Annotated in this window: 204 protein-coding genes and 3 tRNA genes (2 of these 207 running past the window's edge); 122 read left to right on the forward strand and 85 right to left on the reverse strand. The window is 34.8% G+C overall.

Going from position 1 to position 230686, the window contains the following annotated elements:
• On the forward strand, nt 1–876 hold the 3' portion of the coding sequence (locus BLT57_RS01820) for a DUF5689 domain-containing protein (protein WP_091421418.1). It extends 615 nt beyond the left edge of the window; the window shows 876 of its 1491 coding nt (coding positions 616–1491); the start codon falls outside the window, past its left edge; it ends in the stop codon at nt 874–876.
• 528 nt (nt 877–1404) lie between these two features.
• On the opposite strand, the gene BLT57_RS01830 is transcribed toward BLT57_RS01820, so the two are convergent.
• The 5 genes from BLT57_RS01830 to BLT57_RS01850 form a co-directional block, all read right to left on the reverse strand.
• Nucleotides 1405–6753: a choice-of-anchor L domain-containing protein gene (locus BLT57_RS01830; RefSeq protein ID WP_091421423.1), complete on the reverse strand. Its 5349-nt coding sequence runs from the start codon at nt 6751–6753 to the stop codon at nt 1405–1407.
• A 122-nt stretch (nt 6754–6875) separates the two neighbouring features.
• Nucleotides 6876–8789, reverse strand: coding sequence for an OmpA family protein (locus tag BLT57_RS01835; protein ID WP_091421424.1), 1914 nt, complete (start codon nt 8787–8789; stop codon nt 6876–6878).
• 19 nt (nt 8790–8808) lie between these two features.
• Entirely contained in the window at nt 8809–9711 is a 903-nt protein-coding gene (locus BLT57_RS01840) for a type IX secretion system membrane protein PorP/SprF (RefSeq protein WP_091421427.1), read from the reverse strand.
• A gap of 72 nt (nt 9712–9783) precedes the next feature.
• Nucleotides 9784–15198: a fibronectin type III domain-containing protein gene (locus BLT57_RS01845; protein ID WP_091421429.1), complete on the reverse strand. Its 5415-nt coding sequence runs from the start codon at nt 15196–15198 to the stop codon at nt 9784–9786.
• Between the two features lie 222 nt (nt 15199–15420).
• Nucleotides 15421–16383 carry an endonuclease/exonuclease/phosphatase family protein gene (locus tag BLT57_RS01850; RefSeq protein WP_231928750.1) on the reverse strand — a complete coding sequence of 321 codons (963 nt, stop codon included), beginning with the start codon at nt 16381–16383 and terminating at the stop codon, nt 15421–15423.
• A gap of 71 nt (nt 16384–16454) precedes the next feature.
• Between BLT57_RS01850 and hflX the strand changes: the two genes are divergently transcribed.
• Entirely contained in the window at nt 16455–17666 is a 1212-nt protein-coding gene (gene hflX, locus BLT57_RS01855; protein WP_091421432.1) for a GTPase HflX, read from the forward strand.
• A gap of 73 nt (nt 17667–17739) precedes the next feature.
• Here the strand turns inward: hflX and BLT57_RS01860 are convergent, their stop codons facing one another.
• The 13 genes from BLT57_RS01860 to BLT57_RS14005 form a co-directional block, all read right to left on the reverse strand.
• Nucleotides 17740–18687, reverse strand: a complete 948-nt coding sequence (locus BLT57_RS01860; RefSeq protein ID WP_091421435.1) for a DUF3078 domain-containing protein — start codon at nt 18685–18687, stop codon at nt 17740–17742.
• Nucleotides 18688–18832: 145 nt separating this feature from the next.
• A complete protein-coding gene (locus BLT57_RS01865; RefSeq protein WP_091421440.1) occupies nt 18833–19339 on the reverse strand; it encodes a DUF2480 family protein in 507 nt (168 codons plus the stop codon).
• A 1-nt stretch (nt 19340) separates the two neighbouring features.
• Entirely contained in the window at nt 19341–19667 is a 327-nt protein-coding gene (locus BLT57_RS01870) for a DUF59 domain-containing protein (protein ID WP_091421443.1), read from the reverse strand.
• A gap of 6 nt (nt 19668–19673) precedes the next feature.
• Complete coding sequence (locus BLT57_RS01875) at nt 19674–20096, reverse strand: SufE family protein (RefSeq protein WP_091421445.1); 423 nt, start codon at nt 20094–20096, stop codon at nt 19674–19676.
• 63 nt (nt 20097–20159) lie between these two features.
• Nucleotides 20160–20639 (reverse strand): hypothetical protein, encoded by a 480-nt coding sequence (locus BLT57_RS01880; RefSeq protein ID WP_091421447.1) that lies wholly within the window; start codon nt 20637–20639, stop codon nt 20160–20162.
• A 127-nt stretch (nt 20640–20766) separates the two neighbouring features.
• Entirely contained in the window at nt 20767–21825 is a 1059-nt protein-coding gene (locus tag BLT57_RS01885; RefSeq protein WP_091421448.1) for a zinc metalloprotease, read from the reverse strand.
• A 159-nt stretch (nt 21826–21984) separates the two neighbouring features.
• Nucleotides 21985–23223, reverse strand: a complete 1239-nt coding sequence (locus BLT57_RS01890; protein ID WP_091421450.1) for an aminotransferase class V-fold PLP-dependent enzyme — start codon at nt 23221–23223, stop codon at nt 21985–21987.
• Nucleotides 23223–24536 carry a Fe-S cluster assembly protein SufD gene (gene sufD, locus BLT57_RS01895; RefSeq protein WP_091421451.1) on the reverse strand — a complete coding sequence of 438 codons (1314 nt, stop codon included), beginning with the start codon at nt 24534–24536 and terminating at the stop codon, nt 23223–23225. Before sufD ends, BLT57_RS01890 begins: the two co-directional genes overlap by 1 nt.
• A 74-nt stretch (nt 24537–24610) precedes the next feature.
• Nucleotides 24611–25363 carry a Fe-S cluster assembly ATPase SufC gene (gene sufC / locus BLT57_RS01900; RefSeq protein WP_091421453.1) on the reverse strand — a complete coding sequence of 251 codons (753 nt, stop codon included), beginning with the start codon at nt 25361–25363 and terminating at the stop codon, nt 24611–24613.
• A gap of 2 nt (nt 25364–25365) precedes the next feature.
• Entirely contained in the window at nt 25366–25806 is a 441-nt protein-coding gene (locus BLT57_RS01905) for a hypothetical protein (RefSeq protein ID WP_091421457.1), read from the reverse strand.
• A 10-nt stretch (nt 25807–25816) separates the two neighbouring features.
• Nucleotides 25817–27268 (reverse strand): Fe-S cluster assembly protein SufB, encoded by a 1452-nt coding sequence (gene sufB, locus BLT57_RS01910; protein WP_091421460.1) that lies wholly within the window; start codon nt 27266–27268, stop codon nt 25817–25819.
• 9 nt (nt 27269–27277) lie between these two features.
• A complete protein-coding gene (locus BLT57_RS01915) occupies nt 27278–27607 on the reverse strand; it encodes an iron-sulfur cluster assembly accessory protein (RefSeq protein ID WP_091421462.1) in 330 nt (109 codons plus the stop codon).
• Between the two features lie 159 nt (nt 27608–27766).
• Nucleotides 27767–28006 carry a hypothetical protein gene (locus BLT57_RS14005; RefSeq protein ID WP_157717095.1) on the reverse strand — a complete coding sequence of 80 codons (240 nt, stop codon included), beginning with the start codon at nt 28004–28006 and terminating at the stop codon, nt 27767–27769.
• A 159-nt stretch (nt 28007–28165) separates the two neighbouring features.
• Here BLT57_RS14005 and thiL point away from each other — a divergent pair, with 159 nt between their 5' ends.
• Nucleotides 28166–29218, forward strand: coding sequence for a thiamine-phosphate kinase (gene thiL / locus BLT57_RS01920; RefSeq protein WP_091421464.1), 1053 nt, complete (start codon nt 28166–28168; stop codon nt 29216–29218).
• Here the strand turns inward: thiL and BLT57_RS01925 are convergent.
• The 3 genes from BLT57_RS01925 to BLT57_RS01935 all read right to left on the reverse strand — a co-directional run bounded on the left by BLT57_RS01925 (nt 29199) and on the right by BLT57_RS01935 (nt 30647).
• Nucleotides 29199–29468, reverse strand: a complete 270-nt coding sequence (locus tag BLT57_RS01925) for a hypothetical protein (protein WP_091421466.1) — start codon at nt 29466–29468, stop codon at nt 29199–29201. The genes thiL and BLT57_RS01925 overlap by 20 nt on opposite strands.
• A 77-nt stretch (nt 29469–29545) precedes the next feature.
• Nucleotides 29546–29809 (reverse strand): hypothetical protein, encoded by a 264-nt coding sequence (locus tag BLT57_RS01930; RefSeq protein ID WP_091421472.1) that lies wholly within the window; start codon nt 29807–29809, stop codon nt 29546–29548.
• Between the two features lie 64 nt (nt 29810–29873).
• Nucleotides 29874–30647 (reverse strand): alpha/beta fold hydrolase, encoded by a 774-nt coding sequence (locus tag BLT57_RS01935; protein ID WP_091421474.1) that lies wholly within the window; start codon nt 30645–30647, stop codon nt 29874–29876.
• Nucleotides 30648–30758: 111 nt separating this feature from the next.
• Here BLT57_RS01935 and brnQ point away from each other — a divergent pair, with 111 nt between their 5' ends.
• On the forward strand, nt 30759–32051 hold the full coding sequence (gene brnQ, locus BLT57_RS01940) for a branched-chain amino acid transport system II carrier protein (protein WP_091421476.1): 1293 nt from the start codon (nt 30759–30761) through the stop codon (nt 32049–32051).
• A 39-nt stretch (nt 32052–32090) separates the two neighbouring features.
• On the opposite strand, the gene BLT57_RS01945 is transcribed toward brnQ, so the two are convergent.
• Complete coding sequence (locus tag BLT57_RS01945) at nt 32091–33383, reverse strand: aminopeptidase P family protein (protein WP_091421478.1); 1293 nt, start codon at nt 33381–33383, stop codon at nt 32091–32093.
• A 207-nt stretch (nt 33384–33590) separates the two neighbouring features.
• Here BLT57_RS01945 and BLT57_RS01950 point away from each other — a divergent pair, with 207 nt between their 5' ends.
• The 8 genes from BLT57_RS01950 (at nt 33591) to BLT57_RS01985 (ending at nt 46044) form a co-directional block, all read left to right on the forward strand.
• Nucleotides 33591–35357: a T9SS type A sorting domain-containing protein gene (locus BLT57_RS01950; RefSeq protein WP_091421480.1), complete on the forward strand. Its 1767-nt coding sequence runs from the start codon at nt 33591–33593 to the stop codon at nt 35355–35357.
• 120 nt (nt 35358–35477) lie between these two features.
• Nucleotides 35478–38315 carry an exo-alpha-sialidase gene (locus BLT57_RS01955; RefSeq protein WP_091421483.1) on the forward strand — a complete coding sequence of 946 codons (2838 nt, stop codon included), beginning with the start codon at nt 35478–35480 and terminating at the stop codon, nt 38313–38315.
• Between the two features lie 35 nt (nt 38316–38350).
• Nucleotides 38351–39226, forward strand: coding sequence for a hypothetical protein (locus BLT57_RS01960; protein WP_091421485.1), 876 nt, complete (start codon nt 38351–38353; stop codon nt 39224–39226).
• 183 nt (nt 39227–39409) lie between these two features.
• Complete coding sequence (locus tag BLT57_RS01965) at nt 39410–40645, forward strand: hypothetical protein (protein WP_091421486.1); 1236 nt, start codon at nt 39410–39412, stop codon at nt 40643–40645.
• Nucleotides 40646–40741: 96 nt separating this feature from the next.
• On the forward strand, nt 40742–41419 hold the full coding sequence (locus BLT57_RS01970; RefSeq protein WP_091421489.1) for a succinate dehydrogenase cytochrome b subunit: 678 nt from the start codon (nt 40742–40744) through the stop codon (nt 41417–41419).
• 14 nt (nt 41420–41433) lie between these two features.
• Nucleotides 41434–43431, forward strand: coding sequence for a fumarate reductase/succinate dehydrogenase flavoprotein subunit (locus BLT57_RS01975; RefSeq protein WP_091421493.1), 1998 nt, complete (start codon nt 41434–41436; stop codon nt 43429–43431).
• 12 nt (nt 43432–43443) lie between these two features.
• Nucleotides 43444–44190: a succinate dehydrogenase/fumarate reductase iron-sulfur subunit gene (locus BLT57_RS01980; protein WP_091421498.1), complete on the forward strand. Its 747-nt coding sequence runs from the start codon at nt 43444–43446 to the stop codon at nt 44188–44190.
• An 84-nt stretch (nt 44191–44274) separates the two neighbouring features.
• Nucleotides 44275–46044, forward strand: coding sequence for a DNA mismatch repair protein MutS (locus BLT57_RS01985; RefSeq protein WP_091421502.1), 1770 nt, complete (start codon nt 44275–44277; stop codon nt 46042–46044).
• A 67-nt stretch (nt 46045–46111) separates the two neighbouring features.
• On the opposite strand, the gene rpmA is transcribed toward BLT57_RS01985, so the two are convergent.
• Complete coding sequence (gene rpmA / locus BLT57_RS01990) at nt 46112–46372, reverse strand: 50S ribosomal protein L27 (protein ID WP_091421505.1); 261 nt, start codon at nt 46370–46372, stop codon at nt 46112–46114.
• 27 nt (nt 46373–46399) lie between these two features.
• Complete coding sequence (gene rplU / locus BLT57_RS01995; protein ID WP_091421511.1) at nt 46400–46936, reverse strand: 50S ribosomal protein L21; 537 nt, start codon at nt 46934–46936, stop codon at nt 46400–46402.
• Between the two features lie 345 nt (nt 46937–47281).
• On the opposite strand from rplU, the gene BLT57_RS02000 reads away from it, so the two are divergent.
• Together BLT57_RS02000 and BLT57_RS02005 are read left to right on the forward strand one after the other, a co-directional pair.
• Nucleotides 47282–48604, forward strand: coding sequence for a pitrilysin family protein (locus BLT57_RS02000; protein ID WP_091421512.1), 1323 nt, complete (start codon nt 47282–47284; stop codon nt 48602–48604).
• Nucleotides 48605–48616: 12 nt separating this feature from the next.
• The gene (locus tag BLT57_RS02005) at nt 48617–50662 is read left to right on the forward strand and encodes a pitrilysin family protein (RefSeq protein WP_091421515.1); all 2046 of its coding nucleotides are present in this window, start codon (nt 48617–48619) and stop codon (nt 50660–50662) included.
• 52 nt (nt 50663–50714) lie between these two features.
• Here BLT57_RS02005 and BLT57_RS02010 read toward each other — a convergent pair whose 3' ends face one another.
• Entirely contained in the window at nt 50715–51593 is an 879-nt protein-coding gene (locus tag BLT57_RS02010; protein WP_091421516.1) for a DMT family transporter, read from the reverse strand.
• 93 nt (nt 51594–51686) lie between these two features.
• On the opposite strand from BLT57_RS02010, the gene BLT57_RS02015 reads away from it, so the two are divergent.
• Complete coding sequence (locus BLT57_RS02015; protein ID WP_091421519.1) at nt 51687–52196, forward strand: cation transporter; 510 nt, start codon at nt 51687–51689, stop codon at nt 52194–52196.
• A 44-nt stretch (nt 52197–52240) separates the two neighbouring features.
• Here BLT57_RS02015 and BLT57_RS02020 read toward each other — a convergent pair whose 3' ends face one another.
• Nucleotides 52241–52711, reverse strand: a complete 471-nt coding sequence (locus tag BLT57_RS02020) for a CYTH domain-containing protein (RefSeq protein ID WP_091421523.1) — start codon at nt 52709–52711, stop codon at nt 52241–52243.
• Between the two features lie 52 nt (nt 52712–52763).
• Between BLT57_RS02020 and dinB the strand changes: the two genes are divergently transcribed.
• Complete coding sequence (dinB, locus tag BLT57_RS02025) at nt 52764–53876, forward strand: DNA polymerase IV (protein ID WP_091421526.1); 1113 nt, start codon at nt 52764–52766, stop codon at nt 53874–53876.
• Here the strand turns inward: dinB and pyk are convergent.
• The 5 genes from pyk to BLT57_RS02050 form a co-directional block, all read right to left on the reverse strand.
• Nucleotides 53873–55315, reverse strand: coding sequence for a pyruvate kinase (gene pyk, locus BLT57_RS02030; protein ID WP_091421529.1), 1443 nt, complete (start codon nt 55313–55315; stop codon nt 53873–53875). The two genes, dinB and pyk, sit on opposite strands and share 4 nt — an antisense overlap.
• Entirely contained in the window at nt 55315–55797 is a 483-nt protein-coding gene (locus tag BLT57_RS02035; RefSeq protein WP_091421534.1) for an IPExxxVDY family protein, read from the reverse strand. The genes pyk and BLT57_RS02035 overlap by 1 nt, the downstream gene beginning before the upstream one ends.
• Before the next feature lie 131 nt (nt 55798–55928).
• Nucleotides 55929–56672: a ribonuclease III gene (rnc, locus tag BLT57_RS02040; RefSeq protein ID WP_091421538.1), complete on the reverse strand. Its 744-nt coding sequence runs from the start codon at nt 56670–56672 to the stop codon at nt 55929–55931.
• 7 nt (nt 56673–56679) lie between these two features.
• The gene (gene fabF / locus BLT57_RS02045; protein ID WP_091421541.1) at nt 56680–57930 is read right to left on the reverse strand and encodes a beta-ketoacyl-ACP synthase II; all 1251 of its coding nucleotides are present in this window, start codon (nt 57928–57930) and stop codon (nt 56680–56682) included.
• A 14-nt stretch (nt 57931–57944) separates the two neighbouring features.
• The gene (locus BLT57_RS02050) at nt 57945–58178 is read right to left on the reverse strand and encodes an acyl carrier protein (protein WP_008269813.1); all 234 of its coding nucleotides are present in this window, start codon (nt 58176–58178) and stop codon (nt 57945–57947) included.
• 185 nt (nt 58179–58363) lie between these two features.
• On the opposite strand from BLT57_RS02050, the gene BLT57_RS02055 reads away from it, so the two are divergent.
• From BLT57_RS02055 to BLT57_RS02070, 4 genes are all read left to right on the forward strand, one after another.
• Entirely contained in the window at nt 58364–58930 is a 567-nt protein-coding gene (locus BLT57_RS02055; protein ID WP_091421543.1) for a phosphoribosylglycinamide formyltransferase, read from the forward strand.
• A complete protein-coding gene (locus BLT57_RS02060; RefSeq protein WP_091421547.1) occupies nt 58923–59564 on the forward strand; it encodes a viroplasmin family protein in 642 nt (213 codons plus the stop codon). The genes BLT57_RS02055 and BLT57_RS02060 overlap by 8 nt, the downstream gene beginning before the upstream one ends.
• 92 nt (nt 59565–59656) lie before the next feature.
• On the forward strand, nt 59657–60583 hold the full coding sequence (locus tag BLT57_RS02065) for a PfkB family carbohydrate kinase (protein ID WP_091421550.1): 927 nt from the start codon (nt 59657–59659) through the stop codon (nt 60581–60583).
• Nucleotides 60584–60684: 101 nt separating this feature from the next.
• Nucleotides 60685–62583 (forward strand): amidophosphoribosyltransferase, encoded by a 1899-nt coding sequence (locus BLT57_RS02070; protein ID WP_091421554.1) that lies wholly within the window; start codon nt 60685–60687, stop codon nt 62581–62583.
• 595 nt (nt 62584–63178) lie between these two features.
• Here BLT57_RS02070 and BLT57_RS02075 read toward each other — a convergent pair.
• Nucleotides 63179–63787, reverse strand: coding sequence for a superoxide dismutase (locus BLT57_RS02075; protein WP_091421558.1), 609 nt, complete (start codon nt 63785–63787; stop codon nt 63179–63181).
• 211 nt (nt 63788–63998) lie between these two features.
• Between BLT57_RS02075 and BLT57_RS02080 the strand changes: the two genes are divergently transcribed.
• From BLT57_RS02080 to BLT57_RS02100, 5 genes are all read left to right on the forward strand, one after another.
• The gene (locus tag BLT57_RS02080; RefSeq protein WP_091421562.1) at nt 63999–67154 is read left to right on the forward strand and encodes an exodeoxyribonuclease V subunit beta; all 3156 of its coding nucleotides are present in this window, start codon (nt 63999–64001) and stop codon (nt 67152–67154) included.
• A 21-nt stretch (nt 67155–67175) separates the two neighbouring features.
• Nucleotides 67176–68369: a glycine C-acetyltransferase gene (kbl, locus tag BLT57_RS02085; RefSeq protein ID WP_091421565.1), complete on the forward strand. Its 1194-nt coding sequence runs from the start codon at nt 67176–67178 to the stop codon at nt 68367–68369.
• 125 nt (nt 68370–68494) lie between these two features.
• Entirely contained in the window at nt 68495–69856 is a 1362-nt protein-coding gene (locus BLT57_RS02090) for an OmpA family protein (protein ID WP_091421568.1), read from the forward strand.
• A gap of 66 nt (nt 69857–69922) precedes the next feature.
• On the forward strand, nt 69923–72679 hold the full coding sequence (locus BLT57_RS02095; protein ID WP_091421571.1) for a PD-(D/E)XK nuclease family protein: 2757 nt from the start codon (nt 69923–69925) through the stop codon (nt 72677–72679).
• 2 nt (nt 72680–72681) lie between these two features.
• Nucleotides 72682–73524, forward strand: a complete 843-nt coding sequence (locus BLT57_RS02100) for a S9 family peptidase (protein WP_091421574.1) — start codon at nt 72682–72684, stop codon at nt 73522–73524.
• 53 nt (nt 73525–73577) lie between these two features.
• Here the strand turns inward: BLT57_RS02100 and BLT57_RS02105 are convergent.
• Together BLT57_RS02105 and BLT57_RS02110 are read right to left on the reverse strand one after the other, a co-directional pair.
• A tRNA-Ala gene (locus tag BLT57_RS02105) sits at nt 73578–73651 on the reverse strand.
• Between the two features lie 3 nt (nt 73652–73654).
• Nucleotides 73655–74449, reverse strand: coding sequence for a universal stress protein (locus BLT57_RS02110; protein ID WP_091421577.1), 795 nt, complete (start codon nt 74447–74449; stop codon nt 73655–73657).
• 55 nt (nt 74450–74504) lie between these two features.
• Between BLT57_RS02110 and BLT57_RS02115 the strand changes: the two genes are divergently transcribed.
• The 5 genes from BLT57_RS02115 to BLT57_RS02130 all read left to right on the forward strand — a co-directional run bounded on the left by BLT57_RS02115 (nt 74505) and on the right by BLT57_RS02130 (nt 77841).
• A complete protein-coding gene (locus BLT57_RS02115; protein ID WP_091421580.1) occupies nt 74505–75005 on the forward strand; it encodes a GNAT family N-acetyltransferase in 501 nt (166 codons plus the stop codon).
• The gene (locus BLT57_RS02120; protein ID WP_091421583.1) at nt 75002–76336 is read left to right on the forward strand and encodes an MATE family efflux transporter; all 1335 of its coding nucleotides are present in this window, start codon (nt 75002–75004) and stop codon (nt 76334–76336) included. The genes BLT57_RS02115 and BLT57_RS02120 overlap by 4 nt, the downstream gene beginning before the upstream one ends.
• 40 nt (nt 76337–76376) lie before the next feature.
• A complete protein-coding gene (locus tag BLT57_RS14010) occupies nt 76377–76517 on the forward strand; it encodes a hypothetical protein (protein ID WP_157717096.1) in 141 nt (46 codons plus the stop codon).
• 102 nt (nt 76518–76619) lie between these two features.
• The gene (locus tag BLT57_RS02125; RefSeq protein ID WP_091421587.1) at nt 76620–77072 is read left to right on the forward strand and encodes a 6-carboxytetrahydropterin synthase; all 453 of its coding nucleotides are present in this window, start codon (nt 76620–76622) and stop codon (nt 77070–77072) included.
• 10 nt (nt 77073–77082) lie between these two features.
• Complete coding sequence (locus tag BLT57_RS02130) at nt 77083–77841, forward strand: UDP-2,3-diacylglucosamine diphosphatase (protein WP_091426612.1); 759 nt, start codon at nt 77083–77085, stop codon at nt 77839–77841.
• A 6-nt stretch (nt 77842–77847) separates the two neighbouring features.
• Here BLT57_RS02130 and BLT57_RS02135 read toward each other — a convergent pair whose 3' ends face one another.
• The 3 genes from BLT57_RS02135 to BLT57_RS02145 are packed head-to-tail and all read right to left on the reverse strand — an operon-like array spanning nt 77848 to nt 81267.
• Nucleotides 77848–79131 carry an MFS transporter gene (locus BLT57_RS02135; RefSeq protein WP_091421590.1) on the reverse strand — a complete coding sequence of 428 codons (1284 nt, stop codon included), beginning with the start codon at nt 79129–79131 and terminating at the stop codon, nt 77848–77850.
• A gap of 2 nt (nt 79132–79133) precedes the next feature.
• Complete coding sequence (gene recJ, locus BLT57_RS02140) at nt 79134–80822, reverse strand: single-stranded-DNA-specific exonuclease RecJ (RefSeq protein WP_091421593.1); 1689 nt, start codon at nt 80820–80822, stop codon at nt 79134–79136.
• A 22-nt stretch (nt 80823–80844) separates the two neighbouring features.
• A complete protein-coding gene (locus BLT57_RS02145) occupies nt 80845–81267 on the reverse strand; it encodes an OsmC family protein (protein WP_091426614.1) in 423 nt (140 codons plus the stop codon).
• Nucleotides 81268–81413: 146 nt separating this feature from the next.
• Between BLT57_RS02145 and BLT57_RS02150 the strand changes: the two genes are divergently transcribed.
• The gene (locus tag BLT57_RS02150) at nt 81414–82016 is read left to right on the forward strand and encodes a carboxymuconolactone decarboxylase family protein (RefSeq protein WP_091421597.1); all 603 of its coding nucleotides are present in this window, start codon (nt 81414–81416) and stop codon (nt 82014–82016) included.
• 221 nt (nt 82017–82237) lie between these two features.
• On the opposite strand, the gene rsmI is transcribed toward BLT57_RS02150, so the two are convergent.
• On the reverse strand, nt 82238–82909 hold the full coding sequence (gene rsmI, locus BLT57_RS02155) for a 16S rRNA (cytidine(1402)-2'-O)-methyltransferase (protein WP_091421600.1): 672 nt from the start codon (nt 82907–82909) through the stop codon (nt 82238–82240).
• A gap of 89 nt (nt 82910–82998) precedes the next feature.
• On the opposite strand from rsmI, the gene BLT57_RS02160 reads away from it, so the two are divergent.
• On the forward strand, nt 82999–86400 hold the full coding sequence (locus BLT57_RS02160; protein ID WP_091421604.1) for a gliding motility-associated C-terminal domain-containing protein: 3402 nt from the start codon (nt 82999–83001) through the stop codon (nt 86398–86400).
• A gap of 14 nt (nt 86401–86414) precedes the next feature.
• On the opposite strand, the gene BLT57_RS02165 is transcribed toward BLT57_RS02160, so the two are convergent.
• Nucleotides 86415–87146: a hypothetical protein gene (locus tag BLT57_RS02165; RefSeq protein WP_091421607.1), complete on the reverse strand. Its 732-nt coding sequence runs from the start codon at nt 87144–87146 to the stop codon at nt 86415–86417.
• A 103-nt stretch (nt 87147–87249) separates the two neighbouring features.
• On the opposite strand from BLT57_RS02165, the gene BLT57_RS02170 reads away from it, so the two are divergent.
• From BLT57_RS02170 to BLT57_RS02210, 9 genes are all read left to right on the forward strand, one after another.
• Complete coding sequence (locus BLT57_RS02170; RefSeq protein ID WP_091421610.1) at nt 87250–87897, forward strand: thymidine kinase; 648 nt, start codon at nt 87250–87252, stop codon at nt 87895–87897.
• Nucleotides 87890–88999, forward strand: coding sequence for an alanine racemase (gene alr / locus BLT57_RS02175; RefSeq protein WP_091421614.1), 1110 nt, complete (start codon nt 87890–87892; stop codon nt 88997–88999). Before BLT57_RS02170 ends, alr begins: the two co-directional genes overlap by 8 nt.
• Before the next feature lie 83 nt (nt 89000–89082).
• Complete coding sequence (gene mscL / locus BLT57_RS02180) at nt 89083–89487, forward strand: large conductance mechanosensitive channel protein MscL (RefSeq protein ID WP_091421618.1); 405 nt, start codon at nt 89083–89085, stop codon at nt 89485–89487.
• A gap of 131 nt (nt 89488–89618) precedes the next feature.
• Entirely contained in the window at nt 89619–90608 is a 990-nt protein-coding gene (locus BLT57_RS02185; RefSeq protein WP_091421622.1) for an aspartate-semialdehyde dehydrogenase, read from the forward strand.
• Nucleotides 90609–90806: 198 nt separating this feature from the next.
• On the forward strand, nt 90807–92174 hold the full coding sequence (locus BLT57_RS02190; RefSeq protein ID WP_091421626.1) for an Ig-like domain-containing protein: 1368 nt from the start codon (nt 90807–90809) through the stop codon (nt 92172–92174).
• An 18-nt stretch (nt 92175–92192) separates the two neighbouring features.
• Nucleotides 92193–94199: an FG-GAP-like repeat-containing protein gene (locus BLT57_RS02195; protein ID WP_091421629.1), complete on the forward strand. Its 2007-nt coding sequence runs from the start codon at nt 92193–92195 to the stop codon at nt 94197–94199.
• Between the two features lie 79 nt (nt 94200–94278).
• The gene (locus tag BLT57_RS02200) at nt 94279–96702 is read left to right on the forward strand and encodes an FG-GAP-like repeat-containing protein (protein WP_091421633.1); all 2424 of its coding nucleotides are present in this window, start codon (nt 94279–94281) and stop codon (nt 96700–96702) included.
• A 95-nt stretch (nt 96703–96797) separates the two neighbouring features.
• The gene (locus BLT57_RS02205; RefSeq protein ID WP_091426617.1) at nt 96798–98966 is read left to right on the forward strand and encodes a prolyl oligopeptidase family protein; all 2169 of its coding nucleotides are present in this window, start codon (nt 96798–96800) and stop codon (nt 98964–98966) included.
• 69 nt (nt 98967–99035) lie between these two features.
• Nucleotides 99036–99947 (forward strand): ABC transporter ATP-binding protein, encoded by a 912-nt coding sequence (locus BLT57_RS02210; RefSeq protein WP_091421636.1) that lies wholly within the window; start codon nt 99036–99038, stop codon nt 99945–99947.
• Here the strand turns inward: BLT57_RS02210 and BLT57_RS02215 are convergent.
• The 18 genes from BLT57_RS02215 to pdxA form a co-directional block, all read right to left on the reverse strand.
• Nucleotides 99937–100512, reverse strand: a complete 576-nt coding sequence (locus tag BLT57_RS02215) for a 4'-phosphopantetheinyl transferase superfamily protein (protein ID WP_091421639.1) — start codon at nt 100510–100512, stop codon at nt 99937–99939. The two genes, BLT57_RS02210 and BLT57_RS02215, sit on opposite strands and share 11 nt — an antisense overlap.
• Nucleotides 100509–100763 (reverse strand): acyl carrier protein, encoded by a 255-nt coding sequence (locus BLT57_RS02220; RefSeq protein ID WP_091421642.1) that lies wholly within the window; start codon nt 100761–100763, stop codon nt 100509–100511. The genes BLT57_RS02215 and BLT57_RS02220 overlap by 4 nt, the downstream gene beginning before the upstream one ends.
• A gap of 3 nt (nt 100764–100766) precedes the next feature.
• Nucleotides 100767–102038: a beta-ketoacyl synthase gene (locus BLT57_RS02225; protein WP_091421645.1), complete on the reverse strand. Its 1272-nt coding sequence runs from the start codon at nt 102036–102038 to the stop codon at nt 100767–100769.
• On the reverse strand, nt 102035–102472 hold the full coding sequence (locus BLT57_RS02230; RefSeq protein WP_091421648.1) for a 3-hydroxyacyl-ACP dehydratase FabZ family protein: 438 nt from the start codon (nt 102470–102472) through the stop codon (nt 102035–102037). The genes BLT57_RS02225 and BLT57_RS02230 overlap by 4 nt, the downstream gene beginning before the upstream one ends.
• Before the next feature lie 3 nt (nt 102473–102475).
• Entirely contained in the window at nt 102476–103273 is a 798-nt protein-coding gene (locus BLT57_RS02235) for an SDR family oxidoreductase (RefSeq protein WP_091421652.1), read from the reverse strand.
• Nucleotides 103267–104319, reverse strand: coding sequence for a type III polyketide synthase (locus BLT57_RS02240; protein WP_091426619.1), 1053 nt, complete (start codon nt 104317–104319; stop codon nt 103267–103269). Before BLT57_RS02240 ends, BLT57_RS02235 begins: the two co-directional genes overlap by 7 nt.
• Nucleotides 104316–105035 (reverse strand): methyltransferase domain-containing protein, encoded by a 720-nt coding sequence (locus tag BLT57_RS02245; RefSeq protein WP_091421655.1) that lies wholly within the window; start codon nt 105033–105035, stop codon nt 104316–104318. The genes BLT57_RS02240 and BLT57_RS02245 overlap by 4 nt, the downstream gene beginning before the upstream one ends.
• A complete protein-coding gene (locus BLT57_RS02250; protein WP_172827423.1) occupies nt 105032–106171 on the reverse strand; it encodes an NAD(P)/FAD-dependent oxidoreductase in 1140 nt (379 codons plus the stop codon). Before BLT57_RS02250 ends, BLT57_RS02245 begins: the two co-directional genes overlap by 4 nt.
• A gap of 4 nt (nt 106172–106175) precedes the next feature.
• Nucleotides 106176–106712 carry a YceI family protein gene (locus BLT57_RS02255; RefSeq protein WP_091421658.1) on the reverse strand — a complete coding sequence of 179 codons (537 nt, stop codon included), beginning with the start codon at nt 106710–106712 and terminating at the stop codon, nt 106176–106178.
• A 36-nt stretch (nt 106713–106748) separates the two neighbouring features.
• Complete coding sequence (locus BLT57_RS02260; protein WP_091426620.1) at nt 106749–107204, reverse strand: 3-oxoacyl-ACP synthase; 456 nt, start codon at nt 107202–107204, stop codon at nt 106749–106751.
• Nucleotides 107194–107895 carry a monofunctional biosynthetic peptidoglycan transglycosylase gene (gene mtgA, locus BLT57_RS02265; RefSeq protein ID WP_369825403.1) on the reverse strand — a complete coding sequence of 234 codons (702 nt, stop codon included), beginning with the start codon at nt 107893–107895 and terminating at the stop codon, nt 107194–107196. Before mtgA ends, BLT57_RS02260 begins: the two co-directional genes overlap by 11 nt.
• 2 nt (nt 107896–107897) lie before the next feature.
• Nucleotides 107898–109013, reverse strand: a complete 1116-nt coding sequence (locus BLT57_RS02270; protein WP_091421664.1) for an FAD-binding oxidoreductase — start codon at nt 109011–109013, stop codon at nt 107898–107900.
• Nucleotides 109014–109177: 164 nt separating this feature from the next.
• Nucleotides 109178–110527: an acetyl-CoA carboxylase biotin carboxylase subunit gene (accC, locus tag BLT57_RS02275; protein WP_091421666.1), complete on the reverse strand. Its 1350-nt coding sequence runs from the start codon at nt 110525–110527 to the stop codon at nt 109178–109180.
• 83 nt (nt 110528–110610) lie between these two features.
• Nucleotides 110611–111096 carry an acetyl-CoA carboxylase biotin carboxyl carrier protein gene (gene accB, locus BLT57_RS02280; RefSeq protein WP_091421669.1) on the reverse strand — a complete coding sequence of 162 codons (486 nt, stop codon included), beginning with the start codon at nt 111094–111096 and terminating at the stop codon, nt 110611–110613.
• A gap of 37 nt (nt 111097–111133) precedes the next feature.
• On the reverse strand, nt 111134–112129 hold the full coding sequence (locus BLT57_RS02285; RefSeq protein ID WP_091421672.1) for a beta-ketoacyl-ACP synthase III: 996 nt from the start codon (nt 112127–112129) through the stop codon (nt 111134–111136).
• 180 nt (nt 112130–112309) lie between these two features.
• Nucleotides 112310–112513 carry a 50S ribosomal protein L32 gene (gene rpmF, locus BLT57_RS02290; protein WP_091421673.1) on the reverse strand — a complete coding sequence of 68 codons (204 nt, stop codon included), beginning with the start codon at nt 112511–112513 and terminating at the stop codon, nt 112310–112312.
• Nucleotides 112514–112521: 8 nt separating this feature from the next.
• Nucleotides 112522–113064 carry a DUF177 domain-containing protein gene (locus tag BLT57_RS02295; protein WP_091426622.1) on the reverse strand — a complete coding sequence of 181 codons (543 nt, stop codon included), beginning with the start codon at nt 113062–113064 and terminating at the stop codon, nt 112522–112524.
• 72 nt (nt 113065–113136) lie between these two features.
• Complete coding sequence (gene pdxA / locus BLT57_RS02300) at nt 113137–114183, reverse strand: 4-hydroxythreonine-4-phosphate dehydrogenase PdxA (RefSeq protein WP_091421676.1); 1047 nt, start codon at nt 114181–114183, stop codon at nt 113137–113139.
• Nucleotides 114184–114243: 60 nt separating this feature from the next.
• On the opposite strand from pdxA, the gene BLT57_RS02305 reads away from it, so the two are divergent.
• Nucleotides 114244–114834, forward strand: a complete 591-nt coding sequence (locus BLT57_RS02305) for a riboflavin synthase (RefSeq protein ID WP_091421679.1) — start codon at nt 114244–114246, stop codon at nt 114832–114834.
• A 26-nt stretch (nt 114835–114860) separates the two neighbouring features.
• Entirely contained in the window at nt 114861–115046 is a 186-nt protein-coding gene (locus tag BLT57_RS14015) for a hypothetical protein (protein WP_157717098.1), read from the forward strand.
• 252 nt (nt 115047–115298) lie between these two features.
• Here the strand turns inward: BLT57_RS14015 and BLT57_RS02315 are convergent, their stop codons facing one another.
• The 5 genes from BLT57_RS02315 to mce all read right to left on the reverse strand — a co-directional run bounded on the left by BLT57_RS02315 (nt 115299) and on the right by mce (nt 120672).
• Complete coding sequence (locus BLT57_RS02315; protein ID WP_091421687.1) at nt 115299–116048, reverse strand: LytTR family DNA-binding domain-containing protein; 750 nt, start codon at nt 116046–116048, stop codon at nt 115299–115301.
• A 2-nt stretch (nt 116049–116050) separates the two neighbouring features.
• A complete protein-coding gene (locus tag BLT57_RS02320; protein ID WP_157717099.1) occupies nt 116051–119098 on the reverse strand; it encodes a two-component regulator propeller domain-containing protein in 3048 nt (1015 codons plus the stop codon).
• A gap of 133 nt (nt 119099–119231) precedes the next feature.
• Nucleotides 119232–119963 (reverse strand): hypothetical protein, encoded by a 732-nt coding sequence (locus BLT57_RS02325; RefSeq protein ID WP_157717100.1) that lies wholly within the window; start codon nt 119961–119963, stop codon nt 119232–119234.
• Nucleotides 119964–120136: 173 nt separating this feature from the next.
• A tRNA-Ile gene (locus BLT57_RS02330) sits at nt 120137–120210 on the reverse strand.
• A gap of 57 nt (nt 120211–120267) precedes the next feature.
• Nucleotides 120268–120672 carry a methylmalonyl-CoA epimerase gene (gene mce, locus BLT57_RS02335; RefSeq protein WP_091421697.1) on the reverse strand — a complete coding sequence of 135 codons (405 nt, stop codon included), beginning with the start codon at nt 120670–120672 and terminating at the stop codon, nt 120268–120270.
• Nucleotides 120673–120849: 177 nt separating this feature from the next.
• Here mce and rbfA point away from each other — a divergent pair, with 177 nt between their 5' ends.
• Nucleotides 120850–121245 carry a 30S ribosome-binding factor RbfA gene (gene rbfA, locus BLT57_RS02340; RefSeq protein WP_091426623.1) on the forward strand — a complete coding sequence of 132 codons (396 nt, stop codon included), beginning with the start codon at nt 120850–120852 and terminating at the stop codon, nt 121243–121245.
• Between the two features lie 69 nt (nt 121246–121314).
• Complete coding sequence (locus BLT57_RS02345) at nt 121315–122448, forward strand: ABC transporter permease (RefSeq protein ID WP_369825395.1); 1134 nt, start codon at nt 121315–121317, stop codon at nt 122446–122448.
• A gap of 5 nt (nt 122449–122453) precedes the next feature.
• Here BLT57_RS02345 and dusB read toward each other — a convergent pair whose 3' ends face one another.
• Genes dusB through BLT57_RS02360 form a run of 3 tightly spaced genes read right to left on the reverse strand, consistent with a single transcriptional unit; the run spans nt 122454 to nt 125124 of the window.
• Complete coding sequence (dusB, locus tag BLT57_RS02350; RefSeq protein WP_091421701.1) at nt 122454–123446, reverse strand: tRNA dihydrouridine synthase DusB; 993 nt, start codon at nt 123444–123446, stop codon at nt 122454–122456.
• Between the two features lie 32 nt (nt 123447–123478).
• Complete coding sequence (locus tag BLT57_RS02355) at nt 123479–123877, reverse strand: DUF4345 domain-containing protein (protein WP_091421704.1); 399 nt, start codon at nt 123875–123877, stop codon at nt 123479–123481.
• Nucleotides 123878–123882: 5 nt separating this feature from the next.
• The gene (locus BLT57_RS02360) at nt 123883–125124 is read right to left on the reverse strand and encodes a M28 family peptidase (protein WP_091421707.1); all 1242 of its coding nucleotides are present in this window, start codon (nt 125122–125124) and stop codon (nt 123883–123885) included.
• A gap of 42 nt (nt 125125–125166) precedes the next feature.
• Between BLT57_RS02360 and BLT57_RS02365 the strand changes: the two genes are divergently transcribed.
• Nucleotides 125167–126282: a TolB family protein gene (locus BLT57_RS02365; protein WP_091421711.1), complete on the forward strand. Its 1116-nt coding sequence runs from the start codon at nt 125167–125169 to the stop codon at nt 126280–126282.
• Here BLT57_RS02365 and BLT57_RS02370 read toward each other — a convergent pair.
• Complete coding sequence (locus BLT57_RS02370) at nt 126279–128696, reverse strand: TonB-dependent receptor domain-containing protein (protein WP_231928753.1); 2418 nt, start codon at nt 128694–128696, stop codon at nt 126279–126281. The genes BLT57_RS02365 and BLT57_RS02370 overlap by 4 nt on opposite strands.
• 155 nt (nt 128697–128851) lie before the next feature.
• Here BLT57_RS02370 and lepA point away from each other — a divergent pair, with 155 nt between their 5' ends.
• On the forward strand, nt 128852–130648 hold the full coding sequence (gene lepA, locus BLT57_RS02375; protein ID WP_091421717.1) for a translation elongation factor 4: 1797 nt from the start codon (nt 128852–128854) through the stop codon (nt 130646–130648).
• A gap of 116 nt (nt 130649–130764) precedes the next feature.
• Here lepA and BLT57_RS02380 read toward each other — a convergent pair whose 3' ends face one another.
• A complete protein-coding gene (locus BLT57_RS02380; protein ID WP_091421718.1) occupies nt 130765–132612 on the reverse strand; it encodes a sodium:proton antiporter in 1848 nt (615 codons plus the stop codon).
• A 141-nt stretch (nt 132613–132753) separates the two neighbouring features.
• On the opposite strand from BLT57_RS02380, the gene BLT57_RS02385 reads away from it, so the two are divergent.
• From BLT57_RS02385 to BLT57_RS02405, 5 genes are all read left to right on the forward strand, one after another.
• Nucleotides 132754–133602 (forward strand): universal stress protein, encoded by an 849-nt coding sequence (locus BLT57_RS02385; RefSeq protein ID WP_091421721.1) that lies wholly within the window; start codon nt 132754–132756, stop codon nt 133600–133602.
• Nucleotides 133599–135800: a SulP family inorganic anion transporter gene (locus tag BLT57_RS02390; protein WP_091421724.1), complete on the forward strand. Its 2202-nt coding sequence runs from the start codon at nt 133599–133601 to the stop codon at nt 135798–135800. The genes BLT57_RS02385 and BLT57_RS02390 overlap by 4 nt, the downstream gene beginning before the upstream one ends.
• An 86-nt stretch (nt 135801–135886) precedes the next feature.
• Nucleotides 135887–136747, forward strand: coding sequence for an MBL fold metallo-hydrolase (locus BLT57_RS02395; protein WP_091421725.1), 861 nt, complete (start codon nt 135887–135889; stop codon nt 136745–136747).
• A gap of 4 nt (nt 136748–136751) precedes the next feature.
• Nucleotides 136752–138371, forward strand: a complete 1620-nt coding sequence (locus BLT57_RS02400; RefSeq protein WP_091421727.1) for a S8 family peptidase — start codon at nt 136752–136754, stop codon at nt 138369–138371.
• Nucleotides 138372–138392: 21 nt separating this feature from the next.
• Entirely contained in the window at nt 138393–140270 is a 1878-nt protein-coding gene (locus tag BLT57_RS02405; RefSeq protein ID WP_091426625.1) for a M1 family metallopeptidase, read from the forward strand.
• A 52-nt stretch (nt 140271–140322) separates the two neighbouring features.
• Here BLT57_RS02405 and BLT57_RS02410 read toward each other — a convergent pair whose 3' ends face one another.
• Both BLT57_RS02410 and BLT57_RS02415 read right to left on the reverse strand, forming a co-directional pair.
• On the reverse strand, nt 140323–141513 hold the full coding sequence (locus BLT57_RS02410; RefSeq protein WP_091421731.1) for a succinylglutamate desuccinylase/aspartoacylase family protein: 1191 nt from the start codon (nt 141511–141513) through the stop codon (nt 140323–140325).
• Nucleotides 141514–141518: 5 nt separating this feature from the next.
• Nucleotides 141519–143369, reverse strand: coding sequence for a CBS domain-containing protein (locus BLT57_RS02415; protein ID WP_091421736.1), 1851 nt, complete (start codon nt 143367–143369; stop codon nt 141519–141521).
• Nucleotides 143370–143644: 275 nt separating this feature from the next.
• On the opposite strand from BLT57_RS02415, the gene rnpA reads away from it, so the two are divergent.
• From rnpA to BLT57_RS02430, 3 genes are all read left to right on the forward strand, one after another.
• Complete coding sequence (rnpA, locus tag BLT57_RS02420) at nt 143645–144025, forward strand: ribonuclease P protein component (RefSeq protein WP_091421740.1); 381 nt, start codon at nt 143645–143647, stop codon at nt 144023–144025.
• A gap of 8 nt (nt 144026–144033) precedes the next feature.
• The gene (locus BLT57_RS02425) at nt 144034–145668 is read left to right on the forward strand and encodes a S41 family peptidase (RefSeq protein ID WP_091426627.1); all 1635 of its coding nucleotides are present in this window, start codon (nt 144034–144036) and stop codon (nt 145666–145668) included.
• Between the two features lie 66 nt (nt 145669–145734).
• Nucleotides 145735–146571 (forward strand): OmpA family protein, encoded by an 837-nt coding sequence (locus BLT57_RS02430; RefSeq protein ID WP_091421741.1) that lies wholly within the window; start codon nt 145735–145737, stop codon nt 146569–146571.
• Here BLT57_RS02430 and BLT57_RS02435 read toward each other — a convergent pair.
• From BLT57_RS02435 to rpiB, 3 genes are read right to left on the reverse strand one after another with little or no spacing between them, the layout of a single operon-like run.
• Complete coding sequence (locus tag BLT57_RS02435; RefSeq protein ID WP_091421744.1) at nt 146568–147011, reverse strand: GNAT family N-acetyltransferase; 444 nt, start codon at nt 147009–147011, stop codon at nt 146568–146570. The two genes, BLT57_RS02430 and BLT57_RS02435, sit on opposite strands and share 4 nt — an antisense overlap.
• A gap of 6 nt (nt 147012–147017) precedes the next feature.
• Nucleotides 147018–147935, reverse strand: coding sequence for a cation diffusion facilitator family transporter (locus BLT57_RS02440; protein ID WP_091421749.1), 918 nt, complete (start codon nt 147933–147935; stop codon nt 147018–147020).
• Nucleotides 147936–148370 (reverse strand): ribose 5-phosphate isomerase B, encoded by a 435-nt coding sequence (gene rpiB / locus BLT57_RS02445; protein WP_091421752.1) that lies wholly within the window; start codon nt 148368–148370, stop codon nt 147936–147938.
• A 764-nt stretch (nt 148371–149134) separates the two neighbouring features.
• Here rpiB and rnr point away from each other — a divergent pair.
• The 4 genes from rnr to BLT57_RS02465 all read left to right on the forward strand — a co-directional run bounded on the left by rnr (nt 149135) and on the right by BLT57_RS02465 (nt 153311).
• Nucleotides 149135–151324 carry a ribonuclease R gene (gene rnr, locus BLT57_RS02450; RefSeq protein ID WP_091421754.1) on the forward strand — a complete coding sequence of 730 codons (2190 nt, stop codon included), beginning with the start codon at nt 149135–149137 and terminating at the stop codon, nt 151322–151324.
• Nucleotides 151325–151494: 170 nt separating this feature from the next.
• A complete protein-coding gene (locus tag BLT57_RS02455; protein WP_091421756.1) occupies nt 151495–151791 on the forward strand; it encodes a YbjQ family protein in 297 nt (98 codons plus the stop codon).
• A 92-nt stretch (nt 151792–151883) separates the two neighbouring features.
• Nucleotides 151884–152558 (forward strand): head GIN domain-containing protein, encoded by a 675-nt coding sequence (locus BLT57_RS02460; protein WP_091421758.1) that lies wholly within the window; start codon nt 151884–151886, stop codon nt 152556–152558.
• A 66-nt stretch (nt 152559–152624) separates the two neighbouring features.
• Nucleotides 152625–153311: a LysE family translocator gene (locus tag BLT57_RS02465; RefSeq protein ID WP_091421760.1), complete on the forward strand. Its 687-nt coding sequence runs from the start codon at nt 152625–152627 to the stop codon at nt 153309–153311.
• 163 nt (nt 153312–153474) lie between these two features.
• On the opposite strand, the gene BLT57_RS02470 is transcribed toward BLT57_RS02465, so the two are convergent.
• The 3 genes from BLT57_RS02470 to BLT57_RS02480 form a co-directional block, all read right to left on the reverse strand.
• Nucleotides 153475–153545: transfer RNA gene (locus tag BLT57_RS02470), tRNA-Cys, on the reverse strand.
• A 69-nt stretch (nt 153546–153614) separates the two neighbouring features.
• Nucleotides 153615–153977, reverse strand: a complete 363-nt coding sequence (gene folB, locus BLT57_RS02475; protein ID WP_091421763.1) for a dihydroneopterin aldolase — start codon at nt 153975–153977, stop codon at nt 153615–153617.
• A 3-nt stretch (nt 153978–153980) separates the two neighbouring features.
• Nucleotides 153981–154190, reverse strand: a complete 210-nt coding sequence (locus tag BLT57_RS02480) for a zinc ribbon domain-containing protein (RefSeq protein WP_091421766.1) — start codon at nt 154188–154190, stop codon at nt 153981–153983.
• Nucleotides 154191–154284: 94 nt separating this feature from the next.
• Between BLT57_RS02480 and BLT57_RS02485 the strand changes: the two genes are divergently transcribed.
• The 3 genes from BLT57_RS02485 (at nt 154285) to BLT57_RS02495 (ending at nt 158089) form a co-directional block, all read left to right on the forward strand.
• Nucleotides 154285–156291, forward strand: coding sequence for a glutamine--tRNA ligase/YqeY domain fusion protein (locus BLT57_RS02485; protein WP_091421768.1), 2007 nt, complete (start codon nt 154285–154287; stop codon nt 156289–156291).
• A gap of 91 nt (nt 156292–156382) precedes the next feature.
• Nucleotides 156383–156865 (forward strand): DUF1761 domain-containing protein, encoded by a 483-nt coding sequence (locus BLT57_RS02490; protein ID WP_091421770.1) that lies wholly within the window; start codon nt 156383–156385, stop codon nt 156863–156865.
• Nucleotides 156866–156931: 66 nt separating this feature from the next.
• Nucleotides 156932–158089 carry a GNAT family N-acetyltransferase gene (locus tag BLT57_RS02495; protein ID WP_091421773.1) on the forward strand — a complete coding sequence of 386 codons (1158 nt, stop codon included), beginning with the start codon at nt 156932–156934 and terminating at the stop codon, nt 158087–158089.
• Nucleotides 158090–158144: 55 nt separating this feature from the next.
• On the opposite strand, the gene BLT57_RS02500 is transcribed toward BLT57_RS02495, so the two are convergent.
• Nucleotides 158145–159071, reverse strand: coding sequence for an SPFH domain-containing protein (locus BLT57_RS02500; RefSeq protein WP_091421778.1), 927 nt, complete (start codon nt 159069–159071; stop codon nt 158145–158147).
• Between the two features lie 78 nt (nt 159072–159149).
• Here BLT57_RS02500 and BLT57_RS02505 point away from each other — a divergent pair, with 78 nt between their 5' ends.
• A complete protein-coding gene (locus BLT57_RS02505) occupies nt 159150–159833 on the forward strand; it encodes a hypothetical protein (RefSeq protein WP_091421780.1) in 684 nt (227 codons plus the stop codon).
• On the opposite strand, the gene gltX is transcribed toward BLT57_RS02505, so the two are convergent.
• Together gltX and BLT57_RS02515 are read right to left on the reverse strand one after the other, a co-directional pair.
• Nucleotides 159830–161341, reverse strand: coding sequence for a glutamate--tRNA ligase (gene gltX, locus BLT57_RS02510; protein WP_091421784.1), 1512 nt, complete (start codon nt 161339–161341; stop codon nt 159830–159832). The genes BLT57_RS02505 and gltX overlap by 4 nt on opposite strands.
• Before the next feature lie 52 nt (nt 161342–161393).
• Nucleotides 161394–162437, reverse strand: a complete 1044-nt coding sequence (locus BLT57_RS02515; protein WP_091421789.1) for an alkane 1-monooxygenase — start codon at nt 162435–162437, stop codon at nt 161394–161396.
• 120 nt (nt 162438–162557) lie between these two features.
• On the opposite strand from BLT57_RS02515, the gene BLT57_RS02520 reads away from it, so the two are divergent.
• The 5 genes from BLT57_RS02520 to BLT57_RS02540 all read left to right on the forward strand — a co-directional run bounded on the left by BLT57_RS02520 (nt 162558) and on the right by BLT57_RS02540 (nt 170066).
• A complete protein-coding gene (locus BLT57_RS02520) occupies nt 162558–166046 on the forward strand; it encodes a DUF4175 family protein (protein WP_091421795.1) in 3489 nt (1162 codons plus the stop codon).
• Nucleotides 166039–166446: an rRNA maturation RNase YbeY gene (gene ybeY / locus BLT57_RS02525; RefSeq protein ID WP_091421797.1), complete on the forward strand. Its 408-nt coding sequence runs from the start codon at nt 166039–166041 to the stop codon at nt 166444–166446. The genes BLT57_RS02520 and ybeY overlap by 8 nt, the downstream gene beginning before the upstream one ends.
• 82 nt (nt 166447–166528) lie before the next feature.
• Complete coding sequence (gene mnmG / locus BLT57_RS02530; protein WP_091421799.1) at nt 166529–168400, forward strand: tRNA uridine-5-carboxymethylaminomethyl(34) synthesis enzyme MnmG; 1872 nt, start codon at nt 166529–166531, stop codon at nt 168398–168400.
• A gap of 68 nt (nt 168401–168468) precedes the next feature.
• Entirely contained in the window at nt 168469–169329 is an 861-nt protein-coding gene (locus BLT57_RS02535) for a class I SAM-dependent methyltransferase (RefSeq protein WP_231928754.1), read from the forward strand.
• A 215-nt stretch (nt 169330–169544) separates the two neighbouring features.
• Nucleotides 169545–170066, forward strand: a complete 522-nt coding sequence (locus BLT57_RS02540; protein ID WP_091421802.1) for an OmpH family outer membrane protein — start codon at nt 169545–169547, stop codon at nt 170064–170066.
• A 43-nt stretch (nt 170067–170109) separates the two neighbouring features.
• On the opposite strand, the gene BLT57_RS02545 is transcribed toward BLT57_RS02540, so the two are convergent.
• Nucleotides 170110–171261 (reverse strand): DNA polymerase III subunit, encoded by a 1152-nt coding sequence (locus BLT57_RS02545; RefSeq protein WP_091421805.1) that lies wholly within the window; start codon nt 171259–171261, stop codon nt 170110–170112.
• A 130-nt stretch (nt 171262–171391) separates the two neighbouring features.
• Between BLT57_RS02545 and pgk the strand changes: the two genes are divergently transcribed.
• The 3 genes from pgk to BLT57_RS02560 all read left to right on the forward strand — a co-directional run bounded on the left by pgk (nt 171392) and on the right by BLT57_RS02560 (nt 175313).
• A complete protein-coding gene (gene pgk / locus BLT57_RS02550) occupies nt 171392–172579 on the forward strand; it encodes a phosphoglycerate kinase (protein WP_091421808.1) in 1188 nt (395 codons plus the stop codon).
• A gap of 138 nt (nt 172580–172717) precedes the next feature.
• Nucleotides 172718–174319 carry a LysM peptidoglycan-binding domain-containing protein gene (locus BLT57_RS02555; RefSeq protein ID WP_091421812.1) on the forward strand — a complete coding sequence of 534 codons (1602 nt, stop codon included), beginning with the start codon at nt 172718–172720 and terminating at the stop codon, nt 174317–174319.
• A gap of 22 nt (nt 174320–174341) precedes the next feature.
• Entirely contained in the window at nt 174342–175313 is a 972-nt protein-coding gene (locus BLT57_RS02560) for a DUF4837 family protein (RefSeq protein ID WP_091421815.1), read from the forward strand.
• 51 nt (nt 175314–175364) lie between these two features.
• Here the strand turns inward: BLT57_RS02560 and tatA are convergent, their stop codons facing one another.
• Nucleotides 175365–175547: a twin-arginine translocase TatA/TatE family subunit gene (tatA, locus tag BLT57_RS02565; protein WP_091421820.1), complete on the reverse strand. Its 183-nt coding sequence runs from the start codon at nt 175545–175547 to the stop codon at nt 175365–175367.
• Nucleotides 175548–175662: 115 nt separating this feature from the next.
• On the opposite strand from tatA, the gene BLT57_RS02570 reads away from it, so the two are divergent.
• The 32 genes from BLT57_RS02570 (at nt 175663) to BLT57_RS02725 (ending at nt 209567) form a co-directional block, all read left to right on the forward strand.
• A complete protein-coding gene (locus BLT57_RS02570) occupies nt 175663–176529 on the forward strand; it encodes a M23 family metallopeptidase (protein WP_091421822.1) in 867 nt (288 codons plus the stop codon).
• Nucleotides 176529–178031 (forward strand): GH3 auxin-responsive promoter family protein, encoded by a 1503-nt coding sequence (locus tag BLT57_RS02575; RefSeq protein ID WP_091421824.1) that lies wholly within the window; start codon nt 176529–176531, stop codon nt 178029–178031. The genes BLT57_RS02570 and BLT57_RS02575 overlap by 1 nt, the downstream gene beginning before the upstream one ends.
• Nucleotides 178032–178059: 28 nt before the next feature.
• A complete protein-coding gene (locus BLT57_RS02580; protein ID WP_091426629.1) occupies nt 178060–179751 on the forward strand; it encodes a hypothetical protein in 1692 nt (563 codons plus the stop codon).
• A gap of 9 nt (nt 179752–179760) precedes the next feature.
• The gene (locus BLT57_RS02585; protein WP_091421827.1) at nt 179761–180816 is read left to right on the forward strand and encodes a hypothetical protein; all 1056 of its coding nucleotides are present in this window, start codon (nt 179761–179763) and stop codon (nt 180814–180816) included.
• On the forward strand, nt 180806–181825 hold the full coding sequence (gene rfbB, locus BLT57_RS02590) for a dTDP-glucose 4,6-dehydratase (protein WP_091421829.1): 1020 nt from the start codon (nt 180806–180808) through the stop codon (nt 181823–181825). The genes BLT57_RS02585 and rfbB overlap by 11 nt, the downstream gene beginning before the upstream one ends.
• Nucleotides 181822–182676: a glucose-1-phosphate thymidylyltransferase RfbA gene (gene rfbA / locus BLT57_RS02595; RefSeq protein WP_091421832.1), complete on the forward strand. Its 855-nt coding sequence runs from the start codon at nt 181822–181824 to the stop codon at nt 182674–182676. The genes rfbB and rfbA overlap by 4 nt, the downstream gene beginning before the upstream one ends.
• 4 nt (nt 182677–182680) lie before the next feature.
• Nucleotides 182681–183232 (forward strand): dTDP-4-dehydrorhamnose 3,5-epimerase, encoded by a 552-nt coding sequence (gene rfbC, locus BLT57_RS02600; protein ID WP_091421835.1) that lies wholly within the window; start codon nt 182681–182683, stop codon nt 183230–183232.
• Entirely contained in the window at nt 183222–184085 is an 864-nt protein-coding gene (gene rfbD / locus BLT57_RS02605) for a dTDP-4-dehydrorhamnose reductase (RefSeq protein WP_091421839.1), read from the forward strand. The genes rfbC and rfbD overlap by 11 nt, the downstream gene beginning before the upstream one ends.
• Nucleotides 184086–184197: 112 nt before the next feature.
• Nucleotides 184198–185316, forward strand: coding sequence for a GDP-mannose 4,6-dehydratase (gmd, locus tag BLT57_RS02610; RefSeq protein WP_091421842.1), 1119 nt, complete (start codon nt 184198–184200; stop codon nt 185314–185316).
• An 8-nt stretch (nt 185317–185324) separates the two neighbouring features.
• The gene (locus BLT57_RS02615; RefSeq protein ID WP_091421848.1) at nt 185325–186371 is read left to right on the forward strand and encodes a GDP-L-fucose synthase; all 1047 of its coding nucleotides are present in this window, start codon (nt 185325–185327) and stop codon (nt 186369–186371) included.
• On the forward strand, nt 186349–187158 hold the full coding sequence (gene cysQ, locus BLT57_RS02620) for a 3'(2'),5'-bisphosphate nucleotidase CysQ (RefSeq protein ID WP_091421850.1): 810 nt from the start codon (nt 186349–186351) through the stop codon (nt 187156–187158). Before BLT57_RS02615 ends, cysQ begins: the two co-directional genes overlap by 23 nt.
• A 6-nt stretch (nt 187159–187164) precedes the next feature.
• Complete coding sequence (locus tag BLT57_RS02625; RefSeq protein WP_091421853.1) at nt 187165–187620, forward strand: DUF2061 domain-containing protein; 456 nt, start codon at nt 187165–187167, stop codon at nt 187618–187620.
• 1 nt (nt 187621) lies between these two features.
• Nucleotides 187622–188224, forward strand: a complete 603-nt coding sequence (gene cysC, locus BLT57_RS02630; protein ID WP_091421856.1) for an adenylyl-sulfate kinase — start codon at nt 187622–187624, stop codon at nt 188222–188224.
• Nucleotides 188217–189122 carry a sulfate adenylyltransferase subunit CysD gene (gene cysD, locus BLT57_RS02635; RefSeq protein ID WP_091421859.1) on the forward strand — a complete coding sequence of 302 codons (906 nt, stop codon included), beginning with the start codon at nt 188217–188219 and terminating at the stop codon, nt 189120–189122. Before cysC ends, cysD begins: the two co-directional genes overlap by 8 nt.
• Nucleotides 189123–189136: 14 nt before the next feature.
• A complete protein-coding gene (locus BLT57_RS02640) occupies nt 189137–190390 on the forward strand; it encodes a sulfate adenylyltransferase subunit 1 (protein WP_091421860.1) in 1254 nt (417 codons plus the stop codon).
• Between the two features lie 14 nt (nt 190391–190404).
• On the forward strand, nt 190405–190941 hold the full coding sequence (locus BLT57_RS02645; protein WP_091421864.1) for a hypothetical protein: 537 nt from the start codon (nt 190405–190407) through the stop codon (nt 190939–190941).
• A 15-nt stretch (nt 190942–190956) separates the two neighbouring features.
• Nucleotides 190957–191553 (forward strand): inorganic diphosphatase, encoded by a 597-nt coding sequence (locus BLT57_RS02650; RefSeq protein WP_091421871.1) that lies wholly within the window; start codon nt 190957–190959, stop codon nt 191551–191553.
• Nucleotides 191550–192416, forward strand: coding sequence for a metallophosphoesterase (locus BLT57_RS02655; RefSeq protein ID WP_091421874.1), 867 nt, complete (start codon nt 191550–191552; stop codon nt 192414–192416). The genes BLT57_RS02650 and BLT57_RS02655 overlap by 4 nt, the downstream gene beginning before the upstream one ends.
• Nucleotides 192417–192429: 13 nt before the next feature.
• Nucleotides 192430–194991, forward strand: a complete 2562-nt coding sequence (locus BLT57_RS02660) for a right-handed parallel beta-helix repeat-containing protein (protein ID WP_157717101.1) — start codon at nt 192430–192432, stop codon at nt 194989–194991.
• 5 nt (nt 194992–194996) lie between these two features.
• On the forward strand, nt 194997–195752 hold the full coding sequence (locus BLT57_RS02665) for a VTC domain-containing protein (protein ID WP_091421881.1): 756 nt from the start codon (nt 194997–194999) through the stop codon (nt 195750–195752).
• A gap of 22 nt (nt 195753–195774) precedes the next feature.
• Entirely contained in the window at nt 195775–196452 is a 678-nt protein-coding gene (locus BLT57_RS02670) for a DUF4956 domain-containing protein (RefSeq protein ID WP_091421884.1), read from the forward strand.
• Between the two features lie 5 nt (nt 196453–196457).
• A complete protein-coding gene (locus BLT57_RS02675) occupies nt 196458–198275 on the forward strand; it encodes a hypothetical protein (protein WP_091421888.1) in 1818 nt (605 codons plus the stop codon).
• Between the two features lie 8 nt (nt 198276–198283).
• On the forward strand, nt 198284–198814 hold the full coding sequence (locus BLT57_RS02680) for a hypothetical protein (RefSeq protein ID WP_091421891.1): 531 nt from the start codon (nt 198284–198286) through the stop codon (nt 198812–198814).
• Between the two features lie 26 nt (nt 198815–198840).
• Nucleotides 198841–200142: a flippase gene (locus tag BLT57_RS02685; RefSeq protein ID WP_091421893.1), complete on the forward strand. Its 1302-nt coding sequence runs from the start codon at nt 198841–198843 to the stop codon at nt 200140–200142.
• Nucleotides 200143–200152: 10 nt separating this feature from the next.
• Nucleotides 200153–200974: a sulfotransferase domain-containing protein gene (locus tag BLT57_RS02690; protein ID WP_091421895.1), complete on the forward strand. Its 822-nt coding sequence runs from the start codon at nt 200153–200155 to the stop codon at nt 200972–200974.
• Nucleotides 200975–200995: 21 nt separating this feature from the next.
• The gene (locus BLT57_RS02695; protein WP_157717102.1) at nt 200996–202273 is read left to right on the forward strand and encodes a hypothetical protein; all 1278 of its coding nucleotides are present in this window, start codon (nt 200996–200998) and stop codon (nt 202271–202273) included.
• Nucleotides 202274–202276: 3 nt separating this feature from the next.
• Nucleotides 202277–203365 carry a glycosyltransferase family 4 protein gene (locus tag BLT57_RS02700; protein WP_091421903.1) on the forward strand — a complete coding sequence of 363 codons (1089 nt, stop codon included), beginning with the start codon at nt 202277–202279 and terminating at the stop codon, nt 203363–203365.
• A gap of 5 nt (nt 203366–203370) precedes the next feature.
• On the forward strand, nt 203371–204585 hold the full coding sequence (locus tag BLT57_RS02705; RefSeq protein WP_091421910.1) for a WcaI family glycosyltransferase: 1215 nt from the start codon (nt 203371–203373) through the stop codon (nt 204583–204585).
• Nucleotides 204586–204768: 183 nt separating this feature from the next.
• Nucleotides 204769–205848: an O-antigen ligase gene (locus tag BLT57_RS02710; protein WP_157717103.1), complete on the forward strand. Its 1080-nt coding sequence runs from the start codon at nt 204769–204771 to the stop codon at nt 205846–205848.
• Nucleotides 205849–205910: 62 nt separating this feature from the next.
• On the forward strand, nt 205911–207221 hold the full coding sequence (locus tag BLT57_RS02715) for a UDP-glucose/GDP-mannose dehydrogenase family protein (protein WP_091421916.1): 1311 nt from the start codon (nt 205911–205913) through the stop codon (nt 207219–207221).
• Nucleotides 207221–208207, forward strand: a complete 987-nt coding sequence (locus BLT57_RS02720) for a UDP-glucuronic acid decarboxylase family protein (RefSeq protein ID WP_091421920.1) — start codon at nt 207221–207223, stop codon at nt 208205–208207. The genes BLT57_RS02715 and BLT57_RS02720 overlap by 1 nt, the downstream gene beginning before the upstream one ends.
• Before the next feature lies 1 nt (nt 208208).
• Complete coding sequence (locus BLT57_RS02725) at nt 208209–209567, forward strand: undecaprenyl-phosphate glucose phosphotransferase (RefSeq protein WP_091421922.1); 1359 nt, start codon at nt 208209–208211, stop codon at nt 209565–209567.
• Here the strand turns inward: BLT57_RS02725 and BLT57_RS02730 are convergent.
• Both BLT57_RS02730 and BLT57_RS02735 read right to left on the reverse strand, forming a co-directional pair.
• Entirely contained in the window at nt 209564–210727 is a 1164-nt protein-coding gene (locus tag BLT57_RS02730) for a glycosyltransferase family 4 protein (protein ID WP_091421925.1), read from the reverse strand. The genes BLT57_RS02725 and BLT57_RS02730 overlap by 4 nt on opposite strands.
• Nucleotides 210727–212043 carry a phenylacetate--CoA ligase family protein gene (locus BLT57_RS02735; protein WP_091421927.1) on the reverse strand — a complete coding sequence of 439 codons (1317 nt, stop codon included), beginning with the start codon at nt 212041–212043 and terminating at the stop codon, nt 210727–210729. Before BLT57_RS02735 ends, BLT57_RS02730 begins: the two co-directional genes overlap by 1 nt.
• A gap of 104 nt (nt 212044–212147) precedes the next feature.
• On the opposite strand from BLT57_RS02735, the gene purD reads away from it, so the two are divergent.
• Nucleotides 212148–213419: a phosphoribosylamine--glycine ligase gene (gene purD / locus BLT57_RS02740; protein WP_091421929.1), complete on the forward strand. Its 1272-nt coding sequence runs from the start codon at nt 212148–212150 to the stop codon at nt 213417–213419.
• A gap of 1 nt (nt 213420) precedes the next feature.
• On the opposite strand, the gene BLT57_RS02745 is transcribed toward purD, so the two are convergent.
• Nucleotides 213421–213648, reverse strand: a complete 228-nt coding sequence (locus BLT57_RS02745; RefSeq protein ID WP_091421931.1) for a uracil phosphoribosyltransferase — start codon at nt 213646–213648, stop codon at nt 213421–213423.
• A 154-nt stretch (nt 213649–213802) separates the two neighbouring features.
• Between BLT57_RS02745 and BLT57_RS02750 the strand changes: the two genes are divergently transcribed.
• Entirely contained in the window at nt 213803–214669 is an 867-nt protein-coding gene (locus tag BLT57_RS02750) for a DUF6427 family protein (protein ID WP_231928792.1), read from the forward strand.
• Here the strand turns inward: BLT57_RS02750 and upp are convergent.
• Nucleotides 214658–215317 (reverse strand): uracil phosphoribosyltransferase, encoded by a 660-nt coding sequence (upp, locus tag BLT57_RS02755; RefSeq protein ID WP_091421935.1) that lies wholly within the window; start codon nt 215315–215317, stop codon nt 214658–214660. The two genes, BLT57_RS02750 and upp, sit on opposite strands and share 12 nt — an antisense overlap.
• Nucleotides 215318–215388: 71 nt before the next feature.
• On the opposite strand from upp, the gene BLT57_RS02760 reads away from it, so the two are divergent.
• Together BLT57_RS02760 and BLT57_RS02765 are read left to right on the forward strand one after the other, a co-directional pair.
• Nucleotides 215389–215997 carry a DUF4254 domain-containing protein gene (locus tag BLT57_RS02760; RefSeq protein ID WP_091421938.1) on the forward strand — a complete coding sequence of 203 codons (609 nt, stop codon included), beginning with the start codon at nt 215389–215391 and terminating at the stop codon, nt 215995–215997.
• A gap of 79 nt (nt 215998–216076) precedes the next feature.
• Nucleotides 216077–217096 (forward strand): glycosyltransferase family 9 protein, encoded by a 1020-nt coding sequence (locus BLT57_RS02765; RefSeq protein WP_231928755.1) that lies wholly within the window; start codon nt 216077–216079, stop codon nt 217094–217096.
• 183 nt (nt 217097–217279) lie between these two features.
• Here BLT57_RS02765 and BLT57_RS02770 read toward each other — a convergent pair whose 3' ends face one another.
• Nucleotides 217280–218338 (reverse strand): ferredoxin--NADP reductase, encoded by a 1059-nt coding sequence (locus BLT57_RS02770; protein WP_091421942.1) that lies wholly within the window; start codon nt 218336–218338, stop codon nt 217280–217282.
• Nucleotides 218339–218446: 108 nt separating this feature from the next.
• Between BLT57_RS02770 and BLT57_RS02775 the strand changes: the two genes are divergently transcribed.
• The 15 genes from BLT57_RS02775 to atpA all read left to right on the forward strand — a co-directional run.
• A complete protein-coding gene (locus BLT57_RS02775; RefSeq protein WP_091421947.1) occupies nt 218447–218785 on the forward strand; it encodes a PadR family transcriptional regulator in 339 nt (112 codons plus the stop codon).
• Nucleotides 218785–219438, forward strand: coding sequence for a hypothetical protein (locus BLT57_RS02780; protein ID WP_091421950.1), 654 nt, complete (start codon nt 218785–218787; stop codon nt 219436–219438). The genes BLT57_RS02775 and BLT57_RS02780 overlap by 1 nt, the downstream gene beginning before the upstream one ends.
• A 2-nt stretch (nt 219439–219440) precedes the next feature.
• The gene (locus tag BLT57_RS02785; RefSeq protein WP_091421952.1) at nt 219441–220130 is read left to right on the forward strand and encodes a hypothetical protein; all 690 of its coding nucleotides are present in this window, start codon (nt 219441–219443) and stop codon (nt 220128–220130) included.
• 51 nt (nt 220131–220181) lie between these two features.
• The gene (locus BLT57_RS02790; protein WP_091421956.1) at nt 220182–220586 is read left to right on the forward strand and encodes a DUF2059 domain-containing protein; all 405 of its coding nucleotides are present in this window, start codon (nt 220182–220184) and stop codon (nt 220584–220586) included.
• A gap of 23 nt (nt 220587–220609) precedes the next feature.
• The gene (locus tag BLT57_RS02795; RefSeq protein WP_091421959.1) at nt 220610–222088 is read left to right on the forward strand and encodes a DUF5687 family protein; all 1479 of its coding nucleotides are present in this window, start codon (nt 220610–220612) and stop codon (nt 222086–222088) included.
• 13 nt (nt 222089–222101) lie between these two features.
• A complete protein-coding gene (locus BLT57_RS02800) occupies nt 222102–222809 on the forward strand; it encodes an ABC transporter ATP-binding protein (RefSeq protein ID WP_091421962.1) in 708 nt (235 codons plus the stop codon).
• Nucleotides 222810–222934: 125 nt separating this feature from the next.
• Nucleotides 222935–225496, forward strand: coding sequence for a hypothetical protein (locus BLT57_RS02805; protein WP_231928756.1), 2562 nt, complete (start codon nt 222935–222937; stop codon nt 225494–225496).
• Nucleotides 225497–225505: 9 nt separating this feature from the next.
• Nucleotides 225506–225952, forward strand: a complete 447-nt coding sequence (locus BLT57_RS02810; protein WP_091421965.1) for a polymer-forming cytoskeletal protein — start codon at nt 225506–225508, stop codon at nt 225950–225952.
• Nucleotides 225882–226142 carry an AtpZ/AtpI family protein gene (locus tag BLT57_RS14280; RefSeq protein WP_255361761.1) on the forward strand — a complete coding sequence of 87 codons (261 nt, stop codon included), beginning with the start codon at nt 225882–225884 and terminating at the stop codon, nt 226140–226142. The genes BLT57_RS02810 and BLT57_RS14280 overlap by 71 nt, the downstream gene beginning before the upstream one ends.
• Nucleotides 226143–226529, forward strand: coding sequence for a DUF6168 family protein (locus tag BLT57_RS02820; RefSeq protein ID WP_091421969.1), 387 nt, complete (start codon nt 226143–226145; stop codon nt 226527–226529).
• Between the two features lie 116 nt (nt 226530–226645).
• Nucleotides 226646–227764: a F0F1 ATP synthase subunit A gene (gene atpB, locus BLT57_RS02825; RefSeq protein WP_091421973.1), complete on the forward strand. Its 1119-nt coding sequence runs from the start codon at nt 226646–226648 to the stop codon at nt 227762–227764.
• A 40-nt stretch (nt 227765–227804) separates the two neighbouring features.
• Nucleotides 227805–227996, forward strand: a complete 192-nt coding sequence (gene atpE / locus BLT57_RS02830; protein WP_033959615.1) for an ATP synthase F0 subunit C — start codon at nt 227805–227807, stop codon at nt 227994–227996.
• A gap of 81 nt (nt 227997–228077) precedes the next feature.
• Nucleotides 228078–228578, forward strand: coding sequence for a F0F1 ATP synthase subunit B (locus BLT57_RS02835; protein ID WP_091421976.1), 501 nt, complete (start codon nt 228078–228080; stop codon nt 228576–228578).
• 4 nt (nt 228579–228582) lie between these two features.
• The gene (atpH, locus tag BLT57_RS02840) at nt 228583–229122 is read left to right on the forward strand and encodes an ATP synthase F1 subunit delta (protein ID WP_091421980.1); all 540 of its coding nucleotides are present in this window, start codon (nt 228583–228585) and stop codon (nt 229120–229122) included.
• 38 nt (nt 229123–229160) lie between these two features.
• A protein-coding gene (gene atpA, locus BLT57_RS02845; protein ID WP_091421983.1) for a F0F1 ATP synthase subunit alpha crosses the window boundary here: on the forward strand, nt 229161–230686 show its 5' portion. Its footprint extends 55 nt past the window's final position; 1526 of the gene's 1581 nt are visible here — the first part of the coding sequence; it begins with the start codon at nt 229161–229163; its stop codon lies off the right edge, out of view.

A 230686-nucleotide genomic window follows, 5' to 3' on the forward strand; every position in this document is an offset into this window, starting at 1 on the left:
AATGTATATGTAAGGATAAATAATGTTCAGTTTGGGGCAAATCTTGTATTAGGAAGTGATCCTATTAGCTTTGCTGGTGAACAACAAGATGAGTTCGATGGAGAGCGCATATTAGAAAGTTGTGATGATGGTGGAACAATCATCTTAAGCACAAGTACCTTTGCTGATTTTAAATCTTTACCATTACCAAATGGACAAGGAAGTTTGAATGGAATATTAACAAATGACTTCTTTGGTGAAGTATTTAATATTGTTATTAACTCTCCTGAAGATATAGATTTTGGTGGTATCGAAAATAGATGCGATCCAGGAGAATTCTTCTTCGATGCAAATATTGATTGTGATGACACACCAGTAATGGGAGGAAGCTCTGTCTTTTCAGAAAATTTTGAGGCCTATGATGATGCCGGTGAGCTAATTGCAGCTGGATGGACACTTATCAACATTGGTGGCGGAAGTTATACATGGGGTCTTGATGAATTTAGTAATAATAACTATGTCATAGGTAATGGATTTAATTCAGATGAAGATGATATCGACACCTGGTTAATCTCTCCTCCTATTGATTTTGATGGTACTAGTGAAGATGTTCTAAATTTTGAAGTACAAACCAACTTTGATGGTGGTGAAGTTATGTCTGTATATGTTTCTACCAACTTTGTAGACATTGAATCTGATTCAAATTGGTCACTTTTACAAGATGTGGTTATTCCATCTGGACCTAGTGGTGGTTTTGGAACATTTCAAGATGCAGGACCTGTAAATACAAGTTGTATTAATGGTTCGGCAGTAAGACTAGCATTTAGATATACGGGATCTGATTCAGGTATCACAACAAGGTACCACGTCGATAATATCGAAATCACAGGAAACTAAAAATTAATATATTTAAGAAAACCACATCTAAATACGATGTGGTTTTTTTTTCTCCAAATCAGGATATTATGACGCTTTTTGATGTCTTTTTTTACAATGTTTTTACCCATTATAAACCTACGAAAAAGGGCAAGGCCAATACTATTGCCTTATTCTATATTTCGACCCTTCAATGCAGTCTATTGCTGCTTTCAGGGATTATTATTGCGGCATTCTTGAAGGGAATGCATACATCTGCTTTATCCTCTGATAAAGCTTGGTCGCTTTTTATAATGACTAGTGTTTTTATTTACTTTAAAAACTGGCTCCAATATAGCGGCAAAAAAAGAAAGGTATTAAATGCTAAACGAATAAATAAAACGAAACCACAACACTATAATATTATCCTGCTGTGGTGTCTTCCCATTGGGATTATAGGATTATCTCTAATTCTACTTTATAAAGTTTACTAAACACCAATTAATTATAACATTTAAAAAGCCTCTAACAATTTCTGTTAGAGGCTTTTTTATAATAAAAGGTGATTGATTAATTCGCTCTTTGGATATAAACCCAAGCACTTCGGCGCTTGCCTCCTTCATATTCCATGGTATAGAAGTAAGTTCCAACAGGTAATTCCTCACCATCGTTTGTTTGACCGAACCATTCATCAACATAATTTGTTTTAGAATACACGAGAGTACCATATCTATTGAATATTTCCAGCTTGGTCACACCATAACTACTTAAATCAAAGAAGTCATTCATACCATCGCCATTAGGTGAGATTCCTTGTGGAATGATACAACTTTCAAGTTCAATAACTGTTTGAGTTGTAATACTTGAACATCCCGTATCATTAAAGATCACTTCAATCTCATAGTCACCCGCAAGTAGTACAGGTAAAGTAAGACCATTTTCTCCTGCAATTAATCCGCCATCTAAATACCAATTAATTGCGACTTCATCAGTCGTGTAATTGACTGGTGTAGCTTCAATAATAATTGGAACTGTTGCATTAGGACATACCTCATAGTCAAAATCATCAGTAAAGGTTGTTTCTGGTTCTGTTCCAAGAACTAAATTAAAACTCGTGGTATTAATACAGCCAGAAGTATTATTGGTCACCTGAGCAAAAATGGTTTGTGGGTCAGATACACTTGTATATGGACTCACTAGTGGATTAACACCATCAAAAGCATCTTGTTCTGTTAAGTGATACGTTACAGTATAATCTGAAGGACTTTGATTCTCACCTAATATTGGTAAATCATTATCAAATAAAGTAAACACTGCAATATCCGCACCTATTGAACATCCAACTAAATCTGGTGGTGTATTTGCTTCAGGTAGTGGTAAAAACTCTACTATGATTTCATCAGAAATAATACATGACGGTGAAAAGATGATTTGTGTCGTATAAGTTCCAGCTTCAGTTACTACTAATGAATTGGTTATTTCTCCTGGAATTACAAACCCATCTTTAAACCATACGTGTTCCACCGATGGTGCTTGAGTTTGTAGTATTATTTGTTCTCCAAGACATGCTGCTGTTCCTGCTGCTACAGTAATATCTGCACCTAGCTCAACTTCTCCGATATCAAAACTACCAGCCTTTAAGAATACTCCAGAATCAAGAGCCGAGTCTGTAGCATCTGCAATCACTAATTTAATGCGATATGTCTCACCAATATTTACTGGAGAAAATGCCGTAAACACCTCCGTTCTGCCATCAAATGACATTGGAGGAAGATCTTGAGGTGTATAACCTCCAAAATATTCTTCATTTATCGCTGGACAGAACCCATTATCTGGATGAATATTAGTAACTAATATTGGTGTTGTCGTTCCTGGTAATACTGCCAAGTTAGTTGTGACATTATTACTGTCTGTAAGTAAGAAAGCGAAAGCATCAGAGAAATTACATTCAAAACTCCCCATATCATACTCTTCTGAAGCCATTAAGAAATCAAAGCTGATTTCGTCTGATAGTGGCACAAAATCAAACTCAATAATAGTTGCATTGTTAGTGTTTACATTTGCAATTGCGGCAAGATCTGGGTCACCAGGCCAAGCCGTTGTTCCATCACTCATAGCATTGAAGTTAGGTCCTGCTGCCAAGGCTGCATTTCCTGAAGATAAAAGTAATCCGTCCTCAAAAGGGAAACTTCCAGCATCTGCTTCAAAATAACCAATACCATTAACTTGGCCAAAGTCTGTTCCAGTAGTCCAAGTAATATTACTAATTTGAGCACAAGGGCTATCAATTAAAACATCAATAACTAATTCTTCTACAGTATAAGTTGTTTGATCTACAGATACATTTCCCGTCCCAGGTCTGATACATAAATCAAATGTATAATCTACAGCATCACCACCGGCGGAAAATACTCTTATAAAATAATTGCTTCCAACGGTTAATGATGGCGTAAGACTTGCATTTGCGTCAGAACAATATAATTCTACTAACCCATCACAGGTTCCTTCGTAAACAGCATGATCTAAATTTTCAAAGAAGCCAGTACTATCAATATTTATAAATTGAATAATCTGAAATTCATTTAATGCTGTAAACTCGAACCATACATCATCATCTGGATTACCAGCACAAGAACCATCTGGCACACCTGACGGTGTTGCTTCCAATAGACTACCCGATGTTATAATCGTACAACTATCATCAGCATTTACGCCTGCAACAGTTGCACTACACGGATTGTCATTTACCGGTGGACAAGCAAGTAATTGTATTGCACTACTATTAATCACACAATTGACATCTTGATCATTGCTTAGAGTAATAATTACATCCACTCCAAATGGGAATGGTCCAACTTGGTAAACACCAACTGCTGGTGCTGAAACCGTATTTGCATCGATATTATTTGAGATTGTAAGTGATGTAGCATCGCCTAAACTTGTGACATTAACATCTACTAAAAATTGATCACCATTAGCACAATCATCTACGACTTGATAGGTAGCATCTGGATTGATACATGTAGCACAAGCTACTGTATAGTCAATTCCATCAGAACAACAGAAACTTCCTGATGCACAACTTACCGATCCGTCTGATTGTATTTGGAATGAAATAGTATCTCCTGTAGATTGGAAGGTTAACCCTGAAATATCGCCATTGTTACCTTCGTCATTATATAATTCAGTAACACCATCAGAATCAAACACCACTAAGAAATCAAAAGGTGCACCCTCTATCTCTCCAGCATTAAATGTTAAATTAAGTGGTGAACCATCTGAACTCGTATAGGTAAATACCTCAGAATCATTATTACCATAACATACCGAGCCCATTACTGGACCTACAGCACAGTCTACATCAAAATTAGTCTGTATCGTTGTGGTAAAGTTTACTGGACCTGCCCAGATACTGAATTGACTACCACAATCTGCACGTACCCAAACTTCATAATCAGTCTCAAAACTTAAACCTGTTATACTCGCTGAAGGTGTCCCTACTGTTGTTCCTGCTCCTGTTGGCTCTCCTGTTCCTGCCGGAACTACAACATATTCCCATGAGGTCTCCCCACTGTTAGCATCCCAAGCAATATCAGCTGTCGTTCCTGTTATATTGGTCACTGTAATTCCACTTGGTGGTATACAGAAGTTTCCACAAGACTCTACACGGATAAAGTCAATAGACATATCTCCTTCAAATCCTGTTCCTGCTCCACCATAACTAAACTCTAAATAGATAACCTGACCTAAATAAGCATCTATGTTGATCCCTACAGGAACCCAAGCTTCTGCATCTGAAGTCTGTAAATCGCCTATCCATGTGAATACATTTGTAAACGGTCCTGCTACATCATTGGATATCCCAACATTCAAAGTTCCCATATCGTCTCCAAAAGCATGGAAGAAAAAGGATAGCTCTGCACCATCTAAAGCTGTTGTTAAATCAATCGCTGGACTTATAGCCGAAGCAATTGTTGATGAATTCCCGGAAGCCTCATACTCTAAGTGTGTCCCTGCACCGCCATCAAAAGCGTTTGCTGGACCTGTACCAAATGAGTTCGCTCCTGCTGCTGTTATATCCCAATTACCATCACTACCATCAAATCCCGTACCTGTCCATCCTGCTGGTGGATCCTGATCAAAATTCTCTGTGAAAATAAATGACGATGAGCCTGAAGCACACGTCACTCCCACTGGTGGTGGTGGTGGGGTATTTAAGGTCGTAAAGTTTATAGGACCTATCCAGCTACTTAATCCATCTACACCACAATCTGCACGTACCCATACCTCATAGGCTGTACTTGGTGTTAATGGTGTCGCTGTATATGGATTGTTGGTTGTGGCTAGACCTGCTCCTGTTGGAACACCTGTGCCTTGTGGTTGTACTGCAACTTCCCATGAAGCCTCTGCGCCTCCTGGTGTCCAGCCTATATCTGCCGATGTATCCGTAACATTAGCCAATGTTAATCCTGTTGGCTCCTGACATGACGGAATAGCTCGTACTCTAAAATTGTCTACAAATATCTCGTTATCCTCTGGATCATCAACTGTACCCTCTGAACCTAAAATACCAAACTGTACAATCTGTCCTGAATAAGCCGTTAAATCAAAAACAACCTGTGTCCCTGTTGCCGGTACTGTACTGGTATTATCAAAGGTTACTAAACTTGTCCATGTCCCTCCGTTATCTGTGCTTATTAATAATTGTACCGTATCATCTGAACCTAAGGTTCCTGCATTGTCGCTACTACCAAACTGCATGATCCCAAAATCAAAGTCGACCTGAAATGGTCCACCTGTTAAATCAAATTGTGGTGATAAAATCCAATCACTCTTTGCTGCCAACCATAAATTTATAGAGTAAGCTCCTTCAAAACCGTTATTTAAAAATCCGTCCTGATTCCAATCTCCTGCACCTAATCCTTGAGGACCTGTCGTGGCATCTCCATCACTAGCCTCATCCCAACAGTTTGGAATTATCGTTGTAAAACTCTCTAAGTAATCTGGTGTAAATACATCACATGCTGATAAAAAGTTTACTGCTCCTACCCAGTTACTAAAGCCATTAGCTCCGCAATCTGCGCGTACATAAACCTCATAATCTGTTACTGCCGCTAAGCCTGTTGCTGTATATGGATTGTTAGTCGTCGAGACACCTGGACCTGTCGGAACTCCCGTCCCTAATGGCTGTACTACAACTTCCCAATTCGTCTCTGATCCTGCTGCGGTCCAACTAATATCTGCCGTAGTTGATGTAATACCACTAATTGTTATACCTGTTGGCTCCGGACATGTAACATCAAATATCGAAACGGTATCAAAAGCTACCCCTTCATCTTGTACAGAACCATCTGAACCAAAGGCTACTCTTAAAATAACATTTGACTCGCCTGCTAATCCTGTCAATGCATGACGAGCTACAACCCATCCACCAGATCCTGAACCAGCACGTCCTGTCCAACCTTCCTGTTGTCCTCCTGGATTACCTGCTATAGTATTGTCGGTATACCAGTTGTTTGGATCGCCAAATGCACCGACATTTTGCCAACTAGCTCCAGAATCTATCGAGGATTGTAAAACCATCCCATCCCAACTAAACTCTGAATTCCACCATACACTCAGCTCTATTGATGGTGCTGCTAAACTCGTTAAATCAAATACAGGACTTACTACAAAAGAATCATCATTGTTATTATAGTTCCCTGTTAAATTCGTTACCCAGGCATTTGACCCTGAATCCGCACTGTTAATTACACCAGCGGCCGGAGCGCCTAAAGCCCAAGTGCCACCATTTGTGTTGTCGGCTAACCAGCCACCATCGCCTGATTCAAAATCTTCTAAATATGGATAGGAAGTGATTTGTGCATTAACCCAAGAACAACTCAGAATTAGTGCTATGATTAAGATAAATTTTTTCATGTTTTATGGTTGTTTAAAACGTTTTCTTTTACATAATATGTACTTCAAAGAAAAACAATAAAAGCCCTGTTTGATAAATTCAGGGCTTTATATTGGTTAGTTATTCATTTAATATATAATTTTTATTGTGCTTGTGGACCTCCACTAACGATAATAAATTCTGATCTTCTATTTAGCTGATGCTCTTCATCTGTACAGTTAGAGCCGCAATTAACTTTAGGTTCATTTTCGCCTTTACCCATTCCTGAGATCCTTGATTTATCAATTCCCTTAGAAACCACATATTGTACGGTAGTTTTTGCTCTTCTATCAGACAAGCGCTCATTGTATGAAGCAGAGCCTCTGCTATCTGTATGCGATGCTGCATTTACAACTAAATCAGGATACTTATTCATAATTTGAACTAACTTATCTAATTCAAAAGCGGCCTGAGCTGTAATATTAGATTTATCGAAATCAAAATAAATTGGATTTAATTCGATTCGATCTGCAGCAATTATTTCTTCGATTGGATCTAAAGCAATACTCACTTGAACTTCTTCTTCTTCTGAGCCACTCACTGTAACCTTTCTGCTTTCAAAGCCGTCCATGGTTACTTCTAATTCTGAAGACTTCCCACATTCAACGATAAATTCAACAGTACCATCCGAATTCGTTACTTTCGATAAAACTTTATTACCTTCTTCATCATACATAGTGACCGTAGCCGCATTTATAGGATTTCGTGTTTTAGAATCTGTAACAGTGGCGGCAATTAACACATCACAAAGTGGTTGTAATTTTTTAATCGCATAAATATCATCACTACCTAAACCACCTTCTCTATTTGACGACACATACCCTTCTTCCGTTTCTTCATCTAAATGAAATGCAAAATCATCGGCATTACTATTAATAGGAATCCCAACATTTCTTACTGGAGCCATCTTACCATCAATTACCTTGGTGTAAAAGACATCCAGATTTCCAAGTCCAAGATGTCCATTTGAAGAGAAATATAGGGTGTTGTTACTACTTACATAAGGAAACATTTCTTGACCTTGTGTATTTACTTTTTGACCTAAATTTTCTGGTGATCCTAGCGACCCATCGTCATTAATACTTGCTTTATAAATGTCAAATAACCCATAACCTCCAGGCATATCTGATGCAAAATATAAGGTTTTGCCATCTGCACTTACTGAAGGGTTCTTCACTGAATAATTTTTACTATTCATTGGGAATCCCTCAACATTACTCCATTTACCATCTGTTTTTGTTGCCTTAAACAGATGTAATAAACTATATCTAATTTTTGTAATAGAATCTTTTTCAAATTCTTTCTCAAAAAAGCTTTCTCTAGAGAAATACATTGAATTTCCATCAGGAGAAAAGGATACCACACCTTCATGATATTTTGTGTTTACTTTATCTTCAACCAATGTAGCTGCCTGATAAGTGCCATCTTCATTTTTAGTGAGTTCATAAATATCTAAAAATGGTTCCTCATTCCAACCATAAGTTCTACGAGACGTATTTCTAGCAGAAGTAATGTATAATTTACCATCTTGAAGTGTTCCTCCAAAATCTGAATACTTCGAGTTAAACGCTAAGTTTTGGATATTGAATTTTTTTCCTTTTTCTAAAATTTTTGGCAAATAATCAGGATTTTTATTAAATGCTATTGCTCTATCATCACTAGGACGCATTTTTGCAAACTTGGCCATTTGTTGATTTGACTCTTCATATTTCCCATTTGCTTTTAGCATTTGTCCATACTTAAAAATAGTCTCTGGGTTATCAGAACTTTCCAAAGCTTTTGCATACCAGCGTTCTGCTTCTTGAGTATTAAAAATATTATAGTAGGATTCTGCTAATTGGCTATATACGTAAGTATCTGCCTTACCATCTTCAACCAGTTTTGCATAATCTTCTGCAGCTTCAACAAACTCATATCTATTAAAGTGTTTATCTGCTTTTTTAGTGTCTTTATTTTGAGCAATCAAGCTGAAACTACCCAACGCTGCAATTGTAAAAAGTGTTAATAATTTTTTCATAATGTTTTAGCTTAATTGGTTAGAAAAATCTTGGTGAACGTGAAACTTTCTTCGGAAAGTTTAAATCAAATAACAACATAAATTCATGTGATGCAGGCGCATAAGCCTTAATATCAGACGTTACGGCATCGTAAGCATAACCTATACGAAGTGATGGTGTTATTGCAAAATTAATTAAACCAGAAAATGAATCATCTAATCTATATGAAGCACCTAGTTCAAGTTTATCGAAGAATAATGCATTAAGGTTGGCATCAAACGATGTTGGTGCTCCAAACGCAGATTTTACTAAAAATGAAGGCTTCAGCTTTGTCTTTGGTGATAAATCAAATACATAACCACCAGTTATAAAATAATGTGCTTCTTCGGAACCAAGCTTATTTCCATTCGCATCCAAATGAACAGAGTTCAAAATATTTGGTAATGATGCAGCGAAGTAATACTTGTCCGTATAATAAAAGAATCCAGCACCAATATTTGGTGTGGTTGTATTAATATTTTGAAAAAACGGATCATTTGGATCGATAAGATCTATTCCTGCTAAGCCAATATCATGAAACGTTGCTCCTGCCTTTATACCAAAAGCTAGTTTATGTTCTCCTCCCAATTTAAGCGTATATGAGAAATCCGCATAAGCATTAGTTTCTTTGATTGGTCCGACTTCATCTGAGATGATAGATAGGCCTATTCCTACTTTATCACCAACAGGTAAATGCCCAAAAAATGTTCCGGTTTGCGGTGCTCCATCAATTCCTGCCCACTGCGAGCGGTAAAGAAGTCCAAACGAAAGGTTCTCTTTTGAGCCTGCATAAGCTGGGTTGATGACATTCATATTATACATGTACTGTGTATATTGTGGATCTTGCTGTCCATACACTTGTGTGGCAATGAGCAACACAATAATGATATAAAATTTTTTCATTTGTTAGTTGTTTGATTTAGTTGTTTTTGGATGAATTCAATGAATTCTTAATTGTTGATTATAATTAATTATTTAGTTAAGTCGTTGTATGTATACCCAAGCACTTCTTCGTTTACCATTTTCATATTCCATGGTGTAGAAATAAGTTCCTACTGGTAATTCATCGCCGTCATTAGATTGACCATACCACTCATTAGTGTAATTTGTTTTAGAATACACTAAAGTCCCATTACGGTTAAAGATTTCTAGCTTAGTTACGTCATAACTACTAAGGTCGAAGGTATCATTAAATCCATCTCCATTAGGCGAAATCCCCTGAGGAATCACACAACTTTCTAGTTCAATAATATCTTGTGCAGTAATACTAGAGCATTGAGTTGTATCATTAAATGTGACTTCAATCTCGTATAATCCTGCTTCAAGTACCGGCAATGTTAATCCATTTTCACCTGCAATCACACCACCATCTTGATACCAAGTAATTGTTACTTCAGACACATCAAAGTTGTTTGCAGTTGCAGTAATCTCGATTGGAACTGTAGCATTTGGACATACCTCATAATCAAAATCAGTTGTAAAGGTTACACTTGGTATTGGCTTTACAACAAGATCAAATGGTGTTGTTGAAAAACAGTCAAATGCAATATTACTCTCCACTCTAGTGTAAATGGTTTGTGAACCGCTACTGTATAATGCAGAAGTATCAATAGCATTAGAACCGGTTTCGGCATCGGACTCAGTTTCATAATAAGTCACTGTAAAATCTACAGCATTTTGCCCATCTAAAACATTCACGTCGTGAGCCGCTAAATCAAATAAAGCTATCCCATCAGAATCGTCATCACATTCTTCAATCGGAACACTAGCAGCATCAGGTGTTGGTCCTGAAATAATCAAATCAAAACTTGTTGTTGCAAAACAGAATTCTGCACTCGCATCTTCTATTCTTGCAAAAATGGTTTGAGGGTTTGATATATTCGTATAAGGAGAAGTTAAAGCTCCTGTATCTGCTTGAGCATCTGCCAAACTTAAGTGATAAGTTACATTAAAATCTGTTGACGCTTGTGCTCCTAAAATACCAGCTGTTTGAATTTCCAAATCAAAATCTTCAATTTCATCAGCTGAGATATCATCACAAGTTATGATATCATTTACCGCATTCGCTATAGGTTCATCACCAAAGTTAAGCGTTACTGTATCTTGAGCTTGCGCATCACATTGTTCATCAAAAGCTATAACAGTATAGGTGTTTGATGCTGAAACCGTTAATGTTGGTCCAGTTTCTCCTGGGATAATAAATCCATTTTCATACCACTCATAGGTATCGGCAAATGGTGAATCGGCAGATAATTCAAAATCAGGGAAACCACAGAAATTTTGATCAGGCCCTAAATCAACCTCGATTTCTGCAGTAATATCTCCATCATTTGGACCACCTGTATTTGTTTGACTTATGGATATAGTACCAGCATCATCAGAGAAATTAGTAACTAAAAGCACATATATTTCTCCTGATATAGCATTATCAATTGTTAAATTTTCCGTTGGAGCTGCAGAGTAACTACAATCTACAATATTTCCAAATGGATAAAAGTTAGGGTTTCCTGTATTATTAGGACAGTCACCACCTGGGTTAGGACAGCCCAAATCTAAATTACCACAGGCATCATCTAAAGATGCAAAAGGTCCCCAAAGCACAAAATCAACATCTAATCCATTTCCATTTTCATCCACTTGGTCAATTTGAATTTCAATTAGACCAGGATCACCAATTTGAATGATATTCCAAGTTGGATTTGGTGCAGAAAATAAACATGCGATATCTGTTGGATCAGGTATTCCAATGATATTTGATGTAGTCAATGAGCCTCCTACCTCTGCACAGAAGTTTTCTGCATTTTCACAAATAATATTGGTAGGCGCTTCTTTAATACAGAGATCGAACGTTGTTGTCTCAGAATTATTACCTCCTGAAAATACCCGAATGAAATACGTATTCCCAACAGTCAATGAAGGTGTAACACTTGCTGTACCGTCTGTACATTCTAATTCTATTAAACCATCACAAGTTCCTTCATAGAGTGCATGGTCTGTATTAAATCCACCTCCTTGAATATTCACTAATGATATTAATTGTACTTCGCTTAATGCTGTAAACTCGAACCATACATCATCATCTGGATTACCAGCACAAGAACCATCTGGCACACCTGACGGTGTTGCTTCGATTAAAGTCCCTGATGTTGTAAGATCGCATGTTTCGTCATCATTGACTACTGCTACAGTTGCATTACACGGATTGTCATTGGCTGGTGGACAAGCAAGTAATTGTATTGCACTACTATTAATCACACAATTGACATCTTGATCATTACTTACAGTCACAATCACATCTACTAAGAATGGGAATGGCCCAATTTGGTATGTGCCTGGTGTGGTAACAGGAACTGTCGTCGCATCGATATTATTTGAAATTGTAAGTGATGTAGCATCGCCTAAACTTGTGACATTAACATCTACTAAAAATTGATCACCATTAGCACAATCATCTACGACTTGATAGGTAGCATCTGGATTGATACATGTAGCACAAGCTACTGTATAGTCAATTCCATCAGAACAACAGAAACTTCCTGATGCACAACTTACCGATCCGTCTGATTGTATTTGGAATGAAATAGTATCTCCTGTAGATTGGAAGGTTAACCCTGAAATATCGCCATTGTTACCTTCGTCATTATATAATTCAGTAACACCATCAGAATCAAACACCACTAAGAAATCAAAAGGTGCACCCTCTATCTCTCCAGCATTAAATGTTAAATTAAGTGGTGAACCATCTGAACTCGTATAGGTAAATACCTCAGAATCATTATTACCATAACATACCGAGCCCATTACTGGACCTACAGCACAGTCTACATCAAAATTAGTCTGTATCGTTGTGGTAAAGTTTACTGGACCTGCCCAGATACTGAATTGACTACCACAATCTGCACGTACCCAAACTTCATAATCAGTCTCAAAACTTAAACCTGTTATACTCGCTGAAGGTGTCCCTACTGTTGTTCCTGCTCCTGTTGGCTCTCCTGTTCCTGCCGGAACTACAACATATTCCCATGAGGTCTCCCCACTGTTAGCATCCCAAGCAATATCAGCTGTCGTTCCTGTTATATTGGTCACTGTAATTCCACTTGGTGGTATACAGAAGTTTCCACAAGACTCTACACGGATAAAGTCAATAGACATATCTCCTTCAAATCCTGTTCCTGCTCCACCATAACTAAACTCTAAATAGATAACCTGACCTAAATAAGCATCTATGTTGATCCCTACAGGAACCCAAGCTTCTGCATCTGAAGTCTGTAAATCGCCTATCCATGTGAATACATTTGTAAACGGTCCTGCTACATCATTGGATATCCCAACATTCAAAGTTCCCATATCGTCTCCAAAAGCATGGAAGAAAAAGGATAGCTCTGCACCATCTAAAGCTGTTGTTAAATCAATCGCTGGACTTATAGCCGAAGCAATTGTTGATGAATTCCCGGAAGCCTCATACTCTAAGTGTGTCCCTGCACCGCCATCAAAAGCGTTTGCTGGACCTGTACCAAATGAGTTCGCTCCTGCTGCTGTTATATCCCAATTACCATCACTACCATCAAATCCCGTACCTGTCCATCCTGCTGGTGGATCCTGATCAAAATTCTCTGTGAAAATAAATGACGATGAGCCTGAAGCACACGTCACTCCCACTGGTGGTGGTGGTGGGGTATTTAAGGTCGTAAAGTTTATAGGACCTATCCAGCTACTTAATCCATCTACACCACAATCTGCACGTACCCATACCTCATAGGCTGTACTTGGTGTTAATGGTGTCGCTGTATATGGATTGTTGGTTGTGGCTAGACCTGCTCCTGTTGGAACACCTGTGCCTTGTGGTTGTACTGCAACTTCCCATGAAGCCTCTGCGCCTCCTGGTGTCCAGCCTATATCTGCCGATGTATCCGTAACATTAGCCAATGTTAATCCTGTTGGCTCCTGACATGACGGAATAGCTCGTACTCTAAAATTGTCTACAAATATCTCGTTATCCTCTGGATCATCAACTGTACCCTCTGAACCTAAAATACCAAACTGTACAATCTGTCCTGAATAAGCCGTTAAATCAAAAACAACCTGTGTCCCTGTTGCCGGTACTGTACTGGTATTATCAAAGGTTACTAAACTTGTCCATGTCCCTCCGTTATCTGTGCTTATTAATAATTGTACCGTATCATCTGAACCTAAGGTTCCTGCATTGTCGCTACTACCAAACTGCATGATCCCAAAATCAAAGTCGACCTGAAATGGTCCACCTGTTAAATCAAATTGTGGTGATAAAATCCAATCACTCTTTGCTGCCAACCATAAATTTATAGAGTAAGCTCCTTCAAAACCGTTATTTAAAAATCCGTCCTGATTCCAATCTCCTGCACCTAATCCTTGAGGACCTGTCGTGGCATCTCCATCACTAGCCTCATCCCAACAGTTTGGAATTATCGTTGTAAAACTCTCTAAGTAATCTGGTGTAAATACATCACATGCTGATAAAAAGTTTACTGCTCCTACCCAGTTACTAAAGCCATTAGCTCCGCAATCTGCGCGTACATAAACCTCATAATCTGTTACTGCCGCTAAGCCTGTTGCTGTATATGGATTGTTAGTCGTCGAGACACCTGGACCTGTCGGAACTCCCGTCCCTAATGGCTGTACTACAACTTCCCAATTCGTCTCTGATCCTGCTGCGGTCCAACTAATATCTGCCGTAGTTGATGTAATACCACTAATTGTTATACCTGTTGGCTCCGGACATGTAACATCAAATATCGAAACGGTATCAAAAGCTACCCCTTCATCTTGTACAGAACCATCTGAACCAAAGGCTACTCTTAAAATAACATTTGACTCGCCTGCTAATCCTGTCAATGCATGACGAGCTACAACCCATCCACCAGATCCTGAACCAGCACGTCCTGTCCAACCTTCCTGTTGTCCTCCTGGATTACCTGCTATAGTATTGTCGGTATACCAGTTGTTTGGATCGCCAAATGCACCGACATTTTGCCAACTAGCTCCAGAATCTATCGAGGATTGTAAAACCATCCCATCCCAACTAAACTCTGAATTCCACCATACACTCAGCTCTATTGATGGTGCTGCTAAACTCGTTAAATCAAATACAGGACTTACTACAAAAGAATCATCATTGTTATTATAGTTCCCTGTTAAATTCGTTACCCAGGCATTTGACCCTGAATCCGCACTGTTAATTACACCAGCGGCCGGAGCGCCTAAAGCCCAAGTGCCACCATTTGTGTTGTCGGCTAACCAGCCACCATCGCCTGATTCAAAATCTTCTAAATATGGATAGGAAGTGATTTGTGCATCAGCACACCAAATTGAAAAAGCAAAAAGGAATGATAACGAGAGAATAATTTTTTTCATGTGAATGAATGCTATTAAATTATTTTAATTAATTGATAGTTAGTGTCTTAAGTTTATTCCGAAGGGCAAAAGGGAATAATTTCGACCTTAAAAAGTCTTTACCTTGCGACTCCTATAAGTAACCGAAGATAAAAAAAATGATAGTTAACAAACCGTTAACATTGTTATAATAGATGAACCGCAATTATAATCGACAAAAAGAAAAAAGACCTTGTATACTTATTATTCAGTTATGTCAAGTTGAAGATAAACAGGAAAGTGATCACTATAGCCGCCTTTGTATTTCTTTCCAACGAAGGTCCTAAACGGTTGGCCCTTAAATTTACCTTTATATTGGGTTAAGAATTTCTCGTCATAAATATTAGCATCATCAAACTTTAGACTGTTATTTTTAGTTTCAAAAAAATTAGTAGTAAAAAGTATCTGATCGAACAAGTTCCACTGGAAGTTGTGGTTAAGTGTTCCTCTTGTATATGACAGCAAGGTTTCCATAGGATTGTATAGCTGTCCTTGTTGGGTCAAGAATTTAATACTGTCATTACTAGGGTTATCATTAAAGTCTCCCATGACCAATATTTTAGCTCCCAGATCCTCTTGTTTTATTTGATCTATAATATCGATAACCTTATGTGCTGCTTTCAAACGTTTGTGACGAGATTCCTGTTCGCCTTCGCGTCTAGATGGCCAATGATTGACAATACAATATACTTTTTCAGAATGCAGAATCCCAGATACAAGCAAAATATCTCTGGTATAATCTTGATCTCCTATCTCATCTTCTAAATAAATTGAAAACGTTTTGGAACTTTCTAATTTAAAGACTGTTTTATCATAGATTAAAGCAACGTCTATACCTCTTTCATCTTGTGAATTGTAATGTACAAAATCATAGTCATAAGGTTTTAGGTCATTACTTTCAATTAAATCTCTGAGGACGTTCTTGTTTTCAACCTCAGCTAATCCAACAATTGCCGGAGGTTTTTGAGTCACATCGAATCCTATTTTTGAAATTACTTGACCTAGTTTGTAGATTTTTTGATCATACCGCTTTTTAGTCCAACGTTTTTGAGCTCTCGGCAAAAAATCATCATCATATTTTGTAACATCATTATAAATATCGAATAAGTTTTCGAGATTATAAAAAGCAATAGTGTATATCGTAGTTTTTAAGTCTTGAGAATCCACAACACAAATTTAAGTTTTAAAATGCAATAGGCGAACATTCAATTATGTAACTTTGTTGAATATTCAAATATATGATTGAAAAAAAAAATATAGCGCTTGAAAAAACAGTACTAATTGGTGTTATTACTAGAGATCAAAATGAAGAACAGTCTAAAGAGTATTTAGATGAATTGGAGTTTTTAACCTACACCGCTGGTGGTGAAGTCTTAAAGCGCTTTACTCAGAAAATGGATATGCCTAACCCCAAAACCTTTATTGGTTCAGGGAAAATGGAAGAAGTACAACAGTATATTGAGTCGAATAATGTTGGGACAGCGATCTTTGACGATGAATTGTCTGCAGCTCAAGAACGAAATATTAGTAAAATACTAAATGTTAAGGTTTTAGATCGCACAAACTTAATCTTAGATATCTTTGCTCAGCGTGCACAGACTAGTTATGCTCGCACTCAGGTTGAATTAGCACAATGTGAATACTTATTACCTCGATTAAAAGGGATGTGGACTCACCTCGAGCGCCAAAAAGGTGGTATTGGTATGCGTGGACCAGGTGAAACTGAAATAGAAACGGATAGACGTATCGTTAGAGACAAAATCGCATTGCTAAAAGCCAAAATAAAAACTATTGATAAACAAATGGCGGTTCAACGTGGTAATCGTGGTAAGATGGTTCGCGTCGCTTTAGTAGGTTATACCAATGTAGGTAAATCTACACTAATGAATGTGGTTAGTAAAAGTGAGGTATTTGCCGAAAATAAACTGTTTGCCACCTTGGATACAACGGTGAGAAAAGTAGTGATTCAAAACTTACCATTCTTATTGACAGATACTGTTGGATTTATAAGAAAGCTTCCTACTCAGTTAGTAGATTCGTTCAAAAGTACTTTAGACGAGGTTCGTGAGGCTGATTTATTGCTTCATGTTGTGGATATTTCCCATGTTAATTTTGAAGAACACATTGAATCTGTAAACAAAATACTTGGTGAAATTGGCTGCTCAAATAAGCCCACCATTATGGTGTTTAATAAAATAGATGCTTATAGTCCTGAGCCTTATGATGATGATGACCTTATAACAGAAAGAACGTCATTACATTATTCTCTTGAAGAGTGGAAAAACACATGGATGAATCGTGTGGGGAATAATGCCTTATTCATTTCTGCTTTAAATAAAAAGAATTTAGATGTCTTTAAAAAGCGGGTGTATGATGAAGTGAGAGAGATTCATGTGACACGCTTTCCTTATAATCACTTCTTATATCCAGATTATTCGGAGGAAGAATAAAAAACTCTTGCTAAATAAAAAAGCATCCCGATAATTTCGGGATGCTTTTTTATTTATATCAAACGAGTCCGTTTTAGAATTTGTAAGTCAATCCTAAAGTATAGTATGTTTGTAATTCATTATCTACATTATCAAATGTTGGTTCAGTTTGAGCTGGAACTGCTGTTGCATCATAATTACCTAAAGCGAAATTAAGTGCTTCTTGCTTATTGCTTCTTAATCCGAAGTCAAAACCAACACCAATCATTTTCCACAGTGTATAGCTAAATGAGTTGGTCCAGGTTACGTTAGATAAATCTCCACTCTTATAGCTTTGAAACATCGATAAATTGGACTTAAAATTCACGGCTCCAATTTGTCTTGTATAATCGGCAACAATCTTAGCACCTAAAGAGGACTCAAATACATTGTCATTATCTGCGAATACAAAGTTATAGTTCAATGGATGAATAACCACGATTAAATTTTCAATCGGTGTCCAAGTTGCACCAATACCTACATCTAAATATCCAGGGTTATTAAAATTATTCAAAACAGTAGTTCTGTATTCCAATAGTGCAGAAGCAGCTAATTTAGACGTAATGTTTCTTCCGTATAAAGATGAAATATTAAACACATCTGTTGTTGGTTCAAACTTATCACTATCGAATTCAGTGTCTTTGTTATCTAATTTTGTCCAGTTTAAGTTCGTTGTTAATGCGTTTCTCCAAAAGAAATTCTCTTCAATTAAATTCGCATATCCATTTACTGTAAATCCAATATTTCCCGAGGAGTTATTAGGAGCACCTTGAGCATACCAGTTACTAAAGTTCGATAAACTTCCTCCAATAACACCGAAAGCACCAACTCTCCAACCTGGGAGTGCATCTATTTGTGCTTGTAGCGCATCAGCCTCTGATTGAGCTGCGTCAGCAACAGCTTGTTTTTCGGCTTTTTGTGCTTTTAATTCCTCTTTCGTTTGAGAAAAACCAAATGAAATTGAAAGCATTACCGCCACGGTTAAAAGTAATTTTTTAGTCATAATATTAATTTTTATAATTCTTAAATATGCAAATATAATTGATTAGTGATTTGAACACCAAGAATTTGCATCAAAATGAAATTTTGGTATTTTATTCTAACAATAAGACACCTAAAAACATTTTAAGTCACATTACACCGAGAATTTATTTTCTTTTAAAAAGTGGCACGGCAGAACAAGCTTCTCCGTACATAATTGATTTGGCCACTGATTTTAATTTCGCAGAGAGCATTAAATAGGCATTTGTAGGCACTGGTTTATTTGCACATCCTTTTATAATAAGAGGTTTATCTTGATATGGCGAAACATCTAAATTTGTTATAATGTCCTGATAAATTGACGACTCAAGCGCTTCTAAATCTCCAATACAAACTTTACGTGCATAAGGCTGTAATTCGAGTGTCATTAACATAAATGCCCAAGCAGGAATAATTGCATCCGTAGAACAAGTGAGTACTACAAATTGATCTTGATGTTGCTTCCAATCATAATCTTTGACTTGCTGTCTAAACTCTTTTTCTTTAAGCACGAAACCTTCATACAGCCAATCTTTAATATCAAAAACAAAACGCAAACCTGCTGGATAGTAGTCTTCGAGATCAACGACCATCAACTTACTTAAAGCAACTCGATTTATAATATCTTCAGCCATATTATAACATTCCTAATTCTAATTTTGCTTCTTCACTCATTAAGTCCTGACTCCATGGTGGATCAAATGTGATTTCCACTTCAGCGGACTTAACATCATTTAAAGATTTTACTTTTTCTTCGACCTCTAATGGCAATGTCTCTGCTACCGGACAGTTTGGAGTGGTTAATGTCATTAAGATTTTGACATCGTAATCTTCATTCACAAAAACATCATAGATAAGTCCTAATTCATAAATATCTACAGGAATTTCGGGGTCGAAAATAGTCTTGAGTACTCTTACTATTTTTTCTCCTAATAAGTTTGTATCTAATGTTGCTTCACTCATATGTAGCTAATTTATTTGGGTTTGGTATGCGAGCGCATACATTTTGATTTGTTTAATCATACTTACCAATCCGTTTGCACGAGTAGGAGATAAATGTTCTTTTAATCCTATTTGGTCAATAAAATCGGTATTACTTTCAATAATATCTTTTGGGTGTTGATTAGAAAAGGAACGAATTAATATAGCAATAATTCCTTTTGTAATAATGGCATCACTATCTGCAGTAAACACCACTTTATCATCTTGCATTTCTGCGTGTACCCAAACTTTACTTTGACATCCTTTGATAATATTCTCATCAGTTTTGAACTGTTCGTCAATTAGCGGTAGGGTCTTACCTAAATCTATCATATATTGATAGCGCTCTTCCCAATCTTCAAACATTGAAAATTCATCTATAATCTCTTCTTGTATTTCTGCAATGGTCATCTTAACAATAAATTTTTCAGCTAAAAAAGCTTTGAAAATAATACCTGCAAAGATACAATATCTCTATTGTTTCTCCATCATGGATTTAATAGATAGTATTTTATTTACAATATCGTGTATTGGTTTTGGAGGTTTTCCATGATCAAAAAGGTCGGTTTTATAAATCTCGTCCCCTTTTGCTATTTCAAGATAGGCCATAGCAGCGGCATCATATTGAAATGAAGTTGATAGAGGCTTTAAGTCTGCTATTGATTTCTCATCCGTTTCATTAAGTAATTTATAGAACGCTTCTTTTTCTTCCTGCGGCATTTGATAAGTATTCCAAAGTTTAAGCATATTATCACTAGTATAGCTAATGGAATCCCCTTCAATTTTAATTTTCAGAAAAAAGCCTCTTGTAATCGCTTGATACGTAACTGTTGTGCTATCTTGAATTGTTCTTTCGGCCATTTCGGTAGTTACATTAGTTGTCATTTGTGCTTTTTTTTGATCACACTCCTTAGCTGAAATCAGCATTATGAAAAGGCTAATTATAAATTTCATTATTAATAAATTTAAGTTCAATAGTAATATTACAAAAAAGAAGCCAAAGTCATGCTAATCCTAAATGTAATAAAAAAGGATGTCAAAACTGACATCCTTTCTTTGCGTGTAACAATTTACTTTTATTCTAATTGGCCATTCCTGCTCTTGGTCCTCCCGATTGAAATACACTTCTCATTCGTGTCTTTTGACCTGAAGAGAACATGTACATGCAATCATCATTAACATAATCCATATAATTCATGGTCATGTCATTAGATCTGCAATTCACAGTTGGGTATGAAGGGCAGCCGTAATTAGGAGCATCTGATGTAGGAGTATCTGACACAAAATCATCTCTATTACATCTTCCATCTCCCCAAATATGACGCAAATTTAAATAGTGACCTACTTCATGCGTTAATGTTCTTCCACCATCAAAAGGAGCTGACACAAATCCTGTCGTTCCAAAATATTGAGGTGAAACTACAACACCATCTGAAGCTATTGGCCCTCCCGGAAATTGCGCATAACCAAGAATTCCACCACCAATATTACAAACCCAAATATTTAAGTGAGTTTCCGGTGTTACTGGAGGATAGGCCGCTTTCATTGCATCATTGGTTCCCCAAGAGCCTCTATCATCTGGATATCTATATGTGCCTGCCAAACTGAATTGAACTTCTGTATCGGCAACCAAACCTGCAAATTCTCCAGGCACTTGATTTACATCATTATTTGCTGCTCTAAAATCGTCATTTAAAACAGACATTTGAGAATTTATTTGAGTGCTACTGATATTTTGTTGAGCGTTGCTATAGATTACATGTACATATACCGGAATAGTAATAACACCTAAGTCATCAGGAGTTCCTCCGCCTCCGCCGTCTCCACCACCAGGTCCACCACCATTTCCATTTCCATTTCCTGGACGATAAGCATTTGTAGCAAATTTTCTTGTATTGTATTCAATGTTATACATCTTTTTATAGAGCCCTGGGTCCTCTTCAAGTAGCCTATTTAAATTGGTCATAGAATGGCATGGTGTAAAACCATTTCTGCTTTGCTCTCCATTATCAGAATCGGTATAAACAAAGAAATCACTCATATCAATTTTACTCTGCTCTTGCAGCATATCATTTTTGTCGGATTCACATGATGTAAAAATCAGGGCTAGAGCGGCTAAGCTCAAAAAAAGTTTTTTCATTTTTTGTATGTTTTAGTTAGAAATCCTGATGAATATATAATTTTTTAATAAAATTTTAACAAAAAACTGTTTTTTTTCGACAAAAAGTACGAAAGTTAAAAACTTCAAAAACAAAAAAAACACCTAAGCAGGTGTTTATCAAACTTTTAGTTAAAAAAACTAAGATAACATCATTTTTGCTTTCTTCACGCCTGCCACCAAAGCATCAATTTCAGCTTTTGTATTGTAGAATGCAAACGAAGCTCTAACCGTTCCTGGAATTTTATAGTAGTCCATTATGGGTTGTGCACAATGATGACCTGTGCGGACTGCGATTCCCATTTTATCCAAAATAGTACCTATATCATAAGGGTGAACCCCTTCAATATTAAAAGAAATTACGGACGTTTTGTTTTTGGCGGTTCCGTAAATCTTTAGACCTTCAATTTGGGATAATTGATTGGTAGCGTATTCTAATAACTCCTGTTCATAAGGTGCGATACGATCAAAACCTATGTCATTCATGTAGTCTATGGCAGCTCCAAAAGCAATCCCACCACAAATATTTGGTGTTCCAGCTTCGAATTTATGTGGTAAGCCAGCATAAGTGGTCTTTTCAAAAGTTACTTGGTCAATCATTTCTCCTCCACCTTGATATGGTGGTAATTTTTCAAGCCATTCTTTTTTACCATAAAGCATACCCACGCCTGTTGGACCGCACATTTTATGAGCACCACAAACATAAAAATCAACATCTAAAGCTTGAAGGTCTGGTTTGATATGCGGACAAGATTGAGCGCCATCTACAACTACTGCAGCTCCAACCTCATGAGCTTTAGATATGATATCCTGAATAGGATTAATGGTTCCTAAAGCATTAGAAATATGATTCACAAAAACCAGTTTTGTATTCTCAGAGAGTAAACCCTCATAGTCACTCATAATCAACTCGCCTTCCTGGTTCATTGGAATGACTCTTAAGGTCGCACCCGTGCGTTCACAAAGCATTTGCCATGGCACAATATTACTGTGATGTTCTAGAGCAGAAACAAGAACCTCATCATTTTTATCTAGTAAGTTTGAAAATCCGTTCGCCACCAAATTAAGCCCATGAGTGGTTCCAGAGGTTAGAATAATTTCATAGCTATGTTTCGCATTAAAATGGTTCTGAAGTTTTAATCGTGCGCCTTCATATAAGTCGGTTGCTTCTTGACTCAAGGTATGAACACCTCTATGGATATTGGCATTATAATTCGAGTAGTAATCAACAATTACATCAATGACCTGTTTAGGTGTTTGAGACGTTGCCGCATTATCAAAATATATTAAGGGTTTTCCATTTATCTTGCGGTTTAAGATTGGGAAATCTTCTCTGATTTTATCGACGTTAAATTTAATATGTTCTATTGTATTATTCATTATAAATCAAACCCAATATTAACACCTAATTTCTTTGCAATAATCTTTGTAATACGCTGTTTGATTTCAGGAATTTTCACCGAGTTCAAAACGTTGTTACTAAAGGCGAACATCAATAAGGCTTTCGCTTCTTTTTCTGGAATTCCACGAGAACGCATGTAAAACATAGCACTGTCATCTAACTGTCCAATGGTACATCCATGAGAACATTTCACATCGTCGGCAAAAATCTCTAACTGAGGTTTTGTGTTAATTGAAGCCTTATTACTTAATAAAATATTATTATTAGACTGAAAGGCGTTTGTTTTTTGAGCGATTTTGTCAACCACAATTTTTCCATTAAAAACACCTGTAGATTGATCTCCAAAAATTCCTTTATAATCTTGATGGCTCTCACAATTTGGTTCTATATGATGCACTAAAGTGTTGTGGTCTACATGTTGTTTATCACCAATAATCGTAATCCCTTTTAATGTCGAGTCTATACGCTCTCCTTCCTGATAGTAATTTAGATTGTTGCGCGTCAATTGACCACCAAAAGAAAAGGTATGAACAGATGCATGACTTTCGCGTTTTTGCTTGATAAATGTGTTATCGATTAAAGACGCATTTTGTTTGTCATTTTGAATTTTATAATAATCAACAATGGCGCGCTTATTAGTGAAAATTTCAGTCACACTATTTGTTAGCACTGGATTATCAGTCAAACTCTGATGACGTTCAATAATTTGAACATGAGAATTTTCATCTACTACAATCAAGTTTCGAGGTTGAAGCATTAAGGCAGATTCATTTCCTGTTGAGAAATGAATAATTTGTATTGGTTTTTCTACTAACTTATTCTTCGGAATGTGAATATAAGCGCCTTCTTGAGAGAACGCAGTATTCAATGAAGTCAGACTCTCTTTAGTGGCTGCTTTATTAAAGTAGTTTTCAATGACTAATCTGTATTTTGGTTTTGATAACGCTGCCGACATTAAGCATACGTCAATTCCATCATGTGTGGTTTGAGACAAATGAGAGGAATATTTCCCATCAATAAACACAATTTTATAGGTATCGATATCATGGATAAAATACTTTTTAACATCGCTATATTCTACTGCATTTTCTTGCTTTGGAAATACACTATAATCGTGTTTTAATACGGCATTTAGTGAGGTGTATTTCCAAGCCTCATCACGCTTCGATGGAAATCCTTTGCTCTCAAATGCCTTTATTGCTTCACTTCGCACATCATGAACCGATGCCTCCACATCGATTGTGTTCTCAAATGCCATAAATGAAGATACTAGTTTATCTTTTAAATCCATGTTTTACAATGTTTAGTTTCTTAGGTTCGGTATGAAAGTAAAATACAATTCACAACATAAACCTTACAACTAGTTTATGCGTTTACTTCTTCTTTAATCCAATCGTACCCTTTTTCTTCTAACTCATGCGCTAGTTCTTTAGTTCCCGATTTTACAATTCGCCCATTGTACAAAACATGCACAAAATCTGGAACGATATAATCTAACAAGCGCTGATAGTGTGTTATTACAATTACAGCATTATCCTTACTTTTTAGTTTGTTCACTCCATTGGCAACAATACGCAAAGCATCAATATCTAATCCTGAATCTGTTTCATCCAATATGGCTAATTTTGGTTCTAACATCGCCATCTGGAAAATTTCATTACGCTTCTTTTCTCCACCGGAAAAGCCTTCATTTAACGAACGTGACAAGAATTTTCTATCGATTTCTAACAATTCAGCTTTTTCACGAATTAATTTCAACATCTCATTAGCTGGCATGTCGTTTAAACCTTTTGCTTTTCTTGTCTCATTGATAGCCGTTTTCATGAAGTTAGTAACGCTCACTCCTGGAATTTCAACAGGATATTGAAATGATAAAAACACACCTTTGTGTGCGCGTTCTTCGGCAGCTAACTCTTCAATATCTTCACCCTCTAAAAGAATCTGTCCTTTATCCACTTCATATTCTTCTTTACCTGCAATTACTGAGGCTAGCGTACTTTTTCCTGAGCCATTTGGTCCCATAATTGCATGAACCTCTCCTGGTTTAACTTCTAAATTAATTCCTCTTAAAATTGCTTTATTTTCAACGCTTGCGTGTAAATCTTTTATTTTTAACATAGCTATTTTGTTCCTAATTTGATAACATCGTTTTCTACCAACTCTGGTTTTGAAACTTTTAATATTTCTTTAATTTCTATTTTATTTTCCCATTCGTCTTTTACGCCTTCATTTTTAATAATACGACCACGAACAGTAACTGGTATCATTTGATATGGATCCGTTTTCAATTGTTCCACTTGCGCATTCAGATCTGTCAATTTATCATTTATAATGACACCATACATCTGAGTAGCGGTTTGCAAAACGGCTGCATTGTCCTGCTCTACAAAAAGAAATTTTCCATGAATAGCAATCAATCCATCACTTTGCTTGGCAGTTTTACCGTCTTCGCCTATTTCTGATTGATTTGATGACGTTGTATCACTAGCATCACTTTTTTTCTCGTCTTTACAGCTTACTATAACTGTAAACATCATACATATTACAATTATTTTTTTCATAATTTTTGTGTTATCCTACTGAACCTTCTAAGCTAATCTCTAATAATTTTTGAGCTTCAACTGCAAATTCCATAGGCAATTTATTAAGCACTTCTTTACTAAATCCATTTACGATTAAGGCTATGGCCTTTTCGGTAGAAATACCTCGTTGGTTACAATAGAAAATCTGATCTTCTCCAATTTTACTTGTTGTTGCTTCATGTTCGATTTGCGCAGATTTATTCTTGACCTCTATATACGGAAAGGTATGTGCTCCACATTCATTTCCCATCAGTAAACTATCACACTGTGAAAAGTTTCGGGCATTATCAGCTCTTGAGCTAATTTGAACTAGACCTCTATATGAATTCTGAGATTTCCCTGCAGATATCCCTTTCGAAATAATTGTAGATTTTGTGTTTTTACCAAGATGAATCATCTTAGTACCTGTATCTGCTTGCTGATGGTTATTTGTTACCGCAATAGAGTAAAATTCACCGACAGAATTATCACCTTTTAGTACACATGATGGATATTTCCAAGTCACGGCGCTTCCAGTCTCTACTTGTGTCCATGAAATTTTTGCGTTTGTCTCACACAAGCCTCTTTTGGTAACAAAATTATATACGCCACCTTTACCTTCAGCATTACCAGGATACCAGTTTTGTACCGTAGAATATTTAATTTCTGCATCATCTAAGGCGATCAATTCAACAACGGCCGCATGTAATTGATTTTCATCACGACTTGGTGCTGTGCAGCCTTCTAAATAACTTACATAACTCCCCTCGTCTGCAATCACAAGTGTACGCTCAAACTGGCCAGTTCCTGCTTGATTAATTCTGAAATAAGTTGATAATTCCATTGGGCACCGCACACCCTTTGGAATGTAGCAAAAACTGCCATCACTAAATACAGCACTGTTTAGAGCGGCATAAAAATTATCTTTCTGCGGAACTACCGTCCCTAAATATTTTTTTACTAATTCCGGATGTTCTTTAATAGCTTCGGAAATACTCATAAAAATAATACCTTTTTCTCCTAATGTCTTTTTGAATGTCGTTGCAACAGAAACTGAATCGACAACAATATCCATCGCTACATTATTCATTTTCTTCTGTTCATCTACCGAAATCCCTAATTTTTTATACATTGCTAATAGATCAGGGTCTACATCGTCTAATGTTTTATTTGGGTCTACGGCAACTGGAGCAGAATAATAAGCAATAGATTGAAAATCGGGTTTTTTATAATGAACATTTGCCCATTCAGGCTCAGCCATTTCTTTCCACGCACTAAATGCTTCTAAGCGCCATTCTGTCATCCATTCTGGTTCTTCTTTCTTCTTAGAAATTGCACGCACAATATCTTCATTTAACCCAATAGGAAACGTTTCAGATTCTATGTCTGTATAAAACCCGTATTCGTATTCTTTTGTTTTTAATTCTTCGCGAAGATCGTCTTCTGTATATTTATTGCTCATAAATCGTTTTTAAAGTGAGAATGATTCTCCACAACCACAGGTTCTATTGGCATTAGGATTATTAAACACAAAGCCTGCACCATTTAAACCGCCTGAATACTCTAAGGTTGTTCCTATTAAATATAAAAAGCTCTTCTTATCAACGATAATTTTAACACCGTTATCTTCAAAGACTTTGTCATCAACTTTTTGTTCCTTATCAAATTTTAAATCATATGATAACCCAGAACATCCACCACTTTTTACACCTACCCTAACAAAATCGGTAGTGGTGTTAAAGCCATCGTCACTCATAAGCTCAATGACTTTCTTTTTAGCTGTATCTGATACTTTAATCATCTCTTATATAGATTTTATCTAAATAGAGTGCAAATATATGACATAAGGAGTGTTAATCCATATGTCCTAACATTATATTAGGAAATAATAGCATAGAATTATCTTATTCTGAAGCGAAATTGAATAGACTAAATTGAAAACAAAGTGGTTAGTTCATTTTTATGCTGAAAATCGCTTACGCGAATACTGACTCTCAAGAAGAAAAAGCTGTCTCAATGCTATTTTAATCGCTTTGTTTTTTATGGGAAGACTTTCAAACTCCCCTTTCATGTCAATTAAAACTTCAGACTTACATGTTTTACAAATCAAGACCTCAGAACATTCTTTATGTTTTGCAGAACGCTTTAAATTATGGCCAAAAACAGAGCAAGTCATCTCGCTGGTTGTGGTAATATGCATAGGTAGTACGATTTGGGAAAACTAACTTAAGTAAACTAGAGCTATAAATCGTTATAATGCGTATTTTTTCGATGAAATACACGGTATCTGTACGCGATAGCCATTAAAAAATCTAATGATCTAGCGGAACCTTAGAAAAAAAGCAACTATTTTTGCAGTATGATAGAAGATAAAAACCCACAACGTACCTCTTTAGAACAACTTGGAGAATTTGGACTCATTGAGCATTTAACTAAAGGTTTTGATATTACTCAGAAGTCAACGATTAAAGGTATTGGTGATGACGCTGCCGTGCTTGACGTTCGAGACAAACAAATTGTTGTAACAACCGATTTGCTTGTTGAAAATATTCATTTTGATTTATCATATGTGCCGCTAAAGCATTTGGGTTATAAAGCTGTAGTTGTGAATTTAAGCGATGTTTATGCAATGAATGCCAACGCAACTCAAATTACTGTATCTCTTGCTGTATCTAATCGTTTTCCATTGGAAGCGATAGAGGCATTATATGATGGTATTGAAACTGCAGCAAAACTTTATAATGTAGATGTCATTGGTGGAGATACAACCTCATCTACAACTGGACTCATTATTTCGATAACGGCTATTGGTGAAGCCGAAAAAGAAGACCTAGTATATAGAAATGGAGCAAAGCCAAATAATCTCGTCGTAGTTACCGGTGATATAGGTGCTGCTTATATGGGATTGCAAGTATTAGAGCGTGAAAAAGAGGTGTTTAAGGTAAATCCTCAAAGCCAGCCAGACCTAGAACTTTACACTTACATTATTGAGCGACAATTAAAACCTGAGGCCAGAAAAGATATCGTTAAACTTTTAAAAGAATTACAGGTTAAACCAACATCAATGATTGATATTAGTGATGGTTTATCTTCGGAAGTCATCCATATTTGTAAGCAAAGTGGCGTGGGTGTTGAGATATATGAAAATAAAATACCCTTAGATCCTCAAGTAATTTCAACTTGTGAAGAATTCAATATCGATAGCACAACAATTGCATTAAATGGTGGAGAAGATTACGAGTTATTAATGACAATTTCACAAGAAGATTTTCCAAAAATAAAGGGTAATCCTAATCTAACAGTAATCGGTTTTATCACTGAAAAAAATAAAGGAATGCACTTAATCACCCGAGGTGAAGAAGCTGTACCTATTATTGCTAAGGGTTGGAATGCTATGAAAAATGGGGCGTAAAATCTAGAATCGCACTTTCTTTAATATCTGAGGACACTTTATGTTTGCGTCTATCGATACGTCGATTATGAATACGTTCTAAAACTGAATTAATTTCTTTGTGTTTTGGAGTTAGTGGTGTTAATCCACCCTTTCCGCTTGTAGTCACTTGAGAATTACAATGAGAACACTTGTATTCTTTAACATGATACGTAATGTGTTTTGAGACTTCATATTGATGCCCAAAAATAGAACAATAGAGACTTTTCACCTGATACTACGATTTTAGTTATTAAATTAGAGGATAGCTAAATATATGAAAACCATAGAGTAAGGTAAGATGTTTCCCTAATATATCGATGAAGTGAGTGTTTTGTTCTGTAAACGAACCATTCTTCGTGCGTAAATCTTCTCTAAGATGGCGTTTATCTCTTGGTATTTTGGTGTCAACTCTGTGAGCTTACCATTACCATTGGTGGTTAACTGTCGCTTACAGCATTTACATGTGTACTCTTTTACATGAGAGGTCACCTTCTTGGATATTTCATAATTGTGTCCAAAAATATCGCAGTAAATCTTTAAAGGATTAGAATTTTTAGTAGTTTTTTTCATGGCTGTCAAATTTGGGGACTGTAAACATATAAAAAAAAGATAATAAAAGCGTCTAAAAGTATATTTATTCTATAAAACGCATAATTATGTAGGATATTTCTGATTTATTTTCAATATGACTCATGTGCCCATAAGGTAATTCATGACATATAATATCACTATCCTTAGTTTCCCTTAATAAACGATCTCCATCTATAACTGGATCGTCAGAACCCATAATTATTAACTTTTTTGCAGTTAAACTTTTAAAAAATTCATAACTATCAGGCCTTACCATCATACCCTCTTGCGCTGCCATATACCCCTGAAGCGATGTTTTTAGAGCATCATTTAAAGCGTTCTCCATTTCATCTTTATAAGTAATCCTACTTGCCGCAGAAAATAAATTTGTAAATGATAATCGTACAACGTTTCTAAAATTGGTTTGTACCATCTTATTCGCTTTTCTTCGCACGTCTCGACGCTCATCATCATCGGCTCTGTACGTTGAATTCATAAGACATAATCCGCGCAGGGCTTCTTGATTCATCTTTGCTAAAACTAAAGCGACATAGCCTCCCATAGAATGGCCAATAACAACATAATCAAAAACTTCTAAATGATTTAGCACTGCCATAACGGCTTCAGCCATATCCTCCATGGTATGAATATATCCTATACTTCCTGTTTGACCATGACCTAAAAGATCTATGCAAATTACGCGATGTGTTAAACTAATTTGGGGCATAATACCCTGCCACATCGTACTATTTTCAAGAAAACCATGAATTAAAATCACAACTTTTCCTGTTCCTATATCTTCAAAATAGACGGGTATGTTTTTGTACTTTAAGATCATTGAACACAAAGATAGGATTTGAATGAATGTCACACTTAACAATTTACTATATTTGACTCAAATCATAATACAATGACGTCATCCTACTTCATTAACTAAAAAAATAATTGTTTGATTTCTAGAAAAAACCTGCTTATTGCCAGTTTCGGATTATTTTCCTTGTTCTTTGGTGCAGGCAATTTATTATTACCTCCTCTTTTAGGTTATAATGCCGGCGAAAACTGGTTTTGGGTAACGATTGGATTTATGATTACTGCTGTGATTATACCAATTATTGGAATTTTAGCTCATGCAAAATTACAAGGAACACTATACGACTTTGGTAAAAAAGTGTCTCCACAATTTAGTCTCATTTACTGTATTCTCATTTATGTAATTGCAGTTGCCATACCCTCACCGAGAACAGCCGCTGCAACACATGAAATTGCAATTCATCCAAACTTTGGCACGAGTCCTTTATTAACCAGTGCTGTCTATTTTGCTTTGGTTTTAATATTTGTGCTAAACCGTTCTAAAATCTTAGGATTCATTGGTAAATTCTTAACCCCTTTAATTGTGATTATGCTTTTAATGGTCATAGGAATTGGCTTATGGTCTTCGGAAATGATCACAAGTACATCCCAAATTCAAACTCCCATTGTAAGCGGAATACTCGAGGGATACCAGACTTTTGATGCCATTGGCGCTGTAGTGGTTGGAGCTGTAATCATTATCTCAATAAATTTAAAAATTGATGCCAGCTTTGAAGCCAAACGGACTTTAATAAGGAAATCGGGGTGGATTGCAGGACTCGGCTTATTTATTATTTATGCTGGATTGATTTCAGTTGGCGCATATTACGGATCAGAAATCTCAATCAATACCGATTTAAGCAGTGATATGCAACGTGCCAATTTGCTCAGAGGCATTAGTATGGCTTCACTAGGAGGTTTTGGAAATGCCGTATTAAGTATCTTAATTTCATTAGCCTGTTTCACCACTGCGATTGGTATCATTGCAGGAACAGCCGATTATTTTAAAGGTCTGCTTCATAATTCTAAACCTGTTTATGTGATAACGGCCATAATTGCCTGTGTCTTGGGCATTATAGTCGGTCAACTTGATTTTAACTCTATCATTTTGGTGGCAGTACCGGTTTTATTATTCATTTATCCAATTACCATCGTTCTTATTATTTTGAATGTACTTCCTGAACGCTTTTCAACAGCCTTTGTTTTTAGATCTGTAGTTTTAGTTACTTTCCTTTTTAGTATTCCCGATGTGGTTGGTTTTGTAAGTCCGTCTGAAGGTTTACAAGCATTTATTCAATACATCCCATTTGCTCAGCAAAGTTTAGGATGGGTGATCCCTTCATTCGTGACGTGTCTCGGAATTGGACTTTTAAATCCCATAAAAAAAGTCTAGAACTTAAATTTCTAGACTTCTTTCAAATAGTTTTTACAATTAAGAATTCATCAATTCTTCAATCTCTTCAGCTTCAATTGGAATATTTCGCATCAAGTTAAACGGTTCTCCATTTTCCCGTATTACCACATCGTCTTCTAATCGAATTCCAAAACCTTCATCTGGAATATAAATCCCAGGCTCTACAGTAAATACCATATTGGCTTGCATGGGTTCTGTTAAGATACCGTAATCATGTGTATCTAATCCCATGTGATGTGACGTCCCATGCATGAAGTATTTCTTATAGGCAGGCCAATCTTTATCTTCATTTTGGATATCTGCTTTGTCAAGCAAACCAAGTCCTAGTAATTCTGAAGTCATCAACTTACCAACCTCAACGTGATATGCTGCCCAATCTGCACCTGGCACTAACAGCTTTGTAGCATCATTTTTTACACGGTTTACTGCGTCATAAACAGCACGTTGTCTGTCCGTAAATCGTCCAGAAACAGGTATGGTTCTTGACATATCACTACTATAGTTGGCATATTCTGCTCCAACATCCATTAAAATCAAATCTCCTGCTTTACACTGCTGATTATTCTCGATATAATGCAATACGTTGGCATTATTTCCTGAAGCGATAATCGGTGTATATGCAAACTTCTTCGAACGACGACACAAAAATTCGTGGATAAATTCGGCTTCGATCTCATACTCCCACACATCTGGTTTCACAAAATTTAAAACACGACGGAACCCTTTTTCGGTAATATCACAAGCCTTCTGGATTAAATCTAACTCAACTTGATCTTTAACTGAGCGTAAACGCTGTAAAATTGGGTTACTCTTCGCAACTGAATGCGCTGGATATTTATCTTTAAGCCATTTGGTAAAACGATCTTCTCGAGTTTCCGTTTCAACTGATGCGCGATAATGTTCATTGGTATTTATGTATACCGTATCGCATTGGGTCATGATTTCGAACATAATCTTCTCCATATCCTGAAGCCAGTAAACCGTTTTAATACCACTTGTTGCTAATGCCGCTTCTTTCGTTAATTTCTCCCCTTCCCAAACGGCAATGAGATCATTTGTTTCCTTTAAAAACAGAATTTCTCTATGCTTTTCCTTAGGGCAGTCAGGAAATAATACCAAGATACTTTCTTCCTGATCAACACCGCTTAAATAAAAAATATCCCGATGTTGTTCAAAAGGCATAGTACTATCGGCACTAATAGGATAGGTGTCATTCGAATTGAAAACAGCGAGACTGCTAGGTTTCATTTTCGACATAAAGTTTTTACGATTCTGTATAAAAAGGTTGGCGTTTATTTTGTGATATTTCATCTGTTTAATAAATTAAGTGTTTAGTACCCATACTAGCTAGCTCATAATAATTTTATTGAGACCAGTGCTCATACATGAGGTATCTTAGAACTGTTAAATTTCATTCCTGTAAAGGTAATTAGATTAACTAGTTAATTCAAATTATCTCCAAATCGTTATATTTGTTAGCGCAAAAGCAAATAATAAAAATCTTTTCAAATCTAGACTATGAAAAAAATTACATTCTCTACCTTAATATTAACCTTATGTTTTGTTATCGGTATTACAAGAGTTTCAGGAGCTCAAGAATTCTTGTATGAAGTTCCATTAACTAGTCAGGTGCAATCGTCATCACAAATTGTTGAAGGTAAGGTGATTTCTAAAGCCTCCTTTTGGGACGATAACCAAATGAATATATACACTGTTAATACGGTCGAAGTTTATAAAGTGTTTAAAGGTCAATCTTTGGCAGAAATTGTTGAAGTGATAACTCCAGGTGGTACCGTAGGCTTACAATCTGAAGTTGTAACACCTAGTCTATCTTTAAATATTGGAGATATTGGTGTATTTATGTTACACGCAAACTCTGTAACTATAAGCAATGGTAGTGCACAAACAAAGTATAAACCATTTTCTTCAGTACAAGGATTTTATAAATATGATTTAACTACCAATACGGCATATAATCCGTTTCAGACGAAACAAAATATCACGGAAAACTTTTATAATGAACTTCAAGGTTTAACTAATAGTGCTCCAGTTGAAATTTCAGAATTTGATGTCAATGCCATTAACGCTAATAGGGATGTTGCTGGCGCGGTTGTTATTACTGGCTTTACACCCGCTACGGTAAATGGAGGTGTAAAAGACCAACTTACCATTAATGGTTTTGGTTTTGGAACTATTCCAGGAGTTATTGGCTTTAGAGATGCGAATTTTGGTGGTTCACAATATTATGATGCACTGCCAACTCAAACCGTTAGTTGGTCAGATACAGTGATTGTAGTTGAAGTTCCGTCAAGAGCAGGAACTGGTGATATTAGAGTACAACCATTTTCTGGTGGTACAGCTATATCTATCGATAATCTTGAAGTGTTTTATTCTCAAATCAATCCTAGTAACGGAACGTTTGACTTCCCGTCACAACATGTAGATGTTAATGGATTAGGAGGTTATACTTGGCAAATGCATACTGACTTTGATGGCAATACTGCCGCGAACGCCTCTTTTATTAGAGCCTTTGAAACATGGTCTTGCACAACAGGTATTAATTGGGATATTGGTGCCGTAACAACCGTTGATGTTGTTGCCGCAGATGGTATAAATATTATTAGATTTGATAATGCTGGCGAATTACCTGGAGGTGTTTTAGGAAGAAATACATCAAGATTTGGAGCTTGTGGTTCAACATCTCCTGGAGGTTTAGATGTATTTGTAACTGAGTTGGATATTGTTTTTAACGACACTACCAATTGGCAATTTGGCCCTAACCCTGCAGTAGGATCGCAAGTTGACTTCGAAACAGTTGCAGTTCATGAACTTGGACATGCACATCAATTAGCACACATCATCGATCCGGGAGCTATCATGCATTTTGCAGTTGGCCCTGGTCAAAACAACCGAAACTTGAGTGATAGTGATTTAGGCGGAGCCAACGACGTGATGGTAAGAAACATAAATTCTCCTGTTTGTGGAGAAGACGCGATGACCTTCTCGTCTTGTTCAAACCTAAGTGTAGATGATAATTTCCTTGCTGAAAACATCTCTATTTATCCTAACCCAGCAAAAAACAATTTAAATATTTTAAGTGGTGCAGCAATACAATTAGATCAAGCAACAATATATGATGTGCGAGGCAGACTAGTTCTTAGACAAGATTTAAGTAACTCGGGAAGTCTAAACCAGATCAACATCAGCCAACTTAATACCGGCGTTTATTTTATCAAACTTGATACTGACAATGCCAGTACAAGTAAAAAGTTTATTGTAGAATAAAAACATCATTACAATATCATTTTAAAAGGTGTCTTTTTAAAAAGACACCTTTTTTCATTTTATAACGAAACTCTCCTCATCTATATTTGTTATCTTTAGAGTTCTAAAAAACCAACCATTATGTTTAAACAAATTTGTTATTTCTTCTTTTTAGTCTCTGCCGTAAGTATTGCACAACAAACTGCGACCTCATCAACAATCATCGAAGAAGCACTCCTTCAAAAACAACAATTCACCACAACCTCTTTAGTTAAAAATGTAGCTTTTGAAAATATTGGTCCTACCGTGATGAGTGGCCGTGTAGTTGATTTAGCAGTCAATCCTGATAATCCAACAGAATTCTATGTAGGTTATGCGTCTGGAGGTGTATGGCACACTGTAAATAACGGGACAACATTTAACCCCATATTAGATTCGTCGCCGACACAAAATGTTGGCGATATTGCAGTAGATTGGAACAATCGAACTATTTGGGTTGGCACAGGAGAAAACAATTCATCACGCTCAAGTTATGCTGGTATTGGTATTTTAAAATCTACAGATAATGGGAAAACCTGGCAAAATATGGGACTTATAGATTCTCACCATATTGGTCGTATTCTTATTAATCCAAATAATCCAGATGAAGTAGTAGTAGGTGTGACGGGCCATTTATATTCGCCAAATCAAGAACGCGGTATTTATAAAACTACTGATGGCGGAAAGACATGGTCGCAAAAATTATTTGTAGATGAGATGAGCGGTATTATTGACCTTCAAACCAATCCAAACAACTTTAATTTGATGTTTGCGTCATCATGGACCAAAGACAGAAAAGCCTGGAATTTTGATGGTAGCGGTAATAATTCAGCTATTTATAAAAGTACTGATGCAGGTGACTCATGGGCTAAAGTATCCATAGATAACAGCGGCTTTCCTACGGGTCAAGGTGTTGGTAGAATTGGACTGGCAGTATACGATAACAATATCGTTTATGCGGTACACGATAGTCAATTCCGAAGAGCTTCCGAAGAGAAAAAAGAACCGACAAATATGTTGACAAAAGAAGACTTTAAAACCATGTCTACTTCCGACTTTTTAGCACTAGATAATAAAAAGCTAAATGCCTATTTAAAAATGAATGGGTTTCAAGAAAAATATCGCGCAGACAATGTCAAACAAATGGTTCGTAGCGGAAATGTGAAGCCTATTGACCTTTCAAAGTATTTGGAAGATGCTAATTCTATGCTCTTTGATACACCAGTAATTGGAATTGAAGTGTATAAAAGTATCGATGGCGGAATGAGCTGGAAAAAAACACATTCCGATTACCTAGATGATATCTACTATAGTTACGGTTACTATTTTGGACATATCTATGTTGCACCTAATAATGCAGATCATTTATATATCTATGGTGTGCCTATCGTAAAATCTAAAGATGGAGGGAACACTTTTAAGTCTATTAGTGCCGAGAACGTGCATGCCGATCATCATGCCCTTTGGATCAATCCCAAAAATCCGAATCATTTAATTAATGGAAACGATGGTGGTGTAAATATCACCTATGATGACGGTGAGAACTGGATTAAAAATAACGCCCCTTCTGTGGGTCAATTTTACGCCATTAATGTCGACAATGCGAAACCATATAACGTCTATGGTGGCTTACAAGATAATGGTGTGTGGGTTGGAGCTCACACGTCTAGAGAAAATAAAAGTTGGCATCAGAGCGGTCAATATCCTTGGAAAAGTATAATGGGTGGTGACGGCATGCAAGTTCAAATTGATAGCAGAGATAACAACATTGTATATACCGGTTTTCAATTTGGAAATTACTTCAGATTGAATCTCGAAACCGAAGAACAAACTTACATTCAACCCAAGCATGAGTTAGGCGAAACACCATATCGTTTTAATTGGCAAACACCAATTTTATTGTCACCGCACAATCAAGATATTTTGTATTTAGGAGGCAACAAATTAATGCGTTCTATGAATCAAGGTAATGATTGGACGGCCATTAGTGAAGACCTAACCAATGGAGGAAGAAAAGGAAATGTCGCTTATGGTACGCTAAGTGCTATTAGTGAATCTCCATTTCAATTTGGATTAATTTATACTGGAAGTGACGATGGCGTTGTGGCATTGACAAAAAATGCTGGTGCAAGTTGGACTCCTATTTCAGCATCCCTACCTAAAGACCTTTGGGTCAGTCGCGTCGTGGCTTCAGAACATCAAAAAGAACGTGTGTATGTGACTCTTAATGGCTATCGATGGGATGATTTTAAAGTATATGCATACATGAGTGATGACTATGGAAATACCTGGATTGATATAAGTGGTAATATTCCGGCATCTCCTGTAAATGTAATTCGAGAGGATTCTGAAAATGAAAACATTTTGTATTTGGGAACCGATAATGGTGCTTACATATCTTTCAATCGTGGGCAAAACTGGGAAGTTTTTAGCAAAGGACTCCCTAACGTAGCTATTCACGATATCGTAATTCAGCCAGAGGCAAAGCATCTATTGTTAGGAACTCATGGCAGAAGTATCTATAAAACGGATATTACACCATTACAACAAATGAATGATGATATGCGTTCAAAATCGATCACCTTATTCAAAGTAAATAATACAAGGTATTCATCCCGTTGGGGAAGTAGTTGGAGCAAATGGTTTGATGCTTTCGAACCTCAAGTAGATATTACCTTCTACACGAATGCTTCAGGCGAAAAAACCATTAAAGTATTCTCAGAAAATGGAGATTTGCTAAATGAAATGAAAATTAAAGCAGATAAAGGGTTTAACTATACAGCCTATGATTTAACACTCACGGAAAAGGGACGAAAAGCATTGCTCAAAAACAATACAAGCATTGATATTAACAAAGCTAAAAACGGTAGGTATTATGTACCCAAAGGAACCTATACGATACAAGTAGGGGATGAAAAAACAACGTTTGACGTAAAATAAAAAGGATTTTTATAAGTTTTATTAAAAAATCATCAATGAACGTCTATAGATATAGTGCTCTATTCATTTTTAGTATGTTATTGTCGTGTAGTGATAATTCTACCGATAATCCACCACTGAATAGCCCTAACTTAATCATTAAATTAAAATTTGATCCAGATCAGGAGCGATTAGGAAATCTCGGTCAACCTGTCTCCGTACCGATTGGTAATGCTGCCCAAACACCAACAATAAATCGCATGAGTGCCAACTACATAGAATTTGCGCCATCTGCTACAACGGCTTTAGGAACAGGTGAAGTCATATTTGAAGGTGATGAAACCACAGATGGAGGCACACAGGCTATCAATTTCCAAAATGCTGTTTTTGCAGGAAATAATGACACATTTTTAATTGTACCTCTATCAGAGGTTTCTATCGGAAATTATGAATGGGTAAGGGTGTCTTTAGCTTATCAAGAAGGCGGTATTGATTTACGTGTCAATGGCCTTGATATTTCTGGTACCTTAGGAAGTTTTGTTGGATACAATTCATATATCACTTCTTTTAATCTGAACGGAAACATCATTGATGTCAATGCCAACAAGGAACAAGGTTTTTGGGTATTTGAAGCCTTAGGTTTTACAACGCAAGGTCAGGCGCCCGAAGGCGCAACCACAGTATCTAACCCTTTATTTGCCACTTCTCCAATCCCACAGGGATCCTGTGTTGTGACTGGAGAATTTGAAAATGGTTTTACAATTACCGGAAATGAAACACAAGACATTACTGTGACCCTTTCATTTTCTATTAACGATAGTTTTGAATGGACCGAGGTTAATGCCGATGGTAAATATGAACCAGAAGTTGGCGAACAAGTGGTTGATATGGGACTTCGCGGATTAATACCATTAGTTTCAAACAGTCCTTAAATTTTAACGTTACCAATAAAATAGGTATGCTTGATTAAAACTATTCACATTTCTTTCACATTTTTTTGACATGTTCTAAAGAATATACCATTAGTTTTACCATGAATTAAATAAAAAATTAGCACCTCTTGGCCATCTAAAAAAAATTAAGAGACCCTTTTTTAAATCTAACTAAATTACACCATGCTAAAGTCCGCTCTTTTACTCTTAGCATTATTCTTATCCTCTTATGCCTTTTCTCAAGAAGAATCGAATAATGATCTCAAAATATTTGTCGATTGCAATATCTGTGACAATACATTTCTTAGACAAAATCTTGGGAATGTTCAATTTGTCAGAGATCAGGATTTAAGTGATGTTCACTTGTTTTTTGTGACACAACGAAATGGGAGCGGCGGAAGACAGTACGATATTGATTTTATAGGTAAAAATGAATTTGAGAACATCAATTACAAGTTACAGTTTTCAACAGATTCTAACATGACACGAGACGATGTTAGAAACCGAACCATGGAATATATAAAACTAGGTCTGGTAAGGTTTTGGATAGCCAATGGCAACTTGGCTAATGTTTCAGTAGATGTCCCAGGACCAGAAACCGAATCTGAAAACTCAACAGTAAAGGATCCATGGAATTATTGGGTATTTCGTTTTGGTGCAAATGGGTTTTTTGATGGCCAAGAATCTAATAATTCTAGTAACTTAAATTTTAATGTTTCCGCAAGACGAGTAACCGAAAAAAACAAATTCTTCTTTAGGGTTGGTTTCAGTGAAAACAAATCGACTTTTACTTTTGATGGTGAAGATATAGTCGCAATCAATAATAACAAATCACTTAATATAAGTGACGTACTAAGTATTAACGATCATTGGTCATATGGTCTCTTTGGCAATATAGGCACTTCTACCTTTAGTAATTATGACTTGTTTTGGAGATTGAGACCTGCGATAGAATACAATTTTTTTAAATATGAAGACTCGGCCAAAAAACAGCTCATTCTATCGTACAGAAACGGTTTGGTTTTTAACGATTATATTGAACGCACTGTTTTTGCAGAGGAAAAAGAGCTCTTATTTCAGCATTCCTTTTTATTAGGTGGTAGTGTTCGTCAGGAATGGGGAAATATAAACGGAGAAGCCTCTTTTAATCAATATTTGAATGATACTTCCTTGCAATCATTCGGGTTCTTTCTTGGTGCAAATATTCGTGTATTTAAAGGATTTAATTTTAATGTTGGAGGTAACTATAGAATAACCAGAGATCAAATTAATCTCCCAGCAGGTGATATTTCGCTTGAAGAATTATTATTACAACAACAACAATTACAATCCGGCTATAATTATTTTGTAAGTGTCGGTTTTAGCTACCAATTTGGATCTATTTATAATTCGATAGTAAATCCTAGATTCAACTTTTAATTAAATCCATTCTAAATAATCATTTTAAGTCTTAAAATTTGCTGAGGACTCGCTCGAATCTTATCTTTGTGGAAGAAATAATTAACTACAATTATAATGAGCGGAATTTTAAATTCGTCGATTGGAAGAAAGATAGCCATGGCACTTTCGGCACTCTTCCTAATGGTTTTCATTTTACAGCATTTTTTAATTAACATCCTTTCAGTTATCAACCCAGACACTTTTAACGAAGTATCGCACTTTATGGGAACTAATCCTTTGGTGCAATTTGCACTTCAACCGGTTCTTATTTTCGGTGTCATTTTTCATTTTGTTATGGGCTTTGTTCTAGAAATCAAAAACAATAGAGCACGTGCTGTTGGCTATGCTCAAAATAGTCCATCCAATAATTCAACGTGGATCAGTAGAAATATGATCTGGAGTGGAGGCTTTATTCTGGTATTCTTAATTATCCACTTCATCGATTTTTGGATTCCAGAAATTAATACAAAGTATATCGTTGGTGATATGTCTGGATTACTTGTAGATGGCGAAGGCTATAGGTATTATGAAGAACTCGTGCATAAATTCGAACCTATTTGGAGAGTGGCATTATATTGCTTAGGCTTTGTATTCTTGGCACTACATCTATTGCATGGTTTTAATTCTTCGTTCCAATCTGTTGGAGCAAATAATAAATACACAAAGGGATTAAAAGGATTTGGGAACGTCTATTCAATTGGTGTCCCATTGGGATTTATTTTCATTGCGCTATTCCATTATTTTAATCACTAAAAACACATCTAAATATGGCTTTAGATTCTAAAATACCTAAAGGACCACTAGCTGAAAAGTGGACGAAATATAAAAACGATATTAATCTGGTTAATCCAGCTAACAAACGTTTAATTGACATTATAATTGTTGGTACGGGTTTAGCAGGCGGATCTGCTGCGGCCACATTAGCCGAATTAGGCTATAACGTAAAAGCATTTTGTTTTCAAGATTCTCCAAGACGTGCACATTCAATTGCAGCTCAGGGAGGAATTAATGCGGCAAAGAACTATCAAGGTGATGGTGACTCAACCTACCGTTTATTTTATGATACTGTAAAAGGTGGTGATTACAGATCTAGAGAAGCAAATGTATATCGCTTAGCAGAAGTATCAACGAACATTATTGACCAATGTGTTGCTCAGGGTGTTCCTTTCGCGAGAGAATATGGAGGTCTTTTAGATAACCGTTCTTTTGGCGGTGTATTAGTATCTAGAACATTTTATGCTAAAGGTCAAACTGGTCAACAATTATTGCTTGGTGCTTATTCTGCCATGAATCGTCAAATTGGTCGTGGAAAAATAAAAATGTACACACGTCATGAAATGCTTGATGTGGTTGTTGTAGATGGAAAAGCAAGAGGAATCATTGCACGCGATTTGGTAACTGGGGAAATAGAACGACATTCAGCTCATGCTGTTGTATTAGGAACTGGTGGTTATGGTAATGCATTCTACTTATCTACCTATGCCATGGGAAGTAACGTGACTGCTGCATGGAAAGCACATAAGCGTGGCGCTTTCTTTGCAAATCCTTGTTATACACAAATTCACCCAACTTGTATTCCTGTTTCTGGCGATCATCAGTCTAAACTCACGTTAATGTCTGAGTCATTAAGAAATGATGGACGTATTTGGGTACCAAAACATATGAAAGACGTCGAAGCGATTAGAAATGGAAGTTTAAAGCCAACACAACTCGCTGAAGACGATAGAGATTATTACTTAGAGCGTCGCTATCCGGCGTTTGGTAATTTAGTACCACGAGATGTGGCTTCAAGAGCTGCCAAAGAACGTTGTGATGCTGGATATGGTGTAAACCAAACAGGTGAGGCTGTTTATTTAGATTTTTCTGCTGCCATTGAACGCTACGGAAAAGAACAAGCACACGTGAAAGGTTTAAATGAAGATGATACTGCGTTGGTTCAGAAACTTGGAAAAGAAGTCATTGCCAACAAATATGGAAACTTATTCCAGATGTATGAGAAAATCGTAGATCAAAATCCTTACGAAACACCGATGATGATTTATCCTGCAGTTCACTATACAATGGGAGGGCTTTGGGTAGATTATAACTTAATGACTAATGTACCTGGATTATATGCTATCGGTGAAGCAAACTTTTCTGATCATGGGGCAAACCGCTTAGGAGCTTCAGCATTAATGCAAGGTTTAGCCGATGGGTATTTCGTATTGCCTTATACTATTGGTGATTATTTAGCCGATGATATTAGAACTGGAACAATTCCAACTGACTCAAAAGAGTTTGATGAGGCAGAGAAAAATGTTCGAATTAGTATTGATAAATTAATCAATAATAAAGGGACAAAATCTGTAGATTATTTCCATAAACGTCTTGGTAAGATTATGTGGAACAAATGCGGAATGGCTCGTAATGCTAAAGATTTAAAATCAGCCATTACTGAAATCGCAGAACTCAGAGAAGAATTCTATAAAGATGTTTTTGTTCCTGGAAAAGAGAACGAATATAATGAAGAGTTAGCTAAAGCAGCACGTGTTGCAGATTTCTTAGAATTAGGCGAATTATTTGCTAAAGACGCTTTAGAACGCGAAGAATCTGCTGGGGGACATTTTAGAGATGAATATCAAACAGAAACTGGTGAAGCCTTAAGAAGACCTGAGTACCAATATGTGTCTGCTTGGGAATACAAAGGACAACCAAGTGAGGCAGTCCATCATAAAGAAGCATTAGCCTATGAGAATATTGAAGTAAAAGAGAGAAGTTACAAATAAAAAAGAGCTATGATGAATTTAACATTGAAAATATGGCGTCAAAAAAACGCTGGTGATAAAGGAAAAATGGTTGATTATAATCTAAGTGATGTGTCACCGGATATGTCATTTTTAGAAATGCTAGATATACTAAATCAAGAATTAATAGAAAAAGGAGAAGAACCAGTAGCATTTGATCATGATTGTAGAGAAGGGATCTGTGGAACTTGCTCCCTATATATAAACGGAAGAGCGCACGGACCACAAACAAAAATTACAGCGTGCCAATTACACATGCGTAGTTTTAACGATGGTGACACCATTTATATAGAACCTTGGAGAGCAAAAGCATTCCCTGTTGTTAAAGATCTGATTGTAGATAGAAGTGCATTTGATAGAATCCAGCAAGCTGGAGGATTTATTTCAGTAAATACCTCGGGTAACACTCAAGACGCTAATGCAATTCCGATTGAAAAAGAGCATGCCGACAATGCTTTTGACGCAGCAACCTGTATTGGTTGTGGTGCCTGTGTAGCTTCTTGTAAGAATTCTAGTGCTATGTTATTTGTTGGGGCTAAAGTCTCTCAGTTTGCACTGCTACCGCAAGGACAAGTTGAAGCTACAGATCGTGTATTAAACATGGTCAAACAAATGGATGAAGAAGGTTTTGGAAACTGCACCAATACAGGAGCCTGTGAGGTGGAATGTCCTAAAGGAATTTCTTTAGAAAACATTGCTCGTATGAATCGAGAATATTTAAAAGCCAGTTTGAAAGGATAAACTGAAAACTTTAGTAACTAATATATTAGAAAATCTCAAGAGCAATCTTGGGATTTTTTGTTTCTTTATAGTTTAAATCAAAACATGATAAATCCAACTGCATTTTATAATCAAGCATTAGAAAAACATAGCACAGAAGTTGCTTCCCTTCAAAAACGAATATTACTTCTAAGTACCTTGCGAATACTAGTTTTTATATCTACTAGCTTTGCAATCTATTTCTCGCTTCCAAATTGGCAAATGGCATCAATTTGCGGACTTATTGGACTAACTGTTTTTGTTTACTTTCTCTCGAAATATACTGATGTAAAATCCAAACGAGAACTTCATAAGGCTTTAGTTATAATCAACGAGGAAGAGTTAAAAATTGCTTCGGGAAATTTTCATCATAGAACTTCAGGTTCACAATTTCAAGACCCTAAACACTTTTATAGTTTAGATATTGATCTCTTTGGAAAAGGGTCCTTCTTTCAATATATAAATCGAACGAATTCTTCCGAAGGCCAACAAAAATTAGCTGATGCACTTAAAGCCAATAACATCTCAAATATTAAGAAACGGCAAGAAGCAATTCAAGAATTATCAGAAGAAGTTAAATGGATTCAAAACTATGCAGCTACTGCCAGCTTGATTGCAACAGAAACACCAGCACCTCAGATTATCAATTGGCTTAAAACTCATCAATCGTTTATTCCTAAACAAATGAAATGGGTACCATGGTTATTTACATTTATTTCTGTGAGTTTATTAAGCTTAGCTATATTCAATATCTTAGACATTAGAATATTTGGTTACTGGCTTTTCGTAGGTCTGGCAATAACTGCCACATACTTGAAAAAAATTAATATATTGGCTTCCAATTCCGATAAAACTAAAGACACTTTCAAGCAATACGCGGCTTTACTGTTACAAATTGAAACTAAACGTTTTAAATCAAAATTACTTCAAAAAAAACAACAACAAATTCAATCAGAACATAAAGAAGCATCTGCTATTTTCTCCGAATTTTCAAAGCATTTAGATGCATTAGACAATAGAAATAATCTCATTTCAGCAATTTTTGGTAATGGTTATTTACTGTCAGATATCAAAAATGCATATAAAATAGAACAGTGGATTTTAAAATACGCACATAAAGTTGACGACTGGTTTGAAGTGGTTTCCTTTTTTGATGCCTATAATAGTTTAGGCACATATGCTTTCAACCATCAAACATACGTGTTTCCAAAGATTTCTGAAGTAACCGGAGTTATTACTGCTAAACAATTAGGACATCCTTTATTAAAAGCAGAAAAACGGATTACTAGTGATCTCATTATTAACAATCAAGAGTTCTTTATTGTAACAGGAGCTAATATGGCTGGTAAAAGTACTTTTCTCAGAACTGTGTCTTTACATATTGTGATGGCTAATGTTGGTCTACCGGTATGTGCTAAGTCAAGTTCATATTCCCCTGTAAAACTCATAACAAGTATGCGTACAAGTGATTCACTAACTGACGATAGTAGTTATTTCTTTTCAGAACTCACAAGACTAAAATTTATTGTCGATGCCATTGACAAGGAACCTTATTTTATCATTCTAGATGAAATTTTAAAAGGAACTAATAGCACAGATAAAGCCATCGGCTCCCGAAAATTTGTTAAGAAATTAGTTGCTGGTCATGCGACCGGAATTATTGCCACTCATGATTTAAGTCTTTGTGAAATATCTGAGGAACTGGATGTTGTTAAGAACTATTATTTTGATGCCGAAATCGTTAATGATGAATTGTATTTTGATTACAAATTCAAAAAAGGCATTTGCCAAAATATGAACGCCAGCTTTTTGTTGAAGAAAATGAAAATTGTGTAAATAAAAAACCCATTCTAACTAGAATGGGTTTTAATATTTTGAGATAAAATTCTAAGAATTTATTCAATTAAGCTTCAAAAGGCTCAATAGAAACAAAAGACTTCCCGTCTTTTTTCTTTGTAAATTTTACTAAACCATCAACTTTCGCATGTAAAGTGTGGTCTTTTCCGCCATACACATTTTCACCTGGGTGATGCGTATTACCTCTTTGTCTTACGAGAATATTTCCAGCTATAGCAGCTTGTCCACCAAAAATCTTTACACCTAAGCGTTTCGATTCTGATTCTCTACCATTTTTAGAACTACCTACTCCTTTTTTATGAGCCATTGTCTTAAGGTTTTATATTGTTAATAATTAACTTAAAGCAGCAATTAAATCAGCTTTCTTCATAGAAGAAATACCTTCAATTCCTTTTGCCTTAGCCATCTCTTTTAACTGAGCAACAGTCATTTTACTTAAGTCTTGAGTTCCCTCTTTAACTTTTGCAGCTGGCTTAGCTTCTGCTTTAGGTTCTACTTTTTTAGTTTCTTTTTTCGGAGCAGCTTTCTCAGCTTTAGCTGGAGTTGCTTTCTTAGCTCCTGAAGCGACAATACTTTCAATTACGATTTCAGATAAAGATTGTCTGTGTCCATTTTTTACACGATAACCTTTTCTTCTTTTCTTTTTGAAAACTATCACTTTATCACCTTTAAGGTGCTTTAAGACTTTAGCACTTACCTGTGCTCCGTCTATAGCTGGGGCGCCTAAAGTTACATTGTTACCATCGCCAATTAAAAGAACGTTATCGAAAGAAACTTTCTTACCTTCTTCTGTTGCTAAACGGTTAACAAAAACTTTTTGGTCTTTTTCAACTTTAAATTGATGCCCTGCTATCTCTACAATTGCGTACATTAGCGTAACGTTTTTATTAATTATTTGATTAAAAATCTCTGCTATCTCTTCAGAAAGCGGGTGCAAATATACATTCTAATTCATTAATCTACAAACGATTTAAAAATTTTGATTAAGAATCTCAGGGTTTTTACAATCCGTCTTATAAATTTGACAAATTAAATTACAAAACTGCCTTTAACAAATAATTCATTCTTTTGGAATTATTTTTGCTAAAAAAATATTAAAAAAAGCCTAGTTATTCCTTATTTTTGTAGCTAGGGTGTAACATTTTCATACAAGGCTACACTTATAAAAAATAAAACTGAAATACAGAACACACAATTAATTTAAAACAAAATCACTATGAAAAAATGCTTGTTAATTTTAGCTTCTTTGATGCTGGTTGGTTTTTCTGCCAATGCTCAAAAAGTTGAATTTGAAGAATTTGACTTAGATAACGGAATGCATGTTATCTTACATCAGGACAACACAGCTCCAGTAGTCACAGTATCAGTCATGTACCATGTAGGCGCGAAGGATGAAAATCCACAGCGCACAGGATTTGCTCACTTTTTCGAGCATTTATTATTTGAAGGTACTGAAAACATTGCTAGAGGCGAGTGGTTTACTATTGTATCGTCGAATGGTGGAAGCAACAATGCCAATACTACAGATGATAGAACGTACTATTATGAAGTATTTCCTTCCAACAATGTAGAATTGGGATTATGGATGGAATCTGAACGTTTAATGCACCCTATCATAAATCAAATAGGTGTTGATACTCAAAACGAAGTCGTTAAAGAAGAAAAAAGATTGCGTGTAGACAATAGCCCATATGGTAGATTTTTAGAAAACATAAAACTAAATATGTTTAAAAAACATCCCTATAAAGGAACTACTATTGGTAAAATGGAACATTTAGATGCTGCAACTCTCGAAGAGTTTCAAGCTTTTAACAAAAAATATTATGTGCCAAATAATGCTGTTCTAGTTGTCGCTGGAGACATCAACAAAACTGATGTTAAAAGAATGGTTCAAGATTATTTTGGTCCAATTCCAAGAGGTAAAGATATCGTAAGAAGTTTCCCTAAAGAAGATCCTATTACCGAGCCAATGTTTGCAAAAGCATATGACCCTAATATCCAAATTCCAGCAATTATGGCGGCTTATAGAACACCTTCTTTTAAAGATAGAGATGCTTATGTGTTAGGAATGATTTCAAGTTATCTAAGTGGTGGTAAATCTTCTAAACTATACAAGAAAATTGTAGATGAGAAAAAAATGGCATTACAAGTTGGTGCGTTAGATTTTAGTCAAGAAGATTATGGAACGTATATTTTATTCGGATTACCATTAGGTGATGTAAAATTAGAAGATTTAGTTAAAGAAATTGATGAAGAAATTGTGAAACTTCAGAATGAATTAATTTCAGAAAGAGATTATGAAAAACTTCAGAATGTTTTTGAAAACCGATTTGTAAACTCTAATTCAAGTGTTTCTGGAATTGCAAATTCGTTAGCTAGATATTACATGTTATATGGTGATGTGAACTTGATAAACAACGAAATCGATATCTATAGATCTATTAGTAGAGAAGAGATTCAAGCTGTTGCTAAAAAATACTTAAATCCGAATCAAAGGTTATTATTAGAGTATTTACCAGAAGAAAAAAAGGAAAACTAAAAAGAAAAAAACATGAAATTAAAAATATCAATAGTAATAGTAGCGTTTTTAATGTCGCTTGGCGGGTTTGCTCAAGTTGATAGATCTAAAATGCCAGAGCCAGGACCTGCTCCAAAAATTTCTTTGGAAAAACCTAATGAGTTTACCTTAAAAAACGGACTAACTGTTTTAGTCGTTGAGAACCATAAACTTCCTAGAGTATCATATTCTTTAACTATCGATAACAAACCAATGACTGTAGGAGATAAAGCAGGTGTTGAAAGTTTAATTGGTAGCATGATGGGCAACGGTACTATGAATATCTCGAAAGATGAATTTAATGAGGAAGTAGACTTCCTAGGTGCTAGTATCAACTTTGGATCTAGTGGTGCTTTCGCGAGTTCATTGTCAAAGTATTCAGATCGTATTTTAGAGTTAATGGCTGATGCAGCTATCAATCCTTTGCTAACTCAAGAAGAATTTGAGAAAGAAAAAGAAAAACTTATTGAAGGTTTAAAATCGAACGAAAAGAGTGTTGATGCTGTTGCAGGACGCGTTGGTTCTGCCTTGTCCTACGGTAAAAATCATCCGTACGGTGAATTTACTACAGAAGAAACTGTAAACAATGTAGTTTTTGGAGATGTCGTTTCATTTTATGAAAAGTATTTTAATCCTAATAATGCCTATTTAGTTGTTGTTGGAGACGTTGATTTCAAAGATCTACAAAAGCAAATCAAGAAATACTTTGGTAAATGGGAACAATCGATGAATATCGAGTATAATGTCCCTGAAGAAGCTCCTAATGCTCAGTATACACAAATTAACTTTATAGACATGCCAAATGCTGTCCAATCTAATATTTCATTGACGAATAACGTGGACTTAGAAATGAAAGATGACGATTACCATTCGGTATTAATTGCTAACAAGATTTTGGGAGGTGGATTTAACAGTTACTTAAACATGAATCTGCGTGAAGAACATGGTTATACTTATGGAGCGCGCTCTAATGTTGGTGTTGATGAATATGCCTCTCGCTTTAGCGCAGGTGCAGCCGTAAGAAACATGGTAACGGATAGTGCCGTAGTTCAAACTTTAAAAGAAATTAATCGCATCAAAACAGAGCCTGTAGCTCAAGATATGCTTAAAAATGCGAAAGCCAAATATGTAGGTGATTTTGTTTTGGCGTTAGAAAGTCCGCAAACTATTGCACGTTATGCTTTGAATATTAAACTAAATGATCTTCCTGAAGATTTCTACACGACATACTTACAAAAAATAAATGCTGTAACTGCAGATGATGTAAATCGTGTAGCCAATAAATATTTCAAAACAGAAAATGCGCGATTTATAGTAGTTGGAAAAGGAAGTGAGGTACTTGAAAATCTTGAAAAAACAGGTATTCCTATCAAGTATTATGACGCCTATGCTAATGAAACAACCAAGCCAGAATATGAGATAGAAATGCCCGCTGATATGAATGCATCAAAAGTGATGCAAGCTTACATTGATGCCATTGGAGGAAAAGCAGCCTTAGATAAAGTTAACTCCGTTTATATGACTGCTGAAGCCGAATTACAGCCTGGTATGATGATGAACTTAGAGATGAAGAAAACGGTAAAAAACCAAATGCTTCAAGAAATCAATGTGATGGGACAATCTCAAAAACAGGTTTTAGATGGTAATACAGGTTACTCTTTTGCTCAAGGACAAAAGAAAGACATGACCGATGAAGAAGTCAAAGTAGCTCAAATAGAATCTTCACCCTTTCCAGAAGTTAACTACCTAAGCGGTGGCGTGACTTTAGAAAAAATTGAAATGGTAGATGGTGTAAAAGCTTATAAAATCAAAGTTGATGATCAAACAGCAATCTACTACAACGTCGATAATGGTTTAAAAATCAAAGAGGTTAAAACGAGTGAAGCTGGTTCTCAATCAACATTCTATGGAGATTATAAAGATGTTGCTGGAGTTAAGTTTCCGTTTACTATTGGTCAAACCATGGGACCTAGACGTTTTGATTTCAAGATTAAAGAAATCAAAGTAAACGAAGGTGTAAGTGATGCCGATTTCGACTAATACATATAGACTTAATATTAAAAACCCGAAGTAATGTTTACTTCGGGTTTTTTTATGCTTTTCTTTTATTGGCCAGATAAACTCCTAAAAGGATAATGACACTCGCTAACACTTGAAGTACACCAAAGGACTCTCCATCTAATACGCCCCAAAATAAGGCTACTATTGGCATTAAATAAGTCACAGAAGAGGCAAAAACAGGGGTCGATATTTGAATCAATGTATTAAATAATACCTTAGCAAGAGCTGTTCCAAAGAGTGATAAAATCGCAACATAAACTAATGACATATTAAAATCTGGATGTGTATATGTGCTTTCAGTAAAGAAATCTGTAATTACTAGTATCACTATGGCTGGAATCATGATAGCTACATAGTTTCCTGTAGCAATACTTAACGGCTTTACGTTTTGAAGATATGTCTTAATAATATTTACATTAAGCGCATACATAATTGTTGAAATAATAACAAAGCCTGCATATAGGTAATTTTGGTCAGGATTTAAATCAGCCCCTCTCAATATCAGAATGCTTGTTCCAATAAAACCAATGACTACTCCTAAGAACTGACGCTTTGAAAATCCGATTTTAAATATGGCAAAACCTAAGAGAATTGCATTCAAAGGGACCAATGAATTAAGAATTGAGGCTATGGCACTATCAATCTCTGTCTCGGCAATAGCAAATAAAAACGCAGGAACAAACGACCCTAAAAACCCAGAAATAACGACCCATTTCCACTCTCTTCTAGCAATGTGTTTTATACTACTAAAACCAACAGCAAACAGAATCATACCCGTAATTATGGTTCGTAGAGCGCCGAGTTGATAAGGTGTTAATCCTAAAAGTGACTTCTTAATTAAAATAAAAGAACTTCCCCAAATTAGAGATAAAATGAGCAAGAATAACCATTTCTTGGTGTTGTTTTGCATAGCTTTTCTTAACTAATTCACAAAAATCGTTAATTTTAATGCAAGGAACATCAATATTTATTAAGTTTGTTAGTAATATTAGAACATTTAATTATGAAGACATTGAAAAATATATTGGCAATTGCGTTTATTTCAATTTCAATGATCGCTTGTAAAAGCGAAAAAGATCCTGAAGTAAAAACGGTAGAGACTGAAACAAAAACTATTGCCACTACGGCAAAGACATTAGATCCTAATGCTACCTATGCAAAAGCAGAATTTGGTATTGAAGGTATGACTTGTGCAATGGGGTGTGCAAAAACTATCGAGAAAAAAATCGCGAAAATGGATGGTGTGAAATCCGCCAAAGTAGATTTTGAAAAAGAATTAGCAATGGTTGAGTATGACGAAGCAATGGTAACGCCAAAAACATTAGAAGAGGCAGTTGCTAAAGCGGGTGATACGTATAAAGTAAAAGATATGAAAACGGTAGACTCTTTTACTACTGACAAACATGTATGCACGGCAGAATGTGATAAAGAAGCTTGTGCTAACAAAACTGAAGCAGAAAAAGCAGCTTGTAAAGAAGATTGTAAAATGGCATGTTGTGCTAAAAAAGAATAATAAGATAGATATTTAAACTAAACCACTCATTTTGAGTGGTTTTTTTATGCCCAAGATTTAAAAGGATATTTACTTAATTGCGAATTGTAATACCGTAAATCTCCAGTCACTTCTTTTCCCAGCCAATCTGGCTTTTCAAAAGCTTCATCTTCATGACCAAGTTCTACCTCAGCGATAATTAATCCACTATTTGATCCTGAAAATTCGTCAACTTCAAACACATGTTGTCCTACATCCACCTCATACCTCACTTTATGTATCACGCCTTTTTCACATAATTGCAAAAGTGCTTCAGCATCTGTTTTTGAAATTTCTCTTTCCCACTCAAAACGTGACAACCCATTGTTTGAAGAGATGCCTTTTACAGTTAATGTCCCCTTATCACCCTTTAGTCGCACTCTAACAGTTCGCTCTGGATCCGTATTTAAAAACCCTTGAATAATTCTAATCTGTCTATGAGATTGGGTTTTAAAAACTTCTGAAATCACTAAAAATTTACGTTCTATTTCTATCATGTTTACGACTGCGGAAAATGGAATCTTTATAATTAATGTCTAAATTTACATTATGCCAAACGATTTACCAATTAGAAAAATCATTCATGTGGATATGGATGCGTTTTACGCGTCGGTAGCTCAATTGGATTGCCCAGAACTTAGAGGTAAACCTATAGCTGTTGGAGGTGGTGGAACACGAGGTGTCATAAGTGCCGCAAGTTATGAAGCTCGAAAGTTTGGTGTTAAAAGTGCCATGTCTGGAAGATTAGCCATAAAACTTTGTCCAGAACTCATAGTTGTCAAAACCAATTTTGCACGTTACACTGAAATATCCAAAAAGATTCGAAAAATATTCTACGATTATACAGATCTCGTTGAACCATTATCACTAGACGAAGCTTATTTAGATGTTACTGAAAATAAAAAAGGCAATCCAAGCGCCTCATTAATTGCTCAAGAGATTAGGTTACGAATTTTTAACGAATTAAATTTGACCGCTTCAGCAGGCATATCTATCAATAAGTTTATTGCTAAAGTTGCTAGTGACTACAATAAACCTAACGGTCAAAAAACGGTTAATCCTGAAGAGGTTCTCGACTTTTTGGAGCAACTAGACATTAGAAAATTTTATGGAATTGGGAAGGTCACTGCCGAAAAAATGTACCAAAAAGGGATTTTCACAGGCAAAGATTTAAAGCGCAAATCTGCTGAATTCTTAGAAGAAAACTTCGGAAAGTCTGGCAGATCGTATTACGATATTGTTCGTGGCTTTCACCATAGCCAAGTCAAACCTAATCGCATAAGAAAATCACTCGCTGCCGAACGTACTTTTAGTAAAAACTTATCTTCGGAAATCTTTATGCTAGAAAAACTCGATTACATCGCAGAAGAAGTGTCTAAACGTTTACAAAAAAATGAAGTGGCCGGAAAAACGATTACACTTAAAATAAAGTACAGTGATTTTACGCTTCAAACCCGAAGTAAAACCTTGCCCTATTTTATAAGTGATAAGAGTTTGATTTTAGAAACTTCAAAGAATTTACTCTATCAAGAAAAACTTAATGATTCTGTACGTTTATTAGGAATTTCCTTATCCAATTTAAATACAGAAAAGTCTACCAACATTAATACCATAGTAGATGATAAAAATGTTGTTAGTGCACAGTTGAAATTTGAATTTTAAAAACTACAGCTAGTAATTTCAGTAACTCTTAAGGTATTTACCATTCCTTTTTCTTGAATAGGCATCGCTGCCAAACTGATAAGCATATCTCCAACGTCTAAATAGCCTTTTTTACAAGCGATAGCATTAACGTCTTCTATGGTCTCATCTGTACTCACGTACTTATCATAATAAAAGGTCTCTACACCCCAAAGTAAACTCAACTGTGTCAAAATACGTTTGTTTGATGTAAATACTAAAATATGAGCACTTGGTCTCCAAGCTGAAATTTGAAATGCTGTATACCCACTATTTGTTAGTGTAGAAATTGCTTTCGCATTGATTTCATTGGCCATATTTGCCGCATGGTAACATATAGATTTAGTAATGTAACGCTTGGTGCGAATATGTGGTGGGGATTGTGGTACTTTTATTAATTCAGAATCTTCAACGCTTTTAATAATACTAGCCATTTGTCGGATGACTTGAACTGGATAATTTCCAACAGATGTCTCACCCGATAGCATTACAGCATCGGCTCCATCCATTACAGAGTTAGCCACATCGTTTACCTCTGCACGTGTAGGCGTTAAGCTTGTAATCATTGTTTCCATCATTTGGGTGGCAATAATCACAGGAATTCTAGCACGCTTAGCTCGTAGCACCAATTTCTTTTGAATTAATGGCACTTCCTCAGCAGGAATCTCCACACCTAAATCTCCACGTGCTACCATTAAACCATCACAATACGCAACAATCTTATCGATGTTCTCTACGGCTTCAGGTTTTTCAATTTTAGCAATGATTGGTATTTTATGATCACTATGTTCTTTGATTAATTCTTCCAACTCCATTAAATCCTCGGCATGTCTAACAAAAGATAAAGCCATCCAGTCGACTTGTAAGCTACAAGCGAAAATAGCATCTTCAATATCTTTCTCTGTTAATGCAGGTTGGGAAATGTTAGTGTTTGGTAAATTGACCCCTTTTTTAGATTTTAAAGGCCCTCCCTGTATGACTCGTGCTTTAACTTCCGATTTTTTATCAGTTGAGACCACTTCAAAAATAAGTTTTCCGTCGTCCAATAAAATACGTTCACCTGCTTTAGCATCATGAGGAAACTTTTCATAGGTCATGTATACACGTTTGCCCGTGCCTTCAAATCGTTCTCCCGTCGCGAAGATAATTTCATCTCCTTCATTAACGACAACTTCTCCCTTCATAACGCCAACTCTTAATTTCGGGCCTTGAAGATCGGCTAGTATCGCTGCATTAAACCCAAACTCTTCATTGAGGTCTCTAATCATTTGCACGCGTTCCCTCACATCATTGTAGTCGGCATGGGAAAAATTAATTCTAAACACATTGACACCCTCTTCTAACATGGCTTTAAGCACGTCTCTATTGCTGGTTGCAGGGCCTAATGTGGCTACTATTTTTGTTTTCTTAGTTCTTAACATTAATCAAAAATTAAATGTTCTTTAGATTTTATTTGGTCAATCTCTACACTATAAGTGGTAATGACTTGCGGTATAGATTGTATTTTATTTAAAATTAGTTTCTCATTAAAATTTCTGTATTCATTAGATACTTTTATGAGGTAATCTACCGTTTTTAATTCTGGCAATAGGTTAAAGGTTCTAGTAAGCGTTGTTTGGTGTTCAAATAATGACCCCGAACTTTGAAGTGCAGCCTCTTCTTTTTTACAAATATTAGAAACCAAATGCCACACGGTATCTAGTTTTTTATTTTCCCATTCATAAATGGAAAATGATGCTGCAAAATAGTTGTAGTCTAAATCATTAGGCTTCCGTTTTAAATTAAGTTCTAAATGTTTATTCAGAAGATATGCTAATCGAAAATCTTCTAGTCTACAATGGATAGCTAGAAGAGAAAAGGAAGCATCATAAAAATCGTCAACAAGTAACTTGTGTAATGCCATAATTAATCAACTACAAGTGGTAAATATAATATTTAAAAGCTACAAAAATGTGAAGTTTTGGTTAATGTTAGTCAACCATATCAACGAAAACGTTATAGTTAGTAAGTTTTGATTCCAAGTTATTCATTGTATCAAAACGCTTTACTTATTTCCCTTTGAAAAGCAAAAAACGCACGTTTTGAAGCTTTTTCTTCAGCTTTCTTTTTGGATGTTGCTCTGGCTTTTGCAATAACCTTTTCGTTAATAGATAGTTTTACCGAAAAGTGTTTTAAGTCATCGTTACCCGTATCTTCATAGACATTATAGTCAAAGGTTTTCTTTTCTTTTTGGCACCATTCAATGAGTAAGCTCTTATAGCTAATAACTCTACCTTCAAGTGTTTCAATATCTACATGTGGTTTTATAACGCGCTTATAGATAAATTTCTCGCAGTATCGATAGCCTTTATCCAGATATATAGCTCCAACTAATGCCTCGAATAGATTTCCATGAATATTATTTCCAAAATTAGACTTTGGAATTTTACTTTCAACAAGATCAATAAGATTGAGTTCTTTTCCTAATTCATTAAGATGTTCACGACTTACAATTTTAGACCTCATCTTAGTTAAATACCCCTCGTCGCCATGAGGCACTTCTTCAAAAAGATAAGACGCAATAACTGCTCCGAGCATCGCATCTCCTACGAATTCTAAACGTTCATAATTAATTGCATTACCCTCGTTATCTTTAATATTCATAGAACGGTGAGTAAATGCCTTGATATACAAAGATTTCTTTTTAACCTTATAACCTAAGATATCGTTGAGTAATAAAAAAAAATTCCCGTCTTTATCAGTACGGGAATTTTTTAATATGTTACGAATGAAGTTCATTCGGAATTTAATCTAGTTTTTTGAATAACACACAAGCATTGTGACCGCCAAATCCAAAGGTGTTACTCATTGCAACCTTAACGTCTCTTTTTTGTGCCTTGTTCAATGTTAAATTTAATCTAGGATCAATATTGTCATCTACAACTTCATGATTTATTGTTGGAGGTACTATTCCGTGTTCTATTGACAAAATAGATGCAATAGACTCAATGGCCCCAGCAGCTCCTAATAAATGTCCAGTCATGGACTTTGTTGAATTGATATTGATGTTTGATGCGTGTTCCCCAAACACTTCAGAAATCGCTTTAAGCTCAGCAACATCTCCTAGAGGTGTTGAGGTTCCGTGTGTGTTGATGTGATCAACTTCTTCAGGTTTCATACCCGCATTTTCTAAACAATTTTTCATTACAGCAATAACACCTATACCTTCAGGATGTGGAGCAGTCATATGATGGGCATCAGAAGATAAACCTCCTCCAACAACTTCAGCATATATCTTAGCTCCTCTTGCCATTGCATGGTCATAATCTTCAAGAATAATTGCTCCAGCACCTTCTCCTAAGACGAAACCATCTCTGGTGGCGTCGAATGGTCTTGATGCGGTTTTCGGACTTTCATTTCTTGTAGATAACGCATGCATGGCATTAAAACCACCCATTCCAGCAATAGCTACTGCTGCTTCACTTCCACCTGTTACAATAACATCACAATGTCCTAAACGTATATAGTTAAGGGCATCAATCATTGCATTAGCTGAAGAGGCACATGCAGATACCGTTGTGTAATTAGGTCCCATAAATCCATGTTTAATGGAAATGTTCCCTGGTGCAATATCTGCAATCATTTTTGGAATAAAAAAAGGATTAAATCTTGGTGTTCCATCGCCTTCAGCGAAATTTAACATCTCATTTTGAAATGTTTCCAAGCCTCCTATTCCTGCTCCCCAAATAACACCTACTCGTAATTTATTAACTTTATCAAGATCCAGCTTAGAATCTACGATGGCTTCATCTGAAGCCACCATAGCATACTGTGTAAATCTATCCATTTTACGAGCCTCTTTTCTATCAAGAAAATCGGTGGCGTTAAAGTTTTTTAATTCGCAAGCGAATTTCGTTTTGAACTTTTCAGTATCAAAATATGTTATAGGCGCAGCGCCACTTTTTCCACTTATAAGGGCATCCCAATATTCATCTTTGGTATTGCCTATAGGTGTGAGAGCTCCTAAACCAGTAACTACAACTCGCTTTAATTCCATAAAAGTTTATTGAATTATTTTGCTTCTTCTATATAAGAGATCGCTTGACCAACTGTTGCGATATTTTCAGCTTGATCGTCTGGGATTTGAATATCGAATTCTTTTTCAAATTCCATGATTAGTTCGACTGTGTCCAATGAATCTGCTCCTAAATCGTTAGTGAAGCTAGCTTCTGTTACAACTTCGTTTTCATCAACACCTAATTTGTCTACGATAATCGCTTTTACTCTTGATGCAATGTCTGACATAATTTTTTAATTTTAAGTTTTAATTAGGTCGCAAAAATAAAAAAACTTTATTTTAATACACACCTTATCAATAAAAATGTGTCTGTAATTTACTAAATTACTTTGAAGAATTTGTCTTTTACGTTCTAATTGTTATTTATTATTCTTTTTTTTGTTTTCGAATAACATTAACTCTTTGTCTGTAAATGAAACGTATTGTAATCTTTGCGTCCGGAAATGGCACTAATGCTGAAAATTTAATTAAGTTTTTTCACAACAGAGAAATGGCTTCTGTCATTCAAGTACTTACTAACAATCCCCATGCCAAAGTTTTAGATCGCGCTAAGGCATATAAGGTTAGCGGTTTGTCTTTTAATAGAGTAGCTTTTACTGTCACAGACGATGTATTACATCTTTTGAAAGCATCAAAACCCGATTTAATTGTTCTTGCTGGTTTTCTTTGGAAATTTCCGCAGAAAATCTTGAATGCATATCCTAATAAAGTTATTAATATTCATCCAGCACTCCTCCCCAAATATGGAGGTAAGGGTATGTATGGCATGCGTGTTCACGAGGCTGTTGTTAAAAATAAAGAAACAGAAACAGGCATTACCATTCATTATGTAAATGAACATTATGATGAAGGGGCTATTATTTTTCAGGCGAAATGTCATGTTCACGAAACTGATTCTGCTCAAGATGTAGCTGATAAAATCCATGAACTGGAGATGGAGCATTTCCCAAAGGTTGTTGAAGATCTATTGCATGAGTAAAAAAAAGAAAAAATATTATACCGTATGGAAGGGTCATCACACAGGTGTATTTGAATCTTGGGACGATTGTAAAGCTCAAATCAAAGACTTTCAAGGCGCACAATACAAATCTTTTGCTACGTTTGATGCTGCAAAAAAAGCATTGAAAGGCAACTATTTTGATTACATAGGAAAAAACAAAACATTTACCAGTGAACTATCCGATAACCAGCTTAAAAGAATTGGTACGCCTAATTTCAATTCTATTTCAGTAGATGCGGCGTCTTCAGGAAATCCGGGAAAAATGGAATACCGTGGTGTGGATACCAAAACCAAAAAACAGCTTTTTATTCAAGGTCCTTTTGAAGAAGGCACGAATAATATTGGCGAATTTCTAGCTATTGTTCACGGCTTGGCGTTGCTCAAAAAGACAAATAGTAATCGTGTTATTTATACCGATTCCAAAACCGCTATGAGTTGGGTGAAAAAGAAAACTTGTAATACCAAACTTGAACGTAACGAAAAGAATAAAAGTGTATTCGAGCTTGTAGATCGTGCTGTTCATTGGTTAAAAAACAACACCTACGATACAATCATTGTAAAATGGGAAACTAAAGCTTGGGGTGAAATACCCGCCGACTTTGGGCGAAAATAAGTGTCTTTTTTACAGTTTAAAAAAATGTATATTTGCATCCTCAAATACCGTGATATTTTTAATGTTGAACGGAACAAATTTTAAAACGATTTATGAGCAAATTAGTTATCGTTGGAACTGTAGCATTTGACGCTATTGAAACACCCTTTGGGAAAACTGACAAAATCCTTGGTGGTGCTGCAACCTTTATAGGATTAGCTGCATCACACTTCAACGTTGACGTTGCTGCTGTTTCTGTAGTAGGCGGAGATTTTCCTCAAGAATATTTAGATCTTCTATCTCAAAAACAGGTGAATATTGAAGGTGTTGAAATTATTAAAGAAGGAAAAACATTCTTTTGGAGTGGACGGTATCATAATGATATGAATTCACGTGATACTTTGGCAACCGAACTTAATGTTTTAGCCGATTTTAATCCTATTGTACCAATAGCATATAAAAATGCTGATGTGGTGATGCTAGGGAATTTGCATCCAAACATTCAAGCTAGTGTTTTAGAACAAATGACAAATCAACCAAAATTAGTCATTTTAGATACCATGAATTTCTGGATGGATTGTGCGCTTGAAGAGCTGCATAAGGTTATTAAAAAAATAGATGTTATTACCATTAATGATGAAGAAGCGAGGCAATTAACTGGAGAATACTCTTTAGTAGTCGCTGCGCGCAAAATTGAAGAAATGGGACCCAAATATGTCGTAATTAAAAAAGGAGAACACGGTGCTTTACTATTTCATAATGATCATATGTTTTATGCGCCTGCTTTGCCTTTAGAAGAGGTTTTTGATCCGACAGGAGCTGGAGATACCTTTGCTGGTGGATTTGCTGGATATCTGGCCAAAACTGAAGATTATAGTTTTGAAAACATGAAAAATGCGGTTATCTATGGTTCAACCTTAGCGTCATTTTGTGTAGAGAAGTTTGGAACAGAACGCATGATTCATTTAAAAAATGACGACGTGCAAAAACGTATGCAACAGTTTAAACAACTCACGCAATTCAATATTGAATTAGCATAAAATAACGCGCTCAAAATTGAGTGCGTTTTTTATTCTGAACTAGTTTCAGAAATTATAAGAATATTTATTTTTGTTATTAACGAACAACTCACAACAAAACAATGAGCGATGCATTAAAACATGAATGCGGAATTGCACTCATAAGACTTAAAAAACCATTAGAGTTTTACAAAAACAAATACGGAAGCGCGTTTTATGGTGTCAATAAAATGTACTTAATGATGGAAAAACAGCACAATCGAGGACAAGATGGTGCAGGCTTTGCCAGTATTAAAATAGACACCAACCCCGGTGAACGCTATATTAGTCGCGTACGTTCAATTGCACAACAGCCCATTCAAGATATTTTTGCTCAAATTAATGAGCGTATTAATTATGAACTGGATGCTCATCCTGAATATCAAAATAATGTTGAGCTTCAAAAAAAACATATCCCTTACATAGGCGAATTGCTTTTAGGTCATGTACGTTATGGTACATTTGGGAAAAATAGTGTTGAGAGTGTACACCCATTTTTAAGACAAAACAATTGGATGCATCGAAATCTTATTGTCGCTGGTAATTTCAATATGACTAATGTGACCCAGTTATTTGATGGCTTGGTTGAATTAGGTCAACATCCTAAAGAAAAAGCGGATACCATTACCATAATGGAAAAGATTGGTCATTTTCTAGATGATGCCGTAAGTAAAATATATAAAAGACTCAAAAAAGAAGGTTATAGTAAAAGTGATTGTTCTCCTTTAATCGCTGAAAGATTAAACGTCGCAAAGATTTTAAAGAAAGCTGCAAAAAATTGGGATGGTGGCTATGCTATGGCAGGGTTATTAGGACATGGTGATTCGTTTGTGCTACGCGATCCAGCTGGTATTCGACCTGTCTATTTTTATGAAGATGATGAAGTTGTTGTTGTGGCATCAGAGCGTCCTGTGATTCAAACCGTATTCAATGTAGACTTTGATGACGTCAAAGAATTAGATCCAGGGCACGCAATTATTACTAAAAAATCTGGTGAAGTCTTTATTGAGGAAATTTTAGAACCCTTAGAACGAAAGGCTTGTTCTTTTGAGCGTATCTATTTTTCACGTGGTAGTGATGCTGAAATCTACCAAGAACGAAAAACCCTAGGTAAATTATTAATGCCGAAAGTATTAGAAGCGATAGATTATGATACTAAAAACACGGTATTCTCTTTCATTCCAAATACTGCGGAAACGTCTTTCTTCGGAATGATAGAAACGGTTGAAGATCATCTCAATCAACGCAAAACCAAGGCTATTTTAGATGGTAATGGCCAGTTGTCAGCTGAACAAGTTACGGATATATTGTCTGAACGACCTCGCATCGAGAAAATCGCTATTAAAGATGTAAAACTTAGAACTTTTATTACAGAAGATAGTAGTCGAGATGATTTAGTTGCCCACGTTTATGATGTTACATATGGTGTGATTAAACCGGAAGATAACCTCGTCATCATTGACGATAGTATTGTTAGAGGCACGACGCTCAAAAAGAGCATCATAAAAATGATGGATCGTCTAAACCCAAAACAAATTGTTGTTGTCTCCTCTGCACCGCAAATACGTTATCCAGATTGTTACGGAATTGATATGGCTAACCTTGAGAGTCTCATCGCCTTTAGAGCAATGTTAGATTTACTGAAAGAACAAGATAAATATCATATGGTCGAAGAAGTCTACCATAAATGTAAAGCCCAACTAGAATTTAAGGATGCTGAAGTTAAAAATTATGTCAAAGATTTATATAGTGAATTTACTGCCAATGAGATATCTGATAAAATAGCAGAATTAATTTCTGATGAGACCGTAAGTGCAAAGGTTAAAACCATTTTTCAACCTATCGAAAATTTACACAAAGCCTGTCCAAAAAACTTAGGGGATTGGTATTTTACCGGAAACTATCCTACAGATGGTGGTAACCGCGTAGTAAATAAAGCATTCGTTAATTTTTATGAAGGGAACAAGGAAAGAGCCTATTAGTTAAACTGTTAGCTTTTTGGCACTTTATCCTAAAAAAAGTGCTTTTTGTCTGATAAAAATGCATTTCGTCTAATATTTAACAACTCTTACTTAATAATCACATACATTGGTATCACCATAACATAAGTAGGTTAAGTTCATGGTAGATTTGGGGCAAAAAAAGGTGAACTTCTGTTCACCTTTTTTTATTTTACCACCTGAAAAATATTAACAATAAGAAATTCAATTCTTCTCAAATTTCTTCAGACAATTCTAAAGTACTAATTACGAATATAATGAACTATTCATATGAAGTAGACATTTATTCGATGCTACGCAACTCCCAGAAATACTGATTTTTCCGTTTAAGCCAATTTATTCGTCGTTGGTCTAAAAAATTAAAATATTAGAGAAAAGCTCTGTTATATTTGTTTCACCATAACATAAGTAGGTTAAGTTTATGGTAGATTTGGGGCAAAAAAGGTGAACTCTCGTTCACCTTTTTTCATTTTCAGTCCATACCTCCACGAAACACGTTCACCAGCTTCGGTTGGTTTCCATCCAAAAAAAAGCAAACCCAAATGAGCTTGCTTTAGTAATATCTATGTTTAAAGATTTATTTCGCTTCAGCGTAACGTCTCTCTACTTCATTCCAGTTAATCACTTTAAAGAAGGCATCAATATAATCTGGTCTTCTATTTTGATAGTTTAAATAATATGCGTGTTCCCATACATCTAATCCTAAAATTGGAGTTCCTTCACATGTCACGCCAGGCATTAATGGATTATCTTGATTTGGTGTAGAGCAAACTTCAACTTTTCCGCCTTTATGAACACATAACCATGCCCATCCAGATCCAAATTGCGTTGCAGCAGCTTTACTAAACGCTTCGACGAATGCATCCTTAGATCCAAATGCTGCTTCGATCGCATCTTTTAAATCTCCTGACAAATAACCTCTATCTTCTGGATTCATAACATCCCAGAATAATGAGTGATTATAAAATCCACCACCATTATTTCTAACTGCCATGTTATTCATGTCAAGATTTGTTAAGATATCTTCGATAGACTTATTTTCAAGAGTTGAACCCTCAACAGCAGCATTCAATTTCGTGGTATAACCATTGTGGTGCTTTGAGTGGTGTATTTCCATAGTACGCGCATCAATATGTGGTTCTAATGCATCATACGAATATTTTAATTTAGGTAATTCGAAAGCCATAATATATTGGTTTTTAAATATTAATAAATAAAACACAAATTTAAGGATAAAACAGCGCATTATAAAATTATCAAGTCCAGTGCTCTAAATACTTATGAAAAATTTAACGTTATACTAGTCTTAAGCGATGAGCATTATAACACATGAGAAAAACTGAGTTAAAAATTACTTGATGACATATCTTATTTTTATCTTGTATCAAATTTAACCCGTGAACCCATCCTCTCCCTTTACAATTTATAATGCCTCTGCCGGAAGCGGAAAAACCTTCACCATAGTTAAAGAATATCTGAAAATCTTATTCCAGTCAACCAACCACTTAGCATTCAAAAATAGCCTTGCACTAACGTTCACTAATAAAGCCGTTGGAGAAATGAAAGAGCGCATCATTGACATGCTCAAAGCATTTTCCGAAGAACATATTCTGGAAAACCCAAATAGTATGTTTGAAGTGTTGGTTGATGAATTGAATATAGAATCTAAACTACTTCATGAGAAATCTAAAGTCTTGTTAGAACGCATCGTTCATAATTATGCGGCATTTGATATTTCTACAATTGATAAATTTAATCATAGACTCATTAGAACCTTTGCTTATGACTTACAACTTCCAGTAAATTTTGAGGTTGAATTAGACACCGTTAATATACTTGGCAAAGCTGTTGATAGACTTATAGATAAAGCAGGAAGCGAACAAGAACTAACGCGCGCCTTGGTTGATTTTGCCATCGACAAAACTGACGACGATAAAAGCTGGAACATTGCTCACGACTTTAATAACGTTGCCAAACTATTAATCTATGAAAACGATATTCCCTTTTTAAGAGAACTCGAAGATAAAACACTTCAAGATTTCAAAACACTCAGGGTAAATCTGCAAAAACAATTAGAAGAAGTAAAATCTCAAGTGATTGATATTTCTAACCAAGTTTTAGAATTAATTAATCGTAATCATATAGAACACAATGATTTTTCAAGTAGTTTTTTACCCAAGTATTTCATAAAGCTACGCGATGGGAATTTCAATGTATCCTTCTCAACAAAGTGGCAAAACGATTTGATAGCTGGCGAAAACACCTATCCAAAGCGCGTAAATCCTGAGATTGCAGAAGCTATTGAACGTATTCAGCCAGAACTCAGTCAAACGTTTTTAGCAACGAAAGATGCTGTTTTCCGTATAAAATTTTTAAAAAATGCTTTAAAAAATATCACTCCTCTATCTGTATTGACTGCTATTGGTAAAACGCTACAAGAAATTAAAGATGAAGATGATATATTACTTATTTCAGAGTTTAACGCCATCATTCATTCAGAAATTCAAAAGCAACCTGCTCCCTTTATTTATGAACGTATTGGGGAAAAATTCAAACATTTTTTTATTGATGAATTTCAGGATACCTCAATCTTGCAATGGACCAATCTGCTTCCATTAATTGATAATGCTACTTCGTCCACAAATCTGAAAGGCGAAAATGGCTCCTTAATGTTAGTTGGTGATGCTAAACAGGCTATTTATCGATGGCGCGGTGGTCGAGCAGAGCAATTTATTGATTTATATACCAAACAGGCTAAGCCATTATCTGTAGAGCAGGCGATAAGAAATTTACCCAATAATTATAGGAGTCATAAAACTATTGTGGATTTCAATAACGACTTCTTTATGCACTCCGCGGATACTATTTTTTCTAATCCAAAACACCAATTCATATATAATAATGCCGAGCAAGAAGGGTTCGTCCAAAAGGAAGGCTATGTGGAGTTGTCTTTTTTAAATATTGAAGAAACAGATAAAAATGAATTGCATTGTCAAACCGTATTGGAAAAAATACAACTCGCAATATCCCATGGATATGCATTTAAAGACATTTGTATTATTATCAGAAAAACCAAAGAAGGTATTGCTATTGCTGAATTTCTGAGTGAAGAGAACATCTCTATTGTATCTTCTGAAACTTTACTGCTTCAAAATTCTCCAGAAGTTCAATTTATTAATCACCTTATCACATATAGTTTACAGCCTGAAAACCAAGAAATAAAGATAAAGCTGTTGGCATTTATTGCTGATTTCAAACTTGAAACTTCTGACAAACACAGTTTCTTAGAACCAATGATTGCCCTTAATGCGATTCAGTTATTTTCTCAATTAAATACTTATGGTTTTGGTTTTAATTATGCTGAATTTTTACAATTACCAATCTATGAAGCCGTTGAAAGTGTAATTAGAGGGTTTAACCTAAATACCTCCTCAAATGCCTATCTTCAGTTTTATTTGGATGAAGTGTTTGATTATTCTCAAAAGCATAACGCAAGCTTCTCTGGATTCTTGGAATTTTGGAATCGCAAAAAAGATAAACTGAGTATTGCAACACCATCTGGCAAAAATGCCATACAGATCATGACTATTCATAAGTCAAAAGGTTTAGAGTTCCCCGTTGTGATCTTCCCCTTTGCTAACCAAGATATCTATGCAGATATTAGTCCGAAGGTATGGTTCCCGGTAGATAAGAAAAAACATGAGGGGTTCCCGTATTTATATATCAATATGAATAAAGATCTTGAAGCCTTAAGCGAAAAAGGCGCGGAGCTATACCAAACTTATCGGTCTCAGTTAGAATTAGACAGTTTAAATCTTTTATACGTAGTTTTAACTAGGGCTGTTGAACAATTATATGTAATATCTGAATATGATATTGATAAAAAGACACAAGCTGAAAAACTCACACATTATTCTGGATTATTCATTAACTATTTAAAATCTATTAATCGGTGGAATGATCAGCAATTAAATTACAGTTTTGGTGACCTTATGCAAAGACATCAAACTAAAAAAATTACAACTCAAACACTGGAGCAAACACAATTTATTTCAACTAAGAAAGAAGATCACAATCTCAATATATTAACAAACTCTGGATCTTTATGGGATACTGCTCAAGAATACGCCATTGAACGCGGTAATTTGATTCATCAAATCATGTCTATGATAAAAACTCATGACGATATCGAATTTGCTTTAACCCATTTTTTAGACTTAGGGCAAATTGATAGGCAACAGCACCAGCAATTAAAACCTTTAGTTGAACATATCACAAACCACAAAAAGTTGAGCCATTTATTCGAAAGTGGCTTGCATATTATCAATGAACGCGACATCATTTCTAAAAACGGCAAAATATGGCGACCAGATCGTGTAGTTATTAATTATCAGAAAGAGGCTACAATTATTGATTATAAGACAGGAGCTGAGAGCTCTAAACACCAAGAACAACTTTTCGATTATCAATTGGTTTTAGAAGAAATGAATTTTAAGGTTATAAAAAAGGTTCTGATCTATATTAATGATGCTATTGTGATAAAAGAATTTTAAATTTGTAAAAAAATAGCACACATGTACGGAAACATACAAAAACACTTACAAAACGAAATACAATCTATAAAAGATGACGGACTTTTTAAGGAAGAACGCATTATTACCTCACCTCAAGGTCCAGAGATAACTCTAAGCACAGGACAAACGGTTCTAAATTTTTGTGCGAATAACTACTTAGGCCTCTCTTCCCATCCAGAAGTAGTTCAAGCGGCAAAAGACGCATTAGACACACATGGCTTTGGCATGTCTTCTGTGCGTTTCATTTGTGGAACACAAGACATACATAAAGAATTAGAACAAAAGATAGCAGATTTCTATGGCACCGAAGACACCATACTGTACGCTGCTGCTTTTGATGCTAATGGTGGCGTTTTTGAACCCTTATTAGGTAAAGAGGATGCTATTATATCAGATTCATTAAATCATGCTTCAATTATTGATGGTGTGCGTCTTTGCAAAGCAGCGCGTTATCGCTATGCCAATAATAACATGGTGGATTTAGAAAAACAGTTGATTGCGGCTAATGAGAATGGCGCTCGATTTAAGATTATTGTCACTGATGGTGTATTCTCCATGGATGGGCTTTTAGCTCCATTAGATAAAATATGTGATTTAGCAGATAAATATGACGCTCTTGTCATGATTGATGAATGTCATGCAACTGGTTTTATCGGTGAAACTGGTCGCGGAACATTAGAAGAGAAAGGTGTTTTAGATCGTATTGACATCATAACAGGAACTTTAGGTAAAGCCATGGGCGGAGCTATGGGCGGTTACACTACTGCTAAAAAAGAAGTTATCGAAATATTACGTCAGCGATCGAGACCTTATTTGTTTTCAAATTCACTTGCACCCGCAATAGTTGGTGCTTCTATAAAAGTGTTTGATATGCTTGCCAATGACACTACATTAAGAGATACATTAGAAAAAAATACTATTTATTTTAAAAAAGAAATAAAAGCTGCTGGATTCGATATTGTTGATGGTGATTCGGCCATTGTCCCAGTCATGCTCTACGACGCAAAATTATCTCAAACTATGGCGAAAATGCTACTTGACGAGGGCATATATGTAATTGGCTTCTTTTTCCCAGTAGTACCAAGAGAAAAAGCTCGAATAAGAGTACAACTTTCTGCTGCACATACAAAAACACATTTAGACAAGGCTATTGCTGCGTTTATTAAGGTAGGTAAAACATTGGAAATTATTTAAAATCAGTCCAAACTCCCTATTTTTAGTACAAATAATCAATATTTTTATATATTTGTCTTTGTTAATAAAATTTAACAACTTACTTTTGCTTACAATTAACACTTAAAATTAAAATTATTTAGAATATGAAAAATCTTAGCAGATTATTTTTCGCTTTGTTGCTAGTATTAAGCTTCAATGCTAATGCACAAGATGACAACAATCCTTGGAAGATTACTCTTGGTGCAAATGCAGTTGATCTTTATCCTGTTGGAGAAGATGCTCCTTTAGGTTCTTATTTCGATGAGTTCTTCAATGCAGAAGATCATTGGAACATCTTACCTTCTCTTTCTTCGTTATCTGTTTCTAGATACCTAAGCGATGGATTTACGTTCACTGCTGCTGGATCTATAAATGAAATTAGTAAAATTGGAGACTCTACTGCTGATGACTTAACATACTATGCTTTAGATGGTGCAGTATCTTACAGTTTTGCAGACCTAATTAAATCTACAAAAATTGACCCTTATTTAGGTGTTGGTGGTGGTTACACTTGGGTAGATGAAATTGGTGCAGGTACTTTAAACGGTACTTTAGGATTGAACTACTGGTTATCTGAAAATATCGGATTAACGGCTCAATCATCTTACAAGCATGCTTTTGAAGATTACTTGCCTAAGCATTGGCAACACACAGTTGGTGTTTCTATCCGTTTTGGAGGAAAAGATACTGACGGTGATGGTGTATATGACAAAGATGACGCTTGTCCAGATGTACCTGGTTTAGAAGAATTTAATGGCTGTCCAGATTCTGACAGTGATGGTATCGAAGATGCTAAAGATGATTGTCCAAACGAAGCTGGTTTAGCTGAATTTAACGGTTGTCCAGATTCTGATAGTGATGGTGTTGCTGACAAGTCTGATGACTGTCCAACTGTTGCTGGTTTGAAAGAATTAAATGGATGTCCTGATGCTGACGGTGACGGTGTTGCTGACAAAGATGACCAATGTCCAAATGAAAAAGGCCCTTCTGCTAACAAAGGATGCCCATGGCCAGATACTGATGGTGATGGTGTACTAGATAAAGATGATAAGTGTCCTAACGAAGCAGGAACTGTTGCTAACAACGGTTGTCCAGAAGTTAAGCCAACTCCTGAAGTTGTGAAAGCATTAAATACATATGCAAGATCAATTTTGTTTGATACTGGTAAAGCATCATTCAAAGCTGAAACAGATAAAGTATTACAAGCTATGGTAGTAATCTTTAAAGAATACCCAAGAGCAGATTTCGCAATCGAAGGTCATACTGATAGCGTAGGTTCTAAATCTACGAACCAAGCTTTATCTACTAGAAGAGCTAACGCAGTAAGAGATTATTTAATCGCTAATGGTATTAATGCAGATAGATTAACTGCAAACGGATTTGGTGAAGATAATCCTATCGCTACTAACAAAACTAGAGCTGGTAGATCAGAAAACAGACGTGTTGAAGTAAAGTTGAAAAACTAATAAAGTACTTCTAAAAATATATTTTAAAAACGCTCCGATATTCGGAGCGTTTTTTATTTTTATAGGATGAGAACATTCATAGACGAGGTCATTCTTGATTTAATTAAAAAAGAGCATGATATTTCTCAATTATCATTTGTCTTACCCAGTAAACGTGCAGGTACATATCTAAGACATACCATCTCGCGGCACGTTAACCAAACTATTTTTTCTCCAGATATTCTTTCTATTGAAGAGTTTATAGAAATACTCTCAGACCTTCAATATGCTACCAATGCAGAATTGCTTTTTGAGTTTTATAGCGTGTATCTTAAGCTTACCCCAAAACAACATGTCGAACCCTTTGAAAAGTTTTCCAAATGGGCTCAAATACTCCTTCAGGATTTTAATGAAATAGACCGTTATCTCATTTCTCCAAATAAAGTCTTTGACTATTTAAGTTCTATAAAAGAACTTGAGCATTGGTCGTTAAATGAGAACCCAACAACTTATATCAAGAACTATCTTGAATTCTGGAATCGATTAAAATTTTATTACGCTGAACTACAAAATAAATTAAGACAACATAAAAAGGGTTATCAAGGTTTCGTGTATAGAGAAGCCGTTCAAAACATAGAACAATTTATTAGTTTAAATACAGAAAAGACCTTCGTTTTTATTGGTTTTAATGCACTTAACAAAGCCGAAGAACTAATTATACAAGAACTACTACAACAAGATTTAGCTCTGGTATATTGGGATATAGATGAGACATTTATTAATAACCCGATACACGACGCTGGCCTTTTTACCCGAACCCATAAAAAGCAATGGACCTATTATCAAAAACACGAATTTAACTGGATAGGAAATCACTACTCTGAAGAGAAAAACATCAACGTCATTGGTGCTCCAAAAAATATCAGTCAAATAAAATATGTTGGGGAACTGCTGCACCAAATGCATGCTAAAAAAGGAAATCTAGAGAATACAGCTGTTATTTTAGGAGATGAAACTTTGTTATTGCCTTTACTTAATTCGTTGCCTCAATCAATTAGAGATGTTAATATTACCATGGGACTGCCGTTGAAAGTAATCCCTCTGGCAAGTTTGTTTGAGATGCTGTTCAGTATTCATAAAACTAAAACATTTTCCTTTTATTATAAAGATGTGATTGATATATTATCCAATCCCTTTGTTCGTGTTTTGTTTGAAAATGACTCTCATAATGTGGCTCAAGATATTATTGATCATATTCAATACCATAATAAGGTTTATTTAAATTTAGAAGATTTAAAAGCACTTGCTAAACTATTTAAAGAGAGTATTAGTTTAATCTTTGGAATTTGGGACAACGACACTAGTCAAGCCATTAAAAACTGTGTTCTCCTTATCTTACAGATTAAAGCAAAATTAGATCTTGATAAATCTAAAAATCTTCTCTCACTAGAATACTTATACCGTTTTAATCAAGTATTTAATACCCTAGACAACTTAAATGCCTCATTTTCACATATCAATTCTGTAGTGACTCTTTTTAGCTTGTATCGGGAACTTATCAAAAGTGAAACATTAGACTTTAAAGGCGAGCCCTTACAAGGTTTACAAATTATGGGAATGTTAGAATCACGTGTGCTTGATTTTGAAACTATCATCTTAACTTCTGTAAATGAAGGTGTTTTACCCGCAGGAAAAAGCAATAATTCATTTATTCCATTCGACGTGAAGGTAGAAAACAACCTGCCGACTTATAAAGAAAAAGACGCTGTATATACCTATCATTTTTATCGTTTATTGCAACGCGCCAAAACTGCTTATATTCTATACAATACCGAACCAGACGTTCTTAATGGTGGTGAAAAGAGTAGATTTATTACGCAATTGGAAGTCGATGGATGTCATGATATCAAACAGCAAGTAGTCGCACCAAAAGTACCTTCAATACAAACTAAAACACTTAGTATACAAAAAACACCTGACGTAATAAGTAGGTTGAATACTATTGCCTCCAAGGGGTTTTCACCTTCGTCCTTAACTAATTATATTCGAAATCCCATTGATTTCTATTACGAAAAGATTTTAGGTATTAAACAGTACGAAGAAGTGGAAGAAAATGTGGCTTTCAATACCTTAGGAACCGTCATTCATAATACACTAGAAGATTTTTATCACCCGCTGGTTGGCGAATTTCTAACCACAAGCCATATCAATAATATGTTCGCGAAAATTCATGCTCGAGTGACTTCAAACTTTAAAACCGAATTTAAAGATGGCGATATGACCAGGGGTAAAAATCTTATCATTTTTGAAATTGCTCAAAGATATATTTCAAATTTTTTAAATCTTGAATTGGATGATGTTAAACGAGGCAATAAAATAAAAATATTGGCTATTGAAGCCAATAATAAGGTTTCAGTTTATATTGATAGATTATCAAAAACAGTGAACCTCACTGGAAAAGTTGACCGTATTGATAAATACAATGGTACAATCCGAATTATTGATTACAAAACAGGAAGAGTCGATGCTAGTAAAGTAGAAATAGTAAATTGGGAAGACCTCACAACAGACTACACTAAATACAGTAAAAGTTTCCAGATTCTCATGTATGCATATATGATGCACAAAGCCAATAGTATTGTGTTACCAGTAGAAGCAGGTATTATTTCATTCAAGAACTTGAATTCGGGCGTGCTCAAATTTGCAATTAAACCATCAACGCATAGTAGGACCAAGAACCAAATAATTTCGATGGAAACACTTGATGCCTTCGAAATTGAGCTTAAAAAATTAATTTGTGAAATTTATGACCCAAACATAGATTTCATTGAAAAGGAAGTATAGTCATGACCCATAAAAATCAAGTTATACACAGAACAAACAATAAGCCCATTTTGTATGATTTATATTTCAATCCTAGTAATAAGCCAAAACCATTAGTTATATTTTGTCATGGTTACAAGGGCTTCAAAGATTGGGGGTGTTGGGATCTTGTTGCCGAACGTTTTAGTAAAGAGGCTATTTTCTTTGCCAAATTCAACTTCTCTCATAATGGCGGAACTATAGAAAACCCCATTGATTTCCCTGATTTAAATGCGTTTGCAGAAAACAATTATAGTAAAGAATTAGATGATTTGAATGCGGTTATTGACTTATTACTTTCTAAAGATTTTAACTATTACCATGACATAGACCCAAATAATGTCACCTTAATAGGACACTCTAGAGGAGGCGGGATTTCTATCATTAAAACATCCGAAAACAAACGCATTACAAAGTTAATCACTTGGGCGAGTGTAAGTGATTTTAGCTCTCGGTTTGGTTCAACTGATGCTATCTTAAATTGGCGTATAGCTGGGGTAAAATATGTTCTTAATGGCAGAACGAAACAGCAAATGCCTCATCATTTTCAGTTTTATAAGGATTTTAAAGACCATGAGGAACGTCTGCATATAGAATCTGCGGCCAAGCAAATAAAAGTTCCTTCATTGATCATTCATGCCAAAGGTGATGTGGCCGTAAAATTTTCTGAAGCTGAAGCTCTAAAGTCATGGAGTGCAAAAGCAATGCTCATAGCAATCGAAGGTTCAAATCATGTCTTCGGAGCGAGTCATCCCTGGAAATCAAATGTCTTGCCTAACCAACTGAAATATGTAGTAGAACAAAGTATTGATTTTATAAAATCTTAGATGCCTTAATAAGGCAAAAAACCTGTTCTTTCGAACAAGTTTTCTGCTTGATGTGGAGAAGATGGGATTCGAACCCACGACCTCTTGACTGCCAGTCAAGCGCTCTAGCCAACTGAGCTACATCCCCAAATTATTTTATACCGCTCAATACTAAAACGGGCAAGTTGCTCGTAAAGTCTTTTTTTAGAATGGTATATTTTTCCCATTTCTTCACAAAAAAACCTCGTTTACGTCTAACTACACATAATAAGTCTGGATTGTTATTTTTATAGTGCTCCAATACACCTTGATAAGTTGTTGGATTTTCACTATAAGTTGTATTAGTAATTAAGCTCGCCAATTCATCATTAACATCAAAATCACCCTCATTATGATATTGTGTTTTAACCAATAATAAATTTACAACCGATTTAAACTGATTTTTAATAGCTTTTAATGGCAGTAAAGCTTCTTCTTTTTTAATAATCGCCGATTTTAAGGCTAATAAAATTTTTACAATTGGCTTGTATACATAGCCTTCTGGGACTATTAATGCTGGAATATTTGTTTGTTTTACAATTTTACCAGAGGTCTTACCCAAATAGACTTCGTCTTTAATTGAGTTTGTTCTGGGTTCTAACATAATTAAATCTACATCTAAAGCTTTACACGCCGATTCTAAAGTATCTACAAGTTTGCCCTTAAAGGTCTTGACAATAATTTCAACATTCCTTTTATTAACTTTAGCAACATGACTTTTTAAAAATCCTAAACTCTCGCGTTCTATCATTTCATCTACTTTCATCATCGTTCCGGCTTTGGTGTAAACATTATACACTTGAACTACATATAATTTTGCGCCAAAAGCTTTTGCAAAATCAACTGCATATTGTAAATGACTTACAGCATTTTTAGATGAACCAACTGGAACCAAAATAGACTTCATAATCAAAATATTTAAAAGTAAATTTGTATAAATTTTGGTAAAGGTAACTATTAAAATGATACGTAAAGCAACTGAAAACGATATAGGTCGAATTATAGAAATTACGCGAGCCTGTGCTAAACATATGATTAGCAATGGTGTTTTTCAGTGGAATGAACACTACCCAAATAGCGCTGCCTTTAAAAATGATGTTGATCGTCAGGAATTATATGTTCTAGAAACCGTAAATGAAGTAATTGGTTGCATAGTAATTTCTACTTTCATGGATGATGAATACGTTCCTGTGCAATGGTTGACTCCAAATAAGAATAATATCTACATTCACCGTTTAGCAGTACACCCACAATGTCAAGGACAAGGCTTTGCGCAAGAGTTGATGTGTTTTGCTGAAAACTTTGCTAGAAAGCACGAGTATAATTCGATTAGATTAGATACCTTTTCAAAAAATAATAGAAACCAAAAGTTTTACGAACTTCGTGGATATCAAAAATTAAATGATATCTATTTCCCTATGCAAAGTAATTATCCTTTTCATTGTTATGAACTTATCTTTTGAAAACTGAAATCACATTAAAACAAATCAATAAGCTCGCTATTCCAGCATTAATTGCAGGTGTAGCAGAGCCAATTCTTTCTTTGACAGATACCGCAATCATAGGTAATGTAGACACTAATGCTGCAGAGTCTCTAGCAGCAGTGGGTGTTGTTGGCACTTTTATATCTATGTTAATTTGGGTGTTAGGCCAAACACGAAGCGCCATTTCTTCTATTGTATCACAACATTTAGGAGCAGATCAATTAGATAAAGTCAAAAATTTACCTGCACAAGCCATTTTTATCATTACTTCTATAAGCATCTTCATAATCATAATTACACTCCCTTTTGCTTCTCAAATATTTAAGCTTTATAACGCCTCAGATGTAATTCTAGATTATAGTGTAGACTATTATTCCATTCGAGTTTTTGGATTCCCATTTACCTTATTCACCATTGCTATATTTGGTACATTTAGGGGGCTTCAAAACACCTTTTACCCAATGATTATTGCTATTATAGGCACTATTGTTAATGTCGTTTTGGATATTGCCTTGGTCTATGGAATTGATGGGCTTATTAATCCTATGCATATTAAAGGAGCCGCTTGGGCAAGTGTAATTGCACAAATTACAATGGCTTTGTCTTCTGCTTATTTCTTACTCTCAAAAACTGATATTTCCTTGCGAATCACATTTCCGTTTAATAAAGAGATAAAGAATTTTATTCAAATGATTTTGAATTTGTTTGTCCGCACATTGGCACTAAACGCGACATTATACTTCGCAACAAGATTTGCTACATCTTATGGAACAGAATATATCGCAGCTTATACCATAGCCATAAATTTATGGTTTCTAGGTGCCTTTATTATTGATGGTTATGCAAGTGCTGGAAATATTTTATCCGGCAAATTTTTAGGTGCTAAAAATTATAAAAAACTAGTGGAATTAAGTCAGTTTCTAATTAAATGTGGGATTGGAGTTGGGATTATATTATTATTATTGGGATTAATTAGCTACAACTTTATTGGCCATATCTTTACCAAAGATCAACTTGTACTCGATGAATTCTATAATGTGTTTTGGATTGTTCTAGCAATGCAGCCCTTTTGTGCACTCGCTTTTATTTATGACGGCATGTTTAAAGGAATGGGTAAAATGAAATTTCTTCGTAATCTTTTATTATTGTCAACAGGTTTAGTATTTATTCCTCTTCTGTTTTTACTCGATAGTTTTGATCTTAAATTGTACGCCGTTTTTATTGCTTTAACTTTTTGGATTATAGCAAGGGGAATTCCATTGATTATAAAATTCCGGCAACTATTTTTGTCACTTTCTCAAAAGACGTAACTTTGAGCAATAATCAACTGTAAACAAAACGATGCTTTTAATGAGTGCCTTGCAGGATTCTGCTGCTTATGACTCTGGATATGATATTGGCTATGCGATAGGTCAAAATTTGCCTTATATCATTATTTTAGTTTTAGCATTTTTTGTTTTCAGATATTTTAAAAATAAATCTAAAAAGTAAGTCTATGGATTTCATGTCGTTTTTAAGTGGAAGTGGTTTATTTCTCATTTTAGGAATAGTTCTCGTTGTTGTATATTTCATCAATAGAAATAAGCGTAGATAATGAGCAATATTCGTATTACTAAACAGTTTTCATTTGAAACAGGACACGCCTTATACGGTTATGACGGCAAGTGTAAAAATGTTCATGGCCATAGTTACCGATTAGACGTTACAGTTATCGGGCAACCAATTTCTGATAACACTAATGTTAAATTTGGGATGGTCATTGATTTTAGCGATTTGAAAACAATCGTAAAAGAAGAAATCGTAGATGTTTTTGATCATGCTACAGTATTCAATAAAAACACACCCCATGTTGAATTAGCCAAAGAGCTACAGAGTAGAGATCATAATGTACTTTTAGTAAACTATCAGCCAACAAGTGAAATGATGGTTATTGATTTTGCTGAAAAGATTAAAAATAGACTCCCTAACAATATCAAACTACACTCTTTAAAATTACAGGAAACGGCAACCTCTTATGCACAGTGGTTTGCTTCAGATAATGACTAATCCAACTCACATAATAGTACCTGAAGGGAAAAAAATTTACTTTGCGTCCGATAATCACTTGGGTGCGCCTACAATTGAAGCCTCTTTACCTCGTGAAAAGAAATTTGTTGCATGGTTAGATGACATAAAACACGATGCTGCAGCCATATTTTTATTGGGGGATTTATTCGACTTTTGGTTCGAATATAAAACCGTTGTCCCTAAAGGATTTGTTCGAACCTTAGGTAAACTTGCTGAAATTAGTGATTCTGGAATTCCCATTTATTTTTTTGTAGGTAATCATGACTTATGGATGAATGGTTATTTTGAAACAGAACTGAACATTCCCGTTTATCACCAACCTAAAGAGTTTGTTTTTAATGACACTAAATTCTTTATTGCTCATGGTGATGGATTAGGTCCGTTTGATAAAGGCTATAAACGCATGAAAAAAGTGTTTACTAATCCTGTCTTTAAATTTCTGTTTAAATGGTTGCATCCCGATATTGGTATGCGAATTGCACAATACCTATCTGTAAAGAATAAGCTAATTTCTGGTGTTCATGATGCTCATTATTTGGGTGAAGATAAAGAGTGGCTCATTCAATACAGTAAATCAAAATTACAAGAAACACATCAGGACTACTTTATTTATGGTCACCGACATTTACCTATGGCAGTGCCATTAAACGAGACCTCTAAATATGTGAATTTGGGCGATTGGATTCAATATTTTACCTATGGTGTTTTTGATGGAAAGGATTTTGAATTAAACACCTATCCCAAGTAACTACATCTACTCATTTTCGTGATCTTCCATATCTTTTGTTAAGTCTAGTGCTCTAAATGAAGGAGATACAATAGCTGTAGTAAGTACCGTAATTAAAGTCATAGTCCCTCCAAAAACCACAGCAGTAACGGTTCCCATTAATTTAGCTGTTAATCCACTTTCAAATGCACCTAACTCATTTGAAGACCCAACAAACATAGAATTTACGGATGATACACGACCTCGCATATGGTCTGGTGTTTTCAGCTGAAGAATAGTTTGGCGTATAACCATAGAAACACCATCAAAAACGCCGCTAAAGAATAAAGCCATTACAGAAATCCAAAACACAGAAGACAATCCAAAGGCAATAATACTTAAACCAAACCCGAAAACGGCTACTAGCAATTTTACTCCCGCCTTTTTAACAATAGGAATATAAGCGGTTACTAACATGGTTATAAAAGAACCAACATTTGGAGCTGCTACTAAAATACCAAAGCCTTCTGGACCAACATTTAAAATATCTGTTGCAAAAACAGCAGCTAAAGCAATGGCTCCTCCAAACAATACAGAAATCATATCTAAGGTCAACGCTCCTAAAATGGCCTTGGATCTAAACACAAAATTGACACCTTCCTTTAAACTTTGAGCTATTGGTTCGCCAATATTCGGATTTAAAATTGGTTTCTTTTTTATTTGAAATAACATTAATAATGAAAACATTACCAATCCAAAAACAATACAGAGCGACCAATGCACACCCATCTGTTCATTTTCTCCAAGCCAACTAATAGAAAATCCAGCAAAAGCTACTCCTAAAACTCGAGCCATTTGCCAAGTCGAACTATTCCAGGTTGCTGCATTGGGATAAATCTTTTTTGGAACAATTAAAGCAACCAATGAAAATATTGAAGGTCCAAAAAAAGATCGTAACAGTCCGCCAAAAAACACAAGTGTATATATCGCATACAAAATATGTTGAACAGACCAGGATACCGCTATTTCTGGAGATGTAATCCAAAACATTCCAAAACTAATTATCGAAAACAAAGCGATACAAATGGCGAGCAGATTTCTCTTCTCTTTTTGATCTACAATATGTCCTGCAAAAAGAGCCATTCCTAAGGCTGGGATAATTTCCATTAGTCCAATTAAACCAATATATAATGGGTCTTTTGTGAGCGCATAAACCTGCCATTCTATGATAACAAATTGCATGGACCAACCAAATACTAAAGCAAAACGCACTAATATAAAAATATTGAATTCTCGGTATCGTAATGCTGCGTATGGGTCTTTTTTTGACATGCTTATGCTTTAATATCGCGTAATTTTAATTGTAAACTCACATTGCCTTGCCAATGATTTTCATCTATCGAATAGACTGCGCTAAACAGTTTCTTATTTTGAATAAGGTCTAATTTATGACCCAAATTAAAACCTATACTAATAATTTTCTCATGGTTTTGAGCTACGGTGATACGTAAATGCTTGTCATCTTCTCCCACGCATTTCCCATAACCAGTATCGCGTAAGTTTTCAGTCATAAAAACAGGAGCCATATTTCCTGGTCCAAAAGGGGCAAACTGACGCAGAATTCTATAGAATTTGGGCGTAATTTCACTCAAAGAAATCTGGGTATCAATCTTAATTTCGGGTGTTAATAAACTCCTATCAATAGTTTGAGAAACTTGATTTTCAAATGCTTGCTTAAAAGCCTCATAATTCTCCGCTTTCAAAGTTAAGCCTGCGGCATATTTATGGCCGCCAAATTGTTCGATATGCTCACTACAGGCTTCCAGTGCGTTATACACATCAAATCCGGAAACCGAACGAGCTGATGCCGCTAACTTATCTCCACTTTTAGTAAATACTAACGTGGGTCTGTAGTAGGTTTCGATTAATCTTGATGCAACAATACCAATCACGCCTTTATGCCAAGTGTCACGATACACAACTGTAGTTAATCGATCTTCTTCTTTATTTTCTGTAATTTGGATTAACGCTTCTTCGGTTATTCGTTTGTCTGCCTCTCGCCTGTCAAGATTAAATTCATTAATTTCTTCTGCATAAGTTCTGGCAAGGTTTTGGTCTGTTTCAGTTAATAAGGTTACTGCATAATTTCCATGCTTCATTCGTCCTGCGGCATTAATTCTTGGCGCTACAATAAACACTACATCTGTTATGGTCAACTCCTCCTTATTGACTTGCTCTATAATGGCTTTAATTCCAGGTCTGGGATGGGTATTAATTACTTGTAATCCGAAGTAGGCCAGCGCACGATTCTCTCCTGTAATAGGAACTATATCTGCGCCAATTGCTGTAGCAACTAAGTCGAGATACTCCCCTAAATCTGCAACTGATTGTGCATTTTTAGATGCTAAAGCTTGAATGAGCTTAAATCCGACACCACAACCACATAACTCTTTATAAGGATACTCACAATCATCTCTTTTAGGGTCTAAAATGGCTATGGCTTTAGGGAGTTTCTCACCTGGCCTATGGTGATCACAAATAATGAAATCGATACCTTTTTCCAAAGCATAGTTGACTTTATCAATTGCTTTTATTCCGCAGTCTAAAGCGATAATTAATGAAAACTCATTGTCGTGAGCGAAATCTATACCTTTATAAGATACGCCATACCCTTCATCATAGCGATCGGGAATATAAGTTGCAATGTTTTCAGATTTGGTTTTGAGATAGGATGATAATAGAGCAACAGATGTCGTTCCATCAACGTCATAATCGCCATACACCAAAATATTTTCATTTTTAAAAAGTGCCGTTTCAATACGTTTAACAGCTTTATCCATGTCTTTCATAAGAAATGGATCATGTAAATCCGAGATACTCGGGCGAAAAAACGTTTTGGCTTCTTCATAGGTTTCAATACCTCTTTGGGCTAAAAGCATGGCCACAGAGGTATCCACCTGAAGTGCTTTTTCTAAAGCAACAACAATTTGAGGGTTTGGTTTTGGTTTTAAAGTCCAACGCATGTACTAATATAGAAAATTTTCGCTATATATTATGATAATGAATTGAGGTTTTTACCTCCGAAAATTTCCTAAACATTTCCATCACGCCGCAGTATTTTTCTATGGAAAGATCGACCGCTTTTTTGATTCTATCTTCATCCAAATGATCTCCATAAAAGTGGTATTCAACCGAAACCGTGTGGTAATATTTTGGATGCTCATCTGTTAGTTCGCCATAAGTATCAATTCTAAAATCTGAAAAAGGCACTTTCATTTTCTTTAGAATCGATACAACATCCAAGCCGGAACAACCAGCTAAAGAAGACAACATCAAAGCTTTAGGTGCTAATCCAGAATTATAACCTCCATTTTCTGGTGATGTGTCCATGAGTAAGGTTTTTCCACTTGGATTGTCAGAATCAAACTGTAAGTTTCCTTTCCAATGTGTGACTACTTTATGAGACATATTTAAACAATTTTTCGTTTCTTGTGTTCTAATTATTTTATTCAATCTATCACAAGTTATATCAATAAAAAAGAATGCATTTAATGTCGCTTTTGTACCATTGATATTTCTTATTAACTCAAAAATACCACTAAAAAAATAAACATATGGCATTAGTTACACCATTATCCGCAGAGCACGATTTGGAAACCAAACAACTGGCCGAATTCTTTAATGAAACACTTGGGTTTTGCCCAAATTCAGTTTTAACCATGCAGCGTCGTCCAGCAATTTCAAAGGCTTTTATTAATTTAAACAAAGCTGTAATGGCTAATGAAGGCCGAGTAACTTCAGCCTTAAAACGAATGATTGCTTGGGTCTCTAGTAATGCCACCGGATGTCGATATTGCCAAGCTCATGCCATTCGAGCTGCGGAACGCTATGGTGCAGAACAAGAACAATTAGATAATATTTGGGAATACAGAACACACGCTGCTTTTTCTGAAGCGGAACGAGCAGCTTTAGATTTTAGTTTGGCTGCTTCTCAAGTTCCTAATGCCGTCAATGCAGACATAAAAAGTCGTTTATACCAACATTGGGACGAAGGTGAAATTGTAGAAATGCTGGGCGTAATCTCATTGTTTGGATACCTTAACCGTTGGAATGATTCTATGGGCACCAATATGGAAGAAGGCGCGATTGAAAGCGGAAATCAATATCTAGGTAAACACGGTTTTGAAGTAGGTAAACATGATGGGTCAAAATACTAAATGCAATTCCTAAGAAGCTGAAATGAATATCAATTAAAAAACTTGAGGTTCAATTTTAAAATATAAAATAAAAATTGACAACTCCGTAATAGTGGTTTGAATACTAATTTTATAAATTGTGTGGATGGTATTTTATTCGGAGCTAAAAAGAAAAAAGATACAAGAAAATGAGAATTGAGTAATTGAAAATACGTTTAGGAGTTATCCTAGCGCTTTTTTTATCATCGTTTTCCTCCAACAACAATTACAATTTCTCCTTTTGGTGGTTTATTGGTGTAATACGCCAATACTTCTTTTGCGGTACCTCTTATGGTTTCCTCATAAAGTTTTGTCAATTCTCTTGAAACAGAAACTTGTCGATCTTCGCCAAAAAACTCGCAAAAATGAGTCAAGGTTTTGATTAATTTATGCGGACTCTCATAAAAGATGATGGTTCGTGTTTCTTCAGAAAGTAACTTTAATCGTGTTTGACGCCCCTTTTTTACAGGTAAAAACCCTTCAAAAACAAATTTATCATTCGGTAAACCTGAGTTTACAAGTGCAGGAACAAAAGCTGTTGCGCCTGGCAAACATTCAACCTCAATTCCATTCTCCAGACAAGCCCTTGTCAATAAAAACCCTGGATCCGAAATGGCTGGTGTACCTGCATCGCTAATCAAAGCAATAATTACTCCGCTTTTTAGCTTTTGTATTAAACCCTCCACCATTTTATGCTCATTATGCATATGATGACTTTGCATGTGCGTACTAATATCGAAATGCTTAAGTAATTTTCCTGAGGTTCGTGTATCTTCGGCTAAGATAAGATCTACATCGTTCAATACCTCAACCGCTCTAAAGGTCATATCCTTTAAATTTCCGATAGGTGTTGGTACCATATATAGTTTGCTCATCTATACGAGTTTTCGTTTCAAATTTACAATGTTTTGGAGTAAATTGACGCAACCTTTTACGATATTTATCATCTAACAAGAAACCTTCCATGATTAAAAAAATTTACCGCTTAATTTTTTTCTTCTTTATATCTCTTCAGCTCAATAGTCAAACAACCGATTTATCTATTGTTGCTCAAGCGCAAAGCGTATCAGGGAATGACATTTCTCAGATAGAAATTTTCCAAGATTTCCAATATATAGTTACCATCATCAATACTGGAAATCCAGTTTCAAATGTGGTGTTTGAAATCACAATGGATAGTGACATTCTAAATCTAGATCTTAGCACCATCAGTTCTCAAAATAATAGTGGAGGTGCTAGTGATGCATCTGACTTGCAACTTAACGGAAGTATTTTAACAGGAACTATTGTAAATTTACCTAATGACTCAAGTGTCGAAATCAAGATTGAGTTAACCGCTCCACTTATCATAGGTGGAATTGCGATTGATGCCATTATAACTCCACCAAACGGAACAACTGATACCAATACTTCCAACAATCAATCACTCATTTCTATTGATGTTATTGATGTTCCTATCGATTTTACAGTTACACACACTCAAGTTTCTCCAACAGAAGGCATACCAATTACGTCATGGAATAGCTTAGTCAGCTATCAATTTACAGTTACCAATAATAGCGCGATTGACTATCCTCTAACCCAAATAAGAGGAGATTTATCACTAGCAACCGGACTAAACTTTGGTAGACCCAATGTGCAATTTGAATCTATAACTTGCATTGGATCTACTGGCGGTACAGAATGTCCAGATGTCTCTGGAGTGCCACCAGGCACTCCAATTCTAGTAAGTGCCACTTCAACAGTTTTCACTTTAGGAGGTCAAGTGTATACCGCTGGAGGCTCAACTACCTTTGAAGTAGTCTACCGCTATTTAGAGCCTTCTTGTGCGTTAGAGTTAGAACCGATTATCGTTGGAAGCACTATAGGTATTGAATTGTTTGGAGATCATGACAACTTATCTGCGAACGTCTCTAACATCGTTATTACCAATTTATTAGAAGCAATGTTATGTCAGGTCACTGATATTTGTATTGATACCGTTCAAGTTAACCCAGATGCTACAACCATGGTAAACTGGAATGAAGAAGTAACCTTTCAAACAACCGTTTGTAACAATGGACCGCTTGATGCTAATGTGGCGTTCTTTCTTCAAAACCTCTCTCCACTATTACAGTGGGAAATCCAATCTGCAACCTGTATAGGAACTACTGGAGCTATTTCCTGTGATGACATTAACATTAATATTGAAGAATTATTTTGGGTTAGTGATACCTTTATAATGCCTGTAGGGGCTACAATAACGATAAGTACTGTCGCAATTTTTATTGAACCAGAATGTACTCTCAATAATACTAATAACCTAGCGCATATTAGAAGTGGTACAAACGTGCTGGAATCTGATATTTTTGATTCTAATATTGAAAATAGTACACAGAGCGACTTTGTGATATTACCCGATACTGATGCTTGTCCGTTCATTGATTTAAGTATTTCGAAAATCCAAATTGACCCTGAATTACCAGAAGGAGAAGGCCCGAATAATACAACGCAAGTTGGTAATATAACTTATGAAATTACAGCCTCAAATTTGGGTGATGAAGATACATTCATAGAATTAAGGGATTATACAATTAACACTAATGATAACATTGGTTACACAGGGACGCTCCTCTCCGTGGAGTGTGTTTCAGCAACTGGTGATGCCGAATGTTTTACTATCAATAATTCAGAAATAGGAATTCCTTTAGATGGCATTTCACAAGGCGGTATACCAGATGCTTTCTGGGAAATCACACCCGATGATAACTGGTTGTTGCCCGCTAATAGTTCAGTAACTTTTATTGCAACTGTAGCATGGGGAACAGACTGTTCGATAAGTGCTTTTCCAGTGACTAATTCTGTATCTATAGAGCACGCGAATGATTCGTTCGATTCAAACAATGCAAACAATACAGATAGTGCTACCACTTACTTCGCCCCATGTGTAGACCTTGTTGTGCAAACGTTCCCTGAATTCACCCAAGTCAATGTCAACCAGGCCTTTGATTGGATTATTGACATTACAAATAGTGAAAATAGTTCTAACGCTATTCATATTGTTTTTGAAGATATTATAAACGACGTATTTACTATTAATGGCACACCAACATGTGAAGTTACTGATGGCAACGCTACCTGTTTATCGAATGTAATAGAAAATATGAATTCTGTTACTGGAGATATTGATAATATGGATGCAGGCTCTACTATTAGAATAAGAGTCCCAGTCCTCGCGCCTAGTTTTGGTGGTGCCTACAATAATATTGCCATTGCAACTCCAAACGAAACTGATAATAGAGAAGTATCACCAGAAACTAATACCTCAATAAGTAATGTTCAAATCATTGCCCCAATTCTCGACAAGAGCTTTGATCCAGAGAACATAACGATAGGTGAAGAAAGCACGCTTACCTTTACAATAAACAACTTACCTTCTAACCCCGCACAAAGTGATATTGCATTTACAGATATGTTTCCTTCGGAAATCACCGTTGTTTCTGCACCGAATTGGGTGAATAATAATGGTTGTACAGCAACTTTTGTTGGTACTGTAGGAGATAGTTTTGTCGGAATTTCCAATCTCATTTTTCCAGAAGGCGTGGCTAGCTGCAGTTTTAGTGTTGTAGTCACCTCGAGCATCCCTGGAGTTTATATCAATAACACTACTAATTTTATAAATCAAAATAACATAGACACCTCACAAACCAATGCCACATTAACTGTTCTAGATGATAATTCTGATGTTGATATTTCGATAATTAAAGACGTCTTTCCTAGTGAAGCTTCCATTGGTGATCAAGTGACCTTTGAAATTACAGCAACCAATCTCGGAACCTCTACAGGAACTAATATTGAGATCCAAGATGTCTTTCCTAATGGTCTTACACTCTTTTCTGCAAGCGTTTCTGAAGGAATTTTTAATACTTCAACTCTCCAATGGTCTCTTCTAAGTTTAGATAGTAATCAATCGGAAACCTTAACAATTGTCGCTCAGGTCTCTTCAAGTACAAACTTATTAAATATTGCTGCACTTAATGATTTAGATCAACCAGATAGAGACACCACTAATAATAGTGATGATGCAGAAGTCACAGTTGATTTCTGTTTGTACATTCCCGGAGGCCTCTCACCAAATAATGATGGTTCAAATGATTTGTTTGCGATCGAATGTATAGATGAATTTCCAGGTAATCGCCTTAAAATATTCAACAGGCTTGGTGTCCAAGTGTATGAAAGTAACAACTATCAAAATGAATGGGATGGTCGGCCAAATATGGGGGTGCCTTTATCTTCAGGATTACTTCCTGTTGGAACGTATTTTTATATTCTAGATTTAAATAACGGTGAAGAACCAATATTTGGTTGGGTTTACCTGAACTACTAAAAGCTTAGTATTAACTACTGAAACTTTTGCTCAACAATAGACATAAACCGCTCTTCAAACTCTTCTTTTCCTTCCCAATTGTTGTAGTCTGGTTTTATAATATTATTAATTAAATGAGATGCTTCATGCAAAGAACCTGATGTTTTTAATTGAGAAACAACGCGCTCGTAATCTTCATTTTTCCCATCAAATAAGTGTTTAATAAAAGCAAGCTTATCATTAAGCCCTATGTTTAATGCGCTATTTTTGAGTTTATCATTGAGCGATTTTCTCTGATGTTCAAGTGCATCTGTAACTGGTTCAAATTCAGGAATGTCCTCAAATCCTGCAGTTATGTCTTCTAAATGCTCTTTTGCCTTAGATGTTGCTATCACAGTGTCGACCATATCGTCAACTTGTTGCGCTTCTTGAGGCATTTGGGCGACCATATCTTTAATCTTTTCCATAACAGGTTCATAAATATGATCATCCTCTTTATCTTCTAAATTTACATAAATCTTGTCTTCGATTTCAATATTATCGCTTACTTTATTGTTAAAAGCCGTATCTAGCATCCCAAAGAATGAAGAATCACTACCTATTGTTGGTAAATCACCCTCAAAATTCTCATTAGCAAATTTGAGAACACTTAGTTTTTCATAAAGCGCGCCAGCTTCCGCATGCAATTTCACAACATCTTCTTTACCTTTAAGTTTTAAAATTCTGTGAGCAATGCTTATCAAATCTGCTTCAAGCTTCTTCTTCATAACTTTTATTTTTTATTCCCTTTTAGGTTTTTGATTTTTAATAAATTTACGCCACCTTTATACAAAACGAACAATGCGTTGGTTTTAGTGTTAAAATTACGAAATGTTTCTCGAAAATACAGTAAAACATAAAGAACAATTTGGATGGATTGAAGTCATTTGTGGCTCGATGTTCTCTGGAAAAACTGAAGAATTGATTCGCAGACTCAAGCGCGCACAATTTGCACGACAAAAGGTTGAAATTTTCAAACCTGCAGTTGACGTGCGATATGACGAAGATATGGTTGTATCTCATGACTCAAATGAAATTAGATCGACTCCAGTTCCGGCAGCTGCAAACATTCCCATCTTAGCCGATGATTGTGATGTGGTTGGAATTGATGAAGCACAATTTTTTGATGATGAAATTATAAGAGTTTGCAATGACTTAGCAAATAAAGGAATTCGTGTGATTGTTGCAGGATTAGATATGGATTTTAAAGGCAACCCTTTTGGCCCTATGCCACATCTTATGGCTACAGCCGAATATGTTACCAAAGTACATGCCATTTGCACTCGTACAGGCAACTTGGCTCAATACAGCTATAGAAAAGCCGCAAGTGATGCATTGGTTTTATTAGGCGAAGTTGATGAGTATGAGCCTCTCAGTCGCGCTGCTTACTACAAAGCAATGCTCAGAGATAAAGTGAGACAAATGAAAGTGAACGATGCTGAAGAAGTTTCTCATAAAGACAAAAAATCAAATGCCTAAAGCAAAAGAAACTGTTCTGGAAATTGATTTAAAAGCACTCAAACATAACTTCGAGTACATTAAATCAAAGCTCAAAGCAGACACTAAGATATTAGCTGTCGTAAAAGCATTTGCCTATGGTAGTGATGCTAATACAATCGCTAATTATCTTCAAGATATGAAGATTGATTATTTTGCGGTAGCATATGTCAATGAAGGAATCGCCTTGAGAGAGGCTGGTATAAAAACACCTATACTGGTGTTGCACCCTCAGCCAATAAATTTTCATGCTTTAATTAATCATTGCCTTGAACCAAGTTTATACAGTACTAAAGTGTTAGATGAGTTTATAGCCGTAGCTTCTGAAGAAAAACAATCTAACTATCCAGTTCATATAAAATTCAATACCGGATTAAATCGTTTAGGGTTTTCGTATAATGATGTTTATTCTATCACTACAAAACTCCATGAAACAAATGTTGTAAAAGTAAAATCGTTGTTTTCGCATTTGGCTGCTAGTGAAGACTTAAATGAAAAGGAATTCACACTACAACAAATAAATTCATTTAAAGAAATTGCACATCGGTTCTCTAAAAAATTAGGCTACCAACCAATGCTTCATTTAACCAATACTTCTGGGATTATAAATTACCCTGAAGCTCATCTTGATATGGTCAGAGCAGGAATTGGATTATATGGGTTTGGCAATGCTTCGGAAATTGATAAACACTTAATACCTATAGCTTCGCTTAAATCTGTAATCTCACAAATCCATAATATTAAGAAAGGTGAAACCGTTGGTTACAACAGAGCCTATGAAAGTGGTGGTTATGAAAAAACAGCTACCATTCCTATTGGTCATGCTGATGGTATTGGAAGACAATATGGCAATCAAAAAGGATTTGTGACCATTAACAACCAGCGTGCTCCCATTATAGGAAATGTTTGTATGGATATGATCATGGTTAACATTACAGGTATAGATTGTCACGAAGGAGATGAAGTCATTATCTTCGGGCAAGATCCCAACGCCTCTCAATTCGCCGAAACAGGAAATACCATTTCTTACGAAATTATCACAGCCATTTCACAACGGGTAAAGCGCTCTTTTTTAAATAGATAGGGCGGCCTAATTGTTATTTGTGACTTTTTAACTAATTTAGGGTCATAATACTATATTATCTAACTAATAAATAATTAAAAATTATGTTCAAAGAATTTAAGAATTTTATCATGACTGGGAATGTCATTGATTTTGCGGTTGCTGTAATTATGGCTGGTGCCTTAGGAGCCGTTATCAACGGTTTTGTTTCTAATATTGCCATGCCTTTTATTGGGTATTTTGCTGGTGGAATGAATTTTGAAGACTTGCATTATGCAATGGACGGGGCAGAGTATGCATCTCTTGCAGCCGCTAAAGAAGCCGGTGCTGCCGTAATTGCTTACGGATCTTGGATCAATACCATTATCAATTTACTTATTGTAGGACTGGTGATGTTTATGATTGTAAAAGCTTACAACAAAACCAAAACACCTCCCGCTCCCGCTGCCCCAGCAGGACCATCTGAAATTGATTTACTCACAGAAATCAGAGATGCTCTTAAAAAATAGTTAGTTACTAATCGCTACACTATATATTTTAACTTTAACCGCTTCTTAATTGAAGCGGTTTTTTTATGTGTTTTTTTAACCACAAAATGAATTAATACCTACATTTGTTCTTCATTTCTATTTCTATTATTATGAAAGTAGCTGTTGTTGGTGCCACTGGACTAGTTGGCGAAGTCATGTTGAGGGTGCTCAAGGAACGAAATTTCCCTGTATCAGAGTTAATTCCTGTTGCTTCAGAGCGCTCAATAGGAAAATTAATCTCTTACAATGGTAAAGATTATAAGGTAGTTGGCATGCAAGATGCCATAGACATGAAACCAAATATTGCATTGTTTTCAGCTGGTGGAAACACCTCTTTAGAGTGGGCTCCAAAATTTGCTCAAGCAGGAATTACTGTAATAGATAATTCATCGGCATGGCGAATGGATCAGACCAAACAATTAGTAGTTCCTGAAATCAATGCGCATCGCCTAACTCCAACAGATAAAATCATTGCAAACCCTAACTGTTCAACCATACAAATGGTTATGGCATTAGCACCCCTTCATGATACATATAAAATAAAACGAATTGTTGTTTCAACATACCAATCTATTACCGGTACGGGTGTTAAAGCGGTTAAACAGCTAGAAAATGAAATGGCAGGAATTAAAGGTGAAATGGCCTATCCATATCCCATACATCAAAATGCTATTCCACATTGTGACGTTTTTGAAGAAAACGGATATACTAAAGAAGAAATGAAATTGGTGAGAGAAACACAAAAAATTTTAGACGACCGCAGTATTGCTATTACCGCTACAGCCGTCAGAATTCCAACTACTGGTGGGCATAGTGAATCTGTTAATGTAGAATTTGAACATGAATTTGATGTATCCGACGTTAGACGAATATTAAATGATTCTCCAGGAATTATTGTACAAGACAATATAAATGTCAACACGTACCCAATGCCCATATATGCCAATGGTAAAGATGATGTATTTGTAGGAAGACTTCGCCGGGACGGTTCACAACCTAACACTTTAAATATGTGGATAGTTAGTGATAATTTAAGAAAAGGAGCAGCCACAAACACCATTCAAATAGCCGAATACCTAGTATCAAAAAATTTATTGTAAAAAAACCAGGATTTCTCGTTAGGGTTTTAGTTCATATGATTGTTTTAATCATATGACCCTTTACTATGTAACTGAACTTAAATATGAGAATCTTTATAGATTCAAATTCTTGTTGTCTGATAAAAAGTGTATTACAACTAATTAATTGTCGTGATTGATGACATTGTAATTATATTTACTATCCAAATTTTACTGTAAATGTTAAAAAGCTACCTTAAACGTCTTTGCATATTTGCTCTTGTTCTGATTAGCTCTTCTTGTAGTGAAGATGACAATTATGTGCCTGTGGTTATTGAAGTGAACAATGATACCGTGGAAGTGTCCCAGAACAGTTCAATTACTATAGATGTTCTTGCTAATGATACGAATGTTCCAGAAAATGGCAGCCTTTTGGCTTCTAACTCAGAAAATGGTACAACCGAAGTTTTAGATCCAAACAACACCCCAAATAATCCGACAGATGATGTTGTAATTTATATACCAAATTCAGGTTATGTAGGTAACGATTCATTTCAATATAACATATGTGATACTAATAACAATTGTGGCACAGGAACGGTATCTGTTTTGGTAACCCCTGTTTCTCCGGTAAGTTTAGATCTTGAAAACATGCCTTATACAACACTATCGGAATATAATTTTTTCGAAGGTGAATTGAAACAATTAGACCCTGTATTCGGTGTGCTTCCTTATGATTTAAACTCTCCTCTTTTTAGTGATTACGCTCACAAAAAACGTTTTGTATGGATGCCTGAAGGAACTAAAGCGAACTATAATAGTGATTTTACACCTCTTGATTTTCCCCTTGGATCTGTATTAATTAAGAACTTTTATTATGATAATGTCCAACCTACAAATACCACAAGAATTATTGAGACACGTTTAATGTATATGACTGAAGATGGCTGGGAGTTTGCAAAGTACGTATGGAATAACGAACAAACTGAGGCTACATTTTCAAACGAAGGAAGTTTTACTAATGTCGAATGGATAGAGGACGGTCAAACCAATACTGTAAATTATAGAATCCCGTCAAGAAACGAGTGTTTTACATGTCATAATAAATTTGGGACACCAGTCCCAATCGGACCAAAACCACAAAATTTAAATAGAGATTTAACTTACCCTGAAGGCAATACAAATCAATTACAAAAATGGATTAATGTTGGGTACTTGCAAGACAACTTGCCTTCATCAATTGAAAGTACTGTAAAATGGGATGATGAAACTCAAGATTTAGAATTGAGAGTGCGATCATATCTAGATATCAATTGTGCGCATTGTCATTCTGAAGAAAGTTATTGTGAATACAGACCAATGCGATTTGGATTTAACGAAAATGGAGATGACACCAATAAAGGCGTTTGTGTTGAGCCAGATACTCAAATTGCTGGAACATCATTTATCGTGACTCCGGGAAACATAGACACCTCAGTACTTCGTTTTAGAATTAACTCTATTGAAGAACAGAATAGAATGCCAATTATTGGAAGAACTTTAAAACACGAAGAAGGTGTTAGATTAATTGAAGAATGGATTAATTCTCTTAGTGGAGAATGTGAATAAAATAAATAACAAAACATCATGAAGTCAAAATTACTATTATTAACAATTCTATCTCTAGCATTTTGCATACAGTCTTTTGGACAACCTGCTAATGATAATGTCAGTGGCGCAATTCCAATCACTCCTTCTCCTGAAGGCACAGGTTGTACTTCGGCTACGTTTAACTTGCCTTTTTCTACCGATGGCACTACCGATAGTGGTGTGCAGGGCGGGTGCAGGTTATCTGGACTTGATCAATTTTTTACATGGACAGCCACCGAAACTGGTTTGTATTTCTCATCACAAAGCCCTGGTAATCCTGGTTTAGTAGTTTGGGATGCAACTGGAACAATAGAAATTGCATGTACCGATACATTTGCAACCACAACTATTAGCGGCTGGAATGTTGGTGATAATCTTATCTTACAAATCTATGATTTCGAGGGCACAGCACTTTCAGACGTAGCTTTTTGTTTAGAAGCCATAGACTATATAGTACCTCCGCCAGTTCCTGTTACATTTACATCTTCAACTTCTGGAACATCTGGTCAATATAAAATAGGTGCTTTCGATATGAATGGTGACTTTTTAGACGACTTGGTTTCTATTTCATCAGACAATGTCAATATTAGAGAACAGCTTCCTGCAGGTGGCTTTACAACAAAAAATATTCCTACATCAAATGCTGACTATGTTCCAACCTGGAGCTTAGCTGCAGCAGATTACGACCGAAATGGGTATACAGACTTATTATATGGAAATGGGTCTGGTGTCACTTTTATGAGAGCCAATAACACGGGTACAGGATTTACTGAAATTTCTGGTCCAGAATATGTGTTTTCTCAAAGGTCGAATTTTATAGACATCAATAATGATGGAAACCTCGATGCCTTTGTATGTCATGATGTAGCACCAAATGTTTACTACCTTAATGATGGTAGTGGAAATTTAACCTTTAATCAAGGTGGATTAGGCGATTATCCTTCAGGCGGAAATTACGGTTCTATTTGGATTGACTATGATAACGATAGAGATATGGACATGTTTATTGCGAAGTGTGGAGGAGAAACTGCACGAAGAATAAATCAAATGTTTACTAACGATGGAAATGAAAATTATACTGAAAACGCTGCTGCAATTGGTTTAGCCGATGATATGCAAACCTGGTCGGCCGCTTGGGGTGATTTCGATGGTGATGGTGATATGGATGTATTTGTTGGTGCAAGTTCGGGACCTCATAAATTGATGATTAACAATAACGGGGTTTTTGCTGATGTCACTGGGGCTTCCGGAATAAGTGCTCTTACTAGTAATTCTACGGAAACAGTTACTTTCGATTTTGATAATGATGGGAATCTAGATTTAGTGTCGGGAGGTAATATTTTATTTGGAAAAGGAGATATGACTTTTGATGTGTATCCTGGTGTTTTTCCGGGCTCTGGTGCTTATGGTGATTTAAATAATGACGGCTATATTGATGCTTTTAATTCTGGAAGCATTTTTATCAATAATGCTGAAAGTAATAATAATTGGATTAAAGTTCACACGATTGGAACCATTAGCAATATCAATGGAATTGGAGCTCGAGTAGAGGTTCATACTAATGCTGGCATCAAAATTAGAGATGTAAAAAGTGGTGATGGTTTTAGATACATGAATTCTTTAAATACTCATATTGGTATAGGTACCGAAACCACAATTAACTCTGTTGTTATTTACTGGCCATCTGGTACTATAGATACGATATCAAATCCTGATATTAATGATACACTCGAAGTTGTTGAAGGGGCAACTCTTAGCTTAGAAAATTCTTTAACAGATAAGCTAATCATTTATCCAAATCCCGTGAAAGACATTTTAAATGTTGAGTTTCTAGAATTAAATGCTTCAACAATATATACAATCTTCGATATTACAGGTAAACGGGTGTTGAATTCTAAACTACAATCCACGACTATTGATGTCTCAAATCTTAGTCCAGGAAATTATATATTACGCATCGTTTCGGGCACTTCGATACAAAGTCAGAAGTTTATCAAAAACTAAATAAAAAAGCCTCTAAAGTAATAAATTAGAGGCTTTTTTATTACTTTTATGCACTTTCTTGAATTTTTAAGCTAAATCTATGAAAAAAATTACTTTATTGCTTTTTGTATTAAGCGCTTTCTGTGGTTTTTCACAAACACTAAATCAACCTGCTAACTGGCCTAATAATAATTGGTCTATTACAGGTAACTATATAGCAACATCAGATGCCTTTGAAGCGAATCCAACTGTGGATAACAGCTTTGCTTTTGACGACGATGATGCCGGAAACAATCATGCAGATACCATCGCGGCAGAATCTCCAACTATAAACCTAACAGCAGCTTCTGCCTCTGGAGAAAACTGGATTAGTGTGGGATCTAGCTATGTTTTTCATTCACTTGGAGGATTATTGCAATTGCAATATTGGGATGCTGATGCAAATAATTGGATTGTTTGGGGGTCAACCCTTTCGGGGACAACAACTAATGTTAACGATAATTTTTGCTCGGGAAATCCTGTAGGATTTACATCTGACATTTTAGATATTTCATCCTTTAGTGCAAACCAATTAACAAATTTTAGATATAGAATTTCATATGATGATTCACCCGTAGGTGGATTTTGGGATTGGGGATTTTGTTTTCAGTCTCCAACAATAAGCTCACAAACAGCTCCAGCCTGTCCTAATATTACAAGCCTCTCTGCTTCTAATGTAAATATGGATTCCGTTGAGCTATATTGGCAAGCTGGAAGTAGCGAAACAAGTTGGGAAGTTGTTTTACAAAGTCCTGGCCTAGGTATCCCTAGTGGTTCTGGAACAGCAACCTCATCTAATAACCCATATTCAATCTCTAGTTTAACTCCGGGAACATCTTACGAAGTATATGTTAGAGGTTATTGTGGTGGAACAGACTACAGTAATTGGGTTGGTCCACTTACGTTTACAACCTTATCACCAGCAAGAGTAAACTTCATCACTGAACCTATGCCGATTAGCGGTTATGATTTAACGGTTGTTGATATGAATGGTGATCACTTAGATGATATTGTTTCTGTAACCAATACCAACGTTAATATTCATTATCAATTAATGGGAGGTGGATTCAACGAAGTCAATATTACAACACCCAATGCCAATTATATGCCTACATGGAGTATGGCTGCGGCAGATTATGACAGAAATGGTTATACGGATTTGCTTTATGGAAATGGCTCAGGTGTCACTTTTATGAGAGCAAATAATACAGGTACCGGATTTACTGAAAGCTCTGGTTCACAATACGTATTTTCTCAGAGATCCAATTTTGCAGACATTAATAATGATGGGCACTTAGACGCCTTTGTATGTCATGATGTTGCCCCTAACGTCTATTATATCAATGATGGTTCGGGTAACTTAACCTTCTATCAGTCAAATGTGACTGCAGGAGCTCCTGTAAACCTAGGTGATTATCCTTCTGGAGGGAATTATGGGTCTATTTGGATTGATTATGACAATGATAGAGACTTAGACATGTTTATCGCGAAATGTGGTGGTGAAACTGATAGAAGAAGAAATAATATGTTAACTAATAATGGAGATGGAACATATACTGAAAATGCTGCCGCTTTAGGATTAGATGATCCTATGCAAACATGGTCATCATCATGGGGAGATTATGATAATGATGGTGATATGGATTTATTCGTTGGTGCAAGTTCAGGAGGTCATAAATTACTAAGAAATGATGGAAGCGGAACATTCGTCGATGTCACTGCTGGAGCTAATGTGAGTTCAGCACCTACTGGTCATGAAAACGTCAGCCATGACTTTGATAATGATGGCTTTTTAGACATCGCCTGTAATGGGACAATTATGTATGGTAAAGGTGATATGACTTTTGAGGATTTAGATTCCAGTCAAATAGACTACAAAAATGGATCTTTTGGTGATCTAAATAACGATGGTTTCATTGACACCTATTACAATGGAATCTTATATAGAAATGCGACAACGCCAAACAACTGGATCAAAATAAATACCGTTGGTGTAGTAAGCAATATTGATGGTATTGGAGCAAGAGTAGAATTGTATACAAACGCTGGTGTCCAGGTTAGAGATGTTAGAAGCGGTGAAGGTTTTGAGTATATGAGTACTATGAATACACACTTTGGAATTGGGACAGAAACCACAATTAATAGTATCGTAATCTACTGGCCTTCCGGAATTATTGATACAGTCAACAATCCAACAATAAACACGCCTATTGAAGTTGTTGAAGGCGCTACACTTAGCTTGGAAAACTCATTTGTGAATGATTTGGTCATCTATCCAAACCCAACGAAAGTTTTATTAAACATCTCATCAACTGATAATTTAACTGATGCAATTTACACGATATTTGATATCAATGGAAAACGCATTATGAATGCTAAATTAACTCAGAACACAATTGATGTTAGTGAATTAACAACTGGAAATTACATTTTACGTATTGTTTCTGGAAACAGTATTAAAAGTCAAAAATTTATCAAGCAATAAACAATCTTAATGATATATTAAAAAAGCTTCTACTTCTAAATGTAGAGGCTTTTTTTGTTTATTTTTGAATCACAACTTATTAAGAGATGCGCATTATGAAAAAAACTTCATTATTACTAATTGCTATAATTGTATTTAGTGCTTGCAAAGAAGAGGTTAAAGAAAAAAACATTGACATTGTGGTTAATTATCCCGAAACTAAAAAAGTTGATACTGTAACCAATTATTTTGGTACAGATGTTAAAGACCCCTACAGATGGTTAGAAGACGATAGAAGTGATGATACAGAAGCCTGGGTGAAATCTCAAAATGAAGCTACGTATGGGTATTTAGATAACATCCCATATCGTGAAGAATTAAAAGAGCGTTTGTCTAAATTATGGAATTATGAAAAAGTAGGAGCACCATTCAAAGAAGGAGATTACACGTATTTCTATAAAAATAATGGACTGCAAAATCAATATGTAATCTATCGTTATAAAACTGGTGAAAACCCAAGTACAGCTCAAGTGTTTCTTGATCCTAACACGTTTAAAGAAGATGGAACAATCTCACTAGGAGGCGCTAGTTTCTCTAAAAACGGTAAAATTTTAGCCTATGCCATTTCTGAAGGCGGAAGTGATTGGAGGAAAATTTTAGTTATGGATACCGAAAACTTAAAAATTGTAGAAGATACCATAGTTGACATTAAATTTAGTGGAATGTCTTGGTATAAAAATGAAGGTTTTTATTACTCAAGCTATGACAAACCTGAAGGAAGTGAACTATCGGCAAAAACCGATCAACACAAGGTTTATTATCACAAACTTGGAACATCTCAAAAAGATGATCAATTAATTTTCGGAGGAATACCTTCAGAAAAACATAGGTATATTGGAGCGAGTGTAACAGAAGATGATAACTATTTATTAATCTCTGCAAGCGTATCGACCTCTGGAAACAAATTGTTCATGAAAGACTTAACGAAACCAAATAGCCCATTAGTAACCATTTTAGATGACACCGAGAGCGATACATACGTTATTGAAAACGATGGTAGTAAACTGTTTTTAGTGACCAATCTTAATGCCCCTAACAAGAAAATTGTGACCGTTGATGCCTCAAATCCAACACCTGATAAATGGGTTGATTTTATTCCTGAAACTAAGAATGTATTAAGTCCGTCAGCGGGTGGAGGTTATTTCTTTACTGAATATATGGTCGATGCTGTTTCTAAAGTAATGCAATATGACTATAACGGAAATCTTGTAAGAGAAGTAGAACTTCCAGGTATTGGTAGTGTAGGAGGTTTTGGTGCTAAAAAAGAAGACACAGACCTATATTACTCATTTACAAACTACGTCACTCCAGGAAGTATTTACAAATATGATATCAAAAATGGGACTTCAGAATTATTTAATAAACCAACCATTGATTTCAATCCAGAGGATTACGAAAGTAAACAAGTGTTTTATAATTCTAAAGACGGGACAAAGATCCCAATGATCATCACACATAAAAAAGGCTTAAAACTTAACGGAAAGAATCCAACTATTCTTTATGGTTATGGTGGGTTCAATATTAGTTTAACGCCTTCATTTAGTATCGCCAATGCGGTATGGATGGAGCAGGGCGGTATTTACGCAGTACCTAACCTTCGCGGTGGCGGTGAATATGGTAAGGCATGGCATGATGCTGGCACACAAATGAAAAAACAAAATGTGTTTGATGACTTTATTGCTGCTGGTGAATACCTTATCGAAAATAATTACACATCCAGTGATTTCTTAGCTATTAGAGGCGGTTCTAATGGAGGATTATTGGTTGGTGCAGCAATGACTCAGCGTCCAGATTTAATGAAAGTGGCACTGCCTGCTGTTGGCGTATTAGACATGCTGCGTTATCACACATTTACAGCTGGTGCTGGTTGGGCTTACGACTACGGTACATCAGAAGATAATAAAGAAATGTTTGAATATCTTAAAGGGTATTCTCCAGTTCACAATGTCAAAGAAGGTATTGAATACCCTGCGACTTTGGTAACCACTGGTGATCATGACGATCGCGTAGTACCTGCTCATAGTTTTAAATTTGCAGCCGAATTACAGGACAAACAAACGGGTAATAATCCAACATTAATTCGCATAGAGACTGATGCTGGTCATGGCGCCGGAACACCCGTTAGTAAAACCATAGAGCAATATGCAGATATTTTTGGGTTTACACTTTACAACATGGGTTTTGACGTATTACCAAGCAAAACCAAAGAAAAAATAAAAGGATAATTACTGTCTATGTATATTAAAAAGTCGCTCAAACTAGAGCGACTTTTTTTAGAGTATTTTTGCAACGCTATGCTCAATGTAAAAAACCTTAATTTCTCATATAATAAAACAGCTGTTTTAAATGACGTTTCCTTTCGCGTTCAACGAGGAGAAAACATAGCGATAATTGGCGAAAGCGGATCTGGAAAGAGTACCTTGCTCAAGGTGTTATATGGGGAATATGATCTAAATTCAGGGAGCATTCTATGGAACAACACAGAAATTCTAGGTCCGAAATATAATCTAGTTGTTGGTTATGACTTTATGAAGTATGTCGCTCAAGAATTTGATCTAATGCCCTACATTTCAGTAGAAGAAAACGTAGGTAAATTTTTGTCTAATTTCTTTCCTGAAGAAAAACAACAACGCACAGCCGAGTTACTGGAAGTCGTCGAGCTTAAAGCATTTGCAAAAACCAAGGTGAAGAACTTGTCTGGCGGACAAAAACAACGTGTCGCACTTGCCAGAGCCTTAGCGAAACAACCCGAAATCATCTTACTCGACGAGCCCTTCAGCCATATAGATAATTTTAAAAAACAGTCGCTCCGAAGAAGTGTCTTTAAATATCTAAAAACTAAAAATATCACCTGTATTGTGGCTACTCATGATAAGGATGATGTGCTAGGATTTGCTGATCATATGATAGTATTGAATAATCAGAAAATTGAAGCATATGATACTCCACAACACTTATTTAGTCATCCAAAAACACCGTTAATCGCTTCTTTTTTTGGCCAATTCAATGTGATTGATGGTATTATCGTTTATGCACATCAACTCAAATTGGTAGAACACTCTCAATTAAAAGTAAAGGTGGTCAAAAGCTATTTTAATGGCGCCACGTATTTAATTGAAGCAACTTTAAACGATGAAACTATCTTCTTTGAAAGTGATGCTGAACTTGCCAATAGTACCGCTGTTTTTTTAAAGCTTAACACATAACGTACCCAGAATATCGTCCGCAATGTGTCAGTGAAAATTGAAGAGGTAATTTTTGAAAATTGTTAAACACTTGTGGCACTCCAAATTTGGTTTTTCGGATATTTAATGCCTGATAATCCAGTTGTTCGCTCTGAGAGATTGTTCTTAACAATTTCTGTTTCAACTGGGAACTTTGTGAGGTATAGGAAGAGATTTCAGATTTAAAAATCGAACTGTATAAGGTTTTACATGATTCTGGCTGTGCAATCGTATAAACATAATCTTCAGTAATCGTTGAACGCGCATCATAGTGATTACTGTCAATTCTTACATCGCCTTTTTCTTCGGAAATGAGATTACACACCAAGCGTTTCGGATTAAAAAAAACCTCACCAAACTGCTGAACATGAACTTTATAAGCTGCTTCTTTCATACTCCATAGCAACCATACCATTTGGTGCTGATTTTCCGAAGTAAGAATTAATGCTTGTTCTTTTTGTGTAAACACTTTATCAAAAAAACGAGGTCGACGCCAATCGCATGTGTTCGACATGTGCTGTAAATCGACAATATCATTACCTATCATTTTTCAGCTAATTTCTCATTCACGATTTCCATTGCCGCCTTAACCGAAGTCATTTTTTCCATATCATCATTTTCAATTCTAACATCAAACTCATCTTCTACATCTAAAATCACATCAACAAGATTTGCTGAATTAATTTTTAAATCATTGATGAAGTCGGTGTCTTCAGATAGGTTTTGAAACGCCTCCTCATCTTGAATATAAGGTTGAACAATCGTTTTAAGTTTGGCAATAAGTTCGTCTTTGGTCATAGTTTATTTATATCTCTTAAAGATAATACATGCATTGACATCGCCAAAACCAAAACTGGCTTTTGCGGCAATGTTTATTTCAGAATTTAAAAACTGTCTCACGATTTTATCTTCGGAAATTAAGGTTGATATCTCCGAATGAATATCTTCACAATTGATATTTGGAACTATAAATTGATCCTTTAACTGAAGTACAGTTGCCACACTTTCAATACTTCCAGCTGCCGCTAAGCAATGACCAACCATAGATTTTAACGAATTAATATATGGGAAGTCTGCACCTTTTCTATTAAGTGCTGTGGTCCAATTTTCAATTTCTAAACTGTCTTTTGAAGTGGCTGTTAGATGTCCGTTAATAGTATCAATGTCTGATGCCAAAATATTAGCATTTACAATCGCATCTTTAATACAACGTTGAACAGCTTCGGGGTTTGGAGCCGTCATGGTTCCACCATCTCGTTGGCCACCTGAGTTGATGTTTCCGCCCAAAACCTCAGCATAAATTGTCGCATTTCGTTCTAATGCACTTTCCAAAGATTCCAAAACTAAAGCACCTGCACCAGCGCCTGGAACAAAACCAGAGGCACTTGCGCTCATTGGTCTCGATCCCTGTTTTGGTGAATCATTATGTTTATAAGTCATCACTCGCATGGCATCAAATCCGCCCCAGATATAAGGTCCATCGTCACTACAACTTCCAACGAGCATGCGTTTTGCCTGACCATTTTTGATGCGTTCGTAACCCATTAAAATGGCTTCGGTACCTGTGGTGCATGCTGAGGAATTAGTTGTCACTTGATTACCCAGTCCTAAAATTCCGCCTAGAAATGCGCTAATGCCGCTCGCCATAGTTTGAACGACTACAGTACTTCCTAAGCGTTTGACTTGTTTATCATCCAGCTTATAAATAGCTTCTCTAAATTTCTCTACACCAGATGTTCCTGTTCCAAATACGGTTCCGCTATCAAAATCTAATGACGTCTCTGGACCAATTGAAAATCCCGCATCTTTCCATGCATCTATTCCCGCCATACAACCATACAGAATTCCCGAACTATCGAAGCCTCTTAATTGCAAAGGGGTCAGATACTCCAGTTTTTTTTCTTCAGAAATTTGAGGGATTCCTCCTATGCAACACGAAAAATTTAAATCGGCTAATTTTTGGTGAAATGTGATTCCCGAATTTCCAGCTTTAATCGCTTTTGAAAAAGCTTCAACTCCAACACCATTTGGAGCAACAACACCTAAACCTGTTATAACAACTCTATTTTTCATGCTTTTATCATTCCTGAAATATGTCCACGACAGACCAATTCTTCTTTATCGTTAAATAATTTGACCTTACATTTTAACTTATTAAATCTGAAGACCTCTTTTTCTGAAACAACCGTGACTTTCTCACCTGGATAAACTGGTAAAAAGAAATCTACATGGCTAGAAGTTAAAGCAATTTGTAGTGCATTGTCATTTGTAATTTGATCTTTCAGCATATAAATCCCTAAACACACCAATCCAATTTGTGCCATACATTCTGTGAGTATTACACCAGGAGTAACTGCATTGTCTTTGAAATGGCCATGATAAAAATACTCATCTGGTTTAAATGTATAGTTCCCTGTTACGTTTTCAGCAGAAATCTTAGTTAAATCATCAACAAACAGAAATGGCGGCTGATATGGCAATAGGGTTTTTATTTGGTTTGATGTCATTTGTTAACTTATATGTTCGCCTCCGTCTACAGGAATTACACAACCATTGATCCAACCCGCTTCATCTTTACTTAACAAGTAAACCACGTTGGCCACATCTTCAGGTAGTGTTAATCGTTTATTCGGATTTCGTTTTAACGTATGTTCTATCATTTTATCGCTACCTGGAATCATACGCAAAGAAGCTGTATCTGTTACTCCGGCTTGGATACAATTGGCTTTTATTCCATAAGGAGCAAACTCTAGAGCAATATTTCTAGTGATGGCTTCTAAGGTTGCTTTAGCGGCTGATACAGCTGCATAATTCTTCCATGCTTTAGTGTTTCCTTCGCTTGTAAAGCTTATAATCCTGGCATCTTCAGTAAATAATTTAGCTTGAAAAATTGCTTTAGCCCAATCATATAAGCTAATCGCCATCGCATGTATTGTCAAACTAAAATCATCGGTTTTCAATGTTGGGTTTTCATCATCTAACATGGGCTTTAGATTGCCTTTAGCGACACTATGCACTAAGGTTCTAATTCCAGCTCCTTCATTCAAGGTGATTTTCAATTCTGAAATAATCTGTTCACGTTTTTCAGCTTTAAACGCATCTACATTATAGGCTTTAAACTGCACACCTGTCGTCTTAATAATTTTAAATTCTTCGTTAATTTGCGCTTCTTGCGATCTAGAATTTCGGTGTATAATACAGATATTCATGCCGTGTAGTGCCAATTTTTTAGCAGTGGCTAAACCTAATCCACTAGAACCTCCCAATACGAGTGCCCAATAGCCCTTATTTTGAAATTCATTTACCATTCTAATAATATACGTTGTGCTGAAAATCCAGGTCCAAAACTTAGCATTAGTCCTTTTTCTCCTTTTTTTAATTGCTTATCCATAAACCGCTCTAACACATATAACACTGTTGCGCTACTCATATTGCCATATAATTTAAGAACTTCTTTTGTGTCATCAATATTCTTGCCAAGAGATCCAAATAAGTCTTCAACGGTTTGAACGATTTTCTTACCTCCAGGATGAAAAATTAAATGATCAATAGCTTCAATTGTCATCCCATTTCGTTCTAAAAATGGGTGGACTATTTTAGGGAAATGTGCCGATATGGTTTCTGGAACGGCCTTATCTAAAATCATTTGTAAACCTGTATTCACCAATTTAAAGCCCATCATGGTTTCAGCATCATAGAAATGATACATGGCCTCATCTAAAATTTTAGGGCCTACTTCGTCTTCATAAGAGGATAAAATCACACTTGCTGCACCATCTCCAAAAATAGCAGCACTTACAATATTCACCATAGAATAATCATCAAGTTGAAAGGTTGCTGTTGGTGATTCAACCGCAATTACTGCCGCACGTTTATTAGGATTCGCTTTTAAAAAGTTCTTCGCATAAATAATTCCTGAAACTCCAGCCGCACAACCCATTTCTGTGACAGGTAAACGCACAATATCTTGTTTCATTTTTAAACTATTGATGAGATACGCATCCATTGACGGAATCATAATTCCGGTACAACTGACAGTTATGATATAATCAATGTCGCTGGCCGCAAGGTTGACTTTATTTAAAGCTTTCACCAAGGATTGTTCTGCTAATTTCACGACTTCTCGAGAATAGATATCGTTTTTCTCCTGGAATGATGTTTTGGTAAAAACCTCTTCAGCATCCATAATAGAATAACGTCTATCAACGCCTGCATTTTCAAAAAGTTTAATCACTTTTCGTTGAAATCTTTGGTCCTGATCAGCTAACCACAGATTTAGATAAGGCATAATATCTTTTGTTTCTCTAGTATGTTTCGGGAGTTGCTTTGCTACACTTGTTATTTTTACACTCATATATTTTTTTGATTCAATATCCATTGGAAACGGAATGCCCATTTCCATCTAATCTGATAATTGGTCTTTAATTCTTTTGAAATCGCCATTAATTCTTGTCTTTTAAATCCTCTCAATACTGATGTCAAACCATCCTCAACAATCGTTCTGTTTCTAATAGTTAGTGACAACAACTTAAATAAATAGTAGGCGAGTTTGTGGCGATGTAAATCATTTACAACGATGCCATATCGTGCTTTTTTTAATACTGGCTTCAAAAAAGACACCAATTCAACTTCTTTAAAATGATGTAAAAACAAAGTCGTTAAGACGACATCATAATCTAGTTTTTTAAACTCTTGAGAAAAAATATCAATAGTTCTAAATGTAATGTCTTCATAATCAGCTGATGATGCGATGGCGTAATCTATAGTATGTTGATTTGCATCAATACCTACTAATTGAAATTGGAATCCATTTCGTTTCCCGTAGAGTGACACCTCTCTTAGAATGTCACCTCCACCGCAGCCCAAATCTACTATGGTTATAGGTTGAGATTTATCGTGATGTAATAAGACTTTTTGAAGCCCTTTAATGGTCACTTTATTTCCACCTAACCACTGGTTAATTTTAGCTAGTTTATCTAAAGCATCATGTAGAATTGGACCACTATAATTCAAATCGTCCATAATCTCCTCTTTTTCGCTCCTATATTTTGTGCTAACTAATAAACTCATTCTACCTGCATTACTTTACCATGTGTGCGCTTTATAATATAGGGTAACACCCATGGGGTCCATTTTAATACTTGCATTAAAGCTTCTGAAAGCTTAGGTTGATTAAATATATTCGCTACTAAGCGACCTGTAGATAATCGGGATTTAAACGTCGTATTCCATTCTCTAAGATACTCTTTTTCTAGTGCTTCACGACTCATAATTTCACCATTAAACCACTTTAAAATTAATAAGGACGCCATTTGCGCGCTTTTTAGCGCCATACCCATTCCGTTACCACATAAGGGATGAATCAATGCGGCAGTATCTCCACACATGAGTATATGGTTTTCAACAGGTTTTTTATCTTCAAATGAAATTTGACTTATAGTAAGCGGCTCCTCGAAAAGCGGTGTTGTCGTGTCAAAAATGGATTTGAGGTATTGATTTTTAAATATAACATTCTGTTGAAAGTCATCAATATCTTTATACTTTTTAAATGATTTGAATGCTGTGATATAACATAAATTAATTCTATCGTCTTCTACTTTTGATACGCCGCAATAGCCTCCTTCAAAATTATGAAGAGCCACCAAATCATCTGGAAATTCTCCTTTAACATGAGTTTTCACAGCTAAATATGGCGATTTATTCTTTATAAACTGTCTATTCAGTTTAACATCCAAATTTGAACGTTTACCAAAAGCGCCAATAACAATTTTAGATGTATAGCGCCTGCGATCTTTTGTAATTACGGTAAATAAATCGTTATCAAATTGAATGTCTTCTACCAAATCCTGAATTAAAACCGCACCGCAATCTGTCGCTTTCTTAACTAATGCATGATCAATACAAAACCGACTAATCCCAAAGCCACCAAGGGGTAAGGTTGCAGACACTAACTTATTATTCGTTGTAGATAGTTGAAATTTATCAATTTTTTTAGCGCCGAGATCAAACACATCGATTTCAAGAAAATTTAAATATGGTAAGACTTCATTAGAGATGTATTCTCCACAAACCTTGTGCCTTGGATAGCTGTGTTTTTCGATGACTAAAACACTCAAGTTTTCCATTGATAAATGAATAGCACTAGATAAACCAGCTAATCCACCACCAACAATAATCACATCAGGTTGTAATGTTTGCTGACTCAAGGCTCTAATTTTTAAATAGATAATTAACCCTAATCTTTACTGTATTTGACAAGATGAGACTCCCGCCTCCAACATCAAAATCTCGTCTATTTATTTCGAAATTGCTGCGTAATTTAAAACTATTAATATCGCCAATAATCTCAATAGGAATCTTCATTGCTTTAGTAATCCCTTTGATGGTAAGGTTAACTAAAGCGTCATAGGTGGTTTCAGAAACTTTTTGAAATGACGTTACTTTTAAAGTTATTTCAGGGTAGTTTTCCACATCAAAAAAATCATCTTTTAATAAATGCGCGTCGCGTTTCTTATTATCTGTATCAATCGAGCCTGTATCAACGGTCCCGTATAGTAACCAATTCGAACTATCGTCGCTGGTGAAATTAGTTGTAATTGAAGCTTTTTTGAAATAGCCATCCACATTAATACCGAGGTTTCTTATTTTGAAATCTACAGTAATTTCGGTGGTTTTAGTCTGTGCCAAGGAGGTCAACGAGACTGCTAAACTCACAATTAGCATTATAATCGAGTGTGTCTTTTTCATGTATTAAAGATACGCTGAAATTGATTAAGATTAAAACTAGATGACCTTGAGTATTTGAAAAGATTGATCTCTAAATTGAATCTTATCACCTACCGTCTTACCTAAAAGTAATTGGGCAATTGGTGTTTGGGCTGAAATGGCAAAATAACTGGCACTATCTATTTCTAATTCTCCAGCGCTTATTGCTATAAAATAATTGACTTTAGTTGTGATCACTACACTTCCCATTACAATATTTGTTGAAGTTGTATGGATATCAATTTTACGCAACGACTGATTTGTTTTCTGGATTTCTGCTAATTGTTGGCCTGCTTTTTCCCGTTCTAGCTGAATCATGGCGCGACCTGTTTCATGTTTATCCCCAGCTGAACTCTTCGTTTCCGATTGTAAGGCAGCCTGTAGTTCAGTAATCATCTTTTGAACAGCGATTAGCCGATCATCTAAAAAAAATTGGCACGCCTCAAATAATAATGGTTTTAGATTATTGCTCATTATCATCACGTTTAGGATATGTTAACGTTCCAAAATAATTCATTTGTTTTACAATCCATCCTTTTCGACCCTCAATATAAGTTGTAGTAGGGTTTGCTTTATATCTCAAAGGATTTGGCAAAATAGCCGCAATTGCAACGGCTTCATATCTTGACAAGTGACTTGCCGGTTTTTTAAACCAGTATCGTGCAGCCGCTTCTACACCATAGATTCCTGGACCCATTTCAATACTATTGAGATAGACTTCCATGATTCGTTCTTTGCTCCAAATAAGTTCTATAAGAAATGTAAAATAAGTCTCTAGACCTTTACGCAGCCAACTGCGGCCTGGCCATAAAAAAACATTTTTAGCAGTTTGTTGGCTAATTGTACTAGCGCCTTTTATAGACTTTCCTTTTTTATTATTTTCGTAAGCTTTTTCTATAGCTTTAATATCAAAACCGTGATGTTTTAAGAAAGTCTGATCTTCGCTACAAATCACTGCTAACTGCATATCTGTTGGGATTTGATCAATAGAAACCCAATTGTGTTCCCATTCTTTTTTATTGTCATCTGATTGTTCTATATTTCGAATCACCATTAAAGGCGTTATAGGCACCGGAGCCCATTTAAAAACTACTACGAGGAGTATTGACGCTATAAAAACCCAAAATAGTGTTTTGAACAGCAATTTAAGTATGCCTCGAATAATTTTCATTGTATGACTAAATTGGCTAAATCTTTACCCACTAAACTACCAATAGCAACTCCCATGCCACCCAAACGAACCCCACAATAGACGTGATTACTTAAGTGTTTTACAATAGGGTTTTTCTGTTGACCTACTCCCATTATACCACTCCATCGCTGATCAATTTCAAAAGATGTATTTGGTAGAATGGTGGTTTTTAGTAGGTCTTCTAACTTATCTTGGATTAATTGAGTTTGAATCAATTCTGTTGTTTCTTCTCCTTTAAAATCGAGATTTCTTCCACCGCCAAGGAGGATGCGATTATCAATATTTCGAAAGTAATAATAGCCTTGATCTAGGTGAAACGTCCCTTTGATTTCTAGGTTTTGAATTGGCTTTGTGATAAGTACTTGTGCTCTTGCTGGTTTTACTTCGGAAATATCTAAGGCCGAAGCAAATCCATTAGTTGCTATTAATAATTTAGAGGTTGAAAATTCAAATTGATTGGTTTTTATCTTAACGGAATTTGAATCTTCTGAAAAATGCTCAACGTTAATACTATTTAATATTTTTATTCCTGCATTCAATACCAAATGTGTCAACGACACCATCATTTTTCCGGTGTCTATTTGGCCTTCAAATTGATTAAAACTCAAAGTATCTTTACAGTTTTTAAACCCAAACCTATTTTCCTTAAAACTGAATACCTCTTGATTAAAAAGTGGTTTTAACAGGCGATTGACGCGTTGTTTTTCGGCTTGACAATGTTCATATAAATCATTGGCTTCTGAAAACAATTCGTAGCCACCTAGCTGTAAATAATCTATATTTTGATCTCCTAAAGTTTCGCGGAGCAACCGTAAGCCATCAATACGTTTTTTTACCAGCTGAAAGACTACTGATTCTGAGTGTGAATTGAGGTCGTCAATAATTTCACTGAGGCTGCCAAAACATGCAAATCCAGCGTTTTTAGTACTGGCTCCTTGTGGTAGCATCCCACGTTCTAGAACAAGAATGTTTGCTTTAGGAAAGCGCTTTTTTAACTGTAATGCACAATTTAAACCTACAATTCCACTTCCTACAATGGTATAGTCAACATTAGTAAGCCAAGATTTTATTTCCCAATAACTAAAATTCATGGTACTAATTTACTAGTTTTTCTGTTAAGGATGGAGCGATTTGTTTGAGCTCTCCCGATAGTTATCGGGAAGCGAGTAGCGAGAGCCTGACCCTTTGCCGCTTGAGCAAAAAAGGGGAACAGCATAAAAAAACTCCGAATGATGTGTTTTCGGAGTTTTTATAATTAATCTTCTTCTGGTTGTATTTCGAAATCCTCCATGAACTTAGTGGTGTAGTTCCCAGCTAAATAATCTGGATGCTCCATTAGTTGTCTATGGAATGGAATAGTTGTTTTGATCCCTTCAATAACGAATTCATCTAATGCACGTTTCATTTTGTTAATCGCTTCTTCACGTGTTTGTGCAGTGGTAATCAACTTTGCAATCATAGAATCATAATTTGGCGGAATCACGTAACCTGCATACACGTGTGTATCTAGTCTCACACCATGGCCTCCTGGTGCATGCAATGTTGTAATCCGTCCTGGTGATGGTCTAAATTCGTTAAATGGATCTTCGGCATTGATACGACACTCTATAGAATGTAGTTGTGGTAAATAATTTTTTCCTGAAATTGGCACGCCTGCAGCCACTAAAATCTGTTCGCGAATTAAATCAAAATCAATAACTTGTTCTGTTATTGGGTGCTCTACTTGGATACGTGTATTCATTTCCATAAAGTAGAAATTACGATGTTTATCTACTAAAAACTCTACGGTTCCAGCACCTTCGTATTTAATAAACTCGGCAGCTTTGACAGCAGCTTTACCCATTTTATCACGTAACGCTTTCGTCATAAATGGCGAAGGAACTTCTTCGGTTAATTTTTGATGACGACGCTGTATAGAGCAATCGCGTTCAGATAAATGACAGGCTCTACCTGTAGAATCACCTACAATTTGAATTTCAATATGACGCGGTTCTTCAATGAGTTTTTCCATGTACATACCATCATTTCCAAAGGCTGCTTTAGATTCTTGTCTGGCAGAATCCCAAGCATCTTTTAAATCTTCAGGTTTCCAAACCGCACGCATTCCTTTTCCTCCACCTCCTGCAGTTGCTTTAAGCATAACTGGATATCCTGTTTCTTTTGCTAGTTTTTCACACTCTTTAAAATCTGCTATAATACCATCACTACCTGGAACACATGGAACGCCAGCCGCTTTCATAGTTGCTTTAGCAGTCGCTTTATCTCCCATTTTAGAAATCATCTCTTCTGAAGCTCCAATAAATTTAATATTATGCTCTTCACAGATTTTAGAAAACTTAGCGTTTTCTGATAAAAACCCATAACCGGGATGAATTGCATCAGCATTTGTAATTTCTGCTGCAGCTATTACAGATGATATTTTAAGATATGATTCACTACTTGATGGTGGGCCAATACAAACGGCTTCATCTGCAAACTTAACGTGCAAGCTTTCGGCATCTGCTGTTGAATATATAGCAACCGTTTTGATACCCATCTCTTTACAAGTTCTTATAACACGAAGTGCTATTTCACCTCTATTGGCAATCAATATTTTTTTAAACATAACTTCTTTTTTAAAAATTCATTTTCCAAGCATCAAATTCCAATGATATAAATTTGAAATTTGTGGATTGGAATTTTCAATTGTTATGACGGATCTACCAAGAACAATGGTTGATCAAATTCTACTGGAGATGAATCATCAACCAAAATCTTAACGATTTTTCCTGACACTTCAGATTCTATTTCATTGAATAACTTCATAGCTTCAATAACACATAATACATCACCTTCTCCTATTGAAGAACCAACCTCAACAAAAACGGGTTTATCTGGAGATGGTTTACGGTAAAATGTTCCAATTATTGGTGATTTGATTGTAATATATTTTGAGTCTTCAGATGCTTCTGATGTCTCTGCTGCGGGAGCTGCTGCCGCTGAAGAAGGGGCTGTAGGCATTGCCTGTGCTACTGGAGCATTCATTGGTATTTGTTGAACATAAGTGGTTGATTCCCCTTTGTCTTCTGAACCAGTTTTAATGGTGATTTTAATATCATCCATTTCTAATTTAACCTCACTTGCTCCTGATTTGGCCACAAATTTGATTAAGTTTTGAATTTCCTTAATATCCATAATTATTAGTCGTTTTAATTTGTTAGTTAAAAGTCGGTTAGGAATTATAAGCCCAAGTTAAATAAATTGAGCCCCAAGTAAATCCGCCTCCAAAGGCTGCGAATATTATTTTATCACCTTTTTTTAGTTGCGATTCGTAATCGTGTAATAATAGAGGTAAAGTCGCTGAAGTTGTATTTCCATATTTATGGATATTCATCATTACCTTTTCTGATGGCAAAGACACTCTATTAGCAGTGGCTTCTATAATTCGCTTATTGGCTTGATGTGCTGCCAACCACGAGATATCATCATTGGTTAAGTTATTGCGTTTTAATATACGTTCGGTTACATCTGCCATATTAAAAACGGCATTTTTAAATACTGTTTTTCCTTCTTGAAAAACGTAGTGTTTCCCTTCGTTAAATGTTTCTGAAGTTATTGGATATGAAGATCCACCATATGTTGCTTGAAGAAACTCTCTTCCTTCACCATTACTTCTTAGTAACTCATCTTGTAACCCCAGTCCTTCGGTATTAGGCTCGAACAAAACAGCTCCGGCTCCATCACCAAAAATAATGCATGTCGCTCGGTCTTTATAGTTGATAAAAGAAGAGTTTTTATCGGCTCCAATAAGTAATACGTTTTTGTATTTTCCCGATTCTATATAGCTTGACGCAACAGACATCCCAAAGAGAAAGCTAGAACATGCCGCTTCTAAATCAAATGAAAACGCGTTAGTAGCCCCTATACTAGTTGCAGTAAAAGCCGCGGTTGAGGCAGCTTTCATATCTGGTGTTGCAGTTGCAACAATTACTAGTTCTATATCTTTGGGGTCAATTCCTTTTTTATTAATAAGGTCTTGTGCCGCTTTTATAGCTAAAAAAGACGTCCCTTTACCTACTTCTTTGAGGATTCGACGTTCTTTAATACCAGTTCTAGTGGTAATCCATTCGTCATTAGTATCGACCATGGTCTCCAAAATTTGGTTGGTCAATTTATATTCAGGTAAATAAGCTCCCACTCCCGTGATTGCAGCTGTGATTTTACTCATACAATATTTTTAAAAAATCGTCAAAAAAAGACAAAAATCGTCAAAAAAAGGTAAAATTTTACTGAAACTACTAATTTTTGAACGAATATATCGCAAATTAAGTTGTTTTTAAGACTTAGAGAAATTAAACATAAAAAAAACGCCCAGTGATGAGCGTTTTATTATATGCGTGCATAATACTTATGCTACATTTTCTTCAGTTACAGAATTGTCGATTAATACTTGACCTCTGTAATACAATTTACCTTCGTGCCAGTGCGCTCTGTGGTATAAGTGTGGTTCTCCTGTAGTAGGACACGTAGCGATAGTTGGAACTGCTGCCTTATAATGCGTTCTTCTCTTATCTCTTCTGGTTCTAGATATTTTTCTTTTAGGATGTGCCATTTTATATGTTATTTATCCGTTAATAGTTTTTTTAATGTATTCCAACGAGGATCAATGTCCTCTGATGTTTGTTCTTTTTCTTCTAAGTCTTTTGGACTTAATTCTTCTAGCTTTCTGAGTATGTCTGAATCTAATGTGCCGTCTTCAACCCCTGGATGAATGCGTTTTGCAGGCATTGACAATATAATTAATTCATAAATATATTGTGCCACGTTGATTTCGTATTCACCATGAGGAATGATTAAAATATCTTCAAACTCATCATTATAAGCATCACCAAATTTTACCACTAAGTTAAATTCGCCTTTAACTTTTTGGTTATAAGGTTCGTTCGTGATGTCACAATTGACGTTTACCTGTCCATTGATTTTAAAATGTAGCTCTAACAAGGTTGTTTTCTTTTCAAGAAGCAAGCTTGCTTTAACATTTACATCATTAAAATCTTCATACTCAAAATATTCAAAGAACTTTTTATCAATTTGATAATCAAAATGATGCTTTTCTGCCTTGAGACCAACAAACGGTATCGTATATTCCTTTAAGGGCTTCATCATCGCATTCATTTTGAGCCTGCAAATATATAAATTTTAATTAATTAAACTACGGTTATAAACAAAAAATGTTTATATCTTTTTGGGGGCCTTTTTTAATGGGTTTTTCGAATATTCATTGTACTCCATTCTATTTTTAAAAACCTCAATTGCTGTAAAGACAGCCGCTTTAAATGATCCATTATCTGCCTCGCCTTTTCCTGCAATTTCAAAAGCGGTCCCATGATCTGGAGACGTTCTTACTTTGTTAAGCCCAGCGGTATAATTAACGCCATGGCCAAAGGCAATTGTTTTAAAAGGGATTAATCCTTGATCGTGATACGAGGCAATAATAGCATCAAAATTTTTATAATTCCCCGACCCAAAAAAGCTATCTGCAGAGTAAGGTCCGTAAACCATTTTCCCACCGTCTTTAATTCTTTGAATTGTTGGGCGTAAGACATCATCATCTTCTTCTCCAATTACACCATTATCCCCAGCATGCGGATTTATACCTAAAACAGCAATTCTCGGTTTACCAATTCTAAAATCTTGTTTCAACGAATTATAAACCGTTTCTATTTTTTCCGTTATTAATGCTGGTGTAATATAGCTAGAAACGTCTTTTACCGGAACATGGTCTGTTAGTAATCCAACTTTCAAAGTGTCTGTTACCATAAACATGAGGCTATTTCCTCCTAACTTTTCAGCTAAATAGTTGGTATGGCCAGGAAACTTAAAAGTGTCAGACTGAATATTGTGTTTATGAATCGGTGCTGTTACCAAAACATCTATGGCGCCATTTATCAGGGCATCTGTTGCTGCTTCCAACGATTTAATTGAATATTTTCCAATCTTAATATCTTCTTCTCCAAAATTAATCGTCACATTTTCTTTCCAAACGTTAAGCACATTTATTTTACCGTGAATAATTTGATCCAAATGGTTAATACCATGAAAATTAATACTACTATCAAAATGTTTTTTGAAAAATGACATAGTTTTAATAGAAGCAAAAATCACCGGAGTACAAAAGTCGAGCATGCGATTATCCTCGAAAGTTTTGATAATGATTTCAGATCCAATGCCATTCAAGTCTCCAATTGAAATGCCTAATTTTATTTTTTTGTCTTTTTCCATTAAGATGTTTTCTATTGTGCGTAATTTTGTATTTGCAAATTTAACCAATTATTCGACACTATGTTTACAGGAATTATTGAAGATTTAGGGGTTGTCACTAACCTTAAAAAAGACAAAGACAATCTACACTTAACGATTCAGAGTCATATAACCTCTGAACTCAAAATTGACCAGAGTGTTGCTCATAATGGCATTTGTTTGACCGTAGTTGATATCTCTAAAGACCAATATATGGTTACTGCAATTAAAGAAACCATAGACAAAACCAATATAGGCGAATTACAAATTGGTGATGCTGTAAATTTAGAGCGCGCTATGAAACTTGGCGATCGCCTTGACGGACATATTGTCCAAGGACATGTGGATCAGGTTGGTACCTGTGAGCTAATTAAAGAAGAAAATGGTAGTTGGTTTTATACCTTCAGTTACGATGATAGCCTAGGAAATGTGACTATTGAAAAAGGATCTGCCACTGTTAATGGCGTTAGTTTAACTGTTGTCAATTCAGAAAAAAGTAGATTTAGTGTGGCTATTATTCCATATACCTATGAGCACACGAACTTTAAATATCTTAAAAAAGGCTCTAAAATTAATCTCGAATTTGATGTTCTAGGGAAATATATTCAAAAACTGTACGAAGTAAGACAATAACTTATTCTCGTAAATTCTTTATTGTTTTGCGTACTCCAAAGAAAACGCCCAAAATTACAGCCACTGTAACGAACCCATCAATAGGCAAGCCCGGAGGTGGTGGTGGCATAGGAGGAGGTGGTGTGGCACCTTGTGCTATGCATACAAAACTTATTAATACAAATAAGATTGAGGCTAAAAATTTCTTGTTTTGTATTCTCATTATAGCGTAAAAGTAAAAAAATATAGGTCTCAACAAAATTTAATAGCAAAAAATATCCATAAAACGCATAAAATATCGATGAATGACGTGTTTTCAAACGATAACGTTAAATTTATATTAAAACCAAATATATAGCTTTTTATGACAATCAAAACAAAATCTATATTTTTTTTGGCTATAAATTATTGTTATTATGCGTCTTACGTTATCGCCGCTTCAAAGTTAGACGATATCGTTTTTAAACTTTCTAATCATCTGAATCTCAACGATGCATTCGATCTAAAATCTCAATAACCTCAGTTTTTTTTCTAACCGAAACAGGAACATTTTCACCATTTTTAAGCATCAAATAGCCGCCATCCGTTTTAATAAATGCGCTTATACATTGTATGTTCACTAAGTGGCTTTGATGGATTCGAAGAAACCCATAAGGTTTGAGCATGTCAGAAAAATATTTCAATGTTTTAGTTACAAAAATCTTTCTACCATCTTGAAGATAAAACATAGTGTTATTGCTATCTGATTCACATCTTATAATATCATCTAAATTCACGATGATAATTTTATCAAGCGTATGTAATGAAATTTTATCTGGTTTTTTTTCTGGAGCCCTAAGAGTTTCTTTTAAGATATTAATTCGATCCTTATTAGGCTGCATCTGCTGTTTTGCCCTTTCAATAGCTTGTTCTAAATCGTCTTGACTGTAGGGTTTTAATACATAATCAATAGCAGCAAACTTAAAGGCTTTGATTGCAAATTCGTCACTTGCGGTAACAAAAATGATTTTTGATCTTAAATCTGGGAAAATTTCTAGTACATCAAATCCAGTACCATCTCCTAACATAATATCTAAAAACAATATATCTGGTTCCGTTTTCCGAAGGGCCTTTGCTGCCTCTACAACGCTTTGAGCAGTGTCTATTACTTTAATTTCTTGATGATTAGCCTCAATATCACGCTTTAATAGCGTTAGAGCGTCTAAATAATCTTCTACAATAATGGCTGTTAACATAATTAATAATCAGTTTCTAACGGAATTTCAAATACAATGGTCGTGCCTGCGATAGTTCCGTCCTGTTGTTTTATTTCTTTAATCATCAGAGCGTCCTTTCCTGAAATAGACTCCAGACGTTCTCTAGTTACTTTAAGTGCCATGGATTGATGATCCGTTTTCGTCTTTTGTTGTTGAGAATGGTATATTCCAATACCATTGTCTTGAATGGTCACTTTTAAAGTATCCTCGGTTGAGTCAAATTTAACTGTCAATTCTCCTGGTCGTGGTCCTTTTAAAATCCCATGACGAATGGCATTTTCTACAAATGGTTGAATAAGCATTGGGGGCACTAATAGTTCTTCAGTATCTATTTCAGACTTTGCTACAATCTCATAGGTAAAGGGTTTTTCTGCCATTAATTGCTCCACTTGAATATAATGCTCTAAGGTTTTTATTTCCTGATCCAAACTAATAGAATCCTTTCTGGAATTGACTAAAGTTTCTCTCAGCAAGCTAGCAAAACTATTTACAGTTTCATTCATCTTATCTGGTTTGGTCGGCGCCATCGCTTTTATCCCATTAAGTACATTAAATATAAAGTGAGGATTCATTTGTAAACGCAGTGCTTTTTGCTCTAAAGAAAGTAAATGGTTTTCAAGTTGTAAACGTTGTTTATCGTTTTGATTTTTACGTTTAAGACGTTTTACATATTGTAACACTAAAACAACTATAATTAACGTAATAAGCCCAATGATGAAAGCTTGAAATACCGGCTTTTGGAATAAGGGACTATCGATATAAAACGAAAAACGCTGCGGATCACTTTCCTTCCACCTATGATTTCTAGATTGTACGTCAAAGTCATGAGCTCCAAAATTCAGTTCTGAAAAATCTTGAGTACTATTTGATGTCCACGGACTCCACTCATTATCATTTAATCGGTATCGATACCCTATGCCATCCGGATGATCGAGATCAACTGTTTTAAATGAAAAACTCACCTGTCTTTGATCTGGTGTTAATTGTAAGACACGATTTGAATTAGACCACAGCCCTAAATCAATAGTATCTACGCTATTATAAGCGACTTTAACATCTTCCAAAAACAACTTAGGTTGTTTGGATTCCTGAGTACCTTCAAAAGGTTGAAACTCGGTTAAGCCATATAGTGCCCCAAACCAAAGATGCCCTCTATTATCCTTATCAACAGCATTTAAACAGGTTTCAATTCCTAAAAACCCTTCATTTCTTCCGAAGAAAAAAGCATCAGTAATTACATTGTCCTTATCTAATTGAAGCTTATCTACGCCTCGTTCTGTCCCTGCCCAAAGATATCCTTGATCATCAAAAATGAGTTGATATATATTATTTGAAGCGCCTTCCTTGAGGCCTTGTAATTTTTTAAACGTGCTAAAATTGTCTTTATTTGACCACCAAATTCCGTTACCAGCCGTTCCTAAAAAGAGCGTATTCTTCTCAAACAAAATAGAATTAAGGGAAATACTTTGATTCAACACTTGTCCTAAATGGCTAATCGTGTTGTTTTTTAAATACCCTAAATGACCATTTTGTGTTGTATACCATAATTTGTTACTGTTATCAAAGACCATATCTTTAATATTAAGATCTTTAATCCCTTCAGTTTTACCAAAAGTTTTTAAAATGGTCAACTTATCTTGCTGTGCGTTATACTTAAATTGTACGATTCCGCTTGAGTAAGTCGCTGCATATATTGTGTCATGATGCACTTTAATTTTTCTAATCCAATCGAATGGAAATCCGGTATCGGTATTTAAAATCTTTGATATTTTAAGGGTTTTGGGAATCCCATTTTTTAGTGCACTAAACCCATCTTTACGTGATGAGTCAATATCAATATGTCCATGAAATAACAGCCCTCTTCCATCAGAACCTGCCCAAATATTCCCTTTTGAATCACTAGCAATCGTTTTTATTTTAATGTCGGAAAACGTTTCTGGAATATCTACATTATGAATCCCTAAATTATCGATACGAATTAATCCGTTTTCCGAATTAGAAATCCAAATCGTATTATTATAATGATGAACTGCATAAATACGATTACCATTAAGTCCTGTTTCAGTATTATAATGCTTAAAATTATTCTGAAAGTATTTGAATAAACCGCCTCCTGAAGTTGCCAACCATATATTTGACTGTCTGTCTTGAAGGACTTGTTTAACGTTAGGCACTGAAAGTCCGTTTGATGTATTAAGACTAAATAGCTCCGAATTGTTATCCATATTTAAAACTGAAACCCCTTGACTATCTGAAGCAATCCAAAGCTGATTATCATCTAGGAGAGCGCTATTATTGATTTGTAAAGGCTCACGAATTAATACTTGATTGTCAGGATTTTGAGCATCTAACACGATAGTGCCATCGTTAAATGTAGAGGCATAAACTTTGTTTTTAGACCCTACAAGAGTGGTAAAATCACCTCGTTCTAACTTTTCAATAGAATTTACAACTCCATTAAAGTCATTAAACCGCCATAATCCATCTTGAGTAGCGATCCAAAAATAATTGTCATAATAGAGAAGGTCCTTTACTTGAGACATATCAATCTCTGGATGTAGCATCACTTTTTCTAAAGAGGCCTCCGTATTGAGTTTATACACTCCTTTTATAGTCAAAAGATACACTTGCTTTTCAATTTTAACAATCTTGTTTACTTTCGGACATTCGATATTTTGAAAGTTGTGCTTGAGTTTAATTGACAAACCTTCTTTTGTTCCTATGTATAGCGTGTCGTTTGCGGCACTCAATGCATAAATATAGTTTGAAGCCAAGCCATTTTTCTCATTAAATACATTAAATACTTCTCCATCAAAACGAGCGAGTCCACCGCCTTGGGTTCCTAACCACAGATACCCTTTATAATCTTGGGTCATCGCATAAATTTGAGATTGTGGTAATCCGTCTTCTAGAGTAAACGCACGAAGCTGCTTGTTCTGTGCTGAGAACGTCAGTGTTATTCCAAAGAATAACAAAAAGAATTGATATGACGGGTTTAATTTCAATTGAGCTGTTATTATATGATGCAACTTACAATTTTGAACGCAGTTTTTTAAGTTGAAGTATGTCCTTTTTTTATGAATGGCAAAAAGCGCTGTACTCCAAAGGTCATACAGCGCTCAAAACATAAATAACAACATCAACTAATTATCATTGTTTTGATTATTCGTTTTCAAATTCACAAGAAAACGCATAGAATTCTTTATCAGTTTTTACTTTTTCGAGGGCTATCAGGGTTGTCGTTTGCATTAATTTATTGTCTTTAAAGACGATAAATGATTTACTGTCTCCAACATCACATCCATCACCATTATCTTGGCATAAGTTAATGACATCTGTGCCATATTTATTGTCTTTTTTATCCATAAGACTCACCAATTCGTGTCTTAATGTTTCAGACTTTACAAAGATCTTGTCAATCTCTACGCCATTTCTCACCGCTCTAATTTGAAAACGCTTGTAACCTTTAAAATCAACTCCTGCTTCACCAAATACAAATTTAATTTCTGGATTTATTTGGCTCGTCATGGTTTTTTGTGAGATGAGTCCACCCCAAATCCATCCAACTTGAGGTCCCATTTTTATTTTGTAAAATCTACTTGTAATCCCATTAATGGTTTGTGGTGTTTCGCTCTTTGCCAATAACCTTACATTGGTCCCAATTTTAAGCGTGGTTAATTTTTCGCAGTGTACCGAAGCGCAATCACGAAGCGCTACATCGTCTCCTAAAAGGTATTGCGATGCTTTTGCGGCAGACTTGGTATACACCTCAAACTCAACTTCGCTGTTTTGGCCGTATATATCTGAAGCGATAAATAGCATGGCTACCACTAATAAGGTTTGTGCAATTCTAGACATTGTGTTTTGGTTTTTTGTGTGCTTTAAAGTTTTCATAGTATTCTGTTTTATGGGTTTATACTTGTTTGATACTTCAAAGATATATTGAGGTGTAATTGAAATTTGTGTGCTTCTAGAATTCGTAGCAGATGGTTTAGAATTCGTTGGTATTTGAGTTAAGGGTAATAAAAAAGCCTCACATTTCTGCAAGGCTTTACACTTATTAAAAGTGGTCCCACTTGGGCTCGAACCAAGGACCACCTGATTATGAGTCAGGTGCTCTAACCAACTGAGCTATGGGACCAATAAGGCTGCAATATTACTACATATTTTAATACTCTACAAAGAAAATAGCATCAATTTACTGCTCAATGTCTTGACACAACTCAATGAGAACGCCATTTGTGGCTTTAGGGTGTAAAAAAGCTATCAACTTATTATCGGCTCCTTTTTTCGGTACCTCATGAATCATTCGAAAGCCTTCAGCTGTTAATCGCGCTATTTCCTTTTCAATATTGTCTACAGCAAAAGCAATATGGTGAATCCCTTCACCTTTCTTTTCGATGAATTTGGCAATCGGACTATCTTCATTGGTGGCTTGTAACAACTCAATTTTATTAGGTCCCACTTCAAAAAATGAGGTCATTACCCCCTCACTTTCAACGGTTTCTGTTTTATAATGTGGATTTCCAAAGAGTGCTTTAAATAAGTCATTTGAAGCTTTTATGTCTTTAACAGCAATACCAATATGTTCAATTTTCTTCATGAGTTTCAGTTTTCATTTCCGTAGATACGAATTTGTTTTAATAAGGTATGAATTTTGCTGTCAAAAATAAAATATTCATCGAATAAGTCTACTTTTGCAGATGATATTATTTTATTCATACAAAGTCATTATATTAGAATAGAAATGATAACATGACGATGACTTAAACTTATGACTATGGAAGAAACACAAAGACAGAAAAAAATAGGCGGTATTTTGCAGCAAGACCTTGCTGAAGTATTACAAAAAGCAGCGACAGATGGTGGGTTACGAGGTGTCATCATATCCGTTAGTAAAGTAACTGTGACGACTGATTTATCGATCGCGAAGGTATACCTCAGTATTTTTCCAAACAAAGACGCTGATGAGCTTCTAAAGGGTATTCGTTCTAATACCCCTTTAATTCGTCACGAATTAGCACAGCGTACCAGAAATCAATTGAGACGAATGCCAAATCTTGAGTTTTTTGTTGACGATTCTTTAGAATACATTGAAGGCATTGAACGCTCACTTAAAGGTGAAGACAACCCAATAAAAGATAAAGACCTTCTCGATAAACGTAAAAGGAAATAGGTGAATTTTGCGCTCTACATAGCGAAGCGTTATCTGTTTTCTAAAAGCAGTAATAACTCTATTAACATCATGACACTTATTGCGGCGTCTGGCACTGTCATCGCATCGGCTGCGCTTTTTATCGTATTATCTGGTTTTGCCGGATTAAAACACTACAGTTTAGAATTTTCTTCTTTTGTAGACCCTGACCTTAAAATAGTTGCCACTAAAGGCAAATCTTTTATCATTTCCGAAAAAGACTCTATCGCGCTTCAGTCTATTTCGGGTATTCAAGGTTATTCCAAGACCATTGAAGAACGGGTTATTATTGAGTTTGATGACAAACATCAGATTGCAACATTAAAAGGTGTTGACGAAAAGTATAAGACAATCACTTCAATTGATTCAATGATATACTACGGAAATTGGCTAGAACCAGGTACCGATCAAATTGTGTCAGGTGGTGGGATTTCAAATAAATTATCATTTGGTGTTTTAGACCTCACAAGACATCAAAAAATTTATGTGCCCAAACCAGGAAAAGGTCAAATCACTTCTGTGAAAGGTGCTTTTAATCAAGTGAAAACTTATAATGTTGGCATTTTTGATATCAATGAAGAACTGAACAACGAATACATTTTTTCTAATTTCGATACAGCGCGCTATTTATTGAATTATGAAGAGAATCAAGTCAGTTCATTAGAACTTAAATTAAAACCCGATGCCGATGAGTCTCAAGTCGTCACTGATATAAAAAACGTGTTTGGGGGCCGTGTCGTGATTAAAGATAGAACGCAACTCAATGATGCACTTTACAAAATGCTAAACACTGAAAATGTAGCAGTTTATCTCATTTTTACGTTAGTTATTATTATTGCGTTATTTAACGTGATTGGCGCGTTAATCATGATGATTTTAGATAAAAAAGCCTCTATTAATACCCTCTTTAATCTTGGAACCACAACAACTGATATTAGACATATATTCTTTTTACAAGGCAGCTTAATGACAGTTTTTGCTGGTATTCTTGGTTTATTGTTGGGCTTTCTAATCGTCTTTTTACAACAACAATTTGATTTAGTAATGCTCACGCGCTCATTGCCTTATCCCGTAGAACTGAAAGCGATTAACTTCATTGTTGTAATTCTAACTATTGTGATTTTAGGGATTTTAGCATCGAAGTTAGCGTCCCAACGTATTACGAAAAACCTAGTAAAAGGTTAGCCTATTTACACAAATTGAAAATCACCGAACTTTTGCAGAACCTCATCAAAGGCCGCAAACACATCTTTGGACTCATCGCTCGTCACCATTTTCATTCGGTGCTCTTTGAAGTTTGGAATGCCTTTAAAGTAATTGGTATAATGACGTCTTGTTTCAAAAACACCTAATTTTTCACCCTTCCAATCAATAGACATTTGTAGGTGGCGTCGCGCAGCATCTACACGTTCTGCCATAGATATTGGCGGTAAATGTTCACCGGTTTGAAAATAGTGTTTGACCTGCTTAAAAAACCATGGATTCCCTATGGTGGCTCGTCCAATCATAGCGCCATCTAATCCGTAGCTATCTCTCATTTCAACAGCACGTTCAGGGGTGTTGACATCACCATTTCCAAAGACAGGAATATGCATACGAGGGTTATTTTTTACGGCAGCAATGGGTTTCCAATCGGCATCACCTTTATACATTTGGGCTCTCGTTCTTCCATGAATAGAAATTGCTTTACATCCAACATCCTGCAAACGTTCAGCCACTTCAACGATTTTTATAGAATCGTGATCCCAACCCAAACGTGTTTTTACAGTCACAGGGAGATTAGTACGCTTTACCATTTCCGCCGTAAGGCTTTCCATCAAACAAATATCTTTCAAGATCCCTGCTCCTGCACCTTTACTGACCACTTTTTTTACTGGACAACCAAAATTAATATCAATAATATCGGGATTAGAGCGCTCTACAATATCAATGGTTTGTAGCATGCTATCCATATTGGCACCAAAAATCTGAATCCCAACAGGGCGTTCTTTTTCATAGATATCGAGCTTCATGACACTTTTAGCGGCATTGCGAATTAGGCCTTCACTTGAAACAAACTCAGTGTATACCACGTCGGCGCCTTGCTCCTTGCACAACGCACGAAACGGAGGGTCGCTGACGTCTTCCATTGGTGCTAATAACAATGGAAAATCTGAAAGTTCTATGTCGCCTATTTTTACCAAACTTGATGTATTTTGTGCAAAATTAGTGTTTTTTAAGCTTTATTCATGATGGTGTTTTGTTTTAACACCCACAATCCATAAGCCCCTAAAAATAATTCTGCAAAGGTACCATAAACATAACCATAGGTTGGCATGCCATCAATACATATGCTTAAGACTCTTCCTAAACCTAATCCAAGCATAAAAATGACATTAGATAGTAAGGCTGGTTGAAGATACTTGGCGTTATAAATTCCCATTAACCATAAAACTGAAAAGCCTAAATTCAATCCCATTATGGCTTTGTAAAAATTGTGCTCATCTGTTGTTTTCGGAATTAATTCAAACAGTGTATCTGGGGAAAAAGCATACATAATAGCCACAGGAATCACTACCGCCACAGAAATGATCAAATGGATCTTTGTGATGACCTCCTGTTTGGATCTTAGCATGTCATTTACTTTTTGAATTCAATATCGGCTTCTACCTCTTTACCATCACGTTCAACGATGACCTTTGTTTTGTCTCCAGAATCAAAACTGGATAAAGCGCGCATATAGCTCATCATATCTGTGACTAAGCTATCACCAAGTTTTAGGACAATATCCCCTTTTTGAAGACCGGCTTTTTGTGCTGGCTTATCTTCACTTATGCCGTCAATTCGCATGCCTTTTCCATCGTATAGATAATCTGGTATAACACCCAAACCTACTTTAAACCTCGGCGTTTCTTCACTTTCATTTTTAGTTTTTCTGAATGGCAATTTCCCATTGTTATCCAATTCTGATATAATCTCAAAAATATATTCTGAAATGGATGCCATGCCCTCATAATTCAGCTTTTCTGTATCATCTCCTGGCTTGTGATAATCTTCATGCTGACCCGTAAAAAAGTGTAATACTGGAATATCGCTATTGTAGAACGAGGTATGATCACTTGGTCCAACTCCAGATTCATTTTCTATAATTTTAAACCTTGAGTTAGAAGATTTAACCACCTGTTTTAGAATTGGAGAGGTTCCGACGCCATATACAGCCAAGGTACTGTCTTGTTTCAGTCGGCCTACCATATCCATATTTAGCATGTAATTGGCTTTGGCTAAATCTATTGTGGCGTTTTTAGTCCAATAATTAGATCCTAACAATCCCATTTCTTCTCCAGAAAAGGCCATGAATAAATAGTTATTACCTTTATTCTGCGTCTTTAATTTTTTGGCTAAATTTAGTAGTACCGCTACTCCACTGGCATTATCATCAGCACCATTATGAATTTCCTTAGATTCACCTCTATAAAGTGAACCTTCCGCACCATAACCTAAATGGTCATAGTGCGCACCTATAATAATAGTATTGTCTGCATTGTTGTCTAAGAACGCAACAACATTTGTTCCAGTAATAGTGCTATCGCCATCTTTAACAATATAATTTACTTCTTGGTGTGGGTCTGTTTTAGGCTTAAAAGTGAAGGTTTGAAAATATCCGTTTGTTCCTTTTGCTTGTAACCCTAAATTTTCAAAACGATTAGCAATATAATCTGCTGCCGCTTTCTCGCCATCGGTCCCTGTTTGGCGTCCTTCAAGCTTATCGTCTGCTAAAAAGGTCACATCGTCTTTAATAGTTATAGGCTTTAAAATCTCCTTAGAATCTGTTTTACATCCAAATAATACGGTCAAAAAAAGTAGAAATATTAGGTTTTTCATGGTACTATATCTTAATTTTGCACAAATTTAGTTAATAATACTATGAAATACATATTCCTTATCCTAATAACTGTCTTATTTTTAAGTTGCAAAACTGACACCAAGACTACGACAAAAGTTGAACAAGACCTAAATAGTGAAACCGTTGAAGCTGTAACCGATTCACTCATCTATCCAGAAGAAAAGCACTTTAAGTCAATTCGTCAAGTTACTTTTGGTGGCGATAATGCTGAAGCATATTGGAGTTTTGATGATCAGCAATTGGTGTTTCAATCGAACAACGCAGCTTGGAACGTTGGTTGTGATCAAATGTTTTTGATGAATGCTAACGAAACATTTACTGATAGTATTGCTCCTCCAATGATTAGTACCGGAAAAGGTCGCACTACATGTGCTTATTTCTTACCAGATAATAAACATATCATTTATGCATCAACACATTTAAAGCAAGATGTGTGTCCAGATACACCTTTGCGAAAAAACGGAAAATATATCTGGCCAATCTATGACAGCTACGATATTTTTATGGCTGATTTAGAAGGCAATATTATTAAGCAATTAACCAACGAAATTGGATATGATGCTGAACCAACCGTATCGCCTAAAGGTGATAAAATTGTATTTACGTCTACAAGAAGTGGTGATTTAGAATTATATACCATGAATATTGATGGAAGTAATGTAAAACAAATCACCAATGAATTGGGCTATGATGGAGGCGCATTCTTTTCTCCTGACGGTACAAAATTAATCTTCCGTTCATCACGTCCTAAAACAGAACAAGAAATCAAAGAATATAAAGATTTGCTTGCAGAAGGCTTGGTAGAACCAACAGAAATGGAACTCTACATCTGTAATGCTGATGGTAGTGATTTGCGTCAATTAACCGATTTAGGAAATGCTAATTGGAGTCCGTTTTTTCATCCTTCAGGAGAAAAAATATTATTCTCCTCTAACTTTGAAGCAGAACGAGGCTTTCCTTTTAATTTATACTTAATTGACCTTGACGGAAAGAATCTTGAGCGCGTTACACATGGTGAAACCTTTGATGCATTTCCTGTCTTTTCTAATAATGGGAAGTATTTAGCGTTTTCATCTAATCGTAATAATGGCGGCGGCAGAGATACCAATTTGTTTATCGCAGAATGGCAAGACTAGTTTTGTGTCTTGTTTAATCGATCGCGTTCTTCTAACTCATTAGTTCGCTCGTTAAATTCTAGCTTGGTGTTTCCAAATTTATAACGGAAACCTAATCTTATATAACGATCATCAATGTCAATAAACTGTTTGTTGAATTGGTTTTGATATTGTGTGGCTACATCAAAATTATGTGTGTTAAATAGATCACTTATTGATAAGCTAATTGTTCCTTGTTTATTAAATACGGTTTTAGAAATCGCTAATTGACTAAACAATCGATCTTCTACAGTTTGAAATCCTTGTAGATTTTTTCCAAGCCAAATTAAATCAAAGTAAACACTTAAACTGTTATCCTTAAGCAATGAAAGGCTATTGGTCAGGTTTGTATAATTAGACCATTGGTCTTGAGTCACAATTCCATTCCCAAAATTAGTTTCTTCTTCTCTGTTATAAAATGAAGTTACAAAAAAGGTGTCCCATCGTTCTGTAACCGAATAGTCTATTACCATGTCAAATCCAAACTCTACGGTTTTATCAAAATTAACCGACTGATATTCAATAATATTGGTGTTATTATTTTGTCTTGGGATTTCTGAAATAGCGCCATCAAAGTTTTGATAATAGGCCTCAAAAGTTAATAAGCCATCAAACAACGTTGTCCCAACCCAGTAATGATCAAGGAACGTAGGCACTAATTGTGGGTTTCCGATAATCACATAATTGTCATTTAGGAAAAATCGAAACGGATTTAAATCGGAATAACCAGGTCTTGAAATACTGCGCTTGTAATTAGCATACACATTGTATTGGTCTGAAATGTTATATTGAAAACTCACTGTTGGAAAGAGCTCTAAATAGTCTTGTGTGTTAGATATAAAAGTAACGGGGGAGGCCCCTTCTAAATTTGTTTGTTCTGCTCTAAGCCCAATAGTAAGATCAAACTTCTCGTTGCTGATCTCATAATTCATATAACCTGCAAAAATACGTTCATCATAATCAAAGGTATCCGAATTCAAAACATCAAGGGTTTCATTCCCTGTATTAAGGTTTACATCAAACTGAGAAAGATTACTTTCTGTAGTAATATTAGAGAATTTCACTCCTGTTTGAAAACTTGAATTGTCAGTTACTGGCAAGCTGTAATCAAGTTTAGCTGCTATAATTTGAGTTTCCTGATTCGCATTGGTATTAAACGCTGAGCGACTCTGAAAATTATCATTGACATCAAAAAACTCGCTAAGCGCTCCCTGATTTCTCTCATAATTATAAGTGGTATAATGGGTGTTAAACACAAGCTGTCCTTTGGTAAAGTCGTGGCTATAATCCAGGTCAAAACCTAAATTGTATTTATTGTCTCTAGAGAGGTTATCAGCAGTAAATCTCGAAAGAAAATTTCCTTGATTATCTCTAATTATCGTTAGGTTATCAATACGGTATTTGAAATATGGCAAATACGTGGCAATTGAGGATACGCTTAACGTATTATTTTCATTAATGTAATAATCAAAAGTCGTATTTAAGTTATGGGTTTCTGACCAGGTATTCCGGTTGGTAAAAGACCTCCAGCTTTCGTCTATTACATTGACGTTGTCTAAATAATTTACGGTATCATCGCCGTCTCTATTGACCTTGTCTTTAGAATAATTATAGTTGAGGTTGAGGCTAATATTTTTATTTTTAAAGAAATGACTTGTGCCTACATTATATCTGGGAAATACCGCCTGTGTGAAATCGCTATAAACACTACCATTATAACCTGTAATCAGATTTTTACTCATCACAATATTTAGAACCACACCACTTTCGGCATCGTAGCGAGCAGAAGGGTTTGTAATTACCTCAACAGATTTTATGGCATTTGCTGAAGAGCCTTCAAGCAACTGATTTAAATCTTCCGAAGACAAATGAACTTTTCTGTTATTAATATAAACGGTAGGGTTTGTGTTTTTTACAGTAATCTCATCGCCCATAACCAATACGCCAGGCGTACTTTTTAATACTTGAAGCATATTGCCTTCAACCAATGCTGTATTTTCTACATTAAAAATAAGTCGATCCGCTTCGCGTTTTATGGTGGGTTTTCTAACGGTAATATTGATTTCATCTAAACTTTCACTATCTTCATTAAGTTGAATTGTTTTAAGGTCTAGATTACCTAAAAGCACAATCTTTTGCTTGTAAGGTTGGTATCCAATAAAACTTACTTTAATGATATAGGTTTGAGCTTCGAGATTATTGAAGCTAAATGATCCGATACCATCAGATGATACTCCTTTTAAAATCTCACTTTCATCTTCGTTTAGCAAGATTATATTGGCTAGTTCTATAGGATTATTATTCGTATCAACTACAATTCCACTTAGCGATAGATTTTGAGCATAACTCTGCATTGCGCATACCAAAAAAAGAAAACTATGTAGTAGGGATTTCAAATTAATTAGGGTTTTATATCGCAATATAGCATTTGTTTTTAAATACTATTTACGGGTTTTCCTTACTTACGAAGCTTTTTGTAAACATTTATTCCATTTTATGCATAATAAATGAATTATATTTGCAAATCTTTATCGGGATGAATTAGGATTATATGAAGAACATTAGAAATTTTTGCATAATTGCACATATTGACCACGGAAAAAGCACACTTGCCGATCGTTTGCTTGATTTCACAGGTACTGTAACCGCTAGAGAAAAGCAAGACCAACTGTTAGACAGTATGGATTTGGAGCGTGAACGTGGAATTACCATTAAATCGCATGCCATTCAAATGGAATATACATTTGAAGGTCAAGACTATATACTTAATCTTATTGATACACCTGGTCACGTCGATTTCTCTTATGAGGTGTCTCGGTCTATTGCTGCTTGTGAGGGGGCTTTATTAATTGTTGATGCTGCTCAAAGTATCCAAGCCCAAACCATATCAAACCTGTATCTCGCTTTAGAAAATGATTTAGAAATTATTCCTGTTCTCAATAAAGTAGACTTACCAAGCGCTAACCCAGAGGAAGTTACAGACGACATTGTTGATCTTTTAGGATGTGATCCAGAAGAAGTGATTCATGCCAGCGGTAAAACAGGTTTTGGAATTGATAATATATTGAAAGCAATTATTGAACGTGTTCCTGCCCCAAAAGGGGATGTCAATGCGCCTTTACAAGCCTTAATTTTTGATTCAGTCTACAATACATTTAGAGGTATTGAAACCTATTTTAGGGTGTTTAACGGTGAAATTAAAAAAGGACAAAAAATTAAATTCGTCGCTACAGATAAAGAATATTTTGCAGATGAAGTTGGCACATTAAAACTTAGTCAAGTTCCTAAAAAAAGTGTTAAAGCTGGTGATGTTGGCTATTTAATTACCGGAATTAAAACCGCTAAAGAAGTCAAAGTTGGAGATACTATTACTGATTTTGCTAATCCAACAACGAATATTGTTGAAGGTTTTGAGGATGTAAAGCCTATGGTTTTTGCTGGTATTTATCCCGTAGATACCGAAGATTACGAAGAGCTTCGTAACTCTATGGAAAAACTACAATTAAATGATGCTTCTTTAGTATTTCAACCTGAAAGTTCAGCAGCTTTAGGTTTTGGCTTCCGTTGTGGATTCTTAGGCATGCTTCACATGGAAATCATTCAAGAACGACTAGAGCGTGAGTTTGATATGACTGTAATTACGACGGTACCTAACGTGTCTTACCATGCCTACACAAATAAAAATCCAGACGAGCCTTTTATTGTGAATAATCCATCAGATTTGCCAGAACCCACAACAGTAAATCGTGTTGAAGAACCTTATATTAAAGCCACTATTATTACCAAATCTGATTTTGTTGGTAATGTGATGTCGCTTTGTATTGAAAAACGTGGTATTGTTTTAAACCAAACTTATTTAACAACAGAGCGCGTTGAATTAACCTTTGAAATGCCTCTTGCTGAAATTGTCTTTGATTTTTACGATCGTCTAAAAACAGTTTCGAAAGGTTATGCGTCATTTGATTATTCGCCCATTGGGATGAAGGTATCAAAATTGGTGCGTTTAGATATTTTATTAAACGCCCAACCCGTTGATGCGCTTTCAGCACTAATTCATGCTGATAATGCCCAACACATTGGAAAAAAAATGTGCGAGAAACTGAAGGAATTAATTCCAAGACAGCAGTTTGATATTCCTATTCAAGCCGCTATTGGTGCCAAAATTATTTCTCGAGAAACAATTAAAGCCTTGCGTAAAGATGTAACTGCCAAATGTTATGGTGGAGATATTTCGCGTAAACGCAAGCTTTTAGAAAAACAGAAAAAAGGTAAAAAACGCATGCGTCAAGTTGGTAATGTAGAAATACCGCAACAAGCGTTTATGGCTGTTTTAAAATTGAATGATTAATCTTATAAATAGATTCTATTATATCAACCGAAGCTAATTGCTTCGGTTAATTTGTGTTTTTAAGTATGAGAAATTAGGGAAACTTCCCTGTCTTCGCTTTATTATTAGTCTCTTTATTAATCTTCATTAGCAACTTCTTCAACATCAAAAGGCTTGCCTAGGTAGACTAATTTAAAGTCGTTTCCTATCTCATCTACATCTGTATTGTAGGATGATATGATATGAAGCTCACCCTCACCATCTTTTATAAATAAAGGAATAATATCCTTATCGTTATCTGTAATTTCAATAAGGCTTTCATAATGCGCTTTATCGTTTAAATCAATTTCCTGAATAGAAGGGTATTCTCTTGTCACCTCATTGAGCCTTAAATAATCATCTGTATGCGAGAACAAGCCTTCCTTTGGGTTTATCTCGGGGTTATTCATTTCTAAAGAACTTACCAACCTAAACGATCCATTCTCTCCAAATTGCTTGCTAAATTTATTTATAGCATACTTATTAATATCGCTGTTTCCGGTCATGGCCATAAGATAACCAACATCGTTCAATTCAATATTATCTGCAAGTGTTTCAGAATAGATATTAGTATTAAGTGCTTCTAAACCCAATTCTTTTGCCTTATCTATATTGCCTTGGTTGCTATCAATTAGCACCACGTGTCTACCGTGTGATTCTAAATAATGCCCCAATAATCGGGACACTTTTGAAGCTCCTACAATTAATATCCCATTAGACTTTGTTAAAAAGACCCCAACCATTTTTGCAAATAATCGCGCTGTAGTTGCATTAAGTAAAACCGTCCCTAAAACAATCATAAACACCAAGGGTGTGATATATTCGGCACCTTCAACCCCTTGTTTTATGAGTTTACTTCCAAAAAGAGAAGCAATACCGGCAGCGACAATACCGCGCGGACCAACCCAACTTATAAATAGTTTTTCATTGAGAGTGAGTTTGGAGCCTCCTGTACTGAGAAAGACGGCTAATGGCCTAATTATAAAAACCACTATAGCAAAAATCGCTGCTGTTTTCCATGTGTACAGTAACATGAGATCTTCTATATTGATGTTCGCCGCTAAAAGAATGAATAAAATGGAAATTAATAGCACACTCAAAGACTCTTTAAAATAGAGTAGTTCCTTAATATTCTCTAACTTTCCGTTTCCTAATACCATCCCCATTACCACAACGGCTAATAAACCAGATTCGTGAGCAAAAATTTCAGATTCTACAAATACTAATAGCACAGTAGAGAGCGATACAACATTTAATAAGTAGTGTGGAATTAGTTTTTTATTAATGGCAAAGGCTAGTGCATGGGCAAATGTAAAACCGAAGGTCGTTCCAAAAAGAATAATTTTGCCAAACTCTATAAATGCAGTTTTTGTAAATCCACTATCCCCCTCCACACTAATAAACTCAAAGACTAGTACGGCCACTAAAGCGCCTATTGGATCAATAAGAATTCCTTCCCATTTTAGGATTGTTGAAATATCTTTTTTAAGTGGAATATTGCGCAAAATAGGGGTAATCACTGTAGGTCCTGTCACAATAATTAAACCTGAAAACAAAAACGATAATTCCCAGCTCAAATTAAAAATAAGGTGAGCAATTAGGCCAGCGCCAAAAAAAGTTACAGCAGAACCAAGGGTAATCAGTTTGGTAATAACTGGACCAACATTCTTGATTTCTGACCGCTTAAGGGTTAAACCGCCTTCAAATAATATGATACTAATGGCAAGGGACACAAAATAATACAGTCCATCTCCAGGAAATAATCCTTTTTCTCCATTCCAAATAGGTTCAATCCATTTGGTGCCATCTTCCGATAAAAATTCTGCCGCAATTGGCCCTACTAAAAGCCCAATAAGAATTAAAGGTAAAATCGCTGGAATTTTAAATTTCCAGGCAAACCATTGCGCTAATATTCCTAAGATGATGATTCCTGCTAATTCTAACATGTATCTTAATTTTTGAAAGCTAAATATAAAATAAACAAACTTAACAATTTATAAACACCTCAAAAACATGGAGGATTGTATTTGTTTCAATAAGGATAAAAAAAGTACTAACTTACCGTCGAAATTGAATATTAATAGCACTTGACCAATAAAATTTTTAAAACCATAGGTATTGGGGTTGCATTCTCTCCAAACCTGAAGGCTAATATTTATGAAGCAGCACGATTATCACTCTTTTTTGAGAGTAAATTAGTGCTAATTCATGTTGGAGAAAAATCTTCGGAAAAAGAACAACAAATTCTTAATATTCTTCAGCCTTTCATTGCACAAGGTCTCAAAATTGAGATGGTCTTTCAAACAGGAGGCCCTGTTGATGTGATCTCATCGATTTCAGAAGCAAAAAAAGTAGATCTTTTAGTTTTGGGCGCATTACAGAAAGAAAACTTTGTACAATACTATTTGGGAACAATTGCTAGGAAAATAACTAGGAAGGCTAATTGCTCAATTTTACTACTCATAAAACCCTCTGTAGAACGAATAATCTGTAAACACATTGTTGTCAATGGTCTAAATGACCCTAAAACCAAGCAAACGATTTCTACAGCTTTTTATGTGTCTCATAAGCTACAGTCAAAAAAAATAACCATAGTTGAAGAGATTACAAAACAAGAGGTAGCAGTAAGTGTTAATGATGACAAATCACTACGTAAATCAGCAATCATTAAAGAACGTATTAAAATGCGTGAAGATTCTCGTGTGAAGCGTATTGTTAGTGAAATTCCTGTATCGCAAAAAAGCAGTGTACAAACAAAAACCCAATCTATTTTTGGAAAAAGAGGTTATAGTATTGGGCATTATGCACAATTTGTTCGGGCTGATTTATTGGTGATGAATGCGCCTTTAAAAACGAGTTTTTGGGATCGTCTTTTCCCTCATGATATTGAATACATTCTATCTGAATTACCAACTGATGTATTGATTATACGATGACACCCCCAAAAAAAAACATATCGTTCTTTTTTAAACAACTCCCTAAAAATATATTTTCAGGATTTGTGGTTAGTCTCATCGCACTGCCTTTGGGTTTAGGACTAGCCATGGCTAGTGATGCGCCAGCAATAGCAGGTGTAATCACAGCAATTGTTGGTGGTGTTATTGTCTCCATCTTAGGCGGAAGTCATGTAACCATTACTGGACCAGGAAACGGTTTAGTTGGTGTGACATTAGTAGCTATAACCACATTAGGTATAGAAAGCGCTTATGCTGCTATTATTTGCTCAGGAATTTTGCTCATGGTTTTAGGGTTTTTGCGAATGGGAAATCTAGCCGATTTTTTTCCGTCCTCTGCTATACAGGGTATGCTAGCAGCGATTGGTTTAATCATATTAGGAAAGCAGTTTCATATTATGTTTGGTCATAGAATTTCACGCGAAAACACCATTGACTATCTTATTGAAATCCCCTATACGGTCAATGATGCATTGCATTATGAAAATACCGGATTAATTTATGCTGCTGCGGCAGGTGTTTTAAGCTTGCTCATTATGGTGTTCTATTCAAAAATAAGACATAAATACCTACAACTCATTCCTGCTCCAATGTGGATCGTACTGCTATCAATTGGGTTTAGTTATTACTTTGAATTGATATTACACCAAGATAATCCTATCGCAAAAGACTATATGATTCCTGCAATACCTTCATTTTCTGAAATTACCACAAAACTGCCTGAAGTGTCATTTTCAAATGTTGGTAGTTTACCATTTTGGGGAAGTGTGATATCTCTAACCTTAATTTCAAGTATAGAGTCACTATTGAGTATAAAAGCTGTTGATAAGTTAGATCCTGAAAAACGTCGCTCAAACGTGAATAGAGATTTAAAAGCTCTAGGTCTAGGAACTGTTGGAAGCGGGTTTCTTGGTGGGTTAAATGTAGTGACAGTAATTGCAAGAAGCTCTGTAAATGTTAATAATGGCGGAACTAATAGATCTTCAAACTTTTTTCACGCCTTCTTTTTAGTGGTGTTTATTGTATTGTTTAGCACACAGTTAACACGAATTCCGTTACCTGCACTAATGGCAATCTTGGTCTACACAGGCTACAAATTGGCATCACCAGATTTAATTAAAAAGATTTTTTCCGTCGGAAAAGAGCAACTTATTATCTTTTTTATCACGCTTTTAACGACATTAAAATTTGGATTAATTATTGGGATTTCAGCAGGTGTGCTTGTAACGATAATCATCCACTTTATCATCAATAAAAACATCGCATTGTTTTTGAGGCATTGGATAAAGCCTAATGTGTTGATGTTTAGAGAAGATGACAATAAATCTAATTACTATGTCAGTGTGAAACACTTTTGCACCTTTGCTAACTTTTATAGATTGAAACAAAAATTAGACGCTATTCCAGAGGAAAATGATGTGATTGTCGATTTTTCTTTATGCGAATTTGTTGACCATACCGTTATGGAAAACCTTAACAATTATCAAAATACATTTACAAAAAAAGGAGGTCATTTTGATATTATAGGATTAGACATGCATGACGCCGATTCAAAACATCCTTTTGCATTAAGAAAAATAGTACCAGTTCCTAAACTTTTTGGATACAATCTTACAAAAAGACAAGAAAATCTAGAGACAATCGCTAACGATTACGAACTTGTTTACAATGCTGAAAAAAACAAAGAAACATTATTCTTGAATGAATTTCTGTACTTTAAAACTAAACAGATTAATCATATTTATAATGAACTCACCGATGATACTAATCACTTCAATCTGTTCGATATAGAATTTTCTGAAGGTGAATTTATTGCCAAAGAGGTCATCAGAGCCTCAATGCTTCACATCAAATTAAATGCCTTTATTCCTGTGTTTTCATTAGATAGAGAGAGTTTAATAGATAAGGTATATGCAATAGCTGGCTTCTCAGATATTAATTTCGACAAACACCAAGATTTTTCAAAACGTTTTCATTTGGTAGGAGAAAACATTGATGATATAAAAACCTTTTTTAATGATGAACTCATTCATTTTTTTGAAAGCAATCCATACTATCACATTGAGTCTAACGGAAACAGCTTATTGATTTTTAGTAGACAACGCCTGGCAAGCACAAAAGAGATAAAGGCGCTATTAGATTTTGGCAAACGATTAAAGTCTGTTATTTCAAATACTTAGATTATTGTTAAGAAACACGATAGCTCATTTCTTAATAAACTGCTAAAAGCTATCGAGTTGACAATCCTATTTATTATTTTGCAAACATGAATTTATATCCTATAAATGCTGGAAATTTTAAACTCGATGGTGGTGCTATGTTTGGAGTAGTTCCGAAGTCTTTATGGACAAGAACCAATCCGGCTGATGCTAATAATATGATTGATATTGCGGCACGTTGTTTGTTAATTGAAGATGGTAATCGACTCCTATTAATCGACACTGGCATGGGTAATAAACAAAGTGATAAATTCTACAGTTACTATGATCTATGGGGAAATGACTCCATTGACAGCTCGCTCAAAGCCCATGGCTTTCATCGTGATGACATCACGGACGTATTTATGACCCATTTACATTTTGATCATTGTGGTGGCAGTATTCAATGGAATAAAGATAAAACAGGTTACGAACCAGCATTTAAGAATGCGAATTTTTGGAGTAATAAAGACCATTGGGAATGGGCAACACAGCCTAATCGACGTGAAAAAGCGTCATTTTTAAAGGAGAATATTTTTCCCATGGAAGAAAGTGGTCATTTAAAATTTACATCGCTTCCTGAATCTGATATTCTAAAAAACTCGGTATTAGGTTTTGATATCTTTTTTGCCAATGGTCATACAGATAAACAAATGATCCCAATGATTCCATATAAAAATAAAACGATTTGTTTTATGGCCGATTTGCTCCCAACAGCAGGTCATTTGCCCTTACCTTTCGTTATGGGTTATGATACGCGACCATTGCTTACTTTAGATGAAAAAGAACGCTTTCTTAATCTTGCTGCAGATCATAACTATTATTTGTTTTTAGAACACGATGCACACAATGAAATTATAACCGTACAACACACCGAAAAGGGTGTGCGACTCAAAGAAACTTTTACAACAAACGATATATTTAATTAATGCTATGAAATACCTTTTTAAACCTGTTATATATGCTCTTTTACTCTCGACAATTCTTTTAAGTTGCGGCAGCGCTTCGGGTGTACTTTCAACACCAATAGAAAACATAGACACCGCTCCTATAAAAGAGTCTAAACTAACCGAAACTGAAATCAACGGATGGTCACACCTAGACTTGTTAAAAGACACTATTCCTGGAATGAGTGTTGACAAGGCCTACAACAAAATTATTAAAGGAAAAAAAGGAAAAACAGTTATTGTTGCTGTCATAGATAGTGGAATAGATATTGATCATGAAGATCTTGATGGTGTTATATGGACTAATGAAGATGAAATACCAAATAATGGTAAAGACGATGATAATAACGGTTATGTTGATGACATCCATGGGTGGAATTTTGTTGGTGACGGCTATAATGAACAATTAGAATTTGTAAGATTACTGGCCTCTGGCGATAAGAGTAATCCTCGTTATGCAGAAGCTGAAGCTGAATATAATACAGAATACCAAAAATTCACAGGATACAAAACACAGTATGATCAAATTTTACAGCAAGTAACCACAGCGGATAACATGGTGTCTAAGCATCTTAACAACAAAGCCTATACCTTAAAGGATGTTAAGACCATTCAAACACAGGATGAAGCTTTGGCCCAGTCTGTAGCTATTATAAAATATGTATACAGTCTAGAGGTGGAAAGCGTCCCTTCATTTTTAGAAGAAATACGGAATGGGCTTGTTGAAATTAACGAACGCCTTAATTTCAACCTCAATAAAAACCTAAAAGGACGAAAAACAGGTGATAATCCAGACGACCTAAATGACAAACCGGGATATGGGAATAACAACCCGAGACCGTCAAAACAAACTGAAGATCACGGCACACATGTGACCGGCATTATTGCTGCAGAACGGAATAATGACATTGGTATGAATGGTGTTGCAAATAACGTAAAAGTTATGGCCATTCGGTCAACACCTAATGGAGATGAATACGACAAAGATGTCGCTCTAGCTATAAGATATGCTGCCGATAATGGCGCTAAAGTCATCAACGCTAGCTTTGGTAAATCTTACTCGCCAAATAGCGAATGGGTATATGATGCTATTAAGTACGCTGCCGATAAAGATGTGCTTTTTGTACATGCCGCTGGCAATGATAGTAAAAATATAGATATCACTAAAAATTTCCCAAATGACGCCATAGGAACTGGACCTGAAATTGCCGATAATTTCATTACAGTAGGTTCTTTAACCTATGATTACGGTTCTAATATGGTTTCTAGTTTTTCTAATTATGGCCAAGTAAATGTGGATGTTTTTGCTCCTGGCAGCGATGTGTATTCTACCATGCCAGAAAATAAATACGATTTAAATAGCGGAACCTCGATGGCTGCTCCAAATGTTGCTGGAGTTGCTGCCTTAATCCGCTCGCAATACCCAAATTTAACGGCTGCTCAGACAAAGAAAATCTTGATGGATTCAGGGCTTCCTATTAAAGCTAAAGTAACTATAGGAAAAAATAAGGAGGTAAAAACGCTTTCTGAAATATCTAAATCTGGAAGAATAGTAAATGCATATAATGCCCTAATTTTGGCGTCTCAAATCACCAATTCAAAATAATTGCAACGAAAAAAAATACTTATGAAAATTAAAATTAGCCCAATAATTCTATTATTGTGTGTGGTGTTTTTATCATTACCTACCTACGCACAAAACCAAGACATCACCTACAAAACGGATTACTATTGGCAACAACAAGCCAATTACACAATGGAGATAGATATGGATGTAAACACCTATCAATACGAAGGAACACAACATATCAAATACACTAATAATTCTCCAGACGTTTTAGATAAGGTCTTTTATCACTTATTCTTTAATGCTTTCGAGCCCGGAAGCGAAATGGATGCAAGACTGCAAAATGTTGCCGATCCTGACCGAAGAATGGTTACAAATCTTGGCACCAAAGAAAAGCCCATTTATGAAAGTCGCATTGCTAAACTAAAAACTAATGAAATCGGGTATATAAAAGTTAAATCATTAAAACAAAACGGACGAATACTAGATTTTAGCTATGCTGGTACCGTTTTAGAAGTTAAGCTTGATACGCCTATTCAGCCTGGCGCTACCGTTGATTTTGATATGGAGTTTGACGGACAGGTACCTTTGCAAATACGTCGATCAGGACGAAACAATAAAGAAGGCGTTGCATTATCAATGGCACAGTGGTATCCCAAACTAGCTGAATACGACGACGAGGGTTGGCACGCCAATGCATACATCGCAAGAGAATTTCATGGCGTTTGGGGAAATTATGATGTCAAAATTACTATTGACAAAAACTATACGATTGGAGGAACTGGTTATTTGCAGAATGCAGATGACATTGGTCATGGTTATACCGCTGAATCTGTAAACCCAAAAGGGTCAAAATTAACTTGGCATTTTATTGCACCTAATGTTCATGATTTCACTTGGGCTGCAGATCCAGAGTATATTCACGATACTTTTCAAGTTCCTGATGGACCAATGCTACATTTCTTTTATAAAAACACCATGCCTCAAGAAAAACTTGAGAATTGGAAAAACCTGCAACCTATTGCTGCTCGTTTAATGACCTATTACAGTGAAAATGTAGGACAGTATCCTTACCAACAATACTCAATAATCCAAGGTGGTGATGGTGGTATGGAGTACGGCATGTGTACCCTCATTTTGGGTGAAGGAAGTTTTAACGGGTTAGTAGGAGTAACAGCACATGAAATGGCTCACAGTTGGTTTCAATTTTTATTAGCGAGCAATGAATTTAAACATGAGTGGATGGATGAAGGATTTACAAGTTATATTGAAGACAAAGCATTACATTATCTTACAAGATCTACAAGAGTGAATCCATATAGCGGAGCCTATCTTGCTTATATCAATTTAGCCAATTCAGGAAACGAACAAGCACTAACAACCCATGCTGATCGATATAAAATTAATCGTGCCTATTCAAGAGCGGCTTATAGTAAAGGAGAGGTCTTTTTGGCGCAATTAGGATATATTATTGGCGAAGAACACCTAGAAAATACTATTAAAAAATACTTTAATGACTTTTCATTTAAACATCCTAAACCAATGGATGTCATTCGCACTGCGGAAAAAGTATCCGGATTAGAATTAGATTGGTATTTAATGGATTTTGCACAAACCACTAACACTATTGATTATTCTGTTAAAAGTTTAGATGGAAAAATGGTGACGCTAGAACGCATTGGTATCATGCCGATGCCTATTGACTTAACAGTAACTTACAACGATGGTTCTACGGAAGATTTTTACATCCCATTACGTCAAATGCGTGGCGAAAAATCAACTTCTGCAACACTAAAAGACGATTGGGCGTGGGCATACCCTACATATACCTTTGGGACATCAAAAACAGTAAAATCTGTAGAAATCGACCCAAACGGATTTATGGCCGATATAAAACGTGATAATAACGTATTATTTGCTGGCGGTGGAACAAATTAATAGATTCAATGGTAATATCATAAAAGCCTCTTTTTAATTGATGAGGCTTTTTTTAATACCAACCCTCTTTTTTATAAGATTTCACCTTAGAGGCTCGCTCCCTGTTATACAATAATAAATGTGTTGTATCCACTTTTTTGTTTCTATACCCTAATAAATGAAAAATAGATTTTGCAAAGAATTTAGTCACTCTTAAATTAACTTTTAGAGCCTCTTTATTCTTGTTTTCCCATGATATACCAGGAAATAATACCAACAAACCATCAAACCTTAAATGTCTAAGGGCTGCCGATAATTTTAAAAAGAACGGTTTAATTGGTCTTATAATAAAAAAGCCTTCTTCGCCTTTGGTTTGATACAGTGGCATGAACAATCTCGCATTATAAGTAGATTTTATAACTTCATTATTACTAAATGCGATAGATGTGCCTTTCTGAACACGTTCAAAACTTTGAAAACCATTCATCATCTTAAAAACCTCATTTCTTCTTATGCGATGCAAATACACCACTTCAAAAATATCAGATAGGTGCTTTGCATTAGTCTGAAGTTCAGAATAATATTGATCAAACGCTGGAAGTTTTTCTTTCTCAATAAGTTTAGCATATACTAAGACTAAATATATAAACGATATGCAGTTTTCAACCGCTTCCTGTTCGTCGTGTTGTCCAGACTCAAACCCCAAAGACACATACCCTAATTCGTTGATGTAGCTCAACAATGGGCCATTCAAAAATTCTTCAATACCTAACACAATTGGAACAGGGAATAATTTTGAAAACTTCCTATTAATCAAGGCGTCGTTTATGGTAATAAAAGGTAATGTTTTACTTGATGTTGTATGAAAATCAATAAAATAAAATGGCCCAGAATTTGTTTTGATAATCGTTTCAAGTAACCCATATAGTTCCTTTTGCTCTTGTTCTTCTGAGTTAAATTCGTTTTTATATTGCAGATCTTGTAATTGTTCTTTTGTCCAGATACGATTAAGGTCTTTATCTAAAAATCTTTGGTTTATTTTTAAGGCTTCAAGGTTTCCTGAAATAGCATAAATATTTCCATTGGTGTTCTCAGAATTAAAGTTTTTAAGAACAGCCTCTAGAGCAAAAACTCCAGCTGTTTCATTACCGTGGATCCCAGCAAAAAAAACGATGGTTGGACCATTCTTTTTTCCCTCTATCTGGGCTATTATTCTATCAACTGAAATCGTCTTATTCATTGCTGGACTATAGACTTTCGTCATCTGTTCTAAAAATCATTAGATGTTAATATGCCAACTAATTTACTTCCTTTTACAACAGGGAGGCAATTAATCCTGTTTTTTATCATAATCATTTGAGCCTCACGAATACTTTTATCTTTGGTAATAGTAATAAGGTCTTCTTTCATGAAGTTTTGAACACATTGCGTGCTGTCTTCAATGTCTTTTATATTGTTTTCTATGTCTTTCCAACTTAATAATCCTACCAAATCTTTCTTTCCATTAATCACAGGCATATGGTGAATGTTTTTCCATTTCATAATATGTATCACAAGTTCTAAGCTGTCTTTTTTATCAACAGAAAACAGATCTGTACTCATGACATGAAGTACTTTTTTGTCAATATTAAAAGTAGTATGATCATTTTGATCCAAAACTCTCCAAGAGGATACAGGATAATCATGTTCTTGTTTTAAATACATATTGGCCGTTAATACCTGTAATGCTTCATTTGGTTTTTTAGATTTCAATAGGTTTCTGTAACTTTTTACAAGCCATTGTGACCCGTTGTGAATTTTTGCTCTATTCTCAATTACTGTTAAATAATTCTCTGCGTCTTTCGGTGAAATTCCCATTTTATAGAGTCCTCTATAGGCCATAGGTATTAGTTCATCCAATATCAAATTCTGACTAGAGACGGTTTTCCCTTTCCAGTTAAACTGTGCAGCCATACCGTACCTAGCTGCTGCAAAAAAGTTAGACTTTACATCTTTAAAGTCCATATTTTCATGGATATTATCTTCGCCTTTAGGTCTTCCAACCATAAGACCAACCCAAAACATCATATTAGCAATTTCATCTTTCATCGTTGGTCCAGATGGGATGTATCTGTTTTCAATTCTTAGATGAGGTTTTCCACCACCAACACCATAACAAATACGGTTCCATCTATAAACGGTTCCATTGTGAAGGCTCAAAGCATTAAGTTTTGGAATCTCTCCGTTATGAAGCATATCTAGGCTGTCTTGATCAAATTCGGCAGTCACTAAACTTCTGAATCTCGAAATATTATCTTTAAAAATATCGGTTATACTTCCTGTTTCCCAACTATTTCCAAAACTCACTCTTGATTGTTTTTCATTCAATAAGAATGAATTGGCTCTGGTATCTACGCTTTGTGTAAATAAAGCGATTCGTGTTTCACTCCAGAGTTCTTTTCCGAAAAGAAAAGGTGAGTTTGTACAAGCACTTAAAACAGGACCAGAAATAGCCTGAGCCCAATTATAACTCTTTATAAAATCGTCTGGATTAATTTGTAAATGCGACTGAAAGCTAGTATTACAGCCTTCTAACATTACCGTATCATGCAATAGATTTAGCTCATCAACACCTTTAATATGTATATCGAAATCTTGTTTTCTAGATTCTTTAATAGCTTCGTTAAGCACATAATAACGCTTGATTGGCGTCATATTATCTATGGTAATGTGCTTAAGAGATAGTGTTGGCAAAATCCCAGTAAGCGCAATTTTTGTATTATGCTTTTCAGCAACAATTTTTGCCTTATTCAATAAGGTTTTAAGTTGTTTGTGAAGTTGAGAAAAGCAATCGTCTTTAAGTTCAAAAGGATCTAGATTAATCTCAAGATTATAATTTCCAATTTCAGTGGTAAAGTGGTGATCATCGATATCTTTTAAAATATCTAGTGCATTACCACTGGGCAAAAACTCATGATTTACGAGACAAAACTCTTGTTCGGCACCAATACGTATAGGTGCTTTTTCGATCATATCATTATCAATCATATAATCTAAAGCCTCAATATCTTTAGTTAAATGATGAATATAATTAGCTTTATCTTTCTTTTTTGAAAGCTTAGTAACATGTAGATTTCCCATGACAGTACAGTTTTAAAAGTTATTAAAGTTACTTCAAACTTTGCGGTTAAAATATGACTTAAGTCATGCTTATTCAGTCCTGTAAAGAATACATGAGATCTTTAATGGCATATTTATAAATTTAATTATCAAAAGACGTGCTAAGAAAGGTGTTTCTTATAAAGTGAATTTTTATCAGAGGCTGCTAAATATTTATAGGGACAATCGTTGTTTTTTACCTAATTTTATAACCAGCAGCAAGAAAAGCTTCTGTGAATACAAAAACCTAGAATTTGATGTCATTTTCTTATCCTAAAAAAGAAAAACTTAAGAGTCAAAAGCTCATAGAAAAGCTATTTTCCGAAGGAAAATCTATTGGCGCATACCCTTTAAGAATCGTTTATCTGAAAAGCAATTTTGAGGACGATACCCGGTTCAAAACGGGGGTTTCTGTAAGCAAGCGAAACTTTAAAAATGCAGTAGATCGAAATCATATCAAACGCTTACTCAGAGAAGCCTATCGCCTTAATAAGGCCGTTTATTTTAACAACATTTTATCTAGTTATGCGTTAATGATTTTGTACATTGGAAAAGATGGAACAGATTTTGAATCCATTAATACCAAAATGAAAGACCTATTAGATGCTTTTTCAAAAAAAGTGTCAGAGACTAAATGATGAATACCATGCGTAAACTTTTGCAAAAACGACTTATAATTCCGCTACTAGCACTATTGCTTTTTTTTAGTGGAACCGCTTTTAAAAGTGATTTTTTTGAAATTGCTAAACAAATCGAAATCTTTACCACTCTTTTTAAAGAGCTCAACATGAACTATGTTGATGAGACCAATCCTGGAGATCTGATGGATACAGCTATTAAAAGTATGCTCAACGACTTAGATCCTTATACCAATTATTATAATGAACAAGATGTAGAGGCATCAAGAATTAATAATGCTGGTGACTATACAGGTATAGGCGCAAATGTACTTACGCTTAAAGATAAGTTGGTTATCATTGAGCCTTACAAAGATTATGCAGCCGATAAGGCCGGATTGAAAGCTGGTGACGAAATAATTAAAGTTGATAATGTTGTTGTGGCCGATTTTAAAGATGACGCTGGAAATCTATTACAAGGTGCGGCTGGAACAGGTGTTACTGTAACCTATATCAGGCAAGGAAAAACCCAAACCGCTACCATTCAGCGCGAAGCTGTTGATATTCATGCGGTACCTCATTATTCTATGGTCAACGATAATATTGGATATGTAGTTCTTAGAAAGTTTAATGAAAAAGCATCTTCAGAAACTATTAGCGCAATCAGAGCATTAAAAAATCAGGGCGCTGAAAAATTGATTTTAGATCTTAGGGGAAACCCTGGAGGATTGCTAAGAGAGGCTGTGAATGTTACTAATATTTTTGTTCCTAAAAATCAATTGGTAGTGACCACTAAATCGAAAGTCAAAAAATATAACAAAACCTATTACACGCAAAAGAACCCAATTGATACAGAAATTCCTGTAGTCGTTTTAATAGATGGTAGTAGTGCTTCTGCTAGTGAAATTGTTTCCGGTGCATTACAAGATCTCGATCGTGCCGTGGTTATTGGTGCGCGTAGCTTTGGTAAAGGATTAGTGCAGCGCCCGAAAAAATTAACCTATGGAACTCAAATGAAAATTACGATTTCAAGATACTATACACCTTCTGGTCGCTGCATTCAATCATTAGATTATTGGAATCGCGATGAAAACGGTAAAGCAACACGCGTAAAACAAGAAAATTATAATGCTTTTAAAACCAAAAAAGGTAGAACTGTATACGATGGTGGGGGCGTACAACCCGATTTAGAGTTGGATGCAACAAAACTTAGTCCGATCACAAAAGCTATTATTAATGAAAACCTCATCTTTAAATACGCAACGCAATATTATTATTCCAATCAGTTAACTGATTTGAAAACTTTTAGCTTAAATGACTCTGACTATAATGACTTTAAAAACTTCTTAAATGTTAATAATTTTAGTTTTGAAACTGAAACTGAAAAAGCATTTGCTAATGCCTTGAGCGTTGCGAAAGAAGAAAAATTAAATGGAGTAATCAATACAGATTATGCCGGTTTAATCTCATCTTTAAACCAATACAAAAGCAAGGCGATTGATGATAATAAGACGCAGTTACTATCTTTATTGTCTGACGAAATTGTGAAGCGTTATTTCTATCGTGAGGGATTATATACATATTATATTGCTAATAATTTTGAGATCCAAAAAGGTGTTGAAATATTGAAAAACCCCTCTAATTATTTAGGCTATTTGAACTAATAGACAATCAAAATTTGAAGAAAACAATAAAAAAATCTATATTTAATACGTGCTTTCGGTCTAAAAATGAAAAAGGTATTATTGATCTTACTACTATTTTCACAACTTTTGTTTGCTCAAAAGGAGATGAAACATGTCGTCTATTTTGAGACCGATAAATTTGAAATTCCGCCCACAGAACATTATCGATTGCTCCTTTTTTTATCTGAGATAGAAACTTTGGATATTGAAAAAGTATCTATTTACGGATTTACTGATGATAGAGGAAGTAACTCATACAACTTAGTGCTGTCTCAAAACAGGGCGAATTCTATAAAAACAATTTTTTCTAATAATGAGTTTGATGAATCTATCATCACTAATGTTGATGGAAAAGGTGAAATTCTTTTAAAGCTAATTAAAGAAGAGGATATTCATAAAATTAGAGGTCTCAACAGAAAAGTTGAAATTATAGTGCAGCCATATAATCCTCCTAGAGTTCAAGAGGTGGTTGAAAAGAAACCTAAGGTTGAAGATATTATAAAGGGTGAACTAAAAGAAGGTGATAAATTCACACTAGATAACATTCTTTTTAAAACAGGATATAGTAAATTATTACCCGAATCAAAACCAGTGCTTGAAAATATCGCTCAAGCACTATTAGAACGAAAAGATATTTATTTTACCATACAAGGACATGTTTGTTGTACACAAAATAGCAGAGATGCCATTGACCGTAAAACGAAAAAAAGAAACCTCTCCGTCGCTAGAGCCAAGTTTATTTATGATTATTTAGCTAAAAAAGGCGTGAGTACCAGACGTATGAAATATGTGGGTATGCGTAGAAAGTTTCCATTAGGCAGCGAACCAAAATTTGATCGACGTGTAGAAATTTTGGTTACTTATGTGGGTGATACTAACTAAGCCTTAATCATAGCAATATGCGGAATACCATCTTCAAGGTACTCCTCTCCTACTTCATAAAACTCAAGATTATTATAAAAACGTTTTAAATAGGTTTGTGCCGAAATTTTAACCTCGGTTTCATTGTACTTTTCTTTTATAGCATCTATAGAGGCATTCATGATGTCGTAGCCGTATTTATGCTCGCGTTCTTTAGCGGCAACCACTACTCTACCAATACTTGCTAATTCAAAGTAATCGCCAGGCTTAAACACTCTCGTATAAGCAACTACTTTATTGTTTTTAAAACCTATAACATGCAGTGCTTTTTGATCTTTGTCATCGATATCTTGATACACACAATCTTGCTCAACAACAAAGACCTCGCTTCTTAATTGAAGTATATCATATAAGTCTTGTGTACTGAGCTCTTGAAACGTTTTTACTTTAATTTCTAACATGCCTTTTTAATCCTGAACAATTACCTGTTTATCATCACATTTTCCGAATTCTGGTTGGATATTCACATGATTGATTCCGAAATTTTTAAATACCAAATCTTCTACCTGATGTAAAATAACATCAAATTGTGATAAGGTAATATCAGTATTGAAATCAATATGTGCTTCTAAATGAATTTCTTCTTCATTTAACTGCCAAATATGAACGTGATGTACGTTCTTAATAGCCTCTAATTGTTGAATATCTTTTACAATGTCTTTTACTTGGATGGTCTCAGGGGTAAATAGCATCAACACTTTGACAGCATCTTTTAATAAGTCGTAACCCATATAAATTAAATACAAAGCAATAATTAATGTTAACAAGCTGTCCACCCAAAACACCTCGTAATACTTCATTAATAGACCACCAATTAATACCGCCACACTAGCCATCATATCAGTTAAAAGATGAAGGTAAGCACTTTTCATGTTCATGTTAGCTTCAGCATCTTTTTTTAATATGAGTACGCTTAAGCCATTTCCTAAAATTGCAACTGCCGATAATAAAATAACTAAATTAGATGCAATTTCTTGCGGATTCTGAAACCGCTCAATCGCCTCAATAATCAATAATATTGCGACAATAATAAGGGTAGACGCATTAATAAAAGCGGCTAAAATTTCAGCTCGCTTATAACCAAATGTTTTTTGAAGAGAAGCTTGTCGTTTAGATAATTTATTAGCCCCATAGCTAATAACAAGCGAAACTACATCACTAAAATTATGTAAGGCGTCACTTAATAGTGCTAAACTTCCAGAGCGTAATCCTCCAATAACTTGTGCTACTGTAATTATAATGTTTAGAAAGATAGAAATAATAAGATTTCGTCCTCTTAGATCATTGTGTTGAGATGAATGATTATGTGAATGCGTGTGACCCATTTAACATGAGATCGGAATTTTATCCACGCGATTTTGATGACGTCCGCCTTCAAACTCGGTAGCTAAAAATGTATCTACAATTTGAATTGCTTGTTGTAAGGCTGTATATCGAGCAGGAATACAACAAATGTTTGCATTATTATGTTGACGAGTTAATTCGGTAATCTCTTTAGTCCAACAAATACCAGCGCGTACGTTTTGATGTTTATTTGCGGTCATAGCAACACCATTAGCGCTTCCACAGATTAAAATACCAAAATCAACTTTGTTATTCGCAACATCTTCTGCTACTGGATGTACAAAATCAGGATAGTCTACACTATCATTTGAATCTGTACCATAGTTATTAACAGTAAAACCTTTAGCCTCTAAATGAGCTAAAATAGCTTGTTTATACTCGGTTCCTGCGTGATCGTTACCTATCGAAATCGTCATAATTTTATAGTATGGTTTAAAACCTTAAAGTTAATAATTGCTTATAAATAAACCGAAAGATAAAACACTTAGTTATTCATAATAATTAAGTTTGATAATAACCTGTAATTATCGATCAATAAGGATTGTTAACTACCTCTATAATTTGTATTCATTACTTGTTCATATCTTCTTCTAAGTACTTAAAAGTTTTCTTAGGATTATCCAGTAAATTTTACAATCAAAAACTTAGAGTAGATAACCTAAAAAGTTAATCGTTTTTTGTAGTCAAGTTATCAGCATCCAAATACTAAGATACCAACACTAAATTTTAAAATACTTATTAAGTTTTAGTTGTCAACATCGATTATAAACAACTGTTAATAGCTTTAGAAATGTTCTTTAAAATGAGATATTTAGATGTAAATCTAATGTTAACTAGTTATTCATCGAATTGTATAAGTCACTTATCAAAACAAAAGCTAAAAAAGTTATAGCTACTATTAACAGACTATAATAATCACCATTTATTTTTTTAAATTTTAAAAGAAAACTGATGATATGTATATATGTGTTGATAACATCGTTTTTTAATAATTTAATAGTCTCTAAACATCATTAAATAATTAAACCGTAGATTTGCAGAAACTTAATAAGCTCTTCTTCACTTAAATTAAGTTTTAAATTAAAGTTGTCATTTCGCACAACGATGCGGAATCCATAATTCTTTTTAGATTCGAAATCACGTTCTGAATGACAAATACATATAATGATTACAATTAATAATGACAAAACGAAAAAAAAGGAAACCTTCAAATAATAAGATTTCCAACCTTACAAATACAATTCTAAGTATTTTAAAAAAAGATAGAAACCAAACTTTTAACTATAAACAAATTGCTGCTAAACTTGGTGTTAATGATGCTAGTAGTAGAAATCAAATTATAAAAAAACTTCAGCAACTCAAAGCAAAACAAGAGATTGAAGAAGTAGATCGTGGTAAATTTAAAGCCATCGTTACTACGCAATATTATACAGGTCGTGTTGATATGGCCTCAAGAGGTTCAGGATACATCATTAGTGACGATTTTGAAGATGATGTTTACATATCATCTAATAATATGAATAAAGCACTTCACGGTGATGAGGTAGAGTTTTACGCTTATAAACGCAGAAATCGTGGTAAATTAGAAGGTGAAGTGACCAATATTATCAAACGTGCAAAAAGCGAATATGTTGGTGTAATTCAAATTCACGATAAAAAGAATTTTGCTTTTGTAGTGGTTGATGGTACTAAAATGTACAAAGATATTTTTGTACCTATCAATAAGATAAACAAAGCAGAAGACGGTGATAAAGTATTAGTATCTCTTGAAGATTGGCCAGAAAATGCCGATTCACCTCATGGTCGTGTTCTCAAAGTACTTGGGAAACCAGGAGAACACAATACCGAAATTCACTCTATACTAGCTGAATATGGCCTACCGCTAGAATTTCCTCATGAGGTAGAAGAATTTGCAAATAAAATAGATACCTCAATTACTAAAAAGGAAATTGATAAACGTCGGGACATGCGTAACGATTTAACCTTTACTATAGATCCAAAAGATGCTAAAGATTTTGATGATGCTTTATCATTTAAAGTTTTAGATGATGGTTTATACGAAATTGGAATTCATATTGCAGATGTCTCACATTATTTACAAGAAGGCACTATTTTAGATGATGAAGCATATGAGCGTGCAACATCGGTGTATTTAGTCGATCGTGTGGTACCAATGCTTCCTGAAATTTTATCAAATGGCGCCTGTTCATTACGACCACATGAAGAGAAATATACCTTTTCTGCAGTGTTTAAAATGAATGATAAAGCCGAAATTAAAGACCAATGGTTTGGCAGAACAGTGACGTATTCTGATGCGCGATTTGCTTACGAAGAGGCACAAGCTATTATTGAATCCAAGTCCAATAGTATTCCTCAAGAGGTTTCATTAACAGGAAAACCATATCAAACAGATAAAGCAATAGCCGATGCAGTGTTAAAAATGGACGAGCTTGCAAAAATTATGCGTCGTAAACGTATGAGCACTGGGGCTATTTCATTTGATAAAGTGGAAGTAAAATTCGATTTAGATGAAGCGGCAAATCCAGTAGGTGTGTTCTTTAAAACTAGTAAAGATGCTAATAAACTCATAGAAGAGTTTATGTTATTAGCTAATAGAAAGGTGTCAGAATTTATTGGGAAACAAAAGAAAACATTCATCTATCGTGTTCACGATGAACCAAACGATAGTAAATTAGCAGCATTACAAAATGTAGTGGGACGCTTTGGTTATAAACTTGATTTTAAAGATCGTAAAAGTGTGGCATCTTCATTAAATAATTTATTAAAAGATGTGCATGGTAAAAAGGAACAAAACCTTGTAGATACCTTAACCATTCGCACCATGAGTAAAGCTGAATATACCACTCATAATATTGGGCATTATGGCTTAGCTTTCGATTACTACAGCCACTTCACCTCACCTATTCGAAGGTATCCTGATGTGATAGCACACCGTTTATTACAACATTATTTGGATGGTGGAGCATCGGTAAGTGAAGATATTTACGAAGACAAATGTAACCACTCTAGTAATATGGAGTATTTAGCAACAAAAGCCGAAAGAGATTCTATTAAATATATGCAAATTCGTTTTATGGAAGATCATAAAAACGAAAACTTTGTAGGTGTGATTTCTGGCGTGACCGACTGGGGAATTTATATTGAAATTATCTCCAATAAATGTGAAGGCATGGTCAGCGTTCGTGATATGAAAGATGATCATTATGCTTTTGATGAAGATCATTACGCTTTGATAGGAAAGAATTCTAAAATAATGTATCAGCTCGGTGATGAAGTTGTTGTCAAAGTAAAAAATACCGATTTAGTTAAAAAACACCTAGATTTTACCTTGATTGGTAAACATGAATAATAAAAGTTAGGGCGTTTCTCTGCATCGTTTTAACGATGTAGAGTCAGGCTGTACGTTATATCCTTTGGCAAACCAAAAGGATGTCACTTCCATCCTTAACGCAGACAGCACCATAATTTAGGACCTGTAACATTTCAGAAAAAAACATACTAACCAAAAAACTCATCACTATGGTTCTCACTACAACAAACTCCATTGAAGGATTTAAAATTATAGAATATAAAGGCATCGTTACAGGTGTAGCTATTAATGAACAAAAATTATCAATGGGATTTAGTATGGCAAAGTATTACAAAGCACTTCAGGGTAGTATCGATGCCACAAAAGAAACAGCATTTCAAATACTTACAGAAAACGCAAAAAAAATTGGCGCTAATGCCGTTGTTGGTATTAAAGTGGAAATTGAATTATTAGCGAGTAATTATGCTATGATTTCTATTACAGGAACAGCAGTTTCTGTCGCTTAAATTCAGAAATCATATTCAAAACTGTAACAATTATATTGCTATAACATCTTTATAACACAAATACACGTAACTCTAATATAAAGATATTTAATATGAAACCATTTTTTACACTTGCATTCGTCATTATCGCATCAATAGCAACAGCACAAAACCCTCTAGGAAAAGCCGTAGGTGATTTCAATGAGGTAAAGGTCTATGATCTTATTGAAGTGAATTTAATAAAAGCTAATGAAGCAAAAGTAGAAATTACAGGAGATGACATTGAAGATGTTGAGGTAATTAATAAAGACGGAAAACTTAAAATCCGTATGAAATTCAATAAGACATTTAATGGTGACCGCACATTTGTGGCGGTATATTATAATACCTTAGACATTATTGATGGTAATGAAGGTGCTTTTATTAGTGCTAATGAACTTATTGAGCAAAATTCAATTGAATTAAAAGCTCAAGAAGGAGCTCGATTAAAAATTGGATTAGATGTAAATCAAGTGACCATAAAGGCAGTATCTGGAGGTGTTGTAGAAACTAAAGGAAAAGCAATTTCACAAGATATTACACTTAATACCGGCGGTGTTTATGAAGGTAAATCATTCGAAACACAAAACACTACTGTTAATATCAAAGCCGCTGGAGAAGCCGATATTAATGCGTCTAAAACAGTTAATGCTAAGGTCATAGCCGGTGGGGATATTTTTATTTACGGAAATCCAGAAAAAGTAAATGAAAAAAGAACGCTTGGTGGACGAATTAAGCGAATGGATTAATCCATTAATTAAACTACTTGAGTACCAGTCTTTTTTTATTAGATTTGTAGGAAAGCAATTTCCTCTATGTTTGATGATATTTTAGCAGCTATTCCGTTCGGCATCATATTGGCATTCACTATTGGTCCGGTGTTTTTTGTATTACTGGAAACTAGTGCAACCAAAGGATTTAGAAGCGCCTTGATATTTGATCTTGGTGTGATTATTGCTGATGTCGTCTTTATTTTTGTGGCATTTTATAGTGCTAATAATTTGATAAACAAAATCAAAGACGATCCTAATTTCTTAATTTTTGGAGGCGTGTTATTAGCAGCTTATGGGTTTATTTCCTTCGTTAAAACCTCACGATCATTCCGGTCTATTGTTAAGGAATATCATCGTGTAGAAATTCCTAAAAATGACTATGGTAAACTTTTTATAAAAGGGTTTTTGCTCAATTTTATTAATATAGGCGTATTATTAGGATGGCTAGGATTTATTATGATTGGAAGTTCAATCACTGAATCTAAAAATGGTGTTTTAGTCTTTATTATTACCATGTTAACAGTCTACTTTTTAACCGATCTTTTAAAAATTGCTTTAGCTAAACGCCTAAAAAACAAGTTGACACCGCGTCTTATTTTTAAAACTAAAAAAGTAATAGCAATAGTTATTTTAGGTTTTGGGATACTATTACTTACTCAAGGGTTATTTCCAGAACTTTATGAAAAAAGTAAAGAGCAAATAGAAAAAGTGAATCCAATTGGTCATTAATTAATGACGATAGCGCCTATAGAAACCCTCAACACAAGTTGAATGTTTTCTGAGGCATCTAGCGGATTCGAACCACTGTACAAGGTTTTGCTTAGCTTTAATACTAATTTTTTATAAAAATTAAGCAATTAAAAAACCCTCAACACAAGTTGAAGGTTTTCTGAGGCATCTAGCGGATTCGAACCGCTGTACAAGGTTTTGCAGACCTCTGCCTAGCCACTCGGCCAAGATGCCTTATTCATTTGTTCGTTACAAACAAGGATGGCAAATGTATAAAAAATTACCATTTTACACCATAAACCCCTAGTTTTTTCGTCTTTCGGTCATTTTTATCGTTACGCTTTCTACATCACCTCCCATTGGCGGATTCAATTTACTCACACTCACAGTTGCTTTTTTAACCAAATGGTCCTCTTTAAATATGCGCTTAAGTATGCGTTGAGCAACTGTTTCTAGTAGTTTTGAAGCCTGTTGCATTTCTTCTTTGACAATGTTATTTAAAAGCACGTAGTCTACTGTATCACTTAATTCATCCGTTTTAGCAGAAGCTAGTAAATTAGCCTTTACCTTTAAGTCTACACGATAGTCGCTGCCTATTTTTGTTTCTTCTTTTAAACAACCATGATATGCAAAAACTCTGATATTTTCAACTTTTATAATCCCCATCTCTTAATTAGTGAAAAAATCAAAAACATTACTAATCGCACTTGTTTTAGTTTTAAAGAACTCAGTGTAAGTACAGCGTTCACAAGTTACAGAAGTGAATTTTTGGTTTTGTACATCGAATATTTTAGACAAAGTACCACCTGTGGCTCTCATTTGTCCTGTTTTATAAGTTCTGTTACTACATTTTGGGCATTTGTAATTTGCGTGTTCCATGGGTTATAATTTTCCATAAAATTACACAAACTAGAACAGATTTATAACCTACAATACGTATAATTACTTAATTTTGTGCAATAATTTTGTGGACATGTCAGAAGAATCAAAATCACTCAATTTTATTGAGCACATTATAGAAGAAGATTTAAACAACGGTTTATCCAAAGATAAACTACGTTTTCGGTTTCCACCAGAGCCAAATGGGTACTTACACATTGGGCATACCAAAGCGATAGGTATTAGTTTTGGTTTAGGCGAAAAATATAATGCGCCAGTAAACCTGCGTTTTGACGACACCAACCCAGCAAAAGAAGAACAGGAATATGTGGACGCAATAAAGCGTGATATTGCTTGGTTAGGATACAAATGGGCTAATGAGTTATATTCTTCAGATTATTTTCACACATTATATGATTGGGCTGTTCAATTAATAAAAGACGGAAAAGCATATGTTGATTCACAGTCTAGTGAAGCCATGGCGTCGCAAAAAGGAACACCAACACAACCCGGTGTTGATGGTCCATATCGCAATAGAAGTGTAGAAGAAAATCTCGATCTGTTTGAACGCATGAAAAATGGCGAGTTTGAAGAAGGAGAACATGTTCTTCGTGCTAAAATAGACATGCGACATCCAAATATGTTGATGCGTGATCCCATCATGTATCGTGTTTTAAAAAAACACCATCATAGAACAGGAGATGAGTGGTGTATTTATCCAATGTATGATTGGACACATGGTGAAAGTGATTATATTGAACAAATTTCACACTCCTTGTGCTCACTTGAATTTAAGCCTCATAGAGAGCTTTACGACTGGTTTAAGGAACACGTGCATGGTTATGCTTCACAAACGCTACCAATGCTTCCAAAACAGCGAGAATTTGCCCGCTTAAACTTAAGTTATACCATAATGAGTAAGCGAAAATTACTCAGGCTAGTAGAAGATGGCATAGTTTCAGGTTGGGATGATCCTCGAATGCCAACCATTTCCGGATTACGTAGGCGTGGTTATACACCTAATTCCATTCGTAAGTTTATTGAAAAAGTAGGTGTAGCGAAACGAGAGAATGTAATTGATGTGTCACTTTTAGAGTTTTGTATTAGAGAAGATCTCAATCAGACAGCGCCAAGGGTGATGGCTGTTTTAGACCCTGTAAAACTCGTAATTACAAATTATCCAGAAGGCAAAGAAGAGTGGTTAGAGGCCGAAAATAATCCTGAAGATGAAACTGCAGGATCACGAAAAGTGCCTTTTTCTAGAGAACTATATATTGAACGTGCTGATTTTAAAGAAGAAGCAAGTCATAAATTTTTTAGATTAAAATTAGGAAGCGAAGTGCGACTTAAAAACGCATATATTATCAAAGGCGAAAGCGTGGTTAAAGATGCTCATGGTCACATCACTGAAATTCTTTGTACCTATTCTACAGATACAGAGAAGAGAGTCAAAGGAACTTTACATTGGGTATCTATCAAACATGCTATAAAAGCTGAGGTTAGAGAGTATGATAGGTTATTTATGGATGAAGCACCAGATAGCCATCAGGATAAAGACTTTATGTCTTTTATTAACCCAAATTCATTAAAGGTTATTGAAGCTTTTGTTGAACCTAGCTTGTTAGACGCTAAAATAGGTGATCGTTTTCAATTTCAACGTATTGGATACTTTAATGTTGATAACGACACGACACCTGAACACTTGGTGTTTAATAAAACGGTTGGTTTGAGAGATTCTTGGGAAAAACAAAAACCTAAACCTCAGCAAAAACAAAACAATAAGCCTCAACAACAACAACAGCAACGCCCGGCAATAGAAGTGATTAAGCAGCTTGGTAAAAAGTATACGAATTTATCAGAAGCAAAGCAAGAAAAGTCTAAGGCTGAGATTTTAAAACTTGCTGAAGCTGTGAGTTATGATGAGCTACAACCCTTGTTTAACACAGCTGCAAAAAAAGTTGGAACGCGTATCGCAACCATGATTACTCTGAGCGTATTGCTGAAAAACGGACAAAAACGTAACGAAGAAATAGAGGCTTTTATTACTAAAGCGTTAGAAGATAATAATCCCATATTAGTAGCCGAAGCAAAAGCGATTTAAAGTTTATTGAAATCTCTCAAAAAACCTCAAAGACAACCAAATTGAGGTTTTTTTGTACATTTAACTAACTAACAATTAATCAAAATACATTATGGACTTTAATTTTTTAGCCATTCTAGTGGCCGCAATTGTACCTATTATTTTAGGTTTTGTATGGTACAACCCAAAAGTGTTTGGAATAGCCTGGATGCGTGAGGCAGAAATGACAGAGGAAAAAATAAAAAAAGGCAATATGCCAGTCATTTTTATTGTTTCATTAATTCTGTCGTTTTTATTAGCCTTTTTTATTCAAGCGTTAACCAATCACCAAATGGGTGCTTATAGTTTAATGGGAGGTGATCCTGAACTGGCAAAACCGTCTTATGATGCTTTTATGGCAGACTACGGTGATGCTTTTCGAACCTTCAAACACGGCGCGCTTCATGGCGCTATTGCTGGTGTATTTATGTTTATTCCGGTCATTGCGATTAATGGAATGTTTGAGCGTAAAAGCTGGAAATATATCATCATAAATGGCTTGTATTGGACGGTGGCCCTAACCATTATGGGCGCTATCGTATGCGGGTGGCAATAAGTTTTATAAAGTTTTAACATAGTTAAAGGCTGAGAATTGTAATTTTCAGCCTTTCTTAATATAGAAGTGATACACTTTAAACTATACAATTCGGTTACAGATTTACCTCAAACGTGGGACGAACTCTCTGTAGATGATGTGTTTTTAAAAACACCATTTCTAAAAGCTCTTGAATTGTCAAGTCCAAGCAATATTTCAACGTATTATCTAGCTGTATTTTCTTCGGAATCTTTAGTTGGGATTGCTATAGTTCAGCGCGTAGAAATGTATTTAGAGGATGTATTTAGACGGACTTCTAATAAGTTTTTTAAACGAATAGGAAAGCGATTAATTTCCAAGATTGTAAAAGGGAATGCTTTAATCGTAGGAAACCTGATGCATACGGGACAACACGGATTGTATTATAATTCTGAAGACATATCACAAGAGGTGTTTTTAAATACACTTTCCGATGGTGTGAACCAGTTAGCAAGACAGATTAAACTAAACTATGGAAAAACAATCCGAATTATTGGGTTTAAAGATTATTTTTTAGATGACCCTATTCATACTTGTGACAATTTTTTCCAAAAGGAGAACCTGTATAAAGCGCAGGTACAACCTAATATGATTTTCAGAGTTTCCGAAGCATGGACGACTTCTGAGGATTATATCAAAGCCTTCAATAAAAAGTACCGAAGGCGCTATAAAACAGCACGGAAAAAAAGCGTAGACATTGAGTGTAAAGAATTGCAGCTAGAGACAATAGAATTGCTGTCGGATGAATTATTTCAACTGTATCTATATGTTTCTAATAAGGCAGGTGTTAATTCGTTTAAATTAAATAAACAACACTTTTATAACTTAAAATTTCAGCTCAAGGAAGACTTTAAAGTCTATGGCTATTTTTTAAATAATGAGCTGATAGGGTTTTATACATTTATTAACAATTACAACCAGCTAGAAACGTATTTTTTGGGGTATAACCCAGAGCTTCAGCACCAACATCAGATGTATCTAAATATGCTATTTGATATGGCATCTTATGGCATTGATCACAATTACAAACAGGTGGTTTTTGCTAGAACCGCTATGGAAATTAAGAGTTCTATTGGAGCGAAACCTCATCAAATGTATATCTATTTAAAACATACGAATAGCGTTATAATTAATACAATCCTTCGGCTCGTTGTAAAGTATGCCAACCCAGTAAGGGAATGGGAAGAACGCCACCCGTTTCAATAAAAAAGCCCTAAAGACAAACCTTAGAGCTAGATGTTTTTATGTGGAATAACAGTAGTTATTTCTCACCTTTAGATTTTGCGTTTTTCATGGCTTCTCCTATTTGATTACTAGCCGTAAAACTAGCGACCATATCATTAAGCATATTACTACCCGCTTGCGGTGAGTTTGGTAATAGAATAAGATTGCTATTTGTTTCCTGTCCTATAGACTGTAGCGTATCATAATGTTGGGTGACTACGATAAGCGCAGAGGCTTCCTGAGAATTGATACCAACTTTATTCAAAACTTCCACAGATTCTTCTAAACCACGAGCAATTTCCCGACGTTGATCTGCAATACCCTGTCCTTGTAAGCGTTTGCTTTCAGCTTCTGCTTTTGCCTTTTCTACGATTAAAATACGAGCAGCGTCTCCTTCAAATTGTGCTGCAGTTTTTTCTCTATCGGCAGCATTAATTCTATTCATTGCAGCTTTTACTTGAGCATCTGGATCGATGTCTGTGACTAAGGTTTTGATAATATCAAAACCATATTCTAGCATAGCGTCGTTTAACTCGGCTTTTACAGCTAAAGCAATATCATCTTTTTTAACAAAGACATCATCTAGTTTCATTTTTGGAACTTCAGCACGAACCACATCAAATACGTAAGATGTAATTTGATCATGAGGGTAGTCTAATTGATAAAACGCGTCATATACTTTTTCTCTAATAACACGATATTGTACAGAGACTTTCAAACGCACAAAAACATCATCTAAGGTTTTGGTTTCTATAATAACATCCAATTGTTGAATTTTCAAACTTAATCTTCCTGCTATTTTATCAACCAACGGGATTTTTATTTTTAATCCAGATTGTCTAATGCTGTGAAATCTGCCAAAACGCTCAACAATAGCAGCTGTTTTTTGTTTAACAGTGAAGAATGACGAAATCAATATGATTAAGCCGAAAAAAATAATTGGAATATAAATAAATTGACCCATGACAAGTTTTTTAAAGTGTTAGATAAAATAATCAGTTACTAAATTAAGTTATATTTGTTCAAATCACACATAATACACATGCAAAAGAAGCAGTTTTTATTATTAGTTGTTTGTTGTATCGGTTTTGTTACAATTTCTGTTGCTCAACATAAAAGATATGCGATAAAAAACGGTATAGGAATCATGGGAGGTATCACTCAATTTGATATTGCAACTGATAATTTTACCACAAAAAGCGGTAGTGGATTTGCTGGTGGAATGATAGCTACGGTTGATTTACCTCAAAAATGGTATACCGTAAGTTATGGTTTACAGTTTTCACAAAATGCTTTTGAAGTCACTGGACGTCAATCATTAACCTCATTCAATACGGAACAAATTGAATATCAACTTATGGTTGCCCAATTGGCTTTTATGCTTCATGCAAAGGTGTTAAGCGATAACTTAACCATAGATATTGGTCCTCAATTGCAATACAACAGTGAATTAGAGCTTGATGATGATTCTCAAAAGAACTATATCATTGATGGCTACAACGCTTTATTAGCTGAAGATTTGAGCAAAATTTCTCAATTTAATGTGAACGGTGTTTTAGGCGCGTCTTTAGGAATCGGTAGTTTTAAACTAAGGGCGATTTACAGCTATGGTTTCACGAATATATTGAATAAACTTAATGATCAAAATCTAACTACTACACCTGCTTCTAAAAAATTCAAGGGCAATCAGAATATGCTAACTTTTGCAGTGATGATTACGTTTTAGATTGTTGAAACTAGAGCGTTAATACGCTTAATAGTTTCAGTTTTACCTATCATGTAAATAATATCAAACACATCAGGACCTTGTAAGGCACCTACAAGAGCTAATCGCAATGGCATCATTACCTTTCCGAAGCCAATCTCATTGGATGTAATCCAGCCTTTTATTGTTTGTTGTAAGGTGTCAACTGAAAATTCTTCAATAGCAGTTATAAGCCTTTTAACTTCAGATAAAACACTTATGGTATCATCTTTAATTGCTTTTTTAAACGCTTTTTCGTCATAGGATTCTGGTGCATTAAAAAAGAAATGACTCAGGCTCCAAAAATCACCTATAAAGGCAGCACGCTCTTTTACTAAACCAACAACCATCTCGATGTATTGTGTATCAATTTCGACTAATTCTGTTTTTATCTGTTGAAATGCAACCGCTAGATTATAATTGTCTTGCTCCTGCATATAATGGTGGTTAAACCATTTAATTTTATCAGGATCAAAGCGCGCACCGGCTTTATTTACGCGTTCCAATTCAAACGCATTTACTAAGCCATCTAAACTAAAAATTTCTTGTTCTGTGCCTGGATTCCATCCCAAAAAAGCTAAAAAATTTACCATAGCATCTGCGAAATAACCATCTTCCTTATAGCCACGAGATAGATCTCCAGTTTTTGGATCTGTCCATTCAAGTGGAAACACAGGAAATCCTAATTTATCACCGTCTCGTTTGCTTAATTTGCCTTTTCCCGTTGGTTTTAAAATTAGAGGTAGGTGTGCAAATTCTGGTGCGCTCCAACCAAAAGCAGCATATAATTGATAATGTAACGCTAATGACGGCAGCCATTCTTCTCCACGAATAACGTGGGTAATTTCCATTAAATGGTCATCTACAATATTAGCGAGGTGATAGGTAGGCATTCCATCGCTTTTAAATAAGACCTTATCGTCTAAAATATTAGTGTCAATTTTAATATCTCCACGAATAATATCTTTTAAATGAAGTGTTTCATCTTGAGGGGATTTAAAACGAACCACATAATCTTCACCAGCATTTAGTTTTGCTTTGACTTCTTCTTCTGAAAGCGACAAGGAGTTGCTCAATTTTAACCGATTGTGCCAATTGTAAATAAACGTTTTCCCTTTTGATTCGTGGTCTTTTCTATGGAAATCTAAGATTTCAGAACTGTCAAATGCATAGTAAGCATGACCCTTTACAATAAGTTCTTCAGCATATTGCTTGTACAAATGCTTACGCTCACTTTGTCTATAAGGCCCAAACCCACCATCTTTTCCTGGCCCTTCATCAAAAGGAATGTTACACCAATTCAAGGCTTTTATAATATAATCTTCAGCACCTTCAACATAACGATTTTGATCAGTATCTTCAATTCTAAGCACAAAGGTGCCGTTATGTTTTTTGGCAAAAAGATAATTGAAAAGGGCTGTTCTAACGCCTCCAATATGTAAAGGTCCTGTTGGACTTGGTGCAAAACGCACACGAACGGGTGTTGTCATGGTGTTCAATTTGAAGTTGCAAAGATAAAACGATAATTATGAAAAGAAATAGTTACTCTGAAATCATTTCGCGAGGAACCCTTTTATTCATGATTACAAACCACAAAGGAGGGATCATAGCTAAAACCATAGAGGTTGGATAGCCAAAAGGCATTTGAGGGCTCTTATCATGGCAATCTAAGATTTGATACTTTTTTGATGATTTGTAATGGTGATCGCTATGTCTTGTAAGCTCATAGAGTACGATTCTCCCAATAACATGATTTGAGTTCCAGGAGTGCATTTCTTTGACGCGCTCATAGCGACCTGTTTTTGTCTTTAATCTTAGTAACCCGTAGTGTTCGATATAGTTTACGGTTTCAAGCAATAAAAACCCAATTACCGCAGACACAATAGCGAATAATACTCCTAGTTTTCCGAAGAATAAAAAGATAACCAATAGATACCCTAATTGAAGCATAGTATACCAAAACATATCATTTTTAAAGGAGAAAAAGGAGCGGTTTAAATTTCTTAACAGCTTCAGTTGAATGAGCCAAGCGCTTTCATACTGTCTAAATATAGAGGTAAACCAAAAAGAATAAACGGTTTGATTATAGCGCGCTGTAGCTGGGTCTTCGGGAGTAGCGGCGTTTAAATGGTGACCATAATTATGTTCGATATAAAAATGCATGTATTGCGATGGAAGGAGTAGTGCTTTTCCCAGAAAACGCTCATTGCTGGTTTGTCTGTGACCCAACTCGTGAGCCACATTGATACCATTAACCCCTAAAACGATACCTACAGAAATCATTATTCCAATGAATTCATAAGTTGCCATTGGAGATGCCGTTACTTCAAACAGCCCAAAAATTACCAACCCATAAACTACGGGAAGATTGAGATATAATAACCAATCATATACCTTGCGTTTGAGTTTACTGTCTGCCTCTTCAGGGGTTATATTCTCAGTGTCTACTGGAAAAACAAGCTCTAATAATGGAATTATTATAAAAGCATAAACCGGTGTTAAGTAAGCTAAAGAACCTTTGTAAAATAGTCCTATAAATGCAACAACAGGTAGTGTAAAAGCAGCAAGATATTTTAGATCTTTCATGTTATAATGTTTAGAGATGGTCTTGTTTTTAATACAACTCCTCGAAATTAACAGAATCTTACCAAATTTAGGCATTTACGCTTTAAAATAAAATTGTAGATTAGTAAGTTAAATAGGCAAATGGCGAATACATTTAATCAAATACAAGGTAAGTTAGAGCAATTCATTAAACGATATTATACCAATGAATTACTCAAAGGTGTAATTTTGTTTTTTGCAATTGGCCTACTTTATCTCATTGCTACATTGCTGATTGAATATGTTTTTTGGTTAAACCCAACCGCTAGAACTATTTTATTTTGGGCTTTTGTAGCCGTTGAAACTGCATTATTCGTGAAGTTTATCGCATTTCCATTAGCAAAACTTTTCAAATTGCAAAAAGGAATTGACTATGAAGAAGCGTCGAAAATTATAGGCAGTCATTTCCCAGAGGTCAACGATAAACTACTCAATGTTCTTCAACTGAATCAAGACACACATCAATCAGAACTTTTAGAGGCTAGCATCGAACAGAAATCTGCAGAGTTAAGCCCAATTCCCTTTAAGCTGGCTGTTAATTTCAAGAAAAACATCAAATATTTAAAATATGCAGCCATTCCTATTATCATTTTGATGTTGTCATTTATAACAGGGAAGATCAATTGGTTTAGTGATAGTTATGAGCGTGTTGTGAATTATAATACAGCGTATGAACCACCAGCACCATTTGAGTTTTTTGTGGTGAACGATGAATTGAAAGCGATTGAAAACAAAGATTTTAGAATAGTTGTAAATACCGCTGGCGAATTGGTTCCCGAAAACGCTCAGATTCATTTTAATAACCAATCTTTCTTTATGCAACAGCTAGTTCCTGGCCAATTTGAATTTGTGTTTGCACAACCCAAAGAGGCTGTTTTGTTTAGTTTGTCGGCAAATGATGTGGTTTCAAAGGACTACACTTTAGAGATTATTAAGGTGCCAACATTGGTGAATTTTGAAATGACTCTTGATTATCCGTCTTATACCAAGAAGCAAGATGAAGTGCTAAAGAGCACAGGAAGCGGTACCATTCCGGAGGGCACAAAGGTAACATGGAGCGTGAACACTAAATCTACAGACAAGGTAACGCTATATGCAAAAGACACCTTAGACTTTCAATCTAAGACCGAAGGGCAATTTGAAGTTTCTAAACGCATTTTTAATAATACCGATTATAGCATAAGCACAAGCAACGCACAATTAAAAGATTATGAGAATTTAGCCTTTTCGATAAATGTTATCAAGGACAGTTATCCTGAAATGAATGTAAAAATGGAAATGGATTCTTTAGATAATCAATCCCTTTATTTTTATGGACAAGTAAGCGATGACTATGGCTTGAGTAAGTTACAAATGGTATATTACCCAAGTAATGAACCAAAACAAAAATCTTATGAGATCATGACGGTCTCGAAATCAAATTTTGATGAATTTGTTAATGCTTTTCCAAATCAATTGAATTTAAAAGAAGGTATTAATTATGAACTTTATTTTCAGGTGTTTGATAATGATGTCTTACATAGTTATAAAAGTGTAAAGAGTGCGGTTTTCAGTTACAGGAAATTAACCGAAGATGAAGCCCAACAAAAGCAACTTGAAGAGCAAAATGAAACCATAAAGGATATTAGCAAAACCTTTGATAAACTTAAAGAGCAGGATAAAGAACTCAAGGAATTATCTAAAACCCAAAAAGAAAAAAAGGAACTTAATTTTAATGATAAAAAGAAATTTGAAAATTTTTTAAAGCGTCAAAAAGAGCAGGAGCAGCTCATGAAAAACTTTAATAAAAAGCTAAAGGAAAATATTGAAGAATTTCAGAATGAAGATAAGGAGAAAGATCAATTCAAAGAGGATCTTCAAAAACGCCTAGAAGAGAATGAAGAACAACTCAAAAAGGATGAAAAACTTTTGGAGGAGTTAGAGAAAATGAAAGATAAAATCAACAAAGAAGAATTTACTCAAAAATTAGAAGAGTTAGCAAAACAAAACAAGAATAAAGAGAAAAGTTTACAACAACTATTGGAGCTAACAAAACGCTTTTATGTCGCTAAGAAAATAGAGAAATTAATGAAGGAATTAGACCAGTTGGCTGATGAACAAGAAAAGCTGTCTGAAGAGTCTAAAGAGAACAATTCAAAGGAAGCCCAAGAAGCACTCAATAAAAAATTTGAGGAATTCCAAAAACAAATGGAGGATCTTGAAAAAGAAAATAAATCATTGAAAAAACCAATGGAGTTACCTCAGGATAAACCAACTGAAGCGTCTATAAAAGAGGACCAAAAAGAAGCGACTGAGGCATTAGAAGAGCAAGAAAAACAGGATCAAAAGGAAGGTCAAGAGCCCGGTAATGAAGAGGAAAAGGAAGAGCCTCAGGACGCACAAACAGCCCCAAGCCCACAATCTGGTCAGCAAAAAGCACAGAAAAAACAGAAACAAGCGGCCAAAAAGATGAAAGAGATGAGTCAGCAAATGGCACAATCTATGTCAATGGGCGGAGGAGAACAGATGCAAGAAGATATTGATGTATTGCGCCAGATATTAGACAATCTAGTCTTATTTTCTTTTGATCAAGAGAATTTGATGAAGCAATTTAAAAGCATAGAAATAAATCACAATGAATACGGAAAGTTCTTGCGTAAACAGAGTAATTTGCGAGAACACTTTGAGCATATTGATGACAGTTTATTTGCTTTATCATTGAGGCAACCGGCGCTTTCAGAGCGTGTAAATTCACAGATTATAGAAGTGTTTTTTAATATGGACAAAGCACTAGGGCAATTATCGGAGAATCAAATATATCAGGGCGCAGCATCTCAACAATATACGATAACCTCCACAAACGAACTAGCGAGTTTTTTAAGTGATGTCTTAGACAATATGAACATGCAAATGAACCCATCTATGGGTCAAGGACAAGGTCAAGGTGAGCAGTTACCAGATATCATTATGAGTCAGGAAGAGCTCAATAAGAAAATGGAGGAGGGTATGAAAAAAGGTGAAAAAGGAAAGAAACCTAAAGATGGTGAGAATGGTGAATCTGGAGAAGGTCAAAAGCAACAGGATGGAGAGAATGGTGAACCAAAAGACGGAAAAGACGGTAAGGAAGGAAGGAGTGGTAAAGAGGGAAATAAAAAAGGCAACCTAGAAGGCGAGGGAGAAGGAGAAGGAAATAATGAAGAAATAAATGGAGAGCTTTATGAGATATACCAACGTCAGCAACAGTTAAGACAAGCTTTAGAAAACAGATTAGGAAAAGAAGGAAAGAAAGGTCTTGGTGGAGAACTATTGAGAAAAATGGAAGAGATAGAATTGGATTTGATTAATAAAGGTTTTACAAATCAAACCCTTCAAAAAATGATGGAATTGCAACATCAGTTATTGAAGTTAGAGAATGCCACATTCATGCAAGGTCAGGATAATAAAAGACAATCAGAAACCAATAATAAATCATACGAAAATACCTTACCAAATCAAATTCCTAAGGCGAAAGAATATTTCAATACTACGGAAATTTTAAATCGTCAAGCATTACCTTTGCAGCAGATATATAAAAAGAAAGTACAGGAGTATTTTAAAAAAGGCAATGATTAGTTTTAATTACGAAGGAGATTTTAAATTAGAAAATGAGCAAGCCGTTTCACAATGGGTTTCTGCGACAATTTTAAATGAAGGCTACAACGAAGGTGAAATCAATTATATATTTTGTGATGATGATTATTTACATAAGATAAATGTAAAATATTTAGATCATGACACCTTAACTGACATCATTAGTTTCGATTATAGTGTCGGAAAAGAGCTACACGGGGATATTTATATTTCGACAGAACGTGTTACAGAAAACGCTAAGGATTTTAGAGTAGAATTTTCAGAAGAATTGCATCGGGTGATCATACATGGCATACTGCATTATTGTGGTTATAAAGATAAAACAGACCAAGAGTCTAAGGAAATGAGATCTTTGGAAAATCACTACCTGACGAAGCGCTAAGTTTATATCTAGAATTCGCCGTATATTTGCAAACTGAAAATTTGAAGTCACTTATGTTCCACGTGGAACAATACAAGAAATTATGTTCAACGAAGTTTATGATGTTATAGTGGTAGGAGCTGGCCATGCTGGTAGTGAGGCTGCTGCCGCTGCTGCCAATATTGGTAGTAAGACGCTATTGATTACAATGAATTTGCAAAATATTGCACAGATGTCATGTAATCCAGCAATGGGTGGAATTGCGAAAGGACAAATTGTTCGTGAGATTGATGCACTTGGTGGTTATAGTGGTATAGTAAGCGATACCTCAGCCATTCAATTTAAAATGTTGAACAAATCAAAAGGTCCTGCAATGTGGAGTCCTCGAGTACAGAGTGACCGTATGCGATTTGCAGAAGATTGGAGATTATTATTAGAACAGACCAAGAATTTAGATTTTTATCAGGAAATGGTATCTAGTTTATTGGTAGAAAACCACAAAGTAGTAGGAGTTAAAACGTCTCTAGGTTTAGAGATAAAAGCTAAAACGGTGGTATTGACAAATGGGACGTTTTTAAATGGATTAATACATATAGGTGATAAAAATTTCGGAGGAGGTAGAGCAGGTGAAAGAGCAGCAACGGGAATTACAGAGCAACTTATAGACTTAGGTTTTGATTCCGGGAGAATGAAAACAGGAACGCCACCCAGAGTAGATGGTCGTTCTTTAGATTATTCAAAAATGATAGAACAACCTGGTGACGAACAGCCTGAAAAATTCTCTTATTTAGAACACATAAAGCCACTGACTGAACAACGGTCTTGTCATATGACCTATACGAGCCCGGAAGTTCATGATTTATTGCGTGAAGGCTTTGATCGATCGCCAATGTTCAACGGCAGAATTCAAAGTACTGGACCAAGATATTGTCCATCAATAGAAGATAAGATTAATCGTTTTTCAGATAAAGATAGGCACCAACTGTTTGTAGAACCAGAAGGATGGAACACCGTTGAAGTTTATGTTAACGGATTTTCGACATCGTTACCAGAAGACGTGCAATTCAATGCCTTAAAATCGGTAGCAGGATTTGAAAAGGTAAAATTCTTCAGACCTGGTTATGCTATAGAATATGACTATTTTCCACCTACACAATTAAAGCACACGCTCGAGACGAAATTAGTAGATGGTTTGTTTTTTGCAGGACAAATAAACGGGACAACAGGTTATGAGGAAGCAGCATCTCAAGGTTTAATGGCAGGTATTAATGCCGCATTAAAGGTGCAAGAAAAAGATAAATTTATACTAAAGCGGAATGAAGCTTATATTGGAGTTTTAGTAGATGACCTCATTACAAAGGGCACTGAAGAGCCATATAGAATGTTTACATCACGTGCTGAATATAGAACCTTATTACGTCAAGATAATGCTGATTTTAGATTAACTCCCAAAGGATATGATCTAGGTTTGGCGAGTGAACAGCGCTTAAGGCGGATGGAAGAAAAGCAAAAACTATCGGATAATTTTGTAAAGTTCTTTAAACAAACAAGTGTAAAACCAGAGCAGGCAAACCCAGTACTGGTTGAAAAAAACTCATCACCAGTAAAACAATCTGATAAAATGTTTAAGTTGTTTTCAAGACCAAATATCACAACTGAGGATATGCGTCAATTTGAAGAAGTTGAGACTTACATACAAGAACACAATTTGGATCGAGAAGTTATAGAGCAAACCGAAATACAAGTAAAGTATGCCGGGTATATTGAAAAGGAAAAGAACAACGCAGATAAACTGAATAGATTGGAAGATGTAAAGATTCCTTCTAATTTTGATTATACGAAATTGAAGTCAATGAGTACAGAAGCTATTCAAAAATTGACAAAAATTCAGCCAGTAACAATTTCTCAAGCGTCTAGAATTTCAGGTGTATCTCCTGCAGATGTTTCGGTGTTATTGGTGTACTTAGGGAGATAGATACACAAATATTTGAATTATGTTTCACGTGGAACATTTTAAGTAGGATAAATACTTTTGTATACGTTTTGGAAGATAACTTAAAGAAAAAGACATATTTAGAACTGAAAGACCATTCGGTCTCTGGAGAAGATTTTACATTATTATATAATGAGGAATTGGATATGTTAGAGACTTTTCCGCAGCCATCCGAAACGTCTTTGCCTCGTTACTATAACAGCGAAGATTATATTTCTCATACCGACTCAAAACGAAATTGGTTTGAGAAGTTGTATCATTTTGTAAAATCCATTGCGTTAAAACGAAAGCTTAAGCTTATTAATTCATTTCAAGTGTCAGATAAAAAATTACTTGATGTCGGATGTGGGACGGGAGATTTTTTAAAAGTTGCCAAAGATTATGGATGGAGTGTTTCAGGTATTGAACCGAATGACAGCGCCCGCATAATTGCAAATAGCAAAACAAATGAAGCTGTTTTTAATAGTGATCATTTACTACAATTTAAACCCAATAGTTTTGATGTTATTACACTTTGGCATGTTCTAGAGCATTTGCCACAATTAGAAAATCATCTTTCAATATTTGAATCACTTTTAAAATTAGATGGTCGACTCGTAATTGCGGTTCCTAATTTTAAAAGTCATGATGCAAAGTATTACAAAAATTTTTGGGCAGCTTACGATGTTCCTAGACATTTATGGCACTTTTCTAAAACGGCTATTTCGAAATTAGCACAACGACAAAATATGGTTCTCGTAAAAACCGTTCCAATGTCATTTGACGCGTATTATGTGTCTTTGCTTTCAGAAAAATATAAAAGCGGTTTGATGAATCCTATAAAAGCATTTTGGACTGGATGTCGCTCAAATATGAAAGCAAACCGATCTGGAGAGTTCTCTTCATTAATTTATGTCATCAAAAAGAGTTAAATCGCATTTTAAGGCATTTTAAGCGCAGATTTAAAATCATACCACACCGAACGTTTCTGAATCAAATTCAGTTAAAGAAATTGAGTTTATGTGGGTCTTTTCGGATAGATTTAAGAAATGCATATTAATATTTCTATAAAAATTATTAATGGCTACCTATTGTATATAAAATCATTCACTTTTATACATTTGCAAAAAATAAAGAACATATAAAAATGAAAAAAGTAGTAATGGCATTTTTAGTAATGCTAATAATTGCATCTTGTCAGGAGCAGAAAAAAATAGCTTTCGTGAATAGAACAGAAGTAATCAATAAATATCAAGAGAAAATTGATATTGAAGATAAGTTTAAAGCACGTGAGGAGCGTTTCAATAAAAAATCCGATAGTATAGGAAAAGCCTTTCAACTAGAGTACCAACAATTTCAAGTTAGTGCAACGAAAATGTCTGCTCAAAAACAGCAGGAAGAAGGACAAGCATTTAACCAAAGAGGACAAATATTACAACAGCAGCTACAATTTGAACAACAACAATTGCAACAGGCGTATACTATTGAAATGGATTCTGTTATTATGCACATGAAACATTTTGTAGAAGATTATGGAAAGAAAAATGGCTATGATTATATTTTTGGCACTAGCGAAGCGACTAATAATGTAATGTACGGTGGGGAGGCAAATGATATTTCAAATGATATTTTACAAGGCTTGAATGAAGCCTACAAATCGAAAGAGTAGTAATTAGATCTACGAGATTTATAAATTAAAAACCGATTGTTTATCAATCGGTTTTTTTGTGCAATAACCTTGTAAGTTTTATTGATAAATCAGTAAGGATAATTTTTGAGTTCCCATTACGCTCTATATGATATATGGCATCTTGAAGCTCATTAGATATGTCTAAAATGTTATTCCCGTGAACAAATGGAGCAAATTTCTCCAATTTGAAGCCTGTTTTAGGTTCCATAAACACCAATTCTTCGGCATTGTAATTCATTAATAAGGCTTGTCTGAAAAAATCCAGACAAAAGTTCAGGAATTGTTTCTGCGTTTCACGCCCCGTTTTAGCAATGGTTTCACTCCACGAAATCAGATCATGAATAGCGCTTTTATTTCCTTTTGCCTTAAAAGCTGAGCGTATCCAAAAGACAAACCACTCCTCAAACTGAGTATCTTCACTATCGCTATATACTAAATCACATGCTTTATTATAGTTACCATTAGCTTGATGTGCAATTTTTACAGCATCAGCAATAGGAATTTGATAATTTTTAATCAAAGCGTCTTTTATAGTTTCCTCGGCCAATGGAGGAAAATGGAGGATTTGGCATCGCGATTTAATGGTATTGATAATTTGTTCTTCATCTTCTGCAATTAAAATGAAGACAGTTTGATTAGGTGGTTCTTCAATAAGCTTTAAAAGCTTGTTGGCCGCTGAGGTATTCATTTTTTCAGCCATCCAAATCAGCATCACTTTGTAGCCACCTTCATAAGATTTCAAAGATAAGGCCTTAACGATATCTTGAGCCTCATCAACACCAATTTGGCCTTGTTTGTTATCGATACCTAAAATGCGGTACCAGTCAAATAAGTTTCCATAGGGCTGTTTTTCAATGAGTTGTCGCCACTCTTCCATAAAATGATTAGAGACTGGATGATTTTTAATCTTGTCATTTGTAGCCACAGGGAATACAAAATGTAAATCGGGATGGGAGAGATTCTTGAATTTCAAATTACAGGCTTCATTGCCTTCAAGATTCTCTGCATTTTGGTTTTTACAAAGCAAATATTGGGCATAAGCAATAGCCATGGGTAGTGTTCCAGCACCTTCAGGGCCTACGAACAATTGTGCATGAGGAACACGTCCAAAATCAGCACTTTTAGTAAGATGATTTTTAATGTGTTCTTGTCCTAATATTTCCGAGAATAGCATGAAGCAAACCTACATATTTTTTTTAAAAGTTTATCTATATATTCTATGCAATCGTTTTCGTAAAAAAACAACTTTTATCCATTAGTTTTATTGGTTACATTTGTGATTCAATTTCCTAAACTATACAAAAATGAAAACGATAAATGACTTCAATTTTAATAATAAGAAAGCACTTATTCGAGTGGATTTTAACGTGCCATTAAATGATAATTTTGAAGTTACAGATGCCACGCGTATCGTATCTGCGAAACCAACCATAATTAAGATCTTAGAGGATGGTGGCAGTTGCATTTTGATGTCACATCTAGGACGACCAAAGGGTGTTCAAGAAGAGTTTTCATTGCAACATATCGTAAATAAAGTTGAAGATATTTTAGGTGTTGAAGTTAAATTTGTCACCAATTGTGTTGGCCCAGAAGCTGAAGAGGCATCGGCAAACTTAAAACCTGGAGAGATTTTATTATTGGAAAATTTACGTTTTCATGAGGAAGAAAAACAAGGAGATAAAGGCTTTGCAGAAGCACTTTCAAAATTAGGTGATATTTATGTGAATGATGCTTTTGGTACTGCACATAGGGCGCACGCATCTACAACTATTATAGCGCAATTTTTTCCTGAAGCAAAGTGCTTTGGAAATTTACTAGCACAAGAGATTGAGAGTATTAAGAAAGTAATGGAAACAGGTGAGAAACCTGTTTTAGCAGTATTGGGAGGCGCCAAGGTCTCTTCTAAAATTACCATTATTGAGAACATACTAGATAAAGTAGACCACTTGATTATAGGTGGCGGAATGACATTTACTTTTATAAAAGCTCAAGGAGGACGTATAGGTGATTCTATCTGTGAGGATGATAAAATTGAGCTAGCGCTAAAAATTTTGAAGCAAGCTGCAGAAAAAAATGTGCACATTCACTTACCTGTTGATGTGATTGCTGCCGATGCGTTTAGTAATGATGCAGATACACAAATTATGGACGTGACTAAAATCCCTAATGGTTGGCAAGGTTTAGATGCAGGACCAAAATCTATAGCGAATTTTCATGAGGTGGTGATGCAGAGTAAAACTATTTTATGGAATGGACCACTAGGTGTTTTTGAGATGGAAAGCTTCGCCCATGGGACTATTGCTCTAGGGGATTCTATTGCTGAAGCCACAAAGAATGGTGCGTTTTCATTAGTTGGCGGTGGAGATTCGGTAGCCGCTGTGAAACAATTTGGTTTTGAACATAAAGTAAGTTATGTAAGTACTGGAGGAGGAGCTATGTTGGAAAGCTTAGAAGGTAAGGTTTTGCCAGGTATAGCAGCCATTTTAGAATAGTTTCGGAAATATCACCTTTTTGTCAACCCCGGAAGAATCTTACAAGGTATTTTAAATTGTCTTGTTATGTTTTCATTTTAGCTAAAAAAACACGATTTTAGCTCACCTTATCGTTATGATAATTAAAATAGTCGACCAATGAAGCTCAAGCTTATATATTTTACTATTGGCATCCTATTATGTAGTTTATTCAGTTTTGGTCAGGATTCTATTCCAAAAACATCCCAAACTAAACGACTCACAGAATCCGACTTTGTCGACGGTGAAACTTATGTTGTTGATACCATTATAGACGGAAAGACTTATTTCCGAAAACCAATTAACATAAAACCAGCTGTCGACTCGACGGCAATCAACAAGTTAGAAGATTATAAACTTGCTTCAGAGATTGATGAAAAGTGGCTTGAAGAACTTTATAGTAATAATTTATATGATACCATATACAAATCGGTTTCAGAATTAAAATACGACCCAGTTGATTTTCCTGAATTAACTACAGATACACTCAAAGCAAGACTTGCGAGACTGAATGCTAGAACCCCTTTTAATATTGAGTACAATCCGTCTCTTGAGAGTGTTATCAAGTCGTATTTAAAAAATCGACGAACCTCTATGTCGCGCTTAATGGCATTAAGTGATTATTATTTTCCATTATTTGAAGAATCATTAGACAACTACAATATTCCTTTAGAAGTAAAATATTTAGCCATTGTAGAATCGGCTTTAAAACCACGAGCAAAATCAAGAGTAGGCGCAACAGGTTTATGGCAGTTTATGTTTGGTACCGGAAAAGAATATGGTCTTAATGTGAGTAGCTATGTTGATGAACGTAGCGACCCAATTAAGTCTACAGAAGCAGCAAGCAAATATTTAGCCAGACTCTATAAGATTTTTGGGGATTGGGATTTAGCTTTAGCAGCATATAATTCTGGCCCAGGTAATGTAACCAAGGCGATTCGTCGATCAGGAGGTTATGAGAATTACTGGAATATTAGACCACATCTTCCACGTGAAACGGCTGGCTATTTACCAGCGTTTTTAGCAACCATGTATATTTTTGAATATGCTGAAGAGCATGGTTTTAAGAAAGATAGGCCAAAATATCATTATGTGGAAACAGATACCATACATGTAAAAAAAATGATCACATTAGATCAAGTTTCTGAGCTGGTTGATGTGCCTATTGAAGAATTACAGTTTTTGAATCCATCTTATAAATTGGATATCATTCCATTTGTCAAAGGAGAAAATTATACGCTGAGATTACCACGGGAAGCTATAGGAAAGTTTGTGACTAACGAGGAACAGATTTATGCCTTTGTTGAAGCCGAATTGAAGAAACGAGAGAAACCCCTTCCACAGTTTTTTGATTCAGACAGTAAAATTAGATATCGTGTTAAATCTGGAGATTATTTAGGGAAGATAGCGAGACGCTATGGGGTTAGAGTAAGCCAAATAAAGCGTTGGAATGGATTGAGAAGTAATAACCTGAGAATAGGACAACGCTTAACGATTTATCCCAGAAAACCGGTAACATCTGGATCAAAAAAAGGGACTGTTAATCAGCCTAAAAAAGTCATTAATGCAGATGGCAAATCAACATATAAAGTACAAAAAGGGGATTCACTTTGGAGTATCTCTCAAAAATTTCCAGGTGTTTCTGTTCAAAACATCAAAGAATGGAACGATATTAGTAGTAACAATCTAAAAATAGGAATGACGCTTATTGTATCTAAATAAGTATAAATAATTTACATAAAAAATGAAAAACGTATTAAGCATATTACTCTTTATTTCACTATTTTATTCTTGTGACAATAAAGACCAACAGCGCTATGTGTCAAAATCTTCAGGAAATATTAATAACCTAGTTGTTGTTGCTGAAAATCAGTTATGGGAAGATAGTGTTGGCGAGGCTATTCGGGATGTTCTAGCGGCTCCTGTTGAGGGCTTATCCAAAGAAGAACCTCAATTTTCTATGAATCAAATGCCTCCATCAGTATTTTCAGGATTTGCTAAAAAGAACAGAATAGTCCTAAAAATTGAAAAAGGTAAAGATGCAAGCACAAAAATTGCTACCGATGCTTTTGCAAGACCGCAAACTATGGTTGTGGTTTCAGGGCAAACAAATGAGGACATAATTGAACAGATTACTAGCAATGCGCCAAAAATCATAGACGCCTTTAATAAAGAAGAAGTAAAAGAAAAGCAACGACGTATTTCAAAATCATTATTTAATGATGAACCAATTCGAAAACAACTGGGATTGTCCATGCGTTTTCCAACAGCTTATCGAATTGCAAAACAAGAAGGTGATTTTTTCTGGTTGAGAAGAGACATTGAAACAGGAACTGTTGACATTATGCTTTATGAGGTGCCAATGTCATTTATAAAGGATAATAACAGTGCGGTTGTAGATGTGGTTCGCGTAAGAGATTCTGTGGGTAAAATTCATATTGAAGGCCCTATTGAAGGCTCGTATATGGGAACCGAAGACGCGTTCTCACCATTCATTTCAAAAACAATAATTGACAATAAACCAGCATTTGTAACTAAGGGACTATGGGATGTCAAAAATGCCTTTATGTCTGGGCCGTTTATTAATTATGCTATTGAAGACAAAGTAAATAATCGGTATATCATAGCTGAAGGTTATGTCTTTGCACCATCTGTAACGAAACGAAATTATGTTTTTGAATTAGAATCCATAATAAAATCACTAGCAATTAAATAACAAAAAAGCCAACGTTTATCGTTGGCTTTTTTGTTAAAAATATAACTAGAATTATTCTTTTTTCTCTGTAGTAGTATCATCTTCTTTACTGGCATCTTTAAATTCTTTGATACCACTCCCTAAGCCTCTCATAAGTTCAGGAATTTTCTTTCCTCCAAACAATAATAAAACCACAACGACAATTAAAATAATTTGCCAGGCTCCAAAAGCTAAAAATATGCTTGTTGCTATCATAACGTATAATTTTGAACTGCAAATTTAATAATTAAACTTCAAATTAAACGTTTAATCACAAACTTTAAGAGTCACTCATTAAACTTGGGCTTATTTTATTTAATTTTGTGAGACAATGACAAAAAAGGAAAAGGAAAAAAAATTTAGAAAAAAACTACTTCACAAGTACCGTTTAGTTGTGCTTAACGAAGATACTTTTGAAGAACGTTTTGCGATTAAGTTGACCCGGTTAAACGTGTTTGTCATGGTGTCACTAGGTACAATTTTACTCGTGGTGGGCACTATATTGTTAATAGCTTTTACTTCGTTAAAGGAGTATATTCCCGGCTATTCTTCAATGGCATTAAAAAAACAAGCAACGGTTTTAAACTACAAAACAGATTCGCTTCAAAATGTCATGGAACTTAATGAAAAATACTATGCATCCATCAAAAAGGTTCTTACTGGAGATGTCAGTTCAGTTGAGTTCAATAGAGACTCTATTATTGATGCAGCGGCAATTGATGCAAGTAAATTAGATTTAAAACCAACAAAAGAGGACTCTTTGTTGAGAGATCTTGTAGACAAAGAAGATAAATACAACGTATTTGAATCAGCGCTATCGTCTTCAAATTTCGTTTTATTTCCACCAGTGAATGGAACTATTTCTGACGCTTATAATATCAAAGAGAAACATTTTGCGGTAGATGTCGTAGTTGCAAAAAACACCCCAATAAAAGCGACAGCAGACGGTACTGTTATTTTTGCCGAATGGACAACAGAAACAGGCTATGTAGTTATTATTGAACACAGTTATGATCTAATTTCCGTTTATAAGCATAATGCCTCATTAACTAAACAGCAAGGAGATTTGGTAAAATCTGGAGAAGTTATCGCTATGGCGGGAAACACAGGTGAATTAACCACGGGACCTCATTTGCATTTTGAACTTTGGAGCAGAGGCTACCCTGTCAATCCAACAAACTTTATAGATTTCAATTAATGCTATCCATAAAATCTACACTCGCCAAATTATTTGCTAAAAACGTTAGAAAGTCTATATTAAAATGGTCTAAGGCTCCTATAGAAACACAGGACAAGGTTTTTCAAAAACTAATTAATGATGCTGGGGAAACTGTTTTTGGAAAAGACCATGATTTTAAATCCATTAAAACACACTCAGATTTTATTAAACGAGTACCCATACGAGACTACGAAGCATTAAAACCGTATGTGGATAGGGTAGTAAATGGTGAAGAAGACATTCTCTGGAAAGGCAAGCCTATTTATTTTGCAAAAACCTCTGGAACGACCTCTGGCGCAAAATATATTCCATTAACAAAGGAAAGTATGCCAACGCATGTGGAAGCTGCACGAAATGCTATCTTGATGTATATTGCCGAAACCGGTAACAGTAAGTTTGTAGATGGAAAAATGATATTTTTGCAAGGAAGTCCAATTCTAGAGGAAAAAAACGGGATACAATTAGGGCGTCTCTCTGGAATTGTAGCACATTATGTGCCTAAATATCTTCAAAAGAACAGAATGCCATCGTGGCAAACCAACTGTATCGATGACTGGGAAACTAAAGTAGAAGCGATTGTCGAGGAAACCTTATCAGAAAATATGACAGTTATATCTGGGATTCCTTCTTGGGTACAAATGTATTTTGAGAAAATTCAGAATAAAACAGGAAAGAAGGTGGGTGATGTTTTCCAAAATTTTAATCTCTTCATTTTTGGAGGCGTAAATTATGAACCCTATCGCGCCAAATTTGAAAATCTCATAGGTCGAAAAGTAGATAGCATTGAGCTGTATCCGGCGAGTGAGGGATTTTTCGCGTTTCAGGATAAACAGAATGAAAAAGGCATGTTGTTGCAACTCAACTCCGGGATTTTTTATGAATTTATTAAAGCAGACACATTTTTTGACGATAATAGAGAACGGCTTATCCTAGAACATGTTGAGTTAGGGGTTAATTATGTGATGATTATTTCAACTAACGCAGGGTTATGGGCTTATAATATTGGAGATACTGTTGAATTTACATCTTTAAGCCCTTTCAGGGTTATTGTTTCTGGACGAATTAAACATTTTATTTCAGCTTTTGGTGAACATGTTATAGGTAAAGAAGTTGAACAAGCACTTCAAGAAGCTGTTGCTGATTCATCGCTTGGAATTTCAGAGTTTACAGTGGCTCCACAGATTGACCCAGATGATGGATTGCCTTATCACGAATGGTTTATAGAGTTTGAAGATGAACCTCAAAATTTGGCATTATTCGCCCAAAAGATTGAGGCATCATTACAAAATCAAAACAGCTATTATTATGATTTGGTATATGGAAAGGTTTTGCAACCTTTAAAAATCACTTTAGTAAAGAAGAATGGATTTCAGGATTATATGAAATCAATTGGCAAATTAGGAGGTCAAAACAAGATACCAAGACTGTCAAATGACCGAAAAATTGCCGACGCATTATACGCACAAGAATTAACTAAATAATGCTATATTTGTCCGCAACCTAATGCCAATGAGGAAAACAAAACATCATGAAAGAACGAGAGCTCAAGAGAGCTCAAATGCTATTGAAAAAATGTATATCACGATGCGACATTTGTTCAATCGTGGGTTTTATAAACCAATGGGAGTTTCTGGAGAAACATTACGGGAATCTCTCTTACTTTTAAGACCAGAAATTTATGGGTCAATTGCAGAGCAAAAGGCTGAATTAGAAGGATTGCTTTATGTGATTGATAGACTTCCCGAAGGTATTGAAGAATGCACCTTCATTAATCTTACAAGTGATGAAGGATATGGAAGCTCTCACTTTGAACCAATAATACCCCCTAAGAGACGACGTAATTGTTATCGTATTGATAATGAACAAATGAACATTGAAATTACACGAGGGCGTTCTGAGATTTATGATATATTAACTCATTTAACATTCTTGTTTGTTGAATCTCACAAAATAAGTAAGCGCGTATTAATTGATGATAAAGGCGCTACAATTAGAGATTGGATTAAGCTTGAAAAGGCGGTACTGTCTAAAAAGAAATTGACACAGCAAGAACGAGAAATTGCCATTACACATACGGCAAATATACTGGGAAGAACTTTCGAGGAATTAACAAATGCACATGCTGAATTTTCCACTAAAATAAAACCAGAACGATTATTGCATATTATTTATTGGTTAGGGAAGTTAGCTATAGAAGAGGTTATTAATAATAATAAACGCACGGTTACCTTTAGTCCCGTCCTTAGAGAACGATTAGGACATCATATCCACGGCGAAATATGGGCAGACAATATTAAAGCCGTTTTGTTTGAAAAAAAATTGTTACATCGACCAATTCATGTCATTAGCGCCAATATGCATAGTGTCATGAATTCAATTTTTGCGCCAATAGCATTAAAAACAATGACTTCTAAAAAAGATATTTTTGAAGTTTATGAAGCGATTAGTCAAAATGAAAATGAGGCTTTACGCAATAAAATCACTAAAGCAGCGTTGCAGAGTGGAATGACTTATATTAAGGATGCCTCTGGGACCAATATAGATGTTCAAATTTTTGACACAGGAAAGATTGATTTTTCAAAAACAGATATTGAGGTTAATCAAAAGTTTATGGAGTCTGAAAAGCCTGTAATATTTGTGATGGACTATGCTTTTGGAGAGCAAGCTTATGAAACAATTGACGAATTGTTAAAACCAATTAAAGTGAATGGCGAAAAAATTCATCTCAATATTGAATCTGTATCCATCATGGGTAAAGCAGGAATTCTTGAAGGCGGTAAAGGAGATATAATGATTCCTTCTGCACATATTTTTGAAGGAACCGCAGATAACTATCCTTTTAAGAACGAACTTTGTAAAAAAGATTTTGATGGTCATGATGTTTCTATTTATGAAGGCTCTATGATAACGGTATTAGGAACTTCGCTACAAAATAAAGAAATATTAAAATTTTTCTTTAACTCCACATGGAATGTCATAGGTCTTGAAATGGAGGGTGCTCACTATCAAAAAGCGATTCAAGCTGCGTCTAAAGTGAGGGGAAGCATTAATCCTGATGTTAAAGTAAGGTATGCTTATTATGCGAGTGACAACCCCTTAGAAACAGGAAGTACTTTGGCTTCGGGAGGTTTGGGCACTTCAGGAGTTAAACCAACATACTTGATAACTAGAAAAATATTACAACAGATATTTAACACATAATTTAAAGACATGAGTGAAAATTTACCTAAAGATAAAAATGAAGAGGTTGATTTAGGAGCTTTATTTAGCGCCATCGGTAAATTCTTCGATAAAGTTTATGGGTTTATAGCCAATATTCTCAAAGGAGTTTTTTCTTCAATTATTTTCTTAATAAGAGCCGTAATTGATAATTATAAAGTGATAACTATAGTTGTTTTAACAGCTATGTTATTTGGTTATGGTTTGCAAAAAATGAAAGAACCCGTTTATTATTCGGAAATGCTAGTCAAACCTTATTTTGAATCAAAATATCAACTAGTAACAAATATTGACTACTACAATTCATTATTAGATAGTGAAAACTACGAAACACTTTCAAGTGTATTTACTATTAATGATAAAGAAGCAAAAACGATAAAAAGCTTTGAAATTGAAATTGGACCGGAGACAGAAAATGATCTTGTTGTACAATATGACAAGTATGTGAAGTCCATTGACAGTATTAGGGCTCAGGATATTAGTTTTGAAGATTTTGTTGATAACCGAGATCTTTACTCCAGTGACTTGTTCACTATTAGAGTTGAATCTACAAAGCGTGACATTTTCAAAAAACTATCCAATGGTTTTGAATTAACCATAAGTAACAATGAATACTCTAAAAAGAAAATGCGTATTAGAGATTCTACTTTAGCGATCAAAAGGCAGGCCTATATGAGAGATTTAAGAAAAATAGATACCTTACAAATGGTATACTTAAAAATCTTAAGTAACGAGTCTGAAAAAGGCGCAGTTAGTGTAGGAATGGAAGGTATGTTTCCTTTAACTCAAGAGAGAACTCAAACACGAGAATTTGAATTATTTCAAAATGAACTTCGACTAAGGGATTCCATTAGTGTTCTGGATCAGTTGAAAGTTGAAGAAAACGTGTATTATGATGTCCTTTCTGATTTTTCTGAAATAGGAGTCAAGTCAAATGATTGGACGAAAAAATATATATTAATTCTTCCGGCCTTGGCTATTCTTGTTATGTTGCTTACATTTTTTGCATCTAACGCGATACGATTTGTTAAAAATTATGAAGCATAAAACATTACTAATAACAGGAGGAGCTGGCTTTATAGGGTCTAATTTTATTCCTTATGTTTTAGAAGAATATAAAAACACGAAACTTGTTAATTTAGATAAGCTCACATATGCAGGTGAGCTTTCTAATTTAGAATCAGTGGCTTCAAACAAGAACTATACCTTTATCAAGGGAGACATTTGTAATAGGGCTCTAATTGAAAACCTATTTAACGAGTACAATTTTGATGCCGTCATACATTTTGCGGCAGAATCTCACGTAGATAACTCGATTGAATACCCAGACGAGTTTATGAAAACTAATATTCTAGGCACCTTCAATCTAATAGATGTGGCCAAGCAACATTGGATGAATGCACCATTTTTATTTAAAAATGGTTTTAAATTTAACCGTTTTCACCACATATCTACAGATGAGGTTTATGGGACCCTAGGACAAAAAGGTTTATTTAGAGAAGACACGCCTTATGCGCCTAATAGTCCGTACAGCGCTTCTAAAGCGTCTTCAGATTTTATTGTTAGGAGTTATTTTCATACTTATGGTATGAATGTCGTTACAACTAATTGTTCAAATAACTATGGCCCAAAGCAACATGATGAAAAATTAATTCCAACAATCATTAGAAAAGCTATAGCGGGAGAACAAATACCAATCTATGGTGATGGAAAAAACATTAGAGATTGGTTATATGTATTAGACCACTGTAAAGGAGTAGACATAGTATTTCAGCATGGTAAAGCTGGTGAGACATATAATATTGGAGGACGTAATGAACGAGATAATTTATACATTGCTAACACCATCTGTGAAGAATTGGATAAATTGATTCCAAAATCAGAATCATATAAAAAGCAAATAACATTTGTTAAGGACAGACCAGGTCACGATTTTAGATATGCGATTGACGCAACAAAACTTGAGACAGAACTTGGATGGAAAGCAGATGAAAATTTTGAGACTGGAATTCAAAAAACAATAAGCTGGTATTTAGATAAATATAATAAGTCATGAAAGGTATAATTTTAGCAGGCGGATCAGGCACTAGACTACACCCCTTAACCAAGGTTATAAGTAAGCAATTAATGCCTATTTATGATAAACCCATGATTTATTATCCGTTAACAACGCTAATGTCTGCTGGGATTAGAGAGATTTTGATTATTTCAACATCAAAAGACACACCTCGATTTAAAGACCTGCTAGGCAACGGAGATGATTATGGGTGTCATTTTGAGTATGCTGTTCAAGAACAGCCGAACGGATTGGCCGAAGCTTTTATTATTGGAGCCTCATTTATTGGAAATGATTCTGTGGCTTTAATTTTAGGTGATAATATTTTTTACGGATCTGGATTGGAACAAAAACTGAAGGCTCACGCTAATGTTAGTGGAGGTGTTATTTTTGCCTATCATGTCCAAGATCCACAGCGCTATGGTGTTGTAGAATTTGATGAGGATAACAAAGTATTATCTATAGAGGAAAAACCAACTCAACCTAAGTCAAATTATGCCGTTCCAGGAATCTATTTTTATGATAATTCGGTAATAGATATCGCTACGCATATACAACCGAGCCACAGAGGTGAATTAGAAATTACTGATATAAATAAAACCTATCTTAGTCAAGGGAAATTGAATGTGCAAATTTTAGACAAAGGCACCGCATGGTTAGATACAGGAACGTTTAATTCTCTAATGCAGGCGTCTCAATTTGTTCAGGTTATTGAAGAGCGGCAAGGTTTAAAAATAGGATGTATTGAAGAAACAGCTTTTAAAATGGGTTTTATCAACAGAACTCAACTTCATAAATTAGCAGAACCACTCCTTAAAAGCGGATATGGAAATTATTTAAAACACCTATAGGTTTATGATAGCTCAAGAAACAAAGTTAAAGGACTGTTATATTCTTACTCCAAAAATAATTGAAGATGAACGCGGTTATTTTTTTGAAAGTTTTAATAAAAAAAATTTTCAACAACTTACAGATTTAGATATTGATTGGGTTCAAGACAATCAATCAAAATCTCAAAAAGGCGTGCTAAGAGGGTTACATTTTCAAATTGGAGCGTTTGAACAAGCTAAGCTTATTCGGGCTGTGAAAGGATCGGTTTTGGATATATGTGTAGATTTAAGAGTGAAGTCCGAAACCTTTGGAGAATATGTGGCCATAGAATTAAGTGAAACAAATAACAAACAAGTGTTTCTGCCTAGAGGCTTTGCTCATGGCTTTCTAGTTTTAGAGGATGACACAATTATAAATTATAAATGTGATAACTATTATAATAAAAACTCTGAAAGAGGGATTCAATTCAACGATAAACAAATAGATATTGATTGGAATTTTCCGCAGAAAGATGTCGTTCTCTCGGAAAAAGATAAAGCATTACCAACACTTTCTGAATATTTAAATGGCGTATAAAGTTTTAGTTACTGGAGCAAACGGTCAATTAGGAAGCACAATTAAAGCACTCTCTTCTCAATTTGAAGATGCTATCCAATTTGTGTTTACCGATAAAACCAATTTGGATATAACCAATACAGATGCTATTGATGCGGTTTTTCGTAATGGACATTTTAATTATTGTGTTAATTGTGCTGCATTTACTAATGTAGATCTCGCAGAAACAGAAACTGAAAAAGCGACCGCAATTAATGCCATAGCCGTAAAAGACCTAGCTAAAACTTGCAAGAAATACAACGTTAAACTTATTCATATTTCTACCGACTATGTTTTTGATGGTGCTAAAACTTCCGCTTACACGGAAACAGATCTCGCATCACCAATAAATACTTATGGACAAACGAAGTTATTGGGGGAAAATCATATCAAGCAAATATTAAACGATTATTTTATTATAAGAACCTCTTGGCTTTATTCAAAATTCAATCAGAATTTTGTAAAAACCGTCTATCAAAAGCTTCTGAATGGGGAGCAATTGAAAATTATAGACTCGCAACAAGGAACACCAACCAGTTGTTGGGATTTAGCAGAGTTTATTATATTTTTAGTTTTAAATGAAGTTGAAGCATTTGGAACCTATCACTTTTCAGCTGAAGGACAGACTACTTGGTATGATTTGGGATTACACATATCAAAACACATTCCTAAAGCGTCGAATATAATTCCGATTAAGACGTTTGAATCAAAAGCAAAGCGACCCAGAAATAGTGTTTTAAATACAGAAAAAGTACGTATGCTTATGAAGAAAAATTTACCTACTTGGCAAAACAGTGTAGACAAGGTAATTCTTGATTTGTCAAGGGAGTTGTAGCTTAAAAATTAAGATTTAATTATATTAACAAAAACCATACATTTGCAGACTATGAGATCTATTTCTAATTGAGTACGATCGTTATGTTTTAAATGTTTCAAAATTGATTAAAATGCAAAAAAAGGTAGCCTTAATTACGGGAGTAACAGGACAAGATGGAGCCTATTTGAGTGAATTCCTATTAAAAAAAGGATATATAGTTCATGGCGTTAAGAGACGATCGTCACTTTTTAATACCGACAGAATAGATCATCTCTATCAAGACCCACATGAAGAGGATCAGAGCTTCTTTTTACACTATGGCGACTTAACAGACAGTACAAACCTTATTAGAATAATTCGGGATGTTAAACCCGATGAGATTTATAATTTAGCTGCAATGAGTCATGTTCATGTGTCTTTTGAAACTCCTGAATACACAGCGAATGCTGATGGCGTAGGAACCTTAAGACTTTTAGAAGCCATTAGAATTTTAGGCTTAGAAAAAAGCACTAAAATATATCAAGCCTCCACGTCTGAACTTTATGGTAAAGTGCAAGAAGTTCCACAAACCGAAACCACTCCATTTTACCCAAGAAGCCCGTATGCAGTAGCAAAAATATATGCATATTGGATTACAGTAAATTATAGAGAGGCTTATGGCATGTATGCTTGTAACGGGATATTGTTTAACCATGAATCACCAATTCGAGGAGAAACTTTTGTAACCAGAAAAATAACGCGTGCCACTTCTAAAATAGCCTTAGGCCTTCAAGATAAGGTGTATTTAGGCAACCTTGATGCACAAAGAGATTGGGGACATGCTAAAGATTATATAAGGATGATGTGGATGATTCTACAAGCTGAGGAGCCAGAAGATTGGGTCATTGCTACAGGTAAAACAACGACAGTTCGTGATTTTGTTAGAATGTGTTTTAAACATGTTGGCGTGGAGTTAGAATTTCGTGGGGAAGGCTCAAATGAAAAAGGCTATATAAAATCGTGTCATAATCCAGAATACCAATTGGAAATAGGAAAAGAAGTTGTTTCTGTAGATGAAAAGTATTTCAGACCAACCGAAGTTGAACTACTTATTGGTGATGCCACTAAAGCTAAAGAAAAATTAGGATGGATACCAGAATATGATCTGCCAGCACTCGTTGAAGATATGATGTCTAGTGATTTAAAACTGATGCAAAAACAACAATACCTTCAAGATGGAGGATATAGAATTAAAAACTACTTCGAGTAAATCGGTATATGAATAAGGCGTCCAAAATATATGTAGCGGGTCACAGAGGACTTGTTGGTAGTGCATTATTAGAAAATCTTAAGCAAAAAGGGTATCAAAACATAGTGACTCGAACCCATAAAGAGTTAGACCTTACTCATCAAAACGACGTAGCCTCTTTTTTTAAAACTGAACAACCAGAATATGTGTTTTTAGCTGCTGCAAAAGTTGGAGGAATTGTTGCAAATAATGTGTATCGTGCCGATTTTATTTATGCTAATATGATGATTCAAAATAATGTGATTCATCAAAGTTATTTAAATGGAGTAAAGAAGTTATTGTTTTTAGGAAGCACCTGTATTTATCCTAAGAATTCTCCACAACCGATGAAGGAAGAATATTTGCTTACAGATACGTTAGAATACACCAATGAGCCTTATGCAATTGCTAAAATAGCTGGAATTAAGATGTGTGAAAGCTATAACCTTCAGTATGGCACCAATTACATATCTGTAATGCCAACTAATCTATACGGACCAAACGATAACTTTGACCTAGAAAAATCACATGTGCTTCCAGCTCTAATTCGTAAGATTCATTTGGCGAAATTATTGAATGAAAATCAAATAGAGAAGGTATTAGCAGATACAGGGTTTTCGAATATTGAGGAGGCAAAAACATATTTAGCGTCCTTTGGGGTGACTGAAAAAACAGTTGAAATTTGGGGTTCAGGAAAGCCGAAACGTGAGTTTTTGTGGTCAATAGACATGGCAGATGCCTGTGTGTTTATTATGGAAAACAGAGACTTTAAGGATACGTTTTCCGAAGCTATAAAGGAAATTAGAAATACACATATCAATATTGGTACAGGAGAAGATATATCCATTAAAGAATTGGCAGAAACGATAAAAGAAGTTGTTGGTTTCAAAGGAGGATTAGTTTATAATACTAATAAACCAGATGGAACTATGAGGAAATTAACCGACGTGTCGAAGCTGAATGCATTAGGATGGAAGTATCAAATGAAGTTAGAAAACGGAATAAAAGAGATGTATGACTGGTATAGAACTAAATAAAAACTTAGTAATTGCAATTGAAGCCTCCTTAAAAGCAGGAGAAGTCATTATGCAAGTGTATGATACTGCTTTTGATGTGGAACATAAAGATGATAAATCACCTTTAACAGAAGCCGACAAAAGAGCGAATGATGTTATTAATTCATTTCTGCGAGAAACGCCTACACCTATTATTAGTGAAGAGAATAAGCAAATTGATTATTCAATTCGCAAAGATTGGGACACCTGTTGGATAGTAGACCCTGTTGATGGAACAAAAGAATTTATCAAGCGAAATGGTGAGTTCACGGTTAATATTGCTTTAGTACAAAACGGTGTGCCACAATTAGGGGTTATCTATGTTCCAGCGACGACCACACTATATTTTTCGGATACACTAAAAAAACAAGCGTTTAAATCGGTATTATCAGCTCATAACACCTCAATAGAAGACGTGTTAAAATTGGCGAGTCCGCTTCAAACAAAAACAACCTCTAATGTTGTAGAAGTTGTTGGCAGTCGGTCTCATATGAGTCAGGAAACATTGAACTTTGTAGACCATTTAAAATCGTCTGGAAAAGAGGTAACGATAGTGTCTAAAGGGAGCTCCCTTAAATTTTGTTTAGTTGCTGAAGGAAATGCAGATATATATCCACGATTTGCACCGACCATGGAATGGGATACAGCAGCTGGTCAAGCTATTTGCAGTGCTGTTGGTGTTGAGGTCATTTCTGAAGACACAAAACAACCGCTGTTATATAATAAAGAAAACCTGCTAAACCCTTGGTTTGTGGTTGCAAAGCACTAAAAGACCATGACTACTTATAAAACTGAGTCACATCTTAGAAGCCTTATTAAAGGTATATCATGGCGTGTTGTCGCAACTTCAGACACGATACTTGTGGTACTACTCGTTACTTGTTTGAGTGGTCATTGTAGTTTAGAGAATGCGATTAAAATTGGATCTATTGAGTTTGTTTTTAAATTTTTTGTTTACTATGTTCATGAAAGAGTGTGGCAGCTTATTTTAGTTAATAAGGCTGTTACGCAAAAACAAACGCTTCAAAAGACAACATCCTGGCGACTCATTGCAACGACTATGACATTCCTAATTTCGGGTTCAGTATTAAATGCTTTTGACGAAATAGCATTATATATTGCACTTACAGAATTATTTACGAAATTCGCATTATATTACTTACACGAGAGACTTTGGTTAAAACTTCCACTAGGTAGAATTAGGCAATTTTTTTTCGGTAAAAAAAGATAACATGTCCAAACATATTATACCCCATAACTATCACGTTTCTAAGTCAGATAGAATAACTGCTAATAATCATAATTCATTTTTAATTTGGTTTACAGGACTTTCTGGATCAGGGAAATCTACAATTGCTAATCTTGTAGAACGCGCATTATTTGAAAAAGGCATAAAAACCTATTCTTTAGATGGGGATAACATAAGAAAGGGAATTAATAAAGACCTTTCATTTGCTCCTGAGGATAGAACTGAAAACATAAGGCGCATCGCTGAGGTTTCAAATTTGATGATTGATGCTGGTATAGTTGTATTGGCCGCATTTGTATCACCTTATAAAAAAGATAGAGAGAACATTAGAACTATCGTTAAAGATGTTAACTTTGTTGAAATTTATATTAATACGAGCATTGAAGAATGCGAACGTCGAGATGTAAAAGGCTTATATAAGAAGGCAAGAGCTGGTGAAATCAAAAATATGACTGGTATTTCTGCTCCTTATGAAGCCCCTGAACGTTCAGATATTGAGATAAAAACAGAAAACGAAACAATTGACGATTCCGTAAAAAGAATTGTAGATTATATAACACCAAAATTAAAACTCAACAATGAGTAAGTATTATTTAAATTATTTAGACGAATTAGAGAGTGAAGCCATTTTTATCTTGCGTGAAGTCTGGGCACAATTTGATAATCCTGTCATTTTGTTTTCAGGAGGTAAAGACTCAATACTCGTTACACATTTAGCTAAAAAAGCATTTTACCCAGCAACAATACCGTTTCCGTTAATGCATGTGGACACAGGTCATAACTTTCCAGAGACCATCAAGTTTAGAGATGATATCATCAAAGAATTGGGCGTAGAACTCATTGTAGGCTCTGTTCAAGAGTCTATTGATGACGGGCGTGTCTCCGAAGAGAAAGGAAAAAATGCAACAAGAAACGCACTACAAATTACGACCTTGTTAGATGCCATTGAATCAAATAAAATTGATTGTGCCATTGGAGGAGGAAGACGAGACGAGGAAAAAGCAAGAGCTAAGGAACGCTTCTTTTCGCATCGCGATGATTTTGGACAATGGGATCCAAAAAACCAACGGCCTGAACTTTGGAATATTTTCAATGGTAAACATTTTGAAGGCGAACACTTTAGAGCTTTTCCTATAAGTAACTGGACCGAAATGGATGTTTGGAATTATATTAAAAGAGAGAATATCGCTATTCCATCATTATACTTTGCTCATGAACGAGACGTCGTGTGGAGACAGGATAGCTGGATACCAAATTCTGAGTTTTTGGTGCTTGAAGAGCATGAAGAAATAGTAACTAAAATGATTCGCTTCCGAACACTAGGCGATATCACTATAACAGGAGGTATTGAATCTGATGCAGATACTTTAGAAAAAATTGCTGACGAGGTATCTGGAATGAGGCAAACCGAAAGAGGAAACAGAAGTGATGACAAACGTTCTGAGTCAGCAATGGAAGACAGAAAACGTCAAGGATATTTTTAAAAGACACATAGTTAATGTTAGATAATAATCAATTATTACGATTTACAACTGCTGGTAGTGTAGACGACGGAAAAAGCACCTTAATTGGTCGCTTATTGTATGATTCTAAATCTATTTTTGAGGATCAACTATTGGCAATAGAAAACACGAGTAAAAAGAAAGGCCATGATGGTGTGGATTTAGCTCTTTTTACTGATGGTTTAAGAGACGAAAGAGAACAAGGCATCACAATTGATGTTGCTTACAGGTATTTTACAACACCTAAGCGTAAATTCATTATTGCAGATACTCCAGGGCATATTCAATATACAAGAAATATGGTCACAGGAGCTTCAACAGCAAATGCTGCTATCATATTAGTAGATGCTAGACATGGTGTTATTGAACAAACAAAAAGACATTCTTTTATAGCGTCATTATTACAAATTCCTCATGTTATTGTCTGTATCAATAAAATGGATTTAGTAGAATATTCAGAAGTAGCCTATAATAAAGTTATTGATCAATTTGAGGAGTTTGCCTCAAAATTATTAGTTCATGACATACGTTTTATTCCTATTAGTGCCCTTAATGGAGACAACGTAGTGAACCGTTCAGAAAACATGAATTGGTACCAAGGTGCTCCGCTATTGCACACTTTAGAAACCATGCATATAAGTAGTGATATCAACAAGGTTGATGCTAGATTCCCAGTGCAAACGGTTTTGAGACCACAAAATGACAGTCATAGAGACTATAGAGGTTATGCAGGAAGAGTTGCAAGTGGTATTTTTAGAGTTGGTGATGATGTTACTGTAATGCCATCTGGATTCACGTCAAAAATAAAAACCATAGACACTTTAGATGCATCTTTAGAAGAAGCATATGCTCCAATGTCGGTTTCCTTAACCCTGGAAGATGACATTGATGTTAGTAGAGGAGATATGATTGTAAGGTCTAATAATAAGCCAGAACCAGTACAAGATATAGAAGTGATGTTATGCTGGCTTCATAATAACTCAGCAAAACCTAGAGCAAAGTATAGTATACGTCACACGAGTAATGAACAAAAGGCCATGATAAAAGAAGTGGTTTATAAAATAAATATTGAGACTTTAGATCGTAATACTATCGATAAAGATTTGTGTATGAATGATATTTCTAAAGTCAAAATAAGAACTACAAAACCACTAATGGTTGACTCTTACAGAGAGAACAGAACAACAGGAAGTATTATTCTTGTAGATGATGCAACCAATGAAACCGTTGCCGCTGGGATGATTGTATAATAATTATAATAAAAATGAAAAAAGCACTATGTATTATTTTAGTTGTTATTGCTTTTGCATGCAAGGACGACGCTAAGGTAGATGAACAAAAAAACCAGACATCAGTATCAGTTGCAGAAAAAGCCATTAAGGAATTAGAGGTTATTGTAAGTTTTAAAACTAATAAATCTGATGAGTTCAAATTAATGCTCAATAATGTTCCTGTAGATGAATTTCAAAGAAAGAACATACATGTTATAGAAAAGACAGAACCTACGACATCATTTGAACAAATTACTGCAAAATTTGGTAATAACAACTTATCAAATAATTTTAATATTAACTTCGGAACTAAGGAATTAAAAGAAGTAGAAATTGTTTCAATCCAGATGACTTACGGCAAAAATTCGGTAAGTATTAAAGGCACAGATTTGGAATCATATTTCAATATTAATAATTATATAAATTATGACGCTACCACAGGGGTATTAAAGACTCAAAAAGTTGGCGGTAAGCATTATCCAGCTATTAGTGCTAAAAGAATCGCAATAAACATTCTAAAAAAGGAATAGTTCATTTAAGTGCATATGAGAACTAAAAGGTTTTTATTATTTTTAAATCTGTTGTTTATTTTATCATGTAACTCAAATGTAGATTACTATCATTTACCAACATTTTCATCAAATAAACAGATAAATGCAATAGTAGAAATCCCTGCGGGAACAAATAAGAAATTTGAATATAATAAAACAACTCATACATTTGAAATAGACCAAAAAAACGGATTAGATCGAATAGTTCAGTTTTTGCCGTATATAGGGAACTATGGTTATATACCCTCAACATATTCAGATCCTAAAAAAGGCGGTGATGGAGATGCATTAGATGTTTTAGTTTTATCAGAGAGTCTGCCAACAGGTTCTGTTGTTGAAATCATACCCATTGCGATGTTAAAATTAATTGATGACGGAGAATTGGATTATAAAATTATTGCAGTCCCTTTTAATAAAGCAGATCAAGTAATTAAGGCAACTAATTACAAGCAGTTTGATGAAAAGCACCCTCAAATTAAAAAGATTATAGAGTTGTGGTTTTTAAATTATAACAAGGATGATGAAGCAAGAATTGATGGTTGGGCAAATGAGAAAGAGGCTATAAAGGAGATTAATTCTAATTTATTATGAAGTTAAGAATACTAGTAATAGCATTTGTTTGCTTGTTTGGTTGCTCTAAAACGGAAGGCGTTAAACATTCTTTTTTTGTTGCAGGACATACTTATGGAGATCCAAATAATAAAGGTAAGGACAAAGGGTTGTATCAGCCGTTCAAAGATAAATTTGGATTTATAAATGAGCAAAAGAAAATTAAGTTTGGCGTACTGCTTGGAGATGTCGTTTGGAAACCTAATGCTTGGCCGGAAGCTCAAGAAGACATATCGAAATTAAAAATGCCTATTTATATTGCTAGAGGGAATCATGATGGACCTTTAAAAGCGTTTGAATCAAAATTTGGAAAATCATACCAGAGTTTTATACAAAATGACGCACTTTTTATTATTCTAGATCCGAATATTGATCAATGGAACATATCCAATGAACAATTAATTTTCTTAAAAAATAAGCTTCGAATAGAAGGTAAGAAAGTTAAAAATATATTTATTTTTACCCATCAAGTTCTGTGGTGGTCTAAAGAAAAATTTGCTAAGCCAAAACCAAACTCTATTCAAAATAGAGCGTCTAAAACAAATTTTTGGACGAAAATTGAACCACTATTAAGCAGCACAAATAAGCCTGTGTTTCTCTTTGCAGGAGATGTTGGTGCGTTTTCAAAAGAACATAGAAAAAAAGATCATATCACTGAGTATTCGTATTTTACAGAAGGAAACATAACATATATAACTTCTGGAATGGGAGGTGGAATAAGAGATAATTTTGTTATTGTTGATATACACAATAACGGTGAAGTTACTTTTAGACTAATACATTTAAACGGAGAAGATAAGTTTGGTTTAGGAAATCTTGAAGATTATAATAACCCAAATAAATAATACAACACTAACCATGATGCTTAAGAGTTTAATAAAAAACCATTTATTAAAAGTTGTAATTTTAGTTCCATTATTACTATTAGTTGTGGCTTTTTTATTGAAATCGGATTTCCAATCTGAAGCAAAAGAGGCGAATAAATATTATAAAACACTGCCTTCAAAATACGTGGATGTAATCACAGACACTTCGAAAAATGATCCTATTTTCTTTTGTTCGATTAGAAAGGATAAAGGTTTGAGAGAATTAGTTATAATGAAGACATTTCCAACTAAATTCCAAGAAAAGGTTGATTTCTCAATACAATTATTTCCTAAAGACAAAAAATTAGCACCAAAAGATAAAGGGTTTATCACTCAACTGCTCGTTAATGATGCCACATTGTACAATTATAATGGAAAAACTTATGGTGTTTTTAGAACAGCATTACCGTTAATCAATGTTGATAAAATAGTCATAAAAGAAAAAGGAGTAAACAAGAAACAGAAAACTTGGGAAAAGACCATAAAACAACCGTTTGAGATACCTACTGACATAGATTTAAAGACATGGATAGTAAATGGAAATCAAAGCAAGCAACCTACTAACCCTTACAGTGACGTCTTTACTAAAGTTCTTGAATCTAATGATATTTCCACATTACCAAATACCTTTTCAATAGTAAATGATTCCCTCTATAAAGATAAGGTTGATTTAAATGAGTATGCCAAAAGCAAAAATCTAACAATTGGGATTATAAAGGATCCGAATGGTTTTTGGAATCATATAAATTCAAAAGACAAAGAATTAATTAGTGATATTCAACTTATTGGAGACGATCAAAATGAAGCAAAACTATTATTATCGCGCTTTATTGATGGAGAAGAAAATCTAGATGGCCTATTTGCACTGGATAAATTATCTAAATTTTTAGCACTAGAACAACTTTTTTCTCAAAGATGCAGTCAAGATTTCCACGTAAAATATAACAAAGACACTAATTTATTAGAGCCTTTTTATGTGGAGTTTAAATGTTTGGGTTCAATGTCAAAATATGTAAGTAAGCCTAAAATAAAAGATTTTGGTTTTCTAGCGACCTATATTGAAGCCCTCAGAGAGATAAGTGAGTTAGATCTTTCAGAATACATTAAAACGATACGTCCAGAAATGGATGATTATTTAATAGTACATAATAGCTTTTACCCTCAAAGTATTTTTGATATTGATATATTAGAGATTAATCAAAGAATAATTAGAAAAAGCTTAAATCAAAATTCTTTAATTAAATCTGAACTCCTCAGTTTTAAAAAAGATGAATTGGTTGTTACCATCGAGAATTTAAGCAACTATCCTATCTTTATTAAAGAATTGAGTCATAATACAAAGAAAAACATAACAGCTATAGATGGTCCCAAGCAACTACTTGGTGGCTCTAAAGACACACTTAAAATACGACTGCCAAGAAGTTTTGAAAATTTATTTGTGAGTAAGAAAAAAAAGATAGCCGAATTTATACTTTATAAACATATTAATGAACTTTTTCTAGGGTATTCTATTATTGGAATGAATGACATAGCATATACTAATATAATTCCTTATCAAGAGAAAGAAGTGGTTGCGGAAGATTTGTTTAGAAAAGAAGTAATGTTAGAGAATGATAAAAATATTAAGGTCGATAAACAAAAAAATATTATTTCATTTTCAAAAAAGAAAGTAACTATTGATTACCCCTTAATCATACCTTCTGGGTATATATTTAAGCCTCAACCAGGCACTCAAATAGATGTTGTTAGAGGAGGTAAAATGATATCGTATTCACCGCTAATGTTTTTAGGAAACAAAAAAGAAGATATCAAAGTTTTTTCATCTGATAAAAAAGGACAGGGACTGATCGTGTTTAGCGATGGGACAGAGTCTCAATTAACATATGTTAAGTTTTTAGATTTAACCAACCCGAAACACGGAAATTGGAACGTCACAGGAGCCGTGACTTTTTACGAATCTCCAGTGGAAATGAATAATGTTATCATTGAAAATAATAGGTGTGAAGATGCGCTTAATATTGTAAGAACAACCTTTAGAATGCGATATTGTAGAATTTCAAACACCCAATCAGATGCATTTGATGGCGATTTTGTAAAAGGAAATATAGTTGATTGTAATTTTGATAATTTAGGAAACGATGCTATTGATGTATCTGGCTCAGATTTAAAAATTATTCGTGTTAATATAGAAAAGGCAGGGGACAAGGGTTTGAGTGCGGGTGAGGATAGTAAAATGATGGTGGAAAATGTACAGATATCAAACAGTGAAATCGCAATAGCTGGTAAAGACCTTTCTACTGTTACGATTAAGAATTTAAAAGTTACTGATACTAAACTAGGATTTACAGCTTTTCAAAAGAAGCCAGAATTTGGTCCCTCCAATATTACGGCTAATGAAATTGTGATGAATGGCGTAGAAACAAAATATCTTATCGAAAGCTCATCATCTCTTATAGTTGATGGTAAGAAAATAGAAACAGCGCAAAACGTTAAAGACAGAATGTACGGTGTTGAGTTTGGTAGAAGCAGCGCAGAAACGAGAAACAGTCAATAAAAACCATGAAACAATCTTCCATTACTGACAGAGAAAGTCTTGCAGAGCAAGAAGGGTTATATTTGATTGATAAAAAGCATAATTATCGATTTGAAAGAAAGTTTACTGTTCCCAAAGACTTCAAATTAGATCATATTGAACGGTTCGTCAAAAATAATTCATTTTTGTTTCGAGAGGTTTTTCATGAACGACAGGTAAATAATATTTATTTTGATACTGCTGCATATAACGATTATTTTGATAATGTATTAGGTGTTTCAGATAGAAAGAAAATAAGAATTCGATGGTATGGAAATACCTTTGGAGAAATTAAAAAACCAGTTCTTGAAGTTAAAATTAAGAAAGGTTTAGTTGGCGACAAATGGTCTTATAAATTAAATCCATTTGTTTTAGACAATCAATTTACCAATAGAACAATTCAAGCTGTATTTAAGCAATCTAATTTGCCATTACCAATATTAGAATCAACAAAAATGGTGTCTCCAACACTATTAAACTCTTACTCTAGAAAGTATTATCTATCTGCTGATAATAGATTTAGAATTACAATTGATTTTAATTTACTATATCATAAAATAGATAAACAGTTTAATAATTTTAATTTTGTACCTAAAGACGACGACAATAAAATAATAGAATTAAAGTATGCTTTAAAAGACGACAACGACGCAAATAAAGTGTCTGCACAGTTTCCTTTTAGACTAAATAAGAACTCAAAATATGTAAATGGTGTGAATACCATAAAACAGTTTCCTCAGTAATAATTTAATAGAATAAAACACAATGCAAGAACAATCATTTTTAAACGATATTGCCAATCAATTTGGTTCTGGAGAATCATCTATCATTGATTTTTTAATAAACATTTTCATTACCATAGTACTTTCATATATAATTGGTTTGATCTATTCAAAATATGGAAACTCTTTATCTAATCGAAAAAAGTTAATTCAAACATTTGTACTTATAGCTGTAACCGTAATGCTTGTGATTTCGATTGTGAAATCATCCTTAGCGCTATCATTAGGTTTAGTGGGTGCGTTGTCAATTGTAAGGTTTAGAACAGCGATTAAAGAACCAGAAGAGTTAGTATACTTTTTTGTTGCTATTGCATTAGGACTTGGTATGGGGGCAAACCAACGTGTAGTCACTTTGGTTGGTGCGTTAGTTATTATTCTTTATATAATAATTCAAAATTATAACTCTGTGAAGAGCGCTGTACAGCAAAATTTAATTGTAACACTTTCTAATACATCTGAGCAAGCACTAGATGAAAACAAGATTCTTGAATTGTTACAAAAACACTGTTCAAGAATTGACCTAAGGCGTTTAGATGATGTAAACAACACGACAGAACTTTCTCTTAACGTTGAATTTAAAGACTTCAACAGTATTATAAATGCCAAAAATGATCTTAAAGCAATAGGAGATATCCAGTTTAGTTTTATAGAAAACTACTAAAATACATGAGGCTCAAATCTTCAAATAAAAGAGGTTTTATTTTTCTAACTAGTTTATTAGTAATGGTGGTCATTTTATTATCACTCAAACAACGCTATACTAAAAAACCAAGTAAATATGCATTAACCCCAGATTTTGAGCAAACAACTACTTTAGATTTTATTCAAATAACGTTAAATGAAAAGTCGTTTAAAAAATTAAAGAAAAAAAGAGATAAAGCTTTAAGTGTTGGGGTATTAGAAACTAGCGATTCAGATTATGTCCCAGCAACAATAGCGTTCAACGGAAATGATTATAGAGCCGAAATAAGACTTAAAGGTGATTGGACAGATCATTTAGAAGGTGATAAATGGTCATTTAGAATAAAACTCAAAGATGATAAAACAATTCTTGGGATGCGAAAATTTTCAATACACCATCCAAGAACTCGAGGAAACATCAATGAGTGGTTATATCATAATGCCATTAAATCTGAGAATCTTATCGGATTAAGATATAACTTTATAGAAGGCTCCATTCATATAAAACTTGATAATGCTTCAGGCTACGATAGTAAACTATTAGGGGTATATGCTATTGAAGAAACATTTGACAAAAGAACCATTGAAAGTAATCAGAGAAAAGAAAGTGTTATTTTAAAATTTTCTGAAAACTTTTGGTGGGATGAAGTTAAGAAATCTATTCAAGTAGCTGAACCTTCAGGCGCTAGGTGGAATAGGTTTATGAATCCTCAAAAAAACCTTTTAGACAAACTTCAAATCGCTCCATTTTCTGAAGAAAAGGTTTTAATGGATTCAACAATGAATGGCTATTTTAAATTGAGTAAAAATCTGCTTGAAGATCTAAGAAAAGGAAGAACTACTATTGATAAGGTTTTCGATGTTAAAAAACTAGCACTGCAAAATGCAATCTTAAACTTGTTTGGTGCAACTCATGGTATTTATAGTATCAATTTGCGTTTCTATTACAATCCAATTACCTCCAAATTAGAACCTATAGCGTTTGATGGAAATTCAGGAATCAAACTCCAGAAATACGCACATTTCCTCTTTCTTGATCAAGAAAAAGATTCTGTTTATTTAAAAGAATTAATAAAGGCCCTGCATAAAGTTTCCCAACCTAGTTATCTGGATGATTTAATTCAGGTCAATAAGGAAGACTTGAACTATTTTGATAAGGAATTAAAAAGAGAATTAAAAGGAAGATTGTATAGTATTGACAATTATAAATACAATCAAAACGTTATGCGTAATGAACTTATGAGGCTAGTAAAAAAATATAACCTGGATGCTAATCTCGTCATAGAACAAGACGATTCTAAAAAAACTGAATTAAGTATTCCTGAATTTAGCCGCTGGCAAAACAAATCGCTAGTATTGAATAGAAATAAAGCTATTTATGAGATCACAAGAAAGGATAATATAAATGCATCATATTTAAAAATTAACAATCTTAATATTGATTTTGGAAAAGAATATACCGTTTCAATTGTGGCTAAAAAGGGAAACTCAGGAAGCCTACTTGGGTTAAGATTACAAGGTGTTTATCCTAATAGAGTGGATGCCGTATTTGATTTAAATAAAGGAGAAGTAGTAGGCTCAAAGAAACAAGGAACTTTCGAAAATGAAAAGGTGTCAATTACACCTATTGGAAGCGGATGGTTTAAATGCACCCTTACAGCTAAAGTTAATGTAGATCAGCTTAACATCATTTTAGGGCCAACAGACAACTCTAAAGGAGCTTCAAATTGGGAAGGACAAACCGCGACAATTCCAAGTATATATTTAGATTCTGATAAGATTTTAATCGAAGAGAGAAAATAGTATTTATTATGAAGAGGATAATTCGAATTTGTGTCGTAATAATTTCAATAGCGTATTCATGTAAAGAGGGAAAGCCTCTAAATGACGCGAAAGAAAACAATACGATAGTAACTGAAACGAATATAGAAAGCCAAAAGGATAAGTTGCAGGTGTTTTTTGACGCAATCATTAAAAATGACGCTCAAATTACTTTATATTATCAAGATGGAGAGGTACTTAAAACCATTGCTGGTAATGCTGTAAAAGGAAAACCGTCAAAGACACAAAGAGTGAGTTTTGTTTTCCCCCAAAAAATAATTCCTAATGGATTTTATTTGCGATTTGACGCCGCAAATACAATCAACTTAGAAAAAATAGTATTAAATATGAATGATGACAGAATTATTATAAAAGATTCTGCATTTTTTGAATATTTTAAATACAATAAAACAACACTCAAAGTTTCTGAAAATCTTCTAACTCTAACTCAACCGGATACATTAAAAACTTCTGAAAGTTTAGTTAGTAGAATTACTAATAGATACTCAAAATATATGTAGCTTCTTAAGCTATTAGTTGATCTACTATGTTAGAAAAAATAAGTAAAATTTTCCACGATAAAGATTATAGAGAAATACTATTTAAAAGCAGTCATTTTCTTGTTTTTCGATTGCTTGGGTTTTTAATTGCTTACGGTTTTTCATTTTTTGTTATCAAGAAGTACGGTGAAGAAGTGTATGGATATGTTGCTCTCGGCCTTACTCTTTTTTCTATTCTCGTTGTATTTGGTAAAATGGGTTTTGATATTCATTTAACTAAAAAGTTCTCAGCTCATAAAAATAAAGACATTGGCTTTTCTTTTTATTACTTAAGTATTGCTTTGGCCTTTATTTTTTCGATTGCAATATCAGGGTTGATTTACTTTTTTGCTGAAGACATTTCTGTCAAATTTTTTAATAAGCCTGAATTTACTAAGTATTTACAGTGGACAGTGTTATCGGTACCTTTTTGGACGATTATTCTTATTAATTCAGGTGTTTTGAGAGGAGTGAGAAAAAACGGCCTCTTTTCTTTTATTAATTTCTTTTCGCGGTTTTTCGTGACACTCATTGTCATATTTTTCCTCGCTAGCCTTAGTCAAAAAGGTGGGTCATTAATAATGGAGAGCCATTTTTATGCGATTCTAATCATTTTTATGTTTTCTTGTCTAGTGATATTCAAACTTAAAAATCACAACTCGATTATAAAGACGGCTAAGAATGCCAAACAGTATGTTTTAGAGACTATTCCATTAATGTCATCCACATATTTTTATGTACTTCTTCTTTGGTCTGATAAAATTATTTTAGGTGTGTTTGAAACCGAAGTAAATATTGGGGTATATGATATTGTTACTAAAATTGCGGTTGTAATTACATTTACTTACGAGGCTATAAATTCGATTCTTGCACCTAAAATTTCTAATGCATTTTCTGCGAATGACATGGCTTTGCTGCAAAAAAATGTACGATTCTCTGTAAGAATGACGTTTTTTACTGGATTAATCATTTTTATAGGCATCCTAATATTTCATGGTTTCGTTTTAGAATTTTTAGGTGAAGTTTATCTCTCAGGAGTTTACGCATTAATGGTTTTATGTGTAGGAAAAGTTTTAATTAGCTTATTTGGACCTGTAAGCGATATTTTACAAATGACAGGTCATCAAAAAGTATATAGTAGGATTATGTTTTTAACACTAATTATAAATTTAGTTTTAAATTACATCCTTATTAGGACTATGGGTATTAATGGAGCAGCTATTGCAACTAGTTTAGCTTTTTTACTTATGTTTTTGTTGTCTTATATATATATTAGAAGAGAATTAAAAATTAATTCATTTATTACATAAAAGTTTTAGTATGATTAAAATGATAAAAGGAAAGCTCGAACAAGCCACAAGGCTCTTATTTGTTAATAGCTTGACTTTTTTAAATAAATCGATAGTTATAGTTGAATATCCAAAATCGGGAGGGTCTTGGTTAGGGCAATTGGTATCTAGTTATCTAGATCTGCCGTTTCCAAGAAATAAGTTTCCTGTTTTGTCTAAATCTGTATTTCATAGCCATTATCAACCAAAGTATTTGATTCATAAGAATAAAAAGATTTTGTGGTTGGTAAGAGACGGTAGAGATGTGAGTGTCTCATTTTATTATCATCAATTAATTTGGAGCAACAAAAATAAATTAGACCCTAAAACAGTTACATATACAAGAAAGCAGCTTCCTTTTGAAGATTATGATGACATTTCTAGTAATTTACCTGAATATTTAGAGTATTCATTTACGCATATCCCTTCTAAAGCACATTACTTTAATTTCCCTGGAAACTGGTCGAGTTATAATCAAAAGTGGTTAAAAGAATTTAATACGGATAATTCTAACATTTATATGCTTAGGTATGAAGATTTACTCAGTAATACCGAAGAGACATTACGACGTTTACTTCAAGATTTTTTTGGTTTAGATGTCGATGAAGAAAAATTAAAAAAAGTAGTTCATAAATACTCGTTTGAAAATCAAACAAATAGGAGTAAAGGTGTCGAAGACACAAATAGTTTTTTACGTAAGGGCGTATCTGGAGATTGGAAAAATAAATTCAATGATAAGGCGAAACAAGTGTTTAAAACGCATGGAGGAGACATGCTAGTAAAACTTGGTTATGAAAAAGATTTAGACTGGTAACAAGGGAATTAAAGAATGGATATGTATACACTTATTGCGTTAGCTGTATTGATGCTTTTATTGACGGTATTGACAGCAAAATTATATAAGTACTTTTTATTAAGTCCAATACATATCTATTTAATTTTTAATTACTTAATAATCGTTTTAACAGTCTTATATTATTATTTTTATGAGGATAAGATTTCATTTTATAACGTCGATAAAGCCACCAATAGTGATTTTCTTAACATACTAAGATATTACATTGTAGCTAACATTTCTTTTCTTGCAGCAACGGTCATTTATTATGACTATTCAATAAAAAGCAACAAGCTAATTTTTAATACTAAACTTGATTATACACTATTTAACAAATATGTATTACCCAAAAGGCTTTTAAACATTTCGATGCTTTTGGTACTAATTATATTTCTTTGTTATGCCTTTACTTATGGTAAAGGAATAATGTTTAGAGTAGATTATATTCCTGAATTTGAAAACAAATTCTTAATCTCCATAGCTAAAATACTTTCATTTCTAACAGTTATTTTATTGGGCCTCTTTTATTCGGATAATAAAACTAAAAGCTCTTTTGGTTTTGTAGTGGTTTTATTATTGAATATGAGCACCGGGTCTAGAGCTACGTTTTTACTACTTTTAATTTATTTGTTAATTGTATTCCAAACATCTGGAAACACGAAAAAAAACAAAATTAGATTCTTTTTTCAGTTAGTTTTTGCTTTTATATTCATGGCATATGTGTTGTCATTAAGAAAGTTAGCAGACCATGGTCTCATCCCATACATTGCCTCAATTTTTAGTGAGGATGAATCAGGAATAAGAGATTCGATTGCTTTCAATACGTACTATACTTTTATTTTTGGTTTTTTTGCTACGATTAGGACTGTTAATGAAGCAGCCCGTGATTGGTATATTATTTTTGTTAGTTTAAACCCTTTACCTGGAAGTATGGTTGGTTGGTATAATTATGCGCCACTTTTAAGATTAAATGTATTTGCTCCATATACATTACATGGACAAGTATTTAACATGGGTATGACGTTTACCTGTGCGTTTTTCTTTATCCTTGGTTTGATTTTTAGTTACTTCGAAAAAATTGTCAGAGCCCTTTTAATTAATAATAAAAGAGGGATGGCTTTAGTACTAGTATTGTTATTATCTTTGTTCCTGTTTTACAGCTATGAATATTATTTGAGATCTGCTTTTAGATATATATACTACGCATATTTTGTTTTATTAATCTACCAAGCTAGTAGTTACTTTTTTAAACGTAAAAAAAATCAAGTTAAGAGCTAACATATGCAAAAAAGACTTTTAATAATAGGCCCATTTCCTGACCCAATTACAGGAAACAGCTTATCAAATAAAGTAGTTTATGAAGGGTTTAGCCAAAGAGCACATTTTGCAGTAGATAAAATAAATACCTCTTTGACTTTTTTTGACGAACAGGTAGGTTCATTTTCAATTCGGAAGCTTTTACAGGGAATAAAATATAACCTGAAGTTTTATAAAGTGCTTTTTTCAGATTTGATTTACATTACTCCTGGACAAACTTTTTTTGGCATTTTAAAATATGGGATTTTTATTTTTACGGCCAAGTTATTCAAAAAAAAAGTTGTGCTACACATTCACGGTAATCACCTGAAAGATACGTACCGAGATTCTAGTCCTTTAAAAAAAAGGATGATGAAAACCATAATTAGTAAGTGTGATAATGGTATAGTTCTTTCAGAAAGCTTGGTAGCAAATCTAACGCCTTTTCTACCTGAAAAAAAAATACATGTCGTCTATAATTTCGTTGAAGATTTTTTAGTTGAAAATATTGAAGCTAAAGTAAAAACTAAAAATTTGAAGTCAATTAAATTAGTTTATTTGAGCAATTTAATGGAAGAAAAGGGAATATTAGATCTATTAGAAGCTCTGAAAATAATGGAATCTAAGGGGATTCCTTATCACGCTAAAATTGCAGGTAACATTGACCATAAATCAAAATCGAAGATTGAAGATTATTTATCATTATTAAAACATACTGAATATTTAGGAGTTGTTAAAGGTGAAGACAAGAAAAACTTTTTACTTTGGGGTAATATATTTGTATTTCCGTCTTATTATGCTATGGAAGGACAGCCCATTTCAATTATTGAAGCAATGTCAACAGGGAATATTATTTTAACAACCAATCATGCAGGGATCTCCGATATCTTTGATGATCAAATTAACGGATTGTACCTACAAAAAAAAGATCCTAATGATATTATTACAAAACTCAACCAAGTAAGTAATGACTCTCAACACTATGAGAGTTTCTTATACAAAAACCACTGTTTTGGGAGAGAAAACTTTTCGACCAAAGCATTCATTAGAAATTTAGAAACCATCTTTAGTTAATTGTATTGAAAAAAAAGATAACACTAATAGGAATTAATTACAATCCAGAAGATAGCGCAATTGGGTTATATTCAACGCAAAAAGCCGAATACTTAACAAGTAAAGGCTTTGAGGTGTCGGTAATAGCAGGGTTTCCTTATTATCCACAATGGAGTATACGTCCAGATTATAAGGAAAAATCGAGGTGGACCAAAGAAACGATTAATAATGTTAAGGTGTTCAGGTATAAGCAATATGTGCCATCAAACCCATCTTTTTCTAAACGAATACGACACTTATTAAGCTATACTTTTGGCAGTACTGTTAACCTTTTCAAGGTATCAAAACCAGATTATGTAATCTGTATAGTCCCGTTTACATCGACAATAGTTTTAGGATGGCTGCTAAAATTGCGATATGGAAGCAAGCTTTGGGTTCATATCCAGGATTTTGAGTTTGATGCAGCTATAGATTCAGGACTATTAAGTAACGATAAATCAGTTTTTATCAAATTGCTACTCTATATTGAAAAATCATTACTTAATAAAGCAGATATCGTAAGCACTATAAGTAATGGTATGCTCAGTAAACTAAATAACAAAGTTAAAGATAAACAATCCTATTACTTAACAAACTGGTTAGATACAGACGCATTCAATATAACAGTCAAAACAAAACATAGGTATTTAACGTCTAACAAGTTTAAAATACTTTATTCTGGAAATATTGGAGCTAAACAAGATTGGGAATTTTTCTTCAAATTTTTAGAAGCAATAAAGCCCTTAGAGAATCTAGAAGTAGTTGTAGTTGGAGAAGGCGCAGAAGAGACAAAAGTAAAAAAAGAATTAGATAATTATGAATTCACAAAACATTATAATTTAGTAGATTTTGAAGAGTTACCAAACCTCCTGAATAGCGCAGATTTGCATGTACTGTTTCAAAAGAACGAAGTTATTGATACAGTAATGCCATCAAAAATATTAGGTATGATGGGAAGTGGAAAACCCTCTCTAATTACAGGAAACGACAAGTCGGAGGTGAAAATGATAATTGAATCTTCCAAGGGCGGTTTTTATTTTGGAAATGATAATACTGATGAGATTGTTGAAACGATTATTGAACTTCAGAAAAATCTAGAATATGCTCATGAAATCGGGGTAAATGCAAAAAATTATATCGTTAAAAATTATTCTAAAACTAATGTTTTGGATCAGTTTATTAAAAAAATTAATACAATATAGATGAGATCTTGGCTGCAAAAATTATCTGTATTCTCCATTGTCTTTTTTGGCGTTTTTTGCCTTTTTCCAATAGAGAGAAGAAGTCTCTTATTCATTTTATTAGGAGCGGCCTCACTCTTATCACTAATAGAATTTAAAAATCTCAAATTCCATAAATTAGTTTTTATTAACTCAATTCTCTTTTTGAGCTATCTGGTTGCGTTAACTTACACATCTGATATTCCCGCTGCTCTTAAGCGTTTTGAAACAGGAGCTTCACTGTTAATCGCTCCTCTTGTATTTTCACTGTTTTATTTCAATCAAAAAGGAGTGTTTTCAGAAAAAGTAAAATTACTTTTTTTTAAGGTACTACATTGGTCAAATGTGGTCTTTATGTTCATCATTGGGGTTTTCTATATCAAAATAAAATATGTTGATTTACAAGAAGATTATGGCTATTTTTTATCTCATTTAGAACGTCGACTCCCATTTTTAAATGATCATCCCATATACATATCCATTATATTTAGTGTGTCTATTCTTTTCTCACTCCATTATATTTTATCTAAAAAAACCACTGTAAAATTTAATTGGACATATGGAGTGTCCTCGATTCTTTTACTATTAATGATTCTGTTTTTATCAAGAAGAGGTGTGATAATGGGATTAATTATTAGCGTATTATCGATAATAGTATTCTCTTATAAGAACAATGCAAAGCAAATAGTTACTACAACTATTGGTGTTTTAGCAGTGATTTGTGTGCTCTTGTTTTTGTTGCCTCAAACAAATAAGAGAATAGGTGAAATGCTTAATAAGACAACTTACACCGCTAAAAATGAAACGAACTCAACAAACAATAGACTACAAATTTATAAATGTGCAATTGATCTTATTAAAGAAAAGCCCCTTTTTGGATATGGGATTGAAGATGACCGAACTGAATTGTACCAGTGTTATAAAGAAAATTTGTATTATTTATTTGAGCTTAAATTTAACACCCATAATCAATATCTGAGCATTTTGATGAAAGTTGGAATTATAGGATTATTACTGTTTTTGTGGTTTTTGTATTATAATTTGAATTTGGCCATTCAAACTGAAGATTGGCTATTTGTAGGCGTTATCATATTTTTCTCAATAGTAATGTTATTTGAGAACATATTAGAGCGTCAAAATGGAGTGATGCTATTCACATTTTTAATAAATTATTTCGCATTCAAAAATTATTTAGTAGTGCACGAATCGAATGATTTTGAGCATATTAATGTCCATTCTAAATAATTATCTTCTTAAGATATTTTGAACCTTCCTAAATTTATATATTTGCTTTAAAATCTAGGGTAATGAAAATATCGGTAATAGGAACAGGCTATGTTGGTTTAGTAACAGGGACTTGTCTTGCTGAAACTGGAAATGAAGTACTTTGTATAGATATTGATCAACGCAAAATCGAAGAAATGCAAAAAGGTGTCGTTCCAATATATGAACCACATTTAGACCTTTTATTTGAGCGAAATATAAAAGCCGACAGATTACAGTTTTCGAACTCTCTGGAAGAAGCCTTAAACCATGGTGACATTATTTTTTTAGCACTTCCTACACCCGAAGATGAAGATGGATCTGCAGACTTATCTTATGTACTTGGTGTTGCAAAAGAAATTGGAAAGCTTATTAAAGATTACAAGGTCATTGTAGATAAAAGTACAGTTCCTGTGGGAACTTCAGATAAAGTAAAAGAAGCAATTTCTAAGGAAACTAAAGTCGAATTTGATGTGGTTTCTAATCCAGAATTTTTAAGAGAAGGGTTTGCTGTAGATGACTTTTTAAAACCAGAACGAATAGTAATTGGCTCAAGTTCTCAACGAGCAACCAAACTTATGGAGAAACTATACAAGCCTTTTGTGCGTTCAGGGAATCCAATAATAATAATGGATGAACGGTCTGCTGAACTAACAAAATATGCAGCTAATGCTTTTTTAGCGACAAAAATCACATTCATGAATGAGATTGCCAATTTCTGTGAAAAGGTTGGGGCAGATGTCGATAAAGTACGCGTAGGTATGGGAACCGATTCGCGCATTGGGAAACGCTTTTTATTTCCAGGAATTGGTTATGGAGGGTCTTGCTTTCCAAAAGACGTAAAAGCACTTTATAAATCTGGTATGGATAATGGATATGAATTTAAGGTATTAAATTCTGTGCTAAAGGTTAATGATGTTCAGAAGACGATTCTTATTCCTAAAATCCAATCCTATTATAATACCAGTTTGGAAGGAAAAACTTTTGGTATTTGGGGTTTAGCTTTTAAGCCAGAAACAGATGATATCAGAGAAGCTCCTGCACTATACATGATTGACGAATTACTCAATCAAGGGGCATCAATAAAAGTATTCGATCCTGAAGCCATGGCTAATGTGAAAAAAAAGTATCAAGATAAGCTCTATTATGCCTCTAATATGTATGACGCATTATCAAATGTAGATGCCTTGATTATCTGTACAGAATGGAGTATATTTAGAACACCAGATTTTAATAAATTAAAATCTAAAATGAAAGCACCGGTGATTTTTGATGGTCGTAATTTATATGATGTAAATGACCTTAAAAGTGAAGGAGTTTTATACACATCAATTGGTAGACATAATTCGATTTAATGAAAAACATTCTTATCACAGGCGCAGCAGGTTTTTTAGGATCTCATTTATGTGATCGTTTCATAAAAGAAGGTTTTTATGTAATAGGGATGGATAATTTTATTACTGGTGATAAACGTAATTTACAACACCTTGAATCAAATTCAAAATTTGAATTTATTGAACATGACGTCACAGAATTCATAGAAATAGACAAACCCCTAGATTATATACTTCATTTTGCATCTCCTGCCAGTCCAATTGATTATTTAAAAATCCCAATTCAAACACTTAAAGTTGGGGCGTTGGGAACCCATAATTTATTGGGTTTAGCAAAAGCCAAAAAAGCTAGAATATTGATTGCTTCAACTTCTGAAGTATACGGTGACCCATTAGTTCACCCTCAAACTGAAGACTATTATGGCAATGTAAATACTATTGGTCCAAGAGGTGTATATGACGAGGCTAAACGCTTTCAAGAATCGATTACCATGGCCTACCATAGGTTTCATGGAATAGAAACTAGAATTGTACGTATTTTTAATACCTACGGCCCAAGAATGCGATTGAACGATGGAAGGGTGATTCCTGCATTTATGGGACAAGCACTTCGAGGAGAAGACTTAACTGTTTTTGGAGATGGTTCTCAAACCAGATCATTTTGCTATATTGACGACCAAGTAGAAGGGATTTATAGGTTATTGTTTAGCGATTATGTGTATCCAGTGAATATTGGTAACCCAAATGAGATTTCTATTCGCGATTTTGCCGAAGAAATTATTAGGCTTACCAATACAACTCAAAAAGTAATTTATAAAGATTTGCCTGTTGATGATCCAATGCAAAGACAGCCAGATATCACCTTAGCTAAAACACTTTTAAATTGGGAACCTAAAGTGAATAGAACAGAAGGAATGAAAAAAACTTTTGAATATTTTAAAACATTGTCTCAGGAAGAATTGTTTAAAAGAGAACACAGAGACTTTTCTAAACATATAAAAACATAAATTGAGTTTATTTAAACACGGAAGATATTCAGGGTATTTAAGACCTATTTCATATTTGATTGATTTAAGTATTATCAATGGCTTTGCTATATTTTATTTTTTCAAAAATATTGATCCTATTATTTTTATTACGTTCACTACCATTTCATGGATAACATTATCTGTATATTCTAAGTTTTACGAAGTTTACCGCTATACTAGAGAGGTTAAGATTTTTTCTTTGACATTTAGACAAATGGTGATCTTTACCTTAATTATTTTTTCGTTTTCAGGATATTATTACAACTTAAACATATACCCAAATACCATCTTTAAGTACATTATTGCCGTATTTTTATCCATTACCTTTGTAAAGTTTGCCATTTATTACTTATTGCAAAAATATCGAGTTTCATTTGGGGGTAATTTTAGAAAAACGGTCATTTTCGGAGCTAATAAAAAAACACATGCACTAGAAAATTTTTTTAATAAGAATCCCGAATACGGTTACGTGCATTCAAAAACCTTTAGCCTTGAACAGAAGAAAGATATAGACCTAGAACCTTATTTTCAATATATTATAGACGAATATGTTGATGAGATTTATTGTTCAATATCAGAACTCTCCAACAAACAAATTGATGAGATCTCCGATTTTGCCGATAACAATCTAAAAATTCTGAAATTCTTACCTGATAACAAGGAAATCTATTCTAAGAAACTGAAATACGAGTATTACGATTACATACCCATTATATCTTTAAGAAACATTCCTTTAGAAGATTCTTTTAATATGGTGGTAAAACGTATGTTCGATATCTTATTTTCTAGTTTGGTCATCATATTTATTTTGTCTTGGTTAACTCCTATTATTGCCATATTGATAAAGTTAGAATCTAAAGGTCCTGTATTTTTCAAGCAATCTCGAAATGGATTTAACTACAAAGAGTTTGACTGTTATAAGTTTAGATCAATGACGCCTAATAAAGATGCACATTTGTATCAAGCAACTCGTGGTGATCAGCGTATTACTAAGATTGGAAAGTTGATTAGAAAAACCAGTATAGACGAATTACCTCAGTTTTTCAATGTGCTTTTTGGGGATATGTCTGTTGTTGGTCCAAGACCGCATATGGTAAGTCATACTAATATGTATGCAAAGAGAGTTGATAAATTTATGGTGCGTCACTTTGTTAAACCTGGGATCACAGGTTTAGCTCAGGTAAGCGGTTTTCGCGGAGAAATTGAAACGGATAAAGACATTATTGGCCGTGTGAAATACGATATATTTTATATCGAAAACTGGTCATTATTATTAGATCTTAAAATCATCACCCAAACCTTTGTTAATGCCGTTAAAGGGGAAGATAAAGCCTACTAAAGTAGTGCGATTAAATCGATCAATTGTTTGTTGAAATCAAATTGAACTAACGCAGTATTTTGTATCTTTTTTCGTCTTACTTCGGAAAGTTCAACACCATCAATAGTTGATAAAACATGATTTAAATCTTTGTAATCTCCAGCTTTTGCAACCCATCCCAAGTTTAATCTGTTTATAATTCCTTCTCCTTCGCCGCCTCCAAAATATACCATTGGCAACCCTAAACTCGCGTATTCGAAAATTTTAGAAGGGACACTTCCATATATGCGATTTAGCAAAGGGATGATAGCAATATTATAATGCAACAACTGTGAATGCAATTCTTGTCTGCTAACATGACCATGATAAAATATAGGTAATTCAGGATGCTCTTTGATAAACTGTTCAATTTTAATTTGTTCTGCACCAGAACCATATATGTGTAATTCTGTATCTGGACAATCTAACTCTTGACATAGTTTATAAATACCTTGCGCAATTCCTAAAAGACCTGCATAAACAATTTTTAGTCTGCCCTCTGTAGCGTGTTTTGTGATAGTGGGAGCTATAAAATCAGGGAAATTTCGATATAAAAAGGTGGATTTATCAGAAAAAATGGACTTTACATGAGTTAATATTTCATCACTTTGTCCTAATACTAGATTAGCCCTTTTATAATTAAATCGTTCAATTTTTTCAAGAAGTTTATAACTAAAGTTTTTCTTAAAGGCACCCAATTCTAAACCGGCTATAGGCCAAAGATCACTGACGTTTAGAATAAGGTTCCTGCCTTTGCTTTTTATACATAGCATACATGTAAACGCTACAAGTAATGGAGGTGATTGTATGATTACGGTTTTAGGTAATTTATGCCATATAAAAAACCATAATAGACTAAGGCTGTAGGATATCATGGCAAATAAGCGGAATAATTTATGTTTTGAATTGCTAGCATAAATCCAAAGACGGTGTACGTTGATATTATTTTCTGTTGAACGTTGTTTAAATTTACCCCTATAGGCTTCAAAAATTTTACCCGTGGGATAATTGGGTAATGGTGTCAAAACACTCACTTCAAAACCATGCTTTTGCAAACCATTGGCTAAATGAAATATTCTATTTGAGGCTGCACCTATTTCAGGAGGATAATAGCTCGTTATGATTAAAATATCTCTGTTCATTATTCTTTTGTAACTAAAGAGGTAAATTGTTTTAGTTTCCCACTTTTAGACCGTTTTAATTCTTGTAGTCTTTCAAATGTAATGGTTAACCCGTCTTCAAGATAGTTGATCATTTCTTGTATAATAGTATTTATTTTTCCTTCGGAAAGGGCTTTGGTACTCACATATTTTATTTTGAAATGCTCCTTTTTAAGCTGTTCAATAACAAATTCTTTTACATTGCCATCATCCTCGATGATGCTTTTAGTAATATAATAAAAAGTCAATCCAGCAGCTTTTTTTCCACTTGGTAATATGGCAATGTCATTGGTTCGACCAATTAATGTTTTTAAGATGGGTAGTCGCAAAGTGGAATGTTCTGAAATAACTCCGAGGTCACCAATATCATATCTTACAAAAGGATGCGCTTTATTATATAATGAAGTAATAACTATCCGACCTTCTTCGCCATGAGGTAATATGCGGTCATTAGAGTCTAAAATCTCAATATATAAGGTCTCGCTATTGAGTTGCCATTCGTTTTTTTGGTTTTGAAAGGCGATGAGGTCTAATTCTGAAGCACCATATTCATTTATAACTGGAATTCCAAAGTAGGTTTCCATGAGCGTTTTGTCCTTATCGAATAACATTTCTGAGGTGACAATACATGCGCTTAATGAAGGACAAATCGTTTTCAATATGAGTTGTTTTCGCTCTAAGAACTTTGCGAATTGCACAATAGAACTCGTATAGCCGTTGATATAAACAAAAGCTGTTGATTCGAATTTTTTTAAATGTTTTTCAAAAGCTGTATCACTTAAATCGAACACTGAAAAACGAAATCGGTTACTCAATACATCTTTAATACGTTCTTTGTAATAGCCTTTTTTATCCAAAGGGATACCGTAAAAACGCGCCTGCTTAGAGGTGTTAAAATCTAATCCATACCATCCAAATCTGTTTTGTATAATTGCCCAAGTCATGGCATGACAAAACTTATCTTTTGCAAACACAAATGGATCTCCAGAAGAACCCGAGGTTTTGTTGACGTAAACTGTCTTTGTTGAGAAACTTTCCGATAATCGTTCTTCAAGTGGCAGCTGTAAATGTCTCTTCGTCATGACAGGTATAGAATTCCAGTCTTTTGTATCAATGGTGCCAATGAAGGATGCATAGAATGAGTTATGAGCCAAATGATAAGATACAATATCACGCCGTTTTTGTATGATGTGGCGCTCAAAATCCTGACTGTTCTTACTTTGGATGCGCAATAGCTCGTCTTTAGCCTTATTTAAAGGAAAGCCATTTAACCGTAAAGAAAAATCAAAGACGTTCAAAAACAAAAAGTGTTAGTATTTCTGGTAAAGTAAAGAAAAAAAGTCTTGTCAGGAAACTTCGTAAAAGCTAAAAACGATTATTTTTACACAAACAAATTGAAACGATGACAATTTTAATTCTTGGTTCGGGAGGGAGAGAACATACTTTCGCTTGGAAAATAGCACAAAGCCCATTATGCGACAAACTTTTTGTTGCTCCCGGAAACTCTGGCACAGCTCAAATAGCGACTAACGTTAATTTAAAAGTAACAGACTTTGAAGCAATCAAAGTTTTGGTTATTCAGCATAACATTGAGATGGTTGTCGTTGGACCAGAAGACCCCTTAGTTCAAGGGATACATGATTTCTTTTTGGATGATAACCTATTGAAAGGGGTTGCAGTTATTGGTCCTCAAAAAGCCGCAGCAGAATTAGAAGGTAGTAAGGAATTTGCTAAAGAGTTTTTATTTAGACACCATATTCCTACCGCTGCATATAAAAGTTTTGACGCAACAAATGTAGAAGAAGGGTATCGTTTTTTAGAAACATTAAAACCACCATATGTATTAAAAGCTGATGGTTTAGCTGCGGGAAAGGGCGTATTGATATTGAATAATCTCGACGAAGCTAAAGCCGAACTTAAAAATATGCTTGTTGAAGCTAAATTTGGAGTGGCAAGTTCTAAAGTGGTCATTGAGGAATTCTTAGATGGGATAGAATTGAGTTGCTTCGTTCTTACTGATGGGAAGAGTTATAAAATGCTACCAACAGCAAAAGACTATAAGCGCATAGGAGAAGGCGATACAGGCTTGAATACTGGAGGAATGGGAGCTATATCACCTGTGCCTTTTGCCTCAGAAGAGTTTCTTCATAAAATTGAAGATCGTATCGTAAAACCAACCATTGAGGGTCTAAAAAAGGACAACTTACCGTATAAAGGGTTTGTCTTTATTGGGATTATTAAAGTAGGGAATGATCCTAAAGTGATTGAATACAATGTGCGAATGGGTGATCCTGAAACTGAAGTGGTATTGCCAAGATTGAAGACAGATATTGTTGAAATCTTTAAGGCAATTTCAGAAGAACGATTAAATGAGATTGAAATAGAAATAGATCAAAGAGCCGCAACAACAGTAATGTTAGTCTCTGGAGGTTATCCTGAGGCCTATGAAAAAGGAAAAGAAATAACAGGATTAGAACACATCGTAGATTCAATCCCATTTCACGCTGGAGCTATTGTAAAAGGAGATAAAATCGTAACATCTGGAGGACGCGTGATGGCAATCACTTCATATGGTAATACATACCAAGAAGCCATAAAAAAATCTTATCAAAACATAGAAAAACTATATTTTGATAAGATGGATTATCGAAAAGATATTGGTTTTGATTTATAAATTATAGGTAAGAATGAGAAGTGATACTCTTGTCTTCTTCATTATTATCATTGAATTTTTTAAGTTGTAACATCCAATACACCATGGCTAATATTCCAATGATGATAAAAAGCCATGAAAATATATTGGCTGTCCACCAATTTTCTAATTCTAGGGCTCTTAACCAATCATAGGGTGCAAATAAAACATTAACAAATAAGTCTTCTATAGCGTAAAAAAAGTCTTTCATTTTCAAGATGTTTTTTAGAAACTCTTCATGAGCTTCAAGGTATAATCATATATTTACAATGCAAAATTACATATTTTTTTCAATTTAAGACACATCAATGATTTCAAATTTTTTTAGCAAATCAAAACCTATTCACTATATCGTGATAAGTATGATGTTACTGGTCATTTACATTTGGAGTAAATTTATAAACAGTAATAACAGTTTTGATTTATTTTATTTTACCGAGCAGTTAGGTCTTTTTTTGATGGCCCTGCTATCCGTTTTCGTCTTTGATTTTTTCGTAACTAGAAATAGTTTAACAAAGAAAAACAGTTATAGCATCTTACTTTTTGTCTTATTTTTTGCCTTGATGCCACAAACGTTGAGTAATACATCTGCATTGCTATCAAATTTATTCGTTTTATTGGCATTACGTCGGTTAATTAGTTTGAGATCACAAAAAGAGGTGAAGAAAAAATTGTTTGATTCTGCATTTTGGATAAGTATTGCGATATTGTTCTATACTTGGTCCGCTGTATTTCTTGTCCTTGTTTTTGCAGCATTATTAGTATACCGAATAAGCGATTTAAAAAACTACATTATCCCTTGCATTGGTGTGGCCACCGTTGCGGTTTTAGTTATTTCATATTTGGTGGTTATAGATGTGGACATTCTCAATTACACAGTTGGTTTTTTTGACATCAGTTTTGATTTTAGTCCTTTAAATTCAAAACAAATTATCATTGGCGCGACATTGTTATTTTCGGTTGGGTTGTGGTCTTTGTTTTATTATATTCAGAATATAAAATCCCAAATGAAAAGTTATAGGCCGTCATTTTCTTTAATACTAATTGCAGTACTTTTAGGATTGCTAATAGTTGGATTTGCGCCCACTAAAAATGGAAGTGAATTTATTTTTCTCTTTGCCCCTTTAGCAATTATTATCACGAATTATCTTGAAGGAATTTCAGAAAAATGGTTTAAAGAGACCTTGCTTTGGGTTATGTTATTAACGCCTGTAGCTATTTTATTGTTGTAATTTTTTCCCGAACGATAGATCTCCAGCATCTCCTAACCCTGGGACTATATAGCCCTTATCACTCAGTGTACTATCAATTGCAGCAATCCACAAATGTGAGTTTTCTGAAAAGTGACTAGCAACTAAATCGACACCGTCTTGAGCACCAATAACACTAATAAGGTGAATGTCTTTTGGAGTTCCAAATGGCTTCAAAGCCTCAAAAGTTGCCACCATTGATTGACCTGTTGCTAGCATAGGGTCTGCTAAAATAAGTGTTTTACCCTCTAAATTTGGGCAAGCCAAATATTCAACAACAATCTCAAACGATTCTGTATTGGATTTATGATACCGATACGCCGAAATAAAAGCGTTGTCTGCGCCGTCAAAGTAATTCAAAAGACCATTGTGTAAGGGTAAACCAGCTCTTAAGATCGAACATAATACAATTTCATTACTGCATAATTTAGTGTGACTTTGACCCAGAGGAGTCGTTATCGTTTTTGATGCATACGCTAAGGTTTTACTCATTTCATAACATAGAACCTCCCCTATACGTTCAACGTTTCTTCTAAATCGCATACGGTCATTTTGTAGGTCTATATCACGTATTTCAGAAATAAAAGAATTTAAAATAGAATTATCTTCAGAAAGATTATGAATATGCATGTATTAGGCGCGTTATTTAGTCGGTTAAAGTTAATAATAACTTATATATTTGCACTTTAAATTCACACATTATGTTTTCAGAAAACGCAAATAAATTATTTCAAGAGGTTATTGAAAAGTACCATATTATAAATTCGGTCGATCAACCGTTTTCTAATGTTTACAACAAAGATTCAAACCTAATTGAACATTTATTATACCGAAAGTGTTGGATTGACACTGTCCAATGGCACTACGAAGATATTATTCGCGACCCACAAATAGATCCTGTAGCCGCTTTAAAACTAAAACGTCAAATTGATGCTTCCAATCAAGATAGAACAGATATGGTCGAGTATATTGACAGTTATTTTCTAGAAAAGTATAAAACTGTAATCGCAAAACCTGACGCTACGATTAATACCGAGAGTCCGGCATGGGGAATAGACAGATTATCAATTTTAGCACTTAAAATCTACCATATGAATGAAGAGGCTACACGAGAAAATGCTTCGACAAGCCATCGTGAGTCATGCCAAAAAAAGCTACAGATACTGCTAGAACAACGAGTAGATTTATCTACAGCAATTGATACTTTGTTAGAAGATATTAGTAAAGGTGACAAGTACATGAAAGTATATAAGCAAATGAAAATGTATAATGATGACGAACTTAACCCTGTGTTAAGAAGTCAAAAATAATACGGTCTTAAATTATGTCTTCCCTTTCTTAGGGAAAATTTCTTTTGGGGTTTGAACCAAAAACTGGAAGGGTTAAAAGATGCCAAAACCAAAACACATCCTAGTTATTCGTCTCTCTGCTATGGGCGACGTTGCAATGACCGTTCCTGTAATAAGTGCATTTAGAGAACAATACCCAGAGGTTAAACTTACGATATTAACAAAGCCTTTTTTTAAACCATTATTTAGAAACATACCCAATATTCAAGTTGTAGAGATAGAGATAAAAGGACGTCACAAAGGTGTATACGGGCTCTGGAAACTATCAAGAGAACTCAGTCTTTTGCAATTTGATGCAATAGCAGATTTACATAATGTATTGCGCAGTACCATTTTGAAATTTTTTCTCTTTGGAAAAGAGGCGGTACAAATAAATAAGGGAAGACAGGAGAAAAAAGCTTTAGTTAGTGGGAAAAAATTTGAGCAATTAAAAAGCACCCATCAACGTTATGCCGATGTTTTTTTGCGTTTAGGCTATCCGATAGACATCACTTCAGTCCAGTTTCCTCAAAAAGAAAATCTATCATCGAAGTATCTAGAAGTTATTGGCGAAGAACCAAAAAAGTGGATTGGTGTTGCGCCTTTTGCGGCATACAAGGGGAAACAGTATCCTTTAGATTTAATGACTTCAGTAATCGAAACCTTATCAGAAGACTTTAAGGTATTGTTGTTTGGTGCAGGAGATGAGGAATCTAAAAGACTTCAAGAAATCGCTACTCAATATGAAAACGTTATTAATTTAGCAGGTGTGTTTTCATTATCTGAAGAATTAGATATTATATCTAACCTTGATGTGATGCTCTCTATGGATTCTGGAAATGCGCATTTAGCAGCAATGCTTGGTATAAAGGTAATTTCAGTTTGGGGAATAACACATCCATATGCTGGCTTTTTACCGTTTAATCACACCATCGATTCTGCAATAATAGCCGATAAAAGCAGGTATCCTAAAATTCCGACTTCAGTTTATGGGAATAAGCATCCGGAGGGTTATGAAAAGGTCATGAACAGCATACCTCCGCAACAAATTGTATCTAAGGTTATTTCAGAACTCATTTGAAAAAAGCCCCATTCCATAAGAATGAGGCATGATTTAGTGTTTTTAGATAATTTCTGTGATTAAGCCCTAATCAGTAACCGATTTATTTTGATTGGGTTTGCACATTAAGAATATGCTTGATTATCTTTTGTTTTCTCGATAAAAACACAAGTAACAGGTTTTTGTTTTCAGAGGCTTATTAATTTAAACATCATCATAATCTACAAATAAGGTAGGTGTTGTAGGATGAGCTTGGCATGTTAAGATTAATCCCTCTTTAAGTTCGCCATCAGTAAGAATATTGTTTTGTCGCATTGTAGCTTCACCTTCAGTAATTCTTGCAATACAACTGCTACAAATTCCACCTTGACACGAATAAGGTGCATCTAAGTCTTCCGCCAAAGCTGCCTCTAAAACTGTTTTGTTTTGATCCATCAGAAATGATGCTTCTTCATCGTCAATTAGAACGGTCACTTTGGTTTGACCATCTAAAACATCAGTATTGCTGGATGCTACTTCAGAAACTGGAATCGTAAATAGTTCAAATAAAATAGTGTTTTTATCGATACCATTATCGAGCAATACATCTTGTACAGTATGTATCATTTGCTCTGGGCCACAAATATAGAAAGCGTCTATGTTATGATCTTTGTATTTGTTTTTAAGTATGAAATTAACCGTGCTTTTCTCAATTCGTCCAAATAAAGCATCGTCTTCTTGAGACTGACTATAAACAAATTTCACATCAAATCTATCTGGGTATTCAGTATTAAGTTTTACAATATCGTCCAGAAAGAGGGTTTCCTTCGGAGTTCTATTTCCGTAGATTAAAATAAAACTACTTTTGGGCTCCTCTTCTAGCAAGTCTTTTGCGATACTCATAATAGGAGTGATTCCACTACCGGCAGCAAATGCGGCGATGGTACGTTTTTTAGATGGGTCTGGTTCAAAAATAAAGCGACCATTAGGAGAAGCAACATCTATAACATCTCCTACTTTAATACTGCGATTGGCATATTTAGAAAAGGTACCATCTGTTACTTCTTTAATAGCCACGGTGAGCTCACCGCTTTTTGGAGCACTACAAATCGAGTAGTCTCTGCGTATTTCTTCACCATTAATATGAGTTCTTAGAGTAATATATTGACCAGCGATGAATCTGTATTCAGATTGTAAATTCTTTGGAATATCGAAACTTAACGTGACTGCATTTTCGGTTTCTTTTGTAACTGAATTTATAACGAGTTTATGAAACTGTGACATACGATTATTTTTTGCAAAAATAAAGAAGCTAAAACATATGGCTAGTTAATTAGTTAAAATTTAATACATAATTTTTATATGCATAAGAGTTTTATGTATATTTGTGTTATGGCTAATTCCAAATTATACAAGGGAAGTTTGATTACCATTATTTTAAAGCTTCTAGATGAAAGCGATAAAATGTATGGTTATGAGATTACTCAAAAAGTGAAAGCACTTACCAAGGGCGAGCTTAATATCACCGAAGGCGCCTTGTATCCAGCACTTCACAAATTAGAAGCCGATGGATTGCTTGATGTTGAGGTCATGAAAGTGGATAACAGGTTGCGTAAATATTATAAGTTAACCGATAAAGGCACAAGAGAAACCAAGAGTAAGCTCAACGAATTACATGAATATATAAAGACTATGCAAGTTTTAGTCAATCCAAAATGGAGTATTGAATAATGGCCAAACTATCTAAAGATAATATCCAGTTCATTGAGAATTACTTAGAAAATTCGGAGGTGTTTTATGCTGATATCAGAATGGAAATGACAGATCATGTTGCGTCGGCTATAGAAAAACGCATGGCAGACAATCCAACTTTTCATTTCTATGATGTATTTAAAGACTACATGATTGAGCAAAAAACTAACCTGTTAGAAAACAACAAACAGTTTTTAAGGAATTCAGATAAGACGATTTTGAAGGAATTGGTTTATTATAGTTTTAAACCCTCGACGTTTTTAGTATTCTGTATTATTTTTTTAGGGTTTTATCAGCTTGTTCAAATTATTGATGTTGATAGTATCAGCAAAATAGTGGCTTTTTTCCCAATACTCTCTGTTGTACCGTTTGTTATTATTTATATCATTGCACTACAGGTCTTTAAACTGTCGCGATTTTCAGGAATAGAGCGAATGGGATTTGTATACATTATGTCTTTCCAAGTGTTTAATCTAATATCAATTTTATTAAAAGGATATGTCAACGAACAAATAAATTTTTTGGTATTGACCTTATATTTTAGTTTAACAATTACGCTTAGTCTTATTTTAATTCGACTTAGCATTTCAGTTATAAATTATTACCGTAAGCATTATAAATTTCTGGTATAATTATGAAAGTATCTCAAGATCAAATAGAAAATTTATATGCGTTTACTATCAAACACTTTGTAGAATATTATGATTTACAAACCGAATTAGTAGATCACCTTGCCAATGATATTGAGGCCATATGGAGGGTTGAACCTGAGCTAACTTTTGATCAGGCGAGAAATAAGTCTTTTAAAAAATTTGGCATTTATGGATTCGCAGAAATAGTTGAAAAACGTCAAAAAGCAATGAATAAACGCTATTTAAAATGCCTTTGGCATGAGCTTAAAACGTGGTTTACTTTACCGAAAGTGATGACTACTTTAAGTTTATTTGCACTGTGTTATATGATATTTTCCTCATCCATTTCAGAATATGCATTTATTGCAGCCTATATCGTAACTATAATTTGGACAGTATATAAGATTATTCAGTTAAACCGTCAATTTAGAAGGCGAAAACAAAAAACAGATAAGAAGTGGCTTCTAGAACAGATTATTTTTCGGCAAGCATCAGGGATTAACTTAATATTTATTTCACAGCTCGCTAATGTGATAAATTATTCCGACGTCTTATATGGTAATCAGACCGCAATTGCTATCGCCTCTTTGAGCTTCACCAGTTGCTGTCTACTACTTTACGTCAGTTTACAGTTGCTACCCAATAAGGCTGATGAGCTGTTAAAAGAGGCATATCCTGAATTTTGTTTGTAACAAATTCATATCATTGCATACTAACTTGTCACATTAATAAAAATTACATCTATGAAAAATTTACTCTTTGTTTTAGCATTCGTTTTTACATTTTCAATAAATGCTCAAGATACTTCAAAATTTAAATTACAAACTGTTGAATTTATTAAACTTACCGGAACAGCTGATGCATTTGACAACGCCATTTCTCAAATTGGATCTATGGTGCCTGCCGATAAAAAAGAAGCTTATACAAAAGAGGCCAAAGGGACACTTGATGATTTATATAGTCAATTGGCTGATGTGTATATGAATGAATTCAGTGAGGAAGATATTGCTCAATTAGTGGCATTTTATAAGTCTGATATTGGGAAGAAATTAGCCTCAAAACAAACAGCAATGACTCAAGCAGGAATGATGATTGGTCAAACTTGGGGAATGAATTTATCTCAAATTGCTCAAAAGTATTCTAACTAGTCATTCCTAATCAACCTTATAATATGAAACTTAAGCATTTTTTAAATCTAGAATGGAAGAAATTCTTTCGTTCGGCAAGTTTCGGTAAAAGCATTGCAATCAATATCTTGATGATATTTTTAGCTTTGTATTTTATCGGGATATTTCTACTCTTAGGGATTGCTTTATATCCAGGGCTTAAAAAAGCATTCCCAGAGCAAGACCCATTCGTAATTGTTAATGGTTTATTATTTTTCTACATTCTGGCAGATATTGTCATGCGTTTCTTTTTTCAGAAGCTACCTGTAATGTCGGTTAAACCATTATTACCCTTACCAATAAAACGAAGTAAAGTGGTTAATTATGTGTTGCGGAAATCGGCATTTTCATTTTTTAATTTTTTACCGCTTTTTGCCTTTGTACCTTTTAGCATCGCATTGCTGCTCAACGGATATCCGACAGCATCGGTCTTAATTTGGTTGTTAGCTATTATTGTAGGAACGCTCATTGTAAATTTCTTAAACTTTATTATTGAGAGTTTTGCTTCGGAAACAGAACTATCTTTCCTACCAGTGATTGTATTTGCTGGAGGGTTGTTTGCTCTTAACTATTTTGATGCCATATCGTTTACAGATTTAGTATCTAATGGTTTTATGGGTATTTATAATAATCCTATTTTTATTCTTATCCCAATTTTGGTTTTAGTTGGATTGTATATCGTCAATTTCAAACAGCTAAAAAACAAGCTTTATCTAGATAGCTCTTTAAAAACAAAGGTTACAGAGGTCAATGCCTCTAATATGGAATGGACCAAACGTTTTGGAGATATTGCTCCCTTTATGCAGTTAGACTTAAAACTCCTTTGGAGAAACAAGCGTTCTAAATCTTCAATTTGGTTATTACTCATTGGGTTGTTGTATGGCTTGTTCTTTTATCCAAACCCTGTATATGCTGATATGCCATGGTTTTTTGCTTTTGTAGGAATCTTTGTAACAGGGATATTCTTAATGAATTTTGGTCAATTTATTCCTGCATGGGATAGTGGGTATTATAAGTTGTTAATGAGCCAAAACATAAAATACGAACAGTATTTAAAATCGAAATTTACACTCATGGCATTAAGCGTAATTATTCTATTTGTATTAAGTATTCCATATGTGTATTTCGGATGGAAAATCTTATTAGCACATTTTGCAGCAGCAATTTATAATATTGGAGTCAATACGCATGTCATCATGTACGGTGGGTCTTTTAATAGAAAAAAAATAGATCTTAACCAACGTGCCGCATTTAACTACCAAGGGACAGGAGCAGTGCAATGGCTTATTGGAATTCCATTAATGTTGTTGCCTTTGGCGATCTTCGGAATAACATACGCTATCGCAAGCTTTGAAATTGGGTGTGTCGTACTAACATTATTAGGAATAATAGGGATCGTTTTACACCAAAAGCTGATGAAATTCATTACACAAAAGTATGTAGATTCAAAATATAAAATGATTGACGCTTTTAGTCAAGATTAATACCAAAAAACTCATGATAGAAACAACTAATCTTTCGAAATCATACGGTAGTAAGACCGTTTTAAAAATAGATAATTTAAGCATTCCTAAAGGTCAGAGTTTTGGACTAGTTGGAAATAATGGAGCTGGAAAAACAACCTACTTTAGTTTGCTTTTAGACTTGATTAAGCCTTCAAGCGGACAAATTCAAAGTAATAACATATTAGTTCACGAAAGTGAAGATTGGAAACCATTTACATCAGCATTTATTGATGAAAGTTTCTTGATTGGTTATCTTACGCCTGAGGAATATTTTTATTTCATTGGTGAACTTCGCGGTCAGAATAAAGCCGATGTAGATAATCTCGTCTCTCAATTTGAAGACTTTTTTCACGGAGAGATTTTAGGACAAAAAAAATACCTTCGTGATCTTAGTAAAGGAAACCAGAAAAAAGCTGGAATTGTAGCCGCACTCATTGGAAACCCAGAAGTAATTATCCTTGATGAACCTTTCGCAAACCTAGATCCAACAACACAAATACGGCTGAAAGGAATCATTAAAAACTTAGCAGAAAAACAAGGCGTAACGGTGTTAGTCTCTAGTCATGATCTATTGCATGTCACAGACGTTTGTGAGCGTATTGTGGTATTAGAAAAAGGAGAGGTTGTGAAGGACCTTGAAACTAATGACGCTACTTTAAAAGAACTGGAAGTTCATTTTTCAGGAACAGAGACGGTCTAACCTAAGGCTGTTGGGCTAAAATCCGCCTATTTTTAGAGGATAATTCAAAAAGATGCTTATTTTTACAGCACTGCATAATATATGCTGGCTATTTTAGTTATAGTATTTACAAAAAACTAAACCTTTTGAATACCTCTTATAAAGTTTTTATATCACTGTTTTGCGTAGCAATTGTAATCACAAGTTGTTCACGTAAAAAAAATACATTCATAAACCGAAATTTTCACGCTTTAGGCACCAAATATAATGTGCTTTATAACGGGTATATTGCTTTGGAAAAGGGTAGAGAATCGGTTGACGATGCTTCTACCGATAACTTTTGGGAATTGCTACCAATAGAGCGTATGCAGGTCAAAGATGAGGTTGTTCTTCCAGGTAAATCTAAGAATCAAGATTTCGAACGCGCAGAAGAAAAGGCGATTAAAGCGGTTCAAAAACACGGGATGAATATCAAAGGGAAAGAGCATAATCCTCAAATTGATGAAGCTTATTTACTACTTGGTGAAGCACGCTATTTTGATCAGCGATTTGTGCCAGCACTAGAAGCTTTCAATTATATTTTGTACAAGTATCCTGCTAGTGACAAGATAAATACAGCGAAAGTTTGGAGAGAGAAAACTAATATACGTCTAGAAAACAATGAACTGGCACTCAAAAATTTAAAACGCCTTCTAGATCAAGAAGAATTAGAAGATCAAGATATGGCTGATGCCACTTCAATGATGGCTCAGGCCTATATCAATATTAAAGCTAAAGATAGCGCTCTTACACAACTAGTCTTAGCAGCCCAATTCACTCAAAAGAAAAAAGAGCTTGCTCGTTATAATTATATTATCGGTCAATTGTATAACGAATTCGGAAAGAAGGATAGTGCTAATATAGCTTTTGATAATGTCATTGAATTGCATAGAAAAGTACCTAGAGCGTATTATATTAATGCACATTTGGCCAAATCTTATAATTTCGACAAAAATAATGATGATCCTGTTATCTTTTTAGAATACCTCACAGGTCTTGAAGAAGATCGTGAGAACCGCCCGTTTTTAGACAAAATATATTATCGTATTGCCGAATTTCACAGGTCAAATGAAAGAGATTCTTTGGCTATGGCATATTACAATAAGTCCTTGCGCACCAATTTAGGAGATAAAGAATTAATTTCTAGAGATTATCTAACGCTTGGCGATATGAGTTTCGATAAGGCAGAGTATAGATTAGCTGGCGCCTATTACGATAGTACGATGCAACATATGAAGCTTAATTCTAAGCCATACCGAGTCGTTAAACGTAAACGTGAAAATCTGGATGATGTCATTTATTACGAAGATATCGCTCAAGTCAATGATAGTATTTTAAGACTAGTGAATTTATCAGATGAAGATAGATTGACATACTTTAAATCCTACACTGATGAATTAAAAGTTCTTGCTGAAAAAGAAAAAGCAGAAGCTGAAGCAGAAGCACGTCGTAATGAAAACACAGGAATGCAGCAATCTTTAAATAAGGTAAAAAGCCAAACCTTAAAGGCTGCTTCAGGAGATAAAAGAGGCAAGGAAGAAGACCAATTCTATTTTTATAATCAAACTACAGTAGCCTACGGGAAAAATGAATTTGTAAAAATATGGGGAAACCGAGAATTAAAGGATAATTGGAGACTTTCTGATACTAAAATTAGAGCTAATAGTTCTAATGAAACCAAAGTTATAGCTGCTAATGCTTCTGACGAAGAACGATTTGATCCAGATTTTTATATCTCTAAAATCCCTTCAGATCAAAAAGTAGTTGATAGTTTAGCAAAAGAACGCAACTTTGCCTACTATCAATTAGGGATGATTTATAAGGAAAAGTTCAAAGAGTATGAATTAGCAATGAATAAGCTCGAAGCCTTGTTGCAAAATAATCCAGAAGACCGCTTAATTCTGCCGTCAAAATACAATTTGTATAAAATATATATGGAATTAGAGCTCAGCGTGAAAGCTGAAGCAATCAAGGAAGATGTCATTAGGACGTATCCAGAATCTCGTTATGCAAAGATTTTATTAAATCCTAAATCGGAGTTTTTAAAAGATGAAAGTAGTCCAGAAAGCCTATATGAAAAGCTCTATGAACAATTTACAAAACAAGAATATGTACAAGTTGTTGCTAAAGCAGATGAATATATTACTCAATTTGAAGGGGATCCAACCGTGCCAAAGTTTGAAATATTAAAGGCCTCTGCCAACGGTAGGTTAAATGGTTTTGAAGCCTATAAAAAAGGCGTCAACTACATTGCCTTAACCTATCCAAATTCCGAAGAAGGGAAAAAAGCACAGGAGATTATGACCACAGCTATTCCTATTTTCGCTAAAAAAGAATTTGTTAGTGATGATACGGCAAAACACTTTAATGTATTATACCCTTTTGCAAATGCTGAAAAAGATCAAATTGAAGACTTTGTAAAAAAATTAGACGAGGCGATTTCAAAAGTCAGTTATTTCGATTTGTCTTCTTCTGTCGATTTTTATGATGCCAACACCACATTTGTGGTCGTACATGGCTTAAAAAGTATACAAGGAGCAGCTGGATTCGCTCAAATATTAAAAGAGAATAAACTAAAAATTGACCGAAATTTTCATTCAATTTCTTCGCCTAACTACGAAATTGTACAACGACACAAAAACTTAAACGAATACTTAGAATCTCAATAATTTTGACCTATGTTTTCAGATAAAAAAACAGTACGTATGGCTACAGAAACAATTTCACAACAAAACACAATCGCTAAAGGCACTATAATTACAGGAGATATTATTAGCGAAGGTGACTTTCGAATTGAAGGTTCAATTCAAGGCAATATTAAAACTCCAGGAAAGGTAGTAATTGGTAAAACAGGAATTATCAATGGGACATTAAAAAGTGCTAACGCAGATATAGAAGGTAAGTTTTCAGGCAAATTAATGCTATCTGACACCCTATCTTTAAAGTCGTCTGCACATGTTGAAGGCGAAGTTGAAGTTGGTAAACTAGCAGTAGAACCTGGTGCAACTTTTAACGCGACTTGTATGATGAAAGGCGCTCTTAAAGAATTGAATAATGGACCAACAAAACAAACAACCATCCAACGACCACGACAAGCCAACCCAGAAAAAGGGCAAACAGCTTAAAAACATTGCAATACTCTCAGGTATTGGTTTTGAAATGGGAGCGATTATCTATGGTTTCGTTATGCTTGGGAAGTGGCTCGATCGCACTTACAATGATGGAGAAAAACTATACATAATCTTTTGTACACTATTTGGAGTAGCAGCTTCTCTATTTATCGTAATTAAACAACTTAATAGAATTCATAAATAAATGAATCAATCATTAATAACATTTTCATTAAAACTCCTCTTAACACTCTCTATCGCATTCGGCATGCACCTTTTGGTGTTAAATTATCTTGAGTATGCACTTTTTGAAAACAAAATTGTACTAGCTTATCTTGTGAACGCTGTTTTAGCAATTTTAATTTTTTGGTTTTTACTTAGAATGAAAGAAAAGTATAAAGAGCAACTTGGGTTTTTATTCCTCGCTGGAAGTATTTTAAAGTTTGCTGTTTTTTTTATACTTTTTTACGGCTCATATAAAGTCGATGGGATAATCTCTAAACCTGAGTTTGCAGCATTTTTTGTTCCTTATCTTTTATGTCTCGTGATAGAAACGTCTAGCTTGGCAAAATGGTTAAACAAATTGGAATAAAACAACCATTTTTATCCCCCAATGCACCATCATTAAATAAAGTTTAAAATAGTTTTTGTTTTTGATATAAAACTATACCTTTGCAGCGATTTTTAAGCCACTATTATTTAAGTGATATGCGAACAAGAATAACTGTTAAGACAATTACCTTATTACTGTTTTTAATATCCTTTACTGCTTTTGCTAGTGAAGGTGAAGGAAAAGGAGATAAAAAATCTGAAATTAAAGAGTATATTCAACATCACTTGAAAGATTCTTATGACTTCAGTTTGTTCTCTTACACAACTGATTCGGGAGAACATAAATACATAGGAGCTCCGCTTCCTGTGATTCTGTGGGATAACGGTTTGAAAGTGTTTTCTTCTTCAAAATTTCATCATGGTGAAACAGTAGCTGAAGCCGGTGGAGATTATTATAAGTTATACCATAGTAAAATATATAAAACCGACGCTCAAGGAACTATCAATTATGATGATGAGCATCACCCAACAAATATAAAACCTCTAGATTTTTCAATCACAAAAAGTGTAGTAATGATAATCATTACAGGACTGCTAATGTTCTTCTTGTTTAGGGGCTTGGCAAAATCGTATGCTAATAATGGTGGAATTGCAAAAGGGTTTGGACGTTTCTTTGAGCCAATTGTACTTTACATTCGAGATGATATCGCGATTCCAAATATTGGAGAGAAAAAGTACATGAAGTATATGCCATTTTTATTAACGGTATTCTTCTTTATTTGGTTTTTAAACATATTTGGCTTAACACCATTAGGGGTTAATGTTACGGGTAATTTAGCCGTAACAGCATCTTTGGCTATATTAACTTTTTTATTGACAAATTTAACTGGAACTAGAGATTATTGGAAGCATATTTTTGATCCCCTAGGAGATTCTATGCCATGGTATGCAAAAGCGGTTCTTTACGTCATATTAATCCCGATAGAAGTATTAGGGATTTTTATCAAGCCTTTTTCATTATTAATACGTCTATATGCTAACATGCAGGCAGGACATATTGTATTAATGAGTTTAATAGGTTTAATGTTTATTTTCAAAAGTTGGTTAGGAAGTCCACTATCATTTGGATTGGCTTTCGCAATTTCACTTATTGAGATATTAGTAGCATTGCTACAAGCATATATTTTTACAATGTTATCTGCGCTTTACTTTGGTTTTGCCGCAGAAACTCACGACCATGCTGAAGAGCATGAAGGTGATGTTCAGCATTTGTAATCATATGAATTTGAATGTTTAATTTTTAAATATATTTATTATGGAAATCCCAGTAATGGTAGGTGCAGGTTTAGTTGTAATTGGAGTTGGTATTGGTATTGGTAAAATTGGTGGTTCTGCTATGGAAGCGATCGCTCGTCAACCAGAATCTTACGGTAAGATCCAAACAGCTATGCTTATTGCAGCAGCTTTAATTGAAGGTATTGGATTTGCGGCTTTATTTGCTGTATAATCAAAACCAAACAAAGTAACCTTGTAACGGTTGGTTGCAAGGTTGCTTTAATTAAAAATTAAATTGATATAACAATTATATATTATGAAGTTATTAGAAGATTTTTCTATAGGATTGTTTTTCTGGCAAACATTATTGTTTATCGGACTTTTATTATTGCTAAGAAAATTTGCATGGAAGCCAATTTTAAATGCGGTTAACGATAGAGAAGAAGGTATTAAAAATGCTTTAGCTTCTGCAGAAAGCGCCAAGAAGGAAATGGAAAACCTTCAAGCTGATAACCAAAAGTTATTACAAGAAGCACGTTTAGAACGTGAGGCAATGCTCAAAGAAGCACGTGAGTTAAAAAACACAATGATTGAAGATGCCAAAGGAGAAGCGTCTGCTCAAGCAAACAAAATTATTGAGCAAGCCCAAGCTGCGATTACAAGTGAAAAGCAAGCTGCGATAGCAGACCTAAAGGCACAAGTAGCTAATTTGTCTGTAGAAATTGCAGAGAAAGTTGTGAAAGCAGAATTATCAGACAAAGACAAACAACTTAAATTAGTTGAGTCAATGTTAAGTGAAGCTAAATTGAACTAAGACAATGGCAGGAACAAGAGCAGCAATTCGTTACGCGAAAGCGATTTTAGATCTAGCGCAAACTCAGAAAACGGCAGAAGCGATAAATGAGGACATGATGTTAGTGTCTAAATCTGTTAGCGAAAATCAAGACTTGAGCGATATGCTTCAAAGTCCTATGATTACATCTAGCGATAAAAAAGAAGCTTTGTTGGCAGTGTTTCCAAAAACAAACCCAATGTTTTCGAGCTTAGTGGATCTATTAGTGACAAATAAGCGCGTCAACATTTTAGGAGATATCGCTTCCAAATATGTTGAATTATTTGAAAAGGCTCAAAACATTGAAGTAGCAAACGTTACTACAGCCGTGCCTTTATCAGAGAATTTAAAAAAGAAGGTGCTTGCGAAAGTTAAAGAATTAACAAGTGCAGATAAAATTGAGATTAAGAATACAGTTGATGAAAGTATTTTAGGCGGTTTCATTTTGCGTGTCGGAGATATCCAATACAACGCAAGTATTGCTAATCAATTGAATAAATTAAAAAGAGAATTTACATTAAATTAAAAAGTTCTAGCGACGGCTAGAAATAATACTAAATAAAGATGGCAGAAGTAAAACCAGCTGAAATATCAGCAATCTTAAAACAACAACTATCAGGTTTTGAAGCAGGAGCTTCATTAGACGAAGTTGGAACAGTATTAACTGTAGGTGATGGTATTGTACGTGCTTACGGATTGGCTAACGCTCAATATGGTGAGTTAGTAGAATTCGATGGTGGATTAGAAGGTATCGTACTTAATCTTGAAGAAGATAACGTAGGTATTGTATTGTTAGGAGTTTCAGTAGGCGTAAGAGAAGGGTCTACAGTTAAACGTACTGGTCGTATCGCATCTGTTAATGTAGGTGAAGGTATTGTTGGACGTGTTGTTGATACTCTTGGAAATCCTATTGATGGGAAAGGACCAATTTCAGGTAAAACATATGAAATGCCTTTAGAGCGTAAAGCACCTGGGGTTATCTATAGAGAGCCAGTGACTGAGCCATTACAAACAGGGATTAAGGCAATTGATGCTATGATTCCAGTAGGTAGAGGTCAGCGTGAATTGGTAATTGGTGACCGTCAAACTGGAAAAACTGCAGTTTGTATTGATGCGATTTTAAATCAAAAAGAATTTTACGATGCAGGTGAACCTGTATATTGTATATATGTTGCTGTAGGTCAAAAGGCCTCTACAGTAGCCTTAATTGCTAAAACCTTAGAAGAAAAAGGAGCTTTAGCATATACCACGATAGTCGCTGCGAATGCATCAGACCCTGCTGCAATGCAAGTTTATGCACCTTTTACAGGAGCATCTATTGGGGAGTACTTTAGAGATACTGGTAGACCAGCTTTAATTGTATTTGATGATTTATCAAAACAAGCAGTTGCTTACCGTGAGATCTCTTTATTATTACGTCGTCCTCCAGGACGTGAAGCTTATCCAGGTGACGTTTTCTATTTACATTCAAGATTATTAGAACGTTCTGCAAAAGTTATTAATGATGATGAAATTGCTAAGCAAATGAACGACCTACCTGAGTCATTAAAACCTCTAGTGAAAGGTGGTGGATCATTAACAGCATTGCCAATTATTGAAACTCAAGCGGGTGACGTTTCTGCATATATTCCAACAAACGTAATTTCGATTACTGATGGTCAAATCTTTTTAGATGGAGATTTATTTAACTCGGGTGTACGTCCAGCAATTAACGTAGGTATTTCTGTATCTCGTGTTGGTGGTAACGCTCAAATTAAATCAATGAAAAAAGTAGCAGGAACCTTAAAACTAGATCAAGCACAGTACCGTGAATTAGAAGCGTTTGCTAAGTTTGGTTCAGATTTAGATGCTGTGACATTAAATGTAATTGAAAAAGGTAAACGTAATGTTGAAATCTTAAAGCAAGCTCAAAATGATCCGTTTACTGTAGAAGATCAGGTTGCAATTATTTATGCTGGATCTAAAAACTTATTGAGAGACGTTCCGGTAAATAAAATTAAAGAATTCGAAAGAGATTATCTTGAGTTCTTAAAAGCAAAGCATTCAGATGTTTTGAGTACGTTAAAAGCAGGAAAATTGACTGATGAAGT

The sequence above is a fragment of the Formosa sp. Hel1_31_208 genome (assembly GCF_900104785.1).
Classification (GTDB): Bacteria; Bacteroidota; Bacteroidia; order Flavobacteriales; family Flavobacteriaceae; genus Psychroserpens.

What these genes read in the sequence shown, in the direction of transcription:
- BLT57_RS02315 (WP_091421687.1), bottom strand. Translation starts at nt 116,048, where the DNA reads ATGTTAACAGCCATTATTGTAGAAGATTATTTAGACGCTCTAACGCTA.
- pgk (WP_091421808.1), top strand. Translation starts at nt 171,392, where the DNA reads ATGAAAACGATAAATGACTTCAATTTTAATAATAAGAAAGCACTTATT.
- BLT57_RS02060 (WP_091421547.1), top strand. Translation starts at nt 58,923, where the DNA reads ATGAGTAAAAAAAAGAAAAAATATTATACCGTATGGAAGGGTCATCAC.
- BLT57_RS02235 (WP_091421652.1), bottom strand. Translation starts at nt 103,273, where the DNA reads ATGGTAAATGAATTTCAAAATAAGGGCTATTGGGCACTCGTATTGGGA.
- BLT57_RS02150 (WP_091421597.1), top strand. Translation starts at nt 81,414, where the DNA reads ATGGCATTAGTTACACCATTATCCGCAGAGCACGATTTGGAAACCAAA.
- rsmI (WP_091421600.1), bottom strand. Translation starts at nt 82,909, where the DNA reads ATGAGCAAACTATATATGGTACCAACACCTATCGGAAATTTAAAGGAT.
- BLT57_RS02435 (WP_091421744.1), bottom strand. Translation starts at nt 147,011, where the DNA reads ATGTTAGAAATTAAAGTAAAAACGTTTCAAGAGCTCAGTACACAAGAC.
- BLT57_RS02405 (WP_091426625.1), top strand. Translation starts at nt 138,393, where the DNA reads ATGAAAATTAAAATTAGCCCAATAATTCTATTATTGTGTGTGGTGTTT.
- rpmF (WP_091421673.1), bottom strand. Translation starts at nt 112,513, where the DNA reads ATGGCACATCCTAAAAGAAAAATATCTAGAACCAGAAGAGATAAGAGA.
- rnc (WP_091421538.1), bottom strand. Translation starts at nt 56,672, where the DNA reads ATGAACTTCATTCGTAACATATTAAAAAATTCCCGTACTGATAAAGAC.
- rnpA (WP_091421740.1), top strand. Translation starts at nt 143,645, where the DNA reads ATGTCATTTTCTTATCCTAAAAAAGAAAAACTTAAGAGTCAAAAGCTC.
- BLT57_RS02220 (WP_091421642.1), bottom strand. Translation starts at nt 100,763, where the DNA reads ATGACCAAAGACGAACTTATTGCCAAACTTAAAACGATTGTTCAACCT.
- BLT57_RS01880 (WP_091421447.1), bottom strand. Translation starts at nt 20,639, where the DNA reads ATGAAATTTATAATTAGCCTTTTCATAATGCTGATTTCAGCTAAGGAG.
- BLT57_RS01935 (WP_091421474.1), bottom strand. Translation starts at nt 30,647, where the DNA reads ATGATCTTAAAGTACAAAAACATACCCGTCTATTTTGAAGATATAGGA.
- BLT57_RS02675 (WP_091421888.1), top strand. Translation starts at nt 196,458, where the DNA reads ATGAGGCTCAAATCTTCAAATAAAAGAGGTTTTATTTTTCTAACTAGT.
- BLT57_RS02615 (WP_091421848.1), top strand. Translation starts at nt 185,325, where the DNA reads ATGAATAAGGCGTCCAAAATATATGTAGCGGGTCACAGAGGACTTGTT.
- rfbC (WP_091421835.1), top strand. Translation starts at nt 182,681, where the DNA reads ATGATAGCTCAAGAAACAAAGTTAAAGGACTGTTATATTCTTACTCCA.
- BLT57_RS01875 (WP_091421445.1), bottom strand. Translation starts at nt 20,096, where the DNA reads ATGACCATTGCAGAAATACAAGAAGAGATTATAGATGAATTTTCAATG.
- cysC (WP_091421856.1), top strand. Translation starts at nt 187,622, where the DNA reads ATGTCCAAACATATTATACCCCATAACTATCACGTTTCTAAGTCAGAT.
- BLT57_RS02295 (WP_091426622.1), bottom strand. Translation starts at nt 113,064, where the DNA reads ATGAAGCCCTTAAAGGAATATACGATACCGTTTGTTGGTCTCAAGGCA.
- BLT57_RS02585 (WP_091421827.1), top strand. Translation starts at nt 179,761, where the DNA reads ATGAGTGAAAATTTACCTAAAGATAAAAATGAAGAGGTTGATTTAGGA.
- BLT57_RS01860 (WP_091421435.1), bottom strand. Translation starts at nt 18,687, where the DNA reads ATGACTAAAAAATTACTTTTAACCGTGGCGGTAATGCTTTCAATTTCA.
- BLT57_RS02380 (WP_091421718.1), bottom strand. Translation starts at nt 132,612, where the DNA reads ATGTTAGAATTAGCAGGAATCATCATCTTAGGAATATTAGCGCAATGG.
- gmd (WP_091421842.1), top strand. Translation starts at nt 184,198, where the DNA reads ATGCAAAAAAAGGTAGCCTTAATTACGGGAGTAACAGGACAAGATGGA.
- BLT57_RS02680 (WP_091421891.1), top strand. Translation starts at nt 198,284, where the DNA reads ATGAAGAGGATAATTCGAATTTGTGTCGTAATAATTTCAATAGCGTAT.
- BLT57_RS02205 (WP_091426617.1), top strand. Translation starts at nt 96,798, where the DNA reads ATGAAAAAAACTTCATTATTACTAATTGCTATAATTGTATTTAGTGCT.
- BLT57_RS02580 (WP_091426629.1), top strand. Translation starts at nt 178,060, where the DNA reads ATGAGGAAAACAAAACATCATGAAAGAACGAGAGCTCAAGAGAGCTCA.
- BLT57_RS02695 (WP_157717102.1), top strand. Translation starts at nt 200,996, where the DNA reads ATGTATACACTTATTGCGTTAGCTGTATTGATGCTTTTATTGACGGTA.
- BLT57_RS01980 (WP_091421498.1), top strand. Translation starts at nt 43,444, where the DNA reads ATGAATTTAACATTGAAAATATGGCGTCAAAAAAACGCTGGTGATAAA.
- BLT57_RS02665 (WP_091421881.1), top strand. Translation starts at nt 194,997, where the DNA reads ATGAAACAATCTTCCATTACTGACAGAGAAAGTCTTGCAGAGCAAGAA.
- BLT57_RS02540 (WP_091421802.1), top strand. Translation starts at nt 169,545, where the DNA reads ATGAAAAAAGTAGTAATGGCATTTTTAGTAATGCTAATAATTGCATCT.
- BLT57_RS02355 (WP_091421704.1), bottom strand. Translation starts at nt 123,877, where the DNA reads ATGCTAAGATCCAAACAGGAGGTCATCACAAAGATCCATTTGATCATT.
- BLT57_RS01955 (WP_091421483.1), top strand. Translation starts at nt 35,478, where the DNA reads ATGTTTAAACAAATTTGTTATTTCTTCTTTTTAGTCTCTGCCGTAAGT.
- BLT57_RS02490 (WP_091421770.1), top strand. Translation starts at nt 156,383, where the DNA reads ATGGACTTTAATTTTTTAGCCATTCTAGTGGCCGCAATTGTACCTATT.
- BLT57_RS02230 (WP_091421648.1), bottom strand. Translation starts at nt 102,472, where the DNA reads ATGACATCAAACCAAATAAAAACCCTATTGCCATATCAGCCGCCATTT.
- BLT57_RS02100 (WP_091421574.1), top strand. Translation starts at nt 72,682, where the DNA reads ATGACCCATAAAAATCAAGTTATACACAGAACAAACAATAAGCCCATT.
- BLT57_RS02505 (WP_091421780.1), top strand. Translation starts at nt 159,150, where the DNA reads ATGCAAAAGAAGCAGTTTTTATTATTAGTTGTTTGTTGTATCGGTTTT.
- BLT57_RS02035 (WP_091421534.1), bottom strand. Translation starts at nt 55,797, where the DNA reads ATGGCATTACACAAGTTACTTGTTGACGATTTTTATGATGCTTCCTTT.
- BLT57_RS02190 (WP_091421626.1), top strand. Translation starts at nt 90,807, where the DNA reads ATGTTAAAAAGCTACCTTAAACGTCTTTGCATATTTGCTCTTGTTCTG.
- BLT57_RS02360 (WP_091421707.1), bottom strand. Translation starts at nt 125,124, where the DNA reads ATGAAAAACCTAATATTTCTACTTTTTTTGACCGTATTATTTGGATGT.
- BLT57_RS02115 (WP_091421580.1), top strand. Translation starts at nt 74,505, where the DNA reads ATGATACGTAAAGCAACTGAAAACGATATAGGTCGAATTATAGAAATT.
- tatA (WP_091421820.1), bottom strand. Translation starts at nt 175,547, where the DNA reads ATGATAGCAACAAGCATATTTTTAGCTTTTGGAGCCTGGCAAATTATT.
- BLT57_RS01950 (WP_091421480.1), top strand. Translation starts at nt 33,591, where the DNA reads ATGAAAAAAATTACATTCTCTACCTTAATATTAACCTTATGTTTTGTT.
- BLT57_RS14005 (WP_157717095.1), bottom strand. Translation starts at nt 28,006, where the DNA reads ATGCATATTACCACAACCAGCGAGATGACTTGCTCTGTTTTTGGCCAT.
- BLT57_RS02065 (WP_091421550.1), top strand. Translation starts at nt 59,657, where the DNA reads ATGAGCAAATTAGTTATCGTTGGAACTGTAGCATTTGACGCTATTGAA.
- BLT57_RS02430 (WP_091421741.1), top strand. Translation starts at nt 145,735, where the DNA reads ATGAAAAAGGTATTATTGATCTTACTACTATTTTCACAACTTTTGTTT.
- BLT57_RS02170 (WP_091421610.1), top strand. Translation starts at nt 87,250, where the DNA reads ATGTTTCTCGAAAATACAGTAAAACATAAAGAACAATTTGGATGGATT.
- BLT57_RS02075 (WP_091421558.1), bottom strand. Translation starts at nt 63,787, where the DNA reads ATGGCTTTCGAATTACCTAAATTAAAATATTCGTATGATGCATTAGAA.
- gltX (WP_091421784.1), bottom strand. Translation starts at nt 161,341, where the DNA reads ATGACAACACCCGTTCGTGTGCGTTTTGCACCAAGTCCAACAGGACCT.
- sufC (WP_091421453.1), bottom strand. Translation starts at nt 25,363, where the DNA reads ATGTTAAAAATAAAAGATTTACACGCAAGCGTTGAAAATAAAGCAATT.
- BLT57_RS02015 (WP_091421519.1), top strand. Translation starts at nt 51,687, where the DNA reads ATGAAGACATTGAAAAATATATTGGCAATTGCGTTTATTTCAATTTCA.
- BLT57_RS01930 (WP_091421472.1), bottom strand. Translation starts at nt 29,809, where the DNA reads ATGAAAAAAACTACTAAAAATTCTAATCCTTTAAAGATTTACTGCGAT.
- rfbB (WP_091421829.1), top strand. Translation starts at nt 180,806, where the DNA reads ATGAAGCATAAAACATTACTAATAACAGGAGGAGCTGGCTTTATAGGG.
- cysD (WP_091421859.1), top strand. Translation starts at nt 188,217, where the DNA reads ATGAGTAAGTATTATTTAAATTATTTAGACGAATTAGAGAGTGAAGCC.
- BLT57_RS01915 (WP_091421462.1), bottom strand. Translation starts at nt 27,607, where the DNA reads ATGATTAAAGTATCAGATACAGCTAAAAAGAAAGTCATTGAGCTTATG.
- BLT57_RS01985 (WP_091421502.1), top strand. Translation starts at nt 44,275, where the DNA reads ATGATAAATCCAACTGCATTTTATAATCAAGCATTAGAAAAACATAGC.
- dinB (WP_091421526.1), top strand. Translation starts at nt 52,764, where the DNA reads ATGCCAAACGATTTACCAATTAGAAAAATCATTCATGTGGATATGGAT.
- BLT57_RS01865 (WP_091421440.1), bottom strand. Translation starts at nt 19,339, where the DNA reads ATGGCTGAAGATATTATAAATCGAGTTGCTTTAAGTAAGTTGATGGTC.
- thiL (WP_091421464.1), top strand. Translation starts at nt 28,166, where the DNA reads ATGATAGAAGATAAAAACCCACAACGTACCTCTTTAGAACAACTTGGA.
- atpH (WP_091421980.1), top strand. Translation starts at nt 228,583, where the DNA reads ATGGCAGGAACAAGAGCAGCAATTCGTTACGCGAAAGCGATTTTAGAT.
- BLT57_RS01830 (WP_091421423.1), bottom strand. Translation starts at nt 6,753, where the DNA reads ATGAAAAAATTTATCTTAATCATAGCACTAATTCTGAGTTGTTCTTGG.
- BLT57_RS02785 (WP_091421952.1), top strand. Translation starts at nt 219,441, where the DNA reads ATGAAAGTATCTCAAGATCAAATAGAAAATTTATATGCGTTTACTATC.
- pyk (WP_091421529.1), bottom strand. Translation starts at nt 55,315, where the DNA reads ATGTTAAGAACTAAGAAAACAAAAATAGTAGCCACATTAGGCCCTGCA.
- BLT57_RS01960 (WP_091421485.1), top strand. Translation starts at nt 38,351, where the DNA reads ATGAACGTCTATAGATATAGTGCTCTATTCATTTTTAGTATGTTATTG.
- rplU (WP_091421511.1), bottom strand. Translation starts at nt 46,936, where the DNA reads ATGTACGCAATTGTAGAGATAGCAGGGCATCAATTTAAAGTTGAAAAA.
- BLT57_RS02560 (WP_091421815.1), top strand. Translation starts at nt 174,342, where the DNA reads ATGAAAAACGTATTAAGCATATTACTCTTTATTTCACTATTTTATTCT.
- BLT57_RS02800 (WP_091421962.1), top strand. Translation starts at nt 222,102, where the DNA reads ATGATAGAAACAACTAATCTTTCGAAATCATACGGTAGTAAGACCGTT.
- ybeY (WP_091421797.1), top strand. Translation starts at nt 166,039, where the DNA reads ATGATTAGTTTTAATTACGAAGGAGATTTTAAATTAGAAAATGAGCAA.
- BLT57_RS02720 (WP_091421920.1), top strand. Translation starts at nt 207,221, where the DNA reads ATGAAAAACATTCTTATCACAGGCGCAGCAGGTTTTTTAGGATCTCAT.
- rpmA (WP_091421505.1), bottom strand. Translation starts at nt 46,372, where the DNA reads ATGGCTCATAAAAAAGGAGTAGGTAGTTCTAAAAATGGTAGAGAATCA.
- BLT57_RS02270 (WP_091421664.1), bottom strand. Translation starts at nt 109,013, where the DNA reads ATGAATTTTAGTTATTGGGAAATAAAATCTTGGCTTACTAATGTTGAC.
- lepA (WP_091421717.1), top strand. Translation starts at nt 128,852, where the DNA reads ATGAAGAACATTAGAAATTTTTGCATAATTGCACATATTGACCACGGA.
- BLT57_RS02730 (WP_091421925.1), bottom strand. Translation starts at nt 210,727, where the DNA reads ATGAACAGAGATATTTTAATCATAACGAGCTATTATCCTCCTGAAATA.
- BLT57_RS02555 (WP_091421812.1), top strand. Translation starts at nt 172,718, where the DNA reads ATGAAGCTCAAGCTTATATATTTTACTATTGGCATCCTATTATGTAGT.
- sufD (WP_091421451.1), bottom strand. Translation starts at nt 24,536, where the DNA reads ATGGATTTAAAAGATAAACTAGTATCTTCATTTATGGCATTTGAGAAC.
- BLT57_RS01835 (WP_091421424.1), bottom strand. Translation starts at nt 8,789, where the DNA reads ATGAAAAAATTATTAACACTTTTTACAATTGCAGCGTTGGGTAGTTTC.
- BLT57_RS02410 (WP_091421731.1), bottom strand. Translation starts at nt 141,513, where the DNA reads ATGACGAAAGTCTATAGTCCAGCAATGAATAAGACGATTTCAGTTGAT.
- BLT57_RS02765 (WP_231928755.1), top strand. Translation starts at nt 216,077, where the DNA reads ATGCCAAAACCAAAACACATCCTAGTTATTCGTCTCTCTGCTATGGGC.
- BLT57_RS01885 (WP_091421448.1), bottom strand. Translation starts at nt 21,825, where the DNA reads ATGAAAAAACTTTTTTTGAGCTTAGCCGCTCTAGCCCTGATTTTTACA.
- BLT57_RS02515 (WP_091421789.1), bottom strand. Translation starts at nt 162,437, where the DNA reads ATGAAAGATCTAAAATATCTTGCTGCTTTTACACTACCTGTTGTTGCA.
- rpiB (WP_091421752.1), bottom strand. Translation starts at nt 148,370, where the DNA reads ATGACGATTTCGATAGGTAACGATCACGCAGGAACCGAGTATAAACAA.
- rfbA (WP_091421832.1), top strand. Translation starts at nt 181,822, where the DNA reads ATGAAAGGTATAATTTTAGCAGGCGGATCAGGCACTAGACTACACCCC.
- mscL (WP_091421618.1), top strand. Translation starts at nt 89,083, where the DNA reads ATGTTCAAAGAATTTAAGAATTTTATCATGACTGGGAATGTCATTGAT.
- kbl (WP_091421565.1), top strand. Translation starts at nt 67,176, where the DNA reads ATGTACGGAAACATACAAAAACACTTACAAAACGAAATACAATCTATA.
- BLT57_RS01965 (WP_091421486.1), top strand. Translation starts at nt 39,410, where the DNA reads ATGCTAAAGTCCGCTCTTTTACTCTTAGCATTATTCTTATCCTCTTAT.
- upp (WP_091421935.1), bottom strand. Translation starts at nt 215,317, where the DNA reads ATGCATATTCATAATCTTTCTGAAGATAATTCTATTTTAAATTCTTTT.
- BLT57_RS02345 (WP_369825395.1), top strand. Translation starts at nt 121,315, where the DNA reads ATGACACTTATTGCGGCGTCTGGCACTGTCATCGCATCGGCTGCGCTT.
- sufB (WP_091421460.1), bottom strand. Translation starts at nt 27,268, where the DNA reads ATGAGCAATAAATATACAGAAGACGATCTTCGCGAAGAATTAAAAACA.
- BLT57_RS02365 (WP_091421711.1), top strand. Translation starts at nt 125,167, where the DNA reads ATGAAATACATATTCCTTATCCTAATAACTGTCTTATTTTTAAGTTGC.
- BLT57_RS02005 (WP_091421515.1), top strand. Translation starts at nt 48,617, where the DNA reads ATGAAATTAAAAATATCAATAGTAATAGTAGCGTTTTTAATGTCGCTT.
- BLT57_RS02415 (WP_091421736.1), bottom strand. Translation starts at nt 143,369, where the DNA reads ATGGGAAATCTACATGTTACTAAGCTTTCAAAAAAGAAAGATAAAGCT.
- BLT57_RS02775 (WP_091421947.1), top strand. Translation starts at nt 218,447, where the DNA reads ATGGCTAATTCCAAATTATACAAGGGAAGTTTGATTACCATTATTTTA.
- BLT57_RS02750 (WP_231928792.1), top strand. Translation starts at nt 213,803, where the DNA reads ATGTTACTGGTCATTTACATTTGGAGTAAATTTATAAACAGTAATAAC.
- BLT57_RS02810 (WP_091421965.1), top strand. Translation starts at nt 225,506, where the DNA reads ATGTTTTCAGATAAAAAAACAGTACGTATGGCTACAGAAACAATTTCA.
- BLT57_RS02455 (WP_091421756.1), top strand. Translation starts at nt 151,495, where the DNA reads ATGGTTCTCACTACAACAAACTCCATTGAAGGATTTAAAATTATAGAA.
- BLT57_RS02545 (WP_091421805.1), bottom strand. Translation starts at nt 171,261, where the DNA reads ATGCTATTCTCGGAAATATTAGGACAAGAACACATTAAAAATCATCTT.
- BLT57_RS02655 (WP_091421874.1), top strand. Translation starts at nt 191,550, where the DNA reads ATGAAGTTAAGAATACTAGTAATAGCATTTGTTTGCTTGTTTGGTTGC.
- BLT57_RS02145 (WP_091426614.1), bottom strand. Translation starts at nt 81,267, where the DNA reads ATGTCTCATAAAGTAGTCACACATTGGAAAGGAAACTTACAGTTTGAT.
- mce (WP_091421697.1), bottom strand. Translation starts at nt 120,672, where the DNA reads ATGAAGAAAATTGAACATATTGGTATTGCTGTTAAAGACATAAAAGCT.
- BLT57_RS02055 (WP_091421543.1), top strand. Translation starts at nt 58,364, where the DNA reads ATGAAACGTATTGTAATCTTTGCGTCCGGAAATGGCACTAATGCTGAA.
- BLT57_RS02240 (WP_091426619.1), bottom strand. Translation starts at nt 104,319, where the DNA reads ATGAGTGTAAAAATAACAAGTGTAGCAAAGCAACTCCCGAAACATACT.
- alr (WP_091421614.1), top strand. Translation starts at nt 87,890, where the DNA reads ATGCCTAAAGCAAAAGAAACTGTTCTGGAAATTGATTTAAAAGCACTC.
- BLT57_RS01845 (WP_091421429.1), bottom strand. Translation starts at nt 15,198, where the DNA reads ATGAAAAAAATTATTCTCTCGTTATCATTCCTTTTTGCTTTTTCAATT.
- BLT57_RS02225 (WP_091421645.1), bottom strand. Translation starts at nt 102,038, where the DNA reads ATGAAAAATAGAGTTGTTATAACAGGTTTAGGTGTTGTTGCTCCAAAT.
- atpE (WP_033959615.1), top strand. Translation starts at nt 227,805, where the DNA reads ATGGAAATCCCAGTAATGGTAGGTGCAGGTTTAGTTGTAATTGGAGTT.
- BLT57_RS01870 (WP_091421443.1), bottom strand. Translation starts at nt 19,667, where the DNA reads ATGAGTGAAGCAACATTAGATACAAACTTATTAGGAGAAAAAATAGTA.
- BLT57_RS02160 (WP_091421604.1), top strand. Translation starts at nt 82,999, where the DNA reads ATGATTAAAAAAATTTACCGCTTAATTTTTTTCTTCTTTATATCTCTT.
- BLT57_RS02215 (WP_091421639.1), bottom strand. Translation starts at nt 100,512, where the DNA reads ATGATAGGTAATGATATTGTCGATTTACAGCACATGTCGAACACATGC.
- BLT57_RS02715 (WP_091421916.1), top strand. Translation starts at nt 205,911, where the DNA reads ATGAAAATATCGGTAATAGGAACAGGCTATGTTGGTTTAGTAACAGGG.
- BLT57_RS02640 (WP_091421860.1), top strand. Translation starts at nt 189,137, where the DNA reads ATGTTAGATAATAATCAATTATTACGATTTACAACTGCTGGTAGTGTA.
- BLT57_RS02000 (WP_091421512.1), top strand. Translation starts at nt 47,282, where the DNA reads ATGAAAAAATGCTTGTTAATTTTAGCTTCTTTGATGCTGGTTGGTTTT.
- BLT57_RS02090 (WP_091421568.1), top strand. Translation starts at nt 68,495, where the DNA reads ATGAAAAATCTTAGCAGATTATTTTTCGCTTTGTTGCTAGTATTAAGC.
- BLT57_RS02770 (WP_091421942.1), bottom strand. Translation starts at nt 218,338, where the DNA reads ATGTCACAGTTTCATAAACTCGTTATAAATTCAGTTACAAAAGAAACC.
- BLT57_RS02010 (WP_091421516.1), bottom strand. Translation starts at nt 51,593, where the DNA reads ATGCAAAACAACACCAAGAAATGGTTATTCTTGCTCATTTTATCTCTA.
- fabF (WP_091421541.1), bottom strand. Translation starts at nt 57,930, where the DNA reads ATGGAATTAAAGCGAGTTGTAGTTACTGGTTTAGGAGCTCTCACACCT.
- BLT57_RS02255 (WP_091421658.1), bottom strand. Translation starts at nt 106,712, where the DNA reads ATGAAAAAGACACACTCGATTATAATGCTAATTGTGAGTTTAGCAGTC.
- BLT57_RS01945 (WP_091421478.1), bottom strand. Translation starts at nt 33,383, where the DNA reads ATGAAATATCACAAAATAAACGCCAACCTTTTTATACAGAATCGTAAA.
- BLT57_RS02745 (WP_091421931.1), bottom strand. Translation starts at nt 213,648, where the DNA reads ATGAAAGACTTTTTTTACGCTATAGAAGACTTATTTGTTAATGTTTTA.
- pdxA (WP_091421676.1), bottom strand. Translation starts at nt 114,183, where the DNA reads ATGGAAAAAGACAAAAAAATAAAATTAGGCATTTCAATTGGAGACTTG.
- BLT57_RS02390 (WP_091421724.1), top strand. Translation starts at nt 133,599, where the DNA reads ATGACACCCCCAAAAAAAAACATATCGTTCTTTTTTAAACAACTCCCT.
- BLT57_RS02070 (WP_091421554.1), top strand. Translation starts at nt 60,685, where the DNA reads ATGAGCGATGCATTAAAACATGAATGCGGAATTGCACTCATAAGACTT.
- BLT57_RS02485 (WP_091421768.1), top strand. Translation starts at nt 154,285, where the DNA reads ATGTCAGAAGAATCAAAATCACTCAATTTTATTGAGCACATTATAGAA.
- BLT57_RS02325 (WP_157717100.1), bottom strand. Translation starts at nt 119,963, where the DNA reads ATGAAAACTTTAAAGCACACAAAAAACCAAAACACAATGTCTAGAATT.
- BLT57_RS02685 (WP_091421893.1), top strand. Translation starts at nt 198,841, where the DNA reads ATGTTAGAAAAAATAAGTAAAATTTTCCACGATAAAGATTATAGAGAA.
- BLT57_RS02195 (WP_091421629.1), top strand. Translation starts at nt 92,193, where the DNA reads ATGAAGTCAAAATTACTATTATTAACAATTCTATCTCTAGCATTTTGC.
- BLT57_RS02110 (WP_091421577.1), bottom strand. Translation starts at nt 74,449, where the DNA reads ATGAAGTCTATTTTGGTTCCAGTTGGTTCATCTAAAAATGCTGTAAGT.
- BLT57_RS02125 (WP_091421587.1), top strand. Translation starts at nt 76,620, where the DNA reads ATGAGCAATATTCGTATTACTAAACAGTTTTCATTTGAAACAGGACAC.
- accC (WP_091421666.1), bottom strand. Translation starts at nt 110,527, where the DNA reads ATGTTTAAAAAAATATTGATTGCCAATAGAGGTGAAATAGCACTTCGT.
- BLT57_RS02245 (WP_091421655.1), bottom strand. Translation starts at nt 105,035, where the DNA reads ATGAGTTTATTAGTTAGCACAAAATATAGGAGCGAAAAAGAGGAGATT.
- BLT57_RS02575 (WP_091421824.1), top strand. Translation starts at nt 176,529, where the DNA reads ATGCTATCCATAAAATCTACACTCGCCAAATTATTTGCTAAAAACGTT.
- cysQ (WP_091421850.1), top strand. Translation starts at nt 186,349, where the DNA reads ATGACTGGTATAGAACTAAATAAAAACTTAGTAATTGCAATTGAAGCC.
- BLT57_RS01970 (WP_091421489.1), top strand. Translation starts at nt 40,742, where the DNA reads ATGAGCGGAATTTTAAATTCGTCGATTGGAAGAAAGATAGCCATGGCA.
- BLT57_RS02020 (WP_091421523.1), bottom strand. Translation starts at nt 52,711, where the DNA reads ATGATAGAAATAGAACGTAAATTTTTAGTGATTTCAGAAGTTTTTAAA.
- rbfA (WP_091426623.1), top strand. Translation starts at nt 120,850, where the DNA reads ATGGAAGAAACACAAAGACAGAAAAAAATAGGCGGTATTTTGCAGCAA.
- BLT57_RS02625 (WP_091421853.1), top strand. Translation starts at nt 187,165, where the DNA reads ATGACTACTTATAAAACTGAGTCACATCTTAGAAGCCTTATTAAAGGT.
- BLT57_RS02425 (WP_091426627.1), top strand. Translation starts at nt 144,034, where the DNA reads ATGCGTAAACTTTTGCAAAAACGACTTATAATTCCGCTACTAGCACTA.
- BLT57_RS02760 (WP_091421938.1), top strand. Translation starts at nt 215,389, where the DNA reads ATGTTTTCAGAAAACGCAAATAAATTATTTCAAGAGGTTATTGAAAAG.
- BLT57_RS02135 (WP_091421590.1), bottom strand. Translation starts at nt 79,131, where the DNA reads ATGTCAAAAAAAGACCCATACGCAGCATTACGATACCGAGAATTCAAT.
- BLT57_RS02570 (WP_091421822.1), top strand. Translation starts at nt 175,663, where the DNA reads ATGACAAAAAAGGAAAAGGAAAAAAAATTTAGAAAAAAACTACTTCAC.
- BLT57_RS02690 (WP_091421895.1), top strand. Translation starts at nt 200,153, where the DNA reads ATGATTAAAATGATAAAAGGAAAGCTCGAACAAGCCACAAGGCTCTTA.
- BLT57_RS14280 (WP_255361761.1), top strand. Translation starts at nt 225,882, where the DNA reads ATGGACCAACAAAACAAACAACCATCCAACGACCACGACAAGCCAACC.
- recJ (WP_091421593.1), bottom strand. Translation starts at nt 80,822, where the DNA reads ATGCGTTGGACTTTAAAACCAAAACCAAACCCTCAAATTGTTGTTGCT.
- BLT57_RS02200 (WP_091421633.1), top strand. Translation starts at nt 94,279, where the DNA reads ATGAAAAAAATTACTTTATTGCTTTTTGTATTAAGCGCTTTCTGTGGT.
- BLT57_RS01975 (WP_091421493.1), top strand. Translation starts at nt 41,434, where the DNA reads ATGGCTTTAGATTCTAAAATACCTAAAGGACCACTAGCTGAAAAGTGG.
- BLT57_RS02645 (WP_091421864.1), top strand. Translation starts at nt 190,405, where the DNA reads ATGAAAAAAGCACTATGTATTATTTTAGTTGTTATTGCTTTTGCATGC.
- BLT57_RS02465 (WP_091421760.1), top strand. Translation starts at nt 152,625, where the DNA reads ATGTTTGATGATATTTTAGCAGCTATTCCGTTCGGCATCATATTGGCA.
- BLT57_RS01840 (WP_091421427.1), bottom strand. Translation starts at nt 9,711, where the DNA reads ATGAAAAAATTTTATATCATTATTGTGTTGCTCATTGCCACACAAGTG.
- rfbD (WP_091421839.1), top strand. Translation starts at nt 183,222, where the DNA reads ATGGCGTATAAAGTTTTAGTTACTGGAGCAAACGGTCAATTAGGAAGC.
- BLT57_RS02395 (WP_091421725.1), top strand. Translation starts at nt 135,887, where the DNA reads ATGAATTTATATCCTATAAATGCTGGAAATTTTAAACTCGATGGTGGT.
- mnmG (WP_091421799.1), top strand. Translation starts at nt 166,529, where the DNA reads ATGTTCAACGAAGTTTATGATGTTATAGTGGTAGGAGCTGGCCATGCT.
- folB (WP_091421763.1), bottom strand. Translation starts at nt 153,977, where the DNA reads ATGGGGATTATAAAAGTTGAAAATATCAGAGTTTTTGCATATCATGGT.
- BLT57_RS02660 (WP_157717101.1), top strand. Translation starts at nt 192,430, where the DNA reads ATGATGCTTAAGAGTTTAATAAAAAACCATTTATTAAAAGTTGTAATT.
- hflX (WP_091421432.1), top strand. Translation starts at nt 16,455, where the DNA reads ATGATTGAAAAAAAAAATATAGCGCTTGAAAAAACAGTACTAATTGGT.
- BLT57_RS02095 (WP_091421571.1), top strand. Translation starts at nt 69,923, where the DNA reads ATGAGAACATTCATAGACGAGGTCATTCTTGATTTAATTAAAAAAGAG.
- BLT57_RS02500 (WP_091421778.1), bottom strand. Translation starts at nt 159,071, where the DNA reads ATGGGTCAATTTATTTATATTCCAATTATTTTTTTCGGCTTAATCATA.
- BLT57_RS02520 (WP_091421795.1), top strand. Translation starts at nt 162,558, where the DNA reads ATGGCGAATACATTTAATCAAATACAAGGTAAGTTAGAGCAATTCATT.
- accB (WP_091421669.1), bottom strand. Translation starts at nt 111,096, where the DNA reads ATGGATATTAAGGAAATTCAAAACTTAATCAAATTTGTGGCCAAATCA.
- BLT57_RS02790 (WP_091421956.1), top strand. Translation starts at nt 220,182, where the DNA reads ATGAAAAATTTACTCTTTGTTTTAGCATTCGTTTTTACATTTTCAATA.
- BLT57_RS02400 (WP_091421727.1), top strand. Translation starts at nt 136,752, where the DNA reads ATGAAATACCTTTTTAAACCTGTTATATATGCTCTTTTACTCTCGACA.
- BLT57_RS02460 (WP_091421758.1), top strand. Translation starts at nt 151,884, where the DNA reads ATGAAACCATTTTTTACACTTGCATTCGTCATTATCGCATCAATAGCA.
- BLT57_RS02285 (WP_091421672.1), bottom strand. Translation starts at nt 112,129, where the DNA reads ATGAGTAAAATCACAGCTGCAATCACGGGAGTGGGAGCTTATTTACCT.
- BLT57_RS02670 (WP_091421884.1), top strand. Translation starts at nt 195,775, where the DNA reads ATGCAAGAACAATCATTTTTAAACGATATTGCCAATCAATTTGGTTCT.
- BLT57_RS02700 (WP_091421903.1), top strand. Translation starts at nt 202,277, where the DNA reads ATGCAAAAAAGACTTTTAATAATAGGCCCATTTCCTGACCCAATTACA.
- BLT57_RS02260 (WP_091426620.1), bottom strand. Translation starts at nt 107,204, where the DNA reads ATGAGCAATAATCTAAAACCATTATTATTTGAGGCGTGCCAATTTTTT.
- purD (WP_091421929.1), top strand. Translation starts at nt 212,148, where the DNA reads ATGACAATTTTAATTCTTGGTTCGGGAGGGAGAGAACATACTTTCGCT.
- BLT57_RS01905 (WP_091421457.1), bottom strand. Translation starts at nt 25,806, where the DNA reads ATGAAAAAAATAATTGTAATATGTATGATGTTTACAGTTATAGTAAGC.
- rnr (WP_091421754.1), top strand. Translation starts at nt 149,135, where the DNA reads ATGACAAAACGAAAAAAAAGGAAACCTTCAAATAATAAGATTTCCAAC.
- BLT57_RS02440 (WP_091421749.1), bottom strand. Translation starts at nt 147,935, where the DNA reads ATGGGTCACACGCATTCACATAATCATTCATCTCAACACAATGATCTA.
- BLT57_RS02795 (WP_091421959.1), top strand. Translation starts at nt 220,610, where the DNA reads ATGAAACTTAAGCATTTTTTAAATCTAGAATGGAAGAAATTCTTTCGT.
- BLT57_RS02185 (WP_091421622.1), top strand. Translation starts at nt 89,619, where the DNA reads ATGAAAGTAGCTGTTGTTGGTGCCACTGGACTAGTTGGCGAAGTCATG.
- BLT57_RS02650 (WP_091421871.1), top strand. Translation starts at nt 190,957, where the DNA reads ATGAGAACTAAAAGGTTTTTATTATTTTTAAATCTGTTGTTTATTTTA.
- BLT57_RS02820 (WP_091421969.1), top strand. Translation starts at nt 226,143, where the DNA reads ATGAATCAATCATTAATAACATTTTCATTAAAACTCCTCTTAACACTC.
- BLT57_RS02305 (WP_091421679.1), top strand. Translation starts at nt 114,244, where the DNA reads ATGTTTACAGGAATTATTGAAGATTTAGGGGTTGTCACTAACCTTAAA.
- BLT57_RS02050 (WP_008269813.1), bottom strand. Translation starts at nt 58,178, where the DNA reads ATGTCAGACATTGCATCAAGAGTAAAAGCGATTATCGTAGACAAATTA.
- atpB (WP_091421973.1), top strand. Translation starts at nt 226,646, where the DNA reads ATGCGAACAAGAATAACTGTTAAGACAATTACCTTATTACTGTTTTTA.
- BLT57_RS02165 (WP_091421607.1), bottom strand. Translation starts at nt 87,146, where the DNA reads ATGAAGAAGAAGCTTGAAGCAGATTTGATAAGCATTGCTCACAGAATT.
- BLT57_RS14010 (WP_157717096.1), top strand. Translation starts at nt 76,377, where the DNA reads ATGAGTGCCTTGCAGGATTCTGCTGCTTATGACTCTGGATATGATATT.
- BLT57_RS02480 (WP_091421766.1), bottom strand. Translation starts at nt 154,190, where the DNA reads ATGGAACACGCAAATTACAAATGCCCAAAATGTAGTAACAGAACTTAT.
- BLT57_RS02780 (WP_091421950.1), top strand. Translation starts at nt 218,785, where the DNA reads ATGGCCAAACTATCTAAAGATAATATCCAGTTCATTGAGAATTACTTA.
- BLT57_RS01890 (WP_091421450.1), bottom strand. Translation starts at nt 23,223, where the DNA reads ATGAATAATACAATAGAACATATTAAATTTAACGTCGATAAAATCAGA.
- BLT57_RS02210 (WP_091421636.1), top strand. Translation starts at nt 99,036, where the DNA reads ATGCTCAATGTAAAAAACCTTAATTTCTCATATAATAAAACAGCTGTT.